This window comes from Rhodopseudomonas palustris, assembly GCF_003591005.1.
Lineage (GTDB): Bacteria > Pseudomonadota > Alphaproteobacteria > Rhizobiales > Xanthobacteraceae > Rhodopseudomonas > Rhodopseudomonas palustris_K.
Genome location: NZ_QYYD01000005.1, coordinates 1 through 230686, shown reverse-complemented (window position 1 = coordinate 230686; position 230686 = coordinate 1). Strand labels below are relative to the sequence as shown.

The 230686-nt window shown below is 64.5% G+C and carries 199 protein-coding genes, 2 tRNA genes and 3 pseudogenes (1 of these 204 cut by a window edge); 112 read left to right on the top strand and 92 right to left on the bottom strand.

Annotated elements, in window-relative coordinates; genetic code table 11:
• From D4Q52_RS07115 to D4Q52_RS07010, 22 genes are all read left to right on the top strand, one after another.
• Positions 1-1476, top strand: partial view of a xanthine dehydrogenase family protein molybdopterin-binding subunit gene (locus D4Q52_RS07115; protein ID WP_119855842.1) — the 3' portion only. 825 nt of this gene lie to the left of the window's left edge; 1476 of the gene's 2301 nt are visible here — the last part of the coding sequence; the start codon falls outside the window, past its left edge; the stop codon is at positions 1474-1476.
• Positions 1473-2561 (top strand): ABC transporter substrate-binding protein, encoded by a 1089-nt coding sequence (locus tag D4Q52_RS07110; RefSeq protein ID WP_119855841.1) that lies wholly within the window; start codon positions 1473-1475, stop codon positions 2559-2561. Before D4Q52_RS07115 ends, D4Q52_RS07110 begins: the two co-directional genes overlap by 4 nt.
• Positions 2562-2574: 13 nt before the next feature.
• On the top strand, positions 2575-3603 hold the full coding sequence (locus D4Q52_RS07105; RefSeq protein WP_182915255.1) for an LLM class flavin-dependent oxidoreductase: 1029 nt from the start codon (positions 2575-2577) through the stop codon (positions 3601-3603).
• Position 3604: 1 nt separating this feature from the next.
• Positions 3605-4732 carry a DSD1 family PLP-dependent enzyme gene (locus D4Q52_RS07100; protein WP_119855839.1) on the top strand — a complete coding sequence of 376 codons (1128 nt, stop codon included), beginning with the start codon at positions 3605-3607 and terminating at the stop codon, positions 4730-4732.
• 60 nt (positions 4733-4792) lie between these two features.
• The gene (gene cofH, locus D4Q52_RS07095) at positions 4793-7186 is read left to right on the top strand and encodes a 5-amino-6-(D-ribitylamino)uracil--L-tyrosine 4-hydroxyphenyl transferase CofH (protein ID WP_234831114.1); all 2394 of its coding nucleotides are present in this window, start codon (positions 4793-4795) and stop codon (positions 7184-7186) included.
• Positions 7183-7782 carry a 2-phospho-L-lactate guanylyltransferase gene (gene cofC / locus D4Q52_RS07090; RefSeq protein WP_119855838.1) on the top strand — a complete coding sequence of 200 codons (600 nt, stop codon included), beginning with the start codon at positions 7183-7185 and terminating at the stop codon, positions 7780-7782. The genes cofH and cofC overlap by 4 nt, the downstream gene beginning before the upstream one ends.
• Positions 7783-8148: 366 nt before the next feature.
• A complete protein-coding gene (locus D4Q52_RS07085; protein ID WP_234831109.1) occupies positions 8149-9348 on the top strand; it encodes a M24 family metallopeptidase in 1200 nt (399 codons plus the stop codon).
• Positions 9348-10610 (top strand): pyridoxal-phosphate dependent enzyme, encoded by a 1263-nt coding sequence (locus D4Q52_RS07080; RefSeq protein ID WP_119855837.1) that lies wholly within the window; start codon positions 9348-9350, stop codon positions 10608-10610. Before D4Q52_RS07085 ends, D4Q52_RS07080 begins: the two co-directional genes overlap by 1 nt.
• A gap of 21 nt (positions 10611-10631) precedes the next feature.
• The gene (locus D4Q52_RS07075; RefSeq protein WP_182915254.1) at positions 10632-11585 is read left to right on the top strand and encodes a tripartite tricarboxylate transporter substrate binding protein; all 954 of its coding nucleotides are present in this window, start codon (positions 10632-10634) and stop codon (positions 11583-11585) included.
• A complete protein-coding gene (locus tag D4Q52_RS07070) occupies positions 11582-12034 on the top strand; it encodes a tripartite tricarboxylate transporter TctB family protein (RefSeq protein ID WP_119855835.1) in 453 nt (150 codons plus the stop codon). Before D4Q52_RS07075 ends, D4Q52_RS07070 begins: the two co-directional genes overlap by 4 nt.
• The gene (locus tag D4Q52_RS07065) at positions 12034-13545 is read left to right on the top strand and encodes a tripartite tricarboxylate transporter permease (protein WP_119855834.1); all 1512 of its coding nucleotides are present in this window, start codon (positions 12034-12036) and stop codon (positions 13543-13545) included. The genes D4Q52_RS07070 and D4Q52_RS07065 overlap by 1 nt, the downstream gene beginning before the upstream one ends.
• A 1-nt stretch (position 13546) precedes the next feature.
• Positions 13547-15814, top strand: coding sequence for a xanthine dehydrogenase family protein molybdopterin-binding subunit (locus D4Q52_RS07060; protein ID WP_119855833.1), 2268 nt, complete (start codon positions 13547-13549; stop codon positions 15812-15814).
• A gap of 1 nt (position 15815) precedes the next feature.
• Positions 15816-16268 (top strand): SRPBCC family protein, encoded by a 453-nt coding sequence (locus D4Q52_RS07055; protein WP_119855832.1) that lies wholly within the window; start codon positions 15816-15818, stop codon positions 16266-16268.
• Between the two features lie 2 nt (positions 16269-16270).
• Entirely contained in the window at positions 16271-17134 is an 864-nt protein-coding gene (locus D4Q52_RS26445; protein WP_182915253.1) for an FAD binding domain-containing protein, read from the top strand.
• A gap of 1 nt (position 17135) precedes the next feature.
• The gene (locus D4Q52_RS07045) at positions 17136-17603 is read left to right on the top strand and encodes a (2Fe-2S)-binding protein (RefSeq protein WP_119855831.1); all 468 of its coding nucleotides are present in this window, start codon (positions 17136-17138) and stop codon (positions 17601-17603) included.
• Positions 17596-18549 carry an LLM class flavin-dependent oxidoreductase gene (locus D4Q52_RS07040; protein ID WP_119855830.1) on the top strand — a complete coding sequence of 318 codons (954 nt, stop codon included), beginning with the start codon at positions 17596-17598 and terminating at the stop codon, positions 18547-18549. Before D4Q52_RS07045 ends, D4Q52_RS07040 begins: the two co-directional genes overlap by 8 nt.
• 8 nt (positions 18550-18557) lie before the next feature.
• The gene (locus D4Q52_RS07035) at positions 18558-19565 is read left to right on the top strand and encodes an LLM class flavin-dependent oxidoreductase (protein WP_182915252.1); all 1008 of its coding nucleotides are present in this window, start codon (positions 18558-18560) and stop codon (positions 19563-19565) included.
• The gene (locus D4Q52_RS07030; RefSeq protein WP_182915251.1) at positions 19562-20194 is read left to right on the top strand and encodes a flavin reductase family protein; all 633 of its coding nucleotides are present in this window, start codon (positions 19562-19564) and stop codon (positions 20192-20194) included. Before D4Q52_RS07035 ends, D4Q52_RS07030 begins: the two co-directional genes overlap by 4 nt.
• Positions 20195-20227: 33 nt before the next feature.
• Complete coding sequence (gene npdG / locus D4Q52_RS07025) at positions 20228-20893, top strand: NADPH-dependent F420 reductase (protein ID WP_119855827.1); 666 nt, start codon at positions 20228-20230, stop codon at positions 20891-20893.
• A gap of 8 nt (positions 20894-20901) precedes the next feature.
• A complete protein-coding gene (gene cofE / locus D4Q52_RS07020; protein WP_119855826.1) occupies positions 20902-21660 on the top strand; it encodes a coenzyme F420-0:L-glutamate ligase in 759 nt (252 codons plus the stop codon).
• A complete protein-coding gene (gene cofD, locus D4Q52_RS07015) occupies positions 21657-22646 on the top strand; it encodes a 2-phospho-L-lactate transferase (protein WP_119855825.1) in 990 nt (329 codons plus the stop codon). The genes cofE and cofD overlap by 4 nt, the downstream gene beginning before the upstream one ends.
• Before the next feature lie 99 nt (positions 22647-22745).
• Positions 22746-23522, top strand: a complete 777-nt coding sequence (locus tag D4Q52_RS07010) for an IclR family transcriptional regulator (RefSeq protein ID WP_119855875.1) — start codon at positions 22746-22748, stop codon at positions 23520-23522.
• A 522-nt stretch (positions 23523-24044) separates the two neighbouring features.
• Here the strand turns inward: D4Q52_RS07010 and glnT are convergent.
• The 5 genes from glnT to D4Q52_RS06985 form a co-directional block, all read right to left on the bottom strand.
• The gene (gene glnT, locus D4Q52_RS07005; protein ID WP_119855824.1) at positions 24045-25343 is read right to left on the bottom strand and encodes a type III glutamate--ammonia ligase; all 1299 of its coding nucleotides are present in this window, start codon (positions 25341-25343) and stop codon (positions 24045-24047) included.
• Between the two features lie 24 nt (positions 25344-25367).
• Positions 25368-26699: an FMN-binding glutamate synthase family protein gene (locus D4Q52_RS07000; RefSeq protein ID WP_119855823.1), complete on the bottom strand. Its 1332-nt coding sequence runs from the start codon at positions 26697-26699 to the stop codon at positions 25368-25370.
• A 9-nt stretch (positions 26700-26708) separates the two neighbouring features.
• Positions 26709-27395 (bottom strand): protein glxC, encoded by a 687-nt coding sequence (locus tag D4Q52_RS06995; protein WP_119855822.1) that lies wholly within the window; start codon positions 27393-27395, stop codon positions 26709-26711.
• Positions 27395-28291, bottom strand: coding sequence for a class II glutamine amidotransferase (locus tag D4Q52_RS06990; protein ID WP_119855821.1), 897 nt, complete (start codon positions 28289-28291; stop codon positions 27395-27397). The genes D4Q52_RS06995 and D4Q52_RS06990 overlap by 1 nt, the downstream gene beginning before the upstream one ends.
• Positions 28292-28396: 105 nt before the next feature.
• Positions 28397-29056 (bottom strand): helix-turn-helix domain-containing protein, encoded by a 660-nt coding sequence (locus tag D4Q52_RS06985; protein WP_119855820.1) that lies wholly within the window; start codon positions 29054-29056, stop codon positions 28397-28399.
• Between the two features lie 316 nt (positions 29057-29372).
• On the opposite strand from D4Q52_RS06985, the gene D4Q52_RS06980 reads away from it, so the two are divergent.
• From D4Q52_RS06980 to D4Q52_RS06935, 10 genes are all read left to right on the top strand, one after another.
• Positions 29373-30662: a transporter substrate-binding domain-containing protein gene (locus tag D4Q52_RS06980; RefSeq protein WP_425328457.1), complete on the top strand. Its 1290-nt coding sequence runs from the start codon at positions 29373-29375 to the stop codon at positions 30660-30662.
• A 74-nt stretch (positions 30663-30736) separates the two neighbouring features.
• Positions 30737-31639: an urea ABC transporter permease subunit UrtB gene (urtB, locus tag D4Q52_RS06975; protein WP_119855874.1), complete on the top strand. Its 903-nt coding sequence runs from the start codon at positions 30737-30739 to the stop codon at positions 31637-31639.
• Positions 31640-31670: 31 nt separating this feature from the next.
• Positions 31671-32777, top strand: coding sequence for an urea ABC transporter permease subunit UrtC (urtC, locus tag D4Q52_RS06970; protein WP_119855818.1), 1107 nt, complete (start codon positions 31671-31673; stop codon positions 32775-32777).
• A gap of 7 nt (positions 32778-32784) precedes the next feature.
• A complete protein-coding gene (urtD, locus tag D4Q52_RS06965) occupies positions 32785-33528 on the top strand; it encodes an urea ABC transporter ATP-binding protein UrtD (RefSeq protein ID WP_119855817.1) in 744 nt (247 codons plus the stop codon).
• A 2-nt stretch (positions 33529-33530) separates the two neighbouring features.
• Positions 33531-34229, top strand: a complete 699-nt coding sequence (urtE, locus tag D4Q52_RS06960; RefSeq protein ID WP_119855816.1) for an urea ABC transporter ATP-binding subunit UrtE — start codon at positions 33531-33533, stop codon at positions 34227-34229.
• Between the two features lie 17 nt (positions 34230-34246).
• On the top strand, positions 34247-34687 hold the full coding sequence (locus D4Q52_RS06955) for a N,N-dimethylformamidase, small subunit (protein WP_119855815.1): 441 nt from the start codon (positions 34247-34249) through the stop codon (positions 34685-34687).
• Between the two features lie 37 nt (positions 34688-34724).
• Entirely contained in the window at positions 34725-37124 is a 2400-nt protein-coding gene (locus tag D4Q52_RS06950; protein ID WP_119855814.1) for a N,N-dimethylformamidase beta subunit family domain-containing protein, read from the top strand.
• A 57-nt stretch (positions 37125-37181) separates the two neighbouring features.
• Complete coding sequence (locus D4Q52_RS06945; RefSeq protein ID WP_119855813.1) at positions 37182-38216, top strand: hypothetical protein; 1035 nt, start codon at positions 37182-37184, stop codon at positions 38214-38216.
• A 12-nt stretch (positions 38217-38228) separates the two neighbouring features.
• Positions 38229-38606, top strand: a complete 378-nt coding sequence (locus D4Q52_RS06940) for a hypothetical protein (RefSeq protein WP_119855812.1) — start codon at positions 38229-38231, stop codon at positions 38604-38606.
• A gap of 3 nt (positions 38607-38609) precedes the next feature.
• Entirely contained in the window at positions 38610-39257 is a 648-nt protein-coding gene (locus D4Q52_RS06935; RefSeq protein WP_119855811.1) for a tetratricopeptide repeat protein, read from the top strand.
• Between the two features lie 408 nt (positions 39258-39665).
• Here the strand turns inward: D4Q52_RS06935 and purU are convergent, their stop codons facing one another.
• From purU to D4Q52_RS06910, 5 genes are read right to left on the bottom strand one after another with little or no spacing between them, the layout of a single operon-like run.
• Positions 39666-40523, bottom strand: a complete 858-nt coding sequence (purU, locus tag D4Q52_RS06930) for a formyltetrahydrofolate deformylase (protein WP_119855810.1) — start codon at positions 40521-40523, stop codon at positions 39666-39668.
• A 45-nt stretch (positions 40524-40568) separates the two neighbouring features.
• A complete protein-coding gene (locus D4Q52_RS06925; protein WP_119855809.1) occupies positions 40569-41168 on the bottom strand; it encodes a sarcosine oxidase subunit gamma in 600 nt (199 codons plus the stop codon).
• A complete protein-coding gene (locus D4Q52_RS06920; RefSeq protein ID WP_119855808.1) occupies positions 41161-44154 on the bottom strand; it encodes a sarcosine oxidase subunit alpha family protein in 2994 nt (997 codons plus the stop codon). Before D4Q52_RS06920 ends, D4Q52_RS06925 begins: the two co-directional genes overlap by 8 nt.
• Positions 44151-44411 (bottom strand): sarcosine oxidase subunit delta, encoded by a 261-nt coding sequence (locus D4Q52_RS06915; RefSeq protein WP_119855807.1) that lies wholly within the window; start codon positions 44409-44411, stop codon positions 44151-44153. The genes D4Q52_RS06920 and D4Q52_RS06915 overlap by 4 nt, the downstream gene beginning before the upstream one ends.
• A gap of 12 nt (positions 44412-44423) precedes the next feature.
• Positions 44424-45674, bottom strand: a complete 1251-nt coding sequence (locus tag D4Q52_RS06910; RefSeq protein ID WP_119855806.1) for a sarcosine oxidase subunit beta family protein — start codon at positions 45672-45674, stop codon at positions 44424-44426.
• Between the two features lie 61 nt (positions 45675-45735).
• On the opposite strand from D4Q52_RS06910, the gene D4Q52_RS06905 reads away from it, so the two are divergent.
• The 10 genes from D4Q52_RS06905 to D4Q52_RS06860 all read left to right on the top strand — a co-directional run bounded on the left by D4Q52_RS06905 (position 45736) and on the right by D4Q52_RS06860 (position 55273).
• Positions 45736-46719, top strand: coding sequence for a GlxA family transcriptional regulator (locus tag D4Q52_RS06905; RefSeq protein ID WP_234831107.1), 984 nt, complete (start codon positions 45736-45738; stop codon positions 46717-46719).
• Positions 46720-46904: 185 nt separating this feature from the next.
• Positions 46905-48071, top strand: a complete 1167-nt coding sequence (locus D4Q52_RS06900) for a transporter substrate-binding domain-containing protein (RefSeq protein WP_119855805.1) — start codon at positions 46905-46907, stop codon at positions 48069-48071.
• 23 nt (positions 48072-48094) lie between these two features.
• The gene (locus D4Q52_RS06895) at positions 48095-48703 is read left to right on the top strand and encodes an ANTAR domain-containing response regulator (RefSeq protein ID WP_119855804.1); all 609 of its coding nucleotides are present in this window, start codon (positions 48095-48097) and stop codon (positions 48701-48703) included.
• Between the two features lie 343 nt (positions 48704-49046).
• Positions 49047-50084: an aliphatic amidase gene (locus D4Q52_RS06890; RefSeq protein WP_119855803.1), complete on the top strand. Its 1038-nt coding sequence runs from the start codon at positions 49047-49049 to the stop codon at positions 50082-50084.
• A gap of 77 nt (positions 50085-50161) precedes the next feature.
• Positions 50162-50704, top strand: a complete 543-nt coding sequence (gene ureE, locus D4Q52_RS06885; RefSeq protein WP_119855802.1) for an urease accessory protein UreE — start codon at positions 50162-50164, stop codon at positions 50702-50704.
• Between the two features lie 2 nt (positions 50705-50706).
• Complete coding sequence (locus D4Q52_RS06880) at positions 50707-51375, top strand: urease accessory protein UreF (protein WP_119855801.1); 669 nt, start codon at positions 50707-50709, stop codon at positions 51373-51375.
• A gap of 12 nt (positions 51376-51387) precedes the next feature.
• Positions 51388-52083 (top strand): urease subunit gamma, encoded by a 696-nt coding sequence (locus D4Q52_RS06875; RefSeq protein ID WP_119855800.1) that lies wholly within the window; start codon positions 51388-51390, stop codon positions 52081-52083.
• Positions 52083-53792: an urease subunit alpha gene (gene ureC, locus D4Q52_RS06870; protein ID WP_119855799.1), complete on the top strand. Its 1710-nt coding sequence runs from the start codon at positions 52083-52085 to the stop codon at positions 53790-53792. Before D4Q52_RS06875 ends, ureC begins: the two co-directional genes overlap by 1 nt.
• 4 nt (positions 53793-53796) lie before the next feature.
• A complete protein-coding gene (gene ureG / locus D4Q52_RS06865) occupies positions 53797-54453 on the top strand; it encodes an urease accessory protein UreG (protein WP_119855798.1) in 657 nt (218 codons plus the stop codon).
• Entirely contained in the window at positions 54419-55273 is an 855-nt protein-coding gene (locus D4Q52_RS06860) for an urease accessory protein UreD (RefSeq protein ID WP_119855797.1), read from the top strand. Before ureG ends, D4Q52_RS06860 begins: the two co-directional genes overlap by 35 nt.
• Before the next feature lie 191 nt (positions 55274-55464).
• On the opposite strand, the gene D4Q52_RS06855 is transcribed toward D4Q52_RS06860, so the two are convergent.
• From D4Q52_RS06855 to D4Q52_RS06845, 3 genes are all read right to left on the bottom strand, one after another.
• On the bottom strand, positions 55465-57777 hold the full coding sequence (locus D4Q52_RS06855; RefSeq protein WP_234831106.1) for a nitric oxide reductase activation protein NorD: 2313 nt from the start codon (positions 57775-57777) through the stop codon (positions 55465-55467).
• On the bottom strand, positions 57774-58574 hold the full coding sequence (locus tag D4Q52_RS06850; protein WP_119855796.1) for a CbbQ/NirQ/NorQ/GpvN family protein: 801 nt from the start codon (positions 58572-58574) through the stop codon (positions 57774-57776). The genes D4Q52_RS06855 and D4Q52_RS06850 overlap by 4 nt, the downstream gene beginning before the upstream one ends.
• A gap of 393 nt (positions 58575-58967) precedes the next feature.
• Positions 58968-59990, bottom strand: a complete 1023-nt coding sequence (locus D4Q52_RS06845; protein WP_147407771.1) for a helix-turn-helix transcriptional regulator — start codon at positions 59988-59990, stop codon at positions 58968-58970.
• A gap of 476 nt (positions 59991-60466) precedes the next feature.
• Here D4Q52_RS06845 and D4Q52_RS06840 point away from each other — a divergent pair, with 476 nt between their 5' ends.
• From D4Q52_RS06840 to D4Q52_RS06805, 8 genes are read left to right on the top strand one after another with little or no spacing between them, the layout of a single operon-like run.
• Positions 60467-61753, top strand: a complete 1287-nt coding sequence (locus D4Q52_RS06840) for an ABC transporter substrate-binding protein (RefSeq protein ID WP_119855794.1) — start codon at positions 60467-60469, stop codon at positions 61751-61753.
• Positions 61753-62517, top strand: a complete 765-nt coding sequence (locus D4Q52_RS06835) for an ABC transporter ATP-binding protein (protein WP_234831105.1) — start codon at positions 61753-61755, stop codon at positions 62515-62517. The genes D4Q52_RS06840 and D4Q52_RS06835 overlap by 1 nt, the downstream gene beginning before the upstream one ends.
• A gap of 3 nt (positions 62518-62520) precedes the next feature.
• Positions 62521-63282: an ABC transporter ATP-binding protein gene (locus tag D4Q52_RS06830; RefSeq protein WP_119855793.1), complete on the top strand. Its 762-nt coding sequence runs from the start codon at positions 62521-62523 to the stop codon at positions 63280-63282.
• A gap of 5 nt (positions 63283-63287) precedes the next feature.
• Positions 63288-64169, top strand: coding sequence for a branched-chain amino acid ABC transporter permease (locus D4Q52_RS06825; protein WP_119855792.1), 882 nt, complete (start codon positions 63288-63290; stop codon positions 64167-64169).
• A 3-nt stretch (positions 64170-64172) separates the two neighbouring features.
• The gene (locus D4Q52_RS06820; protein WP_119855791.1) at positions 64173-65822 is read left to right on the top strand and encodes a branched-chain amino acid ABC transporter permease; all 1650 of its coding nucleotides are present in this window, start codon (positions 64173-64175) and stop codon (positions 65820-65822) included.
• A 37-nt stretch (positions 65823-65859) separates the two neighbouring features.
• Positions 65860-68190 (top strand): N,N-dimethylformamidase beta subunit family domain-containing protein, encoded by a 2331-nt coding sequence (locus D4Q52_RS06815; protein WP_119855790.1) that lies wholly within the window; start codon positions 65860-65862, stop codon positions 68188-68190.
• Between the two features lie 18 nt (positions 68191-68208).
• Positions 68209-68586 carry a hypothetical protein gene (locus D4Q52_RS06810; RefSeq protein WP_119855789.1) on the top strand — a complete coding sequence of 126 codons (378 nt, stop codon included), beginning with the start codon at positions 68209-68211 and terminating at the stop codon, positions 68584-68586.
• Complete coding sequence (locus D4Q52_RS06805; RefSeq protein ID WP_119855788.1) at positions 68583-70904, top strand: N,N-dimethylformamidase beta subunit family domain-containing protein; 2322 nt, start codon at positions 68583-68585, stop codon at positions 70902-70904. Before D4Q52_RS06810 ends, D4Q52_RS06805 begins: the two co-directional genes overlap by 4 nt.
• Here the strand turns inward: D4Q52_RS06805 and D4Q52_RS26440 are convergent.
• The 8 genes and pseudogenes from D4Q52_RS26440 to D4Q52_RS06770 all read right to left on the bottom strand — a co-directional run bounded on the left by D4Q52_RS26440 (position 70879) and on the right by D4Q52_RS06770 (position 76946).
• Complete coding sequence (locus D4Q52_RS26440) at positions 70879-71049, bottom strand: hypothetical protein (RefSeq protein WP_182915250.1); 171 nt, start codon at positions 71047-71049, stop codon at positions 70879-70881. The two genes, D4Q52_RS06805 and D4Q52_RS26440, sit on opposite strands and share 26 nt — an antisense overlap.
• 164 nt (positions 71050-71213) lie before the next feature.
• Positions 71214-72578, bottom strand: a complete 1365-nt coding sequence (locus D4Q52_RS06800; protein WP_119855787.1) for a sensor histidine kinase — start codon at positions 72576-72578, stop codon at positions 71214-71216.
• A complete protein-coding gene (locus D4Q52_RS06795) occupies positions 72575-73249 on the bottom strand; it encodes a response regulator transcription factor (RefSeq protein ID WP_119855786.1) in 675 nt (224 codons plus the stop codon). The genes D4Q52_RS06800 and D4Q52_RS06795 overlap by 4 nt, the downstream gene beginning before the upstream one ends.
• Positions 73250-73327: 78 nt before the next feature.
• Positions 73328-73507, bottom strand: a pseudogene (locus tag D4Q52_RS06790) (hypothetical protein); the annotation flags it as partial.
• A 41-nt stretch (positions 73508-73548) separates the two neighbouring features.
• Positions 73549-74592: a glycosyltransferase family 4 protein gene (locus D4Q52_RS06785; protein WP_119855785.1), complete on the bottom strand. Its 1044-nt coding sequence runs from the start codon at positions 74590-74592 to the stop codon at positions 73549-73551.
• On the bottom strand, positions 74592-75365 hold the full coding sequence (locus D4Q52_RS06780) for a UDP-2,3-diacylglucosamine diphosphatase (protein ID WP_234831113.1): 774 nt from the start codon (positions 75363-75365) through the stop codon (positions 74592-74594). Before D4Q52_RS06780 ends, D4Q52_RS06785 begins: the two co-directional genes overlap by 1 nt.
• Before the next feature lie 335 nt (positions 75366-75700).
• Positions 75701-76360: a DedA family protein gene (locus tag D4Q52_RS06775; protein WP_119855784.1), complete on the bottom strand. Its 660-nt coding sequence runs from the start codon at positions 76358-76360 to the stop codon at positions 75701-75703.
• Positions 76361-76370: 10 nt separating this feature from the next.
• Entirely contained in the window at positions 76371-76946 is a 576-nt protein-coding gene (locus D4Q52_RS06770; RefSeq protein ID WP_119855783.1) for a class I SAM-dependent methyltransferase, read from the bottom strand.
• 243 nt (positions 76947-77189) lie between these two features.
• Between D4Q52_RS06770 and D4Q52_RS26735 the strand changes: the two genes are divergently transcribed.
• From D4Q52_RS26735 to D4Q52_RS06755, 3 genes and pseudogenes are all read left to right on the top strand, one after another.
• Positions 77190-77594, top strand: a complete 405-nt coding sequence (locus tag D4Q52_RS26735; protein ID WP_147407770.1) for a hypothetical protein — start codon at positions 77190-77192, stop codon at positions 77592-77594.
• An 8-nt stretch (positions 77595-77602) separates the two neighbouring features.
• A pseudogene (locus tag D4Q52_RS06760) lies at positions 77603-77850 on the top strand (IS66 family transposase); the annotation flags it as partial.
• Between the two features lie 293 nt (positions 77851-78143).
• A complete protein-coding gene (locus D4Q52_RS06755; protein WP_119855780.1) occupies positions 78144-78341 on the top strand; it encodes a hypothetical protein in 198 nt (65 codons plus the stop codon).
• A gap of 785 nt (positions 78342-79126) precedes the next feature.
• Here D4Q52_RS06755 and D4Q52_RS06750 read toward each other — a convergent pair.
• The 5 genes from D4Q52_RS06750 to D4Q52_RS06735 form a co-directional block, all read right to left on the bottom strand.
• Positions 79127-80452 (bottom strand): B12-binding domain-containing radical SAM protein, encoded by a 1326-nt coding sequence (locus D4Q52_RS06750; RefSeq protein ID WP_119855779.1) that lies wholly within the window; start codon positions 80450-80452, stop codon positions 79127-79129.
• Positions 80452-81156, bottom strand: a complete 705-nt coding sequence (locus D4Q52_RS26200; protein WP_147407769.1) for a hypothetical protein — start codon at positions 81154-81156, stop codon at positions 80452-80454. The genes D4Q52_RS06750 and D4Q52_RS26200 overlap by 1 nt, the downstream gene beginning before the upstream one ends.
• The gene (locus D4Q52_RS26195; protein ID WP_147407768.1) at positions 81153-81635 is read right to left on the bottom strand and encodes a hypothetical protein; all 483 of its coding nucleotides are present in this window, start codon (positions 81633-81635) and stop codon (positions 81153-81155) included. Before D4Q52_RS26195 ends, D4Q52_RS26200 begins: the two co-directional genes overlap by 4 nt.
• A gap of 565 nt (positions 81636-82200) precedes the next feature.
• Positions 82201-83460, bottom strand: coding sequence for a type II toxin-antitoxin system HipA family toxin (locus tag D4Q52_RS06740; protein ID WP_119855777.1), 1260 nt, complete (start codon positions 83458-83460; stop codon positions 82201-82203).
• Positions 83450-83791 carry a helix-turn-helix domain-containing protein gene (locus D4Q52_RS06735; RefSeq protein ID WP_119855776.1) on the bottom strand — a complete coding sequence of 114 codons (342 nt, stop codon included), beginning with the start codon at positions 83789-83791 and terminating at the stop codon, positions 83450-83452. The genes D4Q52_RS06740 and D4Q52_RS06735 overlap by 11 nt, the downstream gene beginning before the upstream one ends.
• Positions 83792-84146: 355 nt before the next feature.
• On the opposite strand from D4Q52_RS06735, the gene D4Q52_RS06730 reads away from it, so the two are divergent.
• Positions 84147-85256 carry a tyrosine-type recombinase/integrase gene (locus tag D4Q52_RS06730; protein WP_119855775.1) on the top strand — a complete coding sequence of 370 codons (1110 nt, stop codon included), beginning with the start codon at positions 84147-84149 and terminating at the stop codon, positions 85254-85256.
• A 76-nt stretch (positions 85257-85332) separates the two neighbouring features.
• On the opposite strand, the gene D4Q52_RS06725 is transcribed toward D4Q52_RS06730, so the two are convergent.
• The 13 genes from D4Q52_RS06725 to D4Q52_RS26190 all read right to left on the bottom strand — a co-directional run bounded on the left by D4Q52_RS06725 (position 85333) and on the right by D4Q52_RS26190 (position 104810).
• Positions 85333-86067, bottom strand: coding sequence for a hypothetical protein (locus tag D4Q52_RS06725; RefSeq protein ID WP_119855774.1), 735 nt, complete (start codon positions 86065-86067; stop codon positions 85333-85335).
• The gene (pglZ, locus tag D4Q52_RS06720; protein WP_119855773.1) at positions 86064-88118 is read right to left on the bottom strand and encodes a BREX-3 system phosphatase PglZ; all 2055 of its coding nucleotides are present in this window, start codon (positions 88116-88118) and stop codon (positions 86064-86066) included. Before pglZ ends, D4Q52_RS06725 begins: the two co-directional genes overlap by 4 nt.
• Positions 88115-90805 carry a DEAD/DEAH box helicase gene (locus D4Q52_RS06715; RefSeq protein ID WP_425328456.1) on the bottom strand — a complete coding sequence of 897 codons (2691 nt, stop codon included), beginning with the start codon at positions 90803-90805 and terminating at the stop codon, positions 88115-88117. The genes pglZ and D4Q52_RS06715 overlap by 4 nt, the downstream gene beginning before the upstream one ends.
• 137 nt (positions 90806-90942) lie before the next feature.
• Positions 90943-93765 (bottom strand): DNA methyltransferase, encoded by a 2823-nt coding sequence (locus tag D4Q52_RS06710; RefSeq protein ID WP_119855771.1) that lies wholly within the window; start codon positions 93763-93765, stop codon positions 90943-90945.
• Positions 93762-95672, bottom strand: a complete 1911-nt coding sequence (locus tag D4Q52_RS06705; RefSeq protein WP_147407767.1) for a hypothetical protein — start codon at positions 95670-95672, stop codon at positions 93762-93764. Before D4Q52_RS06705 ends, D4Q52_RS06710 begins: the two co-directional genes overlap by 4 nt.
• A 9-nt stretch (positions 95673-95681) precedes the next feature.
• The gene (locus D4Q52_RS06700) at positions 95682-99371 is read right to left on the bottom strand and encodes a DUF6079 family protein (RefSeq protein WP_119855769.1); all 3690 of its coding nucleotides are present in this window, start codon (positions 99369-99371) and stop codon (positions 95682-95684) included.
• Entirely contained in the window at positions 99368-99880 is a 513-nt protein-coding gene (gene brxF / locus D4Q52_RS06695; RefSeq protein WP_119855768.1) for a BREX-3 system P-loop-containing protein BrxF, read from the bottom strand. The genes D4Q52_RS06700 and brxF overlap by 4 nt, the downstream gene beginning before the upstream one ends.
• Position 99881: 1 nt before the next feature.
• Positions 99882-100118 (bottom strand): methylation-associated defense system helix-turn-helix domain-containing protein MAD1, encoded by a 237-nt coding sequence (gene mads1 / locus D4Q52_RS06690; RefSeq protein WP_210210128.1) that lies wholly within the window; start codon positions 100116-100118, stop codon positions 99882-99884.
• A gap of 251 nt (positions 100119-100369) precedes the next feature.
• Positions 100370-101956 carry an AAA family ATPase gene (locus tag D4Q52_RS26435; protein WP_182915249.1) on the bottom strand — a complete coding sequence of 529 codons (1587 nt, stop codon included), beginning with the start codon at positions 101954-101956 and terminating at the stop codon, positions 100370-100372.
• Positions 101953-102360 carry a DUF6634 family protein gene (locus D4Q52_RS06680; protein ID WP_119855767.1) on the bottom strand — a complete coding sequence of 136 codons (408 nt, stop codon included), beginning with the start codon at positions 102358-102360 and terminating at the stop codon, positions 101953-101955. Before D4Q52_RS06680 ends, D4Q52_RS26435 begins: the two co-directional genes overlap by 4 nt.
• 465 nt (positions 102361-102825) lie before the next feature.
• On the bottom strand, positions 102826-103608 hold the full coding sequence (locus D4Q52_RS06675; RefSeq protein ID WP_234831103.1) for a hypothetical protein: 783 nt from the start codon (positions 103606-103608) through the stop codon (positions 102826-102828).
• A 7-nt stretch (positions 103609-103615) separates the two neighbouring features.
• Positions 103616-104182, bottom strand: coding sequence for an RNA polymerase sigma factor (locus tag D4Q52_RS06670; protein ID WP_119855766.1), 567 nt, complete (start codon positions 104180-104182; stop codon positions 103616-103618).
• Between the two features lie 301 nt (positions 104183-104483).
• Positions 104484-104810, bottom strand: coding sequence for a hypothetical protein (locus D4Q52_RS26190; RefSeq protein WP_147407766.1), 327 nt, complete (start codon positions 104808-104810; stop codon positions 104484-104486).
• A gap of 702 nt (positions 104811-105512) precedes the next feature.
• On the opposite strand from D4Q52_RS26190, the gene D4Q52_RS06660 reads away from it, so the two are divergent.
• Entirely contained in the window at positions 105513-106895 is a 1383-nt protein-coding gene (locus D4Q52_RS06660) for a radical SAM/SPASM domain-containing protein (RefSeq protein ID WP_147407765.1), read from the top strand.
• The gene (locus D4Q52_RS26185; protein ID WP_147407764.1) at positions 106879-107079 is read left to right on the top strand and encodes a hypothetical protein; all 201 of its coding nucleotides are present in this window, start codon (positions 106879-106881) and stop codon (positions 107077-107079) included. The genes D4Q52_RS06660 and D4Q52_RS26185 overlap by 17 nt, the downstream gene beginning before the upstream one ends.
• A gap of 1587 nt (positions 107080-108666) precedes the next feature.
• Here D4Q52_RS26185 and D4Q52_RS06655 read toward each other — a convergent pair.
• The 5 genes from D4Q52_RS06655 to hemP form a co-directional block, all read right to left on the bottom strand.
• Positions 108667-108756: transfer RNA gene (locus D4Q52_RS06655), tRNA-Ser, on the bottom strand.
• A gap of 146 nt (positions 108757-108902) precedes the next feature.
• Entirely contained in the window at positions 108903-109730 is an 828-nt protein-coding gene (locus D4Q52_RS06650) for a heme ABC transporter ATP-binding protein (RefSeq protein ID WP_119855763.1), read from the bottom strand.
• Positions 109727-110809, bottom strand: a complete 1083-nt coding sequence (locus D4Q52_RS06645; RefSeq protein ID WP_119855762.1) for a FecCD family ABC transporter permease — start codon at positions 110807-110809, stop codon at positions 109727-109729. The genes D4Q52_RS06650 and D4Q52_RS06645 overlap by 4 nt, the downstream gene beginning before the upstream one ends.
• Positions 110806-111759 carry a heme/hemin ABC transporter substrate-binding protein gene (locus D4Q52_RS06640; RefSeq protein WP_119855761.1) on the bottom strand — a complete coding sequence of 318 codons (954 nt, stop codon included), beginning with the start codon at positions 111757-111759 and terminating at the stop codon, positions 110806-110808. The genes D4Q52_RS06645 and D4Q52_RS06640 overlap by 4 nt, the downstream gene beginning before the upstream one ends.
• Positions 111756-111956 carry a hemin uptake protein HemP gene (hemP, locus tag D4Q52_RS26730; RefSeq protein WP_119855760.1) on the bottom strand — a complete coding sequence of 67 codons (201 nt, stop codon included), beginning with the start codon at positions 111954-111956 and terminating at the stop codon, positions 111756-111758. Before hemP ends, D4Q52_RS06640 begins: the two co-directional genes overlap by 4 nt.
• Positions 111957-112268: 312 nt before the next feature.
• Between hemP and hutW the strand changes: the two genes are divergently transcribed.
• The 12 genes from hutW to D4Q52_RS26180 all read left to right on the top strand — a co-directional run bounded on the left by hutW (position 112269) and on the right by D4Q52_RS26180 (position 123979).
• Positions 112269-113693, top strand: coding sequence for a heme anaerobic degradation radical SAM methyltransferase ChuW/HutW (hutW, locus tag D4Q52_RS06630; RefSeq protein WP_119855759.1), 1425 nt, complete (start codon positions 112269-112271; stop codon positions 113691-113693).
• A 36-nt stretch (positions 113694-113729) separates the two neighbouring features.
• Entirely contained in the window at positions 113730-114395 is a 666-nt protein-coding gene (locus tag D4Q52_RS06625) for an SDR family oxidoreductase (protein WP_119855866.1), read from the top strand.
• A gap of 400 nt (positions 114396-114795) precedes the next feature.
• Positions 114796-117120 (top strand): TonB-dependent hemoglobin/transferrin/lactoferrin family receptor, encoded by a 2325-nt coding sequence (locus D4Q52_RS06620; protein ID WP_119855758.1) that lies wholly within the window; start codon positions 114796-114798, stop codon positions 117118-117120.
• Positions 117121-117182: 62 nt separating this feature from the next.
• Positions 117183-117515, top strand: coding sequence for an antibiotic biosynthesis monooxygenase family protein (locus D4Q52_RS06615; protein ID WP_119855757.1), 333 nt, complete (start codon positions 117183-117185; stop codon positions 117513-117515).
• A gap of 12 nt (positions 117516-117527) precedes the next feature.
• Complete coding sequence (gene hutX / locus D4Q52_RS06610) at positions 117528-118055, top strand: heme utilization cystosolic carrier protein HutX (protein WP_119855756.1); 528 nt, start codon at positions 117528-117530, stop codon at positions 118053-118055.
• A 10-nt stretch (positions 118056-118065) separates the two neighbouring features.
• Positions 118066-118839, top strand: a complete 774-nt coding sequence (gene exbB, locus D4Q52_RS06605; protein ID WP_425328458.1) for a tonB-system energizer ExbB — start codon at positions 118066-118068, stop codon at positions 118837-118839.
• 4 nt (positions 118840-118843) lie between these two features.
• Entirely contained in the window at positions 118844-119275 is a 432-nt protein-coding gene (exbD, locus tag D4Q52_RS06600; protein ID WP_119855754.1) for a TonB system transport protein ExbD, read from the top strand.
• Positions 119272-120102 carry an energy transducer TonB family protein gene (locus tag D4Q52_RS06595; RefSeq protein WP_119855753.1) on the top strand — a complete coding sequence of 277 codons (831 nt, stop codon included), beginning with the start codon at positions 119272-119274 and terminating at the stop codon, positions 120100-120102. Before exbD ends, D4Q52_RS06595 begins: the two co-directional genes overlap by 4 nt.
• 574 nt (positions 120103-120676) lie before the next feature.
• On the top strand, positions 120677-121585 hold the full coding sequence (locus tag D4Q52_RS06590) for an AraC family transcriptional regulator (RefSeq protein ID WP_234831102.1): 909 nt from the start codon (positions 120677-120679) through the stop codon (positions 121583-121585).
• Positions 121586-121772: 187 nt separating this feature from the next.
• Entirely contained in the window at positions 121773-122537 is a 765-nt protein-coding gene (locus D4Q52_RS06585) for an NAD(+)--dinitrogen-reductase ADP-D-ribosyltransferase (RefSeq protein WP_234831111.1), read from the top strand.
• Positions 122538-122545: 8 nt separating this feature from the next.
• On the top strand, positions 122546-123436 hold the full coding sequence (gene draG, locus D4Q52_RS06580) for an ADP-ribosyl-[dinitrogen reductase] hydrolase (protein ID WP_119855750.1): 891 nt from the start codon (positions 122546-122548) through the stop codon (positions 123434-123436).
• A gap of 207 nt (positions 123437-123643) precedes the next feature.
• A complete protein-coding gene (locus D4Q52_RS26180; RefSeq protein WP_147407763.1) occupies positions 123644-123979 on the top strand; it encodes a hypothetical protein in 336 nt (111 codons plus the stop codon).
• A gap of 47 nt (positions 123980-124026) precedes the next feature.
• Here D4Q52_RS26180 and D4Q52_RS06575 read toward each other — a convergent pair whose 3' ends face one another.
• The 3 genes from D4Q52_RS06575 to nikR all read right to left on the bottom strand — a co-directional run bounded on the left by D4Q52_RS06575 (position 124027) and on the right by nikR (position 125275).
• Positions 124027-124302 (bottom strand): PilZ domain-containing protein, encoded by a 276-nt coding sequence (locus D4Q52_RS06575; RefSeq protein WP_119855749.1) that lies wholly within the window; start codon positions 124300-124302, stop codon positions 124027-124029.
• A 41-nt stretch (positions 124303-124343) separates the two neighbouring features.
• Entirely contained in the window at positions 124344-124685 is a 342-nt protein-coding gene (locus D4Q52_RS06570; RefSeq protein ID WP_119855748.1) for a hypothetical protein, read from the bottom strand.
• A gap of 158 nt (positions 124686-124843) precedes the next feature.
• Positions 124844-125275 (bottom strand): nickel-responsive transcriptional regulator NikR, encoded by a 432-nt coding sequence (gene nikR / locus D4Q52_RS06565; protein WP_119855747.1) that lies wholly within the window; start codon positions 125273-125275, stop codon positions 124844-124846.
• Positions 125276-125650: 375 nt separating this feature from the next.
• On the opposite strand from nikR, the gene D4Q52_RS06560 reads away from it, so the two are divergent.
• The gene (locus D4Q52_RS06560; RefSeq protein WP_234831101.1) at positions 125651-127630 is read left to right on the top strand and encodes a TonB-dependent receptor; all 1980 of its coding nucleotides are present in this window, start codon (positions 125651-125653) and stop codon (positions 127628-127630) included.
• Between the two features lie 36 nt (positions 127631-127666).
• On the opposite strand, the gene D4Q52_RS06555 is transcribed toward D4Q52_RS06560, so the two are convergent.
• Entirely contained in the window at positions 127667-128239 is a 573-nt protein-coding gene (locus D4Q52_RS06555) for a TetR/AcrR family transcriptional regulator (protein ID WP_119855745.1), read from the bottom strand.
• 61 nt (positions 128240-128300) lie between these two features.
• On the opposite strand from D4Q52_RS06555, the gene D4Q52_RS06550 reads away from it, so the two are divergent.
• Complete coding sequence (locus D4Q52_RS06550; protein ID WP_119855744.1) at positions 128301-129221, top strand: alpha/beta hydrolase family protein; 921 nt, start codon at positions 128301-128303, stop codon at positions 129219-129221.
• Between the two features lie 87 nt (positions 129222-129308).
• Here the strand turns inward: D4Q52_RS06550 and D4Q52_RS06545 are convergent, their stop codons facing one another.
• From D4Q52_RS06545 to D4Q52_RS06525, 5 genes are all read right to left on the bottom strand, one after another.
• On the bottom strand, positions 129309-129809 hold the full coding sequence (locus D4Q52_RS06545; RefSeq protein ID WP_119855743.1) for a 2'-5' RNA ligase family protein: 501 nt from the start codon (positions 129807-129809) through the stop codon (positions 129309-129311).
• A 5-nt stretch (positions 129810-129814) separates the two neighbouring features.
• Positions 129815-130903, bottom strand: a complete 1089-nt coding sequence (gene dinB, locus D4Q52_RS06540) for a DNA polymerase IV (RefSeq protein WP_119855742.1) — start codon at positions 130901-130903, stop codon at positions 129815-129817.
• A gap of 265 nt (positions 130904-131168) precedes the next feature.
• Complete coding sequence (locus tag D4Q52_RS06535; RefSeq protein ID WP_119855741.1) at positions 131169-131558, bottom strand: VOC family protein; 390 nt, start codon at positions 131556-131558, stop codon at positions 131169-131171.
• Between the two features lie 89 nt (positions 131559-131647).
• On the bottom strand, positions 131648-131989 hold the full coding sequence (locus tag D4Q52_RS06530) for a nuclear transport factor 2 family protein (protein WP_234831100.1): 342 nt from the start codon (positions 131987-131989) through the stop codon (positions 131648-131650).
• Between the two features lie 4 nt (positions 131990-131993).
• A complete protein-coding gene (locus tag D4Q52_RS06525; RefSeq protein WP_119855740.1) occupies positions 131994-132395 on the bottom strand; it encodes a VOC family protein in 402 nt (133 codons plus the stop codon).
• Positions 132396-132623: 228 nt separating this feature from the next.
• Here D4Q52_RS06525 and D4Q52_RS06520 point away from each other — a divergent pair, with 228 nt between their 5' ends.
• Entirely contained in the window at positions 132624-133496 is an 873-nt protein-coding gene (locus tag D4Q52_RS06520) for an AraC family transcriptional regulator (RefSeq protein WP_119855739.1), read from the top strand.
• 92 nt (positions 133497-133588) lie between these two features.
• On the opposite strand, the gene D4Q52_RS06515 is transcribed toward D4Q52_RS06520, so the two are convergent.
• Positions 133589-133682: transfer RNA gene (locus D4Q52_RS06515), tRNA-Ser, on the bottom strand.
• A gap of 689 nt (positions 133683-134371) precedes the next feature.
• On the opposite strand from D4Q52_RS06515, the gene D4Q52_RS06510 reads away from it, so the two are divergent.
• Complete coding sequence (locus tag D4Q52_RS06510; RefSeq protein ID WP_119855738.1) at positions 134372-135820, top strand: porin; 1449 nt, start codon at positions 134372-134374, stop codon at positions 135818-135820.
• A gap of 334 nt (positions 135821-136154) precedes the next feature.
• Here D4Q52_RS06510 and D4Q52_RS06505 read toward each other — a convergent pair.
• A pseudogene (locus D4Q52_RS06505) lies at positions 136155-138390 on the bottom strand (transglycosylase SLT domain-containing protein).
• A 263-nt stretch (positions 138391-138653) separates the two neighbouring features.
• Between D4Q52_RS06505 and D4Q52_RS06500 the strand changes: the two are divergent.
• On the top strand, positions 138654-139553 hold the full coding sequence (locus D4Q52_RS06500) for a DMT family transporter (RefSeq protein ID WP_119855737.1): 900 nt from the start codon (positions 138654-138656) through the stop codon (positions 139551-139553).
• A gap of 55 nt (positions 139554-139608) precedes the next feature.
• Here the strand turns inward: D4Q52_RS06500 and D4Q52_RS06495 are convergent, their stop codons facing one another.
• On the bottom strand, positions 139609-140322 hold the full coding sequence (locus D4Q52_RS06495; protein WP_119855736.1) for a BA14K family protein: 714 nt from the start codon (positions 140320-140322) through the stop codon (positions 139609-139611).
• 228 nt (positions 140323-140550) lie between these two features.
• Between D4Q52_RS06495 and D4Q52_RS06490 the strand changes: the two genes are divergently transcribed.
• Positions 140551-140961: an NADH:ubiquinone oxidoreductase subunit NDUFA12 gene (locus tag D4Q52_RS06490; protein WP_119855864.1), complete on the top strand. Its 411-nt coding sequence runs from the start codon at positions 140551-140553 to the stop codon at positions 140959-140961.
• Positions 140962-140996: 35 nt separating this feature from the next.
• Here the strand turns inward: D4Q52_RS06490 and D4Q52_RS06485 are convergent, their stop codons facing one another.
• From D4Q52_RS06485 to D4Q52_RS06470, 4 genes are all read right to left on the bottom strand, one after another.
• Positions 140997-141701: a DJ-1/PfpI family protein gene (locus D4Q52_RS06485; RefSeq protein ID WP_119855863.1), complete on the bottom strand. Its 705-nt coding sequence runs from the start codon at positions 141699-141701 to the stop codon at positions 140997-140999.
• Positions 141702-141848: 147 nt separating this feature from the next.
• Complete coding sequence (locus tag D4Q52_RS06480; protein ID WP_119855735.1) at positions 141849-143204, bottom strand: agarase; 1356 nt, start codon at positions 143202-143204, stop codon at positions 141849-141851.
• A gap of 254 nt (positions 143205-143458) precedes the next feature.
• Positions 143459-144403, bottom strand: coding sequence for an alpha/beta hydrolase (locus D4Q52_RS06475; RefSeq protein WP_119855734.1), 945 nt, complete (start codon positions 144401-144403; stop codon positions 143459-143461).
• A 29-nt stretch (positions 144404-144432) separates the two neighbouring features.
• Positions 144433-145212, bottom strand: a complete 780-nt coding sequence (locus D4Q52_RS06470; RefSeq protein ID WP_119855733.1) for an SDR family NAD(P)-dependent oxidoreductase — start codon at positions 145210-145212, stop codon at positions 144433-144435.
• Positions 145213-145441: 229 nt separating this feature from the next.
• Between D4Q52_RS06470 and D4Q52_RS06465 the strand changes: the two genes are divergently transcribed.
• Positions 145442-146386 (top strand): DUF2155 domain-containing protein, encoded by a 945-nt coding sequence (locus tag D4Q52_RS06465; protein ID WP_119855732.1) that lies wholly within the window; start codon positions 145442-145444, stop codon positions 146384-146386.
• Between the two features lie 232 nt (positions 146387-146618).
• Here D4Q52_RS06465 and aat read toward each other — a convergent pair whose 3' ends face one another.
• The 10 genes from aat to D4Q52_RS06415 form a co-directional block, all read right to left on the bottom strand.
• Positions 146619-147293 (bottom strand): leucyl/phenylalanyl-tRNA--protein transferase, encoded by a 675-nt coding sequence (aat, locus tag D4Q52_RS06460; RefSeq protein ID WP_119855731.1) that lies wholly within the window; start codon positions 147291-147293, stop codon positions 146619-146621.
• A 44-nt stretch (positions 147294-147337) separates the two neighbouring features.
• On the bottom strand, positions 147338-148555 hold the full coding sequence (locus D4Q52_RS06455; protein ID WP_119855730.1) for a citrate transporter: 1218 nt from the start codon (positions 148553-148555) through the stop codon (positions 147338-147340).
• Positions 148556-148751: 196 nt separating this feature from the next.
• Entirely contained in the window at positions 148752-149423 is a 672-nt protein-coding gene (locus D4Q52_RS06450; RefSeq protein ID WP_119855729.1) for a spermidine synthase, read from the bottom strand.
• Between the two features lie 12 nt (positions 149424-149435).
• Positions 149436-150524, bottom strand: coding sequence for a sensor histidine kinase (locus D4Q52_RS06445; protein ID WP_119855728.1), 1089 nt, complete (start codon positions 150522-150524; stop codon positions 149436-149438).
• Positions 150521-150964 (bottom strand): response regulator, encoded by a 444-nt coding sequence (locus D4Q52_RS06440; RefSeq protein ID WP_119855862.1) that lies wholly within the window; start codon positions 150962-150964, stop codon positions 150521-150523. Before D4Q52_RS06440 ends, D4Q52_RS06445 begins: the two co-directional genes overlap by 4 nt.
• Complete coding sequence (locus tag D4Q52_RS06435) at positions 150961-152493, bottom strand: sensor histidine kinase (protein WP_119855727.1); 1533 nt, start codon at positions 152491-152493, stop codon at positions 150961-150963. Before D4Q52_RS06435 ends, D4Q52_RS06440 begins: the two co-directional genes overlap by 4 nt.
• Before the next feature lie 127 nt (positions 152494-152620).
• Complete coding sequence (gene accC / locus D4Q52_RS06430; protein WP_119855726.1) at positions 152621-153961, bottom strand: acetyl-CoA carboxylase biotin carboxylase subunit; 1341 nt, start codon at positions 153959-153961, stop codon at positions 152621-152623.
• Positions 153962-154065: 104 nt separating this feature from the next.
• Positions 154066-154554, bottom strand: coding sequence for an acetyl-CoA carboxylase biotin carboxyl carrier protein (gene accB, locus D4Q52_RS06425; RefSeq protein ID WP_054161863.1), 489 nt, complete (start codon positions 154552-154554; stop codon positions 154066-154068).
• Positions 154555-154593: 39 nt separating this feature from the next.
• Positions 154594-155049, bottom strand: a complete 456-nt coding sequence (gene aroQ, locus D4Q52_RS06420; RefSeq protein WP_119855725.1) for a type II 3-dehydroquinate dehydratase — start codon at positions 155047-155049, stop codon at positions 154594-154596.
• A gap of 327 nt (positions 155050-155376) precedes the next feature.
• Positions 155377-156105: a DUF1236 domain-containing protein gene (locus tag D4Q52_RS06415; protein WP_119855724.1), complete on the bottom strand. Its 729-nt coding sequence runs from the start codon at positions 156103-156105 to the stop codon at positions 155377-155379.
• A 298-nt stretch (positions 156106-156403) separates the two neighbouring features.
• Here D4Q52_RS06415 and D4Q52_RS06410 point away from each other — a divergent pair, with 298 nt between their 5' ends.
• Positions 156404-156616 carry a hypothetical protein gene (locus tag D4Q52_RS06410; protein WP_119855723.1) on the top strand — a complete coding sequence of 71 codons (213 nt, stop codon included), beginning with the start codon at positions 156404-156406 and terminating at the stop codon, positions 156614-156616.
• 133 nt (positions 156617-156749) lie between these two features.
• Here D4Q52_RS06410 and D4Q52_RS06405 read toward each other — a convergent pair whose 3' ends face one another.
• The 3 genes from D4Q52_RS06405 to D4Q52_RS06395 form a co-directional block, all read right to left on the bottom strand.
• Complete coding sequence (locus tag D4Q52_RS06405) at positions 156750-157517, bottom strand: DsbA family protein (protein ID WP_119855861.1); 768 nt, start codon at positions 157515-157517, stop codon at positions 156750-156752.
• Between the two features lie 222 nt (positions 157518-157739).
• Positions 157740-158102 carry a BA14K family protein gene (locus D4Q52_RS06400; protein ID WP_054161870.1) on the bottom strand — a complete coding sequence of 121 codons (363 nt, stop codon included), beginning with the start codon at positions 158100-158102 and terminating at the stop codon, positions 157740-157742.
• A 128-nt stretch (positions 158103-158230) separates the two neighbouring features.
• Positions 158231-159613 (bottom strand): M48 family metalloprotease, encoded by a 1383-nt coding sequence (locus D4Q52_RS06395; RefSeq protein WP_425328455.1) that lies wholly within the window; start codon positions 159611-159613, stop codon positions 158231-158233.
• 152 nt (positions 159614-159765) lie between these two features.
• Between D4Q52_RS06395 and D4Q52_RS06390 the strand changes: the two genes are divergently transcribed.
• Positions 159766-160965, top strand: coding sequence for a pyridoxal phosphate-dependent aminotransferase (locus D4Q52_RS06390; protein ID WP_119855721.1), 1200 nt, complete (start codon positions 159766-159768; stop codon positions 160963-160965).
• A gap of 335 nt (positions 160966-161300) precedes the next feature.
• Positions 161301-162647: a dicarboxylate/amino acid:cation symporter gene (locus tag D4Q52_RS06385; protein WP_119855720.1), complete on the top strand. Its 1347-nt coding sequence runs from the start codon at positions 161301-161303 to the stop codon at positions 162645-162647.
• A 368-nt stretch (positions 162648-163015) separates the two neighbouring features.
• Here D4Q52_RS06385 and D4Q52_RS06380 read toward each other — a convergent pair whose 3' ends face one another.
• Positions 163016-166306 carry an Rne/Rng family ribonuclease gene (locus D4Q52_RS06380; protein WP_119855719.1) on the bottom strand — a complete coding sequence of 1097 codons (3291 nt, stop codon included), beginning with the start codon at positions 166304-166306 and terminating at the stop codon, positions 163016-163018.
• 689 nt (positions 166307-166995) lie between these two features.
• Between D4Q52_RS06380 and D4Q52_RS06375 the strand changes: the two genes are divergently transcribed.
• The 4 genes from D4Q52_RS06375 to D4Q52_RS06360 all read left to right on the top strand — a co-directional run bounded on the left by D4Q52_RS06375 (position 166996) and on the right by D4Q52_RS06360 (position 173271).
• The gene (locus D4Q52_RS06375; RefSeq protein ID WP_119855860.1) at positions 166996-168297 is read left to right on the top strand and encodes an N-acetylmuramoyl-L-alanine amidase; all 1302 of its coding nucleotides are present in this window, start codon (positions 166996-166998) and stop codon (positions 168295-168297) included.
• Between the two features lie 190 nt (positions 168298-168487).
• Positions 168488-170977, top strand: a complete 2490-nt coding sequence (locus tag D4Q52_RS06370) for a penicillin-binding protein 1A (protein ID WP_119855718.1) — start codon at positions 168488-168490, stop codon at positions 170975-170977.
• A 106-nt stretch (positions 170978-171083) separates the two neighbouring features.
• A protein-coding gene (gene prfB, locus D4Q52_RS06365) for a peptide chain release factor 2 (RefSeq protein WP_119855717.1) occupies positions 171084-172215 on the top strand; the annotation gives its coding sequence in 2 pieces (ribosomal slippage) (positions 171084-171152 and positions 171154-172215; 1131 coding nt in all).
• 204 nt (positions 172216-172419) lie between these two features.
• Positions 172420-173271 (top strand): NAD(P)-dependent oxidoreductase, encoded by an 852-nt coding sequence (locus D4Q52_RS06360; RefSeq protein ID WP_119855716.1) that lies wholly within the window; start codon positions 172420-172422, stop codon positions 173269-173271.
• Positions 173272-173286: 15 nt separating this feature from the next.
• Here D4Q52_RS06360 and D4Q52_RS06355 read toward each other — a convergent pair whose 3' ends face one another.
• Together D4Q52_RS06355 and D4Q52_RS06350 are read right to left on the bottom strand one after the other, a co-directional pair.
• The gene (locus tag D4Q52_RS06355) at positions 173287-174675 is read right to left on the bottom strand and encodes a M23 family metallopeptidase (protein WP_119855715.1); all 1389 of its coding nucleotides are present in this window, start codon (positions 174673-174675) and stop codon (positions 173287-173289) included.
• 86 nt (positions 174676-174761) lie between these two features.
• Positions 174762-175403, bottom strand: a complete 642-nt coding sequence (locus D4Q52_RS06350) for a peroxiredoxin (RefSeq protein ID WP_119855714.1) — start codon at positions 175401-175403, stop codon at positions 174762-174764.
• Between the two features lie 189 nt (positions 175404-175592).
• Between D4Q52_RS06350 and D4Q52_RS06345 the strand changes: the two genes are divergently transcribed.
• Complete coding sequence (locus D4Q52_RS06345) at positions 175593-179315, top strand: DUF3971 domain-containing protein (protein ID WP_119855713.1); 3723 nt, start codon at positions 175593-175595, stop codon at positions 179313-179315.
• 108 nt (positions 179316-179423) lie between these two features.
• Here D4Q52_RS06345 and D4Q52_RS06335 read toward each other — a convergent pair whose 3' ends face one another.
• From D4Q52_RS06335 to tyrS, 3 genes are all read right to left on the bottom strand, one after another.
• Complete coding sequence (locus tag D4Q52_RS06335; protein WP_119855711.1) at positions 179424-179984, bottom strand: cytochrome b; 561 nt, start codon at positions 179982-179984, stop codon at positions 179424-179426.
• A 199-nt stretch (positions 179985-180183) separates the two neighbouring features.
• Positions 180184-181413, bottom strand: a complete 1230-nt coding sequence (locus D4Q52_RS06330) for an MFS transporter (RefSeq protein ID WP_119855710.1) — start codon at positions 181411-181413, stop codon at positions 180184-180186.
• 77 nt (positions 181414-181490) lie between these two features.
• Positions 181491-182747: a tyrosine--tRNA ligase gene (gene tyrS / locus D4Q52_RS06325; RefSeq protein ID WP_119855709.1), complete on the bottom strand. Its 1257-nt coding sequence runs from the start codon at positions 182745-182747 to the stop codon at positions 181491-181493.
• 158 nt (positions 182748-182905) lie between these two features.
• Between tyrS and D4Q52_RS06320 the strand changes: the two genes are divergently transcribed.
• A complete protein-coding gene (locus tag D4Q52_RS06320) occupies positions 182906-184009 on the top strand; it encodes an anhydro-N-acetylmuramic acid kinase (RefSeq protein WP_119855708.1) in 1104 nt (367 codons plus the stop codon).
• 89 nt (positions 184010-184098) lie between these two features.
• Here D4Q52_RS06320 and D4Q52_RS06315 read toward each other — a convergent pair whose 3' ends face one another.
• The gene (locus D4Q52_RS06315) at positions 184099-184746 is read right to left on the bottom strand and encodes an alpha/beta hydrolase (protein WP_054161885.1); all 648 of its coding nucleotides are present in this window, start codon (positions 184744-184746) and stop codon (positions 184099-184101) included.
• Between the two features lie 237 nt (positions 184747-184983).
• Here D4Q52_RS06315 and D4Q52_RS06310 point away from each other — a divergent pair, with 237 nt between their 5' ends.
• From D4Q52_RS06310 to D4Q52_RS06255, 12 genes are all read left to right on the top strand, one after another.
• Complete coding sequence (locus tag D4Q52_RS06310) at positions 184984-186159, top strand: cysteine desulfurase family protein (protein WP_119855707.1); 1176 nt, start codon at positions 184984-184986, stop codon at positions 186157-186159.
• Positions 186160-186241: 82 nt separating this feature from the next.
• Positions 186242-187738, top strand: a complete 1497-nt coding sequence (gene sufB / locus D4Q52_RS06305; RefSeq protein ID WP_119855706.1) for a Fe-S cluster assembly protein SufB — start codon at positions 186242-186244, stop codon at positions 187736-187738.
• An 86-nt stretch (positions 187739-187824) separates the two neighbouring features.
• A complete protein-coding gene (locus tag D4Q52_RS06300) occupies positions 187825-188004 on the top strand; it encodes a hypothetical protein (RefSeq protein ID WP_119855705.1) in 180 nt (59 codons plus the stop codon).
• A gap of 94 nt (positions 188005-188098) precedes the next feature.
• Complete coding sequence (sufC, locus tag D4Q52_RS06295) at positions 188099-188857, top strand: Fe-S cluster assembly ATPase SufC (RefSeq protein ID WP_119855704.1); 759 nt, start codon at positions 188099-188101, stop codon at positions 188855-188857.
• Positions 188858-188873: 16 nt separating this feature from the next.
• Positions 188874-190187 carry a Fe-S cluster assembly protein SufD gene (gene sufD / locus D4Q52_RS06290; RefSeq protein WP_119855703.1) on the top strand — a complete coding sequence of 438 codons (1314 nt, stop codon included), beginning with the start codon at positions 188874-188876 and terminating at the stop codon, positions 190185-190187.
• Between the two features lie 150 nt (positions 190188-190337).
• Positions 190338-191582, top strand: coding sequence for a cysteine desulfurase (locus D4Q52_RS06285; RefSeq protein WP_119855702.1), 1245 nt, complete (start codon positions 190338-190340; stop codon positions 191580-191582).
• Entirely contained in the window at positions 191579-191947 is a 369-nt protein-coding gene (locus D4Q52_RS06280) for an SUF system Fe-S cluster assembly protein (protein WP_054163221.1), read from the top strand. Before D4Q52_RS06285 ends, D4Q52_RS06280 begins: the two co-directional genes overlap by 4 nt.
• A 162-nt stretch (positions 191948-192109) precedes the next feature.
• Positions 192110-192511: a Fe-S cluster assembly scaffold SufA gene (sufA, locus tag D4Q52_RS06275; RefSeq protein ID WP_119855859.1), complete on the top strand. Its 402-nt coding sequence runs from the start codon at positions 192110-192112 to the stop codon at positions 192509-192511.
• Positions 192512-192659: 148 nt separating this feature from the next.
• Entirely contained in the window at positions 192660-194621 is a 1962-nt protein-coding gene (goxA, locus tag D4Q52_RS06270; RefSeq protein WP_119855701.1) for a CTQ-dependent glycine oxidase GoxA, read from the top strand.
• 6 nt (positions 194622-194627) lie between these two features.
• Complete coding sequence (locus D4Q52_RS06265; RefSeq protein ID WP_119855700.1) at positions 194628-195731, top strand: NAD(P)/FAD-dependent oxidoreductase; 1104 nt, start codon at positions 194628-194630, stop codon at positions 195729-195731.
• Positions 195728-196201 (top strand): RidA family protein, encoded by a 474-nt coding sequence (locus D4Q52_RS06260; protein WP_119855699.1) that lies wholly within the window; start codon positions 195728-195730, stop codon positions 196199-196201. The genes D4Q52_RS06265 and D4Q52_RS06260 overlap by 4 nt, the downstream gene beginning before the upstream one ends.
• A 268-nt stretch (positions 196202-196469) precedes the next feature.
• A complete protein-coding gene (locus D4Q52_RS06255; protein ID WP_119855698.1) occupies positions 196470-196871 on the top strand; it encodes a TfoX/Sxy family protein in 402 nt (133 codons plus the stop codon).
• A 9-nt stretch (positions 196872-196880) separates the two neighbouring features.
• Here the strand turns inward: D4Q52_RS06255 and D4Q52_RS06250 are convergent, their stop codons facing one another.
• From D4Q52_RS06250 to D4Q52_RS06240, 3 genes are all read right to left on the bottom strand, one after another.
• The gene (locus D4Q52_RS06250) at positions 196881-197948 is read right to left on the bottom strand and encodes a GGDEF domain-containing protein (protein ID WP_119855858.1); all 1068 of its coding nucleotides are present in this window, start codon (positions 197946-197948) and stop codon (positions 196881-196883) included.
• 97 nt (positions 197949-198045) lie between these two features.
• Positions 198046-199527 (bottom strand): DEAD/DEAH box helicase, encoded by a 1482-nt coding sequence (locus tag D4Q52_RS06245; RefSeq protein WP_119855697.1) that lies wholly within the window; start codon positions 199525-199527, stop codon positions 198046-198048.
• A gap of 288 nt (positions 199528-199815) precedes the next feature.
• Positions 199816-200757, bottom strand: a complete 942-nt coding sequence (locus D4Q52_RS06240; RefSeq protein WP_234831099.1) for an AraC family transcriptional regulator — start codon at positions 200755-200757, stop codon at positions 199816-199818.
• Positions 200758-201138: 381 nt separating this feature from the next.
• On the opposite strand from D4Q52_RS06240, the gene D4Q52_RS06235 reads away from it, so the two are divergent.
• The 3 genes from D4Q52_RS06235 to D4Q52_RS06225 all read left to right on the top strand — a co-directional run bounded on the left by D4Q52_RS06235 (position 201139) and on the right by D4Q52_RS06225 (position 205787).
• Complete coding sequence (locus D4Q52_RS06235) at positions 201139-202824, top strand: methyl-accepting chemotaxis protein (protein WP_119855695.1); 1686 nt, start codon at positions 201139-201141, stop codon at positions 202822-202824.
• A 163-nt stretch (positions 202825-202987) separates the two neighbouring features.
• The gene (locus D4Q52_RS06230; RefSeq protein WP_119855694.1) at positions 202988-204484 is read left to right on the top strand and encodes a caspase family protein; all 1497 of its coding nucleotides are present in this window, start codon (positions 202988-202990) and stop codon (positions 204482-204484) included.
• A 61-nt stretch (positions 204485-204545) separates the two neighbouring features.
• Positions 204546-205787 carry an FAD-dependent oxidoreductase gene (locus D4Q52_RS06225; RefSeq protein ID WP_119855693.1) on the top strand — a complete coding sequence of 414 codons (1242 nt, stop codon included), beginning with the start codon at positions 204546-204548 and terminating at the stop codon, positions 205785-205787.
• Between the two features lie 14 nt (positions 205788-205801).
• Here D4Q52_RS06225 and D4Q52_RS06220 read toward each other — a convergent pair whose 3' ends face one another.
• Complete coding sequence (locus D4Q52_RS06220; RefSeq protein ID WP_119855692.1) at positions 205802-206635, bottom strand: helix-turn-helix transcriptional regulator; 834 nt, start codon at positions 206633-206635, stop codon at positions 205802-205804.
• A gap of 101 nt (positions 206636-206736) precedes the next feature.
• On the opposite strand from D4Q52_RS06220, the gene D4Q52_RS06215 reads away from it, so the two are divergent.
• On the top strand, positions 206737-207663 hold the full coding sequence (locus tag D4Q52_RS06215) for an SDR family oxidoreductase (RefSeq protein ID WP_119855691.1): 927 nt from the start codon (positions 206737-206739) through the stop codon (positions 207661-207663).
• Between the two features lie 113 nt (positions 207664-207776).
• On the opposite strand, the gene D4Q52_RS06210 is transcribed toward D4Q52_RS06215, so the two are convergent.
• From D4Q52_RS06210 to D4Q52_RS26725, 5 genes are all read right to left on the bottom strand, one after another.
• Positions 207777-209225: a DUF6880 family protein gene (locus D4Q52_RS06210; protein ID WP_119855690.1), complete on the bottom strand. Its 1449-nt coding sequence runs from the start codon at positions 209223-209225 to the stop codon at positions 207777-207779.
• Between the two features lie 2 nt (positions 209226-209227).
• Complete coding sequence (locus tag D4Q52_RS06205; protein ID WP_119855689.1) at positions 209228-209416, bottom strand: hypothetical protein; 189 nt, start codon at positions 209414-209416, stop codon at positions 209228-209230.
• A 236-nt stretch (positions 209417-209652) separates the two neighbouring features.
• Positions 209653-210120, bottom strand: a complete 468-nt coding sequence (locus tag D4Q52_RS06200) for a hypothetical protein (RefSeq protein WP_119855688.1) — start codon at positions 210118-210120, stop codon at positions 209653-209655.
• An 89-nt stretch (positions 210121-210209) separates the two neighbouring features.
• Positions 210210-212255: a DNA topoisomerase IV subunit B gene (parE, locus tag D4Q52_RS06195; RefSeq protein ID WP_119855687.1), complete on the bottom strand. Its 2046-nt coding sequence runs from the start codon at positions 212253-212255 to the stop codon at positions 210210-210212.
• Positions 212233-212814, bottom strand: a complete 582-nt coding sequence (locus D4Q52_RS26725; protein WP_234831097.1) for a cbb3-type cytochrome c oxidase subunit I — start codon at positions 212812-212814, stop codon at positions 212233-212235. The genes parE and D4Q52_RS26725 overlap by 23 nt, the downstream gene beginning before the upstream one ends.
• A gap of 299 nt (positions 212815-213113) precedes the next feature.
• On the opposite strand from D4Q52_RS26725, the gene D4Q52_RS06185 reads away from it, so the two are divergent.
• Together D4Q52_RS06185 and D4Q52_RS06180 are read left to right on the top strand one after the other, a co-directional pair.
• Positions 213114-213644, top strand: a complete 531-nt coding sequence (locus tag D4Q52_RS06185) for a DedA family protein (protein ID WP_119855686.1) — start codon at positions 213114-213116, stop codon at positions 213642-213644.
• A gap of 150 nt (positions 213645-213794) precedes the next feature.
• Positions 213795-214784, top strand: a complete 990-nt coding sequence (locus D4Q52_RS06180; RefSeq protein WP_119855685.1) for an MBL fold metallo-hydrolase — start codon at positions 213795-213797, stop codon at positions 214782-214784.
• Between the two features lie 177 nt (positions 214785-214961).
• Here the strand turns inward: D4Q52_RS06180 and D4Q52_RS06175 are convergent, their stop codons facing one another.
• From D4Q52_RS06175 to D4Q52_RS06165, 3 genes are all read right to left on the bottom strand, one after another.
• Entirely contained in the window at positions 214962-215882 is a 921-nt protein-coding gene (locus D4Q52_RS06175; protein ID WP_234831096.1) for an alpha/beta fold hydrolase, read from the bottom strand.
• Positions 215883-215945: 63 nt separating this feature from the next.
• A complete protein-coding gene (locus tag D4Q52_RS06170) occupies positions 215946-216491 on the bottom strand; it encodes a DUF2087 domain-containing protein (RefSeq protein WP_119855683.1) in 546 nt (181 codons plus the stop codon).
• Positions 216492-216727: 236 nt separating this feature from the next.
• Positions 216728-217738, bottom strand: coding sequence for an AraC family transcriptional regulator (locus D4Q52_RS06165; RefSeq protein ID WP_119855682.1), 1011 nt, complete (start codon positions 217736-217738; stop codon positions 216728-216730).
• A gap of 210 nt (positions 217739-217948) precedes the next feature.
• Here D4Q52_RS06165 and D4Q52_RS06160 point away from each other — a divergent pair, with 210 nt between their 5' ends.
• The 10 genes from D4Q52_RS06160 to D4Q52_RS06110 all read left to right on the top strand — a co-directional run bounded on the left by D4Q52_RS06160 (position 217949) and on the right by D4Q52_RS06110 (position 230251).
• A complete protein-coding gene (locus D4Q52_RS06160) occupies positions 217949-219244 on the top strand; it encodes an ABC transporter substrate-binding protein (protein WP_119855681.1) in 1296 nt (431 codons plus the stop codon).
• 16 nt (positions 219245-219260) lie between these two features.
• Positions 219261-219998 (top strand): ABC transporter ATP-binding protein, encoded by a 738-nt coding sequence (locus D4Q52_RS06155; RefSeq protein WP_119855680.1) that lies wholly within the window; start codon positions 219261-219263, stop codon positions 219996-219998.
• Entirely contained in the window at positions 219998-220738 is a 741-nt protein-coding gene (locus D4Q52_RS06150) for an ABC transporter ATP-binding protein (protein WP_119855679.1), read from the top strand. The genes D4Q52_RS06155 and D4Q52_RS06150 overlap by 1 nt, the downstream gene beginning before the upstream one ends.
• Entirely contained in the window at positions 220738-221619 is an 882-nt protein-coding gene (locus tag D4Q52_RS06145) for a branched-chain amino acid ABC transporter permease (protein ID WP_119855678.1), read from the top strand. Before D4Q52_RS06150 ends, D4Q52_RS06145 begins: the two co-directional genes overlap by 1 nt.
• A gap of 2 nt (positions 221620-221621) precedes the next feature.
• Positions 221622-223271 carry a branched-chain amino acid ABC transporter permease gene (locus tag D4Q52_RS06140; RefSeq protein WP_119855677.1) on the top strand — a complete coding sequence of 550 codons (1650 nt, stop codon included), beginning with the start codon at positions 221622-221624 and terminating at the stop codon, positions 223269-223271.
• A 37-nt stretch (positions 223272-223308) separates the two neighbouring features.
• Positions 223309-225627: a N,N-dimethylformamidase beta subunit family domain-containing protein gene (locus D4Q52_RS06135; RefSeq protein WP_119855676.1), complete on the top strand. Its 2319-nt coding sequence runs from the start codon at positions 223309-223311 to the stop codon at positions 225625-225627.
• Between the two features lie 289 nt (positions 225628-225916).
• Positions 225917-226585: an FMN-binding negative transcriptional regulator gene (locus tag D4Q52_RS06125; RefSeq protein ID WP_119855674.1), complete on the top strand. Its 669-nt coding sequence runs from the start codon at positions 225917-225919 to the stop codon at positions 226583-226585.
• Positions 226586-226596: 11 nt separating this feature from the next.
• Positions 226597-227583, top strand: a complete 987-nt coding sequence (gene argC, locus D4Q52_RS06120) for an N-acetyl-gamma-glutamyl-phosphate reductase (RefSeq protein ID WP_119855857.1) — start codon at positions 226597-226599, stop codon at positions 227581-227583.
• An 8-nt stretch (positions 227584-227591) separates the two neighbouring features.
• Complete coding sequence (locus D4Q52_RS06115; RefSeq protein WP_119855673.1) at positions 227592-228194, top strand: class I SAM-dependent methyltransferase; 603 nt, start codon at positions 227592-227594, stop codon at positions 228192-228194.
• Between the two features lie 239 nt (positions 228195-228433).
• Positions 228434-230251, top strand: coding sequence for a B12-binding domain-containing radical SAM protein (locus D4Q52_RS06110; protein WP_119855672.1), 1818 nt, complete (start codon positions 228434-228436; stop codon positions 230249-230251).
• Positions 230252-230686 lie beyond the last annotated feature (435 nt).

The window sequence follows — 230686 nt, the reverse complement described above, 5'->3', positions numbered from 1 at the left end:
ACCGAGGACCGCCGCGAACACTTCATGGCGATGAACCATGCGCGCGAGATGGCGGCGACGCTGGAGATCGCCTGCCGCCGCGACGGCAAGGTGATCGGGCTGCGCGGCACCGTCGACGTCGATATCGGCGCTTATGTGCGCACCAACGGCTTCACCGCGCCGCGCAACGTCGCGCAGTTTCTCAGCGGGCCGTACAGCATCGCCAATGTCGGCGTCGATGCGGACGTGTTCGTCACCAACAAAACGCCGGCCGGCACCTATCGCGGCCCGGGGCGGTTCGAGGCGGCGTTCTTCTTTGAGCGACTGCTGGAGATGGCGGCGACCGACCTCGGCATCGCGCCGGACGAGATCCGTCGCCGCAACCTGATCGCCGAACACGAGATGCCGTACAAGATGCCGCGGACGCGGCACGTCGATCCGAGCAGCGAGACGGCCTGCGATAGCGGCGCCTATGCGGTCGTGTTCGATCGCTGCCTGCGGGAGTTCGGCTGGCATAGGCGGGTCGTCGACCAAGGCCGGCTGATCGACGGCAAGTATCACGGCTTCGGCCTCGGCTGCTTCATCGAGGGCGGCGCCGCCGGCCCGCGTGAGAGCGCGCGGATGACGCTGCGGCCGGATGGCGGCGTCGATCTCGACGTCGGCTCGTCGGCGATCGGGCAGGGGCTCGAGACCGTGATGGCGCAGATCGCGTCCGATGCGATCGAACTGCCGATCGACAAAATCCGGGTGCGTCACGGCTCGACCACGCTGGTCAAGGAAGGCTTTGGCTCGTTTCATTCGCGCTCCACCGTGATGGGCGGCAACGCCGTCGGGCTGACTGCGGACGCGCTGAAGCGCGAGGTCGCCCGCGTCGCCGCAGCGACGCTCGGTTGCACACCGGAGCAGGTGGTGATCGCCGACGGCGCGGCAACGTTCGGCGATCGCAGGCTGAGCTTTGCAGAGCTGGCGCAACAGGGCGTCAGCGCCGAGGCGAGCTTCAGCAATACCAAGCACACCTACAGCTACGGGGCCCACGCCGTGCACCTCACCGTCGATCCGCGCACCGGGCGGGTCGACATTCTCGACTATCTGACGGTCGAAGATGTCGGCAAGATCATCAATCCCGCGACGCTGCACGGGCAGGTGATCGGGTCGGTGGTGCAGGGGCTCGGCAGCGTGTTTCTCGAGCAGATCCACTACGACGAGGACGGCCAGCTGCTCACCGGATCGCTCGCCGATTATCTGCTGCCGAGCGTCGCGAACTTTCCGAACATCCGCTCGGTGTCGCTTGAGCTGCGGCCGTCGCCCAACAATCCGCTCGGCGCCAAGGGCGCGGGCGAGGGCGGCCTCATCGCAGTCGGCGGCGCGGTCGGCAACGCCATCGCCGGCGCGCTGCGATCGTTCGGCGTCGAGCCGTGCCATCTGCCGTTCACGCCACCCCGGCTGTGGCACCTGATGCATTCTTCCAGTGAAGCCCATCGTGAGGAGGTGAGATGAAACGGACGTCCAGACTTCGCCGCGTCGCCCTGCCGCTTGTCGGCCTGCTGCTGACGGCCGGCGCCGCCCAAGCCGACACCGCGATCAAAGCGCTGATCCCGGCGAAGCTGATCAACGAAGCCTTCTCGCCATTCAGCGTCGCGAAGTACATGGGCTACTTCTCGCAGGAGGGGCTCGACGTCAATCTGATCGCGGTCGGCGGCTCCAACGAAGTCGCGCTGGCGATCAACTCCGGCGCCGGCGACGTCGGCGCGGCGTCGCCCGGCCAGGCGCTGGTCGGCCTGCAGTCGGAGCAGGGCCTCAACCTGAAGTACTTCTACGAGTGCAACTACCGCAGCATCTGGACCGTGACGGTCGCGCCCGACAGCCCGATCCAGACCATGAAGGACCTCAAGGGCAAGCGGATCGGCATCGCCGCGATGGGCAGCGCCGGCATCAATTTCGGCAAGGCGATGGCGGCCGAGGCCGGGCTCAACCCGAACAGCGACGTCTCGTTCGTCGCGGTCGGCAGCGGCGCGCAGGCGATGACGGCGCTGAACCAGAAGGTCGTCGACGCGCTGGTGTTCTCGTCGCAGGAGACCTCCAAGTTCGAAGCCAACGGTTTCAAGATCCGTTATCTCGACACGGGCGAAGGCTTCGCCAGTCTTCCCGATGTTGGTCTGATGGCCCGCCGCGAGGCGTTCGAGACCAATCGGCCCATGCTGATCGGCTTCGCCCGCGCGGTCGCCAAGGGCTATCTGTTCTCGCTGGCCAATCCCGAGGCCGCGGTGAAGATCAGCTGGAAGCTGTTCCCGGAATCCGAGCCGAAGAACATGGATCCGAAGGAGGCGCTCGAAGGCGGCGTGATGGTCAACAAGCGCCGCATGGAGATCTGGGATTCGCCGAAGACCAAAGGCGTGCTCGGCACCTTCATCGAAGCCGACTGGCGGCGGCTGCTCGACTACATGAAGACCAGCGGCGTGCTGAAGACCGACATTCCGCTGGACCGCGTCTACACCAACGACCTGATCCCCGAGATCAACAAGTTCGACAAGGACGAGGTTCGCAAGCAGGCGATGGCGTTCGACATCGGCAAGATGAAGTGACCGGATGACGTCGATGCCGACAGGCGGAAATCTGCCCAGGCTGTCCGTGCGTCTGCACGGCGGCTTGACGGCGCGGGAATGCGTCGAACTCGCCGAGGTGGCCGAAGCGGCGGGGTTCGCGTCGCTGTGGTTCGCCGAGAACGCATTCGCGCGCGGCATTCTGCCGTCGGCCGCCGCCTGCGCGATGGCGACCCGGCGGATCGGCATCGGCGCCGGCGTGTTCAATCCGTTCAGCCGTCACCCGACGCTGATGGCGATGGAAGTCGCGGCGCTCGATGAACTGAGTGGCGGGCGCACCATGCTGGGAATCGGCGCCGGCATCGCCTCGGCGGTGCGTAAAATCGGCCTCGATCCCGACAAGCCGGCGCCGGCGCTGCGCGACACCATCATCATCCTGCGCAAGCTGTTCGCCGGCGACACCGTCGATCACGCCGGCGCGCGTTTCTCCGCGCAAGGCGTCAAGCTCGAGCATCCGACGCGCGCGGACCTGCCGATTCTGGTCGCAGGTCGCGGCGAAATCACCTCGAAGATGAGCGGCGAACTCGCCGACGGCGTGATCATCTCCAACATGTGCTCGCTGCCGTTCGCCTCGCGCACCGCGGAGCGCGTCAATGCTGCCCGCAGCGCAACCGGGCGATCAGGTTCGGCGCACGCTGTGCAGTACATGCCATGCTCGGTCGACGCCAACGAGCAGCGTGCGCTGAGCGCTGCAAAGGTCGCCGTGGCCGACATGCTGACGTCGTTCTGGCGGATGGGCGAGCGCGTGGCCTCTGCGCGCGATGCGATCCTGTCGGAAGGCACGGTGACGGCCGAGGAGTACGAGAGCGCGGTGCAGATGCTGCAGGCCGGCGGCTCGCCGGAGCTGCTCGACGCGCGGATCGCCCGGGCCTTCGTGTTGTGCGGCACGCCCGAGGCCTGCCTTGCCCGCGCTTCGGACTACGCCGCTGGCGGCGTCACCGAACTGGCGCTGACCTTCTCCGGGCCGACCCAGACCGCGCAGATGCGGTTGCTCGGTGACGCACTGCGCCGCGCGGAGAACTGAGATGACCGACGTGCCCGACGCCTCCGGCTTGCTTGCCACCGTTGCCGAGGCGCTGACGCACGTCCCCACGCCTGCACTGGTGGTCGATAGCCACGCGTTGCAGGACAACATCGATGCGATGGCGGTGCAGGCACGGCAAGCCGGCGTGCAGCTGCGACCGCACGCCAAGACGCACAAGACCGTCGAGATCGCGCAACGCCAGCTCGCCGCCGGGGCACGCGGCATCGCCTGCGCGACGCCGCTGGAAATTCTGGCGATGGCCAAGGGCGGCGTGCAGGATCTGCTGCTGACCTCGCCGATGCAGGACGTCGCCAAGATGCCGGCGCTGATCGCCGCGGCGCAGTCGGCGAAGCTGGCGGTGGTGGTCGATCACCCGAGCCAGATCGAGCTGCTACGCCAGCACATGCCGAGCGGCGGTCCGACCTTGACGATCCTGATCGACGTCGACGTCGGACAGCGTCGGACCGGCGTCTGCGACATCGCCGATAGCGTTGCTCTCGCCAGGCTGATCAGCGATTGGCCCGGCACGACGTTTGGCGGCCTGCAAGGCTTTGCCGGGCAGGTTCAGCACGTGCTCGATCCGTCGGAACGCAAGGCCGGCAATGCAGCAGTGGCGGCGAAATTGCGCGGTCATGCGCAGGCGCTGATCGAAGCCGGCTTCACCGTCGCCGAGATCACCGGCAGCGGAACCGGAACTTTCGCATTCGATACTGCGGGGCCGTTCAGCGAGTTGCAGGTCGGCTCCTACATCTTCATGGACGCGGACTATGGCCGCGTGCAAAACGATGACGGGGCGCTGCCGTTTCGGCGGACGCTGTACGTGCTGGCAACAGTGACCTCGGTCAATCGCGCCGGCGAGCTGACGGTGGACGCCGGCGTGAAAGCGTTGGCGCTGAACGGGCCGCTGCCGGATGTCTTCGGCGGGCTGCCGCAGGGAGCGAGCTATCGCTTCGCCGGCGACGAGCACGGTGTGATCAGTCTGCCGGCGGGCGCGACGGCGCCGCTGCCGGGGAAGCGGGTGCTGATCGGCGCGACGCATTGCGATCCGACCGTTAATCTGTTTAGCCAGCTGCACGCGGTGTCGGCAGACGGAACGGTGGAACAATGGGCGGTTCGTGCACGCTATTGAGCGTCGATCGCGGCGCTGGTGAATGATCTGCTGGGGCACGCTGGTGCTCCAGCCTATGAGATGAAGGTCGACGAGATGGTGTGGGACACGCGAGACGCCGAAGCTTTGTTACAGGCGTACGAGTCGATGTCGCTGGCGGACCTGCTCGCCGAGGCCGCGACGGTCGCCCGCGACGGCCATCGCCATGTCATCAGCTACTCGCGCAAGGTGTTCGTGCCGCTGACGCGGCTGTGCCGCGACAGCTGCGGCTATTGCACCTTCGCCAAGACCCCGCGCCAGGTCGAGGCGGCGTATCTGTCGCCGGACGAGGTGCTGGGAATCGTGCGCGCCGGCCAGGCTGCCGGCTGTCACGAGGCGCTGCTGACGCTCGGCGACAAGCCGGAACTGCGCTACGCCGCGGCGCGCGAGTTTCTCGCCGCGCAGGGCGTTGCGACGACGGCCGAGTATGTCGAGCAGATCTGCAAGCTGATCCTGGCCGAGACCGGCCTGCTGCCGCACGTCAACGCCGGGGTGATGAGCGAGGCGGAGACCGCGCGGCTGCGCAAGGTCAGCGTGTCGCAGGGCATCATGCTCGAAAGCGTGTCGGAGCGGCTGTGCGAGCGCGGCGGCGCGCATCACGGCTCGCCGGATAAGGCGCCGGCGGTGCGGCTCGAAGCGATCGAGGCGGCGGGGCGGCTGCGGGTGCCGTTCACCAGCGGCATCCTGATCGGCATTGGCGAAACCCGGCTGGAGCGCGTGCAATCGCTGCTGGCGCTGCGTGATCTGCATGCGCGCTACGGCCATCTGCAAGAAATCATCGTGCAGAATTTCCGCGCCAAGGCGGATACGCGATTTGCCGGGCATCACGAGCCCGGGCTCGACGACCTGCTGTGGACCACGGCGGTGGCGCGGCTGATCTTCGGCCCGGAGATGAACATCCAGGTCCCGCCCAACCTCAGCTACGCGGACTATCCCCGCCTCCTCGAGGCGGGCATCAACGATTGGGGCGGGATCTCGCCGGTCACCGCCGATCACGTCAATCCGGAAGCGCCGTGGCCGGAGATCGCGCGGCTGCAGCAGGCGACCGAAGCCGCCGGGCTGACGCTGCAGCCGCGGCTCGCGGTGTACCCGGCCTATGTGCGCGATGCGGCGAAGTGGCTCGATCCCGCGCTGCTGCCGAAAGTGCTGAAAGTCGTCGATGCCGAAGGCTTCGCCCGCGAGGACGGCTGGATGCCGGGCGGTCTGACGCCGCTTCCGCCAGCGCGTTCCGCGCGCCGCAGCGATCTGTCGCTCGATGCGCTGGTCGCCCGCGCCGCAACCGGCACGAGGCTGGCGCAGACCGAGGTGCAGGCGCTGTTCGGCGCCCGCGGCGGCGATGTCGACATGCTCTGCGAGGCGGCGGACGCTCTCCGCGCGCGCGCGAGCGGCAACACCGTGCGCTACGTCGTGAACCGCAACATCAACTACACCAACGTCTGCAGCTACGCCTGCAAGTTCTGCGCGTTCTCCAAGGGCAAGACCCACGACCATCTGCGCGGCCGGCCGTACGACCTGTCGCTCGAAGAGGTCGCGCGTCGCGCTCGCGAGGCGTGGGATCGCGGCGCGACTGAAGTCTGTATGCAGGGCGGCATCAATCCGCACTACACCGGGCGGACCTACGTCGATCTGCTGCGCGCGGTGAAGAACGAAGTGCCGCAGATGCACGTCCACGCGTTCTCGCCGCTGGAGGTGAGCCAGGGTGCGGCCACGCTCGGCATGCCGGTCGCGGATTATCTGAAGATGTTGCGGGACGAGGGGCTCGGCTCGCTGCCCGGCACCGCCGCTGAGATCCTCGACGACAAGGTTCGGCAGATCATCTGCGCCGACAAGCTCACCACGGAACTGTGGCTCGACATCGTGCGCAGCGCGCATCGGGTCGGGCTGCGGACCACCGCGACCATCATGTTCGGTCACGTCGAGGGCACCGATAGCTGGGCCGCGCATCTGCTGCGGATCCGGGATCTGCAGGAGGAGACCGGCGGCTTCACCGAATTCGTGCCGCTGCCGTTCATCCACATGGAAGCACCGATGTCGCTGCGCGGCCAGGCGCGTAGCGGCCCGACCTGGCGCGAAGTGCGGCTGATGCATGCGGTCGCGCGGCTGGTGCTGCATCCGCTGATCACCAACATCCAGGCCTCCTGGGTCAAGCTCGGCGAAACCGGCGTCGGCAGCCTGCTGCGCTCCGGCGTCAACGATCTCGGCGGCACGCTGATGAACGAGAGCATCTCGCGCGCCGCCGGCACCCAGCATGGGCAGGAACTGGCTCCGGAAGCGATGGAAGCGCTGATCGGACGGGCAGGGCGGATCGCCGCGCAACGCAGCACGCTGTATCAGCCCGTCGATCAGGAGCGCCGCGACGTCAGCTTCGCCGCGCCTGAACTGCAGGACATGGTGATGACGCCCTTCATGCCGAAGCAGATGGCGATCGCGCGATGACGCACGTCCTGATCCCCTGCAAGCCGTTCGATGTCGGCAAGTCACGCCTGGCGGCGGCGATCGATCCGGACGGCCGGCGCCGGCTGTGCGAGCGCCTGCTGCGCCAGACGCTCACGGCGGCGGCGGCGGCTTTCGGCGCCGGGCAGATAAGGGTGGTGAGCGCGGACGCGCAGGTTCGCCGCGTCGCCGCGTCGTATCAGATCGGCGCGATCGACGATCGCGCTGACGATCTCAATGGAGCGCTGGATGGCGCGCGTCGCGAATTGCTGCGCATCCTGCCGTCGCTCGCGCGGCTGATGATCGTGCCGATCGATCTGCCCTATGTGGAACCGCAACTGCTGCGCCGGGTCGCGGCCGAAGACGCCGCGGTGGTGATCGTGCCGGACCGCCAGTTCGACGGCACCAATCTGCTGTGCATCGATTCCAGCTACGCAGCGGCGCTGCCGTTCCACTACGGCCCCGGCAGCTTTCGTCAACATTTCGACGCGGCACGCGCGCTCGGCGTGACCCCGGCCGTCATCGTCGATCAGCGCCTCGCCTTCGATCTCGACGCGCCGGATGATTATCGGCAGTGGGCAAGCGACGCGGCGGCGTGAACAGCGCTGGATCGGTTGACGTGTGATTGGCGCGATCCGCAGCTTTCGATAGTCAACAGGTCTCTGTCTCAAGGGCCTGACAGATATGTGGCGTCTGGAAGAGAGTGGTCGCCTTTCCACGCGTCATGCCCGGCCTTGTGCCGGGCATCCACGCCTTGCTGACGGCAGTGCAAAAAGGCGTGGATGGCCGGGACAAGCCCGGCCATGACGGACTTGCTGCGTAGCAGCTGCCGAATGTGGCATCGCGCTGCTCAACTCATCACCATGGACAGGCGTCGCTCGAACTTGACGGCGTCGACCATAATCCCCTAGTGTTCTTTCTAAGGGAACGATGTTCCGAAAAACGGAACGTCTAAGCGAACGAAGATGGACATCGCAATGCTCGCCAATATCGATCGGCTCAACGCGGGAATGAAGCAGGCGTCGCTCGCCGCGCTGGTCGCCACGATGCCGGAAAACGTCACCTATGCCAGCGGCTTCTGGGCCATGAGCCAATGGATCCGGCGCGGTCCGCAGGCCTATGCGCTGCTGCCGGCGCCGGGCGGCGGCGAGCCGGCGGTGATCGCGTCGACCGGCCTGATCGATCTCGTCGCCGATGCTGAAGTCTGGGTGAAGGATGTTCGCCGCTTCGGTGGCTTCTCGGTCAACAAGGCCGAAGGCGTGGAGCTCGACGCCCACGATCAACGGATCGATGCGCTGCTGGCGCAACAGGACGACGGCGACGCCGTCAAGGCGCTGGTCAAGGTGATCAAGGATCGCGGGCTGCAGAACGCGCGGATCGGCGTCGACGAGATCGGCATCCTGCCGCAGTACTGGGATCAGCTCGCCGAAGCGCTGCCCGGCGCGACGTTGGTGCGGGCGGCTGATATTTTCCGCTTCGCGCGGGCGATCAAGACCCCGGAGGAGATCGCGCGGCTGCGCAAGTCGGCGCAGATCGCCGACATGTCGATCAGCGCGGCGCTGGCGGTGGCCAAGGTCGGTGCCACCGAAAACGATCTGGCGCGGGCGTTTCACACCAAGACCATCGTCGAGGGCGGAATGCCCGTGCTCGGCTGCATCGGCGTCGGCGCCCGCAGCGCCGGCACCAACGTGCAGCCGACCGATCGCGAACTGATCGCCGGCGACATCATCCGCTTCGACGTCGGCGGCCGCTACAAGCACTACCGCGCCGACATCGCCCGCAACGGCGTGCTCGGCGAGCCGGATGCGAAGACCATCAAGTATCACCGCGCGATCTGCGTCGGTCTCGATCGTGCCATCGAGATGATCAAGCCCGGCGTCAAGGCGGCCGATGTGTTCAATGCGGCGGTCGAAACCGTGCGGCGCGAAGGCATCCCGCATTATCAGCGCAGCCATGTCGGTCACGGCATCGGCCTCGACGGCTACGACGCGCCGAATATCGCGCCGTCCAGCAAGGACGTGTTCGAGGAGGGCATGGTGATCTGCGTCGAGACGCCGTACTACGAGATCGGCTACGCCGGCCTGCAGGTCGAGGACACGCTGGTCGTCACCAAGGACGGCGTCGACTCGTTCATGCTGTCCGACACCGCGCTGCGGGTGTTGTGATGGCGAAGGTCAAAGGGCTGCAGTGCCTGCGCTGCGACGCCCTTTATCCCGCGGACCACTACGCCGACGACTGCCCGGTCTGCCGGCCGGTCGTGCGTAGCAATCTGGTCGTGGCCTACGAGCAGCCGATCGCTCTGCGCAAGCCGGACGCGGCCGGCGCCAAGCTGTCGACCGGGTTGTGGCGCTACGGCGACGTGCTGCCGGTGAGCGAGGCGGATGCGGTGTCGCTCGGCGAGGGCGGCTCGCCGCTGCACCATCTGCGCAATGCCGGCGACCAGCTCGGCCTCACGCAGCTCTACGGCAAGGACGAGAGCGGCAATCCGACCTGGTCGTTCAAGGATCGTCTTGCCTGCATGGCGGTGTCGGTTGCCAAGCAGATGGGCGCCAGGACCATCGTGTCGAGCTCCTCCGGCAACGCCGGCGCGGCGGCGGCGGCCTACGCGGCGAAGGCCGGCATTCCCTGCGTGGTGTTTACTTTCGGCTGGGCCGCAGGTCCGATGGTGACGCAGATGCGCGCCTGCGGCGCCAAGGTCGTCAGCGTGCCGGAGAAGGAAGATCGCTGGCGGTTCATGGAACACGCCGTGCGGCAGTATGGCTGGTACCCGACCTCGCCGTTCTTCGGTCCGGCGGTCGGCTCCAACCCCTACGGCATCGAAGGCTACAAAACGCTGGCGTATGAAACCGTCGAGCAGCTCGGCTGGCGCGTGCCAGACTGGTGCATCCTGCCGGTGTGCTACGGCGACGCGCTGATCGGAATGTGGCGCGGCTTCGGCGAGATGCTGGCGGCGGGCTGGATCGATCGCATGCCGAAGATGGTCGCCGCGGAAGTCTATGGTTCGATCGGCCAGGCCATCGACAACGATCTCGAAGCGCCGCCAGCGATGCCGAAGACGTTCGACACGGTGTCCGGTTCGATCGGCGCGGTGCAGGGCACCTTTCAGGCGCTGCAGATCGTGCGCAAGTCGCAGGGCCGCGCGGTCACGATCTCCAACGAAGACACGATGCGCTGGCAGCAGCTGCTGGCCAGCCGCGAAGGCCGTTATCTCGAGCCGGCTTCGGCCGGCGGCCTGGTCGCGGTCGAGCATCTCGCCAAGGCGGGCGTGATCAAGAGCGACGACGTCGTCGTCTCGCTGCTCACCGCGTCGGGGCTGAAGGACCCGGCGGTTACCGCGGCGACGCAGGGTGACACTCTGCAAGTTCCCTCCGACATGCCGACAGCGACACGCATGCTGGAGGCGGCAGGGATTTTTCCAATCATCTGAAGTGGCGAGGGGAAGATGGCTATGAAGTCGAAAATCATCGGAGTTGTTGGTCTGGTCATTGCTGCGCTGCTGCCGCAGGTCGCGGCCGCCGAGTATCCCGACAAGCCGATCACGCTGATCGTGCCGTGGGCCGCCGGCGGCAGCACCGACCAGACCGCGCGCGTGCTCGCCAAGGCGGCCGAGGCCTCGCTCGGCCAGACCATCGTGGTGATCAACCAGCCCGGCGCCTCGACGTCGATCGGCATGGCCGCCCTCGCCAAGGCGGCGCCGGACGGCTACACCATCGGAACCCTGTCGAGCACCAGCTATCTGGCGGCGCTGCAGGGCCGGCAGTTGCCGTTCGATCCGATCAACGCGTTTTCCTACATCAGCTATTACGGCGACAATCTGATCGGCATCGCCGTGAAGGCGGACTCGCGCTGGCAAACCATCGATGACCTGATCGCCGAGGGCAAGGCCAAGCCCGGCGCGATCAAATACGGCACGGCCGGCGTCGGCACCACCCAGCATCTCACCACCGAGGCGCTGCAGTTCGCCACCAAGGCGAAGTTCGTCCACGTGCCGCAGCAGGGCTCTGCGGCTTCGGTGCCGGCGCTGCTCGGCGGCCACGTCGACTTCATTATGGAGACCTCGGTGTGGGCGCCCTTCATCGAGAGCAAGGAAGTACGGCTGCTGGCGGTGACTACGCCGCAGCGCTCCAAGATGTATCCGGACGTGCCGAGCCTGTCCGAGAAGGGCCTCAAGTCGCTGCGCTCGGTTCAGGCGATCATCGGGCCGGCCGGGATTCCCGAGGACGTCCGCATGAAGCTCGAGACCGCGTTCCGCAAGGCGATGAGCGACAAGGCCTTCCAGGACACGATGGATCGGCTCGGCATGGTGCCGCTCGATCTGCCGGGCGCCGAAGTGAAGAAGCTGGTCGAAGGCGAATACGCTTCGGCGCGCGAGATCCTGCAGGAAATCGGCAAGGCGAAATGAGCCGCGCGTCCGCCATGGCACGCCTGACGACGCCGACCTACGTCGCCGTCCTGATGCTGCTGGTGCTGGCGCTGACCTTCGGGCTCGGCGCCTTCCGCCTCGGCTTCTGGCTCGACGACGCGCCGGGCCCGGGCGTGCTGCCGCTGGCGGTGTCGATCGCGCTGCTGGTTCTGTTGGTCCTGGTGGTACGTGAGCCGCTGCCGGCGGACGAGAGCGCGTTCGCGCTGGCACCGGCTGCGGCGATCCTGGCGACGATCGTTTACGCGATCGTCGTTCCCTACACTGGCTTCGTGATCGCCACGCTGGCGCTGCTGATCGTGTGGATTCGCGGCTTCTATGGCCAGAGCATGCTGCGCGCCGTCGTCGCCAGCGTCGGGCTCACCGCCAGCGGGCTGGTGATCTTTCCGTTCCTGCTCAAGGTGCCGATGCAATTGGGGCCTGCCTGGTAATGTTCGAAGCCCTCGAAAAACTCGGCTACGGAATCTCGCTGTCGCTGGAGCCGTCGAACCTGCTGTATGCGGCGATCGGCTCGGTGCTCGGCACGCTGGTCGGGGTGCTGCCCGGGCTCGGCCCGGTGACGACCATCGCGGTGCTGCTGCCGCTCACCTATCACGCCGGCTCGCCGCTCGGCGCCATCATCATGCTGGCCTCGATCTACTACGGCGCGATGTATGGCGGCTCGACCACCTCGATCCTGCTCAAGGTGCCGGGCGAGGCCGCCTCGGTGATCACCTGCATCGACGGCTACCAGATGGCCAAGAAGGGCCGCGCCGGCCCGGCGCTGGCGATCGCGGCGATCGGCTCGTTCATCGCCGGCACCATCGCGGTGTGCGCGCTGGCGCTGGTCGGCCCGCTGTTCGCCAAATTCGCCGTCACCTTCGGGCCGCCCGAGTACTTCGCGCTGGCGCTGTTCGGGCTGTCGCTGAGCGCGACGCTGTCCGGCGGCTCGCCGGTGCGCGGCATCACCATGGTGCTGGTCGGGCTGCTGCTCGGCCTGGTCGGCATCGACACCATCACCGGCGTCGAGCGCTACACCTTCAACATCATGGCGATCACCGACGGCATCGATCTGGTGCCGATGCTGATGGGCTTGTTCGGCGTCGCCGAGATCCTGCACAATCTCGAGGACAAGTCGCGCGGCGCGTTGCTGTCGACCAAGATCGGCCGGCTGTTTCCGAGTCGGCAGGACTGGCGCGAATCCGGCGGGCCGATCGCGCGCGGCTCGGTGATCGGCTTCTTCGTCGGCCTGATCCCCGGGGGCGGCGCCATCCTTGCCTCGCTGATGAGCTACACGCTGGAGAAGAAGCTGTCGAAGACGCCGGAGCAGTTCGGCCACGGCGCCATCGCCGGCGTGGCCGGCCCGGAGTCCGCGAATAATTCGGCGGCGACCGCCTCGTTCATTCCGCTGCTGACGCTGGGCCTGCCGGGCAATGCGGTGACCGCCGTGCTGTTCGCCGGCCTGCTGATCCAGAACGTGCAGCCCGGCCCGCTGATGCTGGTGAAGAACCCCGACGTGTTCTGGGGCGTAATCGCCTCGATGTATGTCGGCAACATCATGTTGCTGGTGCTCAATCTGCCGTTGGTCGGGCTGTGGGTGCAGCTGCTGCGCGTGCCGTCCTGGCTGCTGAGCGCCACCATCCTGCTGATCGCGATCTTCGGCACCTACAGCCTGCGCAGCAATTTCGCCGACGTCACCACGCTGATGCTGTTCGGCGGCATCGGCTATCTGCTGCGCAAGGCCAGCCTCGACGCCGGGCCGCTGATCATGGCGTTCATCCTCGCCAACATCCTCGACACCGCGTTGCGGCAGTCGATGCTGATGGGCGACGGCAGCCTGATGATCGTGCTGCAACGGCCGCTGTCGCTGATCATCCTGCTGATCGCGGCGGTGATCCTGGTGGCGCAGCTGTGGTCGTATTTCGGCCGCAGCCGCGTCCGCGCCGTGCCGACGGAGAGCTGAGATGAGCGCCGCAGCACGTCCCGATCGGGTCGATTTTCTGGACAAGGTGACCGGCCGCGCCGCGTTCATCTCCGATCTCGACGTGCCCGGCATGGTCCACGGCAAGGTGCTGCGCAGCACGATGCCGCACGCGTTGATTACCAGCATCGATGCCAACGCCGCGCTGGCGATGCCGGGCGTGATCGGCGTCGTCACCGGCGCGGATCTCGGCGGCATCGACCCGATCTGGGGCGTGTCGCTGAAGGATCGGCCGCTGATCGCGATCGACCGGGTGCGCTATGTCGGCGAGCCAGTCGCGGTGGTGGTCGCCGAAACCGAGGCGGCGGCCGAGGAGGCGCTCGACGCGGTGACGGTCGACTACGAGCCGCTGCCTTACGTCACCGAAGCGGCCGAGGCGCTGGCGCCGGATGCGCCGCTGATCCACGACGCCGTGCAGCCGTTGAAGGATTTCTACTTCAAGGGCGAAGCCAGACCGGTCGCCGGCACCAATATCTTCCAGAGCTACGCCTACGACAGCGGCGACGTCGATGCGGCGTTCGCGGCGGCCGACCGCGTGTTCGAGGACAGCTTCGACTTCCCGATGGTGTATCACTACGCGATGGAGCCGCATTGCGGCATCGCGGCGTTCGGTGACGACGGGCTGACGGTGTGGAGCTGCGGCCAGGCGCCGACCGCCGTGCAGAAAGTTCTGTCGCGCATTTTCAATCTGCCGATCGCCAAAGTCCGGATTATCACGCCGCTGATCGGCGGCGGCTTCGGCGGCAAGGCCTCGGTGAAGATCGATCCGCTTGTCGCATGCGTGGCGTGGAAGATCGGTCGGCCGGTGCGGATCTGTTTCTCGGCGTCGGAGTCGATGCTGACCGCTCGCCGGCTCAGCGCGACGATCAGCGTCAAGACTGCGGTCAGCGCCGACGGCATGCTGCAGGCGAAGTCCGTCAACGTGCTGATGAACGGCGGCGCCTATGCGGACACCGGGCCGGCCGTAGCGATCAAGGCGGCGATCCGCGCCATCGGCCCGTACAAGATTCCGAACCTGCGGCTGCGCAGCACGGCGGTCTACACCAACACCGTGCCGGGCGCGGCTTTCCGGTCGATCGGCGGCCCGCAGGGCGTGTGGGCCACTGAGTCCCAGATGGACATCATCGCCGAGGTGCTCGGCATCGATCCGACCGAGCTGCGCTATCGCAACATGCTCAAGCGCGGCGAGCACGTCCGCCCGGATCTGACGCCGATCGACGTCGACATGGCCGAGGCGATGGGGCTGGCGTCGCAGGCGATGAGCCGGCTCGACGCGCAGCAACCGGAAGGCCGGATGATCCACGGCACCGCGCTCGGCGTCGCTGACCCGGCGAACTCGCCGGTTGCCGGCGTGCTGCTGCGGCTGAAGATCGACGGCTCGATCGCGGTGATTTCGTCGAGCATCGAGGTCGGGCAGGGCATTCGCGAAGTGCTGTGCCGCGTCGCGGCTCAGCAGCTCAATCAGCCGATCGCGATGGTCAGTGCGCTGACGCCGGACAGCGCGATTGCGCCGTTCGACTGGGGCACAGGGGCCAGCCGCTCATCGCTGATGATGGCGCTGGCGATCGAGGACGCCGCCGCCGACATCAAGGCGCAGATCGCTGACATCGCCGCGTCGACGCTCGGGCTCGATCCGGCCGGCATCGAACTGGTCGAAGGCGGCTTCACCGCGGCCGGCAAGTCTTACAGTTTCGCCGATCTGCTGCATCCTTACTTCGGCATCGACAGCGGCGAACTGATCGGCATCGGCCGGATTTCGCCGCGCTCACGCGGCGGCGCGCTGGCCAACGCGCCGCTGTTCTGGGAGACCGCCGCCGGCCGCTGCGGCATTACGCTCGACGAGGACACCGGCGAGATCGCGGTGAAGCGTTATGTCAGTGTCGCCGACATCGGCCGCGCCATCAACCGCAGCGGCGCCGAAGGTCAGGACGAGGGCGCCGCGATCATGGGCCTCGGCCACGCGCTGTTCGAAGAGTTGATCTATGCCGACGGCCAGCCGGTCAACGGCACCATGATTGATTATCACGTGCCGACCATCGACGACGTGCCCGAGCAGTTCGAGACCGTGCTGATCGAGAATGGCGGCGGGCCGGGGCCGGGCGGCATGCGCGGCATGGGCGAGGGCGCCATCCTGCCGATCGCGCCGGCGATCGCCAACGCGCTCGCGACCGGCTTCGGCGTCCGCATCAAGCAGCTGCCGCTGACGCCGGAGCGCGTGTGGCGCGCGCTGAAAGACAGAAAGGACAGCTGAGATGGAATTCCGCATGGAGGCCGATCTGCCCTGCGCGCCGGACCGGCTGTGGCCGATCATGCTCGACATCCGCGAGATGGCCGGCTGCATTCCCGGCATCGAGTCGATCGAGGAGAAGGAGCGGCTGAAGGCCTATTCGGCGCTGATGAAGCAGAAGATCGGGCCGTTCAAGCTGGAAGTGCCGGCCGAGATCGTGGTCGAGGACTTTCGCGAGCTCGAATTCGTCATCGCGCAGGCGACCGGCAAGGACAAGTTCACCGGCACCACGCTCCGCGTCAATTTCGACCTCCGGCTCGAGGCGATCGAAGCGGAGCTGACGCGGCTGGCGGTGCAGGCCGATCTGCAGATCGCCGGCCGGCTGGCGTCGCTCGGCCATTCGATGATCAAGAAGAAGGCGCAGGAAAACTTCGCCGAGTTCGAAGCCAACTTTCGCAAGCGGCTGGAAGAGGTCTGACCGTGCGGCTGGCACCGTTCCAATTGCATCGTCCGACCGAGCTGCAAGCCGCGCTGACGCTGCGCGCGCAGTTTGGCGACGACAGCGCGTATTATGCGGGCGGGACCGAGCTGCTGCTGGCGCTGAAGGCCCGCGTGCTGCGTTACGAACATCTGATCGACCTGAAGCGGATTGCCGGCTTCGATCGTCTCGCGCTCGAGGGCAACGAGCTGGTGATCGGGCCGCTGGTGACGCATCTGCGGCTCGCCACCGATCCGCTGGTGCGCGAGCGGCTGCCGGCCTATGCGGCGCTGAGTAACAACGTCGGCAACATCCGTGTGCGCGCATCGGGCACGCTGGCCGGCAATCTGTGCTTCTCCGAGCCGCATGCCGATCCGCCGGCGCTGCTGTGCCTGCTGGGCGCATCGCTGACTCTGCACGGGCCGGACGGTGAGCGCCGCGTGCCGATGGCCGAATTCATCCTCGGCCCGTTCACCACCGCGCGCGCCGACGACGAGATTTTGACCGCGATCCGCGTGCCGCTGCCGGCGGCGGACGAGCAGCTCAGCTATCGCAGCTTCGGCCACCTCGAATATCCCGCCGTCGGCGTCGCGGCGTCGTATCAGATGCAGGCCGGCGCTTCGCGCTACCGCGTCTGGATCGGCTGCATCGGCGATCATCCGATCCATGCCGAGTCGGTCGAAGCAGCTCTTGCTGGCGTGCCGCCCGGCGCGTTGGCGGATGTGCTGCCACAAGCTGCCGAGGCGATGGCGTCGGAGTTGCCGGCGACCGACGACATCTACGGCAGCGCCGACTACAAGCAGCATCTCGCCGCCGTGTTCATCAAGCGCGCGGTGCTGGACAGCGCCGGCGTGGGAGCGCGCTGACATGACCGAGTTTGCATTGATCGAGATCAGCTTCACGCTGAACGGCACGCCGCAGACCAGGTCCGTGGCGCCGTTCGCGCTGCTGATCGATTTCCTGCGCGATGATCTGACGCTCAAGGGCACCAAGCGGTCCTGCGACGTGCAGGTGTGCGGCGCCTGCACCGTGCTGGTCGATAGCCTGCCGGTGAGCAGCTGCACCTCGCTCGCGGCCGACATCGACGGCAAATCGGTCATAACGATCGAAGGTCTGGCGCAGTCCGGTGTGCTGAGCCCGGTGCAGCAGGCGTTCGTCGATCACGCCGCGATGCAGTGCGGCTTCTGCACGCCCGGCATGGTGCTGGCGACGACGGCGCTGCTGGAGAGCCATCCGCACCCGACCGAACAGGAGATCCGGCACTATCTGCGCGGCAACATCTGCCGCTGCACCGGCTACATCAAGATTCTCGAAGCGGTGAAAAGTCTTGTCTGAGCTCTCGATCTCCAGCGACGGCCGCGACGATCCGGCGGTGTTCGGCGACAAGGTCGCGGCCGGCGAGGCCGGCGGTGCCGACACGATCTGGATCGCCAACCATCTGTTTCTGCGCGATCCCGCGGTGCTCGGCGCGCTCACGCTGTCGGAGACGCAGCGTCTCAAAGTTGCGCTGATGGCGGTGAGCCCGCTGACGCAGCATCCGGTGCAGATCGCCATGGCGACGGCGACGCTGGCGGAGCGCTTCCCGGGCCGGGTCAAGCTGTGCCTCGGCGTCGGCGCCCCCGCCGACCTCGCGGCGATCGGCGTCGATGGCGCCAAGCCGCTGCGGGCGATGCGCGAAGCGCTGCAGCTGGTCCGTGCGCTGCTGTCCGGCGAGAGCGTGACGTTCCAGGGCGAGACGTTTCGCGTCGATCGCCGCCGGCTGGCGGCGTCGGGCGGCGACATTCCGATCGTGCTGGCGGCGTCGGGACCGCAGATGCTCGAACTCGCCGGCGCCGAAGCCGACGGCGTGCTGATCAGCGCCGGGGCGTCGGTGCCGTTCGTGCAGCAGACGCTTCACAGCGTCGCGCGCGGCGCCAAGGGCCGCAAGCTCAAGACATCGGGGCTGGTCTACGCCTCGGTCGATGCTGACGAACGCCGGGCCAACGACCGCGTTCGCCGCATCCTCGCAATCCTGCTGCGCGGCGCGCATCACAAGGTCAATCTCGATCTCGCCGGCAGCGTGCTCGATCAGGCTGCGCTCAACGCTGCCGTGGTGGCGGAGGACTGGAGCCGCGCCGAGGCGATGATCGGCGACGACATCGTCGCGCGCCACGCCGCCAGCGGCACGCCCGAGCAGTTGCGCCGCCGGCTCGCCGAGTATCACGCTTCGGGGCTCGACGAGATCGTCATTGCCGGCGTGCGCGACGGCGCGCAAATCAAACAACTCCTAAAATCGTCATGAGGAAACGCATGAAGTTCAGTGTCTGTCTGTCGACCGGTTTCGAAGGCGTGATGTATCCGATCCCGTTCGCGGGACCCGAGGATTTCATCGCCCAGGCGCAGCTCTGCGAACGGCTCGGCTATGACTCGGTGTGGGGCAACGACCACATCACCACGCAGAACTATGTGCGCGACCTGTTTCCCGGCAAGCCGCCGAACTTCTACGAGCCGCTGATCGTGCTGGCCGCGATCGCGGGCGCCACCAAGACCATCAAGCTCGGCACCGCGCTCACCGTGCTGCCGATGCGCGACCCGGTCTATCTCGCCAAGCAGGCGATCTCGCTCGACCAGATGTCCAACGGCCGCTTCATCATGGCGGTCGGCCTCGGCGCCTATCGCGAGGAGTTTCTCGCCTGGGGCGGCTCGCGTGCCGCCAAGGCGCGTCGCGGCGACATGATGGACGAGGGGCTGCTCGCGCTCGACATGCTGTTCAACCAGCCGAGCGCCAGCCACGAGGGCGCCTACTACTCGTTCAAGGACGTCGAGATGTTCCCGAAAAGCCGGGCACAGCCGTTCCCGCTGTATATCGGCGGCCACAATCTCGAAGCGATCGAGCGCGCCGCGCGCTACGGCCAGGGTTGGCTGCCGGGCTGGCGCCCGCTGACCGAGATGGAGCAGCGCATCAGGGATCTCAAGGCGCGCGCCGCCGAACTCGGCCGCGATCCGGAGGCGATCGAGATCGCCCCGCAGTTTTCCTGCACTATCGCCAAGACGATGGAAGAGGCCGAGAAGCGCTACATGGAGAGCGGCCTCGTCGCGCATCGTGTGTCGCTGGCCTATACCGGCCGGGATCTCAGCCATCAGGTCGTCGCCAATCTGGTCGGCTCGCCCGACGTCATTCTCGAAAAGATCGAGAAGCTGCGCGCGATCGGGATCCAGCATTGCAGCGCGCTGATGTTCCCGGCCGATACGGTCGAGGAAATGAACGAGCAGATCGAATGGTTCGGCACCGAAGTGATGGCCAAGGTGCCGGCATGAGCGCACCGGCGGCAGGCGCTGCAGAGGAGAAGCAGTTCGACCATGTCGATCTCGCCTCGCTCAGCCGCGCCGACCGCTACAAGATGCTGACCGGCGCGGTGATCCCGCGGCCGATCGCCTTCGTCACCTCAATGGGTCCGGGCGGCATCGTCAACGCCGCGCCGTTCAGCCAGTTCGTGATCCTCGCGGTCGATCCGGGGCTGCTCGGCTTCTCGGTCGGGCCGCGCACCGGCAGCGACGTCGCCAAGGACACGCTGGCCAATGTCCAGCGCGCCGGCGAGTTCGTCATCAACATGGTGCCGGAAGGCTGGGAGCAGATCGTCCAACAGGCCAGCGAGGAGTATCCTCCGGACGTCAGCGAGGTCGATCTGCTCGGCTTTGCGACGCTGCCGTCGCGCCGGATCCAAACGCCGCGGCTGGCCGGCAGCAAGATCCAGTTCGAGTGCAAGCTCGATCAGGTGCTGAGCTTCGGCGACGCGCCCAATCATCTGGTGGTCGGGCGTATCGTCGATATGCACGTCGCCGCCGGGCTGGCGCAGAACCACAAGATCGATCCCCGGGCCTATGCCCCGGTCGCCCGGATCGGCGGCCGCAACTATGTGCGGCTCGGCGACATCGTCGAAGTCTGACGGCTGCCGCTGATAACAGAAACTGAGGATGCCATGACTGCAACAACTCATACGATCTGCGTCGTCGGCGGCACCGGCGCCGAAGGCGGCGGGCTGGCGCTGCGTTGGGCCAAGCACGGCCACCGCGTCATCATCGCCGGGCGCGACGCCGCCAAGGCCAAGGCGGCGGCCGACGAACTCAATGCCCGGCTCGGCGGCGGCAGCGTCGAGGGTGCCGACAGCGCGACAGGCGTTGCGCAGGCCGACATCGTGGTGCTGACGGTGCCGTATCAGGCGCAGATCGCCACCGTGCAGGGACTGAAGGACGCGTTGCAGGGCAAGATCCTGATCGACGTCACCGTGCCGCTGGTGCCGCCGAAGGTGACGCGGGTGCAGCTGCCGGAGACGGACTCCTGCGTGGTCGCGGTGCAGACGCTGCTCGGCGAGGGCGTGCGCGTGGTGTCGGCGTTCCAGAACGTCTCGGCGCACAAGCTGAAGGATCCGGACTACGCCATCGACTGCGACGTGCTGGTCGCCGGCGACGACAAGGAGGCGCGCGCGACCGTGATGCAGCTCGCCGTCGACGCCGGCCTGCGCGGCATCGACATCGGGCCGCTGGCCAATTCGGTGGTGTCGGAAAGCCTCACTTCGGCGCTGATCTGGATCAACAAGTTCTATAAGATTCCCGACGCGGGAGTGCGGATCACCGGCCTCCCCTGAGGAGGGCCATCTTGATCAGACGTGCTGTCGAGCTTTATGCCGTGGAGGGGCTGCCGCTGGTGGCCCCGGGTGACGACCTTGCCGGTTTGATCCTCGCTGCCTTGCCGTCGGACGATGCGTGGCTGCAGGACGGCGACGTCGTCGTCATTGCCCAGAAGGTGGTGTCCAAGGCCGAGGGCCGCAGCGTCGATCTGGGGACGGTGACGCCGTCGCCGCAGGCCGTCGAGATCGCCGCGAAGGCCCATAAGGATCCGCGCGTGGTCGAGCTGATCCTGGCGGAGTCGAACGACGTGCTTCGGATCCGGCCCGGCGTGATCATCGTCGAACACCGGCTCGGTCTGGTGCTGGCCAATGCCGGCATCGACCGCTCCAATGTGGAGGGCGAAACGGCGCTGCTGCTGCCGGTCGACCCCGACGGGTCGGCGCAGCGCATCCGCGAGCGGCTCGTCGCCGGGACCGGCGCGGCCGTCGGCGTGATGATCATCGACAGCATCGGCCGCGCCTGGCGCAACGGCACGATCGGCACCACGATCGGCGCTGCCGGCGTCGCCACGATGCGCGACCTGCGCGGTCAGCCCGATTTGTTCGGCCGCAAGCTCGAGACCACCGAGGTCGGCGCCGCCGACGAAGTCGCGGCCGCGGCATCGCTGGTGATGGGGCAGGCGGCGGAAGCAACGCCGGTCGTTGTCGTCCGCGGCATCGACCTCACCGGCAGCGGCACCGCGCGTGACCTGCTGAGGCCCAAGCATATGGATATGTTTCGATGACGACGCCTGCTGCAGACGATCACATCATTGCCCTCGCTGGCGGCGTCGGCGGCGCCAAGCTGGCGGAGGGGCTTTCGCATCTGCTCGGCGACCGGCTCACCGTCGTGGTCAACACCGGCGACGATTTCGAGCATCTCGGCTTCCACATCAGCCCCGACCTCGACACGGTCACCTATACGCTCGGCGGCGTTGCCAACAGCCAGCAGGGCTGGGGCCTCGAAGGCGAGACGTGGGGCTTCATGGAGCAGCTGGCGCGGCTCGGCGGGCCGGCCTGGTTCAGGCTCGGCGACCGCGATCTTGCCACCCACGCGTATCGCAGCAATCGTCTGCGCGAGGGCGCGACGCTGACCGACATCACCGCCGAGCTGAGCGCCGCGCTCGGCATCCGCTCGCGGCTGCTGCCGATGTCGGACGATGCAGTGCGCACGGTGATCCACAGCGGCGGCCGCAGCATCGCCTTCCAGGAATACTTCGTGCGGCTGGCATGCGGCGTTCCGGTCGATCGCATCGCGTTCGAAGGGGCCACGACGGCACGGCTCAATCCTGCGATTGAAGCGTTGCGGCGGCCGGCAGCCGTGATCGTCTGCCCGTCGAACCCGTATCTCAGCATCGATCCGATCCTCGCAGTGCCGGGCGCCCGCGCTTGGCTGAAGGGGCTCGGCGGGCCGATCATCGTGGTGTCCCCGATCGTCGGCGGCGCCGCCATCAAGGGTCCGGCGGCCAAGATCATGCAGGAACTGAATGCGCCGGTGTCGGCGCTCGGCGTCGCTGCGCACTACCGGGGCCTGGTGGACGGCATCGTCATCGATCGTTGCGACGAAGCGCTGGCGACGGAGATTGCGGCGCTGGGGATGGCTGTCCATGTCGTGCCCACGGTGATGCGATCAAGGGCCGATCGGGTCGATCTCGCGAAGGAGTGCCTCGCCTTTGCCCGGCAGCTCGTCCGAACTCCAGCTTCCCAGCCGTCTCCAGCCTCGACCAAATAGGCTTTGAAATGACGCCGGCAACCGAGTATCCGCATCGCTCGTCGCGGCCGCGGGATCGCGCGGACGCCATGGCTGAATGTCGCTGGGATGGCCCTCCAAATGGTTAGTGCAGGAAAGACGCCGACCGGCAGCCAAACCGTCGCGCGGGCCTTGGCGGTGCTGGAACTGCTGGGCCGCGAGGGCGAACTCGGCGTGCGCGAATTGGGCCGTCAACTCGGCGTGGCGCCGAGCATCGCGCAGCGCCTGATCAACACCCTGTCCGAGGCCGGCTTCGTCGAGAAGTCGCTGGGCAATTCGAAGTGGAAGATCGGCTACAAGGCATTTCAGATTGGCTCGGCCTTCCTGGCCTCGACCGACCTGAACGCCGCCACCGCGCCGGAACTGCATCTGCTCGCCGAGCAGCATCAGGTCAACAGCTTTCTCGGCGTGCTGCGCGGCAAGGACGTCGTGTATTTGGCGGCCGTGCAGAGCGGCGGCCCGATCTCGATCACCAATGCGCCGGGGTCACGCACCTACATCCATTCGACGGCGCTCGGCAAAGCCTTGCTGCTCGACAGTACGGACGACGACGTCCAAACCCTGCTCGGCACCGGCCCGCTCAAACAGCTGACGAAGAAAACGAAGCGCTCGGTGTCCGCGGTGCTCAAGGATCTCAGGGAAGGTCGTCGGCTGGGCTACGTCATCTGCGACGAGGAGAACCTCGACAACGTCTTTGCTGTCGGAGCCCCTGTTCGAGACGCCAGCGGCGGAATCATTGCCGCCCTGAGCGGCGCCGTGCCGCGGCAGCGACTGTCGGCTCGCGCCATCGAAGAACTCTGCGAACTGGTCAAGGCGTCGGCGACCCGAGCCTCGCGGCGGCTGGGCTCGCTGAAGTGAAGCCTCACCCGCTGAGCTATGCTGCCACCCGTCACAACCGGTGCGCCTGAAGCGGCGATCTCATGATCGCCACGGCGATGTCGGATGAAACCTCGACGGGCTGGAATGATACCAGAAGCTGCTCACGGCAGGTCGAAGAGAGTGCCAAGCGTACGTAGCGGCGAGGGATGGCTCGCCGCGGTCGGCGGATTGGTGGTGACGTTGGGGACGCCGGGGAACGGTAGTGGCGCAGAGGGCGAGCCCGTTTGTGTCGGGATCGCTGCCCGCCGTGGGTCGATGCGTCCAGTCGGCCGCCCCAAGACTATCCCTATCAGAACGCCGAGGCGGGGGCGCGCGGACGTTTCTCGAAGACGCCGCGATCTCCAGTGAGGACAAGACGAAGGTCGCTTACAAGAACCGGGGGCGGCTAACCAATCCGGACGGCGATCAGCCAATCCGGAAATGTCTGCCACACCGCGAAAATCGACCGGGTCTGCTATGAGGCCGATCCCGGATGCGCCACGGAATCCGGGGGCAGGGGCGTCAGCAATCGAACGTGGTCTCTCGTTCCCATTGGGTGAGATGCCGGGAGAAGTCGTTCCATTCTTCGTGCTTCAGCTTCAGATAGGCGGGGATGTATTGGCCGAGGCTGTCGCTCATCAGCTTCGAGCTTTCCAGCGCGCGTAGCGCGTCGAGCAGATTGAGCGGCAGGCGTTTGACGTCGCCCGCCAGATGGCCGTCGGTGTACATGTTGATGTCGAGACGCTTGCCGGGATCGCGGTTGCTCTCGATGCCGTCGAGGCCGGCGGCCAGGATCGCGGCCTGCATGGCGTAGGGATTGGCGGCGCCGTCGGCGAGGCGCAGCTCGAAGCGGCCGCTTTCGGGAATCCGGATCATGTGGGTGCGGTTGTTGCCCGAGAAGGTGACCGTGTTCGGGCTCCAGGTCGCGCCGGAGATGGTGCGCGGCGCATTGATGCGCTTGTAGGAGTTGATGGTCGGATTGAGAATCGCCGCCATCGCATCGGCCGAATGGATGATGCCGCCGATGAACTTGTAGGCGATCGGCGAGATGCCGAGTTCGTCCGTGTCGTCCTCGAAAAGATTGCGGCCGTCGTTCCACAGCGAGACGTGGACGTGACAGCCGTTGCCGGTCAGGCTGGAGAACGGCTTCGGCATGAAGGTGGCGCGCAGCTGATGCTTCTCGGCGATCGACTTGACCATGTATTTGAAGAAGGCGTGGCGGTCGGCGGTGATCAGCGCGTCGCTGTAGTCCCAGTTCATCTCGAACTGGCCGTTGGCGTCCTCGTGGTCGTTCTGATAGGGCCGCCAGCCGAGCTGCAGCATGCCGTCGCAGATCTCGCTGATCACCTCGTAGCGCCGCATCAGCGCAGACTGGTCGTAGCACGGCTTGGCCTGGCGATCGGCGGCGTCGCCGACGCGTTCGCCGTCCGGAGAGATCAGGAAGAACTCGCACTCGACGCCGCTTTTGAGCTGAAAGCCGCGTTCGGCGGCCTTGCCGATCAGCCGCTTCAGCATGTTGCGCGGCGCCTGTTCGACCGGCTTGCCGGCCATCCACAAATCGGCGGCGAGCCAGCCGACTTCCGGCTTCCATGGCAATTGGATCAGGCTGTCCGCGTCGGGGATCGCCAGCATGTCGGGATCGGCCGGCGACATGTCGAGCCAGGTGGCGAAGCCGGCGAAGCCGGCACCGTTTTTGGCCATGCCGCCGATTGCTTCGGCAGGCACCAGCTTGGCGCGCTGGGTCCCGATCAGGTCAGTGTAGGAGATCAGGAAGTACTTGATCTTTCGTTCTTTGGCGGCTTCAGCGAGATCGATCGACATGGGGCCTCTTCTCGGGTGTAAGCGTTACAGTCGGTCACGTCCGGGAATCCAATCGGTGCCGACCAGCGGCACGCGCGCCATCGCCGCCGCCTCGATCGTCAGCGCGACGAGGTCTTCGGGCTCGAGATTGTGGATGTGGCTCTTGCCGCAGGCCCGGGCGATGGTCTGGGTCTCGAGCGTCAGCACCGACAGGTAGTTGGCGAGCCGGCGGCCGGCCACGATCGGATCGAGCCGCTTGGCGAGCTCCGGATCCTGGGTGGTGATGCCGGCCGGGTCGCGGCCTTCGTGCCAGTCGTCATAGGCGCCGGCGGTGGTGCCGAGCTTGTTGTATTCGCCCTCGAGCGAGGGATTGTTATCACCAAGCGCGATCAGCGCCGCGGTTCCGATCGCCACCGCGTCGGCGCCGAGTGCCAGCGCCTTGGCGACGTCGGCGCCGGTGCGGATGCCGCCGGAGACGATCAGTTGGACCTTGCGCTGCATGCCGAGCTCCTGCAGCGCCGCCACGGCTGGGCGGATCGCGGCGAGCGTCGGAATGCCGACGTGCTCGATGAACACTTCCTGGGTGGCGGCGGTGCCGCCCTGCATGCCGTCGATCACCACCACGTCGGCGCCGGATTTCACCGCCAGCGCCGTGTCGTAATAGGGCCTGCTGGCGCCGATCTTGATGTAGATCGGCTTCTCCCAGTCGGTGATCTCGCGCAGCTCCTCGATCTTGATTTCGAGATCGTCGGGGCCGGTCCAGTCGGGATGCCGCGACGACGAGCGCTGATCGATGCCTTCGGGCAGGGTGCGCATTTCGGCGACGCGGGGCGAGATCTTCTGCCCGAGCAGCATGCCGCCGCCGCCGGGCTTGGCGCCCTGGCCGATCACGATCTCGATCGCGTCGGCGCGGCGCAGATCGTCGGGGTTCATGCCGTAGCGCGACGGCAGTAACTGATACACCAGCGTCGAGGAATGCGTCCGCTCCTCGTTGGTCATGCCGCCGTCGCCGGTGGTGGTCGAGGTGCCGACCGCGCTGGCGCCGCGGCCCAGCGCCTCTTTGGCCTGCGCCGACAGCGAGCCGAAGCTCATGCCGGCGATGGTCACCGGCGTCTTCAGCGTGATCGGCTTCTTGGCGTAGCGGGCGCCGAGCACGACGTCGGTGCCGCATTTCTCGCGGTAGCCCTCCAACGGATAGCGCGACATCGACGCGCCGAGAAACAACAGATCGTCGAAATGCGGGACGCGCCGCTTGGCTCCGCCGCCGCGGATATCGTAGATGCCGGTCGCGGCGGCTCGCTGGATTTCGGAAATCGCATAGCGATCGAACGTCGCCGAGAAGCGCGGTTCGGTCTTGATTGAATGTGAAGAGGACATCGTGACCGTTCAGTAAGCTGCAATATTGTCGACGTGGAAGTGATAGAGCTGGCGCGCCGAGCCATACATCCGGAACTCGTCCGGATTGGCGTGCTCGATGCCGGCGCGGCTGGCGAGTTCGGCGAGCCGGGCCTTGTCGTCCTCGGTCATCTGTTTCTCGACGCAGTCGGCGCCGAGACTTTTGACCTTGCCGCGAACGAAGATGGTGGCTTCGTAGATCGAGTCGCCGAGCGCTTCGCCGGCGTCGCCGAACACGATCAGATTGCCGGCCTGCGCCATGAAGGCGCTCATCGCGCCGATCGAGCCTTTGACGACGATGTCGATGCCCTTCATCGAGATGCCGCACCGCGCTGCGGCGTCACCCTCGACGATCAGCAAGCCGCCATGTCCGGTGGCGCCGGCCGATTGGCTGGCGTCGCCCATCACATGGACCACGCCCGACATCATGTTCTCGGCGACGCCGGTCCCGGCGTTGCCGTGGATGCGGATCGAGGCCCGCTTGTTCATGCCGCCGCAGTAATAACCGACGTGCCCTTTGATCTCGATGTCGATCGGGGCATCGACGCCGGCGCCGATCGCGTGCTTGCCGTCCGAATTGGACACTTCCCACAGCGTCTCGTTGGTATCCGGCTTGACCTGGTGCAGCGCCGCGTTGAGCTCGCGAACACTTTGTTGAGCAAGATCGATCTGCGGCATCAGGCACGTTCCCACGCATAGACGGTTGCGGGCTCGGGCTCGAACACGCGCGCGCGGTCGATGCCCGGCAAGACGGAGAGGGCGCGGAATTCGGAGCCGAACGCGACGTAGTCATCGGACTCGGCGAGGATCGCCGGCTTGCAGGCGATCGGATCGCGCAGCACCGCAAAGCCGGTGCGGGTGCCGACCACGAAGGTGAAGAAGCCGTCCAGCGCATCCAGGCTCGAGGTCAGCGCCTGCTTCAGGCTGTCGCCTTCACGCATCCGCCAGGTGAGATAGCCCGCGGCGACCTCGGAGTCGTTTTCCGTCTCGAACTGCAGGCCTTCGCGCTTGAGAGTGCGCCGGACGCTGTTGTGATTGGACAGCGAACCGTTGTGCACCAGGCACTGGTCGGCGCCGGTCGAGAACGGGTGTGCGCCCTTGGTGGTCACGGCCGATTCCGTGGCCATGCGGGTGTGGCCGATGCCGTGGGTGCCGTGCATTCCCGCCAGCGAGAAGCGCTCTGCGACCTGCTCGGGCAGGCCGACTTCCTTATAGATCTCCATGTGCGAACCGGCGCTGACCACGTAGATGTCGGGCCGATGCTGTTGCAGCCAGGCCGTCGTCTGGGCCAATCCGTCGCTCGGGATCGACAGCACGACGTGATTGGAGCGTCGGACGAGATCAACCGGCGTGCCGAGCAGGGCGCCGAGCTGCGCCACCATCTCGTCGTCGGTTGCGGCGCTGTCACTGCGCAGCGTCAGCTTCCGGCGATCATTGCTGCCGTCGCCGTAGACGGCGATGCCGGCGCTGTCCGGACCGCGCGCCGACATCGTCGCCAGCATCTTCGAAAGATGCTCGCCGAGCGCCGGCTGCAGCGCCGGTTTCTTCAGGAACAGTCCGACGATGCCGCACATCTGCTTCTCCCTTGTTGGGAGGCAAATCTACCAGCTTCGTCGCGGCCGTCAATCCAGAGGAATAAGATTTTCCTGATAAGAAAGTAAGCAGGCGGTGCGGCGAGATTAGGCGCGGCGCGGATAGACGATGATCGACAGGTACGTCATCGGCCGCTTCACCAGCACTTCGGGCCCGTGCAGCGCGCCGGAATCGAACAGCATCGAGTCGCCGGGGCGCAGCCGATAACTCTTGTCGCCGTGCCGATAGATCACTTCGCCGGTCAGCATGTAGATGAATTCGGTGCCGGCGTGTTGGAAGCCCGTATGGGCGTCGGCCTCTTCTTTCAACGTAATCAGATAAGGCTCGACCACGAGGTCTTCACTGTTGATGTGGCCGAGCAGCTGATAGACGTGGCCGACCTTGGTACCGCGGCGCTCGATCACCACGCCCTGCTTGGCGCGGACGAACGAGCAGTCGCGGCGCTCCTCCGATGCGGCGAACAGCAGGCTGAGCGGCACCGCCAGCGCGTTGGCGATCGACTGCAAGGTCGACAGTGACGGCGAGATCTGGCCGTTCTCGATCTTCGACAGCATGCCGGCCGAGATATTGGAGGCGCTGGCGAGGTCGAGCACCGAAAGGTCCTGTTCCCGCCTGGTGTCTCTGATCTTGGCGCCGAGCGCGCGCTCGAGGCTGCGATTGCTCTCCGTCGGGGCGTTCGACCCGGTGCGATAGTCGCCGGCGTCGACGGCGGTTTCGGGCGGGCGTGCCGCGGCTTTCCTCTTCATCGTCAGGCTCCTGGTTTGGTCTTCGCCTAGCACGCCACGGCCAAAACCATAACAACTCAATCGCGCCGGCCACACAAGAACGAGGGCTGCGCGATCGCCGGGCGATCGCTGCCTGCAAATCGATTGAGCCGCGGAATTCACGGGCATCGCCGCGGCGCTGCTAACAGCGATGGCAGCGGCGTGCCCAGCGAGTGATTGTCAATGCACAAAGTTTACTCTTGAGAAACATTTGCACCTTCGTACTCTACAGAAAATAGATTTCGTATAAAGAAAGTCACCGGAGAGAGGCGCGATGCGGACTAATCGTCGAGACTTCATGAAAGCGACATTGGGTGCGGCGGCCGCGATCGGCGCACCTTACGGCTTCGTCAAGAACATCAATCAGGCGTGGGGCGCTCAGTCCTGGTTGCAAAAGGGCAAGCCGATCAAGATCGGTCTCTTGTTCTCTCTCACCGGCGGCCTGGCCGTGCCGGAGGAGGACTCGACGCTGGTGATGCAGTACGCGATCGACGAGATCAACAAAGCCGGTGGCATCGCCGGCATGCAGGTCCAGCCGGTTGTGGTCGACGCCAAATCTGACTTCAACGTGTATTCCGAGAAGACCAAGGAACTGATCCTGCGCGAGCGGGTAGTTGCGCTGTTCGGCTGCTACACGTCGGCAAGCCGCAAGGCAATCCTGCCGACCGTGATGTCGCAGAACCACCTGTTGTACTACCCGACCTGCTACGAAGGCGCCGAGTGCACGCAGAACACCATCTGCACCGGCCCGCTGGCCAACCAGCACTCCAAGGACCTGATCCCGTTCATGGTCCAGCAGTTCGGCAAGAAGGTGTTCTTCGTCGGCTCGAACTACGTCTGGCCGAAGGAGTCCAACAAGAACGCCAAGGTCTGGCTGCAGCAGGCCGGTGGCGAACTGCTCGGCGAGGAGTACATCCCGCTCGGCAGCTCGGAATTCGGTCCGGTGCTGAACAAGATCCGCGAGGCCAAGCCGAACTTCATCTTCTCGACCGTGGTCGGCGCTTCCGACATCGCCTTCCACAAGCAGTTCAAGCAGGAAGGCTTCAAGGTCGACTCGATGCCGATCGCTTCGCTCACCACCGGTGAGATCGAGACCAAGGCGATGGGCAACGAATTCGGCGCCGGTCACTTCTTGTCGGCGCCGTACTTCCAGGGCCTCGACAACCCGACCAACCACAAATTCGTCGAGAGCTTCCTGAAGAGCAAATACGGCAAGAACGGCTCGACGCACTACAACATGGAGGAGACCTACCTCTCCGCCTACGTGTTCAAGGCGGGCCTCGAGAAGGCGATCGAGAAGGTGGGGCTGGAAGCCGTCACGCCGCGCGCCATCCGCGACGTCTCCGGCGGCATCCGGATCGAGGACGCCGTCTCGCCCGAAGGGCTGATCTGGATCGACGATCAGAACTTCAACACCTGGCTGAAGCCGAAGATCGGGCAGTGCCAGGCCGACGGTTCGTTCAAGATCGTCAAGGCTTCCGCCGAGCACGTCGCGCCGGATCCGTATTCGATCTATCCGGACGCCGGCAAATGCATGGCGGACGGCCTCAAGGCTCCCGACGGCAAGGTCCGCAAGAGCGTGATCTGATCCATCGGACGATGCACCACGCGGCGCCGGTTCCCGGCGCCGCCATCTGCCTGCAACCCGAGGTGAAGCGAAGCATGACGGCCGGATCCTTCTTCACGTCGTTCGACCTCAGTGCATTCATCAACGCGCTGATCCTCGGCATCTCCATCGCCAGCATCTGGCTGATCGCCGCGCTCGGGCTCACCATCATCTACGGCGCAGCCGGCGTCATCAACATGGCGCACGGCGAGTTCATCATGCTGGGCGCCTACAGCTCCTACATGCTGCAGAATTTCTTCGGCCTGCCGTTCGCGCTGTGCGTGCCGGCGTCGTTCGTGATCGTCGCCCTGGTCGGGCTGATCATCGAGCGCGGGCTGATCCGCTATCTGTACAAGCGGCCGCTCGACACGCTGCTCGCCACCTTCGGCGTGTCGCTGGTGCTGATGCAGGGCGTCCGGCTGCTGTTCGGCAGCGACCCCAAATACATCGCGGTGCCGTCGTTCTTCTCGAGCAATCTGCAATTCGGCTTCATCAACATCTCGGTGTTCCGCGTCGTCGTACTGCTGGTGACGATCGCGGTGGTCGCGGCGCTGTGGGCGCTGTTCTATCGCACCCGGTTCGGCGTCCAGGTCCGGGCGGTGATGCAGGATAAGGAGATGGCGGCCTCGTTCGGCGTCAATGCCGACCGCATCTACATGCTGACCTTCGCGCTCGGCGCCGGCCTTGCCGGTCTCGCCGGCTCGCTGTTCGGCGTGCTCAACATCGTGCTGCCGACCATGGGCGCGGCCTATGTGGTGCAGGCCTTCCTCGTGGTGGTGGTCGGCGGCGGCACGCTCGCCGGCAGCGTCGCGGCGGGCGGCGCGACCGGCGAACTGCAGTCGATCTTCGCGTACTTCACCAACGACACCTTCGCGCGCTTCGTGCTGTTCGTCCTGATCGTGGTGTTCCTGCGCATCAGGCCGCAGGGCCTGTTCGCGCCATCGGCCAAGCGCCGGTGAGGCAGGCGAGCGGCAGGGGAAGGATCTGGCGATGAATCTCTACCACAACGTCAAGGCGCAGTGGCTGGCCTATCTGGTGTTCTATCTGGTGCTAGCCGCCGTGCCGCTGCTGATCGACGACAACTTTCTGCTCAACCAGCTGTCGACCTATGGCGTGTTCGGCATGCTGGCGCTGTCGATCAGCCTGTGCTGGGGCTTTGGCGGCATCCTCAATCTCGGCCAGGGCATCCCGTTCGGGCTCGGCGCCTACGGCATGGCGATGACCATGCAGATGCAGTCGCAGGACGCATCGAATCCGATGCCGCCCTTCATGCTAAACAACAGCCTCGAGCACCTGCCGCTGCTGTGGCAGCCATTCACCAACACCGGCGTCGGTATCGTGCTGGCGCTGGCGGTGCCGACGCTGTTCTGCCTGGTGTTCGGCGGCCTGATGTTCCGCGCCCGCGTCTCCGGGCCGTTCTTCGCCATCATGACGCTGGCGATGCTGAGCGCCTGGGGCACGCTGATCCTCGACATCCAGCCCTACACCAACGGCGTCAACGGCATCACGCCGCCGACGCCGCTGCGCCTCGGCGAGTTCACGCTCGATCCCTACAGCCCGGCCGCGTACTGGACCGTGCTGGCGCTATTGGTGATCGCCACCATCGTGGCGAAGCTGATGACGCTGAGCCGGTTCGGCCTGGTGATCCAGTCGATCCGCAACGACGCCGAGCGCGTGCGTTTCCTCGGCTACAGCGTCGCCGGCTACGAAACCGCGATTTACACGATCTCGGGCTTCTTCGCCGCCGTCGCCGGCTGTCTGTGGGTGACGCTGACCCAGTACGTCTCGCCGGCGCAGTTCGACACCACCTTCAGCCTGTCGATGGTGATCTGGGCCGGCATCGGCGGCCGGATGTCGCTGCTCGGCGCTATCCTCGGCGCCTTCCTGATCCAGGGCGCGCAGAGCTATCTCGGCGACACCTTCCTCAACACCTGGCTGCTGATTCTCGGCGGCTTCTTCATCCTGGTCGTGCGCTTCCTGCCGAAGGGGCTGATCGGGCTGGTGGAGATGGCGCTCGGCCGGCTCGGCCGCAACCGTCGCAACGGCGGCGGCGACAGCGTGCCGGCGGGTCAAATGCTGCCGCAACCGGGCGAGTGAGGCGACGATGGGCTTCTTCGAGATCCGCGACCTCTGCAAATCGTTCGACACCGTCACGGTGATCAATCAGTTCAGCATCGAACTGGTCGAGCAGACGCTGTGCTGCCTGGTCGGGCCCAATGGCGCCGGCAAGACCACCACGATGGATCTGATCACCGGCCGGCAAAAGCCGACATCGGGCCAGATCCTGTTCTGCGACGAGGACATCACCGGGCTCGACGAGCACGAGATCGCCCGTCGCGGCATCGGCCGCAAGTTTCAGGTGCCGGCGGTGTTTCGCGATCTCACGGTGCGCCAGAATCTCGAAGTCGCCTGCAGCCGTAGCACCAATCCGGTGAAGAACTTCTTCCGGTTCCGCGAGCCGGTGTTCGCCGACAAGCTCGAGGAGGTGTTGGCGCTGACCGGGCTCGGTCCGCGCCTCAACACCGAGGCCGGCATCCTGTCGCACGGCGAAACGCAATGGCTGGAGATCGCCATGGTGCTGATGCAGGACCCGCGGCTGTTGCTGTTCGACGAGCCGGTGGCCGGCATGACCGAGCAGGAGATCGACAAGACCGCGGCGATCTTCAACCGCCTGAAGAAGACCCACTCGCTGGTGGTGGTCGAGCACGACATGGCGTTCGTCAAGCAGATCGCCGACGTCGTCACCGTGATGCACATGGGCAGCCTGCTGGCGCAGGGCACGATCGGCGAGATCGAGGCCAACGAGAGGGTCCGCGAGGTCTATCTCGGCGATACGGAGGACGCGTGACCATGCTGCTGTCGATGGACCGCGTCACCTCGTATTACGGCAAGACCACCATCCTGAAGGATTTCTCCTTCGGCATCGAGCAGGGCAAATGCCTGTGCGTGCTCGGCCGCAACGGCGTCGGCAAGACCACGCTGATGCGCACCATCATGGGGCTCACCGACCGCTCCACCGGCGACATCACCATCGCCGGGGAAAATATCGGCCAGGCGCCCACTCATCATCGCGCCAAGCTCGGGATCGGCTACGTGCCGCAGGGCAGGGGCATTCTGTCGGAGTTCACGGTTCGGGAAAACATATTGCTGGGCACCTTCGCACGCCACGACGGCCGCCCGGACATTCCCGAAGTCTGCCTTCGGATGTTCCCCTATCTGAAGGCAAATCTCGACCGCCGGGCAGGCCTGCTGTCCGGCGGTCAAAAACAACAGCTCGCGATCGCGCGCGCGCTGGCGGTCGATCCCAAGATCCTGCTGCTCGACGAGCCGACCGAAGGCATCCAGCCCAACATCGTCCACGAGATCGGCGAGACGCTGCGCACGCTCAACCGCGAGCTCGGCATCACGCTGCTGCTCACCGAACAGCACATTCGCGTCGCCAAGCGGCTCGGCGACGCGTTCCTGATGGTCGACAACGGCCGCGTGGTTGCCAGCGGTCCGATGCCCGACCTGACCGAAGACATCATCCACAAGTACCTCACCATCTGATCCCAAGGAGCTGACCGATGATTCCCATTCCGCGGCCGTCGTCCGACGATGCCAAGCGCATGATCAAGGAACACAAGGAGTGCATCGACTCCATGAAGGGCGTCGCCGGCAACAGCGTGCTGAAATGCGCGACGCCGGGCGACACCACGGTGGTGACCGGCGGCATCCATGAAGACTTCCAGCTCAACCGCGTGCTGCTGCGGATGCGCGCCGCGCCCGCCAAGGGCAAGCTGGTGGTGGTGTGCACCAAGGTCGAGAAGGAATGGCGCATCGCGCGGCTCAGCGGCATCCGCGGCGTGCCGCCGGAGTTCGTCACCGACAAGGTCTACGACAACGAACAGGATCCGCAGCACGACATCTTCCTGATGCGGCTCGAGGAATATCCCGAGACCGACGGTTTCCCCGAGCATTTCCGCGAAGGTTGGAAGCGCCGCGACGACATGTGGACGGTCACCTGAGAAACGCGACGAAACGCCGAGGGATGAGGTTAGCACGATGAGTTGGATGAAGATGACCGGATACGCCGACAAGTTCAGCGTGCATCCGGGCGACACCATCAAGTTCTACGTCAATTGCGACGGGCCGTCCGAGTATCAGGCCGAGATCGTCAAGATGATCCACGCCGACACCAATCCGCGCGGCCCGGGCTTCATCGAGGAGAAGATCGACGCCGCGGTAAACGGCACCTACAAAGGCATGAAGCAGGAGATCTACAGCGGCTCCTACGGCTTCGTGCCCGACAAGCCGCAGTTCTGCGTCGAGAGCGTGACGCTGCAGTGCTGGATCTGGCCGACCACGCCCAAGACCCATCCGAAATACTGGAAGCACGGCGCCCAGGGCCTCGTCACCAAATGGTGCGACGGCAAGGGCTACGGCCTGTTCATCAACGAAGACGGCTGCGTCGAATTCCGCATCAACGATCAGGTGATCACCACCGGCGCGCCGCTCCGCGATCACGCCTGGCACTTCGTCGCCGCAAGCTTTGACGCCGAGACCGGTGAGGCGGTGCTGTATCACGAGCCGCAGGTCGTCTACGCGCTCGACCCGGAGATTCCGCCAGTCAGCGCCACGCTGTCGACCAAGCTCGCTTACGTGCCCGGCTCGCCGACGGTGATCGCCGGATATTGCGGAGCGGTGACCGACTCGCCGCTGGCGAAAGCCTCGGTGCCGCAGGGCGTGCTGATCAAGGGCCACTACAACGGCAAGATCGACAGCCCGCGCATCTGCAATCGCGCGCTGACGCGGCTCGAGATCGAGACGATGAAGCTCGGTGCCAAGCCCGGCCTGACCGAGCGGCGCAATTCCGGCCCGACCGGCAAGCTGTCCGAAGCGATCGTCGCGTCCTGGGATTTCGGTGACGGCATCAACACGCTGATCGGCAAGGACAAGGGCCCATATCTGTTCCATGCCACCATCGTCAATTGCCCGACCCGTGCGATGACCGGCTACAATTGGGAAGGCCAGATTTTCGACTGGAAGGGCGCGCCCGAGCAATACGGCGCCATTCACTTCCATGACGACGATATCGACGACGCGCGCTGGCAGGTCAGCTTCGAATGGAGCGTGCCGAAGGGCACCAGCAGCAAGTTCTACGCCGCCAAGCTGACCACCAAGGACGGCGACGAAGACTACATCCCGTTCTGGGTGGTGCCGCGGGTCGGCGAGGAGACGGCGAAGATCGCCTTCATGGTGCCGACCATCAGCTACATGGCTTACGCCAACGAGCATCTCGCCAACAACGCCGGCGGCGCCGAGCTTCTGGTCTACCGCGTGCCGATCATGCAGCAGCAGAACATGTTCCTGTCGGAACATCGTGAATATGGCGGCTCGATCTACGACACTCACACCGATGGCTCGGGCCTGTGCCTGTCGTCCCGGCTGCGCCCGATCCTGAGCATCCGGCCGAAATACGATCACTTCCTGGCGCAGGCGCCGTGGCAGTATCCGGCCGATCTGCACATGATCTACTGGCTGGAGAAGAAGGGCTACGACTACGACGTCATCACCGACGAGGACGTCAGCTATGACGGTCTCGCCCGGCTGGAGAACTACAACGTCGTCATCTCGGGTTCGCATCCGGAGCACAACAGCGGCCCGCAGCTCGATGCGCTGCACAACTACATGCAGCGCGGCGGCCGCTTCATGTATATGGGCGCCGACGGCTGGTACTGGGTCCACTCGTATCACCCGGCCTATGACAAGCAGGGCCGCGGCATCGTCACCGAGATGCGGCGCTGCGAGAGCGGCATCCGCACTTGGCGGGCCGATCCCGGTGAATACTATCATCAAGGCACCGGCGAACTCGGCGGCATGTGGCGGTTCCGCGGCCGCTATCTGCACACCATCGCCGGCACCGGCATGTCGTCCGAAGGCTTCGACATCTCGACCTACTACTCGCGGACTCCGGAGAGCAACGACGCCCGCGTCTCGTGGGCGTTCGAGGGCATCAATTACGACGAGAAGCTCGGCAATTTCGGTCTCGTCGGCGGCGGTGCCGCCGGCACCGAGCTCGACATCGTCGACACCATGCTGGGCAGCCCGCCGCACACGCTGGTGGTGGCGACCTCGGCCGGCCGCCACACCGAAGGCTATCTGCTGGTGATGGAAGACTACGGCTTCAACCAGCAGGGCCTCGACGGCACCCAGCATCCGCGGGTGCGCTCCGACATCGCCTATCACGAGACGCCGAACGGCGGTGCGGCGTTCGCCTTCTCGTCGATCGCGTTCTGCGGCTCTCTGCCCTGGAACAACGGCGACAACAACATCTCGACGCTGGTCGGCAACGTCCTCAACCGCTTCATGAAGGACGGACCGCTGCCGATGCCGGAACCGGCGGCGATCATGCATCGCGGCCGCGCCGACTACGACCAGCCGATGAACAAGGCCCGCAAGTAACGACGACCGGACGGCGCCGGCCTGCGGCGCCGTCCTTCCAATCAGCCGAGGCGTGCGATGCTGACTCATCCGGACACGGTCTATATCGACGAAGGCGTCGATTTTCTCGATATCGGCCGCTACGCCACCGCGACCGCGCCGTTCGGGCTGGCGACGATGCTGCCGCGGCGGGCCTACACGTCCGAGGTGTTCCAGCGCCTCGAAGACGAAAAGATCTGGACCCGCGACTGGGTCTGCATCGGCACGACGGCGGAGATCCCCGGCGCGTTCGACCTGTTGCCCTACACCATCGGCCATCACGCCATCCACGTGCAGCGTCAGCCCGACGGCTCGCTGATCGGCCGCTTCAACAAGGCGCAGCATGGCGGCTGCCGCACCATTCCGGCGCAATGCCGCACCGGCAAGAAGACCAAATGCTCCTACACCTCCTGCGGCTACAGCCGCGATCGCGAGGTGATCGGCGGCGAAAGCCTGATGGAGATGTCGCCGCAGATGGGGCAGTTCCTTGGCGCGGTGCCGGAGCGGCTGCTGCCGGTGCGGATCAAGACCTGCGGCCCGCTGATTTTCGCCAATGTCGATCCGACCCTCGAAACTGAGTGGCATGCCGCCGAGCCGGTGTGGGACGGGGAGTTCACCCGTGTCGACGGCAATTGGCGCGAGCACCGCGCCAATTGGAAGATCGCCGGCGCTGCGCTGGTCGATGCGGCGCGCAATCCACACTGCGGCGGCGGCGCCGTCAATCATGTCAGCGCACAGTGGCTGTTTCCCAATCTGGTGTTGATCCGTTCGCGCAGCGCCGCGCTCAGCATCGTGCTGCAGCCGACCGCGATGGACCAGACGCTATGGCGGATGTCGTTCTTCGTCCGCTCCGACTTTGAGACGTCGATGCATCAGGCGGTGCTGAAGCAGTTCGCGCCGCTGCTGAAGCACGCGGAGGCTGAAGCGTTGGCGCGTCAATCGACGGTCGAGACTGCGCTGGCCAGCGATCCGCCGGAGCAGAGCCGCGCCGGCTGGGACTTCAACCAGACGCTGGTCGAGCGGATTTCGCGTCAGCATGCGGCGTATTGGAACGCGCCGCTGATGCGCGCCTGACGGAGCGCCGCGATGGTCTTCAGCGTGCAGCAGGTCAAATACGAATTCCTCGCCTACATCAAGGAATTCGACGGGACCTTCAGCAATTGGTGCGTCGGCATCTCCGATCAGCCGAAGCAGGCCCTTTTCGAGCAGCACGGCGTGCAGCCGGACCATGATCCATGGCTGTACAAGCAGCTCCTGACACATCGCGCCGCACGCACGGTGTATGATTACTTCGTCGAGCATCTCAAGGCGGCCGGCGCGCCGCTCAGCGGCGACACCAACGATTTCGACTGCGTCTACCTGCTCAAGATCGCGCCGCACACGCGTCTGCAGTCTGCCCATGACGCGTGGTCTGCGCGCGAGCCGGACTCAGCGTCGCTTGAAAACGCTATCGTAAGGGAGTGACCGATGCCGACCACCGCCGAGGGCGAAGCCGCATTCATGGAGCGCGACTATCAAAAAGCGCGCGAGATCTGGGAGCCGCTGGCGGAGCGCGGTGACGCCGACGCCGAAGCCTGGCTCGGCGCGCTCTACGCCAACGGGCTCGGCGCCGAGCGCGACGCGTCGCGGGCGTTCGCGCTGTATCTGCGCGCCGCCGAGAAGGGCAACGCGCTGGCCGCCAACAATGTCGGCGCGATGTGCGCCAAGGGCGAGGGCGTCGAGGCCGATCCGGTCAAGGCGGCGTCGTGGTTCCATCGCGCCGCCGAGGCCGGCGACGCGCTCGGCCAGTTCAACTACGCGGTGCTGCTGACCAAAGGGCAGGGTGTGCCCGTGGATATGGCGCAGGCGGTCGAATGGTATCGCCGCGCCTCGGACGGCGGCCACTATCCGTCGCAGGCGCGGCTCGGCTATTGCTACGCCAAGGGCCTCGGCACGCCGGTCGATCGCATCGAAGCGTTCGCCTGGCTCAGCGCCGCGGCGCAGCACGGCGTCGGCCTCGCGATGGCCGAGCTGGAAGAATTGGTCCGCGGCATGACCGACGAGGAAAAGCGCGAAGGCCGCCGCCGCTTCGCCGAACGCGCCGGCCGCACCCGCGCCGGCATGGCGACGGCGTGAAGCGAGCGGTGGAGCGGTTCTGCATTTGATAGACTAACGCCGTCATCCTGAGAGTCTGACTCAAAACTAAAGCCGACTTATCAGCCACATTTTGCGGTCGGCTAATTGGCTCACAAACTCCGTCATGGCCGGGCTTGTCCCGGCCATCCACGCCTTTTCTGCATTTCCTTCGGCAAGGCGTGGATGCCCGGCACAAGGCCGGGCATGACGCGTGGAGGGGAAGTGCCCGAGTTGAAAGAGCGCATTTCCGGCCAGGCTCGGAAGTGGCTGCTGTGTGCGGCGCTACGGGCCTCGAAGGATGGGCCGCGAGCACCTTGGCCGCATCCTTCGAGGCGCGCTACGCGCGCACCTCAGGATGACGACTCTGCACGCGAGGCGGCGTCGTCACAGCGGCCACTCGACGAACTGCTAATCCCGAAACACCACCGTCTTGCGGCCGTTCGGAATCACCCGGCCCTCGATGTGCCAGAACACGGCGCGCGCCAGCACGCGGCGTTCGATGTCGCGGCCCTTGCGGACGAGATCGTCGGGTTGATCCTGGTGCGAGATCCGCTCGACATCCTGTTCGATGATCGGGCCTTCGTCGAGATCGGCCGTGACGTAGTGCGCGGTCGCGCCGATCAGCTTGACGCCGCGGCTGTGCGCCTGGTGATAGGGCCTGGCGCCCTTGAAGCCGGGCAGGAACGAGTGGTGGATGTTGATGCAGCGCCCGGCCAGCTTGGCCGACAAATCATCCGACAGGATCTGCATGTAGCGTGCCAGGATCACCAGGTCGACCTGGCGCTCGCCGACGATGCGCCACACCTCGGCTTCCTGCTGCGCCTTGGTCTGCGGCGTCACCGGCAGATAGTCGAACGCGATGCCGGTGAGATCGTGATGCTGATAGGTCTCGCGCGGATGGTTGGAGACGATGCCGGCGATGTCGACCGCGAGCTCGCCGATCCGCCAGCGATACAACAGGTCGGCGAGGCAATGGTCGGAGCGTGACGCCATGATCAGCACGCGCATGCGCTGCGCGCGCGACCGCAGCGTCCAGCGCATCTTCAGCTCATCAGCCAGCGGCGCGAATGCTTGCTCGAACGACGCGATGCTCCCCGACACGAAGTTGAAGCGGATGCGGGTGAAGAACTGATTGGTTTCGAGATCGTCGTACTGGTGCGCCTCCTGGATGTTGCCGCCGCTTTCGAACAGCGTGCGTGCCACGGCGGCGACGATGCCGGGGCGGTTGGGGCAGGCAAAAGTCAGGATATAGCTGTCGTTCGACATCGGAGCATCCGCGTCTGCGTGGAAGGTCGAGGAGGGGTGGGGCGATCAGCGCCAGTGGCAGCCGAATTCGGCGGCGCTGCCGGCGAACCAGTCGAGAAAGCTGCGGGTCAGGCTGCGGAACACGCTGATTTCGAACACGGGCGAGCCGTCGGCATCGTCGGGATTGCGCCAGATGCTGGCGCCGATGTGGCCGACCACGGTGGTGGCCGCGTCGCCGACCTTGAACGCCGTTGGCTCCAGATCAATCGGAAAGCCTTTCGCCAGAGCCGCGCGCACGGCCGGACCGGTGACCCGAAACACCGCGTAGCCGCCGCTCTGGTCGGACACCGAGGCAACTCCCGCCGTCGATGTCTTCAGCGTGCGCACCAGCGATGCGTCGCTTTCGCTGATCGCCAGCCAGGTTTGCGGCGCCATGCCGACGAAGGCGACGTCGCGGCCGTGCGCGATCGCCGGGCGGTCCGGCAGGTCGAGTTGATAGGTCGTGGCGATGCGGCTGCGCAGCGCTTCGCTCTGGCCGCGGCGCGCCTGCAGCGTCGCCAGCGCGAGGCCCCGCAGCTCGATGATGGTCACGCCATCGCCCTTGGCGGAGCCGGGGATGACGTGGCCGGCCGAGGCCGGCTGGGCGGCGAGATCGGCGTCAGCCATGCAGGCGGCTCCCTTCCGGATCGAAGAACACCGGCGACACCACCTCGACGTCGAGATCGCCGCTGCGGATCGGGTCATAGGAGCGCAGCCGCTCGCCGGCGCGGGCCGGGCCGCGCTTGAGGAAGCCGAGGCCGACCCAATGTCCGAGCATCGGCGAGAACGCCACCGAGGTGACGTAGCCCTCGTCATTGGCCATGGTCGGCTCGGCGCCGCGTGCCAGGAAATGCGCGCCGGCGCGCAGCCGCTGCGCCCGATCGACCGGCACGATGCCGACCAGCGCCGGGCGGTCCGGATCGATGAGGCCGGGTCGCTGCGCCAGCACGCGGCCGATGAAATCCTTTTTGGTCGACATCATCCGGCCGAGCCCGAGATCGGCAGCCGTGGTGGTGCCGTTGAGTTCGTTGCCGGCGACATGGCCCTTTTCGATGCGCATCACGCCGAGCGCTTCGGTCCCGTAGGGCACCACGCCGAATTCGGCGCCGGCCTGCATCAGCGCGCGGATCGCGGCATCGCCGTGCGTTGCCGGCACCGCGAGTTCAAACGCGAGTTCGCCGGAGAACGACACCCGATACAGCCGCGCCGTGACGCCGCGCCAGCTGAACTCGGCGCAGCCGAGATAGGGCAAAGCAGCGCCCGAGACGTCGAGCGCGTCGCCAAGTAACCGGCTGAGCAGATCGCGCGAGCGCGGCCCGGCGACCGAGTATTGCGACCATTGTTCGGTGACCGAGACCAATTGCACGTCGAGCTCGGGCCACAACACCTGCCGGGCGTGCTCGAGATGCTGCATCACCGCGCCGGCATTGGCGGTGGTGGTCGACATCATGAAGTGATCCTCGGCGAAGCGCGCGCAGGTGCCGTCGTCCATGGCGAGGCCGTCCTCGCGCAGCATCAGGCCGTAGCGCACCTTGCCGACCGGCAGCGTCGAGAAACTGTTGATGTAGATGCGGTCGAGAAATGCGCCGGCGTCGCTGCCCTGCACGTCGATCTTGCCGAGCGTCGAGACATCGCAGACGCCGACGCCGCTGCGCGTCGCGCGCACCTCGCGGCTGACGGTCTGCAGCCAGTCGGTCTCGCCCGGCTGCGCGAACCATTGCGCACGCAGCCATGGCCCGGCCTCGATAAAGGTGGCGCCCTGCTGCTCGGCCCAGCGATGGCCGGCGGTCAATCGTGTCGGGCGAAAATGCTTGCCGCGGTGATGACCGGCCAGCGCGCCGATCGCCACCGGCGTGTAGGGCGGGCGGAACACGGTGGTGCCGGCCTGCGCCATGGTGCGATCGGTCGCCGACGCCATCAGCGCCTGGCCGACGACGTTGGACGTCTTGCCCTGATCGGTCGCCATGCCGAGCGTGGTGTAGCGCTTGAGGAGCTCGACAGAGGTGAAACCCTCACGCGCCGCCAGCTCGACATCGCCGGTGGTGACGTCGTTCTGGAAATCGACGAAGGCTTTGCCGCGTGCGCCGGCGACGTGCCACATCGGTGAGACGCCGGTGTCATCGGCGTCGATATGCGGCGTCGGGAAACTGCGCGCCGTGAAGCCGCAATCGCTCGCGGCGGCGACGCCGGCGGCGGCGCCGTCGCGCAGCGCGTCGGCGAGGCTGAAGTGGCCGGCGGCGGCTCCGGCGATGGTCATGCCGGGCGGCGGTGCAGTGGCGATGAAGCTCGCATGCGCGTCCGACCATTGCGGTCGGCCGCCGAGATGCGTGGTCATCGCGATGTTGGCGCTCCATCCTCCGGAGATCGCCAGCAGGTCGACGTCGAGCTTGCTGCTACGCCCCGCGGCATCGCGGACGGTGATCGAACGAAGCTGCTGCCGCCCCCTAGTGTCGATGACATCGGCGCCGGTCTGCACCGCGATGCCCAATTCAGATGCACGGACGGCGAGATGCGGCGCGACGTCCGGCCGGCGGTCGATCACGGCGGCGACGTCGATGCCGGCGCCGGCCAGGTCGAACGCCGTGTGCCAGGCGTCGTCGCAGCAGGTGAACACGGCGCAGCGCTGGCCCGGCACCACGGCGTAGCGATGCAGATAGCTGCGCACCGCGGACGCGAGCATCACGCCGGGGCGATCATTGCCGCCGAACACCAGCGGCCGTTCGATGCCGCCGGCGGCCAGCAGGCTGCGCCGCGCCACGATCTTCCAATAGCGCTGTCGCGGCTGATAAGGCGGCGGCACCGGCAGATGATCGCTGACACGCTCCAGCGCCGCATAGGTGCCGCCGTCATAGACCGCGAACACGGTGGTTCGCCGCAGCAGCCGGACGTTGGGCATGGCCTGCAACTCGGCGACGATGCCTGCGGCCCATTCGGCGCCGGCGCGGCCATCGATCTCGCGGGCTTCGCCGTTCAGTCGCCCGCCGGTGACGAAATCCTCGTCGCACAGGATGACGCGGGCGCCGGCGCGGCCGGCGCTGAGCGCCGCCATCAATCCGGCGGGGCCGCCGCCGATCACCAGCAGGTCGCAGAACGCGTGGGTTTTGTCGTAGCTGTCGGGATCGGCCTCGCCGCTGGCGCGGCCAAGGCCGGCGGCGCGGCGGATCGCCGGCTCGTAGACCTTATCCCAGAACGACGCCGGCCACATGAAGGTCTTGTAGTAGAAACCCGCCGAGAGGAACGGCGCCAGCAGCGAGTTGACCGCCGCGATGTCGAAGCCGAGCGAGGGCCAGCAGTTCTGGCTGTTCGCCGCGAGGCCGTCGAACAGCTCGACCGTGGTCGCCTTGGTGTTCGGCTCGCGCCGTGCGCCGCTGCGCAGTTCGACCAGCGCGTTCGGCTCCTCCGAGCCGGCGGTGAGGACGCCGCGCGGCCGGTGATACTTGAACGAACGTCCGACCAGCCGCACGCCGCTGCCGAGCAGCGCGGAGGCCAGCGTATCGCCCGCGTAGCCGGAGTAGCTGGCGCCGTCGAAGCTGAAGTCGATCCGTTTCGAGCGGTCGATCAGGCCGCCTTGCGCGAGCCGGCCGGCGGCGTGCCCTTGCGCTGCTCCGCTCATGGCCGTTCACTCGCGAAGACGGAATTGATGATGGCGTGGGTGCGGGTGTCGCGCGTCACGCGCAGCCAGCCGCGGCAGCCTTGGGCGTGATACCAGAGTTCGTCGTGCGGCCCGGCCGGGTTGTCGCGCAGATACACCGCCTCGTAGAACAGCTGCGCCGCATCGGGCGCCGCCGGATTCGGCCGCGCCTCCGCGTCGCCGAGATAACTGAATTCGCCGAGGTCGCGTTCGCCGCAGAAGGGACATCTGATCCGCATCGCTTCGTCCCCTCAATGCAGATTGGGCTGGGCGCCGCGGCCCTTTTCGTCGATCAGCTGGCCTTTGGCGAAACGGTCGAGCCGCATCTCGCGAGCGACCGGATGGCTGTCTCCGGTTGCCAGGAGATGCGCGAAGCACAGCCCCGACGCCGGCGTCGCCTTGAAGCCGCCGTAGCACCAGCCGGCATTGAGCCAGGCGCCGTCCACCGGCAGCTTGTCGATGATCGGCGAACCGTCCATCGACATGTCGAGCAGGCCGGCCCAATTGCGCAGGATGCGCATCCGGCCGATCGCCGGCATCAGCGCCATGCCGGCTTCGCAGACATCCTCGACCACGGGCAGATTGCCGCGCTGGGCATAGGAGTTGTAGCTGTCCATGTCGCCGCCGAACACCAGGCCGCCTTTGTCGGACTGGCTGATGTAGAAGTGCCCGGCACCGAAGGTGACGACGCCGGGGATCAGCGGTTTGATCGCTTCGGTGACGAAGGCCTGGATCAGATAGCTCTCGATCGGCAGCTTCAGGTTCAACATGCGCGCGACCCGCGAGCTGCTGCCCGCGACCGCGAGGCCGACCCGGCCGCAGCCGATGGTGCCGCGGCTGGTCTCGACCCCGAGAACGCGGTCGCCGTCGCGGACGAAGCCGGTGACTTCGCAGCTCTGCACGATGTCGACGCCGAGGTCGCTGGCGCCGCGCGCATAGCCCCACACCACGGCGTCGTGCCGCGCCGTGCCGCCGCGCCGCTGCAGCAGCCCGCCTTTGATCGGAAACCGCGCGGTGTCGAAATCGAACAGCGGCAGCATCTTGCGCACGGCGTCGGCGTCGAGCAACTCCGCATCGGCGCCGGACAGCAGCATGGCGTTGCCGCGCCGCGCGAAGGCGTCGCGCTGGGCGTCGGAATGGATGAGATTGAGCACGCCGCGCTGGCTCACCATCGCGTTGTAGTTCAGCTCCTGCTCCAGCCCCTCCCAAAGCTGCATCGACAGCTCGTAGAACGGCTGATTGCCGGGCAATAGATAGTTGGAGCGGATGATGGTGGTGTTGCGGCCGGCATTGCCGGAGCCGATCCAGCCCTTTTCCAGCACGGCGACGTTGCGGATGCCGTGCCGCTTGGCCAGATAGTAGGCGGTGGCGAGGCCATGGCCGCCGCCGCCGACGATCACAACGTCGTAGTGTCGCCGCGGTTCGGCGTCGCGCCATACCGGGCGCCAGCCGCGATGACCACGCAGCGCCTCGCGCGCCAGCGAAAACACGGAATAATGCATCGTCGCACACGGCTCCGGTCGGCTTGTCGGCCGCACTGTGCCCTGCTAATCAATCAGCCGCATGGCAAAAAGCGACGCAAAATTGTCCAATCGCGACAAGCCGCGCCCGCTGCGCGTCGGCTTCCTGCTGATCCCGGGCTTCGCGCTGATGTCCTACGCGTCGGCGATCGAACCGCTGCGTGCCGCCAACGTGCTGGCCGGCAAGAGCCTGTATCGCTGGCGGCATATCGCGATTTCCGGCGATGCGGTGCCGGCGTCGAACGGCGTCCGCATCGCGGCCGATGCCGGCATCGCGGATGCGGGACGGCTGGACATCATCGTGGTCTGCGCCGGCGGCAATCCGCGCGAATTCGATCATCCGCCGACACTCGCCTTCCTGCGAAAGGCCGCGCGGCACGGCGTCCGGCTAGGCGGCGTGTCGGCCGGCCCGTTCGTGCTCGCCCAGGCCGGGCTGCTCGACGGCTATCGCTGCACCGTGCATTGGGAGCACGTCCCGGCTTTCACCGAGACGTTTCCATTCCTGCATCTCAGCCGCTCGTTGTTCGAGATCGATCGCGACCGCTTCACCTGCGCCGGCGGCATCGCCGCGCTCGACATGATGCACGCGCTAATCCGGATCGACCACGGCGCCGAACTGGCCAGCGCGGTCAGCGACTGGTTCCTGCAGACCGAAGTGCGGCGCGGCGAGGCCGCGCAGCGATTGTCGCCGATCGAGCGCTTCGGGGTGCATCATCCCAAGCTGATCGCGACGCTGACGCGGATGGAGAAGAACATCGAGACGCCGCTCGGGCGCGCCAAGCTTGCGGCGCTGGCGCGTCTGTCGGTCCGGCAATTGGAGCGGCTGTTCGCAGCGCACCTGCGCACGACGATCCGCCGCCATTACGCCCGGATGCGGCTCGAGCGCGCGCGGCTGTTGTTGCGGCAGACCACGCTGCCGATCGCCGAGGTGGCGGTCGCCACCGGCTTCGGCAGCCTGGCGAGTTTCTCGCGGGCCTATCGCCAGCAATTCGGCCTTTCGCCCACGCGGGAACGGACGATGGTTTGACGCGCGGCGGACGGGCTGCCGGTGGTCTTCGCGGTGCGGCAGACACATCGCCCCGCCGCCATGTTGTTAGTCGGAGCGCGAGCATGCAGGCGTTGCGTTTCAGGTCGCGTTGGGTCATCACTTGCTTGGTTGCACAAGTCTACAGCGATGATGACGGCAGTCGAGACTGAGCTCTGAACAACAAAATGGCAGCGAGTGACGAAAAGCGAGGCAGTTGGCGCGTCGGCGTGCTGTTCTCACAAACCGGCGTAACGTCCACGATCGAGCGCTCTCAGCTGAACGCGACGCTGCTGGCCATCGAAGAGATCAATGCCGCGGGCGGCATTCTCGATCGGCCGATCGAGCCGGTGATCTACGATCCGGCGTCCAATCCGAAGCAGTTCCGCAGCCTCGCCGAACGGCTGCTGCAGGTCGATCGGGTTCGCCTGTTGTTCGGCTGCTACATGACCAGCACGCGCAAAACCATCCTGCCGGTGGTCGAAGCCTATCGCGGCCTGTTGTTCTATCCGACGCTGTACGAAGGCTTCGAATATTCGCGCAATTGCATCTACACCGGCGCGGCGCCCAACCAGAACTCGATTCAGCTCGCGCGCTATCTATTGTCCGCCTACGGCAACCGCTTTTTCTTCGTCGGCTCCAACTATATTTATCCCTATGAATCCAATCGGCTGATGGCCGACTTCGTGGCCCAGGGCCGCGGCAAGGTGCTCGACGAACTGTACGTCTCGCTGCAGCCCGAGCCGAAGGATTTCGACCGCGTCATCGCCAAGATTAAGAAGGCCGCGCCCGACGTGATCTTCTCCACCGTGGTCGGTTCCGGGACGGCGATGTTCTACCAGGCCTATCGCGAGGCTGGTTTCGATCCAGGCAAGATGCCGATCGCCAGCCTCACCACCAGTGAGGCCGAAGTGGCGGAGATGTCGGCGGAAGCGGCCGAAGGCCACATCACGGCGGCGCCGTTTTTCGAAACCTTGTCGACGCCGTCGGCGCGGCAGTTCGTCGGCAATTTCAAGCAGCGCTTCGGCGCCGATGCGCCGGTGACGGCGGGAGCGGAGGCGGCCTATTTCCAGATGCATCTGGCGATGCGGGCGCTCGCCCGATGCGGCACCGACGATCCCGAGCGCGTCCTCTCCGAACTGCGCGATTCCGAATTCGATGCGCCGCAGGGGAGGGTTCGCATCGATCGAGAAAACAATCACACCTATCTGTGGCCGCGCATCGCCCGCCTGGACGGGCAGGGCCGCTTCCGCACCGTGTGGAATCCGGGCGTGCGCATCAAGCCCGACCCTTACTGCGTCGTGCAGAGTCTCGACGACTGGTCTGCCGACGAAATCCATGCCTCCGCGACCTAGACCATGCTGATCGAGATCTGCGGATGACGATCCAGATTCTTCGGGACCTCCGTGGCTTGCGGGTGCATGTGGTGCACCCCGCCGATGTCGAGCGGGTGCAACTCGTCGAGCATCTGCGCCGCATCGGCTGCACGGTGGAGGCGCAATGGCCGGTGCCCGCGGACTGGCCGGACGGCACCGACGTGGTGATCCTGGCGATCGAACACGACGTCCGGTCCGAGATTCAGAAACTGCTCAAGGCCGATAGCGGCAGCCGGCCGACGCTGATCGCGGTCGTCAGCTACGAAGATCCGTCGACACTGCAGCTCGTGCTCGAAGCCGGCGCGGTGGCGGTGATCGAGCGGCCGATCCGCCCGTTCGGCCTGCTCACCAACCTGACCATCGCGCGTAGCTTGTGGCTGGAGCGGCGTGAAACCACCAAGCGAATTCGCAAGCTCGAGCGTAAGCTCTCCGGCATCCAGCGCATTCAGAAGGCCAAGACCATTCTGATGGACGGGCAGGGGCTGAGCGAAGCCGACGCGTATGAAAGCATCCGTCGCCAGGCGATGTCGAAGCGGCTGTCGATGGACGATATGGCGGCGGCAATTATTCACGCAAATGAGCTCTTGCAGTACCGGATGAAAGATGATTAGTCTTTCGTAGTCGTAAGGACGAAGTAGTCCTGCTATCGACGCCGCCGCGCCATCGATGAAGCTGGTTCGGCAATAGGCTGTGTAGCCCGAGGGGTCCGCGAGGATCCGTCGGGCTTTTTTGTTTTGCGATGTGCTTTGCAGGCGGGCGGGTCGCCCGGCTGCGATGCGGCGAACTGAACATATCCGTGGGTCGAAACAACGCGCTCCAGCGCGAACGAGAAGTCGTGCCTGAAGAGAGGGAGCGGTGTGGCGATTGATCGGCGTCAATTCAATAAGAGCGGCTTAGTCCCGGGAGGCGCGCTGAGTGCGTCGCCGATTTTCGCTTCAGCAACAGGAGTCCGACATGCACCACGGTGATATTTCTTCCAGCAACGATACGGTCGGCGTTGCCGTCGTCAACTACAAGATGCCGCGGCTGCACACCAAGGCCGAGGTGCTGGCCAACGCTCAGAAGATCGCCGACATGATCCAGGGCATGAAGGTCGGCCTGCCGGGCATGGACCTCGTCATCTTCCCGGAATATTCGACCCACGGCATCATGTACGACTCCAAGGAGATGTACGAGACCGCCTCGACGGTGCCGGGCGACGAGACCGAGATCTTCGCCGAAGCCTGCCGCAAGGCCAAGGTGTGGGGCGTGTTCTCGCTGACCGGCGAGCGCCACGAGGAGCACCCCAACAAGGCGCCCTACAACACGCTGATCCTGATGAACGACAAGGGCGAGATCGTTCAGAAATATCGCAAGATCATGCCGTGGGTGCCGATCGAGGGCTGGTATCCGGGCAACTGCACCTACGTCTCCGAAGGCCCCAAGGGCCTCAAAGTGTCGCTGATCATCTGCGACGACGGCAACTATCCGGAGATCTGGCGCGACTGCGCCATGAAGGGCGCCGAACTGATCGTGCGCTGCCAGGGCTACATGTATCCGGCCAAGGACCAACAGGTGATCATGGCCAAGGCGATGGCCTGGGCCAACAACGTCTATGTGGCGGTCGCCAACGCGGCCGGCTTCGACGGCGTCTACTCGTATTTCGGCCATTCGGCGATCGTCGGCTTCGACGGCCGCACGCTCGGCGAATGCGGCGAGGAGGAGTACGGCATCCAGTACGCACAGCTCTCCAAGTCGCTGATCCGCGACGCGCGCAAGACCGGCCAGTCGAACAACCACCTCTTCAAGCTGCTGCACCGCGGCTACACCGGCGTCATCAATTCCGGCGACGGCGACAAGGGCGTCGCGGCGTGCCCGTATGATTTCTACGCGAAGTGGATCGCCGATCCGGAGGGCACCCGCGAGATGGTGGAGTCGTTTACCCGCGACACCATCGGCGTCGAGGAGTGTCCGATCGAGGGTATCCCCAACAAAGAGACCGCGCATCGCTGAGGCGCCGGCGATAACCGACGATCGCTCGCGGCGTGCGCCGCGGGCGATCTGCCTGAACGAGAGAAGGAATAGTCGCGATGCTGCGGATCGATCATGTTCTGGGGAGCCGTCTCGCTCCAGGCATCTCCGAGGGCCTGCATCGGCTCGAGCACAGCGGCGCGGTCGACATCGTCAATATTCCGGTGGCCGATTTGGCGCGCCGCCGGCTGCTGACGAAGACCAAGAGCGGCCGTGAACTGGCGATCGCGCTGCCGCGGCACGAGAAGCTGTTCGACGGCGCGGTGCTGTGGCTCGACCACGACAAGGCGATCGTCGTGCGCGCCGGCACCGAGCGCTGGCTGCGGCTGACGCCGCGCTCGATCGCCGATGCCATCGAGCTCGGCTACCACGCCGGCAATCTGCACTGGCGCGTGCGGTTCGAAGGCGAGACGCTGTTCGTCGCCATCGAAGGCCGCGCCGAGGATTACATGGCGCGGCTCGACGATCTGATCGGCAGCCGCCGCGTCGGCGTCGACATCATCGAGCAGGAGAGCGCCGAGGACGGCGAGCACGATCACGGTTCGCCGGGCGGCCATCACCATGGCCATCATCACGGCCACCGCCACAGCCACGACACCTAAGCATGCGGTCCGCACTCCTCGCGATCTGGCAGGCCGACAGCGGATTCCCGAATGGCTCGTTCGCGTTCTCCTACGGCATCGAGGCGATCGCGGCGCTGCGCGGCGGGTTCACGCCGGAGGCGCTGACGGCGCTGATCGACACCGTGTTGCGGCAGCGCTGGGCGACGTTCGACCGGCTGTTCGTGCTGCGCGCGTTTGCGGCCGGCGACGATCTGCCGGCGATCGGCGCGCTGGACCGTCAATGCGACGCGATGAATTTGCTGGCGCCGCATCGCGACGGCTCGCGCCGTAACGGCTCGTCCTTCGTCGCCTCGCACGCCCGGCTCGGCAGCGACACGGCGATAAGGCTGCGCGCCGCGATCGCGTCCGGCGACTGCCTCGGCCATCTGCCGGTGATGCAGGGCGCGGTGTGGCGTGCGCTCGAATTCGACGCGGCGTCGGCGCAGCTCGCCTCCGGCTATGTCACCGCCTCGGGCATCGCCGCCGCCGCGGTGCGGCTCGGCGCGATCGGTGCGCTGCAGGCGCAGCGCGCGCTGCAGGCCTCGCTGGTCACGATCGAGACGCTGATCGAGCAGGGCGACGCTGCCGCCGAGCCGGCGAGCTTCGTGCCGTTCATCGACATCGCCGCCGCGCGCCATGTCCGCGCCGATCTGCGGCTGTTCGTCAACTGAAGAGAAAGAGCGATGCTGCTGACTCCGACCGAGATGGAACGCCTGACGATCTTCAACGCCGCCGAGCTGGCGCGGCGCCGGCGCGGTCGCGGACTGAAGCTGAACTATCCGGAGGCGGTGGCGATCATCACCGACGAGATCCTCGAAGGCGCGCGCGACGGCCGCACCGTCGCCGACATGATCGCCTATGGCTCGACCATCCTCACGACCGCCGACGTGATGCCGGGCATCGCCGCGATGATGCATATGATCCAGGTCGAATGCGTGTTCCCGGACGGCACCAAGCTCGTCACCGTGCACGAGCCGATCCGGCCGGCGCCGGGCAGCGAGGCCGACCTCGAGCATCCCGGCAAGATCACCGCCGCCGACGGCGAGCTCGAACTCAATGCCGGCCGCCGGCGGATCACGCTGACGGCGATCAACACCGGCGACCGGCCGATCCAGATCGGCTCGCACTATCACTTCTTCGAGGTCAATGCCGCGCTCGATTTCGACCGCGGCGCCGCGTTCGGCATGCGGCTCGACATTCCGGCCGGCACGGCGGTGCGGTTCGAGCCGGGCGCGACCAAGGAAGTGACGCTGGTCGAGTTCGGCGGCAATGGCGAACTCACCGGACTGAACAATCTGACGGCAGGGCTGAGCTCCGATCCGCGCGTGCGCGAAGCGGCGCTGGCGCGGGCCAAGGCGCGCGGCTTCAGGGGGGTGTGATGACGACGATAGCAAGGCGCGACTACGCGGCGCTGTACGGCCCGACCACCGGCGACAAGGTGCGGCTCGGCGACACCGCGCTGGAGGCGGTGGTCGAGAAGGACTACGCGGTGTACGGCGACGAATGCCTGCACGGCGGCGGCAAGACGCTGCGCGACGGCATCGGCATGGCCGGCATCACCTCGGCCGAGGGCGCGCTGGACTTTCTGCTGTGCAACGTCACGGTGATCGATCCGGTGCTCGGCATCGTCAAGGGCGATCTCGGCATCCGGCACGGCCGCATCGTCGGCCTCGGCAAGGCCGGCAACCCCAAGATCATGGACGGCGTCGATCCGCGGCTGATCGTCTCGACCGGCACCACGGTGCGTGACTGCGAGGGGCTGATCGCCACGCCGGGCGCGATCGACGTCCATGTGCATTTCGACAGCGCTGGCCTCGTCGAGCACGCGCTCGCCAGCGGCATCACCACCATGATCGGCGGCTCGCTCGGCCCGATCACGGTCGGCATCGATTCCGGCGGGCCGTTCAACACCGGCAAGATGCTGCAGGCGGCCGAGCACTGGCCGATGAATTTCGGCTTCCTTGGCCGGGGTAACTCCCACGTCGCCGCCCCGATGGTCGAGCAGCTCGAGACCGGCGTGATGGGGCTGAAGCTGCACGAGGACTGGGGCTCGATGCCGGCGGCAATCGATTGCTGCCTGCGTGTCGCCGACGAGTACGACTACCAGGTCCAGATCCACACCGACACGCTCAACGAGTCCGGCTTCGTCGAGGATACGCTGGCGGCGATCGGCGGCCGCACCATCCACATGTATCACACCGAAGGCGCCGGCGGCGGCCACGCGCCGGACATCATCCGCGTCGCCGGCGAGATGCACTGCCTGCCGTCGTCGACCAACCCGACCAATCCCTACACGGTCAACACCTTCGACGAACATCTCGACATGACGATGGTGTGCCACCATCTCAACCCGGCGATCCCCGAAGACGTCGCCTTCGCCGAGAGCCGCATCCGTGCGCAGACGATTGCGGCCGAGGACGTGCTGCACGATATCGGCGCGATCTCGATGCTCGGCTCCGACAGCCAGGGCATGGGCCGCATCCACGAAGTCATCTGTCGCACCTGGCAGCTCGCCTCCAAGATGAAGCAGCAGCGCGGCGCGTTGCCGGAGGACAAGCCCGGCATGGGCGACAACGCCCGCATCAAGCGCTATATCGCCAAGTACACGATCAATGCGGCCAAGACCTTCGGCATCGCCGATCACATCGGCTCGCTGGAAGACGGTAAGCTCGCCGACATCGTGGTGTGGCGGCCGGCATTCTTCGGCATCAAGCCGGAGCTGGTGATCAAAGGCGGCTTCATCGCCTGGGGCGCGATGGGCGACAGCGCGGCGTCGCTGATGACCTGCGAGCCGCTGCTGATGCGGCCGCAATGGGGCGCGTTCGGCCGCGCCCCGGCGGCGCTGTCGGCCTGCTTCGTGCATCCGCTGGCGATCCAGAACGATCTCGCCGGCAAGCTCGGCCTGTCGAAATCGCTGCTGCCGGTGAAGGGCACGCGCAAACTGACCAAGCGCGATATGCTGCACAACGATGCCTGCCCGACCATCACGGTCAATCCGGAGACGTTCGACGTCTATGTCGATGGTGAGCTCGCCACTTGCGAGCCCGCGACCGAACTGCCGCTGGCGCGGCGCTACATGCTGAGGTGAGGCGATGATCGTGCACGAATTGCCGCCGGTCGTCGGCGCGGAGGCGAGGCCGTCGGTCGCGGCGCGGATCGGCATCGGCGGTCCGGTCGGCTGCGGCAAGACCGCGCTGATCGAAGCGCTGATCCCGGTGCTGCAGAAACGCGGCATCGACTTCGCCGTCGTCACCAACGATCTCGTCACCAAGGAAGACGCCGAACGGCTGCGCCGCTCCGGACTGATCGATCCGGCGCGGGTGTCGGCGGTCGAGGCCGGCGCCTGTCCGCACACCGTGATCCGCGAGGACCCGACGCTGAACATCGCTGCCGGCGATGATCTCGAAGCCAAGTTTCCCGGGCTCGAACTGATCCTGTTCGAATCCGGCGGCGACAATCTGGCGTCGACGTTCTCGCTCGATCTGGTCGACTGGTGGATTTTCGTCATCGACGTCGCCGGCGGCGACGACATTCCGCGCAAGAAAGGGCCGGGCGTTCTGAAATGCGATCTGTTGGTCGTCAACAAGGTCGATCTCGCGCCGCATGTCGGCGTCGCGCTGCAGCCGATGCTGGCGGAGGCGCAGAGCGTCCGCGCCGGCAGACCGGTGATCGCCACCAATGCACGCTCCGGGCTGGGCGTGGACGTCGTCGCCGATGCAATTAGTTCCGCCGTCCTGTTTCGCAGCTGACGCCGGCCGCGTCAGCGCCGCAAGGCTCACCGCCGAATTCGCCGGCGGCCGCACCATGCTGCGCCGGCAGCAGGTCGGCTATCCGTGGCATCTCGGCCGTGGCTTCTATCTCGATGCCGACAAGCCGGATCTGCTGACGCTGTATCTGCAATCGGCGTCGGGCGGCATGTATGCGGCCGACGACCTCAGCTTCGATATCGAGGTCGGCGCCGGCGCCGCACTGCATCTCACCACCCAGGCGGCAACGCTGGTCCACGCCTGCCGCGACGCCGCCGCGTCGCTGCGCCAGCGCGTTCACGTCGCCGCTGGTGGCTTCGCGGCGTTGACCAATGATCCGTACATCCTGTTTCCCGAAGCCGAGCTGCAGCTCGCCACCAGCGCCGTCGTCGATCCCAATGGCGTGCTGATCCTCGCCGACGGTTTTGGCGCGCATCGTCCGACGCGGTTCGAGGGCACGTTCACGCGTTTCGCCAGCGACCTCCGCGTCACCCGTCCGGATGGCAGTTTGCTGCTGCTCGACCGCGGCGCGCTGCGCGGCGCCGATCTCGGCAACGCCTACGACGCGCTCGGTGGTGCCGGGGCGGCCGGATCGGTGATCGTGATTGCGCCGGAAGATCGGTTGCCGGCGCCGGAAGCCATCGAAGCGGTGGCGGAGCGCGTCGGCTGCTTCGCCGGCGTCTCGACGGCGCCGAACGATGCCGGCTTCGTCGTGCGCATGACAGCGCCGGACGGCGGCGGCCTGACGCGGGGATTGACGGCGGCGTTTCACGTGATCGCCGAGGTAACGCTCGGCATTCCGCTGGCGATGCGGCGGAAGTAAGCGATTTACTATCGGTTACTCCGTCATGGCCGGGCTTGTCCCGGCCATCCACGCCTTTGCCGCATTTCCTTCAGCAAGGCGTGGATGCCCGGCACGAGGCCGGGCATGACGCGTGGATAGGAAAGTGCCTAATTTTAAAGGCCGCATTTTCGGCCAGGCTCTCAGGATGAGGACACAGTGCGGTGCATCCATCACCGCCTTGCCAACCTAAAATACAACTCCGACAACCTCGCCGGCAGGTCCTCGACGCGGTGCACCAGCATGGTGTTGCCGCGGCCGAAAATGCGCGCCGCGGCCGCCATGCCGGGGCTGCCGAGGACGACGCCGAACGCGTCGATGCCGCGGGCGTGCAGGCCGACTGCGGCGCGACGTGCGTCTTCGATCAGGTCGGCGGGATCGCTGGCGTCGATGTCGGACGGCTCGCCGTCGGTCAGCACCAGCACCAGCTTGCGGAAGCTGCGTTGGTCTCCGATCACCGCGCCGGCGTGGCGCAGCGCGGTGCCGAGCCGCGTCGAGTAGCCGGCGGCGAGGCCGTCGAGCCGCGCCATCGCCTCGGTGCCGTAGGGCTCGGCGAAGGCTTTCACGGTGGTGAGCTTGACGTCGTCGCGGCCGTCGGAGGCGAAGGCCAATAGCCCGAACGGATCGCCGAGCTTCTGCATCGCCTCGGCCAGCACCGCCACCGCGAGCCGCTCGACATCGAGCACACTCGCGCCCGACGGCAGGCGGTCGCTGGTCGATTGCGAGATGTCGATCAGCAGCAGTGCGGCAAGATCGCGATGCTTCGAGGTCGACGACCGAAACACGCGCGGGTCCGGCTCCTGGCCGGTGCGTAGCGCGAGGCCAGCGTCGATCACCGCGTCGAGGTCGAGATCATGGCCGTCGGGCTGGCGATTGAGCCGGACACTGCGGCCGACGCGCAGGCCGCGCACCAGCCGTGTGACGCGGCCGCGCAGCGCGTCGGCTCTGTCGAGCGCGTCGGTGATGCGACGCGCGTCGCCGCGGATCGCTGCAACCTCGCGCACCGTGGTCCATTCCGGCCGCTCGATGCCGTGGCGGCGATCCCACTCCGGATAGGTCGCCAGCACGGTGCCGCGGCTGTCCGGCGCCACCGGCCGCGCCTTGCCGGCGTCGCTGTCCGATGGCTGCCGATCGTCCGGCGGCGCCTCGTCGGTCTCCTGCTGCTCGATGCGCGACGCGTCGACGAACATCTCCAGCACTTCGGCATTGGCCTGCGGCGGCTCGTCGAAATCCCACAGGCCGAGATTGTCGTCGCGATACACCGGCTCGATCACGTGGGTCTTGGCGTTGAACTGCAGCCGCATCTGGCCGAGATCGTTGCCGAGCAGCATGCCGATCTCGCGGGCTATCGCCGGGTCGTGCAGCCGTGGCTGCGCGGCCGCGAACAACGCGCGGGCCTTCTCGATGAAGCCGTGATCGTCGTCGTAGTTCGGATCGAACAGCGCGCGGGCGAGCCGCGCCAGCAGCGCCGGCGCGGTGGCGATGCCGGCGGGCCTCGCGGTGTGAAACGGCGCCCACAGCCGGCGCAGCCCGGGCAATTGCCGAAGCGCCAGGGCCTCGATCCGCGCGTCCTCGATCAGCCCGACCAGCACGATCTGCAGCGGCTTGAGCTTGCCGACCGCAAAGCGGCTGCCGCCGAGCACCAGATGCGCCTGCGTGTGCGCGGCGGCGGCGCGATACAGCTGCCAGGCCTCGTCGCCTTCGAAGCCGCGATAGACTTCCGGCAACCGGATCAGCGGCCCGGCGATCGCCGAGCGCCGCGCCACCGCGGTGTCGCCGCAGGGCAAAGCGCGCAGCAGCGGCACGCGGCCCCACAACGCGGTGACGAAGGCCTTGAGGTGGCGCTCGGTCTCGGCGAAATCGACGCCGCCGAAGTCGCGGCTGATCAGCCGCTGCGCCAGCTCGTGCTGCAGCGTGAAGTAATTCTGCCGGACGCGGCGATCGCTGCCCGCGAGCTTCAATCCGGCGGCGATGAAATTCTCGAACGCCTCGACCGAGCCCGGCGCCAGGATCGCCGCCATCCGCAGCGCCATCGGCTCGACGCACTCAGGCGCCTCATGCGCGAACTGCGTCATCGCTCGCCACCAGCGCGCCAGCTCGGGGCCGGAGGCGAACGCGTTGCGGGCGATCGGCAGCGCCTTCAGACTCAGCGCCGCGGTGCGGGCGCCGGCCTCGCGGCAGATCTCCGCGGCCGCGCTGGCGGCGGCCAGCAGCGGCGCGACGTTGTCGCCGGGTTCGCTGCGGCTAACGTTCCAAAAGGCGATCAGGCAGCCGGGGCCCGCGTTGACATGAGCGAGCTCCAGCACCGCGGACGCCCAGGCGTCGAGATCAGCCTCGCTCCGCCGCGTCGCGAGGTCGTCCCAGGCGGCGCGGAACGGCGCACGCAGCGTCTCGCGCTGCCGCATCATCTGGTGCAGCTCGCGCGTCGCGCTGTCCGGCGTCGGCGCGACGATGTGCAGGAGCGGGCGGCTCGTCTCCGCGCTCACGGCATGCAGGCCTCGATGGCGGCGCGCAGCGCGGCGCGGACGTCGGGATTGTCGGTGATCGGCAGCACGATGCTCGACTGCACCGCGGCCCCGAGCGGCACGCCGCCGCGCACCAGCCGGCCGGCATGGATCAGCATCCGCGTCGAGGCACCTTCGTCGAGGCCGTGGCCTTGCAGATTGCGCGAGCGTTGGCCGATCGCCACCAGAATATCGGCGAGCGAGCTGTCGGCGCCGCTCTCGCGCACCACGATGGCGCTTTCGATCTGCGGCGGCGGATAGGAGAAGTCGATTGCGAGAAACCGCTGCTTGGTCGACTCCTTCAGATCCTTCACCGCGCTCTGGTAGCCGGGATTGTACGAGATGGTGAGCTGGAAGTCGGTATGCGCCGGCACGATCTCGTTGTGCTTTTCCAGCGGCAGGATGCGGCGGGCGTCGGTGAGGGGATGGATCACCACGGTGGTGTCCTGCCGCGCCTCGACGATCTCGTCGAGGTAGCAGATCGCGCCGTGCCGCACCGCCTGAGTCAGCGGTCCGTCATGCCACACCGTGCCTTGCGGCTCGAGCAGATAGCGGCCGGCGAGGTCGGCGGCGGTCATGTCCTCGTGCGCCGCCACGGTGACCAGCGGCCTGCCGAGCCGCCAAGCCATGTGCTCGACGAACCGCGTCTTGCCGCAGCCGGTCGGGCCCTTGAGCATCACCGGCAGCCGCTCGGCATAGGCCGCGGTGAAGATCTCGATCTCGTTGCCGTGAGGCTGATAATAGGGTTCGGCTATGATCCGGTAGGAGTCGAGGCTCATGCTATCCTCCGAGTAATCTACGAAGGACGGCAGCCGGCGACAACGCAGCGCGCGAGCAGAAGCCGTCCCATAAACTGGGAAGTGGCAATCACTGCCGCGCCGGCGCGCTGCCGCATCGAAGCGCGCCGAATGCAGTGAGCATAGCCCCGTCGTCCTAAAGCGCAAGTGGCGGCTTCGTTCTGCGGCTGGAGCGCCGATACGCGTTCGTTCGAGTCTCCGACGCCGCGCTGCGCAGATCCATGGCGTCGATGTGGAGTTGTCGCCAGACGGGTGTGATTTCCCTCTATCGGTTCAAAACGCTTCAAAAGGGCGAGGCTTGCCCCTGCATCCGGGATGGAGGTCCAAAGGGTTGCGGGCTGCCATCGGCAGGCGCGGCGCGTCTTTCTGTCGAATTCAGCGCCGATCTCGATTGCCGGGATCGCGTGGAAGCAACAAGCCCTCAGCCACGGCGCGAGCTGCGAGCGCAGTGCGGGACACACACTCCATCTTCGCCAGGATGTGCTCGACATGGGTCGAGACGGTGCGCGGCGCGACGCAGAGCTGATTGGCGATCTGCGGATTGGAGGCCCCGGTTGAGACGAGGTGCAGCACTTGGATTTCGCGCCAGCTCAGATCATGCGGCCATTCGATCTGTTCTTCGCTGACCAGTACCACGCCACGCTGGCGAGGGATCAGCGTTACGCGGTGACATTGGCCGCCATCGTCGCACCACAGGAAGCGGCGTGCCGACCACGTCGACGCGGTGTCAAGAAGTAAGCGCCGCAGCGCACCGTCCGGCGCCAGATGCACGCCGGGTGCGCGCGCCTTCAGGCTGAAGGCGGCGCCGTTGGCGGATATCACCAGCGCATGGGCGTTGACCGGCAGGGTTTCGGCCAGCAGATGCGGCATGCGCAGCTGATCGCAGACCTCGGCGAGAATCGGACGGAAGCGCTCGGTGATCTCGCGGCGCTCGTCGGTCGCGGCCGCCGGCGAGGTCCAACTGACATGGATGGCGCCGCAATAGCGGCCATCCGGTAGCCGCAGGCACATGGTCGAGCCTTCGCTGAAACCGGAAGGGATCAAATAATCGCGCGCCGTGGGCGTGTCCTGAAACCACAGATCCCAGTCTTTCTCGTAGTCGCGCCAGCGTAGCGCCCGCGGCTCGTCGCGGTGGGCGATCATGAAGGCCGGGTTGCTTCGGACGAATTCATCGTTGACGTGCGCCAGCACCGCGTCCGAGTAGCCGTCAGACGCCAGAGTGAGATGCCGGTGGGTGCGAGCCAGCGGATCCCACGCGCACAAAGCGAAAGCCGAGCAGCGCACCAAATCACGGATGATCCCGGTCACTTCGGCAGCGCGGTCGATCATTTGTCCGCGCGCATCTTGCGGCGAAGCACCCCAGGCCAGAATGACGGAACTGTCGGGCGCGTAGCTCACGGATCATCCCCGCTGAACGGTTTTGCCAGAACAAAACCGACAGGACGGAGCGTAGCGAGTTTGCGGCGGACTGTCATGCCGCCAAAATATGCTGATACTGGCGGCCGGTGCCCGTGTGATGATCAGCATTCTTAACTATCAGGGCGATGTTGCCGCGCACAATGGCAGCCGCGGCGCTGATCGCCCCTCGTCATCTCTTTCAGCCAAGAGTATCCGGCCGCGATCCTAATTTGCGCGGAACCGCTGCGCTGGCGAATAGCTCGGCAAATCGGTCGGTTGACGTATTGAAGCTGCCGATCCGCCACGAGAGTATTTGCATGCGGTGCGATCGTGGCTGACGCGATGCCGTCCCGAACACTAAACGGTTCTCGGACCGCTGGGGATTGCAGTCGTCAGTATCGGCTTCGTGCCGATCGCTGGTCGCCATCCTTTTGCAGCCGGACCTGTCGTCGGCTGATCCTGCAGGGAGGGTTGAGATGACTTCGAATCTGACCAGACGCGCCGTCACCGCCGGGCTCGGCGCCGCGATGGCGATGCCGTGGATTGCCAAGTCGCGCGCGTTCACAGGCAAGCCGATCACCATCGGGATGCCGTCGGCGCAGACCTCGGCGGCGGGCGTTGCGGATCATCTCGACTTCACCCAGGGCTCGACATTGGCGGTGGAGGAGATCAACGCTGCCGGCGGCATCATGGGCCGCGAGCTGAAACTGTTCATGGTCGATATCGACGTGTTGTCGCCGGAGAGCAGCAAGCAGGCCATCGCCGCCTGCGTCGACGCCCAGGTCGATGCCATCTCGTTCGCCTTCACGCTGGTGCCGATCCCGGCGATCGACGCGTCCTCCAAGTACAAGTGTCCGCTGCTTTACGGCAACGCGCAGCGTGCCGGCACGGAGGCGGTGAAGAAAAACCCGCAGAAGTTCAGCCATGTGTTTCAGACGGCGCCATCGGAGGTCAATTATGGCTGGACGTATCCGCTGTGGCTCGAACACGAGGAAAAGCTCGGCGTCTGGAAGCCGAAGAACCGCAAGGTCCACATCATCCAGGAGCAGGTGGCTTACTGCCAGACGATCTCCAAGGCCGCGCAGGAAGCCATCAAGAAGCGGGGCAAGTTCGAGGTCGCCCGCGTCACCGACATTCAGTTTCCGGTTCAGGACTGGTCGCCGGTGATCCGCGAAATGAAGGACGTCGACGCCGGCGCCATCATGGTGGACCACTGGGTCGCGGCCGAATACGCGGCGTTCTGCAAGCAATTCGTCGCCGATCCGGTGCCGAATTCGCTGGTTTATCTGCAATACGGCCCGTCGCAGCCGGAATTCCTGACATTGGCCGGCAATTCCGCCAACGGTTTCGCATGGTCGACCACGGCCGGGCTTTATGCAGACGAAAAAGGGAAGGCGTTCGGCGACAAATACAAGAAGCGCTTCCCCGGCATCATGGGCCTGACCTATCCGGGTCTCGCCTACGACCACACCTACTACCTCAAGAAAGCCTGGGAAGCGGTCGGCGATCCGCGCAAGTTCAAGGACGTGTCCGACTGGATCCGCGCCAATCCGCAACGCGGCGTCACCGGTTTTCTCGACATGAACAACGCCTATCAGGAGGCCTTCCACTTCCCGAACAATGGTGGTGACGACATTCAGGTCTCAGAGCTCGAAAAGGGTATGGCGCAGCTGTACTTCCAGGTTCAGGACAAGGATCACAAGCTGATCTTCCCGTCCGAAGTGTCGGAAGCCAAGCTCAAGCCCGCGCCGTGGTGGACCTGATGCTGATGCAGGCACAGGACGATCGGCGGAGCGGCGCGGCACGCCAGCCGCTGTTCACCGGCAGCGACATCAGCCTCGATCTGGGCGGCCGGACGATCCTGCACGACATCGACCTGAGCGTCTGTCGCGGCGAGGTGCTCGGCATCATCGGGCCGAACGGGGCAGGCAAGACAAGTCTGTTCGAAGTGCTGTCCGGCCGCATTGCACCGAAGAGCGGCAAGGTGTGGTTCAAAAACGAGGACATTACTTCGCTGCCGCTGCACGCCCGCGCGCGGCTCGGCATCGGCCGTACGTATCAAACGCCGGTGATCCCCGACGAACTGACCGTGGAGGAGACCTTCAAGGCCGCGCGTCAGGCCTTTCCGCCTTACCTCACCAAATACGATGCCGAGTACGGCGCTGAGCTCGTCAACCTCAAGGTCGACGCCGACACGCCGGCGGTTCAGCTCGAAACGCTGAACCGGCGCAAGCTGCTGCTCGCCTGTCTGCTGATGCGTCGCCCGTCGCTGCTGCTGATGGACGAGCCGGCCGCGGGACTCATCAACTCCGAGGTCGACGAGATCGATTTCCTGCTGCGTGTGCTGTCGAAGGAAATGAACATTTCGATCGTCATCGTCGAGCACCGCATCGAGCTGCTGTCGACGATTGCCGATCGCGTCATGGTGATGGATGCGGGCGAAGTCATCTCGGAGGGGTTGATGAAGGACGTGCTGGCTGATCCCAAGGTCCACGCCGCCTATTTCGAAAATGTGGAGGAGGCCTAGCGCATGCCGGCTGCTGCAACGAGACCGTTGTCGACCGCCTCGGTCGATCGGCGCGAGGTCCTGAACGTCGCCGGCCTGTCGGCGGGTTACGGTCCGATGCGGGTGATTCACGATCTCGATCTGATCGTCAACTCCGGCGAGCGTATCGGGATCGTCGGTCTCAATGGTCACGGCAAGTCGACACTGTTCTACGCGATTGCCGGTCTCACCGGGTGGCAGCGCGGTTCGATCAAGCTCAACGGCGCCGAGGTCGGCCGGACCCGCAGCCAGGGGCCTGGGCGCTATACCCATCAGATCGTGCGGTCCGGTCTGGCGCTGATCCCGCAGGGAGACGAGATTTTCCACGGCCTCACGGTGGAGGAGCATCTCGATTCCGGCGCCTTCACGCCGCGCGCCTGGCGCGAAAGGGCGCAGCGCAAGCTCGAAATCCTGGAAATCTTCCCGCCGCTCAAGAAGCTGATGCACATCCCGGTCGGTCGACTGTCGGGAGGCGAACGCCGCATGGTGTCGATCGGGCGCGGACTGATGGCCGAGCCGTCGCTGTTCCTGGTCGACGAGCCGTCGCTCGGCCTCGCGCCCAAGATCGGCAAGAGCGTGATCGATGCGCTGATGGCGATCGACCTCGGCACGTCGGCGATGGTGATCGCCGAGCAGAACGTCGCGCTGCTCGAGGGCCGCGTCGACCGCATCATCGGGATGCACGCCGGCAAGCTCAAGGGCGAGGCCTCCGCAGCTCTGATGCTGCACGACGTCAGCAAGGCGTAGATGACATGGATCTGTGGTTCATCATCAGCAACACGATCGTGCTCGCCGCCATCTACGGCACACTGGCGATCGGCGTTTCGATCACCTGGTCGAGCCTCGGCCTGCTCAACCTTTCCTATGGCTTCGTGTTCGCCTTCGCGGGTTACGGGGCCTGGCTGTTCGCCCAATACGTCACCACGTTCGGCCCCGCCGTGCTCGGGGTCGGAATCCTCGCCGGCGCACTTGGTGGCGTTCTTGTCTGCGCGGTGGCGTTCATCCCGATTCACGACAAGCCTAACTTCACCACACGCGGATTGATCGCCACGCTGGCGATCAATCTGGTTGGTACGCAAACGCTGATGTGGTGGTTCGGGCCGCGCTCGAAGAACCTGCCGGAGATCTTCGGCACCTGGAAACTGTCGATGTCCGGCATGGTTCTCACCGCCGACCGGGTGGGCAACGTGTTGACCTCTGTCATCATGCTGCTGTTGGTGCTGCGCTGGATGCGGTCGAGCCGCCGCGGCCTCGAAATCCGCGCCATGATGATGAACCCGCATGCGGCCTCGATCGTCGGCATCGGCGTGCGGCGGACTTCGTTCTACGTCATGGCCATCACCGGCGGCCTCGCCGGATTGTCGGCTGTGCTGCTGTCGCAGACTTACTACATCTCGCCGTTCGGCGGGCTGATGCCGATGATCAAGGCGGTGGCCATCGCGCTGTGCGGCGGGCTCGGCAGCGTGCAGGGCGCGGTGATCGCTGCGCTGGTGCTCGGCCTGAACGAGGCGCTGACCACCGTCTCGGTCGGCGGCCGCTACGTCCTGATTACCCAGTTCCTGCTGATCATCGCCATCCTGCTGGTGCGGCCGCGCGGCATCGCCGGCCTGCTGGACAAAGCGAGGGAGGCCTGACCGATGAGCTCGACCGAAGCCGGCGGAACGATCTGGCGCAATCCGCTCTACGTCTGGGATAAGGATGGCCAGACCGAAGAACTGCCGACGGTTCCGCACCGCAGCCATCAGGACGTCTGGGAGGCGACGCGTAGCTCGAAAGTGACACTGTCGCCGGTGGGGCGACTGCGCTACTACTACAAATGGCCCGGTCACGGCGCAGAGACGTGGAATCGCTGGCGTTACTGGCCGACCCGCCGGCGGCTGCTGCGCATCCGCGGCGAGTACAACGCCAAGACGCTGCGACGTGAGAAGACGATCGTCGACAAGCGGCCGATCTGGTGGGTGTTGGGACTGCTGGCGCTCGCGCTGGTGCCGTGGCTGACACCGATGCGCCTCGAGAACACGCTGCTGACGGCAGGCGCCACGTTCGGCATCTATGCGGCCATCAATCTCTGTTGGATGCTGGTGATCGGCACCGCGGGCATCTTCTCGCTGGCGACCTACGCGGTGGTCGGCACCGCGGCGTTCCTCACCGCATTCCTCTCGGTCCAGTTCGGCCTGCCATGGTGGCTGCTGCCTCCGGCCGGCGCGATCGTGGGCCTCATTTTCGGCGGGCTGATCGCGCTGCCGGCGACCCGGCTCGACGGCTTCTATTACGCGCTCCTGACGCTCGGCCTTAACGAGCTGTGCCGCGTCTATTTCGTCACGTCGAAGGAGTTCGGCGCGGCGACCGGGGGGCTCTACGGTGCCCATACGTACATCCCGGAAGATTGGTCGCAGAGCGGGCAGCTACGGCTCGCCTATTACGCCTGCTTTGCGATGATGCTTCTAGCGCTGCTGCTGTATCGCTTCGTCAACGGGCGGCGGCTGGGCCGCATCCTGCGCATGGCGCCTGAGAAGCGTGAGGCGTTCGCTCAGGCTACCGGCGTCGATTTCCGCCAGGCGCGGGTGCGGGTGTTCCTGATCTCGTCGGTTGCGCTGGGCTTCATCGGCGGATTCTATTCGGCGAATTTCGGCGGCGTCGCATTCTCGCTGTTCAATTTCGACACCGTGTTGCTCGGCCTCGCCATGCTGGTGATCGGTGGCATCGGACGCGCCGACGGCGCGGTGGTGGGCACGCTGATCGTGGTGTTTTTCGACAAGGTGATGATCACGCTCGGCCCGATCCGGCTGATCATCATCGGCCTGATCATGCTGGCGACGGTGATCTATCTGCGCAACGGCATCTTCGGCATCAAGCAGCAGTTCCGCAGCTGGCGGGACAAGAAGAAGAGCGAGCGACGCTCGACCCGCGCCGAGAAGGGCGGCGAGCTGCTGCCCGAGGAGGCGACCGAGATCAACAATGCCGACGAAGCCTATCGGCGCCGCTACGACAAGATGCAGCGCGATTTTCTAAAGACGCTGGTGACACCCGACATCATCGACGAGCATCGCCGCGGGCCGCAGTCCCAGCACAGCGAGGCGCTGGAGCGGCTGCTGATCTACTTCCGCAGCCAGCCGCAACCGGACAAATACGCGATCTCGGCGATGGGTGAGGGCTTCCGCATCGTGGCGCTGTCCGGCTTCCGAGGTGTGGCGCCGCGGGTGGTCGAAGACAAGATCTACAAGACCAGCAAGGATGCATATCACGGCGTGTTCCTGCGCCGCGTGCACGACCTGCTGGAATCCTGACAACCCACTGCGCGGCGGTGGTCTGGAGTGAAGCTCGATGGCACAAGTAAAGCTCTTTGGCTATGCGGACAAGATATCGGTCAAGCCGGGAGAGCTCATCCAGTTCTACGTCAACGCCGACGGGACCGACGCTGCGGACGCCCAGCTGGTGCGGCTGATCCACGGCGATAATCATCCGGATGGCCCCGGCTTCGTCGAGCAGGAAGTTCCCTCCGCGATCGACGGCGTCTGGCGGGTCGAGAAGCAGTACACGCAGGTCGGCTCTTTTCTTGAAGTACCCGATTCGGACCGGCGGCTGGCGCTCGCCGGGAGCCTAACCCTATTCGCCTTCATCCATCCGCTGTGGCCGCAGGTAGGCCATCGTCAGTTCCTGCTCGGTCGCTGGGACAACGATAAGAATGTCGGCTTCGGGCTCGGTATTAAACCGAACGGGCTACTCGAGTTTTGGGTCGGGCGCGGCGACGAGGTCGATTATGTCGAGGCAGAAGTGCCGCTGCGCGCCAACATGTGGTACTTCGTCGCCGCCAGCCTGGATGCCGCGACCGGCCGGGCGACGCTGTATCAGGAGGGCGTCGTCAATCGCTACAACAGCGTGCTCGGCAAGGTCACGCCGCTCGATCTGCGCTCGCACGTGGCCGAGAGCTTTCGCTTCCGCCAGAAGCATCTCGACGATACGCCGTTCCTCATGGCCGGTTCGCGTGATTGGCACGATCGGCGCGGCCACTTCGTGTCGCAGTTGTATTGCGGCAAGATCGATCGGCCGGGCCTGTTCGATCGCGTGCTGAGCCGCGCCGAGCTCGATGCCATCCGCGGCGGCGGCGTGCCGCCATCAGACGGCATGGTGGCATATTGGGACACGACCCACGGCTACACCGATCAGGGGATCGGCGACATCGTCACGGACGTCGGCCCGTATCAGCTTCATGCGATGGGCTACAACCGGCCGGTCCGCGCGCAGACCGGCTGGAACTGGAGTGGCCGCAACGACTGTTTCCGGCTGGCGCCGGAGGAATATGGCGGCGTCGAGTTTCACGCCGATGCGCTGATCGACTGCAAATGGAAGCCGACGCGGGCGCTGCGTCTCGCAGAAGATCTGCGCAGCGGTGCCTATGCCATCCGGCTGCGCGGTGGCGACGGCACCGGGCTCGGCGAGGAGTACATCCCGTTCTTCGTCCGGCCCAAGCAGCCGACCGGTCGCATCGCTTTCCTGATCCCGACGGCGAGCTATCTGGCCTACGCCAACGAGCATCTGTCGTTCGACGCGCCGATCGTCCAGGGTATGAGCGGCATGACGCCGATTCTGGCCGACATCGACATTGAGATGTACAAGAATCCCGAGTTCGGTCACGGCTGCTACGATTCCTGGGCCGACGGGCAGGGCGTTTGCTACAGCTCCTATCACCGGCCGGTGATCAACATGCGGCCGAAATATCGCATCTCCAGCATGGACATTACTTGGCAATACCCGGCCGACCTGTCGGTGATCGCCTGGCTCGAGCACATGCAGTACGACTACGACGTGCTGACCGACGAGGACCTCGACCGCGAAGGGGTCGCGGCGCTGGCACCGTATCCGTGCGTGCTCAGCGGCACGCATCCGGAGTATTATTCCGAGCGCATGATGGACGCGACGGAGGATTATATCGAGGGCGGGGGCCGCTACATCTATCTGGGCGCCAACGGCTACTACTGCAACGTCGCGTTCCGCGACGACGAGCCCTGGGTTCTGGAATGCCGCAAGCTCGGCGACGGCTGGAAGGCCTGGGAGGCGCGGCCCGGCGAGCACTATATGGCAACGACCGGGCAGAAGGGCGGGCCGTGGAAGTGCCTCGGCCGCCCGCCGCAAAAGATCATGGGAGTCGGTTTCGTTTCCGAAGGCTTCGGCACCAGCGCGCCGTTCGAGCGCATGCCGGACAGCTACGAGCCGTCGCTGGCCTGGATCACCGAGGGCATCGAGGGCGAACTGATCGGCGGTTTTGGCTTGTCCTATGGCGGCGCCGCCGGCATCGAACTCGACAAATATGATCTGTCGCTCGGCACGCCGCCCAACACCAAGGTGATCGCCTCCTCGGGCGGCCACACCGACAACTATCTCACCCATGGGCAGCTACAGCTGCATCAAACTCCGGGGACGTCGGGAAGCTGGGATCATCGGGTCGGCGCCGACATCACCTATTTCCCGTCGCCGAACGGCGGCGCCGTGCTGTCCTGCAGCTCGATTGCGTTCGGGCAGGCGCTGCCGGCCAATGGCTTCGACAACAACGTGTCGCGGCTGCTTGCGAATGTGATCAACGCCTTCATCAAGCCAAGCCCGCTGCCGGATTCGTCCGAGCGTGGGTCCGCACGCGAAGACGTGCTCGCGACCTGACCCGCCGGAGTGACGCTCATGAACGCAGTCATCGACACGCAGGACCGGGCAGAGATCCGGCGCCTTCGTTACGAGACAAAGCAGCGCGAATTCCTCAAGACGCTGGTGTCGCCGCGCGTGATCGAAGAGCACAGACGCTCGCCGATCGGCCAGCACAGCGAGCCGCTGGAGCGGCTGCTCGCTTACTTTCGTCGGCGGCCGCTCGCTGGCCGCCACGCCATCATGGTGGTGACGCCGTTCGAAGCCTATCGGCTGGTGCTGTTGTCGGGCAAACGGGGCGTGCCGCCCAAGTCGATCGATGAGACGCTGTATCGGTCGCAGGCCGAAGCTGAGCACGCGATCTTTCTGCGCAACGTACAGAGCCTGATGGAAGAGCCGAGCGGGGGTGGTGAATGACGATGCCCAAGCTGTTCGGCTATACGGACCGGCTGTCGGTCAAGCCCGGCGAGACCCTCGATGTTTTTGTCCATGCCGAAGGCACGATGAAAGCCACCGCTCAGCTTGTGCGCTTGATTCACGGCGACCAGCATCCCGCCGGCCCGGGCTTCATCGAGCAGGAGGTGGATTGCGAGGCGAACGGCGGCTGGGTGGTGGGCGAGCAGGTGACGCAACTGGGGTCCTATCTGCAAGTCGACGACCCGCAAGCCAAGCTCGCGCCGGACGGCAGCTTCACGGTGTTCGCCTTCATCTGTCCGACGAAGCCGAAGGCGGAAAGCCGTCAGACGCTGCTCGGCCGTTGGGACATTGCGGGCCGCGCGGGCTACGGCCTCGGCATTACGGCGGACGGCCATCTCGAATTCGTGCTCGGCGATCAGGTGAATGTCGCGTCCGTCGTCGCCGAGACGGCGCTACGGCCGGATATCTGGTATCTGGTCGCGGCCGCGTTTGATGCGCAGAGCGGGCAGGCGAGCATCTACCAGGAGGCGGTGATCAATCGATACAACAGCCTGCTCAGCCGTGTCGCGGTGCTGGACTATCGCAGCCATGTGACGAAAGCGATGCCGACGCGGCCGAAGCAGCGCGCCGACACCGCGTTCCTGATCGCCGGCGCCTGGCTCGGCCCGGCGAAGCGCGGCGCGGCCGTTTCAGAGCTGTACAGTGGCAAGATCGACCGGCCCGGCCTGATCGGCCGTACACTCGGTCGCGACGAACTCGACGCGATCCGCAAGGGCGGCCAACCGCCGCCGGATCATCTGCTTGCCTATTGGGACACGTCGCTCGGCTATTCGGACGCCGGAATCGGCGATGTGGTGATCGATGTCGGGCCGTGGAAGCTGAATGCGAACGGCCATAACCGGCCGGTGCGCGGCCAGACCGGCTGGAATTGGAGCGGCCGCAACGACTGCTTCCGGCTGGCGCCGCAGGAATATGGCGGCATCGAATTTCATGCCGACGCGCTGACCGACTGTAACTGGCCGAGCGCACGCCTGGTGAAGCTGCCTGCCGATCTGCGCAGCGGCGCCTATGCGATGCGGCTGCGGGCGCGCGGCGACGATGGGGTGGCGGAAGACTACATCCCGTTTTTCGTGCGGCCGAAGACGCCGACCAGCCGGCTCGCGTTCCTGTTTCCGACCGCCAGCTACATCGGCTATGCCAACGACCGTCAAAGCTTCGAGGCGTCGATGACGCAGTCCGTGACCGGCATGACGCCGGTATTGTCGGCGGTCGATGTGGAGCTCGGCGGCCGCGACGAGTTCGGCCTGTCGGCCTGCGATCATTGGAGTGACCGGCAGGGCGTCTGCTACTCGTCGTCTCGCCGCCCGATCCTCAACATGCGGCCGAAGCATCGTGCGGCCGGGCCGAACGTCGCCTGGCAGTTCCCGGCCGACCTGTCGATCATCGCCTGGCTGGAACATCGCGGCTACGCTTACGACGTGCTGACCGACGAGGATCTCGAACGTGATGGCCTCGACGCCCTGCAGCCCTACACCTGCGTGATGACCGGAACGCACCCGGAGTATTATTCCGAGCGCATGCTCGATGCGACCGAGGACTACATCGCCGCGGGCGGCCGCTACATCTACATGGGCGGCAACGGCTATCACTGGAGCGTCGCGTTCCGGGCGGACGAGCCCTGGGTGATGGAGTGCCGCAAATACGGTCCGGCCTGGAAGACCTGGGACGCGCGGCCCGGCGAATACTACATGGCCAGCAACGGCCAAAAGGGCGGCGCCTGGCGCGGGCAGGGGCGGCCGGCGCAGAAAATGGTCGGCGTCGGCTTCATCTCGGAGGGCTATGGCAAGAGCGAATTTTATCGCCGCATGCCGGACAGCTATCACCGCACGGTGACCTGGCTGACCAAGGGCGTCAGCGGCGAGGTGATCGGCGATTCCGGCCTGGCCTATGGTGGCGCCGCCGGCATCGCTATCGACCGTTGCGATCCGAGCCTCGGCACGCCGCCGCACGTCAAGCTGATCGCCTCCTCGGGCGGCCACATCGATAACTATCTGCTCAATCCCGAGGTGGTCCACTACGCCTTCGAGGGCATGTCGGGATCCTACGACTACCGCATCCGCGCCGACATGGCGTATTTCACCGCGCCTAACGACGGCGCCGTGTTCTCGGCCGGATCGGTCGCGTTCGGCCAGGCGCTGCCGATCAACGGCTTCGACAACAATGTTTCACGAATATTGTCGAACGTTGTTGATGCTTTCATCAAGGACGGTGCGTTACCTGGTTCGCAGTGGGTCAACGAGGAGAAGCAGTGGCGGTAAGCAAGGTCGGGCGTGATGATCGCGGCATCGGAATGCGGCGCTGTTTCATGACCGCCTGAGCGATCTGCTCGGGCTTGATCGGCGTCGCGTTGAACGCGACGTTCGGATGCGCGAACGCGTCCGACAGCGCGTTGGCGATCACCACCCGCGGCGCGATGGCGCCGCCTTCGCCGACGCCCTTGACGCTGTGGGGGAGTGAGCGGTGGAGGGCATGTACCTGCAGTGCCTTCCAGATTATCGACGACGCAAGCTGATGGGCATGAGGTGGAGGAGGGGCCGGCTCTGACCGGTGACGCGGCGATCGCGCACTTACCGGTGCCGAGAGCGTGCGCCGAACATGATCGCGACATGAGCCCCTGTGGGACTATCTTTGATTTCGACACGCCCGCCATGCAACCGCGCGATTTCGCGAACCAGATTGAGACCAAGTCCGGTGCCGCGGGTGCCTGGACTCACACGATAGAACGGCTCGAACACGCGCTCGCGATCCCCGCTCGGCACGCCCGGCCCCTCATCGATCACGCACAGCTCCGATGTGCTGACGCGAACCAGGATGCGGCCGCGGCGGCCGCCGTATTGGATTGCATTCTGAATGAGATTGGCAATCGCGCGCTCCAGGGCACCTTCGTCACCCGGCATCGTGAGCACGTCGATTGTATTGTCGAACTCGATCTCGTAGCCGGCAGCGATGGCGAGCGGGGCGAGGTCCGCGGTGGTGCGACGGGCGATGTCGACAAGGTCGATGGCAACCCAGGGCGATGCGGTTTGCCCAAGGCGTTCGACGTCCAGGAGTTGATCGGCGAGGGTCGATAGCCGCTTCACGTCCTCCAGCAGCCGCGTCGTTTGCGGCCCGGGATCAAGAGCCTCGAGACGGGTCTGCAGGATCGCAATCGGCGTTCGCACTTCATGGGCGGCGTTCGCCAGAAACAACTCGCGACGTTCGAATCCTTCGTCGAGGCGCCGCAACGCATCGTTGACGGCGCGCACCAACGGCACAATTTCGCTCGGCACCAGATCGAGGGAAAGCTGAGTGCCACGCCGGTCGATGTCGATCGCCTCAGCCTCCGCCGCGGCAGTGGCGAGTCCGGCCAACGAGCGGCGTACCACCATCGGCGTCGCGATCAACGTGGCCAGTGACATCACGACGGTGACCGGAAGAATGATGCTGGCCATCAACGCGGCGACAACGCTGGCGAACCGATGCCAGGGTAGCTTGCCGCCGGCACCGGCGAGAATCTGGAGTGGGCCGCCAGGCGCGTCGACCCACCGCATCCGTGCCCCGCCGCGTGGCGCATCGCCAGTAGTCCAGCCGAGGCGGGCCTGTCCGACCGCGTCGAGGGCATCGCCAATCCGGGCAAATTCAGCCGGCACCTCGCCGCGCGAGATCGAATGTCCGGATTTGTCTCTGACCAGAAACCATAGCTCGGGCATCGCAGCGGATTGTCTTGCTAAGGTCGGCGTCTGTCGGAGGATCAGTCCGCCCGATTCATCACGCGCAACCGCATCCTTGATCGCATCGATGGTTTGATCTTCAGGCTCGGGCGGCACCACGAAGCCGCCCGCCCACAGCCCGCCGATCCACACCACCGTCAGGATCGCGAGCATCATCGCCTGCAGCGCGACGAGGCGGTGGACCAACAACCATCGCAGCGACGTGCGCGGAGCCGTGGTCATGGCAACCGGTTGATCAGATAGCCGATGCCGCGAACGGTGTGGATCTCGACGCCGGCGTCGGCGTCGATCAGTTTCCGGCGTAGCCGTGAGATATGGGTGTCCAGCGCATTCGACTGGATTTCGTCTTCGAAGCCGTAGACTGCTTGGACCAGCGCGTCGCGTGCGACGGTGCGACCGGATCGTCGCAGCAGCGCCTCGAGCACCAGCAGTTCGCGCCGCGGCAGGTTGAGATCCACGCCAGCGACGCTGGCCTGGCGATGGGCGCCGTCGAAGCAAATGCGGCCTAGCTTGAGGATCTCCTCCGACAGATCGCTTGGCCGGCGCAGCACCGCGCGCAATCGGGCCAGCAACTCTGCGATTGCAAATGGCTTGCCCAAATAGTCGTCGGCTCCGCTATCCAGTCCCGCGACGCGCTCGGCGAGGTCGCCGCGCGCCGTCAGCACGATGATAGGGGTCATCAAGCCCTTCGCTCTCAGCGTGGGGATGAGCGAGAGCCCATCGCCGTCGGGCAGTTGGCGGTCGAGCAGAATCGCATTGTAGCTATTGTCGATCAGAGCCTCGCTGGCCAGACCGAGCGTCGCAACCCGATCGACGACCATGTCGTGGTTCCGCAGGGCGCCGGCCAGCGCGGCCGCCATTTCAGGCTCGTCCTCCACCAGGAGCACACGCACAGCAGAACCCTTCCGACCTCATCGAGATTCGGTTTATCCGGCGAACATTGCGTCAACCTTGCGCAGCGCGGAAACGGCTCATCCGGCGCCGAAAACGGGCGCCACCAGATGGTCAAGACGCATCTGCTGCAGCGGCAACGCCTCGTCGCGCTCGTGCAGATAATACAGGCGGCGCGACGCTTCATCGCTCTGGCCGGTTAGCTCCGGATTGTCCTTGAGACTCCGCAACGCTTCGTCGCGTGCCTGCGTGGTCAACTGAACTTCGGAGCGCGATTCGGTAGTCGAGTAGGCTGGGCCGGTCAGTGCGCGTTCGCACATAACGGCTGTGAACCCTCAGCCGAAATACCGTGCGCTCGTCTGATATTGTCAAGAAACTGCCGCGCGCTCTCGCGCCAAGTGAAGGTCAGGGCGTGCGCCCGGCATTCTTCACGCCGCACTTGCAGTGCAGCCAACGCGGCTCTGCGCAGGTCGGCATCAAGACAGCCGCAGCCCGACTTGCCGATCACGTCGAGCGGTCCCATCACCGGGAAAGCCGCGACCGGCAGACCGCAAGCCAGAGCCTCGAGGATCACCATCCCAAACGTATCGGTCAGGCTTGGGAAGACGAAAACATCTGCCGACGCGTAGACGTCAGCAAGTGCATGTCCGGTCCGCGTGCCGAGAAAGTGGGCTCGCGGATATCTCGATTGCAGGGTGGCGCGCGACGGCCCGTCGCCGACCACGATCTTCGAACCCGGCAACTCGAGATCGAGGAAGGCGTCGAGGTTCTTCTCGACCGCGACGCGGCCGACGTACAGGAACACGGGCGCCGGAAAGGCCAGCGGCCGCGCGCTTTGCGGACGAAACAGCTCGGCATCGACACCGCGCGACCACGGCATCAAATTGCGAAAGCCATGCGCCTTCAGCGCTCGCTCCAGCGTCGGCGAGCCGACCATGGTGCCGTCAGCGCTGTTGTGGAAGCGGCGCAACGCCGCATAGCCCCACTTCACCGGCACCGGCCACCGCGCGGCCAGATATTCGGGAAAGCGCGTGTGATAGCTGGTCGTAAACGGATAACCGCGCGTCCGGCAAACGTAGCGCGTGATCCACCCGATCGGCCCTTCGGTCGCAATGTGTACCGAGTCCGGACGTATCCTGGTGATCTCGCGCTCGATCCGCCGCACCGAGGCAAGCGCAAGGTGGATCTCCCGGTAGCCGGGCAGCGGCAGGGTGCGAAAATCGCTCGGCGTCAGGAAGCCGATATCAGCTCCGAGGGAGGGCGCTTCGCTGGCGAGATATTCGAGCGAACGAACCACGCCGTTGACCTGCGGACGCCAGGCGTCGGTTGCGACAAGCACACGCATCACGCCACCGCTCTTGCGAATGGCACCATATTCGCGTCGACCGGCATCTGGTGCGGGAGTGCCTCGGTCCACCTGACGATCTCGAAGCGACCGTCATGATGCTCGACGACCCCGGTGCAGGACTCCACCCAGTCGCCGGTGTTGATGTAGCGAACGCCGAAATCGTCATGCATGGCTGCGTGATGGATGTGGCCGCAGATCACGCCCTGGGCCTGGTGGCGCGCCGCTTCCGACGACAGCACCTCCTCGAAACGGCCAATGTGGTTGACCGCATTCTTGACCCGCAGTTTCGCCCAGGATGAGAACGACCAATAGGCAAGCCCGAACCGGCTCCTGACCATGTTCAACCAGACGTTAGAGGCCAACGCTGCACGATAGCCGGCATCGCCGAGCAACGCGAGCCAGCGGGCGTGACGCACGACGAGATCGAAATGATCGCCATGGACAATGAGATAGTCCCGTCCATCGAGGCCGCGGTGGATCACGTAGTCGACCACTTCGAGGCCGCCAACGGCCGAGCCGACATAGTCGCGCGCGAACTCGTCGTGATTGCCGGCAACATAAACGAGGCGCTTGCCACGACGCGCGAGTTCGACCAGTTCCAGCGCGACCGCATTGTGCGCTGTCGGCCAATACCAGTTCGACCTGAGACACCAGCCATCAACGATGTCGCCGACCAGATACAGGGTTTCGGCGTCGTGGTGGCGGAGAAAGTCGATCAGCCGATCGGCCTGGCACCCTTTGGTCCCGAGATGGACGTCGGAGATGAACAGGCTCCTGACCTTGACGACATCTTGCGGCGACGAGCCGGCTACGTCTGTGTGCTGCGCCGGCCGACCGCCATCGTGGCGCTCGCGCAGAAGAGTAACCGCCGCTGCTTCAGCCAGATCTGCGATGGCTTTGGTCACGTCACGACTGGCGCGCCGTCTGAAGATCGAGCGATGCCAATAGACGCCGACGGCGACGACGAGCAGCGCGAGATGGGCGCCACGATGCCGGCCATCGGACGCCGCGACGCCGAACTGAAGGCTGGCGAGCAAGGTCAGGACCGCGGCCAGCAGATGCTCGATCGCGTGAGAGCCGGGTTTGAAACGGGAAAACGGTCCACTCATGCAAAATCCTCCGCGTTCACTGGCGCAGCGACTGCACGCGGCAGCGCCGGACGCGGCGACGCGATCGACTGCTTGTAGAGGCGGAGCCCCAGGATGATCGTGGCCTCGATGGTGATCACAGCCATCGCGACCCAGAAGCCGATGCTGACGGGATCGTAGCCGCTGCCGCGGAGCGCATAGCCCAGCGTGAGAAACGGCGTGTTCCAGAGCAAGGTGCCGATCGCGGCGGCCGCGATGAAGGCGCGCGGCTCCAATCGCAGGACACCGGCCGGCAAAGCCAGATAGATCCGCACCACCGGCAGCGTCTGGCCGATCACCGTCACCCAGAAATGATTGCCGCGATAAGCGTCGCTAAGACGGCGATAGAGCGAGAGGCGCAGCGACACGTACTTTCCATAGCGTGTCACCAGCCGCTCGATGCGTTGTGAGCCGAACGCACGGCCGATACCGTACCAGCCGATCGCCCCGAGAAGCGATCCGGTGCTCGACGCCCCGATGGTCATGGCGAGCATCGTGCCGTCGGTGACCGTCAGGCCAAGCAGCATCAGCAGGACGTACGACGGAAACAGCGGGATGAACTTCTCGGCTACCGCCAGGCAGCCAACTCCCACCAGGCCGAAGCTGAGAAAGAGCGTGATTGTGTTCGACGTGTCCATGGTGCCTCAATCAACGTATGGGGCAGCGGCTGATCCGGTAGACGGAAGCCGGCGGCAGATTGCGAAAGGTCTTCCCGATGCAGGTTGCTTGCAGGCCGAGACGATCCAGGATCGCATCGGCCACGGGACAATGCGGGCCGTAGGTGATCTGATAGAAGGCGCCGCCCGGGCGGAGATAGGAGAACGCGCCGTGGAGGATCGCGACGACCTTCTCTTGCGGCATCGTCAGCAGCCCGAGCCCGCTGACGACGGCACCAACCGGGGCCCCCTCGAACAGCCGTTCTCGATGCAGCCAGGCCGCATCCATCCACAGTACGCGAGCTCCGGGAAAGCGACGCTGCAGCAGCGGGATGAATTCGGAGCCGTACTCGACAAGTGTCAGATCCTGTTGCCTGACGCCGCGCTCCAGTAGAGCGCGGGTGAACACGCCGGTTCCGGGGCCGAGCTCGATAACGGGGCCGGTCGTGGACGTGATCCCCTGAACCATCAGTGAGGAAACGGCCGAGCCCGACGGGGCGACAGCGGCGACGCGCAGCGGATTGCGAATCCACGCTCGGAAAAATGGCAGGATGTCAGCGGTCGACATAGTGAGACTCCAGGACAACAAAAGTGCGGAGGGATCCGCGGCGATCAGTTAGAGAGTTCAATTCCATGGCTTTGTGTTTGCTGGTTTCCGCCTTGCAAGGCAGGCAAGCTCCCGTCGGTTGAAAAGGGCCCGGTGCAGCAGGATCAGATGGGCCCGATATCTAGCCTTCAGTCTCACGCGAACATTGCGTGAGGCTGTCGCCAACGCATGCTTTGGAGAAAATCATCAGCAAGGAGTTCGTCGGTGTCGGCGCGAAGTTGCCGCGATGAATTCGACATGAGGCCAGCGCACGCGATGCGGCGCGGACGCAAGAATGTGGCTGCGAATGCGGATCCTTTGTTGGAGGACCAGCCGGGAATGGTCCCTGCGCTGCGAGCAGCGCTCGCGTGCCATCGCCTTTTCGTCGATCATGCGTCGGGCCTGTCGGATGCCGAGGCGATTGTCGGAAATGGCGATTACTACGCGGTCGCGCGATCGCCGACTAGCAGCGCCGGCGATTATCTCGACAAAACATTTGCGGTCGAACAATTGCCGGTGCGCATGCGCAGGGCATCTGGTGAACGGCGAGACACCGAAACGGCGCCGGGCCGTGCGCAGGAGTTGAGCGCGCCGCTGGTCGCCGGTCTGGGGAGCGGGATGCGCGAATAGCGCGCTAGACTAGTCTAGCTAAGCTGTCGTGCGGCCACGATGTCGCCAAGACGATGGACGACATGCCCAGGCGCTGGACCGCCTTACCAGCTTCCTCGAAGACGGCCGCATCTGCCTGTCCAATCGCGCAGAACGGGCGCTGCGCGGGATCGCGCTCGGCCGGAATTCCGGGCAATTCCGCGGCTCCGACCGCGGTGGCGGCCGCGCCGCCGTGATGTACGGCCTGATTGTCAGTGCCGACACGAATGAGGTCGATTCGCATGTCGCAGACTGAAGCCGACTCTACCTTATGGTTGCAAAACGTCTGCCCGCCCGTGAGTTTTGCACTTAGGTCAACGGTTTATGGCGGAAGGGGTGGGATTCGAACCCACTGTGGGCTTGCACCCACGCCGGTTTTCAAGACCGGTGTTTATCGTTGATTAAATTGAGGCTTTTGGCGTTTCGTGGTTATTGTTGCAGTATTGTTGCAGACTGGAGCGAAAATGCCAATCTTTTTCGTCATCAGAAAGCGATTTAACTACACGTCTTCTGAGCGCGCAGGGGCTCTCCTTGCGCCTCGACATCGATCAGCAAAACTTCGAAGAACTGGAGCACCATTTTGACGATTGGGCGCTGAGCCTAGACCGCGCTGTGTCGAGTTCCAGTTTAACCGATCCACTACTCGAAGGGCTATTCGCCAACCACAAGTATGCGCTCTCGATGGCCAAGGGCGAACGCAGCTTGAAAGACAACTCGCAAGGCGGATGAACTATCGATACCTGGTCTGTAATGCCCAGAAGCACGAGTGGCAAACACTCCAAGAACTACACCGGAATTCGATTTGATTAGCCGAAAGTCGCCAGCGCACAGAACAGAAAGATCCGAGAACTGCGCGATCATTGGGTGCTTCACGGCAACTCCCCGATACTCCAATCCGGAAATTAGCTGAGAGTCGAACATCGGCTTACTGCATGCAAACAGCTTCAATTCCGGAGAGACAACGTAAAGATAAGAACAACCACCTCGAAGCCCGTTTGACTTGGTGTTGTTCACTTCTAATACGCTAGGAGCCACTAACCGACCATCTCTGGACATAGTTCTATCATATGCTTCTCTGGAATAGGTGTAGATATTAACTAGTTGATCGCCAATGCTGGCCTTCCGGATAAAGACGTCGCCGCGAACTCCAGCGTTCATGGCTTCAAATTGCGCCTTGATGCTTCTTGTCGCGGTCCGCGTTAAAGTAGCCAAACGCTCATGGGGCGCGCTCCATTCTGAGTGCTGACCTTCGTAGATCCACCATGAAAATAGCTCGGAGCAGATGCGATATTTGATCAAGTAAGAAGCGCGTGAAAGTTGTCCACAGAAGCTAGATGCTTGTTCAAGCGAGGCGATACTTCTCTCGCAATAGATGGATTTATATTTATCGGCTACGTTTCCACAGTCGAGGTCTCTTCCGTACAGAAATAGCTCGCGTTTAAGATCATCGTCGCACTCCGTCAATCGTTCGGATGAGTGCTTCACGTCGATACGGGCCTCAGAAAGGTTGCGATCTAGCTCAATCTGCTTTGGAGAAAATTCGATAGCTTTCCCTCATGAGTAGTTTCAATGCTCTTTCGTAAACGCGAACGATCACTTGGTTGAAGGGCGTGCATTGAGTTCATAAATTGAGTCATCCTCTTCGCGAGAGCAAGTTCTTCGCGAGTAAAGCGATCGCTACTTGTAATTGAGAAGCTATTGGCTTCCGAATATCGGTAATCCGAACGCCGTTCCTCTTGGCGCACTCTTGTATTTGGTAATATCTTCATCCAGAAGGCGGTAATATCAACGTCCCCGAGGCTGTAGCAATAATCCAACGACTCTTTCCACTCAGCTAAGCCTTCTCCCGGAAGACCATATATCGTATGCAAAATCACATGGACGCCAGCGCGCCAGAGCGAATTAACGTTGTGCCCAATTTCATCAATCTTAGAGCTTCTTTTGATGTCTTTAAGTGTACGCCTTTCAGCAGTCTGAATCCCGATCTCAACGGTTGTCCCATCAAGATTTGAAATAGAGACGATTTCTTCGTCTGAGAGGATTTCTGGCTTAATCGAGATATGTATCGATAGTCCAGGCAAGTTGTACTTTACATAATCTAGTATATCTAAGGTTCTGGATCTTTTGAGGTTGAAGGTCGAATCAAAGAATATTACCCTGCGGGCGCCATTTTGATGAAGAAACGCAAGATCCCTTTTCACTCTTTCGGCGTCCCTCATTCGAACCTTACGAAGTGCTTGATCGCAGAAACTGCAGCTGTAAGGACAGCCGCGCGTCGTCTGCACGAAGGCGAGCTTCGTTCGTCTCAGATCTGCTCTCAACGAATTGAGGGCTTCATACGGAAGTGGCAGGCAGTTCAGGTCGACAGAACCTCCGTTTATCCAGCCTCGAATGGGTATCGCTTCTGATGCCATGCAACTTCGTGCGTCGATTAAGCCAGAGAGAATTTGTCGCAAGGCGGTTTCGCCGTCTCCTAGCACTAGACAGTTGACGATGCCCCGAGCTTCTAGGTCTATAAGTTTGTCGTCGTCCGGCGACACCTGTGGACCGCCAATCACGATGAATACATTCGGATCAAAGCCTCTTAGAGATTTGGCGAGCTCGATCGACTCCAGGTAATTCCAGGCATAGCAGCTAATGCCGACGACATCCGGATGCCTTGCCTTCAAGTGCAAAGCAATGTGTCTTGCGGATGTGGTGAAAGAGAATGGAAGCGGGATGACTTCAACATTATCGTCAAGGTCAGCGCAATTTGTACGAACGTATGCCGCGAGAGCCATTATCCCGTAGGGCGGTGCAGTATACCCCTTTGCAACAATGGTCGTGAGAACAACCCTCATTAAGATATCCAATGATTGTACTTAGGGCCAAGTTCACGTAACGACGGGAATCTGCTTGCTATGCATTCCGCAACGTCGTCGAGCGCCAATCCGGCACATTTCAACTTAATGTTCTTTAAGTCTTTCTCGCGATCACAGAGCAGGTTGACTTCAGCTCCAACATAGTACGAAGCGCCGATTTTGAGATTGGTTCGAACGTCACACCATTCCGCATCGTCGTAGCTAACGTTCACCGCTATCTCAAACTTCGTCTGTAACAGTCGCTTTGCCCTTCTCTGAATGCAATTCGCTTTCGCAACAAGCCGATCCGGCTTCAAGTGAATGGTTGCCGGAAGGTAGTTCCTCAGTAACTCATCAATCCGGATTTCCGACACTTGGTTGTGGCTCGCAGAAAACGGAATCCTGATGCCCAACTCCTTACGGTGGATATGACAGCGACCATCTCTCACGGTTTCTTTAAGAATGAGAGCTGCAAATTCGTCGCGAACATTGAGCCGGTCTACTACTCGAATGGAAAGCCCTTGTTTGGCGTAATTGCCGTCCGGCGTGTCGAAGTATATGGTGGATGTAGAGACTTCTGGTAATAGATGCCAAGAAGTGCATCGCGGAACATGTGCTCGAACAGCCTTCAGTTCTTCCCGCGACACCGCCGTGAATTGTCGCGAGATTTCCTCTGCTCGATAGATCGAGCCTTTGTCGATCACGCTTCCATTTCGGGGGAGCTTCCCCAAGCGTACATTTTCGCTGCGGCTGAGCTTAACATTGAACGTCCGCTTTCCATGCCTTGCGCGGCTTGTATTGGGCTTCTTGCGACGTTGTCCTCCAGATGGAGGTGAATTATCTTTTCATTGTCGAGGATGACGGTTCCTCGACCACTAGCTCCAACGACACTGCCAGCGTTGGATACGTGCCGCGCGTAGTGAAAAGATATCAGGGTGCTGTTGTCTCCCAGCGTCGTAACTATGGCCTGACGTATATCAACGTTGATAACAGCCAGTCCGATCTCTCTTGTCGGAATTGTTACGCAGTTGAAATATGACTCAAGACTCTCGATTCTATAGGGCCCGCCGGGCACAAAGAATGTTGCTTCGTCCCGGAAGTACTTCTTAAGAGAGCCGAGGTCGTCGCTACCAATACTTAGGAGTGCGTCTTTCAGAGTTCCAACGACCGTGTCCTGTGTCATGTGCGCATCCTCTCATTGCAGGCGCCATTACAGTCCGTTCCTTGGTATATTTTCAATTTTTAGTTGAATTGAGAGTGAAGCACGTTAGAATATTTGATGTCAAGGTGCTTAGTGTTATCTTCCGGCTCAGTCGTGATGATGCCGAGAATGTCAGTAGTTGATACATAAGTAACAACGGTGAACTGTTCTTTCTGCCTGCTCCCAGAGCGCGGCCGGCACGTCGCGCTGATCGTGAATCATGTAGTGCCGATCTTGCCCGGCTGCCGGCATACTCAGGCACTTCAGCATGTGAGGGGTTTGGAATATGTCTTTTTCTTGGCGGTCAGAACGCGACGGATTGAACCGGTCTGTCGACATAGATTCTTGCTGATTTCCGTTCCTCTTTTACTAGAATGCCCAGCAGCGTCAGATAAGCTTAGCAGTGGGGCCGAACGACGGTCATTGGGTTGAGTCCGCTAGGGTCACAAGCTGAAGAATTGAGAGCTCTTCCAGAGCGACGAAAGCGTTGTCTCCTCGCCTAATCTGGGGTGGCAGCATTACTTCTCTTGGCAGCCGATACGCCTTGTCAGAGCGAAAACCCCGGATACACAAAGGCACTGCGGAGTCTTTCAGCGTCTTGTTCTGACACACCGTGAGCGCGCATTGTGTCGTACCACGTTCCTTCCACCTGAGCTCTTATGTCGTTCACAATCTTCTCGGCTTCGGAAAGTTCGAGCAGAAACCGTGCGTGCTGCGACAGGATGTTCTTGGCGTTGGCGTAGCGCCCCTGATCGCCGCAATCGAGCGCGAGGTCACGGCGCTCGAGGCTGATGGGTGTCGAGGGCGTGAGGTCGTAGGCTGGAGACAGCTTCCAGCTTGTCTCCTTGGCGATGATGGCGTGATTGCGCGGATGATCGTCGGTGTTGGAGATCAGTGCGTTGAAACAGACGCGGCGGAATAGCTCCTTGGCGTCCTTCTTGGGCTCTTCGACGATGCGGCGCATCTCTTCGACCAAAACGGGATAAGACCAGTTCTGTCGTGCCTCCGGCGCTTCGTCGGCGCGCAGAATAGTCAGGCCGCTGACCATGCGCGCCCGCGTGTAGCCCTTGGTTGTCTTCTCACGGTCGAAGCGCTTGACGAGAAGAACGTCCTTGCCGCCCACTGTCTCGAGCCGGCTTTCGGCTGTCACGAGCCCGCATTCGCGCGCGAGGCGCAGCATGGCATACTCGACGCGCGTGTTGTTCCAGCTATCGTCCGATCGATTGAATTTCGCCACCCACAGCGCGCCGTCGGCTTGCACCACTGCCTTGGGTCGCGCGCCGCCCATCGAGGTGCCGAGCAGCATCAAATCCTGCACCTGCTGCGCTCGCGGATCGTTGGGCAGGTCGTCCTTGACCAGAGCTTCCGCCAAGGCTTGCAGCTTCTCGAGATCGATCGTCTGGTTGAATTTGCGCTTGGGCGCCGGAGGTTCCGTGTTGAGGCCGAAGCCGAGCGCGCCCGCACGGTCGTCGGGTGATTCCAGCAGGTAATCGAGTTCGCCGAGTGGCGCCTTGCCTGCATGCTTTTCGATGACGCGCCGGCCCCAATAATCGGGGCCGGCGTCGCGCAGCGCCCCGAACATGCCGTTGAGCCGAACGGTTTCGTAGGTGCGCTTGGACAGCTTGAGTTCGACCGGATCGATCTCAACGGCGCGTGGATCATCGAGATACTTTCCGCGGTAGACGAACTGCCCGAACGCGTCGTTGCGTGCGTTTTGGCTCAGCACGAACTTGCCCGCGGTCACCGCCGACGTTTCGCCGGGCAGGGTGATGTAGACGAAGCACTCTGCGGACGCCTTAGAAATCACCGCTCAGCCCCTTGCTCTTGCGCACGCGGGTCTTCTCCTTGAGCGACGCTAGCGCCAGCCCTTGCTCGTCGGTCGCAGGATTGGCGAGATCGCTGAATGGGCCGAGCAGGTCGTAGGCCCATAGCAGGGCGACGTAGACGCCGGAGGCAGTCGATGCTTTTCCCTTCTCGGCCTCCATGACGGCGCGGCGGCCGGTCCCGATCTTTTCGGCGGCCTCTTCGATCGTGATCCGGCGCCGAATGCGGGCAACGCGCAGGTTCTCGCCCAGGCGCTTGAGTGCCTGTTCGACCGAGTAGGGCGGAGCTTGCAGGAGCGGGTTCTTGTTTGCCATGTGCCGTTAATGAAACCGTAAAATGGTTATGGTGCCTTTAAAAGCATAAGTCCTTCATCTGCACATTCAAGAATAGTGCTTTCAAGAAACAAAATACGGTCTGGAGTGCAGTCAAAAGCACCTTTACGGCGTCAAATTCGTCTCGCCGCAGGCTTTCTTAGGCCAATCCGGAAGCTGTAGGCCGATCGCAGAGGGCCACCTAGTTTCTTGGAATCGCCGCCGCCGACGCTTCAGCTGCAGTTAACCTTGCGGGCACACCGGTTTTTGAACCGCTCTTGACGTTGATTTCACGGCGCCTTTAGCATTTTCCGGAGCCTCGTTGCCGAATTGTTGCAGATTGGATCGGAAATTAGTCATGTCGAGTTTGAGTAAGCGTAACGGCAAATGGACCGCAACGGCCCGGCTGCCGGATACTTTTCAGGGACCTGCTTGGGGTTCGTCCGTCACACAAACGTTCGCGCTCAAATCCGACGCCAAGCTTTGGCTCAATAAGACCGAGTCGGAAATGAAACTCGGCATTTGGCGCGATCATCGGCTCGAGCCAAAGAACTACGGACCGCTTGGATGGCCCGAAAAGCCCTTTGCAGAGGCGCTGGACGCCTATCGCGTTAAGGTCACGCCCGAGAAGAAGGGGGCGTCGCAGGAATCCGCAATGCTTCAGATGTTGGGCCGGGAGGACTTCGCTAAAAAGCGCATCCGGGATCTGACCGTGTCGGACTTTGTGGACTTCCGCGATGCCCGCAGCGAGGCTGGGAAGTCGGCATCCACGATCAGGAATAACCTCAACACCATCTCGGCCGTCTACGAGTGGCTGATTCACGAAAAGTCCGTGGACATCACCAATCCGATCGCTTCGCTTCGGAAGCGTCGGCGAGGCGTGCCGCAGCCCACCGGGCACCGTGAACGGCGGCTCCTCGAGGGAGAGGAAGAGGCCATCACGAAGGCCATCGAAGGGCTTTCAGTCGACCCGACCCGCCGGCAGTGGCGCGCACTCTTTCCGCTGCTCCTTGACACTGGAATGCGACTTGGAGAGGCCATCTCGATCGAATGCGCCTGGATCCGACGGGAGTACGGATTTGTCTACATCCCCGACTCAAAGAACGGCAGCGCACGGCACGTCGCGCTTTCGGATCGAGCCTATGCCGGTCTGCTCGACCTGACCGACGGAGAGCCTGCCGACAGCAAGGTCTTCCGGTTCACGGCCTGGGTCGCAAAGGATGCTTGGCGGAATGAGGTCCGGGTCAGGGCAGGGTGTAAAGACCTGAGAATTCACGATCTCCGACACGAAGCATTGTCGAGGATGGCGGCGGGAGGTGCCGATCTGAAGACGCTGATGCAGCAGAGCGGTCACAAAACGGTGGCGGTTTTGATGAAGTATCTGAATCCGACGCCTGCCGAGCAAAGGGCGAGGCTGTTTCCGGCAAAGGAGAGCGTGGAGCACTCGGAAACGAGTGTTGGCAAATAAGTATAGCTCAAATCAAAATGCGATGTAAAATCCGCAATGATCATAGACTCGCCGTGACCCGCTTGGTTCGTTCGCTTCAATCTAGTTCAACAAAGTCAGTTTGATCGCCTTGACGTTGAAGGCGAAGGTATGAATGCTTTCTGAGTGTAACGGTGTTCAGCTGCAGCTTGAACGGAAATAGGGCGGGGTGTCTGACCAATTGTGAAAATGGCATGCCGCGTCCTCGGCTTAGCATAATCCCGTGCACCAGTAGCTCGGCGATTTCATCGGAGACGTGAATCGGATTGCGGGCGACTACCAGCGACCCCTTTTCCGAGCCCGTATGCAGCACCCCCCACTGAGCCATCGACTTGAGTACATGTTGGATTGCTCGCTCCAACGTTGAGCGATCACCCCAGGATTCCGCCATCCGGCGCTTGATCTGAGTTCTGTGGGCTTGACTATGGAGCGCGAGAAGCTTTCCGACGTGCGTGGCGACGTCGAAGAAGAACGGATGCGTGGCAATAACCATAGCCCAGTGAACAGCCACGCGGTTGTCGCCATTTGCCGACGCCAGGCGCTTGATAGCACTGGTGCGCAACGGTTCGATTTGATCCGGGACCGTTAGCCAGATGCGGGTTAAGACCGTGAGGGTTTTTCCGCGCCCACTGCTGTTCGTGTTACCTGGAACGAGATCTTCGAGAAAATCCCACAGGGCCTTCCGTATTTCCGACGGCGGCTCGCGCCTCAAGATCCGCGCGGCGGCAATATCAAGCCATTCCAGGTTTATCGTTCGATCAAAGCCGATCGTAGTTCTTCTTCCGGTACTCATACTGATCTAGCCACCGTCACAAAGGGCACGATGACTTCCTCGATGCTGATTCCGCCATGCGCCACCGTTCTTCTTCCCTCGCTGATAAAGGCGCGTAGCGATGGAGCTATCAAGGCGAGATAGTCTTCAGGTAGCCCGACGCTTGGCCACTCCAGAGCACCCGGATATTGCGCCGCGATGTTTGATCGCAGCAGCACGTCCGGGAACACGTGAACCCTCTCGCCACGCTCGTCAGCCGTTACGCCAACGTTGGGCTTACCTATCCCGATACCTTCCACATTCCCATGATCGGCAGTGAGAACCACTTCAAAGCCGCAATCAAGCAAGGTGTCCAGGAGACGCCACAGAGCGCCTCTCTTTGCCCAATGACGCACCCCGGCATGCATGCCATCGGTGCCGGTGACGATGCCGTGAAGCATCTGATCGACCGTTCCGACCACGATACCTGCGATGCGACAGCGAGGCGCGGCGAGCTTGCCGCTCAACTTGGCGATGAAGACATCGTCATCTTCCAGGGTCCCCTGGCAGGCGTAAACGGTCTCGTCTTTCCGAAGACCGCGATCCTCCCAAAACCGCGACCAGTGCTGCTCTTCCTTCCTTGTCGTATCGAGACTCTGGCCAAAAAAGAAAGGCGGATCGCCGGCAAAGATCGATTGGCGCGAAACCGATGTCAGTGTGGGCACCCATGCGAAGGCCCCAAATTCCTCCATCACCCATTTCCGAGGCGGCATTTCCTGACGCACCACTGTCCACTGGTCCAGAGCCAGACCGTCAACGACGACAATGGCCAGCTTCGCAGCGCTCCCCTTCACGTTGAGCCGGTGGGCCATGTATTTCGGTATCTGATGGACCATGACAGGCCGCGGCAGATAAGAAAGGCTGTGAAGAGACGCGAAATGTGCGCCCATCCATTCGTAGAAGCTCTGCTCCAGCAGCTGTTGGGCCGCGTTGAAGCGATCCTTGTCCTCGGGCGCCACGTCGCCTGGAAGAGACCAGCGCAAGGCCACAACCTCGGCCCACCGTGATGCCGCCTGGACCCATGTGTGATGGTCGCTGCTCGTCGATGGTTGATTAGAGTGAAGCAGCTCCAGGAGCTTTCGAAAGCGCGACGTGTTGTCGGCGAGCTGCGATCCCGCTACGCCCACCGCCATCCAAGTCCCTTCGACAAGCGATCGCGAGATGCTGTTGGTCGGAATGAGCAGGCCATCGGTGAAGAGATTGTCCAAGTAGACCCGAACATCGTTGTGGTCGAATGGAAGATGCGTCGGGCCTGAGAATCGCAAATCGTAAGGCTCTGGCTCTTCGTGCAGTCCGCCCTCTTTCGAGGCCAGGTGACCCTTGACAAAGATCGACCACCTCTCTTGCAGGAACTCCAGAAAGTGTGCCCGGCTCGCCACAATCTGGTCGAGCGGCCAATCGTGCCATCGTCCGGTGGCGCGCAGGAGATGGATCAATCGATCGTCCAACGACTTTGGAATAGTCTTGCCGCTGTAGTGTCGTCCTAATAGGGCTCGGAGGAGGTCTGCATCGCTTTGGATTTGCGCCGGATCGAGTCGAAACACGTTTCGAAGAAGAAAGTCCCGGGTGGCGTTCTCGCCCATCGGTTCTGGTTTGAAGAGCTGTTGGGCGGCCGAGACCGCATCAAGCTCAATTCGATCGAGTTCAGAAAGGACATGAGGGGCTAGCGAAGGAAACAGCTCGGCAAGACTAAACGAAAGCAAGCGCCGATCGCGTTCTGCCTGCTTCAGCAGATCGAACGGGAGTCCGCTGATATCCGACCGTGGCGCTCGCAGGACGACGACGAGATTCGTGTCGCTTCCATTGTCCCAAACCTCCCGAAAGCGCCGCTCATAGGCGTAACGAAACGCGACATGATCCTCGAATGGCACGATCTCGAATCCGCGCTGGCGGATTCCGTCCACAATGCCTTGCTCGGTCAATAGCTCGTCGGGATCCGCTACAACGGTCAAACGCGAGACACCGGCGATGTCACGGCTGAACTGCGCTAGAATCGGCTCGCGCCAAGTGCCACTGTTCAACGTGCTGCTCATGCGCCGGCTCCGATCGGCGTCACGCGGATCACAAGAACGGCCGCAAGATCGGGCAGGGCGGTTTCCCGCTTGGCAAGATCACGCGACCAAGCCTGCTCTTCGTCGTTCAAGAGCCGCAGGCGGTGAGCGCGCACCTGAGGTAGACCGAGACGCTCGATCGCGCGGCGGCGCGATGAGAATGCGTGCATGCCCTTCTTGCGTTCGCGCACAATACTCATTTGATGAGCTGCGGCCAGATCTTCAAAGACAGCCGCGCCCTGCGCCTCAGCTGCGCTGCGGCTGGCATCGAACGCATCGGTGGCGTTGGAGCCCGCAATTTCTTCACCCGCATGGCTCAGGCCGTTGGGAAGTTCGATCAGGCGCTCCCAGATGGTGCGCGCCGTGGGGGCGAACACGCGGCCATCCTCTGCAACAAAAATCGCAAGGAATCGTTGCTCTCTCCCGCCGGAGGTGTGCAGGCTGATCCGCCACAAGGACCAGAATCCATTTGTCTTGTCAGAGACGCCCGGGATGACGATCGCGGGTATTGGCTGGCCCGGTGCAAAGATGGGTAAGTTCGCTATGAGGCCACGAACACGCTCGTCTTCGAGCGAAATCAGATTGGTGCCCGGCCGCTCTGCATCGTCGCGACTGAACACGGCCGAGAGGGACGTCTGCCCATCGGGCCAGCGAAGGTAGTGGCCGATGGCCGCTGGTTTGACGGAGGCGCCCGCGACCTGCTGACTGCGTAGATAGCCGAGGGTCAGCCGCTCGGTCCAATATGGCATCTGATGGCTGGCGATCTTCTGCGCTGCCGAAGGGTCCAGCCGCTCCGTTGGACTGAGCAGGCTTGAGCCTGCTCGGGCCTCTTCCGCACGCAGGCGGATTTCGTCCGCCAAGGCTGATGCGCGCCGCTCGGCTTCCTCGGGGGCGACGATCGCCTGCGCGAAGAGCTCCTCGAAGGGAACGCCACCCTCTTCGGAGTCGAGCACATCGGCAAGCTTGTCGACGCCGAACTCCTCAAGGATCCGCGCGAGCTTTTCTTCTAAGACGTCGCGCACGCGAAGTTCGACAGTTCCTTCCAGCGCGAAGTTCAACGCCCGCACGATGTGCTTCTGACCGATACGATCGACGCGGCCGATCCTCTGCTCGATCCTCATCGGGTTCCAGGGAAGGTCGTAGTTCACAATCACGTGGCAGAATTGCAGGTTCAGGCCTTCGCCACCGGCATCGGTGGAAATCATAATCTGTGCGTCAGCGGCGAAGCGGCGCTGTGCTTGCCGCCGTTCCTTTAAATCCATCGCGCCGTTGAGCGAGACGACGGTGAAACCGCGATGGTCCAGGAAGTCGGCGAGCATCAGCTGCGTCGGGACGAATTCCGTGAAGATCAGCACCTTCAGGGTCGGATCATTCTCCTCGCGCTGTTGCTGCTGAATGCGTTCAAGCAGCGCCTCGGCTTTGACGTCGGGTCCGCCGGCTTCGCAGCGGCGGGCCGCTGACAACAGAAGCTCGACCTCTTTGCGTTCGTCCTTGAGACCCTTCAGGCGCGTCTTGAGGATGGTGTCGAGTTGCTGCTGACCATCGAGCGAGGACCACTCCTCACCGACATCCTCTGGAAACAAAGAAAGCTGCGCCTGCGGCAAGTCGAGAACTGTCAACCTTCGTTCCAGAGACGTGCGAATCGCCGCCGTGCTGGATGTGATTAGTCGCTGCACGAGGATCATCAGAAAGCCGACGGCCGTCTGCTTTTCCTTCTTAGCGCGGTTGTAGCCGTCACGTACGTACTCAGTCACAGCGTCATAAAGCGTGCGCTGTTCGGCATGCGCCGTGCCCCATTCGATCGGCACCAGCTGTGTGAAACGCGGCTTGAAGAGTGGGTTCCCGTCGGCGTCGATCGCGCGGCGCTTTTCGGTGCGGATGACGAAGGGCGCGACGGCTTCGCGCGAAATCGCGTCGTCGCCGGGAAGAGCGTCGGCGTCGAGAAAACCGATCAGTCGGCGAAAGGCGTCCGATTTCCCCTGGTGCGGCGTCGCCGACAGCAGCAGCAGATAGGGTGCCGCCTGCGAAAGTGCGTCTCCGAGCTTGAAGCGGGCGACCTGCTCGGTGCTGCCGCCAATGCGATGGGCTTCATCGATGATGATCATGTCCCATCCGGCCGAGATCAGATCTTCAAAGCGTTCGCGATTGTAGCGGGCGAGCTGTTCTTGGCTCCAGCCGCGCCTGGAGTCGATCGGCTTTACCGAGTCGAGCGGGCAGATCACCTGATTGTGCATGCGCCACACGTTCTCGCCCTCATCGATGGCGCCCGCCTGGCGGAGCGCACTTAGGCTGCTCGGCAGGATTAGCCGGAAATCCTCGTTGAAGTGGCTCTCCATTTCCGATTGCCACTGCAACACCAATCCGGCAGGCGCTACGACAAGGATTCTCCGCACAAGACCGCGAATCTTGAGTTCGCGCAGGATCATACCAGCCTCGATCGTCTTGCCGAGACCCACCTCATCCGCCAGCAAGTAACGGATGCGGTCGCCGGAGATGGCGCGCTGCAGGGCGAGTAGCTGGTGCGGCAACGGGATGACCGTCCCCTCCAGCGGAGCTACCAGTGCGTCCCGCTCAAGAGAGTCGGCGATGCGCGCCGCGGCGCTGACATAGGACAGGCGGTCGAGGAGATGCGACTCGCCGGATTTCAGCGGGGCGAGCTGCTTCTGCAATACGCGCACCGCGGCGCCTCTGCGTGGCAACCAGACCAGACACGTCGGCTGTCCCCACAGTGCGTCGGTATCGACGACACGGCAGGGCTCATCGTGGTCGATGCAGTGCCACCACTCCCCCGCTCGCATGCATCACCTCACTCGTCACCGAGGCGCATACTCGCGACGTCGTAATACATCAACAGCGTCTCATCCTCTTGCAGGACATTCTCAGGCAGCTTGGCCGCGACGCTGACGATGGTCTTGTAGTCCTGACCGTCGTAGGCGGCCTTGAAGCCGACGCGCACCGCTTCGGTACGAAACAGTTTCAGCTTGCGTTCCTTTGCCTGCTTGTAAGTTTCGAATTCAGTCAACAGCGCTCTTTCGCGGAGCTTTTCCAAATCACCTTGCTTACCCGGATCAGGCACGTACCAGCGGTCCATCGCCTTCGCGATCAAGACGGAATCATCCTTGGCAAGATTGCGAAGCTCTTTAAAGTTCGTGGATAGGTAAGAATGGATTTGGCTCGGAACCGGTCCACTGCCATCGTAGTGGATGCAGTTCTGTCGGAGGATTTCTTTGAGCTCGACGGTCTGCTCGTGCTTTGCCCAGTTTTGGATTTCGCGCATGAACGTGGGCTGGAGATCCTGGAAGCTGCGCGGCTTGTTCTGAAGTTCGCGGCGCACCCATTGAATGGCGCTCGCCTCATCGATGACAAAGAGGTTCAGTTGGCGGAGCTCGGCGGCCTTGTTTCGCTTACGATCATACTCGGCGACCTGCGTCGGTAAGAAGTACATGCCGTCACGCTCAGGATAACGCTGGTGAATGCCCCCAAGAAATTCAGCGGTCGAAAGTGGTACCGAGATTTGGCGCTGGACATGGAAGGCGACCATGCGATCGTGAAGCACCTGCGCGGTGCGTTCAGCGATCACATCAGCGACGCCTTCCACGCTGAAAAATACGGGCACGTGGCTGAGATGCTCGGTCACGAAGGCCCAAGCGTTATCTGGTGACGACGTCCCGAGCATAAAGCGCTCAGCCAAAGCTTCCGTCGGCTTGTAGGCGGAGATGACCAAGTCCTGTTTGACCGCAGTGCTCGTTACTTGGCGGTAGGAGCCTTGCTGCTTGTCGAGCGTCCTAACGTCAGCAACCACGAAACCTGCCGTCCCAAGGGCTTCCTGTATCGCTCTCCAGACTGCATTTGATGAGTTGCTGAAGACAACCGTCATCCAGCGCCCTGGCTTCAGGACGCGACTATACTCCTCAAAGCAAACGCGCATCAGCGCTTGATAGTCGAGAACACCTTTCTTTCTTGCTTTGTCGACTATCGCTTCTGGTTCTGCCTCCGTAATAACGCGATGCCATGACTCAACCAGGTAGTTTAGATCCGCGTAATATATATTTTCGCCAAACGGTGGATCTGTGAAGATATAATCAATGGAGTTGCCTTGAAGTGGAATTGCAGCGCAGGTGCCGGTCTGCGTAGTTACAGAATACTGTCGATTGCGAAGACTCGAAAAAGTTGTTCCAAGCCGTTTTGCCTTGCCATCTAAGATGTACCACGGAGAAACCTCAACGATTTGCGAGCCTATATAATAGACACCATTCAGATACTGGTTGACCTGTGAGAAGTGTGTTGGAGCATATCGGGCAAGCAGTGACATGCCCCAGATGGCTTGCTCAACAAAGAAGAGGAGCATCGACCGAAGACGGCGATCCCGTTCGGCGCTGGCGTGACGCCAAAGAGACGCAAGGGCTTGCGCAGCACGCGGCATGAAGAAATGATGCACGTGAGTGACACCAGCAGAATCCAGGCGGGCGCGCTCGTGGGTCATGTGCATGTAAGGCAGGATGTGCGTTGGCACCTCTGGCGGCAGTGCTAAAGCCGCGATTCTATCGAGCACTTCCGCATCAGCGGTTGTGGGGGCCTTTTCGTACCTGGCACTGCCAACGGAATAGTCGATCAAGACTACCCGGCGCTTTGGTTCCTTGATTGTCGTTCCGATGACAGAATCGACCCGACTCTCATAAAGTTTTTCTAAGCGGCTCTTTGTCATCTCTGAATTGCAGTGCGGGCAAGGAAATCGATCTTTGACACGCTTCGTAGAGGGATCGAGAGCCTCTTCCACGAAGTTCACCTCGCCGGCGCAGTCCGGACAGGAAAAAACCTCGCTCCAGACCGTGTAATTTATGCGTCCTTTTGTCTTGCCATCGGTGTGAAGCGTCTCGTACATCCAGCCGAATTCTTTCTGAACCTCGGCCAAAATACCATGAGCGACCCTGGAAAAGGCCGACACATCGAAGGGCATAGTGTAGTTTGATGCGATAAAGGTCGCTGCAGGCCCGAGATCATTCTGGATCGCTCGGCGTGCGCCCCATTTCGGTTTCGGCAAACTCTGTTTCGACCACTCCGCTTCAAGCTGTTTGCGATACTCCGCCGGCGCCGAGCCGCACCATTGCGCGGCAACGCCCGTCATGCCCGAGCCTGCGAAGCCATCGAGCACAATATCGCCCGGCTCTGTGTAATGGAGGATCGACGGGACAATCGCGAGGTGCGGGACCTTCGTGTGGTAGCCATGAGCTTTGTACAGTGCATCGGACTTCCCGACGCTCGTGTCTACCGCGAACGGATCACGCTCATAGCGTTCCTCCGGATTGTACGGCTTGCCGTACACGCGCACGAAGTCGGCAAGAAAGGGATTGGGGCACGCCGTGTACCAAGGTGGATCGGACATGCGGATGATATCGTCGTCGGTTCCCTTCGGGAAACCCGGAGTTTTGCGAAACTCAGGATCAGCGAGTTTCTCCCGTAGCCGGTCCGTAAAGTAGATCCGGCGTGCATCTTCGCTGTCGAACGTCATCCCAAGGCATTCGACCTTGCCCTTTTCCAGCGCCTGCTGCTCCGCAGACTTGTCGACTAGGCGCAGTTGGCCTGACGGCTCGATAAAGAGGTCACCATTCCCTTTGGATCGTCGTTTCATATGATCTCTCGCAGGTGTTCTGCTACTGCATATTGTCCGCCGCGACATTCCAGCAGTTTTTGCAGTTCAAGATATTCAAGGTCGGCCAGCACAGCGTCAGCCTTCATGCCGCTGGCCTCGGTCAACGCTTCAAGCGTTGCATCTGGCTGCAATTTTACGAGCCTGAGAATTTCTGCCTGGCTAAGAGACAGCCTCACACCTAGACGGTGCCACAATTCGTCGTGCGGTTCAGCAAGGGGCCGCCAATCAAGGGTCAGGGTGAAATTGTTCGCCTCGCGGTTCGATAGGATTTGGGGAAGCGGACGGTGGGCGCCACGCCAAGCGCTGTGCAGCAGACGCAAGCCGGAACCCGCGATCTCGGCAAAGCCCACTAATCGAACCGCCCTTGCCACCAGAGGATTGCGCGCCTGACTGCTGCCACCGTCTTCCAGGCGAGCAACATCCACAAGTGAATGACCGGCGTTGAAGAGAACCGTTTCGTGCGGTCGAATGATCACCCGCGCGCACGTGGTTTGATCCGCATAGTCCTGGTGGATGAATTGGTTCACAAGCCCTTCGCGGATCGCGATGTAGTCCGGCGAACCAGTGGTGCTCGTCAGACCTTCCACGCTGAGGCCGGTCGTGCGGAGATTTCGAGCCAGGAACTCGATCGCTTGGCGCAGTGTTTCAAAGAGATTCGCGTACTCGATCAGCAGGCGGTCGTCCCATCGTCTTTGCGGGTCGGTGATGACCTGGAGATCCATCACATCGCGCCGAAGCTCCTCACGCGCAGCCGCAGGCGTGCCGAATAGAAGCACAAGCTGTCGTCGTTCGTGGGCGTTGATTGATGTCCGCCCGTCGAGCAAGCGTTCACAAATGATCTCGGTCGGCGAGCCGTCCGGCTTTGGGGTTAGGCGGCTGACAAACCAGTTGATTGTATCTGGATTGAGCTGGTCCCAGGGAATGAGCCCTTCACCCCGCGCCCCGGTTTCCTCGATCAGGCGACGCCTCTCACCCCACTCGCGTGCCAGGTGGCGGCCATCGCGAAGTTCGACACGTTCGGCTTGTCGTTTCTTTCCGGCGCACAGCGCGGCGATTTCCGCAGCTCGTTCCGCGGCACCATCGACTTCGTCGCCTTCGACAGTCTTGTAACGGCTCGCATTTGTCCCGACCTTGTCCAGAAACAGGAGGCGTGTATTGGCGCGCTTCTGGACTAGCTCCCAAACCAGGATCGGCGGGAGCTTGAGCAACATAGCGTTGACCGCGATGTATGGCGCTCCGGGGTCCTCGACCCCCTCAAGGATCTCGATCTCGTCCGGCGGCGGATCTGCGGACTCTCCCATCAGCAGGAGCCGACGCGCTCGAATCACCTTTTGCACAAGCTGCTGTTCTTCAACTACGAACAAGGGCAGCATCAACAAGCCATCAACGCCTTTCAGGGCGTCGCCGAGTTGCATATCGGGCTTGCGTTCATTGAGAAGAGACTGCGCTTTCGGGACATTGATGGTCTGGAGCTGGTGACCGAGTTCGTTTCTCAGGTTCAACAGCGCTTCCAGGGCCGCGTAGGTAACTCCAGTCAATTGGCCCTTCTTCGGCTTGAACCCTGCGGCCAGATAAGGTCCCAAAGGGTGAGGCACTTCGATGTTGGCTATCTGCTGAGCCGTGGATAGGAAGTGGCCAAAGGCCAAGTTCCCTTCAAGCACGGAGATGTCGAGGCCATCGCCGCCTTCGCGTGCGCCAAAGGACGAAAGGGCAACTGCCGCGATATAACGGGTCAGCACCTCCCCGGCCCGCAGGCAGGCATCCAGGCGTTCCGAAGGAGACCTGGCACGAAGGACGCGCCCACAAGCAATCGCCACTGGTTGCGGATAGATCAGGGATGCCCGCCGAAAGGCCGAAGAAACTGGTCCAGTGACTCCAGCGGCCATGGGTCCGACCTATTCGATGATGATTCGGACCTTGGACGCATCTTTGCCCTTGGTCAGGTTGGCGATGTAGCGGTCGAAGCGCTCCTTCAGATCGCTGACGGTACACGGCAGCCCACCTTCGGAAAGTGCGGCTAGCAGATCGGCGCCGCCGAACTTCACCGGCTGTAAGCCGCCGAGAACCTCCTGCAGCGCCTTCAAGAAAGCCGGGCTGACTGGATCTGGCAGCGCCTTGCTCTTCAGGAAGCCATGCAGCTCGCGCTTTCCAATGAGATCGGTGACCAGCTCGATATTGCCTGACACGGTCGGGTCTTCGAGATTGGTGCGTAGCGTGTCCGTCCATCCGCGCAGGAGAGCATCCAGCGCCTCGTCGAGATCGGCGAGCGCTTTCTTTGCAGTGGCGCTTGCCGCCGGCTCCTCAGCCGGCCGGAAGCCGCAATGCGGGCAGAGAGGATCGCTGTCGAGGTCCGGACGCCCCAGCTGGAAACAGGTTTTCAGCGCAAACAGCCTGTTCTCGAAATCCCGCAGTTGCGGCGTCGGCATCATCTCGACATTGGCAATCTTCTGAATCTGGGCCAAGCGGGAATCTTTGGCGAGATTCGCCTTGCGCTTGTCGTCGTTTACGCCCAAGCGGACGCGCTCGTGCGCTGCCAGATAGGCGTCTTGATACTTGGTCTTCAAATCTCCCAGGGTTTGAGTCAAAAGCCGTTTGAAACCGGCTTCCGAGCGCTGCTTGGGGCTGGCGATCTTCGCCATGAGATCGGCACGGGCGGTGCGGACGGCATCCTGCCAGGGATGGCTGGCATCGAGCAGCGCTTCCGCCTTGCCGAGATAGGACGTCAGCGGGCTGGTCTGCTGAAGCACCGTGCCCAGGTCGTCGACTTCACGAGAGAGGTCGATTGCCGGCTTCTGGCCGAGGACCGCCGCGGAGTCATAGGGAAAGTTCTTCAGTTTGCCGGACGTGTTGAACGGCTGCAGCGATTCGAGGAACGCCTTTAAACTGCCAAGCCGGTCCTTCCAATCCTTCTGCTCCTGCTCGGACAGAATGGGCCGGCTCCAGAAGATCAGCTCAGGAATGCGTGCCTGGGCTGCGACAACCCGTCCCAAAAGCTCCCCCGCGCGCTGCTGAATTTTGGCCACACCGTCATCCCGGTTCGCAGGATTGACAATGAGCCCCTTCGGCACGTCGAGCAAATCACAGAGATCCTGGAGTGGCCCGAGCGGCAGATCGCGTGGGCGATCGATGTGCTTAAACTCCGTGACCTCGGCGATGCCGACTTTGGCAAACTGGTCGATGCCGGCGGCATCCACCTTCCTGCCGGCGAGGCTCAGGACGATGTCGCCGCTGTGCACCAGCGCCGCCAGCACCACGCTCAGGAATTCCGGTTCGACGCGAAACTTGGTCCAGTAATCGACCCCAGCCTCAGAGCCGACCAACTCGGATCGATTGAGGACTTGGCCCTGGCCCTTATGGCTCAAAGCGTCGAGCACATGCTTGGCGTAGCGCGAATTGCGCGGCTTGAGCGTCTCGCCGTCCAACAATTCCAGCGCGTCGAGAATTGCCGTCCCTTGTTTGCTCTTCACGCCCCCAGCAATCCAACGCAGCGCCTCCTGCGCCGCCTGGTCGCGGTTCTGTCGCGTGACCAGCACGCTGAAGATCGGGTATTCCGGGCTGCGATCGGAAAAGTGAGGAGCCAGGAGAGCCGAGCCCGCAGTGTTGACGTAGTCCTTGACCGTCGCATTAGGCGGAAGCTTGCCGCGCACGACTTCCTGCAATGTCTTCGAACGCCCCTGATGCACGACCTCGACGGCTGTTGGCATGTGCTCGCGCAGCCAGGAGGTGAGAGTTCGGAGATGGTCCCCGGCCTTGTCCTCATAAATCTTCTTGTTACTGCCCGATGCGGCTGCAGACTGCTCTCGCGCACCAGCATAAAGGCGAAGTACACGGTCGAACGCATCATCGCTGTCCTTCAGCTTGAAGAACACTTCGTCCGGCTTCTTTTCGTCCTTGAAATAGGGCGCGTCGAATCGCTGCAAGAAATAGAGATAAAAGTCGCGCACGGGCTGCGCGGTGGAGCGCTCATTCGGGGCACCGAAGAACAGGTAACCGCTTCGACCCGCATGCCGTTCCCGCCACTCGATTTCATGTTCCCAAATGCGGTAGCCGGTCACGTATGGCGCCGCATCCGGGTCTTCGAGAACCACGCGCCGAAGGGCATCGAAATAGTAGCGATCCAACTGCGCATCACTGAGGGTCTCAGCTCGCTTCTCGATGAGGGAATCGAAATCGACATCCTTCTTCAGATCGAGGAAGTACTGGCCGTTCTCCTTATTGAAGCTGAGAAACTGGCCGCTTACGGTGCGCAGCAATTCCTTCAGAACAGTCTCGACAAGCGTGCGGAGAAAGCCGGCATCCTTTTCGGGAACGGGCAGCATGAGACAGAGGTCGTCTCTCAGTTCCTCCGCTGTCGCACCAATCGGCGCATAGATGTCCGACGTCGTCAGCCGGTGGACGGAGAGCGCGTGCACGATCCGGATCGCAGCGGGCTTGTACTGCGGACGGGTGAATGCCTGCTGAACGCGCGCGTCGAGAACACCGCTGCGATCGATGACCTCTTTGATGGCCGGATCAGAGCGGAATGATGGGTTATCGCGCAACACGCTCCAGTAAGAATCGTAAGCAATCAGTCCGGTATCATCTCGCGGAACTTCCTGATCGATGATGCGGCGAATTGCGGCGCTGAGCGTCTTCAGAACCTCGCGCTTTTCGGCCACGTATACCCGTTCGAACGTGTCGAGATAGGCCGGGTGTATAGGGAAGAGGCGGACGAACTCCTCCATGCGTTCGTTCATCGAACCATAGAGCGGCGAAAACTGCTTCAGGTGTTCACGGATCAGCGCTTGCTGCTTGGCGTCTTTCTTTAGGATTCTTTCGGCAACGACAAAGGCAACATCGTCACGCGCAATGCGGACCTGTTCGAATCGGTCCTTCACGCGACGAAGGGTATCGGCGACAAACTGAAAACGTGGATTGTCAAAAAGGCTTTCCTGAACGCCCGCGGTGAAGCGGAAGCGGGAGCCTTTGCAGACCTCGCCAAGCTCCCGAAGGAATGAAAGATCAAGGCTCAGGGCTTGGTCCGCGCGCGAGCGCAGATAATCGAGAAGCTCGTCGAGAACGAGGACCAGACCGCGATCAGGGTGCTTTGCCTGAAACGCCGCCATCATTTGCTCAAATGCAGACTTGTTCTCGTGTCGATCCTCGGTGGAAGGAAATTCGTAGGTAACCCCGAGTCGGCCCAGACCATCCTCTAGCACCGAACACACGATGTCCCGCAGGGACATCGTGGTGGAGCCGATCTCGGCGCGGATCACACGGAACCGGCCAGCGATATCCGCTGCCTTTTTGGCGACGGTCGGATTGGCTATGCACGAGATGAGATCTGCATGCTCGGCGATGGCCGAAATTACGGCCATGAGGTGCGATTTACCCGTACCGTAATTGCCGACAACGAGAAGACCTTTGTTGTCAGCTGGCTTGTTGAACTGCAGTTGTGGAAACACCAGCGTGCCGAGCATGTCCGCCATTCGGTCGGAGATGACGAATGTTTCGACCAAGCGACGAGCATCTGCGGCGGTGTCCGCTTCCCGGAGCTGGACGACCGTTTCAATTGGCTCGAACTGAATGAGATCTGAGTACTTCATTTCGACTCCTCCCCAGGCGATCCAATGTCTGGCTGATCGGCCTTGCCAGCTCTAACGATCACCGCTTGGGGCGTTGGATATCGGCGAGCTTCGGGATGGCCCGGCTCCGCATAGGTCAGAGCAGCACCATCAAAGTATCCCGGCCATGCGGCAACGATCGTTCGGTTCCGGGAAAGGGATTGAAGCAGCTTGAGAGGATCCTGCGCCAGTTCTGTAGCGAAAAGCATCTCGATATTGTCGAGCAGAACAACATTGGAATTTTCGTTTCGCACTGTGTCGTCGAGAATTCCCGCCACACGAACCGCGCGTTGTCGATGTGTCAGTTCGAGAAGCTTCTCCGAAAGACAAAGATTGACGTTGACCCTCGGCCATTTGTGTTTTGCGGCAAGCTCTGTGAGGGCGGCGGTCTTGCCTACGCGTGCCGGCCCTACTGCCAAGATCAATTTGTAATAGGTATCCTGCGTCTTGGGCAGGACGTCCTGGATCTGAGACGAAAGCGAAGTGGCCATGTCAGTTCCTCCCTTCATCGCGGGAGGCGTCTTTCTGCTGCTCGATCCAACGGTCAATGTCGACGCGCTTGAATCGCCATTGCCCCCGCACCTTGAAGGCCGGTAACTGGCTCTTTTGGGCCATTGTGTAGACGGTCTTCTCGGCGACCTTGAGCAACTGGGCCACCTCAGGCAGCGTTAGAATTTCGTCCGGCACCGCGGCACCTCGGGGAAGGAACGGCAGAAGATGCCAAAACATGCCAGCTTCTGCCAGAGGTTTTGGCCCAATCGACTCTTTTCGGCGCGGATTCGCATCTGTATTGACGATTCGCCGGGTCGGGCACTCGCGACATTTAACCGGATTCGGATGCGCTTCCCGTTAAAAATCAACTTCAGGTTGCCATCGGCTGGTCTAGAGAGAACCTAAATCCGAGGATTATTGGGAGCATTTTCCTTTGCCGGTCTGCTCGTCTAGCATCAGGTTGTCGCGGATGGGCGCTAGCGAGTTCGTCAATGTCTCGACGCCGCACGTTCTCGAAGCTGGAGGATGGACTCGAGGATCCGGCGCAGACGGCGGATCGATCCGCCGCGCCAGGCAGCGGTAATTGCAGCGCGTTCATGGGTGCCCAGGGGAGCAATCCAACGGCCGTCGACGCCGCGATCTACAGCAATGGCTTCAATCAAACCTGGCAACAAGGCATCGAGGTCATCCAGCGTGGGCTTCGGGAAGGCAATGACCCGCCAGCGGTCGAGCAGGGGGGAGGGCAGCGGATTCAGGGTGTTCGCCGTGGCGACGTAGCTGACGTGGCTAAGATCGAGGGGAGTTTGTAGGGCTGGGTCGGGGTATCGGGCGCACGTTTCGGTCTCCAATAGACCCAGCAGGCAGTCCCACAGCCTTCCATTGTCGGTTCGCGTGGCGGCTTTTTCGATCTCGTCGATTAGAACGATTGGGTTTGCGATCCCTCCGCGGGCAATCGCGAGCAGGGGATGGCAGGGCTCTGTGGAATTCCACCGACGCTCCGTTCCGGCGAATACGTTCCCATCGGATTGAGATGCGTCGGTCCGCCAGATTGCAACTCCAAGCACTTCGCCAAGTCTGCGTGCGAAACGTGATTTCCCGCCGCCGGGCTCTCCGACCAGCAGCACTGGTCGCAGCTGGATGGTCGGACGGCCGATCAAGTCGGTGAGCGCGAAATCCACGACGTCGACGGCATAGGGAAACTCGGCCGCCAAGGTGGTGCGGACTCGGTCGAGAGCGGGCGTCTCGACAAGCGGCAGGGCGCGGTTGATCACATGTCGGAACGGCTCGATGAACTTCAGGTTCTTGAGCTCCTTCTGGTCGATACGCGCCACGATGACGTGGTTGCGCGCGACGGGTTCGCTCGCTGTTGGGTCCGCAGCGGTGTCTTCAATCGAGGTAGTGTCCTTTGATCTGGCCGCCTCCGTTTGTCGTTCGATCTGACGCCGTACGCTCTGGGCGGTTCTTGCGACAGCTGCCCGGACCCGGTGACGCGCCAATTGCTCGCCAAAATGCGTGGCATTGGAAATGGCGGGCCATGAGCAAGCGCTGTCGTTTGCCGCAATTGCCGCCGGCAATGCCGCGAACCCATAAACAATTCGCTCAAGCTCGGCGCAACGATTGTCGTCGAGGCTCGCTTCGATCTGACGAAAAGCAAGGATCATGGCACGCGCCACGCGCCGATATGCCCCAAAGCGTTCCGCATCGCACGGTAACGTCAGGGTTAGCAGTCGGACACAGTCGCTCAGGCTGCGCAATGAGGGCAGGTCACGGAACACCGCCAGCCGATCAAGTGCACCGGCGAGGGCAAAGCCAGTCTCGGAATTCTGCGTGGCCGTCCAGCCTGCATTTTCGGGTAGGTTCGGGCAAAGTTCATCGATCTCAGCGGAGAGACGGTGCGTGACGCTGTCATCGACGTTGTCCTTGGCCAACATTGCATAGCGCAGCAGCCTCGGCAGCCCTTGTAGGCGCTCTTGGTCGCTGTCGGCGGAATCCGCTGCCGCGCCGTCGACGATAGCGTTCGGATCGACGGCATCGGGCGACGACAGAAAGTCGTCGTCATCATTGTCGTCGATCAATCGTAGTCTCCTGGCCAGCCGTCCAGGTCCCGGTCGTCGTACGTAAACAAAGATGTGGTCGTGATATGCTCCCGACCATCGGGATCGGCGGGCCGGCCGAGGCAGTAGAATCGCGACAAAGTGCGCGCCCAACGTCCTTCCGGATCGGCAAACCACAGTTGCGAAGTGATGATCTTGCGTGTCCCAAGCAGTGGGTGCTGCGTGACCTGGCCGACGAGATGCAGGCCGAGGGGCGTCAGGAGCGGGACGTAGAGATCCAGTGTCGGTGCCGTCCGCAATCTCGCTTCCACGAACGACACGTCATGCTCGAGCTGGGCACAGTCCTTGGCCAATGAAATCAGGCGCTCAGAGAACTCGTGGGTGATCATGTCAGGGTCAAGAAATGGAAAGATGCGGGTCAGCATGAGGAGCTCGCTGTCTGTAGTGGAAGATCAGGGACGGTCGCCGTAGGGGTGAAGAAGCCAGAAGGCACGCCTCAAGACGGCCACCGTGCTGCCGGTGGTCGCGTGACACTTATCGCTGGGGCAGCATTGGCGGGACGCTATGGGCGAGCCCCGGATGAGATCGTCGTGGAAGCGCTACCTGATGCCCGGCGCTCCGATCGTAGGGCCGTCGTATCCTGGTGCCGGGCGTGCGCAGTTCGCCGGCGACGCCGGCCATCCCGGTCTCCTCCACTCCATTGAAAGGCGACGCTCGGGCGGCCTCGGCTTGCTTGATCATCGACCGGCCGTCCCATGTGCCAGAGCTGGATTGGCCGAATACAACCTTGCCCTGCCTGAACTCGAGGACAGCGGCTCAGGCCAACGCAGCATCCGCCAACCGTTGCTCTGGCGACCGATCTATCGAGGCCAAAGGAGGGGGCGTAACAATCAGAGGTCATCCGCATCCCCCATGGACACAGTCATGAATGCGTCGGCGCGAGCGGCCACAGCGGCCGCAAAGGCACGACAGCGATCAGTCAGTTGCGGATCTCGCCAGATGGGACGTTCAATCAGGAGGGCAGTCAGAGAGGCTCCGTCGAGAAATGGGGCCTCCACCATGACGTCCGCCGGCTCGCCCTGCACAAGATGGTGCTCCGGATCGCATTCGCGCAACATGGCGCCCAGCAACGCCATTTGGCGGGCTCGCTCATCGTCCGAAGCAATGGGCGCCAGCAGCGTTGGGATTGGGGTGTCGCGGCAACGCTGGATGTCACGAATATGACTGAAGCTCCGCACTGCCCAGTCGATCTCAAGCACCGAGGCCCGCGCCGGCACCAGGATCACAGCAGCGTCGGAGATAGTCGCAGCATTGCAGGCACGATCGTGGCAGCAGAGATCGACGACGACGTCTCCGTCCGGGCCGGTTTCAGCCGTCGCCTGGTTCCTCAGGGCAATCATGAACCGTGCGTCGGTATCGTGAATGGTCGTCGCTAGCCCAGCTGTGAGATCAGCCGGCAGTTCATAGGGGGCCGGCAGCACCAACCTACTGCACGGCACTGGCAGCGTCGCTCCAATGGGGTCGGTCGCGGAGACAGAGCCAGCGTAGGTCTGGCGCACCAGCAACGGCCGGCGACCGTGACGTTGGAGCCCGTAAGCCAGCAGTGCCGCCGTCAAGCTGCGGCCCGAGCCGCCGTTGAAGCCGGCGACGAGATAAATTCGCAATGGCATCATTTAGTTCTCAAGCCGCGTGACGATGAGGAGCGCTCGCGCACGTCGTCGCTGCGGCCGGAGCTGCGTCATACTTGGCGCGGAGCTTGGTCGTTGCACGCGAAAGCCGTGTGTAGACATTGCCCGCGGCCAATCCGAGACGCGCCCCGATGTCCTTGGGCGACAAGCCGTCGACCCGGGCGAGCCAAATGACTTCCTGATCGATAGACGACAGCGTACTCAGCGCAGTCATCACGTCCTCGACGTCGAGCGCAAGTTCCTGCGTGGCGGGGACAGGGAAGTCGGTGTCGGCGTCGCCACCGCTTTCTTCGGGCGGCGAGAGCACCGAGGCACATCGGTTGGCACGCCGGCGCCCATTGCGAATATGATTGTGTAGAATCGTGTTCAACCAACCCGCGAGATTCTCGTCTTCGAAGCGGTCGATGTGCTGGAAGGCAGTGACGAGGGTGTCCTGGACAAAATCCTCCGGGGACCCGATGTCGGTGCGCCTGCCGATCATAAAGGTTGCTTGCCGAAGTAACTCCGGACGCAACGCGACAATGCGGTCGATGAATTCGTTTGCAGACCTGTAGGACATCGATTGCTCCCTCCAACGAGGGGCAACCTGGCAGGATCTCGAGTTCTTTGCAAGGATCTTTTTCCTATTACGTGGACCGTGGCCTTGGTCTCCGGTTCTCGTCAACGATTTTGGCGGTGTGGCCGCATTGCTCAGCCATGCCTTGCGATTGACTTAGCCGGCAGCCGGACACCGCCCCAATCGCAAACTCCTGGGTCGTGTTTAGGATGGAGCCGGATATTGCGCGGCTTCCCCAGGTTGCAGATTGTTTGAGCGATTCAGATGGCAACGGCGTTTGATGAAGTAAGGGGGAGAATACGCCTCATTGAGAGGACCCAAAGGCGTGCTGCATCAAATGCGGCTTACGCTGAAAATCCCAACCATCCGCGTAGCGCTCGATGAGTTGATGAAGCCGGTGCTGGGTGGCATCTCGATCAAAGCCCTGGTCGACCAACCCAGCTGTCACCACCTCACACCAATCGGCGAGCTTGCATTCCTGTCCGTCCTTCAGCCCTTCACCGATCATAAGATAGAGCGCCAAGCGCGCGACATCGTCTCGTGAAGGCTTGCGGGATACTTTCTGCTGCTGCCGGTATGCTCTCTGATATTCTGCCTGATGATCGCGACGCCTAGTATTCGATTTTCCCATGTTGGCCTCCTCTCGGTCTGTCGTGCCGGTAGCGCTGCCGCCTTCGCGGGCACACTTTCCAGCCTTTCCAGTCTGGCGCAGGGCGTTGCAAGTGACAAATTTCGCCGGTGAACTGATCCTATTTCACCCAACATGATCACTTTCTGAGAGCGACGGCAATCGAGTAGTAACGTTGCTCACAATGTGACGAGGATGGAGGGCGCGAGAGCGGCCTCAGGGCGGAGCGCCGCGGTGGGCCGTTACTTCGGATTGTTATTGCCGAATTCTAACAACGTCAGTTCTTGAATCAAAAGTATCGAGCGCTGAATCAGAAATTTCGAACTTTGAATCATAATTGCGCAACTGCATTTGCGTTGTCGAAAGCTGCAAGTGACGTACTTGCGGCGCTTTCCAGGTTGCCGACAACGTCAAGTTGAAAGGCACAAGACGGAGGTCGTGGCGAATCTACTTCGCGCCCGTTGAACTGAATCAGCACCGCGGCCCGTATCGGGTATTCAAGTTAGCGTTGGCGATTTGGATGAGGAACGCCTGCCTCCTCCAGCACATGGTTCCCCGATGCGCGAGGCGTGTCGCCGCATGCGAGAGGGGCGCGCCAACTACAACTTGACTGCATCCTGGTTTTGAGGTTTTATTACTGTAGTTTCGCTCCACGAAGATATTGACTCGGACTTGATAGAGTCCCGAGTTGCCGGGGGTGATCTTGTGACAAATCAGCTGTTCAAACGCAGTCGATATGTTCATTCAGCTCTAGATAGAGCAGAAGGTGCCTGGATTTACCAGAACCTCATCAACCGGTCCCTCTTAGAGGCCGGTCCTGCGGATAGCGCGATAATCTACAAGTTCTTGAATGAACCAAACGCGGAACCTACTTCGGCGTTTGAGGCTGAAATTCGCTCTCTCCTAATCGACCGTCGATTTCTTGTTGAGGAGAACATCGACGAAATTAGCATTTTGGAAAAGCGGTATTGGCAGCAAAAGACCGGCGCCAATTTTGCGAGTCTGGCGATAGTTACTACGTTGCAATGCAACCTTCGCTGTGAATATTGTTATCAAGATCATGTAGACGAAAATATTAGTCCGGGCGACGAAGACAACATAGTCGCGTTCATTCGCAATGAGATTGGCAAAAGTCAAAGTTCATCTGAGCGCCTTTCAAAATTTAGCCTTTCGTGGTGGGGAGGTGAGCCGCTACTGAAAATTGATGCGATCGAGCGGATGTCTGCGCGAATAGTGCCTTTGCTGGATGAGGCAAATATCACATATGATTCTTATACGTCGACGAACGGCGTGCTGCTAAGTAAGCCGAATTGTAGTAAGCTAAAAACATCGAGGTTAAGTCGAGTTCAGATAACAATCGACGGGCCGAAGGAATTCCATGATCAGCAGAGATTTAACGTCTCAGGCAGAGGAACATACGACGCCATCTTGCGGGGGCTCTACAATCTCCTCGACGTTTTTCACGAGCACGAACGTTTTGTGACGCTTCGGGTGAACGTCACCCCGCGCATGGCTAAGATGATTGACCTTTGGACTGGATTTATCGACGACCTCAGGCCAGCGGCTTCAAGAATTGCAGTCAATGTGCATCAAGCAATACCGAATGACTTTTATACGAAGCAGCAGTCCTTAGAGAACGCCGACTACGTTCCTTTGTATCATCAAATAAGGGGTATGCTGAAGGAAGCGGGTTTTTGGTGTTTGGAAGACAAGCAAGCAATCACCCCGGGCGCTTTGTACTGTGGCGCAATTCCAGACCATAATTGGATTATCCTTCCTGGCGGAAGGCTCACAAAGTGCACGGACAAATTCCACGACCGCACAAGTGATTGCGGCAGGATCGTGCATGGCGGCCAGCTTGATCTATTTCCTAAGGCCGCTGAATGGCTTGAATATTCTCCATTCAAAGCTGACCTATGCCGGTCGTGTAATGTGCTTCCAATATGCATGGGTGGCTGCCGCGTTATCCCGTTCGGCAGTCAGCATGGAGACCGATGTATAAGGAAGACCGTAATTGAAAGTAGTATTTTAACGAACCCGAGAAGGTTGACTCAGGCAGGAGGAGAGAGGCATGGCAGAGACGAGTGAACAAGTTAAGGAAAGGGCCAAAAGAATTCTAGTTGATCGTGGCATCGAGGAAGAATCGGCAGATTATTTGGCGGAGCTTTATGCAAACTCGCCGAAAGGTCAGCTGCATCAGCAGGCGCGTCCCGCGGGTGGTCCCACTCCGGCTGCGTCATGCAACGTAGGTGGCATTATTCCTATCTTCTGATTTCCCTGCAAAATCCGCCTCGTCGGCCATCCGCGAGGCGGATATTACTTGCTCAACAACCGTGGCATCATCATCAACCAGTGAGTTTTCGAAAACTTGACCGATCACGGTCGCGTTTCCATTGTCGCGCGAAAAGCCGTAGACTTCTCCGAAAATACCTTGCCGGCGAGCGATGAGGGCATTCGATAGGAACCTCTGTAAACCTGTGCGTCATCCTTCACTACAACGCGAACGAGGCGATTGAATCAGATTGTAGAGTTTCGAATCGCCGTTCATGAAGATTGAAACGGAAATCTGGGGTACTGAATCAGTTTATCGCAACTGTAATTCGGTTGCGGGCGACTGTTTTGACTTTCCAGGCAGCGGATATGACGTCCTTGGATCGGATTTGATGGAGAAGGGCGGGGTTCAATCAGAGACTGCCCCTCTTAAGAACGACGAATTGCGGTCGTTGCAGACTTGCTATGCCCGGCGTCGCGTAGTTAGTTACGAAAAATCTCACGTCGTCGTTTGATGATGTAACGCCGTTTTCGAAGTTTGAATCAGAAATTTCGAGATACGAATCGCCTTCAAGGAGTTCTGCAACGTAGATTTCGAAAGTTGAATCGTCTGTTGCGGATTCTGGAATCAGAAATCCGCAACTGTTTTGGAGTTGCCTGCCACGTGCATTCAGCGGGAAGCAATTTATTCGTTGAGTTTGATGTCAGGCTGTGCGTTCCGCGAAGGCGGCCGGTGCCGTTGAGTTTGCCTTGCACGGTTGCCGTCTTGCAAGGAAGCGTCCGGTATAGCAGTTTCCGTTTTGTCACTGGATGGATGTGCTCAAACATCCAGTGACAGGGCCTGTCGTCGGGGGCTGGCTTAGCCGGTTCGGCCGCGCCTGAAACTGCTTCATCCCGAGAGCGCTGGCTCGGCGGAGGACGGCCTGGTGTAACCGAACCTCCCGCCAGGAAGGTCGGGATTACAGGTCCAGTTCGGGACCGTCTTCAGTCGCGCCGCAACCGGGGACCAGCACCTTGTTTCGGTGCTTTCGAAGTGGTGCCGTTGGACCAAAGCTCGAACTCCTTCGAGGTTGTCCAGGGTGAGGACACCCTTCAAGCTATCTGCACGGGCGGCGACGATAGTGGCGTTTCAATATCGGGTGCCGGGTGTGTAACGCGCTCTCGCACTCCACGACGAGGATGAAGGACGTGGTCGTTCCCGCCGCAGATGAGTGGACGGCATTGCATGGTGCCCCGTGAATAGCGGATGGCGGCTCCGGGGCGGTCGCCGGTTCGAAAAGTCCTCCAGGAGTGGGAAGGGACAAGTTCGGAAATAGCCAGCGCTCCGTTGCTCAACTCAATTGGCAGATCCTCGAGTCGGCAGCGGTATTAGGGTGGCGCCAAGAGAAATTCACGGACGTTGCGATTGGAGCCGGCGGCCTGCGATTCCGGGGTGCCGCTCGGTTCCGGCGAAGTCGGCGCCGAGGGGCCGTCTGCAACAGAAAAAACTGTTGCAGCATTGTTGCAGGTTGAAAGGCACTTTCGCCGTATGGTTGTAAAATTGCGTTTCGCCCGTCAACAGATTTTGCAAAATACAATCAACGGTTTATGGCGGAAGGGGTGGGATTCGAACCCACGGTACCCTTGCGGGCACGCCGGTTTTCAAGACCGGTGCCTTAAACCACTCGGCCACCCTTCCGACTCGGCAGAGCAGGCCCTTAGCAAACTGGGGGCTGTGGCGATAGGGGTTATGAGGGGCCGCGGCCGGGCTCGTCGAGGGTCAGGCGTCGTATTGAACGTCTTTTCACCTGAGCGCCGGGGCGCACGAGATCGTGGGGTGCAGCGTCAGCGGCAGGCCTTGCGCTCCGACCTGCCGCTGCCTTCCGGCTGCGATGGAAACTGCGGCAGAACGAATGGAGACCCATCCGGTCCGGTTCTCACCGGCAGTTCGACGTCGAAGATGCTGGCGAGTAGGTCGGCGCAGATCACCGAGCATGGCGGGCCATCCGCGGCCAACGCGCCTTTGTGCATGACAAGCAAGCGGTCGGCGAATCTCGCGGCCAGATTCATGTCGTGCAGCACTGCGATCACGGTGCTGCCGTTGCGGGCGCAGCGCCGCGCGGTCTGCGCCAGATCGAGCTGGTGGCGGATGTCGAGGCTCGAGGTCGGCTCGTCGAGCAGCAGGGTGCCGGGACCGCGCGCGGCCTCGCTGGTCCAGAGCTGCACCAGCACGCGGGCGAAATGTGCGCGCTGCTGTTCGCCGCCGGACAGTGTGGTGATGTCGCGAAAGCGGAAGTCTGTGAGGCCGACCTCCTGCAGCGCGGCGTCGATCGCCGTCTGCGCCGGATGGCCAGCCAGCTCGCCGGCACCCATCCGGACGATTTCGTCCACGGTGAACGGGAAGCTGATGGTGATGTGCTGGGCCAGCACGGCGCGGCGCTTGGCGAGTTCGCGCGGCGAATAGCACGCGAGTTCGCGGCCGCCGAGCCGGATCGACCCGGCGGTGGGGCGTAAGTCACCGGACAGCATCCGCAGCAGGGTCGATTTGCCGGCGCCGTTGGGGCCGACGATGGCGATCAGTTCGCCCTGCGCGATGTCGAGGTCGATGCGATCGACCAGCGTGGCGCCGCCGGTCGCAAAGCTCGCCGCGATCGCTTGCAGCGGCGCGCTCACAGGCCGACCAGCTTGCGCTGCCGCAGCAGCAGGCCGAGGAAGAACGGCGCGCCGATCGCGGCGGTGAGAATGCCGATCGGCATTTCGGCCGGCGCCACGATGGTGCGCGCCACGGTGTCGGCCGCGACCAGCATGGCGGCACCGAGACAGGCCGACGCCGGCAGCAGCAGCCGGTGCGACGGGCCGATCACCAGCCGCAGCAGATGCGGCACGACGATGCCGACGAAGCCGATCACCCCGCAGATCGACACCCCGACGCCGGTCATCGACGACACCAGCACGATCGACAGCAGCTTCAGCCGCTCGACATCGACGCCGGTGTGATACGCCTCGGACTCGCCGAGCACCAGCAGGTCGAGATGCCGCGCGACCTTGACGAACACCAGAAGCGCGACCGCCAGCACCAGCGCGCAGGACGATGCCTTGGCCCAGCTCGCGCCGCTCAGCGAGCCCATCATCCAGAAGGTGATGTCGCGCAGCTGGCGGTCGTCGGCCAGAAACACCAGCACGCCGATGCCCGCATTGGCGATCGCCGCGATTGCGATGCCGGCGAGCAGGAACAGTGCAATCGAGGTGCGGCCGGCGCGGCTGGCGATGCGATACAGCAGGATCGTGGTGGCAAGCGATCCGCCGAACGCGGCGACCGGCAGCAGATGATCCTGCAGGAAACGCAGATGGCTGCCGAGCAACTGATCGAGCAGCACGATCGACAGCGCAGCGGCGAGCGCGCCGCCGCTGGCGACCCCGACCAGCGCCGGATCGGCGAGCGGATTGCGAAACAGCCCCTGCATCAGCGTGCCGGACGCGGCGAGCAGCGCGCCGATGATCGCCGCGGTGACGATGCGCGGCAGCCGGATCGACCACAGCACCATCTGGTCGCGCAGCGCCGGGGCATTGCCCTGCGCATCCTGCAGCAACAGGGCCGCAGGCAGCCGCGACAGCGGAATGCCGGCGGCGCCGACGGTCAGCGCCGTCGCGGCGGCGATCAGCAACAGGCCCAACAGCACCGTGAGCGCCGCGCCGGCGCGCGGCCGTAATGACCGCGCGGCGCGCCTGCGGCCGATCTCCATCACGCTCATGAGCGGCAGTCGGCGCTCGCCGCCTTCGGGCTGAAGCCGCCGGCCTGCGGCGCGAGCTGCGGATACAGCGCGGCGGCGACGTCGCGCGCCGCGGCGGGCGTGCGCGGGCCGAAGCCGAGCAGATACAGCCCGTCCATCGCCAGGAAGGCGCGGTTGGCGCCGGCCGGCGTCAGCAGGAACGCCGGATGCGCATAGAAAGCATCGGCCTCGAACGAGTCGCGGCTGCGCCTGATGGTGATCACCGCGTCGGGCCTGGCGGCGACGATCGCCTCGTCGTTGATGGTCTTGTAGCCGTCATAGCCGTCGATCGCGTTGACGCCTCCGGACAGTTCGATGATCTCGTTGGCGGCGGTGTTGCGGCCGGCTGCCATTGCCTGGCCGTTGACCAGCGACATCACGAACATCACCCGCGCCGGCTTGGTGACCTTGGCGCGCAGGAGCCGCAGCTGATCGAAATCCTGCGCCACCGCATGGGCGAGGCAGGTCGCCCCGGCGTCAGCCTGCATGGCGTGACCGATCAGCCTGATCTTGTCGAGCAGGCCCTGTTCGGTGAAGGCCTCGGGGATCGACACCAGCGGAATCTTCGCGGCTTCGAGCGCCTGCATGGTCTGCTTCGGGCCGGCGCTGTCCATCGCCAGGATCAGCGTCGGGTTCAGCCCGATGACGCCCTCGGCGGAGAGCTGGCGCAAATAACCGACGTTGGGTTTGCCCTTCACAGCCTCGGGCGGAAACGTGCTGGTCGAATCCACGCCGACGATGCGTTGGCCGAGGCCGAGAGCAACCAACACTTCGGTGATGGCGCCGCCGACCGCGACGATGCGGGAGGTGTCGCTGATGATCACGTCGCGGCCGTGCGCGTCGCGTACCACCGGTCCGCCGCCGTGAGCGAGGATCGGCAGCACGAGTGTGGCGGCGATCAGCGCCGCGCCGAGGAGGGCCGGGCGGTTCATTTGGTCAGAATCAGCTTGTTCTGCGACGTCAGGCGCAGCCGGTACTTGTCGGCGCCATGCGCGATCACGATTTCGCGGCCGTGCGAAAACAGGTCGCGGCTCTCGACCTGATTGTCGATCATCATAATGGCGCGGCTAGCCGATGGGTCATGCGGGCCGGCTGGCGCCGTGCCGCCATGCGTTGCGCGTTCGATCATGAGTCCGCCGCCGATCAGTTGAACTATCAGCAGCCGTTATAGGATCATCCCGCGGGATTGTGTCTTATAATCACTTTAAACCTGCCGCGCGTCGCTTGACGGCTGTCGGGTGCGGCTTCAAGTTCGCCCCCTAGGTGATCTATCAGGAAGTCACCTAGTAGTTCGGCCAGCCAGCTCCCTGCGACGTGCAGCGCCCGCCAGCTCCACATTGAAGTTGTGATCGGAATCAGGATGGTCGTGCCGGCCAGCACCTGCGCGGCGCAGTGCGCGCCGGCGCATCGCTGCCGCACGTCTCGACGCAGGCGGGGGATAATGACGCGGATGTTGAAAGCTCAGGTGGGCGGCCGATCGTCGCAGGTCGGGCGCGGGCGGCATCCTGCGCAGAGCGAAGCCGCGCGCGTCAGCGATTACTTCGTACGCGTCGGTTGCGATCCGCTGACCGAGGCGTTCGAGCGGCGCTCGTTCTCGCCGCCATGGCGCGGCAGCCGGCCGGTCGACGCCGACAAGGTCGACGCGGTGATGCAGCGCGTGTTCGCGACGCCGCGCGACGAGACCGCGGTGGCGTATCTGCATGTGCCGTTTTGTCAGACCCACTGTTTGTTCTGCGGCTTCTTCCAGAATGTCTGGCGGCCCGAGGCCGGGCCGGCCTATGTGGACGATCTGCTGGCCGAACTCGCCGCCAAGGCACAAACGCCTCTGGTGGCGTCGGCGCCGATCGACGCGGTATATATCGGCGGCGGCACGCCGACGGCGCTAGCAGCCGACGATCTGGCGCGGCTGATCGAAGGGCTGCATTGCTATCTGCCGCTGACCGGCGACTGCGAGATCACGCTGGAGGGCCGCTCGTTCGGCTTCGACCTCGCGAAGGCCGCCAAGGTCGCGGATGCCGGGGTGACGCGGCTGTCGATCGGTGTGCAGACGTTTGCCACCGAGGTGCGGCGGCGGCTGGGCCGCAAGCTCGCCGGACCCGAGGTGGCGCTGTTTCTCGCCGAACTGGTGGCGCTCGGCCGCACCGCGGTGGTCTGCGACCTGATCTACGGGCTGCCCGGCCAGACGCGCAGTGACTGGAGTCGCGATATCGAGACCGTCGACGAGATCGGCCTCGACGGCGTCACGCTCTACGCGCTGAACATGTTTCCAGGCGGACCAATGGCGATGGCGGTCGAGAAGGGCAAACTGCCGGCGCCGCCGACGGCGGGCGGGCAGGCGCGGATCTACGCGGATGCGGTGGAGCGGCTGACGGCGCTCGGCTGGCTGCAGGTGTCGCAGTCGCATCTCGTGCGGTCGGCGCGCGAATTCAATCGCTACAATGCGTCGATCAAGCGCGGCGTCACCTGCCTGCCGTTCGGCGCAGGTGCCGGCGGACAGGCGCACGGCGTGCGCTGGCGCAATGTGATCGATCTGGCGCAGCGCCGCGACATGATCGAGCAGGGGCAGCAGCCGGTCGAAGGCGTTGCCCTGGTGCCGGCCGATCACGCCGCATACGCCATGATTGCGGCAGGGCTGGAAGCCGGTCAGCTCGATCTCGCGGCGGTCGAGAGCGTTCGCCCCGGCTTCCGCGTCGCGGTGGCGCCGCTGCTGGCGAACTGGGCGGCGGCGGGGCTCGGCGCTCTCAGCGGCGACGGCTTCCGGCCGAGCTGCGCGGGCTCGTTCTGGATCGGCAATCTGACCAGCGGCCTGCTGGCGGGGCTGCAGTCAGCCGCGCTCGGCGATGCGCATGGCTGCGGGATCGCTTAGTCTCACCGCGTGAATGACGACGCACCGGAGCGGCGCATGAAGATCCTGGTATTTGGCGCGACCGGCCGCACCGGCCGGCACATCGTGGCGCAAGCCGCCGCCCGCGGCTGGAGCGTGCACGCCGCCGGCCGCAATCCTGAGCGGCTGCTCGACCTCGTCGGGGCCGCCGAGGCGTCAGTGGTCGATCTCGGCGATGCGGCTGCGGTCGCCGACGCGGTGAGGCGCGTGGCGCCGGAGGTGATCGTATCGACGGTCGGGGGCGCGGGACCGGACGGCTGGCGGGTGGATGAAGCCGGCAATGACGCGATCTCGGATGCAGCGGCGAGTTGTGGCGTGCGCCGCATTGTGCAGATCTCCTCGCTCGGCTGCGGCGACAGCCGGCCGTTCGCCTCGGAGCGGATCGTCGCGGCGATCGCCCCGGCGCTGGACGCCAAGACCCGCGCCGAGGATCATCTGCGCGCGCTCGATCTCGACTGGACCATCATCCGCCCCGGCGGCCTCACCGAGGGTGAGCCGACCGGCAGCGGTGCGCTGTACGCTGATCCCCGCGTGCACGGCCGCATCACCCGTGCCGACCTCGCCGAGCTGGTGCTCCGCGTCCTCGCAGCGCCGTCGACCACGCGGCTGATCCTCTCCGCCGTCGATCGCGCGACGCTGCCGGCCGAGCCGGCGGACATCCAAGAGTTTGTCGCCGCCGTCTGATACGGATTAGTAGACCCACAACATTCGCACAGACTCTCCCCACGTCATGCCCGGGCTCGTCCCGGGCATCCACGTCTTTCCAAAATAACCGCGTCAAAGGCGTGGATGGCCGGGACAAGCCCGGCCATGACGGGGTGAGGGCTGTGCGGCAGTTGATCGAGCCGTCTCGCCTGATGCTATGGTCGGTGAGCCGCATCTACTGATCCTGCCCCAGCCCGTGCGTAGTACGCGGCCGCTGCGCTACTTTATAATCACTTTAATCCGCAACCCTGCGGCGTTGACCCTGTGGGCGTGCTTGGTTACGAAAATGCAATCCGTTGGCGTTCGCCGACGTTCTGCCAGCCAGCCGCCTTCGGGCGAGCCCGCCAGCCGCAATCAACATCACTCGATCGGGGCTGTCATGGTGGGGCTGGGTTCGCGCGTCTATGCGCTGTTGTTATCAGTATCGGTGGTCGCGCTGGCGACGCCTGTCGCGGCGCAGACCGCGGCGCCGGCCGCCCCCAAGAAACAGAATCCGGTCGCACGCGCGCAGGCCCCCAAGCCGCAGGCTGCGGCTTCCAATCCGCGCGACGCTTATGCGCAGGCCGGCGTCTCCACCCAATCGCTCGATGCCATCACCGTGGTGGCGACCAAGACCGAGGAGCGCGCGATCGATGCGCTGGCGCCGGCCAGCGCCATCACGGCCGGCCAGATCCAGCAATTGCAGCCGAACCGGCTGCAGGACATCTTCGTGGCGACGCCGGGCGTATCGTTCCAGGATCGCGGTGACGATCCGTCGACCGCCATCAACATTCGCGGCTTGCAGGATTTCGGCCGCGTCGGCGTGGTGGTGGACGGCGCGCGGCAGAACTATCAGCGCTCCGGCCACAACGCGCAGGGCTCGTTTTTCCTCGATCCGGAACTGATCGGCGGCGTCGACGTGGTGCGCGGGCCGAGCGCCAACATTTACGGATCGGGCGCGATCGGCGGCGTAGTGTCGTTCCGCACCAAGGATATCGAGGACGTGCTGCGCGCCGGCGAGCGCTGGGGCGTGGACATGACCGGCTCCTACGGCAGCAACAATGCGCGCGGGCTCGGTTCGATCTTCGGCGGCGTCCGGGTCGATCCGACCGTCGATGTGTTCGGCGGCGCGCTGTATCGCACTCAGGGCAACTACAAGGACGGCGCCGGCACCGAGATCGGCAATACCGGCAACGACATCGCCGGCGGCCTGCTCAAGGTCACGGTACGGCCGGCCGAGGGCCACGAGATCAAGATCGGCGGCCTGTTCCAGGACTACAACTACAATATCGGCCAGTTCAATCGCGGTCCGGTGCTGACGGCGGCGCAGCGCGCGCTGTATCAGGGCTCGTCGGTGTACGATTCCAATGTGCGGAATTCGACCGGCACGCTGAGCTGGAAATATTCGCGGCCGGACGACATGTTGTTCGACTGGAACATCAGCCTGTACGGCAACCGCACCGACAACGATCAGACCAAGACCTATCACAACTCGACCAGCGGCTCGGCCTATTGCGGCGCCGGCAATTTCGGCAACAACATCTCCGGCTGCGTCGGCGATCAGCGCGGGTATCGGCTCGATACGATCGGCATCGACGCCAACAACACCACGCGGTTCGAGGCCGGTGACTGGCGCAGCGCCGTGACCTACGGCGTCGACGCCTTCAACGACAAGGTCACGACCACCGATTCGCGCGGAAACTCCAACGTGACCACGCCGAGTGGCGAGCGCACCGTGTCGGGCGGCTTCGTCCAGCTCAAGAACAACTATGCAAGCTGGCTGGAAGTGATCGGCGCGGCGCGGTTCGATCACTATGAACTGAGTTCGCAGACCACCACGGCGAGCGGCAGCCGGCTATCGCCGAAGATCACCGTTGGCATCACGCCGCTGGCCGGGCTCACACCCTATGTCAGCTATGCCGAAGGTTATCGTGCGCCGTCGATCACCGAGACGCTGATTGCGGGCGCACATGCCACCGGCGGCGGGCCGGCGCTGTTCACCTGCGCGGACGGCCGCGGCGGCCTGTTCTGCCTGCTGCCGAATGCCTCGCTGCGGCCGGAGGTCGGCAAGAACAAGGAAGTCGGCCTCAACCTCAAATACAACGACGTGTTCATCGCCGGTGACAGCTTCCGCGGCAAGGTCAACGCGTTCCGGAACGACATCGACAACTATATCGATCTGGTGGCGTCGGCGCCGCAGGTGTCGAACCTCGGTCCGAGCTTCGGTCTCTACAGCAAGTATTATCAGTACCAGAACATCCCGCGCGCACGGATCGACGGCGTCGAGGTCGAAACCTCCTACGACACCGGGCTGTGGTTCGTCGGCGTGTCGGCCTCGGTGCTGCGCGGCACCAATCCGGACACCGGCGTCGGCCTTGGCTCGGTGCCGTCCCGCAAGGTCGTCACCTCGGGCGGCCTGCGGCTGCTCGATCGGCAGCTGACGATCGCGGCGCAATGGGCGTCCTACGCGGCCAACACCAATCTGCCGACCGGCTATCTGCCGGCGACGTCCTACGACCTCGTCAATCTCAACGTCGCCTACCGGCCGACGCCGGACGTGACGCTGAGCTTCTCGGTCGACAATCTGCTCAACAGCTACTACCGGCCCTACGCAATACCTGGCTCGTCGACCGACGGCACGACCCAGAACGATGTGCTGTTCAGCAGCCCCGGACCGGGCATTGTCTACAAGGGCGGCCTCAAGGTGCATTTCGGGGGCGCGTGAGATTAGCCGCCCGCTGCGGGCTCGCGGTGGGCGGCCAACCATCCACATGGCAGGGAGACAAGATGTTTATTGCGATGAACCGGTTTCAGGTGAAGCTCGGCGCCGAGCCGGCATTTGAAGCAATCTGGCAGTCGCGCGAGTCCTATCTCAATGAGATGCCGGGGTTCGTTGAATTCCATCTGCTCAAGGGATCGCAGGCCGAGGATCACACCTTGTATTCGACCCACACAACCTGGGCCGACAAGGACGCCTTCGAGGCCTGGACGCGGTCCGAACAGTTCCGACGCTCTCATGCGCGGGCCGGCAACGATACCGGGCAGAGCCTGTATCTTGGCCATCCCCGGTTCGAGGGTTTCGAAGTGCTACGCACCGAACGCAATTCGGCTGCGGCGTGATAGGGGGGCAAAATGGCGATATCCGTCGTGACATCCGCCGCCGCCGATCTGAAGGCGCAGATGGCCGAGAACCCGGCAGCGGTGATCGAGGACGTGGCGCGGCAGTGGGGCGTGACGCCGCGCGCCGTGATCGAGGCGCTGCCGGCCGGTATGGCGCGGCTCGGATCCGGCGCCGGCTTCGTCGCGGCGATGAACGATATCGCGAGCTGGGGAGAGGTGACGCTGATCGTGCACAGTGACGACGCGATCTTCGAGTTCACCGGCGCGGTGCCGCCGGGCGAGGTCGGCCGCGGGTACTTCAACCTGATGCAGCCGAAGGGGCTGCACGGGCATCTGCGCCACGACAATTGCGGCGGCGTGGCGTTCGTCGAGCGCCCGTTCATGGGCAAGGCCAGCGCCTTCGTGGCGTTCCTCAACCACAGCGGCGGCATCATGTTCAAAGTGTTCGTTGGGCGCGATGACACGCGCGAACTACGAGGCGACCAGCTGGCGCGGTTTCGCGCGCTGGCCGATCAGCTCGGCGGGGAGAGCGTTGGCTGATTTTGCCCATATGGCGCGGCGCTGCGGCGTCGCCGCGCTGCTTGGTGGGCTCATGCTCGCGCCGGGACGCGCGGCTGCGGCCGCCGAGATGGTGACGCTGCCGCGCGATCTGTCGCCGTGGGGGATGTTCGTCGGCGCCGACGTCGTCGTCAAAGCGGTGATGATCGGGCTGGCGCTGGCGTCGCTCGCCGCCTGGACGGCTTGGCTGGCGAAGTCGATCGAATTGCGCCGCGTCGCCGCGCAGGCACGGCGTGGACTGAGCGTTCTGGAGAACGGCACGACGCTGGCGCAGGTCGAGGAAGAGTGCGGCGAGGCGACCGATGCGGTGGCGCAGATGATCCGCTCGGTCGCGCGGGAGGCGAGTCTGTCGGGCGGGTTGCAGGACCACGGCTTCGCCGACCGGGTCGCGCTGCGGCTGGAGCGCGTCGAGGCCGCCGCCGCGCGGCGCATCGCGATCGGCACCGGGCTGGTCGCGAGCATCGGCGCGGTGGCGCCGTTCGTCGGACTGTTCGGCACGGTGTGGGGCATCATGAACGCCTTCGTGGGAATTTCGAAAGCCAACACCACCAATCTTGCCGTAGTGGCGCCGGGCATCGCCGAGGCGCTGCTCGCGACTGCGCTCGGCCTGATCGCGGCGATTCCCGCGGTGGTGATCTACAATCATCTGTCGCGGCGGATCGCATCCTATCGGGCACTGCTCGGCGACGCCTCGGCGCAACTGATGCTGCTGATCAGCCGCGAAGCCGCACGCCCGGCGGCGCGGTCGACTCGGGCGGTGGGATAGTCCGATGGGCGCCAGGCTCGGCACACGTCGCGCCGACGACGATCTCACCGAGACGCACGAGATCAACGTCACGCCGTTCATCGACGTGATGCTGGTTCTGCTGATCATCTTCATGGTGGCGGCGCCGCTCGCCACCGTCGATCTCGGCGTCGACCTGCCGGCCTCGACCGCCGCGCCGCAGCCGCGGCCGGACAAGCCGGTGTTCGTCTCGCTGCGGGCCGATCTGTCGCTGGCGATCGGCGAGGACGGCGTGCCGCGCGACGGGCTTGGCGCCGCGCTCGCTGCCGCGACGCACGGCAACAAGGACGAGCGGGTCTTTCTGCGCGCCGACAAGGCGGTGAGCTATGGCGAGCTGATGGCGGCGATGAACCTGCTGCGCGATGCCGGCTATCTCAAGGTCGCGCTGGTCGGGCTCGACGGAGGAGGGGAGCGATGAATGCCTGCGCGCTGCATGCCTTCCCGGAGCGCAGCGGCGCGTCGCGCTGGTTGTTGTCGGCCGCGATCATCCTCAGCGTTCACGCAGCGGCCGTGGCCGCCGCGCTTGCCACCTATGCGCATGAGGAAAATCCGGGTCAAACGATGCTGCCGGTGATGATGATCGACCTTGCACCGGCGACTGCCGCGCCGCAGGCGAGGCCGCTCGATCTCGCGCCCGGCCCGACCATGCAGGAGGCCGAGGCGCCGAGCGCCGAGCCGGAGCTGACCACGCAAGCCGCGGCGCCCCCGGAGATCGCGCCGACGCCTGTGCAAGAAATCGCGCCGGTGCCGCTGCCGCCGGAGTCGAAGCCGGCCCCACGGGCCGAGGCCGAGAAGCGCGCGCCCGACAAGCCGCAACGCGTGAAGCCGAAGCCGCAGCGCATCGCCAAACTGCATCCGTCTACACAGCCGCCAGCGCCGCGGACGAGCGCACCGCCGCGTGCCGACCGCATCGCCGCGATGCCGACCGCGGCGATCGCCGGCTCTCGCGCCGCGGCCGTGTTGCCATCCTATCGGCAACTGGTTGCGGCTCACCTGCAGCGCTTCAAGCGCTTTCCTCCGGGCGCCCGTGCTGCCGGAGCGCAGGGGAGCGTCACGCTGAACTTTACGATCAGCCGCGCCGGACACGTTCTCAACGCCCGGCTCGGTCGTTCGTCCGGCTCCGCGGATCTCGATGCCGAAGCGCTGGCGATGGTCCACCGGGCACAGCCTCTTCCGCCCTTTCCGCCGGAGCTGACGCAGGCGTCGATGAACTTCAGCGTACCCGTAAGCTACGCGGTGCGGTGACGACCTTTTCCTGGTATGCGGCGGTTGCGACATGGGCAGCGGATTTCAGCGGTCCGCATGATCGACCTCGCCGACGAATCCCGAAATCGAGCGCAATTGGCTGATCGAGTCGCAGCCAGTTCAGATCCGGGAAGCGTTACGCCCTTTGGTCAGCATGGTAGCAGATCCGGCGCGGCTCAAGTCTCCGCCTCTTTGTCGATCAAATCCTCGACGGCCTGCCACAACGGAAAGGCGATCGGTGCTCGCAGGACACACCTACGGATTGTAATTGCGTGAGAATGCGCGTTTTTGGAGTTCATCCCCGCGAAGATGAATGAAGCCGTTCATAAACTGTGACAGTTTTGCCTCGATCTTGCCTTGAACTGTCCACGTTGTCAGCCATCTCGGCTCAGTTTGTTCGATATTGGTCTGTCGGAACTTCGTCCCCCAAATAGGTTCGGCGCAATCGCTCTGGGTCTTCAATCCAGACGAACCTTGGAGGTTTCGAGGTATGATCGACGCGCCCGAGCATGGGGGAGATACCACTTATCTAATCGATCGGGCTCCGGTTGTTCACACCACGGACCCCGAAGAGATGCGACACGCGCTGATCCATTTCTACGGCGAGCAGGCGTTCTCGGCAGCAGCGGAAGGCTTCGAGGGTTTCGGCAGCTACGTGAAGCTCGGCTCGGCGGGATTTGGCTTCTGCCGCTATCAAACAGCGGCAGAGGCGAAGTTTCCTGAAGCCGACTTTGCGCGGCTGCAGATCGCGCTACGCGGCAGCGGCCGCACCGCGTCGGGTGGATCGACAGTCGACGTCGATGGCGACCATTACTGCGTGTCGTCGCCAGGAGAACCGTCGCGGCTGGAATTCGGCAGCGAGTACGAGCAGATGATCATCCGCTTTCCCAACGATGCGCTGATGACCACGCTCGAAGCGATGCTGGGCGTCAAGCCGCGCGGCAGGCTGGTATTTGCACCGTGCGCTCGGATCGATCAACCGGGCGCGCAGGCTCTGCGCGACTTCGGGTTGTTTCTCGCTCAGCATGTCGACCCGTCGCACCCGCGGCTGCCGCCGTTGATGTTGCGGGAGTTCGAGCACGCGCTGATGGTGTCGTTTCTCAGCGTGGCGCGGCACAATTTCAGCGATCAGCTCGACCGCGACGCCCCCGATACGGCTCCGGAATATGTTCGCCTGGCCGAGGAGTACATCGCTAATTCCTGGAACAGGGCGATCACCATCAACGATCTGGCGGCGGTCACCAGCGTCGGTGTCCGCAGCCTGTTCAAGGCCTTCCAGAAGCACCGCGGCTATTCGCCAATGGCGTTCGCCAAGTCGGTGCGGCTCAACCGGGCGCGCGAGATGCTGCTGCAGGGCGATCCATCGCGGTCGGTGACGTCGGTGGCGTTCGCCTGCGGCTTCAGCAACCTTGGCCACTTCGCCCACGACTATCGCCAGAAGCACGGCGAACTGCCGTCGGAAACCTTGGCGCGCGCCCGCTGAGGCAGCCGCCGGTCATATCGTCCGGCTAGCCGAGTTGCGCATAGGCAGGCGACGCCGGGTCCGCTAACGATGGCGGCCGTCACCGTGGTGACGCGCATCATCGGGGCTCAACGGGCGCGAGCGGCAGGCCGGCACTTTGAACGCAGCAGCGGGCATCGGTCATTCAACCAATCTCGTCGGCGTGCCGATGGGATATCTCACCGACGTTGCGTTCAACGATCAGCCGCTGCCGCTCCACGTCGCCGGCGTGCGGGAGATGAACCCCAGCCTGTTCGAGATGCTGGGCCAGGCGTGCGACCTCACCGAAGCCGGCGAAGCATTTGGCTGCTACATGAATGCGCTGTTTGGCATCGATGCGGAGCAGCGCATCCGCAGCGGCGAAGCTGGCGGTCGCCGGCGCTTTCGCTCGTCGTTCCTCGACCTGATCAAGGGCTGGGGTTTCGACAGCAACGGCGCGGAGGGCGCGGTGCTGAAAGGTTGGGTGGAGAGCCGCTTCGGCATCTTCCCGACCTTCCACAAGCAGCCGCTCAAGCAGATCGTCAGCCCGGCGTGGACGACCTACGTCGAAGAGAAAATGTCCAGCCGCTTCCACAACAATGCCATCACCGTGCAACTCGATCTGCTGTACGAGTTCTGCCAGTGGGCGCTGGCGCATTTCGCCGCGGCCGGAAGTACGCATGTGACGCTGTATCGCGGCGTCAACGATTTCGACGAGCACCAGATCGTGCAGCGCCTCGACAAGCGTCACGTCGTGATGCGGCTGAACAATCTCACGTCGTTCTCGTCGGACCGCAGCGTCGCGGATTGTTTCGGCGACACCATCCTGACCGTGCGCGTGCCGGTGCCGAAGATACTATTCTTCAACCGCCTGCTTGCCGCCAATCCGCTCAAGGGCGAGGGCGAGTATCTGGTGATCGGCGGCGCCTATCGCGTTGCCGCGAGTTATTTCTGAGGGGCCCTATGGGAGAGCCGGGCATCGAAGATCGGGCGCTCGCGGCCTATCTCGGCTTTGCGATCGGCGATGCGCTTGGGGCGACCGTCGAATTCATGACGCGATCCGAGATCGCCGCGCGCTACGGCGTGCACAAGGACATCGTCGGTGGGGGCTGGCTCAGGCTGAAGCCGGGGCAGGTGACCGACGACACCGACATGGCGCTGGCGCTTGGCCGTTCCCTGATCCGCCGTGATGGCTTCGACATTTGCGACGTATGCGAGGAATTCGCCGCCTGGCTCAAGACCGGCCCCGTCGATGTCGGCAGCACCTGCCGCCGCGGCATTCGGCGTTACATCACGACTGGCAGCGTGGAAGGTCCGTACTTCGAAGGCGACGCGGGGAACGGCGCAGCGATGCGCATTCTGCCGCTGGCGCTGGCGACGATCGGTCGCCCGGTCGAGGCCGAGGCATGGAGTATCGCGCAGGGGCATATCACCCACCACCATCCGCTGTCCGACGGCGCCGCCATCGCGCTGGTGAGAATGCTGCAGGCCCTGATCAGCGGCGATGGAGCCGCAGGCGCACGCGCGATCGCAGACGAACTGGTGCGGAGCGAGCGCAGCTTCAGGTTTCAGCCGTATCGCGGCCAGTCGTCTGCCTATGTGGTCGACACGATGCAGACCGTGCTCCATTTCTATTTCACCACGGACAGCTTTGCCGATTGCGTGATCGCAACCGTGAACCAGGGGGGCGATGCCGATACCACCGGAGCCCTGGCGGCCATGCTTGCCGGGGCATCTCATGGTCTCGCCGCGATTCCGAAACGCTGGCTGGACCGGCTGGACCGGACGGTCGCAGCTTCCATCAAGCATCAAGTGCCCCTCCTGTTGGCACTGTCGCAGCGGGCCCAGAAGTAAGGTTGCGGCGCACGCCCCGGTGCCGTCTCATTTGATACGATGCTGGCGGCCGATTTCATCTAGCATTGTAAGCAGTACATTCGTGCCGTGCTGATGCCTCTGTGCAAGGCTCAGCATTGCTGCTTGTCCGCTGTGTGTAGTTGCTGACGCGGCTGATCTTATCCTGCGTTTAGCGACCGTGTTCCATCGCACAGCCAATTGTGCGGATTGCCGCTGCGTCAGATCGCTGTTGCACTGGTAATCCGCAACGATCGACCCCATAATCTCGACATCACCGCACCGTCTCAGGCAGTCATCGGTGATGAGAACGCAACGTCGCGCTCCCGCCATTATCGAACGATATGGGAGGAGTACATGCAACCCCGCCCCCCACGGCAATCCTTGTATCAGCGCCTCATCGACGAGGCTATCGGACTTCGTGATCAGGCGCAGAGTGCGCCGAGCGATGTCCGCGATCGCTTGCTATCAAAGGCACGCCAGCTCGAGAGTGCGGCGAACATCGAGGGTTGGCTGTCGTCGGCCGAGTTGAAGCCGCCGACCTGAATTGCTGCGAGTTGCTCGCCTCTATGCAGCCGCGCGAAGTCGTGTTCTCAGCGTTTCACTTTCAGAAACTTGACGCCGATTTCGTCGCCGTTGATCCAGGCGAGCTCGCAGCGGCGATAGGCCAGGCCGGTCGAGGACAACAGCAGGAAGAATTCCTTCTCCTTGAGCTTCTCGATCGACGATGGCACCAGTCGGGCGCCTTCGGCCGAAGCGTCACGCATCTTGCAACTGAGACGCCAAGTGCCGTCGATCGACATGATCCATGCGTCGAAGCCGCGATCAAAGGCGATGCGAGGAGACTTGCGCTTTTCCGGAATGCTCATCGGGTCGTCCGCTTTGTTGAGGCGTTACGGTGGCCGGGAGTTCAATCCGCGATCCGGGTCAGGACCGCGCGAAGCGACAGGCTGGGCGTCTCTCGCGCCGCGCCTTCGATGGTGACGTAGCCGTCCTTGGCGACGCCGTCGAAGCAGACCTCGACGGGATCGACCCCGAAGATCGAGACGTGATCCGGGTCGTTGGAGTGGGCATGGCGAATGCCGCGCAAACTGCCGGAGACGACATGGCCGACCCGGGTGTAAGAGCCGATATAGGCGAAGCTTGAATCGCCGCCACGGATCTGTCCATCGCAAAGCATCACGACCCCGTGCGCTTTCTTGCGAGCTGTCTCGAATTCAGCTGCGTAGAATCCCTCCAGAATATCCGTCATCAAATTATCCCCGCGCCGAGCAATGCGGGGGATTTAACATCTTTCATTTACTTCTTTGCTAAGATGCTCGCGCGCCCGGAAACAACGCTGATTATCAGGGTAACTCCAGAACAGCAGACGGTAACATCTAGTGGTGGCGGCGCGATGCCGCATTGCGATCACTCGTGGTGATGATCGTCGCCGGCTTCGTCCGGGCTGGTTGGAATCGTCACCAGCCGGCCGTAGCGTACGCCGCGTTCTGCAAAGATGTGATCGGCGAAGTGCTGCAGCTCTGCAGCTTTGCCGCCCAGGATCGTCACCTCGAGGCATTGGTCGTGGTCGAGATGCACGTGCATCGTCGCCCGCGACAGCTCGTGATGGCTATGAAAATTCTGCGTCAGCTTGCGCGGCAGATCGCGCTTGGAGTGATCGTAGGTGTAGACCATCGCGCCGACGCAGGGCTCGTTGCTTGCGTGCGCCGCGGTCTGCTGGATGCCGATCCGTGCCAGATCGCGGATCGCCTCCGAGCGGTTCTGATAGCCGCGCGCCGCGATGATCGCGTCGAGCTTGTCCATCAGGTCGTCATCCAAAGTGATGGTCACGCGATGCATCGCAGGCCTCGTTCGAGTATGCAGTTTCGTTGACATCGTCATACCACCCATGCCACGCTGGCGGCACGGGAGATCTGCCGGGATCGCTCGCGATAGCAGATTGGGGAGCGCGCGTCCTGCAATGGAGCAGGACGTGAAGGTGGCGGTATGCGGCGGTGTGACCTCCGGCAGTGGGCGCGAGGCGGGGCGGCTTGCGCGGTGTTCGGCTTCGCATGGATCAGTGACGCGCCTGCCCAGACGGCTCGGACGCTTCCTCAGATCGCGGTGGATGCCCCGTCCGAACCCTCGCAGTCGAGGCTGCGGCGTCCAACGCAGCATTCCGGCTCACATCGGGCGCGCACGGCGCCAGCAGCTCCACCGCCCACCAGTGCCGGCATGGTCGCTGCCCCAAATGCAGGATCGTCAACTCCGCTGCCACTGAGCGCGCCGCAGAACCAGGCGGCGAGCGCACTTGTGATCAGCGGCGCCGAGGTGAATGCACTGCCGGCGGCACGGGTCGGCGAGATTCTGGAGGCAGTGCCTGGTCTGGTCGTCACCCAGCACTCCGGTGAGGGCAAGGCCAACCAATACTTCCTGCGCGGCTTCAACCTCGACCACGGCACTGATCTGGCGATCACGGTTGACGGGATGCCGGTCAACATGCCGACCCACGGCCACGGCCAGGGCTACGCCGACATCAACTTCATGATTCCCGAGCTGATCAGCACGATGACGGTGCGCAAGGGCCCATACTTCGCCGATGTCGGCGATTTCGGCTCGGCTGGCGCGGTCGGCATCGATTATTTGCGCGCGATGCCGAAGAACCTCGCCGAGGTCACGCTCGGCAGCTTCGGCTATCGTCGGCTGCTCGGCGCCGGGTCGACGGCGGTCGGCGACGGCACCTTGCTGGCTGCGTTCGAGGGCAACAGCTATAGCGGCCCCTGGGACGTGCCCGACAACGTTCGCAAGCTCAACGGCGTGCTGCGTTACAGCCAGGGCACGCTGACCGATGGTTTCGCGCTGACCGGCATGGCCTACGCAAACCGCTGGACCTCGACCGATCAGGTGGCGCAGCGCGCGATCGACCAGGGACTGATTGGCCGCTACGGCTCGCTCGATCCGACCGACGGCGGCATCGCCAGTCGCTACAGCCTGTCGGGTCGGTTTGCGCGTTCGAGCGATTTCGGCCAGACCGATCTGAACGCCTATGTGATCCGCTCGTCGCTGCAGCTCTACAACAACTTCACCTACTTCCTCGATGATCCGATCAATGGTGATCAGTTCAACCAATATGACCGCCGGACGGTGGTCGGGCTGAACGGCACGCAGCGGTTTGACTATCGGTTTGCCGGCCTGCCGGTTGAGACCCGTGTCGGCCTGCAGAGCCGCGCAGACAGCATCAGCCTGGGGCTGAACAAGACGCTGCAGCGCGATTGGCTGTCGACGGTGCGGGCCGACGACGTCTCCGAGCAGTCATTTGGACTGTGGACCGATACCACGGTGCGCTGGACCGACTGGTTGCGCAGCACTGCGGGCGTGCGTGAGGATTTCTTCAATGGCCGTGTCATCAGCGATACGCCCGCCAATTCGGGCAATGCTTCGGCGTCGATGACCAGCCCGAAAATTGGAATCGTGCTGGGGCCCTGGGTGTCGACCGAGTTCTTCGCGAATGCCGGCGCGGGACTGCACAGTAACGACATCCGCGGCGCGACCATTACGGTCGATCCGACCGACAAGACCACGCCGCTCGATCGTGTGCCGTTGCTGGTGCGCTCGAAGGGCGGCGAGCTCGGCGTTCGCAACCGCTCGATCCCTGGCCTCACCACGTCGCTGGCGGTGTTCGTGCTCGATTTCGACTCCGAACTGCTGTTCGTCGGCGACGCGGGCACGACCGAGCCGAGCCGGCCGAGCCGCCGCGTCGGCGTCGAGTGGATCAATCAGTACAGGCCGGTGCCGTGGCTCGGTTTCGACTTCGATGTCGCCTATACGCAAGCTCGCTTTACCGATTTCGACCCGGCCGGCGATTTGATCCCGGGCGCGCCGGCCTGGGTGGCGAGCGCAGGTCTGACGCTGGGGCACGAGACCGGGTGGTTCGGTGCGGTGAAGGGCCGTTACTTCGGGCCGCGCCCGCTGATCGAGGACGGCAGCGAGACTTCGCTGGCGTCGCTGATCTTCAACGCGCGGCTCGGCTATCGTTTCGACAACGGCGTCCGCTTTCAACTCGACGCGCTGAACCTGTTCAACGCGCGAACCAACCAGATAGAGTACTATTATCTGTCGCGCTTGCCCGGCGAGCCGATCGGCGGCGTCGGCGATCGTCACGTGCATCCAGCCGAGCCGCTGGCGGTTCGGCTGACGCTGGCGGGGACGTTCTGAGGCTTATTGGCCCGCCGCCAAGCGGACCGCGTGGTCTCAGCCGCGGATCAGCCTCGCCGCGGCATCGCCGGCCGTTTCCATGTAGCTGGCGTCGCGATTCAACAGCACGACCGAGAAGGCGCCGTCGATCAGCAGCACGATCTGCCTGGCGAGCACGCGGGCTTGCGGCTGCGGGCGGTCGGCCGCGAAGATGTCGAACAGCCAGTCTTCGGTGCGCTTCTTGTGGGCGCGGCCGGTCTGGATCGCCGGGTGGCCAGGCAGATTGATCAGTTCGACCGAGGTGCGCAGAAAGCCGCAGCCTTTCCAGCGCGGATTGCGGGCATTTTCCGCGAGATGGCCGAAGATCGCCCGGACCTTGTCGGCGATGTCGCCATCGGCTTCCGCGAACCAACGCTGGAAGATCGCGACGTTGGGCTGATCGCGGGTCTGCAGATAGGCGGCGATCAGATCGTCCTTGCTGCGGAAGTGATAGTAGATCGTCCGTTTGGTCAGTCCGGCCTTCGCCGCCACCGCATCGACGCTGACGGCGCGGATGCCGTCGCGATGAAACAGCTTGCCGGCTGCTTCGACGATGCGGTCGCGGGTAGGGGAGGCGGGCGCTTTGCTCATGCCCTTATGTATACTCACCAGTGAATATACACAATGCGGTACGCGCTCTATTGTCGGCGCCATGATCCAGAGCAAACCTGACAGCTCCGTCGACATCCGCCCGGCCGCGATCCGCTGCAGCGACGGCGTCGTTCTCGGCGGCCACGTCTTTCGAACGGCGCGACCCGATCCGATCGGGATGGCGATCGTCAACGCCGCCACCGGCGTGCTGGCGCGCTACTATCGTCGCTACGCCGGGTTCCTCGCTGCGCACGGCTACGACGTGGTGACTTATGACTATCGCGGCATCGGCGCGTCGCGGCCTGCTCGGATGCGAGGCTGCGGCTATCGCTGGCGCGACTGGGGCGAACTCGACTTTGCCGCAGCGCTACGGTTCGCCCAGGGCGAGGCGCGCGGCGGCCCGGTGGTCGTGGTTGGCCACAGCATCGGAGGATTTCTCCCGGGCCTGGCCGAGAATGCGGCCGACATCGACCGCATGCTGACGGTGGGCGCTCAATATGCGTGGTGGCTGGATTATGTGGCGCATCGCCGATTGGGACTGTTCGCGAAGTGGCACCTCGCGATGCCGGTGCTGACGGCGGCGTTCGGCTATTTCCCAGGTCGACGGCTGGGGTGGCTGGAAGACCTGCCGGCAGGCGTTGCGCATGAATGGAGCTTTCGCGGTCCGCGCTTCGAGCGCAGCCACCCGCGTCGCGAGCGGCGACGGGCACTCGAACGGATGGCGGCGGTGCGCGCGCCGATTCTGGCGGTCGCCGTGGCCGACGACGAGTTCGGCACCGCGCCGGCAATCCGCCGGGCGCTGCATTATTATAGAGGTGCCGAGTGCACCGCGGTGATGCTGCGGCCCGCCGACTACGGCCGTGAGACCATCGGCCATTTCAGCCTGTTCCACGACAGCCACGCTGCCGGTTTCTGGCGCGACTCGCTGCGATGGCTACACGACGGCGCCAACCCGTGGCCCGACCGCGTCATTTCCGGATAGGCGGAGCCGTGCAGCGCCCAGCTCGACGATTGGCCGCGTGCTCAACGCTCCGTTGCGCAAGTGGAGCCCGCCCGTGCCGCGACAACCTCAGCCGCGGCGATCGAACGCGAACCGTTCGGCGAGGCTCCATGGACCGCCGAGATATTGCCATGCCAACAGGCCCCGCATCGAGCCGGCGCGCACCGAGAAACGTCCGGAGAGGTCGTCGAACAATTTGCGGGCGATAGCCGCAGTTACCTTATTCTGGATGGTGACGTGCGGCCGCCAGCCCTGCGCGTCCTGGCGCGACAGCTCACCGAGCGAGTTGCGGAGTTCGGAGCGAAGCCGCTGCAATGCCGGCGAGCTCACTCGAATGGCCACACCGGAGCCGAGCAAAACGGGGCCGGCGTATTCGAGATGCAACGCGCAGCTCGGCAGGTCGAGACCCCGCAGAAGCTCGAGCTGGCCTTCCGACAACCGATGGAAGAGCGTCAGGTGAGCGGGGAGGACGTTTCGGTCGGGCGGAAAATGGGTTCTTCGAAGTTGGTCCAGCCAATGGAACGAGGCGTTGTCGAGCTCGGCGGTGAGAATGTAGGTCGGCCTGTTCATGCGCGTCAGATCGGCAGCCCGAGCTGGGGTTCGGCTTCGTTGTCGCTTTGCAGCGACGACAACGACACGCCGAGCAGCCGGACGGGTTTGGGCAACGGCATCGCGGCTGCGAGCAGTCCGGTTGTTTGCGCCGCAAGATCGTCCCGGCTCTGGATCGAGGCCGATATGGTTCGGCTGCGCGACGCGATCTCGAAATCCGAGAACTTGATCTTCAGCGTGACCGTGCGACCGCGGTTACCGCTCGCCTCACAATGCCTCCAGACCTTGTCGATCAGTGGCTGCAGCTCGGCGACCATGGCATCGAATGCGGTCAGGTCGGTAAAGAAGGTGGTCTCGGCACCGACGGATTTGCGGATGCGGTTGGCGCGGACCGGTCGCTCGTCGATGCCACGCGAGATCCAGTAATAATAGGTGCCGGCCTTGCGGAAGTGCGCCTGCAGGAATTCCAGCGTCTGGTTGCGGAGATCCAGGCCGGTGCGGATGCCGAGCGCGTTGAGCTTGGCGGCGGTCGCAGGCCCGATGCCGTGAAATTTGCCGACAGCCAGCCCCTCGACGAAGGCCGCGCCCATCTGCGGCGAGAGGACGAACTGGCCGTTGGGCTTGCGGTAGTCGGAGGCGAGCTTCGCCAGGAACTTGTTGTACGAGATGCCCGCCGAAGCATTGAGGCCGGTTTCGGCCTTGATCTTCGCCCGGATCTGCAGCGCGATATCGCGAGCCAGCGGGATCTGCTGGAGGTTGCTGGTGACGTCGAGATAGGCCTCGTCCAGCGACAGCGGCTCGATGATGGCTGTGTGCTCAGCAAAGATATCGCGAATTTGGTGGCTGATCGCCCTGTACACCTCGAAGCGCGGTTTGACGAAGATCAGGTCCGGACATTGCCGCCTGGCCGTCACCGATGGCATCGCCGAGCGCACACCGAATTTGCGTGCTTCATAGCTTGCGGCCGCGACCACGCCGCGTTCGCGCGATCCGCCGACCGCGACCGGCTTGCCGCGCAGTTCCGGATTGTCCCGCTGCTCGACCGAGGCGTAGAACGCATCCATGTCGACATGGATGATCTTGCGTACAGCGAGCGGGACATCAGTCTCGGACATCGTGGTCTTGCTCGGCTCGCCTCAACTTCACCCGCGGCAATGGTCGTCAACATGCCAGCAGCCTGAACCCGTTGAAAGTTACGGAATAGCGACAGGCGGGATTGAGTTCAGGGGCAGGGGGCAGGTTCATCGGCGCGCCTGACCGTTCGCTTTTTCGATGCAGTGACCGGGAAATCCGAACCTCGTCGCTCTTCAACTTCGGCGGCTTTTGCTATCTGAAGGCGGCCGTTCGGACAACTGGCGGCTTCCTCGGGCGGGCATCTGCTCATAACACTTGGCAGACGACTTCGATATTATTCGCGTCCGGATCAAGCACGTAAGCCGCATAATAGGCTGAATGGTAATGGGGCCGTATCCCAGGAGCGCCATTGTTTCGGCCGCCGGCAGTCAGAGCCGCTGTGTGGAAGGCATCGACAGTGGCTCTGTCCGGCGCGGCGAAGGCGATATGCAATCCGCCTCGTACAGCTTCGCCGCCGTGCAACCACAGGCAAGGATAGCCGTTGCGGCCCAGCCCGTGCCGAGGCGTGCGGGTCGCCGAGCGCTCGGCGGGAATTGACAGGACGCAGGCGATCTGGAGCGGGGACAGAGCCGCCTCATAAAAGCGTCGGGCGGCATCTGGGTCGGTGACCGGAATTTCGATATGGTCGATCAGCATATTCTTCTCCTATCCGTCCGTGATCCGCGCTTCGGCAACGGCATCAGCGAATGGCCGAGCGGTGGATGACAGCCCGGATGCATCTTTGACTATCCGAGATCGGCGTCGATGCGTGCGATCAGCCCGTCGGAATCGACCGACATGTCGAGAAGTCCAATCTCGTGCCCGAAGTCTCCGGTGAAATCGATGCGCAGGCGGGCCCGGGTATCGCCGATTGTCTCGATCGAGAGAACGCGGCTCACGGTGTGATATCCGATGAAGTATATTTCGATGTAGTCGCGGATGCCCGGCTGTCCTTCGAAACGGCGCCCGGTCGAAGGGTCGTCGATCACCGCATCGGTCGTGAACAGGCGCAATGCGGTGTCGACATCGAACAAGTTGGTGGCGGCGATCAATGCCTTCGCCGTCGCGTGCAGTGGAAGGATGGCCATCGCATCAGGTCCCGTGCTGCCAGCTCTTGAAGACGAATTCGAGGCTGTAGCCATCCGGGTCGCGGACCTGTGAGGCGTAGTATCGTGGATCATAGTGGAGTTGAGGTCCCGGCGCATGGATCTCGTCCGCCCCGGCTGCCAGCGCTTCGGCATGAGCGGCGTTCACGATTGTCGCGGAGATGGCCACAAAGCCGACATGCACGGCAGGAGAGGCGGCCCGGCCGTGCCTCAGCCAGAAGAACATTCGGCCTCCGGCACCGAAGCCTTCGAGATCGGGATGCTCCGCGGGGCTCTGACTGCCATCATACCTGTGGCGAGCCGTGATCCCCAGGATCGGCAGAACCCTCTCGTAAAAGGCGATCGAGCGACCGAGATCGCTGACAGAGAGAAAGATATGGTCGAGCATGTGAGCGTCCTCGAAGGATGCAGAGGTCGGAGAACTGATGTGCCGGGCATTGCTGCAGCAGTCGTCCCCGAACAACACGGGCGGTGGCGGCGTCTGGTGGTCCGACTCCCCACGGTGTCGAAGCGAAATAACCGTTCGGCTGCACGTCCGCGCTTACGATCCTCTTCGATGCTTGCCTATTTCTGCTTTCGCGTTGAATCGGAGACGCTGGCGTGAAACAACCAATCGATGGATGCGCAGCTTCAGGAACTCAGGCGATTGGCGTCGCGGGCTGAAAACCGCCGCACGGAGACCGGCATTCCGCGCGTTGCGATGGTGCAGGGACAAATTCCAGAGCATCAGCTGGCTGCCGTCTATGATCCGATGGTCAATCTGGTCCTAACGGGGTCCAAGACGATGACCATCGGCGACCGCACGTTTCGCTATGATCCAGCCACCTATTTCGTCATGTCGATCGATTTGCCGGCAGTCGGCTCCGTCCATCCGTCAGGGGAAGGCGAGCCATACCTGGCCGTCAGTCTCACTCTCGTGCCCTCAATCGTCGCGAATTTGCTCGCGGATCTGCCCGAACCGATCGGCGGCAAACTGTACAATCCGGGCTTCTCCGTTGCGCCTGTGCGGCGCGAACTGCTCGATGCCTGGCTGCGCATGCTGCGCTTGATGGAGCACCCAGCCGAGATCGCCGCCCTCGCTCCAGCCTATGAGCGCGAAATCCTGTTTCGCGTGCTGCAGGGGCCGGTGGGCTGGATGCTGCGGGATATCGCTGCCCCCGGCACAGTCCTTTCCCGGGTCGGACTTACGATTCGGTGGATCCGCGAGAATTTCGCCAAGCCATTGCGCGTCGACGGACTGGCGGAGATGGCAGCGCTCAGCGTCTCTGCCTTCCATCGCCACTTCAAGGCTGTGACCGCGCTCAGTCCGCTGCAATACCAGAAACATGTGAGATTGCTGCACGCGCGGTCGCTCTTGATCGCGGGACAAGGCAACGCCACCACCATCGCCTTTCGTGTTGGGTACGAAAGCCCGACGCAATTCAGCCGAGAATATGCGCGGCAATTCGGCCTGCCACCGTCAAAGGACGCCGCGAGGATGCGAGCGTGACGGATCCGGCGAAAGCCCTCCGTTCGGACTGGTCAGGGATCGTGGCGGATGCTGGCGGCCGGCCGGCTTGAAGCTGGCCACACAAGCCAAGCTGGCGGAGACGGAGGGATTCGAACCCTCGATAGGGCTTTACAACCCTATAACGGTTTAGCAAACCGCCGCCTTCAGCCACTCGGCCACGTCTCCGGCTGGCCCGATATGCCCGACACGCTCGCGACCCGCAAGCAGGATTCGCGCTCGATAATCGAGACTTCCGGATCGAAGCACGGATTATGCCCACGGCAGTGGGATTTATCCTTCCGCCGCCGCTCACGTGGCAGTCGACGATAGCGGTGGGAACTTCGGGGCGCCCGACGGCGATGCACGGCGGCCACGCTGCGCGGGGCAGGGGCAGATTCGCCGCGTCGTCCCAAGTCCGATTCTCGATGAATGCCGCGAATCTCTGAAGCGGTTTTGGCCGGATTCGCCTGCAGCCAAGCTTGGGGCCAAGCCGTGGCATCTTTGTGCATAGCGGCATCGCGCCGCGCGACCGGGTGAATTTATCTTTTCAGATCAAAAGCTTAACGCGGTTCCAAATCGCCCCGACAGTGTTATTTGTGCAACACCAGTTTGAAAACGGAGGTATGGAACCGGTCGAAAGGCGTTCCTTTGTTGCGTGTGCATCACGCTTAGGTAATTCTCGTGACTGCGACGGAGGGGGGCATCCCGAGGTCGTCCCGTATTAGGTGGTTCGCTTAAGTCCCTCGCGTTCAGCGGGTGTGTCCGAAGGCGCGAAGCGGCTAGGCGGGTTTGATTGGGACAAGGGAACCACCCTGCGGGTGCCGCGTGCATCCTGCGGTCAGGAACCTTCCCAGAGAGCAAACTTGGAGGTTTACATGAACATGGTTAAGGGCCTTTTCCTTGGCTCGGCGGCGGCTCTGGTCGCCATCAGCGGCGCTCAGGCTGCCGATCTTCCGTTGAAGGCCAAGGCGGTCGAATACGTCAAGGTCTGCTCGATCTACGGCGCCGGCTTCTACTACATCCCGGGCACCGACACCTGCATCAAGCTCGGTGGCTATCTCCGCGCCGACGCGACCTTCTTCGGTTCGAGCGCCTATAACGCGCCGGCCTGGAACGGCGCCGCTGGTGCCAAGAGCCGCCTCGCGAACAACACCATCTTCCGTTCGCGTCAGGACATCAACATCGACACCCGCACCGCGACCGAATATGGCGTGGTTCGCACCTACTTCGACGCCACCTTCAACTGGACCACGGGTGACGCGGTCGCCGGCGGTACGCTCGGCGTCTACTACGCGTTCGTTCAGTTCGCTGGGTTCACTTTCGGTAAGGCCGTGTCGCAGTTCGACACTCCCTGGACCGGTTACCCGGGCAACAACACCTCGTTCCTGCTCGGCGGTTACGACGACGTGACCGGCATCAACCAGGTTGCCTACACCGCGCAGTTCGGCAACGGCGTGTCGGCCGCGATCTCGCTCGAAGATCAGTCGTCCTACCTGCAGTCGGCGCTGTACAACACCTCGACGATCTCGACCCTCGGTTACTCGCAGGGCCTGCTCGGCACCAACTCCTACGCCGGCACGCAGATCCCCGACATCGTCGGTCAGCTGCGCGTCGACCAGGCCTGGGGCCTCTTCCAGGTGTCGGCCGCCGCTCACCAGGTTCGCGCCAGCTACTACACCCCGACCCTCGAGACCTCGGGCCACCCGAGCGACACCTGGGGCTACGCGGTGCAGGGCGCCATCTCGCTCAAGAACCTGCCGACCGGCCCCGGCGACAGCATCAACTTCACGGCTACCTACTCGAACGGCGCGACCCGTTACGTGCTGGGCGGCGTGACCGGCAACTCGTTCGCCATCTTCGGCAGCAGCGGTGGTGCCTACCAGAGCATCGCGTTCGGCTCCTCGGCTGACGGCGTGTTCAACGGCACCAACAACCTGAACGGCACTGGCATCGAGAAGACCACTGCCTGGGGCGTCCGTGGTGCGTTCAACCACAACTGGAGCCCCTACTGGTCGACCTCGCTGTTCGGCGCCTACACCTCGATCGACTACAACGGCACCGCGACTGCTCTGATCTGCGGCACCGCTGTGGGCTTCACCTGCAACCCGGACTTCCGCATCGCTCAGATCGGTTCGGTTACCCGCTGGACCCCGGTCAAGAACCTGACCTTCTCGGGCGAAGTGATGTACACCTACCTCGACCAGAGCAACGCAGGCGCGCTCGCCATCCCGGCGAACACCGGCATCGCGAAGCCGGCCGCGACCTACGAGCTCAAGGACCAGGGCGTCTGGAGCGGCAACCTCCGCGTTCAGCGCGTGTTCTAAACCTGATCGTTCCGCAAGGAACGTGTCGCGAAACCCCGGCGGGCAACCGCCGGGGTTTTTCGTTGTGACCAGTGTGCGTGAGTTCTCTTCCTGAAATCTTCCTGAAAGCCTGGCCGGAAAGTATCGTAGCAAATCAGCTGAGTTTTCCGTCATTGCGGGCGAAGCGAAGCAATCCAGAGGCCGCAAATTTGGGCTTTCCTGGATTGCTTCGTCGCTTCACTCCTCGCAATGACGAAGCAGAACTGCTCCAGCCCGGCTCCTTCGGACATAACAACAATGCCCAGCGCGAGGCCGGGCATGATGCTGGCATATCGCCGATCAAACGAATGTGGAGCTATTCGACCGCCGTCGCCCCGCGGCGAAGGTCGGCATCGATCTGCAGCCGGCTGCCGCCGCCGAATCGGGAGCGATACACCTGCAGGTTCTCCATGATTCGCTGAACGTAGTTGCGGGTCTCGGAGAACGGAATCAGTTCGACCCAGTCCACCGCATCGACCTTGGGGTCGCGCGGATCGCCGTAGCGCTCGATCCACTTCCGCACGCTGCCGCGGCCAGCATTGTAAGCGGCGAACGTCATGATGTAGGAGCCGCGATAATCGTCGAGCAGCCCACCGAGCTCAGCGGCGCCGAGCGCAACGTTGTAGACCGAATCGGTCTTCAACCGCTTCAGATCGTACGTGCAGCCGTGCCGCCGGCAGACATACTGGGCAGCGGGCGGCGTCACCTGCATCAGGCCATAGGCCTGCGCCGGCGACACCACCGCGGGATTGAAGCCGCTTTCCTGGCGGGCGATCGCATAGACCACCGCGCGCTCGACCTCCGGGCCAACCGGCCGGAACTGCGGAATTCCCGCCATCGGATAGGCGTAGTGATCGAACGGCAGGCCACGATTCAGCGCCGCCTTGCCGACCAGCAGCAAGGCGCGGCCGTCAGTGTTGCGCGCGGCGAGTTCGGACAGGCCGAGCAGGGCGTCGACATCGCCATTGTCGCCGACATCAGCGTAGATCGGAATCGCGACGTCGCCTTCGCCGATCGCATACAGCAGCTGGACGGCGCGCACGATCTCGAGCCGCTCGACGCTGCGGCCCTGGCTGGACGGCTGGCCGTTGAGGTCGAGATGCGGCAAGCCCAGCTTGGCACGCGCGAGTTGGCCGTAATAGCTGGTCGACTGTGCAGCCGCCGCGGAGTAGGCGGCGCGGGCGTCCTGCGTCCGGCCGAGCGCCTCGGCCCTGCCAGTAGCCGGCGCGGGCCAGCGCGGTCGGGTTGGTGGTGTCGGTGCCGATTCGTGCGAAGTGCTGGGCGGCCGTGCTGGGATCGTTGAGGAAGCGCAGGGCGATCCAGCCCGCAGTGAACTGCTGCTCAGTCTGGTAGACCTCCTTGGTCGGCGTGGCCGCATTGCGCGCCACCAGGTAGGCAAGCCGGTAGTCGCCGATATCGATCAGCTTGCGCGCCAGCAGCCGCCGCTCGATCCACCATTCGTCGAGATTGTACAGCCGGTTGGGGTCGCGCGGCACGGTCAGCATCAACCGGCCGGCTTCGGCGATCTTCTCGTCGCGGCGCAGCAGCTGGATACGAGCGAACATGTAGCCGGGATCGCTGTGCAGCTCGGACGGCACCGCATCGAGCAGCGCCTTGCCTTGCGCGGACTTGGCGTCGACCGCGAGCCGCGCCCGTCCCAGCGCGTATTGCGCCGCGCCCAGCCGCTTCGCAGCACGCAGCCCAGGCTCGTTGTCGTTGCCGTACAGGAACGTGTCCATCCGCGCTTTGTGATCGCCAGGCGTCAGCAGTGCGCCGAACATCTCGATCGCGGTAGTTTCGTTTGCAGCCGACATCGTGTCGTTGCGCCAGGCGTCGCGGACGAGTTGCTCGGCGGTACGGCGATCACCGCGCGCCAGCGTCGCACGCGCTAGCGCCAGCTTGCCCTTGGCCGACAACGGCGTCTCGCCCTCGAAGTAAGCGAGCACCGCGTCGTCGTCGCGCTTGTCGTCCCACAGCGCCGCCTCGGCGCGGCGGCGGAAGAAGGTCTGCGACGGCCAACTCGGATTCGCACGGGTGAAAGCGCGGTAGCGTTCGACGCTGGCACCGTTGTACTCGGCACGCAGGATGATCCATTCGGCGAGCTTGCGCGCCACCGGATCGGAAATCGTATCGGCCGCCTGGGTCGCGTCCGCAGCCTTGCGTTTGCGCACCAGATCGATGACGGCTTCAAGCGCCTGCGCATCGGCCTGCGAGGTCTGCGCGGTCGCGGCGACAGCCGAACGCGTCGACGGCTTGCGCGTCACGATCGGCGGCGCACCCGGCCTGGTCGGTTCGACAGCGGGCGCGGTCGGGGCAGCGTTAGCCAGATGCGTCGACGGCTTGGGGACCGATCCTACCGTCGCCGGCACGGCCGGTGAGGTCTTTGGTACAACGGCGCGGGAAATCGGCCGCGGCTTCGGTAGCGGCACGGATTTCGGCGCAGCGAATACGTCGGCGGCGAAACCGCCGAGCCCGAGGCTCAGCGCCAGCGTCGCGGTCGAGGCGCGCAGCGCGGATGAAATCCAGCCGTTGGTGTGTCGTTGATCACGCAATCGAAGATGTTCCCGGTTAGCGGGGCGATTCGCCTGAGTCTGTCAGTATCTTCGGCACAAGTGAACAAATTGGGCTGTGCCGGAACGTACGGTGAGACCGCGTTACAGCCGATCAGCACGGCGGAAACGCGGCCATTGGCTCACTGCTGCGTGACCCAGCCCGTCGCGCGACGATATGGCCCGGTCCGCGGCCGCGGTGTTTTCGGGTGGCTCCGCACCGGCTTTTCAGCCATCCTGTCACAAAAAGCCGGGGGCGACGCCAGATGACCACCGTTCCGAATGCAGCTGCGCGGGGCCGGATCTCGCCGCTTGGGCTGCTGTTTCTGGTGGTCACGTCGGTCGGCTGGGGACTGAACTTTCCAATCATGAAGCACCTGCTGACCGAGTGGCCGCCGCTGACCTCGCGCGGTCTGGCGGGTATCGCCGGGGCGGTTGCGCTTGGTGCGATCGCGGTGGCACGCGGGCAGACGCTGCGGGTCACGCCCGGCATGTGGTCGCAACTGATCCTGGTGTCGATGCTGACAATCGGCGGCTGGGTCGGCTTCATGGGCTTGGCGCTGCTGTGGCTGCGCGCCAGCGACGCCGCCGTGCTCGGCATCTCGATTCCGCTCTGGGTCGCCCTGGTGGCTTGGCCGGTGCTGGGCGAGCGGCTGTCGGCGACGCGGGCGGTGGCGCTGCTGATCGCGCTGTGTGGCATCGCGGTGCTGATCGGCGGTGCCGGCTTCGATGCCAGCGTCGACAAGCTGCCGGGAATCCTGTGTGCGCTCGCCGGCGCCATCTGCGTTGCACTGGGGACGGTGCTGACCAAGCATTTCCCCCTGGCGATGCCGCCATTGTCGCTGGCGGCGTGGCAGGTCGGGCTCGGCTGCGCTCCGATCGCATTCGCCGGTTTCATCTTCGAGAACGCGCATGTCGACGCGCTGTCGTTCACCGGCTGGGCGTCGATGATCTATATGACGCTGGTGCAGTTCTGCGTCTGCTACGTGTGCTGGTTCGCCGCGCTGGAGCGTTTGCCGGCCGCGACCGCATCGATCGGGACGCTATTAGTTCCGGTGGTCGGCGTGCTGGCAGCGGCCGCGATGTTGCACGAACCGCTCGGGCTGCGCGAGATCATCGCACTGACGGTGACGCTGGGGAGCGTCGCGGTCGCCTTCAGATATTAGCCTGCAAACGAAAACGGCGCCCGAGAGGGCGCCGTTGATGGTCCGGAGTTCGAGCTTACGGGCAGGGGTGTCGCTTGCCGTCGTAGCCGAGATACGTGCCGGTCGCAGGATTGTAGGACTTGAAGCGCTGCGAGCAGTACGCGTCATCGCGCCCGCCGCCGCCGGGCACGACCGCTACGGTCGGCTCGTCATAGTAGCCGTAATCGTAGGCGTAGGGATCGTTGTAGTAGTAGGACGACCCGATGCCGCCGATGAACGCACCGGCATAGGCGCCCGGCCAGTAGCCGCCGCCACGCCAATGCCGGTGGCCATAGCCGTAGCCGCCGCGGTTCCAGCCCCGCCCGTATCCGCCCGCATAACCGCCGCGATAGCCTGAAACGCTGCCGCCGCGGAAGCCGGGGTTCGACGCGCCGGCCGCGATGTTCGGATTGCGGAAGCCGCCACCGGCCATGCCGGGTCCGCGCGGTCCAGCGCCCATACCCATGCCGCCGCCACCCATCCGCGGGCCGCCGCCGCCGATGGCCGGGCCGCCGCCCCGCATGCCGCCGCCGCCGCCCATGCTGGCGCCACCGCCCATGCCACCGCCGCCGCCGCCGATCGAGCCGCCGGCCATGCCGCCGCCGCCGCCGCCGCCACCGCCACCGCCACCGCCACCGCCACCGCCGCCACCACCGCCCATACTGCCTTGGGCGTGGACCATGCCGGCAGTTGCCAGCGGCATCGCGATGGCCAGCGTGGCCACTGCGGTCAAGGTTTTCAGATTGATCATCCTCGGCTCCATTATCGGGTCAGGTGGTTCAAACAGTGTCGCTGCCACAACACGCGGCAGACGTGGTCGTTCCCGTAGCGTTCCCGCGGCGTATTGCGCCTGCGACAAACGATATGGGCGCGGATCGACCCGGCAATAGCTTGCGGTGTTCGAAACCATTCGCAGCGGCTGGACATTCACGCCCGCGGGTGGCAAGCAGGGACCTTGTCGCCGCCCATGGATGCGATCATGAAACTGTTTCTGCTGCGAATTTTCACCTGGTGGTCGGGCTTTACGCTCGGCACCCAACTCTGGACATGGCGGTTCGGTGAACTTGTCGGCACCGACGAAGCCGGCAATCGGTATTTCCGAACGAAGGGCGGAAAAGTCGACCCGACGCTCGGGTTTGAGCGCCGCTGGGTGCTCTACAATGGCTATGCCGAGGCGACCCGCATTCCGCCGGCCTGGCACGCCTGGATGCATCACATCGACGACGTGCCGCCCACCGCCGAGACCTACCAGCCGCGCGAGTGGGAAAAGCCGCACCAGCCCAACCTGACTGGTACGCCATATGCGTACCGGCCTTCGGGATCGACGCTGGCGTCAGGCCGTCGTCCGAAGGCGACCGGCGACTACCAACCGTGGACGCCCGGGAGCTAGGATCTCGAAAGCTGATCGACCAAGTCAACGGCGGCTCAGGCCGCCGTTTCTGTTTGGTCCTTGAGCCGCGCTGCGGCGCGCGCGATCGCATCGCTCCGGCTCTGCCGGGAGGCCTGCATCCGGGAGCGAAGCATGGTGACGACCTCCTCGGGCGCGGTTTCGGGCGAGCCGGCGTTGAACGGCGGCGCCGGGTTGTACTCCAGCATCAGCTGAATGGCCTGTGCGGTGGTTTTATCGGCAAGCAGAGCCGCCAACGTCAGCGCGAAGTCGATTCCCGCCGTGACCCCGCCGCCGGTAATCCGGTTGCGATCGATGCAGACGCGCCTGTGGTCCGGGATGGCGCCGAACGACGCGAGATCGTCCACCGCCGTCCAATGCGTCGTCGCCCGATAGCCACGCAGCAATCCGGCCGCGGCAAGCACGAGCGCGCCTGTGCACACCGACGTGACGTAGCGCGCGCCGGGGGCCTGCGCACGCAGGAAAGCGAGCGTTTCCTCGTCATTGATCAGATCATTGGTGCCGATGCCGCCCGGCACACAGATCACGTCGAGTTGCGGACATTGCGCAAAGCTCACGGTCGGCGGCAGCGACAGCACGGTGTCGCTCGGAACGGGATTTAAAGTCTTGGCCACCAGATGGACGGTGGCGCCGGGCACGCGTGAGAACACCTGCAGCGGGCCGGTGAGGTCGAGCTGGGTCAGCTTCGGAAACAGCAACAGGCCGATGTGGAGCGCGGTCATGTCGGTCTCCTTTGACGGCGCAGCGTGTTTGAGGGCGGCCATCCTGACATGCCCGACCAATGTCCGAAATGACAATGTCGCGCGATTTCACCCCGCCCGTAGGCTTGCGGCCGCCGCAGTTCCCATGGCTCGGCGAGAACGTTCCTTTCAGGCCGCCGGCGGCGTGGCGACGCGTTTGGCGACCGAGGCTGCCGCGTCGTGCAGCCATTCGGCGTCGTCATTGACGACGCGCATCGCTTCGGTCAGCTCCGGGTAGACGTCGTCGTTGATGGTCACGACACCGTAGTTGGAGTTCTCGCCATCCCAGCGGCCCTCGGCAGGCTGATCGGCGTGAACGAACCAGTGATAACCAACGAGGTTCGGATGCCACAGCCCGGCGCCGACATAGCGCGCAAAGCCGGCGGCGCGGTCGGCCTGCGTTTCGACGCGCGGCCCGGCACCCTGCGTGTTCGGCAGCCCGGCATCGTCGCCGCGAAACGAGAATTCGCCGATCAGGCAGGGCCGGCCGGTCGCCGCATAGGCCTCGATCGCCGCCCCGGGCAATGCGTCGTAGCAATTGATACTGATGACGTCGCAGTGCCGGCCGGCGGCGGCGATCACTTGCGGCGGCGGCCCATAGGCGAAGCGGCTGCCGAGAATAAGGTGATGCGGCGCCGCCGCACGGATCGCCGCGGCGCTCACGGCGAAATAGCGCTCGGCGAGCAGGCCGGCGAAGGCGTCGCAGTCGGCGAAGTAGCGCGAGGACGACGTCTCGCGTTCTTGGGCGTGATCGTGGGTGAAGAAATTGCGTTTGAAGGGGAGCGGAGCCACAGGCGCGTGCTCCAGTTCCTCCCACGACGCGACAGAGCACTGCCACGCCGCGTTGAACGCAGCCACGTCCTTGTAGCGGCTACGCAGCAGTGCGACGGCCGCGCGGCGCGTATGAGGCGCAGCGCTGTCGCGCAGGATGCTGGGCAGCAGTTCGTTCTCACCTCGCCAGTCCGGGCCCCACTGGAGCTCGTTGTCGATAAACCAGCCGAGCACGTTGGCATCGTCGCGTGACGGTCCGCAGATCTGGTTCGCACGTTGCGTGGCGAAGCGCTCGTACGCCGGATCGAACACGTCGGATCGCGGCCAGCCGCGACTTTCGCCATAAGCCGTCGCGAGATAGAGCACACCGGCGGCGGAGGCGAGAGGCGCTGCGCCGGCGCGGGCTACTTGAGGCTCGGACCAGGCGCCGATGGTGTTGAAACCCCAACCATGCAGGCGGTCGGCGGCAGCGCGCCGCCAGACGCTGCGGGTCAGGTATTTGCGCAGACAGGCCTCACGATAAGGGCGCCGATCGGTGCCCTTGATGGTGTCGTGATCGAGCTGAACCGATACCACGCCCTTGGACAGAAAGCGCCCGCCATCGGGATCGATGAACCACCACACGCCATCGATCTGGGCGACACGGAAAAAGCCAGTCGCTTCAACCCTGCGCTCGGCAAGCCCGCCCCAGCGGGTACGTCGGATGTCAGTCATGCAATCGGCTCGCGTGCGAGCTTCTCTCGGAGCGGAGAGAGTTCCTTGCGCCTTTCCGGTACCATGGCCTTGATGCGGGTCAAACGAAAGAAGCCGTCCGGACGGATGTTTTACGCCGCATGCCCGGCCTTGTGCCGGGAATCCACGCCTTGGAGACTATCCGGGCGTCAAGGCGTGGATGGCCGGGACAAGCCCGGCCATGACGTGGAGAGGCCTGAGGTTGAAAGCGTCAGGCCTTTCCTATGGGCTGTCCACTAGAGGCCCTTCAGCCACTCGCCAATCTCTGCCACCGCGACATTCGCCTGCGGCAGCAGCTTGCCCATGGTGAAGAAGCCATGGAATTGCCCCGGATAGCTGCGGTGCTTCACCGGCACGCCCGCGTCCTCGAGACGGCGGGCATATTCGTCGCCTTCGTCGCGCAGCGGATCCGCGCCGGCGGTGATGACGAAAGCAGGCGGCAGGCCGGCCAGCGTTTCGACGCGGGCCGGCGAAGCGCGCCAATCCTCGGCGTCGTGGCTGCCGGTGAGGTAGTGATCGCGAAACCAGCGGATCACGGAATGCGTCAGCAGCACGCTGGTCTCCGGCTCGCTGTGCGACGGGTGGCTCATCGCAAAATCGGTTGCCGGATAGATCAGTACCTGACCGGCGAGCATCAGCCCGCCACGATCGCGCGCGTGAATTGCCACCACCGCGGCAAGATTGCCGCCGGCGCTATCGCCGCCGACGCAGAGCCGTTCCGGATCGATGCCGAGCTTGCGCGCGTTGTCGGCGATCCACTGCGCCGCGGTGATCGCGTCGTCGACCGCGGCCGGGAATTTGTGTTCGGGTGCGAGCCGATAGTCGACCGAGATGACGATCAGCTGGCCTTCGTCGGCGATGGCGCGGCACACCACGTCGTGGGTGTCGAGATTGCCGATCACCCAGCCGCCGCCGTGGAAGAACACCAGCGCAGGCGCGAGGCCGTTGTCCTGGCGCAGTGTCTTCGGCGTGTAGCTGCGGGCCGGGATGTCGCCGGCGAGGCCGGGGATCGCGATCGACTGCACCGAGGCGAGGTCGCGCGGCTCGGGGTTGCTGACGACGCGCGCCGCCAGATAATAGGCGCGCGCCTCGTCGGCGCTGAGGTCTTCATAGGCCGGGCGGCCGGCGTCCTGGAACGCCTTGTAGACGGCGGCAGCATCGGGATCGAGTTTGGCTGGCATGGTGAGTATGACCTGTTGAGAGACGACAATCAGCTGGCGACGCGGCCGCCATCGACGGTGTAGGCCGAGCCCGAGACGTAGCTCGCATCGTCCGACGCGAGGAATGCGACGATCGACGCGACCTCGTCGGCGCGGCCGAGGCGGCGCAGCGGAATGCGTTCGGCGACGCGCTCGTTCGGTACCGGCGTCGGCCCCGGATTGCGGCCTTCGACGATCGCACTCAACATCCGGCTGTCGATCAGTCCTGGGCAGACGCAATTGACGCGCACGCCACTGTCGCCGCATTCCAGCGCGGCCGTCTTGGTCATGCCGATCACCGCGTGCTTGCTGGCGGTGTAGGCGACGATATCGTTCGAGCCGATCAACCCCGCGATCGATGCGGTGTTGATGATGCTGCCGGCGCGTTGCTGCAGCATCACCGGCAGCACGTGCTTCATGCCGAGGAACACGCCGACGACGTTGACGTCGAGCACGCGGCGGAAGGCGTCGAGCGAGGTGCTGACGATCGGCGTGATGTCGCCCTCGATCCCGGCATTGTTGTAGAACACGTCGATCCGGCCGCAGTGGTCGAGCGCGCCGCGCACATAGCCGGCGACCTGGTCCTCCTGGGTGACGTCCGCCGTCTGGGCCAAAGCCTGCGCCGAGGCGGGCAGGGCGGCGATCGCCTGCTGCAGGGCATTGGCGTTGCAGTCCACCGCGACGATGCGGGCACCGCGCGCGGCGAGCAGGGTGATGGTGGCGCGTCCGATCACCCCGGCGGCCCCGGTGACAAGCGCCACCTTGCCGTCCAGCCGAATTCTGTCGGTCATTCTGTCTCTCCCACATCCTTCCGGTTCGTTCCGGAATGGTCGGTAGCGGCGCGCCGATGGCGATCGACGAGGCGCTGCCTTGTGGGCGAGTATTCCAGCTGGAACGCACGATGACCAGCGGGAGGCGCTCGCCCTTCCCCCGCCGTATTCGGCGTGTTAACCGGGACCGATGCAAGCGGCCGAAGCTGTAGACTGTCGCGAGCCTGATTCGTCATTTTGAAGCCGCGGAATGTCCCGAAGCCTTTGTCTTGTCGGCCTGGCGGCGCTGATCGCCGCTCCATTGATCGCGTCCGCGCCAGAAGCGCGCGCGCAGATCGGCAACATCTTCTCGGATCCCGCACCGCGGCCGCCGGGCGCGATCCCGCGTGGCGGGTCGCCGATGGACGACGAGGAAGAGGTGCCGGACCTGCCGCCGCAGGGCCGCGTGCTGCCGGCACCGACGCGGCCGCCGCAAGGCTCGGCGCTGCCGGGGCCGGTGCAGTCGCAGCCGCTGCCGCCGCCACCCGGGACCACAATCGTGCCGCAGAGCCCGCCCGGCACCGCCAACCTGCCGCCTGCCGGCGCTCCGCAGCCGGGTGCACCGGCGCAGCCGAATAGCGGCGTCGCGACCGCACCGCCGAATGCCAACCCGGCGCCGGGCGCGCCCGGTCAGCGTCAGCAGCGCAACGCGCCGCCGGCGCCCGCGACCTTGCAGCCCGGCGACGAGATCGTCACCGAGCCGCCGGCGCAGAAGATCGTCAACAAGAAGGCCAGCTTCACCGGCCTCGACAAGATCACCGGCCGAACCATCAATTTCGACGCCGATATCGGCGAGACCGTGCAGTTCGGTGCGCTGCGGGTGAAGACCGATGCCTGCTACACGCGGCCGTCGACCGAAGCCACCAACACCGACGCCTTTGTCGAAGTCGACGAGATCACCCTGCAGGGCGAGGTGAAGCGGATCTTCTCCGGCTGGATGTTCGCCGCCAGCCCGGGCCTGCATGCGGTCGAACACCCGATCTACGATATCTGGCTGACCGACTGTAAGAACCCGGAGACGCCGAGCGTCGCCACCGCCCAGCCCGACGCGCCAAAGCCGGCCTCCCAGCCGCAACAGCGCCGCCGCCAACAGCCGCCGCCGCAACCGCGCCAGCCCGCGCCACCACCTCCGCCGCCGTTCCCGCAGTTCAGGTAACTTTCGCCGAGCGTGCTAATTGATGCCAAGCGCACAGCGTTCGCGTCACTCCTCAGCGGAGCCAGCAACAGGCACGGCCCGATGCAATTGGCACCTTGCGCTTCGACGCGTCATGCCAGGCCTTGTGCCGGACATCCACGCCTTGCTGACGGAGATGCGCAAAAGGCGCGGATGGCCGGGACAAGCCCGGCCATGACGGAATTCGTGAGCTTACGAACTATGTGAAAAGTAGTTAGTGCTTCGCGATCACCGCCAATGCCTCCGCTCCCGATACCGGCCGATCCACCGGCAGCGCGCTGAAATCGGCCACCCCCTGCAGCGCGTCGTCCAGCAGTGAGCGGTAGCGCTGGCGGGGGACTTCGAGCGCCCCGAAGCTGCGCAAATGGTCCGTCACGAACTGGGTGTCGAGCAGCTCGTAGCCGCCGGCGAGCAGGCGGGCGACGAGATGGACCAACGCCACCTTTGACGCGTCGCGGGCGCGGTGGAACATGCTTTCGCCGAAGAAGGCGCGGCCAAGGCTGACGCCGTACAGGCCGCCGACGAGGTCGCGGTTCTGCCAGACCTCGACGCTGTGGCAATGGCCGATCTCGTGCAGGCCGATATACAATTCGCGAATTCGGCGGTTGATCCAGGTGTCCTCGCGGCCGGGCTGCGGCTCGGCGCAGCCGTCGATCACCGCCTTGAAGGCGCGGTCGACCGTAACGGTGAAGGCGTCCGAGCGAACCGTCCGGGCGAGGCGGGACGAAGCACGAAACCCGCCCAGCGGGATGATGCCGCGCAGCTCCGGCTCGACCCAGAACAGCGTCGGATCGTCGATGCTCTCGGCCATCGGAAAGATTCCGCAGGCGTAAGCGCGCAGCAGCACTTCGGGCGTGATCTCGGCGGTGGCGGAGTCGCGGGAGGCCATCCGCAGAGCATAGCAAAGCGGGCGCGGTCAGGCGACCCGCCAGCCTAGCGGATCGGATCCGGCATCCAGCCCATCAGCGCCAGCATCACGAAGAAGCCGACGAAATACGCGATGCCGACGTGCCAGCCGAACCGCAGCCAGAGGTAAACCGACTTTCCCTCGGGGAACATGTTGGTGAGGGCGACGCCGGCCGAGGAGCCGAACCACATCATCGAGCCGCCGAAACCCACCGCGTAGGCGAGGAAGCCCCAGTCGTAGCCGCCTTGTTTCAGCGCCAGCGCGGTGAGCGGAATGTTGTCGAAGCCGGCGGACACGAAGCCGAGGCCGAGCGCGGTCTGCCAGCTCGCTGCGGGCAGGCTCTCCACCGGCATCATCGAGGCGGCGGTGACCAGGGCAAGCAGGAAGATGGTGCCCTTCAGTGTCGACGGCATCAGCTGCCAATCCGGCCGGCGGATCGGCGCGGTGATCAGCAGCACGGCCCAGACGGTGAGGCCGAGCAGCGGCAGTCGATCGAGCAGCGCGGGAAACTTGACGTTGGCGATGATGTTGGCGGCGAGCGCCGCAATCAGGATCGCCGCGACGATGCCGACCCGGACCCATTCGATGCGCAACCCACGCGGCGGATCCTTGACGATCGGCGAGAAATTCTGCTGCTGGATGGAGGCGGGGACGGCGAATAGCACCAGCGCGACGCCGGCCGCCACATAGGCTTCCACAACGCTGAGCGGGCTGACGCCGGCGATCCACATCATCGTCGTGGTGGTATCGCCGACCACGCTGCCGGAGCCGCCGGCGTTCGATGCGGCAACGATCGCGGCCAGATAGCCGATGTGAACCCTGCCACGGAACACGTGCCGCGCCACCATGCCGCCAATCAGCGCGGCGGCGATGTTGTCGAGAAAGCTCGACAGCACGAACACCAGCACCAGCAGCACGACCGGTCCCTTCCAGTCGTCGGGCAGCAGCGCCGGCATTTCGTCCGGGATGCCGCTCTTCTCGAAATGCGCCGACAGCAGCGCGAAGCCCATCAGCAGCAGGAACAGGTTGGCCAGCGTCACCCATTCGTGCTGCAGATGCAGCGTCAGGCCGAGCACGCCGGCGCCGGTTTTGAAGCCGGCGAACAGCAGCTTGTAGGCGGTGATCGTGGCGAGGCCACCGAGCGCGATCGCCATTGTGTGGCGGTGAAAGATCGCAACACCGAGCAGGGTCAGCGCGAACAGAATGAAGTCGAGCGGGATGCCAAACAGCAGAATCGGGGTCACGCGGACCTCGGTAAAGTGGCAAGCGGCGCGGCGCCCGTCAGAGCGGCGGCAAGACGTCGGATTTTCAAGGTAGCAGTCCCGGCGAGGAAGTGGCCGACGCGCTTCTCCGAGGCGCCGGTCCGGCGTGGCGGAAGCTGCCCGACCTGCGACAAAATGGCAAGGTCACCGGGCGCGGTGGACGTCAGCCTTTTGGCGGTCAGCTCCGCACGGCGAGCCAGATCCAGTGCCGCGATCCGCTGCGCTTGCTGACAGCACGGACCGGGACTTCATTGACGGCAAAGCCGCTCTGCCGCAGCCGCCGGGTGAAGCTTTCGTCCGGGCCGGACGACCACAGCGCCAGCACGCCGCCATCGCGCAGCGCCGCGCGCGTCGTGGCAAGTCCGCCGTGATCGTACAGGCGATCGTTGGCTTTGCGGGAGAGGCCTTCAGGACCGTTATCGACGTCGAGCAGAATGGCGTCGTAACGTCCGGTGCCGGCCTGAATCAGTTCGCCGACATCGCGGGCGATCAGAGTGACGCGGGGGTCGTCGAGGCTGTCGCCGTGAAGGGCAGCCATCGGTCCGCGGCCCCAATCGATCACCTCCGGCACCAACTCCGCGACCTCGATCGTTGCATCCTTGGCAAACACGGTGAGCGCGGCGCGTAGCGTGAAGCCCATGCCCAGCCCGCCGATCAGCACGCGCGGACGGGGCCGCCCGTCGAGTTTCCTGCAGGCAAGGGTGGCGAGCGCCTCTTCCGAGCCGCCGAGACGGCTGTTCATCAGCTCGTTGGAGCCGAGTTTGATCGAGAATTCCTCGCCGCGCTGCATCAGGCGCAGTTCGTCGCCACCGGGGATTTGCGCGGTGGCCAGTTTGATCCAGGGCAGCATGGCATCCGCTCGTCAGGCGGCCGCGGGGGTAGGGGCCGGGGCCGGGCTCTTGGTGCGGCGGAAACGCAGTACCACGCGCGTGCCGGGATGGGTCGGATCCCGCGACACGCTGGCCTCGAGTTTCGTCGCCATCGCGTTGACGATGCGTTGTCCCATCCCGGTGGAGTTTGGGTTGGCCTTCACGGCGAGCCCGACGCCTTCGTCGGCGATCGCCAGTTCGAGATCGTCGCCATCGGCCTTGAGCTCGACGTGGATCGGGCCCTTGCCCTCCGGATAGGCATATTTGACCGCGTTCATCACCAGCTCGTTGACCACGATGCCGATTGCGACGGCACGGTCCGGATCGATCTCGACGGCGCCGGCCGACAGCGTCAGACGCGACATCCGGTTGCCTTCGGCGGAGCGGCGCAGATCCTCGAGCAAAGCTTCGAGATACTGATTGAGCATCACGCTGTTGAGATCGTGCGAGGTGTACAGTCGGCGGTGCACCTGAGCGACCGCGGCGACGCGGCCCATCGCATTGGTCAGCGCCGCCTTGACCTCGCCCTCCTTGCTGGAGGAGGCCTGCAGATGCAGCAGCGAGGCGATGATCTGCAGCGAGTTGCCGACGCGGTGATTGACCTCGCGCAGCAGCATCTCACGCTCGGCCGCGAGTGCGGCGTAGCGGTCGCGCGAAGCCCGAACCTCGGCTTCGGCATCGTCGCGGGCCTTACGGATGATCGCCTGGCGCAGCGCCTGGTCGGCGGCGACCTGGAGCAGGGGGATGAAGTCGCCCTGGGTGTCCTTGACCAGATAGTCCGAAGCCCCGGCCTTCAGCGCCGTCACGGCGATGCTGGAATCCTGCGAGGCGGTGACGAACACCACCGGCGGCGCGTCGGGAATGTTCTGGATCTGCTCAAGCGTCTCCAGCCCGTCGAGACCGGGCATGTATTGATCGAGCGCCACGACATCGACGCCGCCCTGCCGCAGCCGCTCCAGCCCGGCTTCGCCGCTGAGCACATGCTCGACCGCAAAGCCTTGCCGCTTGAGGCCGCGCGTCACCAGTCGGCCGAGCGCCTCATCGTCGTCGATATACAGCAGGATCGGCGTGGCAGTCGTCATGTGGTTTCGGGTTGGGGGACCTGGATGACCGAGAAGAACAGGCCGAGCTGACGGATCGCGTTCGCGAAGCTTTCGTAGTTGACCGGCTTGGTAATGTAGACGTTGCAGCCGAGCTCGTAGCAGCGCTTGATCTCCTGGGCGTCGTCGGTGGTGGTCAACACCACGACCGGCGTGCACTTCAGATGATCATTTTCTTTGATGCGGCGGAGGATATCGATGCCGCTGGCATCGGGCAGATTGAGGTCGAGCAGCACCAGCAGGGCGCGGTCACGATGCTCCACACCGGACCCATCGGCACCGAACAGATAGTTGAGCGCGGCTGTACCCGAGGTGAACGGGATGATCTCATTGTTGACACCGGATCGGCGGATATTCCGCTCGATCAGGCGGGCGTGACCCTCGTCGTCCTCGATCATGATGATGGTGACTGGATTGCTCATGAGCGGGCTTCCCGATTTGTCGCCGCGGTCCATTTCATCGGCAACGTGATGGTGAATGTCGAGCCTTCGCCGAGCGCGGAGGAGACCGACATGGTTCCGCCCAGCCGTCTGACGAGTGCACGGACATGAGCGAGCCCGATCCCCTGACCGGGCCTGTCCTGTGTACCGGCCCGGCGGAAAAGATCAAAGATTCTCTGGTGGTCTTTGGGGTCGATTCCCCGTCCATTGTCCGAGATTTCGAAGATCGCGAAGCCGAGCTTCTGCTTGCCACGGATCCGGATGTCGCCGGGGACGTCGTTCTTGAGATATTTGAGCGCATTGTCGATCAGATTGGAGAAGATCTGCTCGAGCGCAAGGCGATCGCTGACGAGGTCCGGCAGTGGCTCGATCCGGATTTCCGCGTTGGCTTCGGCGGCCTGATGCGCCATCGTCGAGGCGATGTTCTCGATCAAGTCGCGGGTGTCGATCGGCACCGGCTGGAATTGCCGGCGGCCCTCGCGGGTGAGGTTGAGAATGGCGCTGATCAGCCGGTCCATCTTGCCGATCGACGATTTGATGAAGCCGAGCGCCTCGGTAAAATCCTGCGACAGCTGCTGGTCGGCCTGTGTCAGCTCGGGCTCGCCGTCGGCGTCGGCCTTTTCCGGCATCTGCTTGTTGGCGACCTCGCGGCTGAGTGTCGCAATGCGCCGGAAGATGTCGCTGCGCAGCTCCTCGAGCTCGCTGGTGAAGCCCATGATATTGACGAGCGGCGAGCGCAGGTCGTGGCTGACGATATAGGCGAAGCGCTGGATCTCTTCGTTCGCCTCGCGCAGATCGGCGGTGCGGGTCTCGACCGTGGATTCGAGGTTGAGGTTGTTCTCGCGCAGCTGCGCTTCGGCGTCGTCGCGCGCCCGTGACGATCGCCGCACCAGGAAGATCGAAAGGCCGGCGAGCACCAGCACCAGGCCGGAGCCGGTCGCGGTCACGATCGAAGTCAGGGACTGACTGCGGTCGGCGGCAGCCGTGCGCGCCGCGAACAGCTTGTTTTCCTCGGCGCGCATTGCCGCCATGTAGCTGGCGAACTGGTTCATGGCGTCGCGGCCATTCGAATCCCGCACGGCAATGCGCGCCTCTTCGGCGCGATCGCTCTGTGCCAGCGCGATCAGCTCGCGGAATTTCGCGATCCGGGCTTCCGCCAGCGGCACCGTCTGATCGATCAGCGGACGTTGCACCGGATTGTCGGCGACCAGCTTCCGCAGCCGCTGCAGCATGGTCGGGACCTGAGCGGCGGAGCGCTCGAACTCGTCGATGAACTCTGGTTGCCCAGTCAGCAGGTAGCCGCGCTCGGAGCTTTCGGCGCGGCGCATTTCAAGCTGGGCGAGCGAGATCTGGTTCTCGACCTCGAGCGTATGGGCAACCCAGGCGCTGTCTTCGCGGGCTTTGGCCAGCAGAAAAACGGACGCCACGCTGATGAGGACCAGCAGGGCGAACGACAGTGAAAGTAGGGTGATCTGGATGAAAGCGCGACGGCGCGTGGCTTCCGGCGTCACCGCGTGCCCTCGGACAGATCAAAACGAAGCAAGAACATCCCCCGCAAGACGTTCGATGTGAAACCCGAAAACGCGCGAAGGGAGAGACTGGTTCCCCGCATCGCGACATTATTTGGCGGCCGTCCAGCTAGGTCCCGGCTAGATAATGCTCCAGCCAATGGATGTGATAGTCGCCGTCGATGATCGCCGGCTCGCGCACGAGAGCCCGGAACAGCGGCAGGGTGGTTTCGATTCCGTCCACGACCATCTCGTCCAGCGCCCGCCGCAATCGCATCAGGCACTCGCCGCGGGTCTTACCGTGAACGATCAGCTTGCCGACCAGGGAGTCGTAATATGGCGGAATGGTGTAGCCCTGGAACACGGCCGAATCGATGCGGATGCCCAACCCACCCGGCGGATGGTAGCGCGAGATCTTGCCCGGAGATGGCCGGAAGGTCACCGGGTTCTCGGCGTTGATGCGGCATTCGATGGCGTGGCCGTTGAGCACGATGTCGTCCTGCGTCACCGGCAGGTCGCCGCCAGCTGCGATCCGGATCTGCTCGAGCACCAGGTCGATACCGGTGATCATCTCGGTGACGGGATGCTCGACCTGGATGCGGGTGTTCATTTCGATGAAATAGAACTCGCCGTCCTCGTACAGAAACTCAATCGTCCCGACGCCGAGATACTTCATATCCTGCATCGCCTTGGCGCAGATGCCGCCGATCCGGGCGCGCGCCTCAGGGGTGATGACGGGCGAGGGGCTCTCTTCCCACACTTTCTGATGCCGGCGCTGCAGCGAGCAGTCACGTTCGCCGAGATGAATCGCGCCGCCGCGGCCATCACCCAGCACCTGGATTTCGATGTGGCGTGGCTTCTGCAGGTATTTTTCGAGATAGACCGAGGCGTCGCCGAATGCGGCCTTGGCCTCGTTGCCGGCAGTGGAGATCGCCAGCGCCAGATCGTCCGCCGTATGCGCGACCTTCATGCCGCGACCACCACCGCCAGCGGCGGCCTTGACCAGCACGGGGAAGCCGATCTCCCTGGCAATCGACATCGCGTCGTCGTCCGGCCCGACCGCGCCGTCCGAACCCGGCACCACCGGGATGCCGAGGCGCCTCGCGGTCTTCTTGGCTTCGATCTTGTCGCCCATCAGGCGGATGTGTTCGGCCTTGGGGCCGATGAAGTGCAGATTGTGGTCGGCCAGAATTTCGGCGAACCGCGCATTCTCGGACAGGAAGCCGTAGCCGGGATGCACGGCGTCGGCGCCGGTGATCTCGCAAGCGGCCAGTAGCGCCGGGATATTAAGATAGCTGTCCTTCGACGGCGGCGGACCGATGCAGACGCTTTCGTCGGCAAGGCGCACATGCATCGCGTCGGCGTCAGCGGTCGAGTGGATCGCGACCGTGGAGATGCCGAGCTCCTTGCAGGCGCGCAGCACCCGCAGGGCGATCTCGCCGCGATTGGCTATCAGGATCTTATCGAACATGGGGCCACCGGGTTGTGGGCCAACAGGGGCGGATGGCGAGCGGCAAATGGCAAATACGCGAGGACTGACTCGACCGCTATTCGCCACTGGCCATTCGCGACTCGCTATTCAATCACGACCAGCGGTTCGCCGAATTCGACCGGCTGACCGTCTTCGACCAGGATTTGCGTGACCGTGCCGGCGCGCGGCGATGGGATCTGGTTCATCGTCTTCATCGCCTCGACGATGAACAGCGTCTCGCCGGCGGAGACACGCTGGCCGACTTCGATGAACGGCTTCGCGCCGGGCTCGGGGGCCCAGTACACGGTGCCGACCATCGGCGATGGGACGACGCCGGGATGCTTGGCGAAATCGATCGCCGCGGGGTCGATCGGCGCCACCGCCGCGACCGCAACCGGAGCATAGCTTGCCGGCACCGATGCCGCGACGGTGACGTTGCGGGCGACGCGCACGCGCAGGCCTGCGCGCTCGATCTCGATCTCGGTGAGATTGGTCTCGTCGAGCAGCAGCGCGAGTTCGCGGATCAGCGTGCTGTCCTGCATCGCCGGGGCGTCAGTCGGCTTGGCAGTCTTGGTGTCAGGCTGGCGGGCCATGTTTCGATCCAGATGGCTTGAGGTGAACGGGGCGCGGGGTCAGGCCTTGGCGACGGCGCCGATTTTTGCGGCAAGCCCGGTAATGGCCAGCCGATAGCCGTCGATGCCGAAACCACACAGGCTGGCAAAGGCGGCCTTCGCGATGAAGGAGTGGTGGCGGAAGCTGTCGCGCGCAAAAACGTTGGAAACATGAACTTCCACCGTTGGAATTTGCACTCCGACCAGCGCGTCATGCAGCGCCACGGAGGTGTGGGTGTAACCGCCGGCGTTGAGCACGATGCCGACCGCCTTGTCAGTGCGGGCCTGATGGATCCAGTCGATCAGCTCACCTTCGTGATTGGATTGCCGGCAGATGGCGGTCAGGCCGAGGCTGGCCGCGGTTTCGGTGCACAGTCGTTCGACATCTGCCAATGTCGCGTGGCCATAAATTTCCGGCTCGCGGGTCCCGAGCAAATTCAGGTTCGGGCCGTTAAGCACGTAAATCGGTTGAGGCATCCGAAAATCCGGCAATGTCAGCGAAGGTCCCGGCCGTTGGACCGGCCAAAATCCGGCTCTGCAGAAGCCGGCTTCCGGTCGAAAATCACTTGATTGCGGGCGTTATAGGTAACCTCAAGGCTGAGGGGAAGCCTCAAGGCGTTCTCATGCCGCATGAATCGCCTGATGCTTTGGACGAGGATGAGCCGGCAAGGCCCGGCAGATGCTTGCGATCCGTTCGCAAGCGCGACCGGCAGCGGCCGCGCGGACGCTGTGCACAACGGCTGCGCACGACAAAGGGCGACCCGAGGGCCGCCCTTTTCTGAACCGATCCAAACTGCCGGGCTGTTAGGCATCGAGCACGGCGACGATTTCCAGCGTACGCGGATTGACGACGATGATTTCGTCCCGGACCAGGAAGAACTCGTAACCGCGCCAGTCCGGATAGACCGTCACGATTTCGGTCGGCAGCGGGTAGAACCGCACATCTCGGGGCACGCGGGTGCCGACCGAGATCGAGAAGTTGACGTTGGTTTGCGGCTGGATGTTCTGATTCTTGATCACCGTGGTGATCTTGGTGCGCTGCTCGGTGGTGAGCTTGGCCCCAGCGCCAGCCTGGCCGGTGGTGGTTCGATCGCGCTGGCTGTCGGCATTGCGGTTCATCTGGCCGCCGCGATCCTGAGCCTTGTCCCCATTCTTGTCTGCGGCATTCTTGTTCATCTGCTCGCGTTCGTTGCCGGCCTTGCGATCCATCTCGCCGGCCTTGCGATCCTCGGCCTTCATATCCTTGCCGGTGCGGCCGCTATCCATCGAGCCCTTCGGCGCGGTGTCCTGGGCCCGCTGGCCCATCGCTCCGCCCGGGGCCCGGTCAGACTGACCGGAGGTCATGCCTGAACCGGCACCGTCGGATTTGTTCATCTGTGGCGCCGACGAGCCGCGCTCGGCCGGGGCGGATGAGCCCGCTGACGGCGAGGCTCCCATCGATCCACCGGCACCTCCGGTGCCCTGCGCGTGAGCCGCAACGCCGCTGGCGATCAACGCGGCGGCCGCAACCGAGATCAAAAAGCGATTGGTCATGTACGTCTCCTCCCAATGAGCCTGCCCGCGCGCGACAACCCGACGCGAGCAACACAGTTCCGGCGGAACGCGTCTCGCAGTTTTGTTTTGCTGCGTAAGCGAGGACGTACTAGATTTTTGAGGAGACGAGATCCGTTCAGGATCCGAGAAGTCGGACCGCCGAGCCGGATCCTGCGGTCCACCAGCCTGTTATCGGGGGGTGATTAAATCGCCTATCAAGCATGGCGGTTATCGCAGCTCAGGCACGGCGATACAGGCATGGCGATTGCATTGCCGATGGCTCGATCGGGGAGGCAGTATGGCCCACTATGTTGTACGTTTCATGAAGGATATTCTCGGCGAGAACGGTCGGCACGCCGAAGTGTGCCAGCGTCTGCTCGAGGTCGAGGCTCCAAACCTGCACGAAGCGACCGAGCTTGCGAAGCAGAAATTCTGCGAGATGGAACGCCTGCACGAATGGTCGCTTCACGCCGATCGCGTTCACGTCGCAGAGAGTGATTTCCCGTCGTGATCGGAACGCTTTGGTTTTAGGGTGTCACGCCCGGCGTTGTGACGGGCATCCCTGCCTTGCGATGCGAATAAAGCGTGAATGGCCGGGACGAGCCCGGCCATGGCGATGTGCCAGGACGGTTACTCAGCGTAGCTCAGCACTGTTCCTTGCCGCAGCGGGCCTGCGCCACCTTCTGGCGCAGCGTCTCCAGACCCACGGCACCGACCACGACCTGCTTGCCGATCACGTAGCTCGGCGTGCCGTTCATGCCCATCGACTCGGCGAGCTTGAAGCTCTCTTCGATGGTGGAGCGGACTTCCGGGCTCTGCATGTCCTTGTCGAGCCGGGCCATGTCGAGGCCGGCTTCCTTCGCCGCGGCGACAGCACGCGCCTTATCGGCCTGACCGCGGCCGCCCATCAGCTTCTGATGGAAATCGAGATACTTCTTGCCGCTCGGATCCTGCATCCGGACCGCGATCGCGACCTGGGCGGCTTCGACCGAGCCCGGTCCAAGCACCGAGAATTCCTTCAGCACGACCTTCAGCTTCGGGTCGCTCTTCATCAGTTCGAGCATGTCGGTCATTGCGCGTTTGCAGTAGCCGCAATTGTAATCGAAGAACTCAACGAAGGTGACGTCGCCGTCCTTGTTGCCAAGCACGACGCTGCGCGGCGAATTGAAGATCGCGTCCGAGTTGGCGGCGACCGCGGCCTGATGCTTCTCTGAGGCGGCCTGAGCCTGCCGCTTGCTGAGCTCCTCCGAGGCCTCTTCCAGTACCTCGGGATGCGATACCAGATACTCTTTGATGATGCTCTCGATCTGGCTGCGCTGCTCATCGGAGAATTTCTGCGCCGAAGCAGCACCTGGCGCGCCGACGAGGGCGAGCGCGAGCAGGGCAGCGGCGAGCGGGCGGAACGACGGCATGGGCAATCCCTTTGAGACGAGAACGAGCTGATTGGCGCAGCGGAATCGGAGCTTCATAGCGCTTTTCCCGCCCAAATACGCGCAATTTGTGAACACGTTTCGGTCAGCCGTCCTCGCGCGAGCGTCGTCGTGCCGCCCGCGATCATCCTGCCGTGCCACGCTGCTGACGATCAGCGCGGCAGTGCTCCGCGCCTCGATCCAGGAACCGGGCTGGCGCGGCTGCTATGGACAGGGCCGCGCGCGGCCGTCCTTGCCGATGTAGGTCATGGTCTCGGGATTGAACGAGCGATAGCGCGAGGCGCAGTAGTTGATCGCGTCGTCGCGGCGGGCTTGCTCAGCGGCGCTCGCCGCGATCGCACCCCCGACGATGGCTGCGCCGACGCCGAGACCGATTGCAGGACCGGGCCCCCAGCCGCGCCCGCGGCCGCGGCCGCGCCACGCCTGTGCCGGTGTGGTCGAGGCGGTGATCGCGATGCCGGTGGTGGTGATCAGCCCGAGCGCGTACATGCCGAGCAGGACGCTGCTGGCCAGGGTCCGCGAAATCAGCTTACGGGCCCTGCCGTGTGACCGTGTAGGGGTGGTCATCGCTGTCTCTCCCTTGGGTTCGCCGCGCGCTGAACTGGGCGACGTGCGGCACTGGCGCATCGAGGCATCCCGGCCACGCTGCGGATTTGATCTGCATCAAATCTCGCCCATTCGGCCGGAGCTGTCGACTATTTCGCCGGGCCCTTGGCCGCGACGATATCGTCGGCCCGGACCCAGCCGGGCGAGCCCACCGGGAAACGGGTCTTGGCGCGGGAGGCCAGTTCGCGGGCGGTCTTGTTGTCGCCGCGTAGATACGCGGCCTGGGCCGAAGCGAGGTCGGCTTCGGCGTAGTCACCCTTGCGGCCGTAGGCCATCGCGAGCTGGCTGTAGCCGATCGGAGCTTCACCCTCGCGCGCCAGCGCGGCCTTCAGGATGCGGATCGCTTCGTCGGTGGTGCCGGGATTGTTCGACGCGACCAGCGCCTGACCGAGCAGCATCTCGATCAGCGGCGCGCCGCGCGTCATCGACACGGCCTTGCGCAGCGGCGCGATCGCGTCCTGCGGCCGGCCGCCTTCGAGCAGGGCCTGGCCGCGCAGCTCGTAGAAATACGGATTGTTCGGTTCGGCCTGGATCAGGCTGTCGATCTGCGCCAGCGCCGAGCGTGGATCGCCGCGCAAATAGGTCGAGATCGCGCGGGCGTAGCGGGCGGGCAGGCTGGTGTTGGATAGCGGATAGCGCCGCGCCACGGTGTCCGGCCGCTCCATGAAGCCGGAGGTCTTGGCGCGCATCATCTCGTGACGCAACTGCAGCGCGGCGTCGTCCTTCTTGTCCCAATTCGGGCTGGAGCGCGCCAGCTCTTCGAGTGCGCGAACGCGTTCTGCCGGCATCGGGTGAGATTGCGCGTACGGGTCGGCGCCGCGCGCGGCGAACAGACTCTCGTCGGTAAAGCGGCGGAAGGTCTCGTACATGCCCTTCGCCGACTGCCCGGTGGCGTCGAGAAATTTCACCGCGGCCTTGTCGGCGTTCTCTTCCTGCTGGCGCTGATAGGACAGCAAATTGCGTCGGATCAGCTCCTGCGGCGCCGACACCGCCGCCGCGCCGATATTGCTGGCGCCGCTGTTCGGTCCGCTGCGCGAACCTGCCACCATCGCGCCGACGCCGAGCAGCATGGCGACAATCATCTGGGTCTGCGCTTGCGCCAGCTGGGTGCGCAGCTTCGACAGATGTCCGCCCGCGAGATGTCCGGTTTCGTGCGCCAGAACGCCGATCAGCTGGTTCGGGGTCTGCGATTGCATCAGCGCGCCGTAATTGACGAAAATGCGGCGGCCGTCGGCGACGAAAGCGTTGAACGTCGGATCATTGATGATCGCGATGCTGATGTTCTGCTTCTCCAGCCCGGCGGCGCGCAGGATCGGCCGTGTGTAGTCGCGCAGCAGATTCTCGATTTCGGTGTCGCGCAGCAGCGGCGGCCCCTTTGGCTGCGGCGCCTGGGCATGGCTCGGGATCGGGGCGAGCGCCAGCGCGGCGGCGCACAGCACGGCGGTGAGCCGCGAGAGTTGCGCGCGGGCCATACGGCGTATGCGCCCAGGCAGAGCTTCAACCGTCACTTTGATCATTGGCCGAGGTTCGAATACCGGTTATTGCCATGCATCAGCCCAGCTTTGCGGCAGCAGCGCGACGCCCGCCGGGTTTCGCCGAACCGCGCGGGGGATAGCAGATTTCCATGTCCGATGCGACCAAGACCGACGCCGTGCGTCGATTGCTGACGCCGTCGGCGCGCAGCGACGTTCCGCCTTTCATGGTGATGGACGTGATGGCAGCGGCCGACAAGATCGAGGCCGCAGGTGGCCACGTCATCCACATGGAGGTCGGCCAGCCCTGGGCGCCGGCGCCGCGCAGCGCCATCGCCGCGGCGCATGCTGCGCTGGAGCAGGGCCGGATCGATTACACCTCGGCGCTTGGGATTCCTTCACTGCGCGCGCGAATCGCCCGGCACTATCGAGAGACCTATGGCTGCGAGGTCGCGCCGGAGCGAATTGTCGTCACCACCGGTTCGTCCGGCGCCTTCATCCTGTCATTTCTCGCGCAGTTCGAGCCAGGCGACCGCGTCGCCGTCACCGTGCCAGGCTATCCGCCGTATCGGCATATCCTGAACGCGCTCGGCTGCGTGCCGGTGCCGATTGAAACACACGCCGAGACGCGTCACGCGCTGACCGGCGAAGCGCTGCTTGCCGAGCACCGCAAGGCGCCGCTGAAAGGCGTGCTGGTCGGCAGTCCGGCCAATCCGACCGGCACCATGATGACTCGCGCCGCGCTGAGCGAATTGATCGCGGTGGCCGAGAGCGCGGGCATCCGCTTCATCTCCGACGAGATCTATCACGGTCTCGACTACGCGTTTCCGGCGGTCACCGCAGCCGAGTTGTCGCCGCATGCCGTGGTGATCAACTCGTTCTCGAAATACTTCTGCATGACCGGCTGGCGCGTCGGCTGGATGGTGCTGCCGGAGGCGCTGGTGCGGCCGGTCGAGCGGCTGCAGCAAAATCTGGCAATCTCGGTGCCGACGCTGTCGCAGATCGCCGCCGAGGCGGCGTTCGACGGCCGCGAGGAGATGGAAGCGGTCAAGCACGGCTACGAAATCAACCGCCAGATCCTGATCGCCGGCTTGCCGCAAGCCGGCCTGACCGAGTTCCTCCCGGTCGACGGCGCATTTTATCTGTACGCCAACGTCTCGAAATTTACCGCAGACAGCTTCGACTTCACCAAGCGCATGCTGGCCGAGGCAAACGTCGCCGCGACCCCCGGAACCGACTTCGACCCGCTGCGCGGCAAGGATTACGTGCGATTCTCCTACGCCCGCTCGGCCGAGGACATGCGTGAAGCGGTGCAGCGCATCACCGCCTGGCTGTCGGGAAAATCGCGTTGAGATGACGGTGTTCGACGAATCGTCCCTTGATCTCAGCGGCAATTCGTCGCTATAGGCTGCCGCGAATAATTCCTTCTGGGAGAATTGGGTTGTCGAGCCGTTCGTCAGCACCCCTCGGCTGCAACGGCCTCGTGGCGGGCGCTGTCTTGCGGGGGCCACGTCCCGTCGGCAACGGCGCCGAAGCCGGGCGCAGGCTGTCCTCCCTCGCGCGCGGGCGAGGGTAAGCGCCGCGACACCCGACCTCCATCCTCAATCGACTTGGTCGACCGGTCTGCCTGTGGTCGTCCCTGCCGTCATCCCATCGACAGGCACATCATGGTCAGTGGAGTGACGCTATGGCGACGATGACCGACCTCGATGCTCACGGAGTATCGCATGCGAAAGCGCGGCTGCAGCGCCAGCCCTGGTACAAGGTTCTCTATATCCAGGTGCTGATCGCGATCGTGCTCGGCGTGCTGCTCGGCTGGCTGTCGCCGCATATCGCCACCAACGAGTGGATCAAGGCGCTCGGCGACGGCTTCGTCAAACTGATCAAGATGGTGATCGCGCCGATCATCTTCTGTACCGTGGTGTCGGGCATCGCCCACATCCAGGACGCCCGCAAAGTCGGCCGCGTCGGCATCAAGGCCCTGGTGTACTTCGAAGTCGTATCGTCTTTCGCGCTGATCCTCGGCCTCATCGTCGGCAACATCTTTCAGGTGGGACACGGGCTTGCCGCCAAGCCGGACGCCGGCGCGGTCGCGAAATATGTCGATCAGGCCAGCCATCTGAAGGCCGTCGATTTCGTGCTTCACATCATTCCGGACAGCGTGGTCGGCGCCTTCGCGCAGGGCGACATCCTGCAGGTGCTGCTGTTCGCGGTGCTGTTCGGCTTCGCGCTGATGGCGCTGGGCGAGCGCGGCCACCGGCTGCGCGATGTCATCGACGATGCCGCGCACGCGGTGTTCGGCGTCATCGCCATCGTGATGAAGGTGGCGCCGATCGGCGCGTTCGGCGCGATGGCCTTCACCATCGGCAAATACGGCCCGGCGGCGCTCAGCAACCTGATCGGCCTGGTGCTGCTGTTCTACGCGACAGCGGCGCTGTTCGTCATTCTGGTGCTCGGCCTGATCGCGCGCTTCGTCGGCTTCAACATCTTCAAGTTCATCGCCTACATCAAGGACGAGCTCTTGATCGTGCTCGGCACCTCGTCGTCCGAAAGCGCGCTGCCGCAGCTGATGGAGAAGCTGGAGCGGCTCGGCTGCTCGAAGTCGGTGGTCGGCCTCGTGGTGCCGACCGGCTATTCGTTCAACCTCGACGGCACCAACATCTACATGACGCTGGCGACGCTGTTCATCGCGCAGGCGCTCGGCATCGAACTGACGTTCAGCCATCAGGTCGTGATCCTGCTGGTGGCAATGCTGACCAGCAAGGGCGCCAGCGGCGTCACCGGCGCCGGCTTCGTGACGCTGGCCGGCACACTCGCCGCGGTCAATCCGGCGCTGCTGCCGGGCATGGCGATCGTGTTCTCGATCGACAAGTTCATGAGCGAGGTCCGCGCGCTCACCAACATCACCGGCAACGGCATCGCCGCGGTGTTCGTGTCGTGGTGGGAAGGCGAACTCGACCACGACCGGCTGCACGCCAACCTCAACCGCACCATCGACCCGTCGGACGTGGAGACGGCGATCACGACCGGCTGATCAGCGGTCGACCGAACTAACAAGCCGCCCGGCTGAACGAGCCGGGCGGCTTTCTGTTGGCCGTCGCATGCCGGCGACGGCGACGCTGACAGATATCAACTAGCTGGATGCCGCCACGCGCGGAAACGAGAACAGCATCGTCATCCTGAGGCGCGAGCGCAGCGAGCCTCGAAGGATGCGGCCACAGGGACTTGTGGCTCATCCTTCGAGGCCCGGCTGCGCCGGGCGCCTCAGGATGACGCTCTGGGGTGCCTAAGCCGTTCAGCGAGGTGGCTGCAGAAAGGCCCGCGTGTGCGATCTGCCTTCTACATGAAAATGCCCGCGACCAGCGCGGGCATCTTCGGAATTCGTCGGAACAGAGCGGCGGATTAGTTGCCGCCGCCGAAGCGGCGGGACCACCAGCCGGCGCGGCGGGGGGCTTCCGGTTCGGGGGCCGCCGAGACTTGCGGTTCGGGCGCCGGGGCAGGGGGCGCAGCATCGGCTGACGCGGTCTCTACCGGTGCTGCAGCGTCATTCGTTGCGGGCTCAACCGCCAGCGGGGTTGAGACCTCCGGCTTCGGCTCCGAACTGGTGCCGAAGTTCACCTTCTCGCGCACTGTCGAGCGACGGCGGCGCTCGGCCGGCGTCTCCTCGGCCGCGACCGGCGCAGGCTCGCTGGCGATTGGTGCGGCAGCAGGCGAAGGCTGCTCGGCGCTCTGCACCTTCTCTGAGCTCTCGACCTGCGCTGCGACGGCTGCTGGAGCGAGCGGAGCGGGAGCTTCGTCCTCGCTATCCGCCTCGTGCCGCTTGCCAAGCCAGGGCTCGTCGGATGCCTCTGAGCCGGGCGACGGCGGCGTGGCATCGCCGTCAGGATGAGCGTCCTCCGCCTGATCCGTCGCGCCGAATTCATCGGTGGCACCGAGGGCGGTTTCCTCGCCCTCCGGGCCACCACGCCGGCGGCGGCCTCCGCGACGGCCACGGCGGCGCGGACGGCGCTCGCCGTTCGCCTGATCGGCGCGCGCTTCACCTTCGCCTTCGGCAGCGTCGTCGGCTTCCTCGCCGTCATCGTCGGCAGAGGTTTCCGCATCACCGGCTTCGGGCGTGAAGTTTGCTTCGCCGTCTTCCTGCGGGGCGCTGGCCTCGCGGCCTTCACCATTGCGGGAGCGGCGACGCCGACGGCGCTTGCGCTTGCGCTCGCCGCCTTCACCCTCGCTGGCTTCCCCGGCCTGTTCGTCGGCAAGGCCGATGGTCTCGTCGGTCTCGATCTCGGCTTCGAACTCGTAACCCTCGTCGTCGGCATAGATGTCTTCGGGCTGCGGTGGCGACGCAGCGACCTGCGCCGCCAGCAGCGCCTTCGCGGCCTCCAGCGTGTGCACCTGTTCGCCACGGTCGATCACGAAGGACTGCTGCCCCGACACGGTCGGATCGGCCAGGACCGACAGCGACACCTTGAAGCCGGTTTCCAGGTCGCGCAGATGGCCGCGCTTCTGGTTGAGCACGTAGAGCGCCACATCGGCGCGGGTGCGCACGATCAGATTGTGGGTCGCGCCCTTCATCAGGATCTCTTCGAGACCGCGCAGCAGCTGCAGCGCCACCGACGAGACCGAGCGGACGTGGCCCGAGCCACCGCAATGCGGGCAGGGCTCGGTCGAGCTTTCCAGCACGCTGGCGCGGATGCGCTGGCGCGACATTTCGAGCAGGCCGAAATGCGAGATGCGGCCGACCTGGATGCGCGCGCGATCCTGCCGCAGGCAGTCGCTGAGCTTGCGCTCGACCGCCCGGTTGTTGCGCTTTTCGTCCATGTCGATGAAGTCGATGACGATCAGGCCGGCGAGGTCGCGCAAGCGGAGCTGCCGCGCGACTTCCTCGGCGGCCTCCATGTTGGTCTTGAGCGCGGTGTCCTCGATGTGGTGCTCGCGGGTCGAGCGGCCGGAGTTGACGTCGATCGAGACCAGCGCCTCGGTCTGGTTGATGACGATGTAGCCACCGGAGCGAAGCTGCACGGTGGGCGAGAACATCGCGTCGAGCTGGCTCTCCACCCCCATGCGCGAGAACAGCGGCTGGCCGTCGCGATAGAGCTTCACCGCGCGGACCTGCGACGGCATCAGCATGTGCATGAAGTCGCGGGCTTCCTGGAAGCCGGCTTCGCCGGCGACCTGAATTTCGTCGATCTCCTTGTTGTAGAGATCGCGCAGCGAGCGCTTGATCAGCGAGCCTTCCTCGTAGACCAGCGTCGGCGCCTGCGAATTCAGGGTGACGTCGCGGACCGTCTCCCACATCCGGATCAGATATTCGAAGTCGCGCTTGATTTCCGGCTTGGTGCGCGAGGCGCCGGCGGTGCGCAGGATGATGCCCATGCCTTCCGGCACGTCGAGATCCTGCACCACTTCCTTCAGGCGCGAGCGATCCTGCGCCGAAGTGATCTTGCGGCTGATGCCGCCGCCGCGGGCGGTGTTGGGCATCAGCACGGCGTAGCGGCCGGCCAGCGACAGGTAGGTGGTCAGCGCCGCGCCCTTGTTGCCGCGCTCTTCCTTGACGACCTGCACCAGCATCACCTGGCGGCGCTTGATGACTTCCTGGATCTTGTACTGGCGGCGAGGACGGAATGCGCGCTCGGGCACTTCCTCGAGCACGTCGTCGCCACCGACGGACTCGACGATGTCTTCCTCGGCGTCGTCGTCTTCCTCATCGTCGTCAGCGTCGGCGTCTTCAACGTCCGCTTCACTATCATCTTCGGTCTCGGCCGTCTCGGCATGGCCGTGATCGTCATCGTCGTCGCTGTGTTCCGCGCTCTCGGCGAGCGGGAACGGGGCGTCCTCGGCGTAGCCGCTGCTGTCCTCCGCAACGGGCTGCCCGGAAGTGTCTTCAACCGATGCATGATCCTGAGGCGCATGCTCGTCCGACGCCTGCGTATCGGCGGCAGGTGCGGCAGCTTCGGCCGGCTCGGCACTCGCCGCGGTTCCGGCAGCGATGGCCGGAGCAGGCTCGGCCTGAAGCTGCTGCGCAGCGTACGGCTGATCGGGCGTCTGTTCGTCAGCGTGCGCGGCCTCCGGCGCAGATGCTTCGGCGGTGGCGCCGGACTCGTGCGTCGGCAGCTCGTGCGCCGACGACTCGTGCGTCAGTGCGTCACCGGCGGGCTGATGATGGGCGGAATCGTGATCGGCATGACCGTGATCATCGTGCGTGTGATCGGCGTGGCCGTGCTCGTGATCGTGTTCATCGTGGGCGTGGACATGGCCGGCGTCGCCGTGCTCGTGCGGCTGCTCGACCGAAGCTTCGGCGTCGATGACCTCGCTCTGCACGCGCTCGCCATTGCCGCGGCGGCGGTGGCTGCGATGCCGCGAGCGGCGGCGGCTGGAGCGCTGCTCGCTTTCTTCTTCGGCCTCGCGATGGGCGCGTTCGTCGGCCTCGATCAGCGCCTGCCGGTCGGCGACCGGGATCTGATAGTAGTCGGGATGGATTTCACTGAAGGCGAGGAAGCCGTGGCGGTTGCCGCCGTATTCGATGAAGGCAGCCTGCAGCGAGGGTTCGACCCGGGTGACTTTGGCGAGGTAGATGTTGCCGCGCAGCTGTTTGCGCTGGGCAGTTTCGAAATCAAACTCTTCGACGCGGTTGCCGCGGACCACGACCACCCGGGTCTCTTCCGGGTGGGTGGCGTCGATCAGCATCTTGTTGGGCATTGTTCAACTCATGGCGGCAGAAAGCGCGCGAGACGGCCAGCGCAGAGGGCGCGGCCGGACAACGCGACGGTCCACCTGATTCGGGGGTGAGGGGAAGGCCGAAACGCGACTCACCGCGCCGTGCCGTGGGACCCGAGGCGTTGCGCGTGGCGAAGCGGGTGCTTCGCGGCGGCGCGGCCTTTACGTGGGTCCGGTTCGGCATCGCATTGTGGCGCATTAAGCGTCGGCCCGTCTGAACGAGTGGCGGCAAAGCATCCGCCTTGTCTTCTTGCTGAAGGACCGGCCTGGCGCCGAAGCGCTCACCGGCATGATCATCCGGCCTTGGCCGGACGGATCGGTCATGAAGAGTCTGAACCGTCCCTGGTACGAAGAAGCCCGGGGACCGGACGCCGCTCGGGCCTCACCGCCGCTCCTGCCTGGCCGCGCGCTGCGCTGGCGAGGAGGGGACGGAAAAACGCTAGATCCCGCATGTTGAGATTGGGGGATCGGGCGCTGCACCGAATGGCTGAACGCGACACAACCGGAGGATTAGACCGTCAGCAACAGATACATACGTGGATTGGCTCTCGCTTGCAAGGAGAGCGTCGCCGGCCGGTCACACTGCGACGTAATCGAAACGGGGCGCTTAAGAGGCGATTAACCACGCAGTTCTATTGCGGTAGATGTCGATCGGAGAGGGGCTCGAATCCTTGCAGGGGCGCGCAAATCATTTTGTTTTGTTCCGCGCCTTCGTGGTTTGCGCTGCAGCATTCCTGTGCGCTCCGGCCGCCGGCCTAGCAACTGGATTGGAGCAGGCCACCGAGCCGACGCCTGGCGGCTTTCCGATCGCGTCCGAAGCCCGGATTGCCGGCGATGACACGCAAACCCGCTTCATTGTCGACCTCGACGCCAAGGTGCCGATGCGCGCCTTCACTCTGGCGGATCCTTATCGGGTCGTGATCGATCTGCCGCAGATCAATTTCCGCCTGCCGGCTGCCGCCGGCGGCAACGGCCGCGGCTTGATCAAGGCATTTCGCTACGGACTGGTGATGCCGGGTGGATCGCGGATCGTGCTCGAGCTGAACGGTCCGGCCAAGATCGCCAAAGCCGAGATGCTGGATCCGGCCAACGGTCAGCCGGCCCGGCTCGTGATCGATCTCGATTCGGTCGACCGCGCCACCTTTGCCGAGCAACTCGGCGCCGAGAAGGGGCCAGAGCTGCGTCCGACCGTCGGCGCAACAGAGACGACGGCTTCCGTGCCGCGCGGCGTGGAAACGGCCAAAACCGAAGCCGCCAAGGACGATCTGCGGCCGGTGGTGGTGCTCGATCCCGGCCACGGCGGCATCGACAACGGCACCCAATCGGCCAGCGGCATTGCCGAGAAGCAGCTGGTGCTGGATTTTGCCCTGGCGCTTCGCGACCAGATGGAGAAGGGGGGCAAGTACCGGGTGGTGCTCACCCGCGCCGACGACACCTTCATCCCGCTGAACGATCGGGTGAAGATCGCCCGTGGCCATGGTGCCGCGCTGTTCGTGTCGATTCACGCCGATGCGCTGCCGCGGGGCGAAGGCGACGCCCAGGGCGCGACGATCTACACGCTGTCCGACAAGGCCTCCGACGCCGAGGCGCAGCGGCTGGCCGATGCAGAGAACAAGGCCGACGCGATCGGCGGCGTCAACCTCACCGAGGAGCCGACCGACGTCGCCGACATCCTGATCGACCTCGCGCAGCGCGAAACCAGGACGTTCTCCAACCGCTTTGCCCGGACCTTGATGCGGGAGATGAAGGGCACGACCCGGCTGCACAAGAACCCGCTGAAATCCGCCGGCTTCCGGGTGCTCAAAGCGCCCGACGTGCCGTCGGTGCTGCTCGAGCTCGGCTACGTCTCCAACAAGGGCGACCTGCAGCAGCTGGTGTCGGAGCAGTGGCGGACCAGGACGGTCGGCGCCGTCTCCCAGGCAATCGATTCGTTCTTCGCCAAGCGGGTCGTCTCCGCCGGCAAGCCCGACTGACACGGACGGGCGAGGCTGGGCCCTAGTTTGGCCACAGCGCAAGTTCTATAAGACGGCCAGTGCAGTTCGTGATTTCGGCTTGGATGAAGGCGTTCCCGACGCGTATGATCTCAGGGTTGCGGACCGCGCCAATCTCGTTCAAGGGACATTTCGCCGCGTCGCGCGGTCCTCGTGATACGGAACTCAATCGATGCGCTTCCTGCTGCGGTTTTTCGGCTTTCTGTTTGCGGCCGGGACCATCGTGTTTCTCGTCGGCGTCGCCGCCGCGGCGGGGTTGATCTGGCACTTCTCCAAGGACTTGCCGGACTACTCTCAGCTTCAAGATTATGAACCGCCGGTGATGACGCGGGTCCACGCCTCGGACGGCTCGCTGGTCGGTGAGTATTCCAAGGAGCGGCGGCTGTACCTGCCGATCCAGGCGGTGCCCAAGCTGGTGATCAACGCCTTCCTCGCCGCTGAAGACAAGAATTTCTACGAGCACGGCGGCATCGACTATTCGGGCATGGCGCGCGCGGCGGTGTTGTATGCGCAGAATATCGGCTCGAATCGCCGGCCGCAGGGCGCCTCGACCATCACCCAGCAGGTGGCGAAGAACTTCCTGCTGACCAACGAGGTGTCGTTCACCCGCAAGATCAAAGAAGCGTTGCTGGCGATGCGCATCGAGCGGGCCTATTCCAAGGACCGCATCCTCGAGCTGTATCTCAACGAGATCTATCTCGGCCTCGGCGCCTATGGCATCGCGGCCGCCTCGCTGGTGTATTTCGACAAATCGGTCAACGAATTGACGGTCGCCGAAGCGTCCTATCTGGCGGCGTTGCCCAAGGCTCCGTCTTCGCTGCACCCGGTGAAGAATCACGACCGCGCGGTCGAGCGCCGCAACTACGTGATCGACCGCCTGCTGGAGAACGGCTGGATCAAGCAGGCCGATGCCGACAAGGCCCGCAAGGAACCGCTCGCAGTCGCCACCCGCGGCACCGGCGCCCACACCTTCGCGGGCGAGTATTTCGCCGAGGAGGTCCGCCGCGACATCCTCGAGCGCTACGGCGAGAAGAAGCTGTATGAAGGCGGCCTGTCGGTGCGCGCGACGCTCGACCCGAAGCTGCAGGTCGAGGCGCGTCGGACCATGACGGCCGGTCTGGTCAAGTTCGACGAGGCGCAGGGCTGGCGTGGCTCGGCGACCAAGCTCGACATCAGCGGTGACTGGGGCGTGAAGCTCGCCGAGGTCAAGTCGCTGTCCGACATTTCGCCGTGGCGGATGGCGGTGGTGCTGGAGACGTCCGATCAGTCGGCGCGGATTGGCTTCCAGCCGGGACGTGAGCTCGGCGGCGCGGTGTCGAAGCAGCGCGAGACCGGACTGATTTCGCTCGACGGCGTGCGTTGGGCCAAGGCCGCGACCGGCCCGCAGCGCGGGCGGACGCCGAGCACCGTATCGCAGGTGCTGTCGCCGGGGGACGTGATCTACGCCGATCCGTTGCTCGACAAGGAGGGCAAGATCGTCGACGGGCAGTACCGGCTGCGGCAGATCCCTGAAGTATCGGGCGCGATGGTGGCGATGGATCCGTGGACCGGCCGCGTGCTGGCCATGGTCGGCGGCTTCTCGTTCGATCAGAGCCAGTTCAACCGCGCCACTCAGGCCTATCGGCAGCCCGGCTCGTCGTTCAAGCCGCTGGTCTACTCGGCCGCGATGGACAACGGCTACACACCTTCAACCGTGGTGATCGACGCGCCGATCGAAATCGATCAGGGGCAGGGCGTCGGCGTGTGGCGGCCGGAGAACTACTCGACCGGCAAGTATTACGGCCCGACCACGCTGCGCAACGCGCTGCAGCGCTCGCTCAACACCGTGACGGTGCGGCTGGCGCAGGACATCGGCATGCCGCTGATCGGCGAGTACGCCAAGCGGTTCGGCGTCTATGACGAGCTGCCGAACTATCTGTCTTATGCGCTCGGCGCCGGTGAAACCACGGTGATGCGGATGGTCACGGCCTATTCGATGTTCGCCAATGGCGGCCGACGGGTGAAGCCGACGCTGATCGACCGCATCCAGGACCGCTACGGACACACCATCTTCAAGCACGACGCCCGCGAATGCCGCGGCTGCGAAGCACCGGAAGGCTGGAAGAACCAGCCGGAGCCGCAACTGGTCGACCGCCGCGAGCAGGTGATCGACGCGATGACGGCCTATCAGATCACGTCGATGATGGAAGGCGTTGTGCAGGCCGGCACCGCCACCGTGGTGCGCGAAGTCGGCAAGCCGATCGCCGGCAAGACCGGCACCACCAATGACGAGAAGGATGCGTGGTTCATCGGCTTCTCGCCGGACCTCGTGGTCGGCATCTATTTCGGCTACGACAAGCCGCGCAATCTCGGCCGCGGCGCCACCGGCGGCCATCTCGCCGCGCCGGTCGCCAAGGATTTCTTCAAGCTTGCGCTGGCCGACAAGCCGGCGGTGCCGTTCCGCGTTCCGGCCGGCATCAAGCTGATTCGTGTCGATGCCAAGAGCGGGATGCGCGCCGGCCCGGGCGATGGCCGCACCATCCTCGAGGCGTTCAAGCCGGGCACCGCGCCGCCGGACAATTACTCGGTGATCGGCGTCGCCGACGCCGACGGCCGCCAGCAACAGATGGCGCCGCCCGACGACCGCGGCTTCTTCCGCCCCGGCACCGGCGGACTTTACTGACCGCCTTCCGATCCAACGGGCGATTGCGCTTTGCCGCGTCGCCCGTTAAATCGCGTCTCAACGCCTGCGGCCGCGTCGGCCGCGTTGCCACTTCATCAGAGTTTCCATGCGCTCAGAAATTGAACGCCTCGTCGAAGAGATCAAGCAGTCAGTCGGGCTGCTGAGGAGGCATCTTTGACGTCGATCAGTCGACCATCCGCCTCGCGGAGCTGAACAAGCTCGCCGAAGATCCCGACCTCTGGAACGATCCGCAGAAGGCTCAAAGGCTGATGCAGGAGCGCACCTCGCTGGAGGACGCGCTGACCGGTATCGGCAAGGTCGAGCGTGAGCTGACCGACAATGTCGAGATGATCGAACTCGGTGAAGCCGAGGGCGACGAGGGCATCGTCAAGGAAGCCGAGAACGCGCTCAAGGCGCTGAAGAAGGAAGTCGCGCGCCGCGAGCTGGAAGCGCTGTTGTCCGGCGAAGCCGATAAGTTCGACACTTATCTGGAAGTCCACGCCGGCGCCGGCGGCACCGAGAGCCAGGACTGGGCCTCGATGCTGCTGCGGATGTACACGCGCTGGGCCGAGAAGCACGGTTTCAAGATCGAGTATCTCGAAGAATCGGAGGGCGAAGAGGCGGGCATCAAATCGGCGACGATTCAGATCTCCGGCCACAACGCTTACGGCTGGCTGAAGACCGAAGCCGGCGTGCATCGCCTCGTCCGCATTTCGCCGTTCGATTCGAACGCCCGCCGCCACACCTCGTTCTCGAGCGTGCAGATCTTCCCGGTGATCGACAACTCGATCAAGATCGACATCGCGGAGTCCGACGTCCGGGTCGACACCATGCGGTCGGGCGGCGCCGGCGGCCAGCACGTCAACAAGACTGAGTCGGCCGTGCGGCTGACGCATATTCCGACGGGTGTCGCTGTGGTGTGCCAGGCCGGCCGCTCGCAGCACAAGAACCGTGCCCAGGCGTGGGACATGCTGCGCGCGCGGCTGTACGAGATCGAGTTGAAGAAGCGCGAAGAGCAGGCGGCCGCCGATCAGGCTGCCAAGACCGAAATCGGCTGGGGCCACCAGATCCGCTCCTACGTCCTGCAGCCGTATCAGATGGTCAAGGACCTGCGCACCGGCGTGCAAACCTCCGACACCGCCGGCGTACTCGACGGCGACCTCGACGAATTCATGGCCGCGACCTTGGCGCAGAGGGCGTTCGGGACCGGGCCGGGCAGCGTCGAGGACGTGGATTAGTTCAGCGGATCGCCGCTTCGTTGTGGAGTCACGGCGCGCCGCTGCCGAGACTATTTGATCGCATCGACATAAGCTTGGTTGCTGGCGTGGAGCATAGCCGGGACGCGAAGCTGTGTGTTCTGTCGAGGCGGACGCGCACCACCTGTTGCAGAGCAGGGGCGGCAGTCAGCTCCTGATCGACAATACCCAACAGGAGAGCGGGCAATGGATATCGGCGTGATCGGCCTCGGCGCGATGGGGCGTGAGATGGCACGCAATCTGGTCGCTGCGGGTCATCAGGTGAAAGCATGGAATCGCTCCGGCGGCGAAATCGAAGGCGTCACCATGGTCGCGTCGCCGGTCGAAGCGTTGCAAGGCGATGTCGCGCTGACGATGCTATCCGAGGACGCCGTGATCCGGTCGGTGTTGCTCGATAGCGGCGCGCTCGCCAAAGCGGGCAAGCAACTCGTCCATGTCGTCAACTCGACTATCTCGGTGGCGTTCGCGCGCGAGCTGGTGTCGGCGCATCAGGCCGTCGGGATCTCTTATGTGTCAGCGCCCGTGCTCGGACGGCCTGATGTCGCCGCTGCAGGCCAGCTCAACGTGCTGGTGGGCGGTCCGCCTGAGGCCGTGGAGGCAGTGCGCCCGGTGCTCGATGTCATCGGCGGCAAGATCTGGGACATGGGACCGGAGGCGCCGACCGCGAATGCCGCGAAGGTCGCCTGCAACATGATGATCACCATGGCGATCGAGGCGATGGCCGAAGGCGTGGTGATCACCGAGGCGAATGGATTGCCGCGAGAGAAGTTCTTCGAACTGATTCTCGGTACGCTGTTCGGCGCGCGGTCCTATCTGGTGTATTCGAAGATTATCGCGGAAGGAAAGTATCACCCCGGCTTCAAGGCCACGTTGGGACTGAAGGATCTTCGTCTGGCCACGGAGGCCGCCGAGCAGGCGGGCCGGCAACTGCCGATGCTGGGAGCGGTGCACCGGCAGATGTCTGAGACGGTCGATGCCGGCATGGGCGATCGAGACTGGGCAGCGATGGCGGACTACACCATTCGCGGTAGCAAGTAAGCCACCGCGACCACGTTAGTTTGCCCCCGCCAGCCTGACCCCCGCCCGCAAAAATTTCTGCGGATCCACGGCTTCGCCGTCGATGCGGGTTTCGTAGTGCAGATGTGGGCCGGTCGAGCGGCCGGTGGAGCCGACTTCGCCGATCACCTGGCCGATCTGGATGCTCTGGCCGACCTTGGCGATGATCTTCGACAAATGGCCGTAGCGGGTCGACAGGCCGTTGCCGTGGTCGATCTCGACCATCTGGCCGTAGCCACCCTGCCAGCCGGCGTTCACCACCTTGCCGATCGCGGTGGCGCGGACCGGGTCGCCGGTGGAGGCGCGGAAGTCGAGACCGGAGTGCATCGCGGGACGGCCGAGGAACGGGTCGGTGCGGACGCCGAAGCCCGACGAGAATTCAACCTCGCCAAGTACCGGTTTGCGATACGGGACCAGTGTCAGCGCGCGGTTGAGCTTGTCGAGCTGGGCGCGGCTGATGTTGATGCGGTAGAGCTGGCGATCGAACGCGCTGGCATTGCTGCTGGGGGCCTTCACCGGCACAAATGGGCCGCCGATGCCGCCTGCGCCGCGCGGGGCGGCGGCTTCGATGCCGCGCGCGTCGAGGCCGAGGTCGGTCAGCACGCCGCGCATCCGGCGAGCACGGGAGTCGAACGATTCTTCCACCGAGCCCAGCAGGGCGATCTGGCGGCGCTCGACCTGATCGAGCGACTGGTCGAGCTTGGACAGCGCGGTACCGACGCCCTGCGCCTTGGCATATTGGGTGTTCGGCAGCGCCGGCATGGTGGCGGGGGTGCGCGATTCCAGCCGCGCCTCGCGGTCGGGCGGCGCGACGAAGATGACGGTGTCATTGATCGGCGAGGGCTTCAGCGGCCCGGACGGCGCGGCCTCGGCCGAGGCCCCGCGGCCGCTCTTGATGCTGCCGGTCACGGCGACGTCGGGCAGGCTGTTCAGGGCGTTGGCGCGCGATTCGAGCATGCTCTGGCGGCGCATGATCTGGTCGAGCTTCTGGTCGAACTGCTCCTGGTCGAGCAATTGCCGGCTGGTGGTGCGGTCGACCTTGGCGCGCAGCTCGGCGATACGGTCCTCATAGGCGTATTGCATCTCGGCCTGGCGGGCGATCAGCCGGGTCAGCACGTCGTCGCGGAACGCGAAGTAGGTGGCGGTGGCGGCCGACCAGACGCCGAGTGCCACGACGGTGCCAACCACGATCCAGAACACCACCGGGCCGATCCTGACCTGCTTGCCCGCATGGGCGATGGTGTAGCTGCTGCCTTCTGCAACCGCGGCCTGGGCCAGCTTGGGCGCCGGGTATTGCGGCCGAGGCGTGCGATGCGGCGGCTGCGGGCGGCCGTGATGGGGGGCGTGGGGCTGGTGGTCGGGGTGGGAACCTAGACGGTAGGACATCGATACTCCCGCGCCGACGGAACAGGTCGTCGGCTCAACGCGCGGGCAGATTTGACCCCCTCATGGTTAATTTTCGGAAAAGAGGTTCACAGCAATTGCGCCGCGGCGAGGACCTGGTCGGCATGGCCGTCGACCTTCACATTGCGCCAGATCCGAGCGACCTTTCCGTCCCGTCCGATCAGAACCGTTGTCCGAAGCACCCCTTCGAACTTGCGGCCATACAATGATTTTTCGCCCCAGGCGCCGTATGCTTCAAGCATCTGGTGGGTGGGGTCCGAGAGCAGCGGCGTCCCCAGGCTGTGCTTGTCGCGAAACGAAGCCTGCGCCTTCACCGAGTCGGCGGATACGCCGATCACCGCGGTGTCGCAGTTTGCGAATGCCGGCTTCAGCCGGGTGAAGTCGATCGCCTCCTTGGTGCAGCCGGGGGTATTGGCGCGCGGGTAGAAGAAGATCACCAGCTTCTGATCGGCAAAGTCAGCCAGCCTGATGGTCTCGCCGCCGTCGCGGGGCAGTGCGAAGTCAGGTGCCTTGGCGCCCTCGGGGAGGACAGCTGCCTCGGCTATTGCGGCCGTTGCAGTCTTTGAAGCAGCAGCCTTGGCGGGAGCGCCGGCCTTCGGCTTGGCCGCGGTTTTCGCGGCCGGGGCTGACCGCTTACCGGCGGCGGGTTTCGCCGCGGACTTCTTTGCCGATCCCGATTTCGCAGGATTCTCACGCGTTTGCTTGGACATACGCCTTCCTTTCGTCGCTTTCGGCGGGTCAAACGGAGGTTCGCGAAAGTTGCTGCGGCACCGGCATCGCTGGGCAAATCCGTTTACCTCAGGATATGGTTGCAGGGATTCGTCATCCCGGCCACCCGATAGTGACGTAGGCCTTCCGGCTCGGTGACGAGTCAACAGTTCAACCGAGGACGGGCAGAAATGCCGCCACAGGAGCGTCTCCTGCGCGTCGGCGCGCAAACCTCCCTCGGCGATCAGACTGCGACCGAGCGCGCACAACGAGAGGCAATGGCCAACTACCCATCGCCCAACGCTTCCGGCCCGCATTCCCGGCAGGACGAGGACGCCCATCGCTGGCACGATGGCGAGTGGGATCATGAGCACGAAGAGGCGTGTCGCGACCGGGCCCGCAAACTGCTGAGGCGGCGCAATCTCGGCTTTGACCGCGTCGATGATTCGATGCGGCGCTGGCGGCACCGGTTGGTCGGCACGCCCTGGCTCCGGCGAACGCTGATCACGCTGGTGGTGGTGGGTTTTGTGCTGGCGGCCGGGTTCGGCGGCGTGTGGCTGCGGCTCGGGGCGGGGCCGATCAATCTCGATATGGCGACGCCCTGGCTCGCCGACGCGATCGAACAAAACATCGGCCACGGCAACACGGTCGAGGTCGGCGGCACCCAGATCGAGCGCGTCGGACGGATCCGCGTTGCCGTCCGGATTCGCGACATCGTCGTGCGCGACCATGATCACGTGATCGTCGCGAGCGCTCCGAAAGCCGAAGTCCGGTTGTCCGGCTCGGCATTGCTGCTCGGCAAGTTACGCGCCGAGAGTCTGCGCCTGGTCGATGCCGAACTCGCCATTCGCATCACCCCCGACGGGCAGGTGACCGTATCCACTGGTGACACGGCCCGGCCGCTGGCCACCGGCGTTGCATCAACCCGCAAGCCGCCGGAATTCACGCTTCCGGTTCAGCCACCCGCCGCAACGCCGGGAAGCACGGCGCCGGACAGCGTCGTGCCGCCGGCCGGCCCGCCCGCCGCCGACAATGGCGAAGCGATGAAGAGCCTGCTGGCGGGGCTGGACTGGCTCGACAGTCTCAGCCTGACCGGCCTCGACGGCCAGAATCTCGACGAAATCGGCCTGAAGAACGGCAACCTCGTCGTCGACGATCAGCAGCGCGGCAATCGCTGGAATTTCGAGAACATCAGCCTCAGCCTGCGTCGGCCGAGCCGCGGCGGCGTCGCGCTGAGCCTCGGCGAGGAGGGCCGCAAGGCGTGGTCGCTGCGGGTGCAGGTCGGCCCCCCGCACGATGGCGTCCGGGCCGTGGAAGTACACGCCAATCAGGTGCCGACCCGCAACATCCTGCTGGCGCTGCGCCTCAAGAACCTGACCTATGGCGCTGATTTTCCTCTGACGGGCGATCTGCGCGGCGAACTCGGCCGCGACGGTGTGCCGACTTATCTGCGCGGCAAGCTGGTGGCCGGGGCCGGCACGCTGATCGACTACGATACGCCTGACTATCCGATGGCGATCGATCAGGCGGAATTCAGCTTCGAATGGGATGCCAATCGGCGCGTGCTGATGGTGCCGCTCAAGGTGATCGCGGGGCCCAATCGGGTGACCCTGCTGGCGTCGCTCGAACCACCGAACGGCGACGTCAACGACTGGCGGCTCGGCCTATCCGGCGGGACGATCGTGCTGCCCGGCATCGAGGGCGAGCAGCCGCTGATCTTCAACCGCATTGCGGTGCAGGTTCGTTTCGACACCGATAATCGCCGGGTGCTGCTGACGCAGGCCGACTTCAACAATGGCGAGATCGGCGTCGCCGGGTCGGGCAGCATCGACTATTCGGGGGAGCCGCGGCTGAAGCTCGGCTTCGCCGGCACGCCGATGTCGGTGTCCGCTCTGAAGCGGATCTGGCCGATTTTGGTCGTGCCTGAAGTCCGTGAATGGGTGAACGAGCGGATCGACAAGGGCTCGATCCAGAGTATCGACATCGCGGTCAACTCGCCGGTGAAGAACCTGTCGCGGCGCGGACCGCCGATCCCCGACGAGGGCTTGCTGGTGAACATCATCGGCAATGGCGCCACGATCCATCCGGTCGATGGCTTGCCATCGGTGCGTGATGCCGACATGCGGGTGCGCGTCACCGGTCGCACCGCGACGGTCGCGATCGCGCAGGCCAACGCGGAGACGGCCAGCGGCCGACGCGTGGCGATTTCCGACGTGCTGTTCGAGGTGCCGGACATGGCGCCGAAGCCTTCGCCGTCCCGGATCAAATTCAAGCTCGAGGCGCCGGTGCCCGCCGTCGCCGAAGTGCTGTCGTCCGGGCGGCTGAGCGATGTCAGCAACGTGCCGATCGATCCGGCCGCCACCAAGGGCAATGTCACCGCACAGATTGCGCTCGGCATGCCGATCCAGCGCGAACTGACCAAAGCCGACACGACCTACACGATCGCCGCGGATCTGACCGGCTTCTCCGGCGACAAGCTGGTGATGGGGCAGAAGCTCGAGGCGAACACGCTGAAGCTGGTCGCCAACAATCAGGGCTATCAGGTCAAAGGCGACGTCAAGATCAACGGCCAGGCGGCGACGCTCGACTATCGCAAGCCGACCGATGGTGATGCCGACGTCAAGCTGCAGGCAACGCTCGACGATGCCAGCCGCGCCAAGCTCGGCTTCGATCTCGGCCCGGCTGTGAGCGGCGCCATGCCGGTGAAGCTGGCCGGCAAGATGGGCGACAACGAGCAGGACACCAAACTCGGTCTCGACATCGATCTCACCGCGATGAAATTCGACAACGTGCTGCCGGGCTGGACCAAGCAGACCGGCAAGTCCGGTCGCGCCACCTTCAACGTCGTCAAGAAGCCGCAGTCGACCCGGCTCGAGGATATTCAGATCGAAGGCAGCGGCACGCTGATCAAGGGTTCGCTCGAGATCGACGAGGACGGCGACATCATCAACGCCAATTTCCCGGTGTATTCGCCGTCCGAGGGCGACAAGACCACGCTGAAGGCCGACCGCGGTCCGGATGGCGTGCTCAAGGTGGTGATGCGCGGCGACGTGTTCGACGGCCGCGGCTTCATCAAGTCGGCGCTGTCGGGTACGCAGGCCGAGCCGAAGAGCAAGTCCAAGAGCCTCGACTTCGATCTCGACCTCAAGCTCGGCGCGGTCGCCGGCTATTCCGGCGAGGCGCTGCGCGCCGTCGACGTCAAGATGGTCCGCCGCAACGGCGCGTTCCGCTCCTTCAGTTTCAACGGCAAGATCGGCCGCGACACCCCGATCACCGCCGATCTGCGCGGCAAGAACAAAGGCCGCGAGGTGGTCTATCTCGAGACCAACGATGCCGGCGCGTTCTTCCGCTTCGCCGATACGTATTCGAAAATGTATGGCGGCCAGCTCGCGCTGGCGCTCGAGCCGCCGGGGGCCGAGTCGCGCGAGAAGGAAGGCCTGATCAACGTGCGTGACTTCACCGTGAAGGGTGAGGCGGCGCTAGAGCGGGCCGCTGCCGGCGCACCGGGTGGCGCCGCCGCCGGCATCGGGTTCTCGCGGCTGCGCGCTGAGTTTACCCGCCAGAACGGCCAGCTCACGGTGCGCGACGGCGTGGTGAAGGGGCCGACGATCGGCGCGACGATCGAGGGCTCGATCGACTATCCGGCCAATCAGGTCCGGATGAGCGGCACCTTCGTGCCGATGTACGGGCTGAACAACATGTTCGGCCAGATCCCGATCGTCGGGCTGTTCCTCGGCGGCGGCAGCAACGAGGGGCTGATCGGCGTCACCTACGAAGTGGTCGGCACGCCCGGCCAGCCGGTGCTGCGCGTCAACCCGATCTCGGCCATGGCGCCCGGCGTGCTGCGCAAGATCTTTGAGTTCAACACCGGACGGCAAAATAACAACGTCGATTTCCCGACGCCGCCGAACTGACAAACCGGCAGATTTCCGTCATTGCGAGCCGAAGGCGAAGCAATCCAGCGCAGTGCACGGCGCTGGATTGCTTCGTCGGCTTCGCCTCCTCGCAATGACGTGGGGCGGTTACTTTGCCCGCAGCCACGGCACCATGCGGCCGAGCGTGGCGTCGTGACGGAAATACTGGTGCCACAGCGCGCCGACGATGTGGATGAACACCACCGCAACGGTGGCAAGGAAGAGCGGTTCGTGGGCCGCATGCAGCGCGCCGGCCAGCGCCTCGTTCTTGGCCAGCGGCGGGATGCCAAGCAGATCGACGCCGCGTCCCGAGAACAGTGACATACCGAGGCCCGTGACGGGCACGGCGATCAGCAACAGATACAGCAGGCCGTGGCTGATCCGCGCGATCACCTCGGTGATCCGCGGCGACGGCACCAGCTCGGGCGCGCCGTGGATATTGATCCACAGAATGCGCAGCACCGCGACGCCGAGCACGATGGTGCCGACCGCCTTGTGCCAGTCGTAAAGCGTACGACGCAGCGGGTCGGCCTTGTCGAGGCTGTGCGCGTAGTTCATCGACGCGAACAGCGCGATCACAGCAAAAAAGATGGCCCAGTGGATGGTGACGGCGAGGGCGCCGTACTCCCGGGGGCTTTTGTCGGCTGTATCAAGGGTGGTCGTGGTCATGGTCTCTCCCGGAAAAATCTGCGACACGCAGCATCCTGCGGCGCGAGCTACCCACGACGGCATCATGTGCGGCATCGCCGATGCGCCGATGTGATCGAGCGCAAATCTTCGGAACACAATTTTCTGATCAGAGCTGCAGGCGACGCGATGTCGCAGCGGCGCCAGACGTTATCTGCGAGTGCGTCGCAATGGCTGTGAGTTATCGCTCCCGCAGCGCCGGCACGACCAGGAACGGGATCATGCCGATCAGCACGGCGACCAACGCGAACGCGATCAGCGGATTGTAGCTGCCGCTGAGGTCGTGGATCAGGCCGCCGCACCATGAGCCGAACGCCGAGCCGAGGCCGCTGCCGATCGTGATGGTGCCGTAGATCAGCCCGACCTGCTTGCCGCGAAACACCTTCATGGCGGTGGCGGTGATCAGCGGCCCGCGCGAGCCGATCATGCTGCCGAAACACAGCACGAAACCCGACAGCACCACGTAGTTCGGGTACCATTGCAGCAGCCACAGCAGCACGATCCCGGTGATCGAGATCGCGTAACTGAACAGGATCGACGGCCGTCGCCCGATCACGCCGTCGAGCCAGCTCACGCTCAGCATGCCGACCACCAGCACTACGCCCGAAAAGCCCCAGGCGGTCGCGGCCTGCAGCGGCGGGAAGCCGGCGTCGACCAGATAGGCGACGACCTGCGCGGAGATCGCGTACATGCCGATCGCGGTGAAGAAGAAGGTGGCGAACAGCGCCCAGAACGCGTGATGGCGGATCGCCAGCCGCAGCGTCCAGCCGTCGTCCGGCGCTTCGAGCGTGGGGGCTGGCGATAGGCCGGCGGTTCCGGCGGCATAGCGGCGCCACGGCAGCATCAGCAGCGGTACGATCAGCAGGAGCATCGCGGCGCCGAGCAGCTCATAGGCGCCGCGCCAGCCGGAGCGATCGATCAGCAGCTGCGCGATCGGCAGCATCAGCAGCACGCCGGCGCCGGTCGCCGAGTACACCACCGCCATCGCGGTCGGCAGCCGCGGTCCGAACCAGCGGCCGAGCAGGATCGAGTTCGGCACATTGCCGGTCAAGGCGATGCCGAGCCCAACGCAGAGGCCGACTGCGATCTGCAACTGCCACAGCTGCTGGGCGATCGCCGCGCCGAGAAACGCGCCGCCGAGCAGCAGCAGGCCGAGCATGTAGACGACGCGCGGACCAGAGCGATCGAACAGCCGGCCGACGAACGGCGAGGCGAGGCCGGTGCACAGCGCCGTCAGCGAATAGATCGACACCACCTCGGCGCGGTCCCAGCCGAACGATTGCGAGATCGGCAGCAGGAACACGGTGAAGCTTTCACCGAGCCCGCGGCTGAGCAGCGACAGCACGAAGCAGACGCCAAGCACGGCGAGGCCGGTGCGTTGCGGCGCGCGCGAAGTTGAGGTGGGATGCAAAGGCGATTCTTCCCGGCGATGTTTGCGCCATGGAGCGCGTTTCCGCCGGAAAAGAACAGCGCCTGCGGCGAATGGGGCTATGCAGGCTTCAGCAGCACGTGCTTCTTCTTGCCCATCGACAGCTTGATGACGCCGTCGGCCGTGAGATTGGCCGCGGTCAGCGCCATCTTCTCGTCGGTCACGGCGATGTCGTTGACCTTGAGGCCGCCGGCCTTGATCTGGCGGCGCGCTTCGCCGTTGGAGGCGACGAGCCCGGCCTTCTCGGCGAACGCGGCCAGCACGCCGATGCCGGCGTCGAGTTCGGCACGCGCGATCTCGACGCTCGGCAGATCCTGCGCGGTGCCGCCCTGTTCGAAGGTGGTGCGCGCGGTGGCTTCGGCCTTCTCCGCGGCTTCGCGGCCGTGGATCAGCGCGGTCGCCTCGGTGGCGAGCACCTTCTTGGCGTCGTTGATCTCGGCGCCCTGCAGCTTCGACAGTCGCTCGATCTCGTCCATCGGCAATAGCGTGAACAGCTTGAGGAAGCGGCCGACGTCGGCGTCCTCGGTGTTGCGCCAGTACTGCCAGTAATCATAGGGCGACAGCATGTCGCCGTTGAGCCAGACCGCGCCGGCGGCAGTCTTGCCCATCTTGGCGCCGGATGCCGTCGTCAGCAGCGGGCAAGTGAGCGCGTGCAGCTGATGCGTGCCCATACGGCGACCGAGATCGACGCCGGTGACGATGTTGCCCCACTGATCGGAGCCGCCCATCTGCAGATTGCAGTTGTAGCGCCGTGCCAGCTCGACGAAGTCGTAGGACTGCAGGATCATGTAGTTGAATTCGATGAACGACAGCTCCTGCTCGCGCTCGAGCCGCATCCGCACCGAATCCATCGTCAACATGCGGTTGATCGAGAAGTGGCGGCCGATGTCGCGCAGCATCTCGATGTAGTTGAGCTTGGTCAGCCACTCGGCGTTGTCGGCCATCAGGGCGTCGCTGGCGCCGTCGCCGAATTTGATGAACTTGGCGAAGGTGCCCTTGATCGACTCCTTGTTGGCGTCGATCTGCTCGTAGGTCAGGATCTTGCGGGTCTCGTCGCGGCCGGACGGATCACCGACGCGGGTGGTGCCGCCGCCCATCAGGGCGATCGGCTTGTTGCCGGTCGCCTGCAGCCAATGCAGCATCATGATCGACAGCAGGTGACCGACATGCAGCGAGGCCGCGGTGCAGTCATAACCCACATAGGCCACCACCTCGCGCTTGGCGGCGAGCGCGTCCAGCGAATCCGGGTCGGAAATCTGATGAATGAAGCCCCGCTCTTGGAGCACATTCATAAAATCTGACTTAAAGGCGGCCATCTGTATCGATCTCTGATCACTGATCCTTCACGTTCGGCGCAGATCGCGCCAAGCGTGGTGCAGGAAGGTCTTTCAGGCGGGTTACTGTGTGGCATTATAAGAACTGCGTGTTTGACACAAGTTGGACCTTCCGCAGCGCTCGGAAAGGCGCATAGCCCATGATGCTGACTGCGATTGGATTGATGAGTGGGACGTCGCTGGATGGCGTGGACGTCGCGCTGATCAAGACCGATGGGCGTCGGGTGGCCGAACTCGGCCCCTCGTTCTATCGGCCTTACAGCGAGCCCGAACGCGCGCTGCTGCGCCAGGCGCTGGCCGAGGCGACGCAGCTCGAGCGCCGTGACGCTCGGCCCGGCTGTCTTGGCGAGGCCGAGCGCGCGGTGACGATCGCTCATGCGGAGGCCGTCGCGGCGTTCACGGCGTCCAACGGCATCGCGGCCGACACGGTTGATATCGTTGGCTTCCATGGCCAGACCGTGCTGCATCGTCCAGCGTCAAAGCTCACCGTCCAGATCGGTGACGCGCAGGCGCTGGCGAAGGCCATTCACATTCCGGTTGTCTACGACTTCCGCGCGGCCGACGTCGCTTCTGGCGGACAGGGCGCACCGTTCGTGCCGGTGTATCACCGCGCGCTGGCGCAGTCGCTTGGTCGCGACGGGCCGGTGCTGGTGGTGAATATCGGCGGGGTGTCGAACGTCACCTACATCGATGGCAATGACACGCTGATCGCCTGCGATACCGGACCCGGCAACGCACTGCTCGACGATTTCGTATTGCGGACGATGGGGCAGGCGTTCGATTGCGAGGGCCGGCTGGCTGCTCAGGGCACGGCCGACCAAGTCTGGCTGGCGCAGGCGCTGCAGCATCGATTCTTCGCCAAGCCCGCGCCGAAGTCGCTCGACCGCAACGATTTTGCAGCGCTGGCGCTGGGAAACTGGTCGGCGGCGGATGGAGCGGCGACATTGACCGCATTCACGGCCGGCGCGATCGCGGCGATCGTGCCGCTGCTGCCGAAGCCGCCGCGCAGCGTGATCATCACCGGCGGCGGCGCGCGCAATCTGACGATGCTGCGGATGCTGCGGGAGCGGCTGGCGCCGGCGCAGGTCGAGAGCGCGGATGCGCTCGGCTGGTCGGCGGACGCGATGGAGGCGCAAGCCTTCGGCTTCTTGGCGGCCCGCGGCCTGAAGGGTCTGCCGCTGAGCTATCCGGCGACCACCGGCGTGGCGTTCCCGATGACCGGTGGGCTGCTGGCGCGGCCGTAAATTAGGTAGTCATTGCGAGCGCAGCGAAGCAATCCAGCGCGCACGGCACGGGGCTGGATTGCTTCGCTTCGCTCGCAATGACGGAAGCTTCAGCGAACGTTGGCGAGCCGCATGTCGAGATAGGACGTCACCGTCTCCATCAGCGGCTCCATCTTGTCCTCGAAGAAGTGGTTGGCGCCGGGGATGGTCTGCTGGTCGATGACGATGCCCTTCTGGGTCTTCAGCTTTTCGACCAGCGTGTTGACGTCCTTGGCCGGGGCGACGATGTCCTTCTCGCCGTGGACGATCAGGCCGGACGACGGGCAGGGCGCCAGGAACGAGAAATCGTAGCGGTTCGGTTCCGGGGCGATCGAGATGAAGCCTTCGACCTCGGGCCGGCGCATCAACAGCTGCATGCCGATCCAGGCGCCGAACGAGAAGCCGGCGACCCAGCAGGCGCGGGCCTCGGGGTTGATGGTCTGGGCCCAGTCGAGCGCCGAGGCGGCATCGGACAATTCGCCGGTGCCGTGGTCGAACGAGCCCTGGCTGCGGCCGACGCCGCGGAAATTGAAGCGCAGCACCGAGAAACCGCGGGCCACAAAGGCGTAATACACCTGATAGACGATCGGGTGGTTCATGTTGCCGCGGAACTGCGGGTGCGGATGCAGCACCATCGCAATCGGGGCGTTCTTCTGCTTGGCGGGGTGATAGCGGCCTTCGAGGCGGCCCGCCGGACCGGTGAAAATAACTTCAGGCATCAGCGATCCTTGGTAGACATCTTGGCATCTGGCCTGGCGCGTCAGGTGCGCACCGGGCTTGCACAGCATCGGCCGCCTGACGCCGTCGTGCGGGTCTGGCATTTGGCCGGATGAACGGGGAGTTGCGTTCTAGCATAGGGCGCAGGGCCAAATGCAAGCATATTGAACGCCTACAGGATTTCCGGTGCAGGTATTGCGACACGGAATGTGCGACATGGAACAAGGGAAGCTGACTGGGTGACCAGCAAACGCGTGTATCTCGATTGGAATGCCACCACACCGCTGCGGCCGGAGGCCCTGGCGGCGATGACGGCTGCGCTGGAGCTGGCGGGCAATCCGTCATCGATCCACGCCGAAGGCCGGGCGGCGCGGGGACTGGTGGAGCAGGCACGGGCGGCGGTGGCGGCAGCAGTCGGAGCTTCGGCGCGTGACGTTGTGTTCACTTCCGGCGGCACCGAGGCGATTATGCTTGCGCTCACGCCGGGTCTCCGCATCGGTTCCCAACCTGTTGAGCGGCTGCTGGTTTCGGCCATCGAGCACGCCGCGGTGCTGAGCGGCGGGCGGTTTGCTCGCGAGCAGATTGAAGTGGTTGAAGTGACACCTGAAGGCGTTCTCAACCTCGATCACTTGCGACAGCTTCTCGCGGAAGGGCCACCGGCGCTGATGTCGCTGATGCTCGCCAACAACGAGACCGGAGCGCTGCAACCGGTGGAGCAGGCATCTGAAATTGTTCACGCCGCGGGCGGCATGCTGCACGTCGATGCGATCCAGGCGCTAGGCAAGGTGCCGTTGCGGATCAAAGAGTTGGGCGCCGAATTGATGTCGCTGTCTGCGCACAAGATCGGCGGACCGAAAGGCGTCGGGGCCCTGGTGCTCGGCGCGGACGTGCAAGGGCTCGAGCCGCTGCTGCGCGGGGGCGGGCAGGAGTTCGGCCGGAGGGCCGGCACCGAGAATGTCGCAGGGATTGCTGGATTCGGGGCGGCGGTTTCGGCCGCGCTGCCGACCATGGTGGAGGATATGGCGCGCGTGGAAGAACTCCGCGATCGGCTCGAGAAAGGCTTGAGGCAGACCGAGGGCAGCCTCGGCGGCTTCGTGATCGCCGAATCCGTCGCCCGGCTGCCGAACACGACGCTGTTCGCCGTCCCGGGACTGCGCGCGGAGACGGCCGTGATCGGCTTCGACCTCGCCGGGGTTGCGGTGTCGTCGGGCTCGGCGTGCTCGTCGGGCAAGGTGCAGCCGTCGCACGTGCTGCAGGCGATGGGGTACGGTCCGGAACTTGCACAGTCGGCCATACGCATCAGTCTCGGCTGGTCGAGTAGCGAATCCGACATCGAGGCGTGCCTAAATGCTTGGAAAAGGCTCGCCGGCAACCTAACTAAGAGAGATCATGAAACAGTGCCAGAACGGTTCTAAGAGGGTTTCATCCCGCGCCGGATCGTGTAAGCATGTTCCAGCAGATCCACCGCGGTCCTTGAAACCGCGAGCGGAGGTTTAAATGGCTGCCGTCCAAGAGACCGTCGATCGGGTTCGCCAGATCGACGTTGATCAATATCGTTATGGATTCGAGACGCTGATCGAGTCCGACAAGGCTCCGAAGGGGCTGTCGGAAGACATCGTCCGCTTCATCTCAGCAAAGAAGAACGAGCCGGACTGGATGCTGCAGTGGCGGCTCGAGGCCTATCGTCGCTGGCTGACGATGACCGAGCCGACCTGGGCGCGGGTGAACTACCCGAAGATCGACTTCCAGGATCTCTATTACTATTCGGCGCCGAAGCCGAAGAAGACCGTCGGCTCGCTCGACGAGATCGATCCGGAGATCCTCAAGACCTACGAGAAGCTGGGCATTCCGCTGCGCGAAGTCGCGCTGCTCGAAGGCGTCGAGCCGGCGCCGGGCGGACCGGACACGCCGAGCCGCAAGATCGCGGTCGATGCCGTGTTCGATTCGGTGTCGGTGGCGACCACGTTCCAGGCCGAGCTGAAGAAGGCCGGCGTGATCTTCATGCCGATCTCGGAAGCCATCAAAGAACATCCGGATCTGGTGAAGAAATATCTCGGCACGGTGGTGCCGACCTCGGACAATTTCTACGCGACGCTGAACTCCGCGGTGTTCTCCGACGGCTCGTTCGTCTACGTGCCGCCGGGCGTGCGCTGCCCGATGGAGCTGTCGACCTATTTCCGCATCAACGAGCGCAACACCGGCCAGTTCGAGCGCACGCTGATCATCGCCGACAAGGGCTCCTACGTCAGCTATCTCGAAGGCTGCACGGCGCCGCAGCGCGACGAGAACCAGCTGCACGCCGCGGTGGTCGAACTGGTCACGCTCGACGACGCCGAGATCAAGTACTCGACGGTGCAGAACTGGTACCCGGGCAATTCGGAAGGCAAGGGCGGCATCTACAACTTCGTCACCAAGCGGGGCGACTGCCGCGGCGCCAATTCGAAGATCTCCTGGACCCAGGTCGAAACCGGCTCGGCGATCACCTGGAAATATCCGAGCTGCATCCTGCGCGGCGATAATTCGCGCGGCGAGTTCTATTCGATCGCGATCTCGAACGGCTATCAGCAGGTCGATAGCGGCACCAAGATGATCCATCTCGGCAACAACACCACGAGCCGGATCATCAGTAAAGGTATCGCGGCCGGCCGATCGCAGAACACCTATCGGGGCCTCGTCACCGCGCACCGCAAGGCCAAGAATACGCGCAACTTCACCGCCTGCGACTCGCTGCTGATCGGCGACCAGTGCGGCGCGCATACAGTGCCGTACATCGAAGCGAAGAATTCCTCGGCGCTGTTCGAGCACGAAGCTACGACGTCGAAGATCTCCGAAGACGTGCTGTTCTACTGCATTCAGCGCGGCCTATCGCAGGAGGAGGCCGTCGGCCTCGTCGTCAACGGCTTCGTCAAGGACGTGCTCCAGCAACTGCCGATGGAGTTCGCCGTTGAAGCCCAGAAGCTGATCTCGATCTCGCTCGAGGGGAGTGTCGGCTAGGCGAAGCGGCAAGTGCGCTTCGCGTGAGCCAACTCGTCAGGGTCGTCTGCCGGTAGCCGTATTGGAGAACAGGACGGAGCTGCGTGATGGTCGAGCCAGACAGTTTGGTGCTTGAGTATCTTCGCGAGATCCGCAGCGACATGGCGAAGATGTCGGACCGGATCAGCACGCTGAGCGCGGAAATGACAACCGTCCGACAATATCTCGCCGGCCTCGTGACCCTCGTTGAGCACGATCACAGCGATATCGCGGTGATCAAAACCTGACTTGACCGCATCGAAAAGCGGCTCGATCTCGTGGACTAAATTGCAGGGAAGCGCGTGCGCCGCGCATCCCCGATTGAGATAAAAGGAAGCATCGATGCCCGCACTACTCGAAGTCAATGATCTCAAGGTCAGCGTCGCGGATCGGGAGATTCTGCATGGGCTGAACCTCACGGTGAACGCCGGCGAAGTCCACGCCATTATGGGGCCGAACGGCTCCGGCAAATCGACGCTGAGCCACGTCATCGCCGGCAAGCCGGGCTACGAAGTCACCGGCGGGCAGATCCTGTTCAAGGGCGAGGACCTCTTGGAAATGGCGCCGGATGTGCGCGCCGCCAAGGGCGTGTTCCTGGCCTTCCAGTATCCGGTCGAAATCCCGGGTGTCGCCACCATGACGTTCCTGCGCACCGCGCTGAACGCGCAGCGCAAGGCGCGCGGCGAGGACGAGTTCTCGACGCCGGATTTCCTGCGCCGGGTGCGCGAGGTCGCGTCCTCGCTCGGCATCCCGCAGGAGATGCTCAAGCGCGGCGTCAATGTCGGCTTCTCGGGCGGTGAGAAGAAACGCAACGAGGTACTGCAGATGGCGCTGTTCCAGCCTAGCCTGTGCATTCTCGACGAAATGGACTCCGGCCTCGACATCGACGCGCTGCGGATCGCCTCGGAAGGCGTCAACGCGCTGCGCACGCCGGACCGCGCCATGGTCGTGATCACCCACTATCAGCGGCTGCTCGATTACATCGTGCCCGACCATGTGCACGTGATGTCGAAGGGCAAGGTGGTGAAGAGCGGCGGCAAGGAGCTGGCGCTCGAACTCGAAGCCAACGGCTACGCCCAGTATCAGGAAGCGGCGGCCTGACGCCGAGGATTTGATCATGAATATCGCATTGGCGAAGACCGACAAGGCAGACGTCGCAGGCGCGAACTTCGCGAGCGTGCTGGCCGGCCAGCCGGGCGCCGGCAAGGTCGCCGACGCAAGGCGCCGTGCCTTCGATCAGTTTCAGCTGATCGGCCTGCCGCATCGGCGGATCGAGGACTGGAAGTACACTGACCTGCGCGCGCTGATGCGCGAGGTGCTGCCGATCGCGCCGGCGCCGGACGCCGCCGCGCTGGCCCGCGCTGAGGCGGTGTTGAAGCTGCACGGCATCGACGGCGTCCGCCGGCTGGTGCTGGTCGACGGCGTCCTGGTGACTGAGTTGTCCGATCTGGCGGCGCTTGAGCAGGGCCTGTCGATCCGCAGCCTGCGCGACGCGCTGGCGGCCGGCGACGAACGCCTGCTGTCGCTCGGCACCGCCGATCCGATGGTCGCGCTCAACACCGCGCTGATGACCGACGGTGTGGTGATCGACATCGCCGATGGCATCAAGCTGGCGCAGCCGCTGCACGTCGTCCACATCGCGGCGAGCAGCACGAGGACAGCAAGCTTCACCCGCTCGCTGCTGCAACTCGGCAAGAATGCGGCCGCGACGCTGGTCGAGAGCTACGTCGCAGGTGAGGGCGCCGGCGCCTATCAGGTCCACGACGCAGCCGTGATCAGCATCGGCGACGGCGCACGGCTCGATCATGTCCGCCTGATCGAGGACGCGCGCGACGCTTTCAATATCTCGGCCGCCGAAGTCCGCGTCGGCACCCAGGCGCATTACGGCGTGGTCGGCGTCAACACCGGCTCGCTGGTCAGCCGCTACTCGTCGACCGTGACGATCGCCGGCGAGCATGCCCGGGTCGAGACCAACGGCGTCAATCTGCTCAACGGCACCCAGCACGCCGACACCACGTTGACCATGAACCACGACGTGCCGCATTGCGTCAGCCGCGAAGGTTTTCGCGCGGTGGTGGATGATCGCGGCCATTCGGTGTTCCAGGGCCGCATCAACGTGCGCCAGCCGGCGCAGCAGACCGACGCCAAGATGATGACGCGGGCGCTGCTGCTGTCCGACGACGCCGAGGCCGACAACAAGCCCGAGCTCGAGATTTTTGCCGACGACGTCACCTGCGGCCACGGCGCCGCGATCGGCGCGCTCGACGATCAGCTGCTGTTCTATCTGCGCGCCCGCGGTCTTCCCGAGAAGGAAGCCGAGGCGCTGCTGATCCAGGCCTTCGTCGGCGAGGCGATCGAAGCGATCGCCGACGACAATCTGCGCACGCTGGCAATCGGTGCGGCGGAGCGCTGGCTGGCGGCGCGGGGGTAGTATAGCCAATGAGATCGTCATTGCGAGCGCAGCGAAGCAATCCAGGAATTCCGTGCACTGAGCTGGATTGCTTCGTCGCTTCGCTCCTCGCACTGACGGTGTGGCTACTTCCTGCGGACATCTTGAAGACAGTTGAAAGTTAGTACGGTCATGGCGCATCCCGCAGTTAGCAACGGCTCCTACGACGTCGCCCGCGTGCGCGAGGATTTTCCGGCGCTCGGGCTCGAAGTCTACGGCAAGCGACTGGTGTATCTCGACAACGCCGCGTCGGCGCAGAAGCCGCGCGTGGTGCTGGAGCGGATGACCAAGGCGTATGAGAGCGAATACGCCAACGTGCATCGCGGCCTGCATTATCTCGCCAACGCCGCGACCGAGGCCTACGAGGGCGGCCGCGCGCGGGTGCAGGGCTTCCTCAACGCGCGTAAGCCGGAAGAGATCATCTTCACCCGCAACGCCACCGAGGCCATCAACCTGGTCGCGTCGTCCTACGGTTCGCCGAACATCGGCGAGGGTGACGAGATCGTGCTCTCGATCATGGAGCACCATTCCAACATCGTGCCGTGGCACTTCTTGCGTGAGCGCCAGGGCGCCGTGCTGAAATGGGCGCCGGTCGACGATGAGGGCAACTTCCTGATCGACGAATTCGAGAAGCTGCTGACGCCGAAGACCAAGCTGGTGGCGATCACCCAGATGTCCAACGCGCTCGGCACCATCGTGCCGGTCAAGGAGGTCGTGAAGATCGCGCATGATCGCGGCATTCCGGTTCTGGTCGACGGCAGCCAGGGCGCGGTGCACCTGACCATCGACGTCCAGGACATCGATTGCGACTTCTACATCATGACCGGTCACAAGCTGTACGGCCCGACCGGCATCGGCGTGCTGTACGGGAAGTACGACGTGCTGGCGCAGATGCGCCCCTACAACGGCGGCGGCGAGATGATCCGCGAAGTGGCGCAGGACTGGGTCACGTATGGCGACCCGCCGCACCGCTTCGAGGCCGGAACCCCGGCGATCGTCGAGTCGGTCGGGCTGGGTGCCGCGATCGACTACGTCAATTCGATCGGCAAGGAGCGCATCGCCGCGCACGAACACGATCTTTTGACCTATGCCGAGCAACGGCTGCGCGAAATCAACTCGCTGCGGATCATCGGCGCTGCCAAGAACAAGGGCCCGGTGATTTCCTTCGAAATGAAGGGGGCGCATCCGCACGACGTCGCCACGGTGATCGACCGCCAGGGCGTTGCGGTGCGCGCGGGAACCCACTGCGTGATGCCGCTGCTGGAGCGTTTCCAGGTGACGGCGACGTGCCGGGCGTCGTTCGGCATGTATAATACGCGTGAAGATGTCGACCAACTCGCACAGGCGCTGATCAAGGCGCGGGATCTGTTCGCATGACCGATACGATCGAGGCCAAAGCCAATATGCAGACCGTCTCGGCGCTGCCGCCCGAGGAGACCGAGCGGCTCGGCACCGAAATCGTGGGTGCGCTCAAGACGGTGTTCGACCCGGAAATCCCCGCCGACATCTACGAGTTGGGCTTGATCTACAAGGTCGAGATCAAGGACGACCGCACCGTCGACCTCGATATGACGCTGACGACGCCGAACTGCCCGGCCGCGGCGGAACTGCCGACGATGGTCGAGAACGCCGTGGCCTCGGTGCCGGGCGTCGGCGTTGTCAACGTCAACATCGTCTGGGAGCCGCCGTGGACGCCCGAGCGCATGAGCGACGAAGCGCGACTCGTGCTGAATATGTGGTGAAGGCTTGCAACAGGCGCGCCGTCATTGCGAGGAGCGCAGCGACGAAGCAATCCATGCCACGTGCACTGAGCTGGATTGCTTCGCTGCGCTCGCAATGACGGGGTGAGGGTCTTAGATAATCAGCCAACCGAGCGGCCTTGAACCGCTACGAGGATGGACACGATGACGGAAGCGACGCCAACGACCCCGGCCAAGCCGGCCCGCCGGCCGCGCCCGCAGGTGATGCGGCTGACTGACGCTGCGGCGACGCGCGTCAAGGAGCTGATGGGCCGCGCCGACAGCGAGATCCTCGGCCTGCGCGTCGGCATCAAGAACGGCGGCTGCGCCGGGCAGTCCTACACGGTGGACTACGCGCACGACATCAAGCCGACCGACGAAGTGATCGAGGACAAGGGCGTCAAGATCATGGTCGATCCGAAGGCCGTGCTGTTCCTGCTCGGCACCGAGATGGACTACAAGGCCGACAAGATGCAGGCGCAGTTCGTCTTCAACAATCCGAACCAGATCTCGGCCTGTGGCTGTGGCGAGTCGGTGGAGTTGAAGCCAGCCGAGATCGATGGCTGAGGAAGCGCCAGACGCTTCTGCTCATAGCCTATGAGTGCTGTTGAAGCTCGTTTGACGAACTTGATGCTCAGTCCCTGCATGTTCCATTAAGTTGGAATTAAGAGGCGATCGCGAATAACTCCTGCAAGACATTTGCAGGGGAGTTCGTATGAAACGCCGTGACTTTCTGCTCGGGGCTGCAGCGCTGGGGCTTAGCGGTCCGATCCTCGGCAAAGCGGCGATATCGTCGCTGCATGCCCAGCAGGCCGCGCCGCAGGGCGCCAAGATTGCCAAGGTCGCGATCTTCCCGGCCATCGGCTTTTCCCGCGTCGGCAATGCCGACGACTGGTTTCTGGCACCCGAGGTGCCCGGCCTGCTCGACGAGCCGGAGGGCGGCTTCAAGGACTCCCGCGGCCGCATCAAGAAGCAGGTGCAGCGCTTCCGGCTGTTCGGCTACGACGACCAAGGCCGCGTCGTGCGCGAGATCGACGCGGCGTCGGCGAAATGGACCGTGCACGCCGCCAACACCAAGGCGACCTGGTACGGCTTCAGCAACGCGCTCGACCGCGGCGCCAGCATGCCGGGCGTGCCCAACCCGCAGCGCAATGCCTTCATCCCGCTCGACAAGCGCGACCAGATGCTGTGCATCGATCCCGGCGCTATCGCGATCTCAGGCGCCTCGGTGAACGGCGCCGGCGGCGACGACAAGTACAAACTCAAGGGTCGGTTCTGGCAGACGCTCGACGTCTCGCTCGGCCATCTGCGCACCGATGACAAGGGTCGCCTGCTGGTGTTCGCCGCCGAGGGCGTGTCGCGCTCGGCGCTGCCGCAGAACCCGGTGCGCGACTTCACCAACAATGACGGCTGGCACGACGACTGGGCCGACGGCTGGGTCAAGGCCAGCGTCAGCATCGACGGCCAGACCGTCGAGGCCGAGCCGGCTTGGGTGGTGTGCTGCGGGCCGAAATTCGCGCCGCAGCTCGAGCCGATCGTGACGCTGTACGACGCGGCGCGCGAGGCGATGATCGACCTCGGCCAGCTGCAGGCGCCGGCCGACAAGGTGTCGTTCCGCCGCGACGTGCTGCCGATCCTGCGCCGTGCCGGCACCATGCAATGGGTCGCGGCGGCATCGTTCCTCGGCGCGGCCTGGCACGACATCGGCGATCTGTCCGACCCGAAGGTGATCGAGACGCTGGCGAAGTCGTCGGCCGACGCGCAGGCGGAGCGCAAGCGCGTGTTCGACGTCTTCCGCAAGCCGGGTGGCGAGGATCGACGCGGCAACGCGATCCCGATCATGCTCGGCGACGGCGTCAATTACCCAGACAGCGCGCATTCCTGGCTGGCTTTGACGCCGACCCAGTACCGCGTGCTCGAATTGTGGGTCGACGGCAAGTTCGACGCCGACTACGTGAATGCCGCGGCGGACGCGGTGAAGACGCTCGACGATCTTCCGGTCGAACTCCGTCCGGAAGCAATGACCCGCGCGGCGCTCGACGCCTGCTCGGGCGGCGCCTTCCACCCCGGCGTCGAGATCACCTGGCCGATCCGCCACAAGGCGCTGTATCGCGGCCCGAACGAAACCAAGCTGCCGTTCCGTATCGCGCTGTCGGGCCGCAAGACGCTCAACCAGGATCTCGGCCTCCAGCTCAACGTCGATAACGTCTTCACCGGCAATCCGGCCAAGCCGGACCAAGGCTCGCCGATCGGCCCGCAGGCGCCCGGCGATCTGACGCGCTGGATGGGCGTGCCGTGGCAGGGCGACGCGTTCAGCTGCCAGGCGGTGCTGACCGCGACCGGCTTCCCGACGCCGGTGTGGTGGCCGGCGCTGCTGCCAGTCGATGTGCTGCCCGAGGCGTTCTACAAGCAGATGATGCGCACCGACCTCACCGAAGAGGAGCGGCTGCGATTTTATCACATGCGCGTGCCGTGGGCGCGTGGCGCCGCCGGCATCGGTCTGCATGTCGAGGCCGGCTACACCGACGGCCTGCGCCGCATGATCGAGCTGTGGACGCGGATGGGCGTGGTGGTGAAGCGGCCGGGTCCGAAGGGGCTGGCCGGCGTGCCCGACCAGGTGTTCGTCGAAGTGCAGCGCGGCTCGATGGATATCGTCGAGCCGATTCCGTCACGCTGATCGCGCATGGATAGGGTTGCGGTGATCGGGGGCGGGGTGGCGGGACTATCCGCCGCCCGCCGGCTGCTGCTGGTCGGGCACAGGCCGATCCTGATCAGTCCCGATCCCGCGGTGCCGAACCGCGGCGAGACGCTGTCGCCGAAAGCGACGACGCTGCTCGAAGCGCTGCAGTGGAGCCATCTGCTCGACGCCGATAGCGCGCTGCCGGGCGAGGGGCGGTTCTCGGTGTGGGGTGACGCGACGCTGCGCAAGGCACCCGATCACGAAGGCCTCGGCTATCACCTTGACCGCGTGCAATTCGAACGCCTGATGCGCACCGCGCTGCTCGCCGGCAACGTCGAGCGGATCAGTAGCAGCGTGACGGCGATGACGCATCGGCCCGGCGGCGTAGAGCTCACTCTGGCTGACGGCGCAACCATCTCGGCGGCGGCGGCGATCGACTGCACCGGCCGCGCTGCGCTGTCGTCCGGCGCCGCCGCCGAGCGCCGGCGGCTCGACCGGCTGGTCGCGGCGTGGCGCGTGCTCGATCTGCCGGACGATGCCGACACCGCGGCGGCGACACTGGTCGAAGCGGTCGAACTCGGCTGGTGGTACATGTCGCCGTTGCCGGGCCGCCGCATGATGCTCGGCCTATTCACCGACTCCGATCTGCTTCCCACCGGCGTCGCGCAGGATGGCGCGCGTTGGGCGGGCCTTGCGGCCGGCACGCACGCGATCGCGCCGCGGCTGGGTAGTCTCGGGCTCGACGCCGTCGCGGCCGGCGCAGCGCCGGCGATGGCGCCGGCCGCCTCGGTCACCGTCAGCCGTCTGATCGAAGGCCGTATCGTTCGCGCCGGCGACGCAGCCGCGGCGCTCGACCCCGTCGGCGCCAACGGCATCGCCACCGCGTTGTGGAGCGGCCTGCACGCGGCCGCGGCCGCGCTCGCGCTGATCAGGGGCGAGGCCGGCGTCGCCTCAACCTATGAGCGCGATTATTTGCAGGGCGTCAGCCATCAGCTCGCGACGCAGCGGGCGATGTACGCGTCCGAGCCTCGCTTCGCCGCCGCGCCGTTCTGGCGCCGGCGTCAGACCGAACCGTTCACAACCGACCACAAGGAGGAAACCGCATGACCACTTCGCTGCGCGCGCTGCTACTCGCCGCCGTCGCTGTCACCGCCGTGCCCATGGCTGCCGCCGCCGAGAGCGCCGTGCAGATCATCGCGCCGACCGACAAGACCATCACGCCGAGCGGCACCTGGAGCATCGGCGCGCGCGCCGGCGATTTCGTGTTCATCGGCGGCATGCGCGGCACCGACCGTGTCACCGGCAAGATGGTCGACGGCGACGAGGCGCGCGTGCGCCGGATGTTCGACAACATGCTGGCCGCCGCCGAAGCCGCCGGCGCCACCAAGGCCGACGCGGTGCGCCTGACTGTATTCGTCACCGACGTCGCCAAATATCGCCCGCTGGTCAACAAGGTGCAGAAGGACATCTGGGGCGATGGGCCATACCCGCCGCGCACCGTGCTGCAGGTGCCGGCGCTCGATCAGGGCGACATCGCCGAGATTGACGGCACGTTCTACGCGCCGGTGAAGAAGTAGTTCGAAGGGGCGCCGTGCTGCGTGCCGCCATCCACGGTGGTCGTCGTCACCAGCGCATGCGGGTGATCCAGTATGCAGAGAGTCAGCGTTCGGCGTTGACGGCTGACCTCATAAATTGAGACCAACCGCTCTGGAACTGGGTCGCCCGGGGGTGAGGCGACGCCTCGTACTGGGCCGCGCGCTCCCCAAGCCGATCGAACGTCGCTTGCGGCTTTTGGCTTGCTATGCTGATCGGGTTGCGAGCAAAGCGGAGGAGGCCCGGACGCCGATGGATCGTGATCATCTCGCCGATTTGTTCGAGCCGTTCGGCCGGGTCACGATCCGGCGGATGTTTTCCGGATTTGGGATCTCGGCCGACGGCGTCAATTTTGCGCTGGTGATTCAAGACGCGATCTATCTGCGCGCCGACGCGGCGACGATCGCCAAGTTCGAGGCCGAAGGCTCGCGGCCGTTCTCCTACACGACCCGGCTGCGAACCGTCACGGTCGCCTCGTATTGGCGGCTGCCGGACCGGCTGCTCGACGAGCCGGACGAATTTGCCATGTGGTCGCGGGCAGCGCTGGCCGCAGCCGAGCGCGCGGCGCTGGAGAAGGCGCGCAAGCCAAGCAGCAAGCCGCGCGTCGCCAAGGCGACGACGCCGAAATTGAAGCCGCGGCAACGCCGCGCGTAGTAACGCGCGTTATGCCACTCTCGCAGGCTGGACTTTGCGGAATTCCGGATCGGTTTCGCAGATGACGCGGTTACGGCCGTTGCGCTTGGCCGAGTAAAGGCAGGCGTCGGCGCGTTCGATCAGGGCGTCGGCGTCGTCGTCGGGTTTCAGCGTCGAGACGCCGACCGACAGCGTGACCCGGCCGAGAATTTCGCCGGTCGATTTCTTCTTCAGCTCCTTCGACATCACCACACGGCGAATGTCGTCCGCCAGCATCAGGGCCTGGCGCAGCGGCGTCTCGGGCAACACGACGGCGAACTCCTCGCCGCCATAGCGGGCCGGGATGTCCCGCTCTTTGATGGTCTGCTTCAGCGTCATCCCCACCAGCCGCAGCACCTGATCGCCGGTGAGATGGCCGTAGGTGTCGTTGAACGATTTGAAGTGATCGATGTCGATCATCAGGAGCGACATCGGGCGGCGGCTGACGGACGCGGTGCGGACGGCGTCACTGACGACGCGGTCAAAATGCTTGCGGTTGCCGAGGCCGGTCAGCGGGTCGGTGACGCTTTCGGCACGGATCGCTTCCAGGTTGGTCTGGAGGTTGCTGATTTCCCGCCGCGAATTGGAGAGCCGGTCCTCGAGCGCGGTGTTGGCCTGCTGCATCTCGCGGGTCGCCGATACCAGGCGCTCGACGATTGTCTTGATCTGTTCGTGATCGGTGGCGAGCAACAGGGTCTGGCTGGCGCCTTCCAGATTGTCGCCGAAGGTCGCGGTGGTGCCCAGCGTGTCGGCGAGCAGCGACATCATGTCGTCGATCTCGCTCAGCACGCGCGCGCCGATGCGGTCGATGCGATCGTTGGTGCGGCCGTGCGAGAGGTAGCAGTCGTGAAGGCGTTCGAGGTCGGCGTCGGTGAGACGACCACCGGTCGTCAGCGCCTCGTTGATCGCCTGGTTCAGCTCGACATTGTAGCCGGTGGCGTAGACGTACCAGATCTCGTAGTTGCGCGGCATGGCGGGCTGCCGCAGCGCTTTGATCTGATTCAGCGCGAGCTCGGCAAACGCCAAGCTGCGCTCGTGTTCATCCTGCATCGCAGCCACCGCGTCCACCGGCCGATTCTGGCCCTGCCTTACTTGCTGTGAGGCTAAGGTGTGGCGGTGAATGCCGCGTAAATATCCGAGGGATCAGCCTCGCCGATTACCCGCGGGCGCGGACCGGACGGAGCAGGAATGCCGGCAGGTGCGAGTGATCGCCGGGTTCGGACGACGTGTCGCGCGGCGGCGGCGCCGAGCCGAACGAGGCGTGCGCTGCAACAGCAGGGGTGCTACGCGGCTCGCGGCGCGGCTTGCGCGCGTCACGAGGCTCGCGGCGACCTTCGTTCCGCGGCTCGCGATGTTCGCGCGGCTCAGGAGCGTCGCGCTGTTCACGGGGCTCGCGAGCCTCACGCGGTGCGCGATCCTCGCCCCGGGCTTCGCGAGGCTCGCGGTGGCGCGACCCGGACGAGCGGCGCGACGAACGCGCGGGGCGCTCGTGTTCGTCCTCGACATCGCCGACCGGGCCCGCTTCGGCGCGGGGAATTTCTTTGCCGATCAGCTTCTCGATCGCGGCGATCGACTTCTGGTCGGACGGGGCGACGATCGAGATGGCGGTGCCGAGACGGCCAGCGCGGCCGGTCCGGCCGATGCGATGGACGTAGTCGTCGGGATGATGCGGCACGTCGAAATTGAAGACGTGGCTGACTTCCGGAATGTCGAGGCCGCGGGCCGCGACGTCGGAGGCGACCAGGATCGGCAGTTCGCCCTTGCGGAACTGATCGAGCGCGGCGGTGCGGGCCGACTGGTCCATGTCGCCGTGCAGCGCGCCGACGCTGAAGCCGTGCTTCTGCAGCGACTTCGCCAGCAGCGCGACTTCGCGCTTGCGGTTGCAGAAGATGATCGCGTTCTTGAGGTCGGTCGACGCCCGGATCAGGCGGCGCAGCGTCTCGCGCTTCTCGTGCGGCTCGCGCCCGCACGGCACCTGGGACTGCGTCACCGTCACGGCGGTGGACGCCGGCTTGGAAACTTCGATTTTTTCGGGATTGTGCAGGAATGTTTCGGTGACGCGGCGGATTTCCGGCGGCATCGTCGCGGTGAAGAACAGCGTCTGCCGGGTGAAGGGGACCAGCTTGCAGATCCGCTCGATGTCCGGAATGAAGCCCATGTCGAGCATGCGGTCGGCTTCGTCGATGATCAGCATCTCGACGCCGGTCAGCAACAGGCCGCCGCGTTCGGTGTGGTCGAGCAGCCGGCCCGGGGTGGCGATCAGCACGTCGACACCGCGCATCAGCTTGGTGTCCTGATCGCCGAACGAGACGCCGCCGATCAGCAGCGCAACGTTGAGTTTCTGGCCGACGCCGTATTTGTCGAACTGCTCCTTGACCTGGGCGGCGAGTTCGCGGGTCGGCTCGAGGATCAGGGTGCGGGGCATTCGTGCCCGGGCGCGGCCCTTTTCCAGCATCGTCAGCATCGGCAGCACGAAGGCTGCGGTCTTGCCGGTGCCGGTCTGGGCGATGCCGAGGACGTCCTTGCGGGCGAGGACGTGGGGGATCGCCTGTTCTTGAATGGGGGTCGGGGTAGTGTAACCGCTTGCCGCGACGGCAGCGAGGACCTTGTCTGAAAGGCCGAGATTGGAAAAGGACATTGAGCCTCTGTTGTCGACGCGATCCGATCCGAACGACGATTGCAAGGATCACGCCACTTGATGAAACCGCCGCCAGGATTTCTCGGAAATCACTGTCGCGCTCAGCCCCGGAGCGGCAAGCAATGTTGCACGGGGATGTCGGTCGCGGACAGGCGGCTCAATCGGGATATCGCTAGTCGATACCGGGCCGCATCACGGCCGGAACATAGGCCGGAATCGCGTAAAGTCAATGCACCAGACGATGAAACGGCCGAAAAGCTTAATATTCCTGCAGTTTTAACGGCCGTATCAGCGGCTCCGCCGCAGCGTTTCGGTCGGCGACTCGCCGAACGCCGCCCGGTAGTCGTTCGCGAAGCGGCTCGGATTGGCGAAGCCGCACCGGAGCGCGACGCCGACGACGGTGGTGGCCGCGCCGGCTTCAAGCAGCCGCCGCGCGTGCGCCAGCCGCAGCCGCTTGAGAAAGGCGGAGGGCGAGTAGCCGCGATGGCGAACGAAGCCGCGGTTCAGCGTCGAGACGCTGACGCCCGCCTTGCGAGCCAGGTCCTCGACGGTGATCTCGTCCATGCCACGCGCGTGTGCGCAGCGGCCTTCCGCGTAGTTCTCCGCCTTCAGAACGAACTGAGGCAGCGCTTCGCTGCCTTCGGTGTCCAGCAGGCGGTGAAGATTGTGGCGGCTGCAGTACAGCAGCGCGGTGATACAGCTCTGTTCGAGTTGCAGCAGCACGTTCTTCGGCCAAGCCAGAAACTGTGCGTCGAGCCGCGCGGCGAGCAATCTGGTCAGATCCCGGAATCCGAGATAGCGCGGGTCGCGATGAGCGATCGCGGGTTCGAACATGATCGGCTGCTGCGGCCTGAAGCCGATCAGTGAAGCGATCGTGCGCTCGAGGACGGGTTGCGGAATCCTCAGGATCAATTGGCTGAAGCCATCTCCCATCTCGAGCTGGGCAGCCCGACCAGGCGAGCAGATGCACGCGGCGCCCTCGGACAGTTCAACGACCTGTTCGCCGCTGGTCAGCCGCGCGCGGCCGCGAAGGCAAAGATGGACAAGAGCGATGTGGCGCTCGGGAATGCTGAGCGTCGCAGATCCTCTGCCGACGGTGAAGTACAAACCCGTTTGCGGAAGTTCGGCAAGGTTGGATCTCAGGAAGAAGCCGTTTTGATCCGGAACGATCAGGTCGACTCCGTAGCGCCGCAGAATGCTTTGCGCTTCGACCGGGTCGTGGCAGTGCATCAGAGGAAAGTCTTGCAGCGGCTCCCCGATCGGGGGCGTCTCCGTTTCACCAATCATCACCGCATCACAACGCCCTTTCGCGGCATTAGTCGATCAAAGGTTGTGTCTGCACAACCGGAATCCGGTTTCTGTCCTTCGGTGACGTATTTTGTACTTACGGCCGATTAGCTGCCGTCCGCTAGACAGTGGGGCATTGCGCCAACCGCAAAGCGACGCACGCGCAGTGGCCGAATCGAACGACGGCGACTCGGCTGGATCTCGTCGTCATGCAGCCGTTGCAGTCGCTGCACCACGTCCGCGCGCGTGTGGGGTGGGTTCACTTCGCAGATTGCGTAGTTGCGCAGCTGCGGCACGTTGACACAATTTATCGGGGTACCGACAATGAAGCTGTCCAACATCAAGATCCTCTACAAAATCCTCGCGTGTTTTGTCCTGCTCAGTCTGGTGGTCGGCTTCGGCCTCTGGTTCTCCGCCGCGAAGATGGACGAGATCGACCGCACCTATGCGGCGATGCTCGAGAACGACGTGCAGGGCATGAAGGCGAACTTCCGTGCCAATGCGAGGGTCTACAATCTCGGACGTCTGTCGTGGCGTGTGATCGCCGAAACCGATCCCGCCGAGATGCAGAAGGTCGGCGCCGAAGTCGCGACGAACCAGCGCGAGTTCAACGATTTCATCGCGCTTGCGAAGCGGGCGCTGCCGGCCTACGCCGCCGACTTCGAGCAGATCGGCAAGATGTTCGACGACATCATGACCGGGAAATTCCCGCCGATCGAATGGGCCTCTGCGGCCAACAGGAAGGACGAGGCGATCCGACTCGCCAAGGAGATGGCAACGGACAACCACGCGTTGCGATCGGCGCAGGTTGCGATCACGCAGAAGCTCGACAAGGAATTCGCCGAGAAGTCCCGCGCCGCAGCGGCCGACGTCGCGAGTACGATCAAGCTCACGATCGTGCTCGTCGGCGGCGGCTTCGTCGCAGTCCTGGCCATGGCGTTCGCACTCGTGCAGTTCGGTGTTGCGCGTCCGCTTGCCCGCCTGGTCGGCGATCTGCAATCGATGGCGCGCGGTCAGCAGGTCGAGATCGCCGGCACCGACCGCGGCGACGAGATCGGACAGACCGCCAACGCCGTCAACGGCATCAAGCTGATGCTGGACGATAAGGCGCGGCAGGAAGCGGCGGCCAAGGCCGAGCAGGATCGCCGGATCGCCGAGCAGCGCAAGCAGGACATGGCGAAGCTTGCCGGCGATTTCGAAGCCGCGGTGGGCGAAGTGATCCAGACGGTGTCGTCCGCCTCCACCGAACTCGAAGCCTCGGCGACGACGCTGACATCGACGGCGGAGCGCGCGCAGGAGGTCACCACCGCGGTCGCTGCAGCTTCCGAGGAAGCGTCGACCAACGTTCAATCGGTCGCCTCCGCGACCGAGGAGATGGCGTCGTCGGTGACCGAGATCAGCCGCCAGGTTCAGGACTCCGCCCGGATCGCCTGCGAGGCGGTGGCTCAGGCGCAGCGGACCAACGAGCGCGTCAGCGAGCTGTCGCAGGCCGCGGCCCGGATCGGCGACGTCGTCGAGCTGATCAACACCATCGCCGGTCAGACCAACCTGCTGGCGCTCAACGCCACGATCGAGGCCGCGCGCGCCGGCGAAGCCGGACGTGGCTTCGCCGTGGTGGCATCTGAAGTGAAAGCGCTGGCCGAACAGACCGCAAAGGCCACCGGCGAGATCAGCGCCCAGATCGGCAGTATCCAATCGGCGACCGATCAGTCGGTCGTGGCGATCCGCGAGATCGGGCAGACGATTTCAAAGATGTCGGAGATCGCTTCGACGATCGCCTCGGCGGTCGAGGAACAGGGCGCGGCGACGCAGGAAATTTCGCGTAACGTGCAGCAGGCGGCGCTGGGCACGCAGCAGGTGTCCGGCAGCGTCGTCGATGTTCAGCGCGGCGCGACCGAGACCGGCTCGGCTTCGGTCCAGGTGCTGGCGGCCGCACGGTCGCTGTCGCGAGACAGCAATCGGCTGAAGGACGAGGTCGGCCGATTTTTGAGCAATGTTCGCTCGGCGTAGCACTGGAGTGCCGGCCCGGCGCTTCGGCGCCGGGTTGCAACTTCGGCGCAGGCATGATGTCGGCCGGGTGAGCGCTGGCCTTTTGGGTTGAACCCGCTTCGGCTTTTGGCCGACTATGGCGCAGCGGCCCGATCCGGCCGCACGACTGATCGGGGACCCGGGAATGCGATCGCTGTTGCTGCGGGGGATATCGGCGATCGTTGTAGCTGTAGCGCTGCTGATCTGCGCGCCGGCCGAGGCCGCCAAGCGCGTCGCGCTGGTGATCGGCAATGACGATTATCGCCACGTGCCGAAGCTGCAGAAGGCGGTCAACGACGCCCGCACCATGGGCGACACGCTCCGCGCGCTCGGCTTTCAGGTGATGGTCGCCGAGAATCAGAGCCGCGCCGCCTTCAGCCAAAGTCTGCTCGCGTTCGACAATGTCATCGAGCCGGGCGACACCGCGTTCTTCTTCTACGCCGGCCACGGCTTCGAGATCGCCGGCCAGAATTTCCTGCTGCCGACTGACGTGCCCGCGGCCACCGAGGGCCAGGAAGAACTGGTCCGCGACGCCTCGATCATGGCCGACCGGATTGTCGACCGGCTGCAGAACCGCGGCGCCCGCACCGCGATCCTGGTGCTCGATGCCTGCCGCAACAATCCGTTCGACCGCCGCGGCGTGCGCGCGCTGGCCGGGCGCGGCGGCCTCGCGCCGATGACCACGCTGCCCGAGGGCGTGTTCTCGATCTTCTCCGCCGGCCCGCGGCAGACCGCGCTCGACCGGCTGTCGGACAGTGACGCCAACCCGAACTCGGTTTTCACGCGCGTCTTCGCCAAGCAGATCAGGGACCCCGGCGACAATCTCGTGCAGGTGGCGCAGCGCACGCGGCGGCTGGTCAGCGAGATGGCCGACAGCGTCGGCCACAAGCAGGTGCCGGTGTATTTCGACCAGATGGTCGACGACGTATTTCTCAACGGTCCGGCAAAGCCGGCCGCAAGCGCCGCCGCGCCGGGTGAGGCACCCGAAAAGGTCGCGGCACTGCCGCCGGTAGCACCGCTGAAGCCGCCGTCGTCGGAGAGCCTGAACGCGCCGATCGCCAGCTTCTCGCGCCACAATGGCGGCTGGACCGTGGTGTTCTCGATCGCCGACCCGACGCTGGGCATTTCGTGGCGGATGGCCGGCGAGGGCGATTTCCGCGAGACCGGCTTCATGGACTCGCTCGATCCGCGCACCCGCAAGCGGCTGCCGAACCCGTCCATCCAACTTCCCGCCGATGCGCCGGCCTCGACCATCGAGGTGCGCTACGTCGATGCGCAGGGCGAACTGCAAGGGCCGTTCCCGATCCGGTTCGAACCCGAGGCGGCGCTGCTGCGCGATCAGCGCAAGATCCTCGACATGACGGCGACGAGCTGGCTGTCGTTCCGGGACTACAACGGGCTCCTGGTGTACTACACGCATCTGATGTCGTATCGCTGCGCCATCCGCGAGGTGCGGATCGGCGTCGATAGCGCCGTGCCTGACAAGGTGCTGAAGATGCCGGCCTGCGACATGCGCGACCCGGTCAACATCCCGAGCAGCGCCACGCCGTATTTGAAGCTGCCGTCGAACGTCAAATCGGTCTCGGTCGAGCTGACCTATCGCGACGGGAGCGTGTCGGAGATCAAGACGTTCCGGAAGTAATAGACCCATAGGTGGGAATGACGACCACGACGACCAGTCGGCCGAGGAGACGAAGGACGCCATGAACGAAGCTTCTTCGTCTCACTCAAGCGGACGCATCTTGCAAGCCCGTTGCTGCATCGTTGGCGGCGGACCGGCTGGGATGATGCTGGGCTATCTGCTCGGCCGCGCCGGCATCGACACGATCGTGCTGGAGAAGCACGCTGACTTTCTGCGCGATTTTCGCGGCGACACCGTGCATCCGTCGACCATGCGGGTGCTCGACGATCTCGGGCTGCTGCAGCAATTTCTACAACGACCGCATCAGGAGCTCAGCCGCATTGGCGGCGATTTCGGCGGCACCTATCTGCGCGTGGCCGATTTCGGCCGGCTCGACGTGCCGGCGCGCTTCATCGCGATGATGCCGCAATGGGAGTTTCTCGATTTTCTCGCCGAGCAGGGCGCCAAGCTGCCGTCGCTACGGCTGCTGCGGCGGACCGAGGCCACGGACCTCATTCGCGACGGCGACAGGATCGCCGGCGTGATCGCGCGGTCGCCGGACGGCGAACTCCGGATCGAGGCCGATCTCGTCATCGGCTGTGACGGCCGCCATTCGGTAGTGCGGCGCTGTGCCGGGCTCGAGGTCGAGGACATCGGCGCGCCGATCGACGTGCTGTGGTTTCGCATCGGCCGCGCGCAGCAGGCGCTGGCTCCGGCGTTTTTGCACGCCGCCGAGGGCGGCTTCCTTGTCACCATCGATCGCGGCGATTACTGGCAATGCGCCTTTGTCATCGCCAAGGGGCAGGCGGACGCCGTGAAGGCGCGCGGCCTTGACGCGTTTCGCGAACGCATCGTCGACATCGTGCCGGCGCTGCGCCCGCATATCGCCGATGTGGGTAGTTGGGACGACGTCAAGCTGCTGACCGTGACGATCGACCGGCTCAAGCGCTGGGCGCGGCCCGGTCTGTTGTGCATCGGCGACGCCGCGCACGCGATGTCGCCGGTCGGCGGCGTCGGCATCAATCTGGCGATCGCCGATGCGGTCGCGACCGCCAATCTGCTGGCTGAAAAGCTGCAGCGCGGCGGGGTGACGCTGGCAGACCTCGGCGCCGTGCAGGCGCGCCGGCTGCTGCCGGTGAGGATCATTCAGGGCGCGCAGGTCGCGGTGCAGGACCGCATCATCAACCCGGCGCTGAAGGGCAAGCCGACGCCGCCGGCGCTGCTGCGGCTGGTCGATGCCGTGCCGTGGCTGCAGCGGTTTCCTGCGATGCTGATCGGGCTGGGCGTGCGGGCCGAGCGGGTGCGCTCGCCGCAGGCGCCGTAATGCAAACGACCTGATCAGTCCGCCTTCGCCTCGATCAGCTCACGCACGCGCTGGGCAACCTGCGGCGTGGCCGGATTGTAGACGATCATGCCGAGGTCGGGTCGGCCTTCGACTGCGAAGGACGAGAACTCGAGGTCGAGACGGCCGGCCTCGGGGTGGGTGATGCATTTGACGCCTTCGCCGTGCGCGACCACGTCGTTGTTCTGCCACAACGCCGCGAATTCGGCGCTGAGCAAACACAACTCATCGACCAGCCGCGTGACTTCATCGGTGTCGGCGGCGCCGGCGCGGGCAACGTCGGCGCGGAAGGCGCCGACCACGAAGCGCGCCACGCTGCTCCAATCCTCGCGCCGCACGCGTTTGCGCGCGGTCCCGAACATCAGGCGCAGGATATTGCGCTGCTCGCGCGGCAGCTGGCCATAGTCGGTGAGCAGCGCAGCGGCCGCCTTGTTCCAGCCGAGCACGTCCCAGGTCGCGGTCTTGATGATGGCCGGGCTGAACGGCATGGCGTCGAGCACGCGCTGCAGCCGCGGCGTGATGCCGTCGGCCGGCGTGTAGCGCACTTCCGGCGGCCGGCCGAGGCCGAGCATGAACAAATGCGCGCGCTCAGGCTCGGTTAGCATCAGGCCCTTGGCGATGCGATCGAGCACCGCGGCGGATGGTGCGCCGCCGCGGCCTTGTTCGAGCCAGGTGTACCAGGTGGCGCTGATATTGGCGCGCTGCGCGACTTCCTCCCGCCGCAGCCCGGGCGTGCGACGTCGGCCGCCGGCAAAGCCAAGCACCGCGGGATCGAGCCGGGTGCGGCGACTGCGCAGATACGACCCAAGGGCGTTGTGGTCACCGGCCATGTGCGAGCCTGTTGAGACTTATACCAGGATAATGTCACGACTTTAACAGGACGAAGCATAGCGCGAAATTCGCGGAAGACGCAAAAACACAGAGGGTTTCGATGCGTGTATTTCTGACTGGTGCGACCGGTTTCGTCGGATCGCATGTGCTGAAAGAATTGCTTGCCGCTGGCCACCAGGTGATCGGGCTGACCCGCTCCGACGCGGGCGAGCGTTGGCTGGCCGAGGCGGGGGCCAGCCCGTATCGCGGCACGCTCGAAGACGCCGGTAGCCTCGCGCGCGGCGCCCAGCGGGCCGATGCGGTGATCCACACGGCGTTCGACCACGACTTCTCGCGCTATCTCGACAATTGCGCCAAGGACGCGCGCGTGATCGGCGCACTGGCGGAGGTGCTGAAAGGTTCGACCCGGCCGCTGATCATCACATCGGCGACTGGCATCGGTGCCAGGGGAGCAGGACAGTCGGCTGTGGAGGACGTGGTGGATTGGAGCCACGCGCTGCCACGCATCGCCAGCGAGCGCGCCGGGGCGGAGGCGGCCGACAAGGGCGTCTCGGTCGCGGTGGTGCGGCTGCCGCAGGTGCACGACACCGAGCGGCAGGGCCTGATCTCACCGCTGATCGACGTCAGCCGCGCCAAAGGCGTCTCGGCCTATGTGGGCGACGGCAGCAACCGCTGGCCGGCGGTGCATATCGATGACGCGGCGCGGCTGTATCGGTTGGCGCTCGACCATCACCAGGCCGGCGCCCGCTATCATGCGGTGGCCGAAGAAGGCATCAGCCTGCGCCGGATCTCAGAGACCATCGGAGCGGGGCTCGGGGTGCCGGTGGTCGCCTTGACGGCGAGGGAGGCCGCCGCTCATTTCGCCTGGCTGGCTCCGTTCATGACGATGGATATGCTGGCCTCCAGCGCCTGGACCCGAAGCCGGCTCGACTGGACGCCGGCCGGTCCGGATTTAATTACGGATCTGAAAGCCATGAATTATCGATCGCCGCGCGAAGCTTCGGAGCCTGTGGGGCAGAGCGCATGACTTTTCAGGATGGGCTCGATCCGCCGGCGGCCGTGGCCATCTCGGGTGACTGTGCTGTGATCGAATAAGTCATTCGAATGAATGATCGCGCGCAGCCGCAGGGCAGCATCGGCTTAGTCCGCCGCGAGCAGGCTCCAGAAGCTTGCTTTGCGGCCGTGCTCCGAGCGCAGGCGAAGCTTGTAGGTGACGTGATTGTCGAAGTCAGCGAAATCGCTGATGCCTGCAGCAAGGCTTTCACATTCCAGCAAATGGCGGGCAGCGTGACGATAGCGCGCTGTTCGATCTTGCTTGAGGGTGAAATCGATCATCGCGCGCAACGCCAGCGTTGCCGCCAGCGGATGTTTGCCGGCGAGCGCGTCGGCGGCGGGCGACAGGATCTCGTAGATGTTGCCGTCGAGCTTGCCGGCGTGCCGGATGATGAACCGTGCGGCGCGCTCATGGGCGGGCCAGGATAGCAGAAACGCCAGGGCCCGGATTGGGTGCTGATATGTTTCGACGTGATCGAGCGCCCGGCGTTCGGCTTCCACGTCTTCGAAATCCGGCAGGCGCTGCAGATACGCGCGCAAATGTTCCGAACTGAGGCTGCGCTCGAAGCACGACCAGCGCGCTGCCTGGGCTTCGTCATCGCGGCCGAGCGCGTCCAGCGCATCGATCCGCGTATCATCCCAGTCGACGACGCGCAGATCCGGCCGGCGATGTTGGGCGGCATCGAGAATGCTGAGCGCATCCGCCGGGCGATTGGCCGCGATCAGTCGTTGCGCGATCTCGGTGGCGACGCCGGGAGACTTGCGTTGGATCTCGTCGAATTGCGCGACGTAGGAGTCGACGTCGCCGCGCACATCGGCGATCTGCAGCAAGGCGTTGCGGATGATGCTCGCGCGATTAGTCAGTTCAAACTCGTCTTGGTAGATCGGACCTTCCAGGCTGTACCCGATCACCTCGCGATTTCTCTTGGCGGGGGTCTTGACGGGAGCTTTGGCGAGGTCCTTGAACCGCGCTTCGAGATGGGCAAGACCCGAGGCGCCCAGCGAGGGGGCAATCGTCTCGATCAACCTGCCGTAGGGACCGTAGCTTTTCTGTTGCAGGGCTTCGAAGGCCCGATTGGCCAGCACGGCGGGCTCGAGCTTGGCCGCCGCGGCGAGCGGTCCGAGATCCTCGCTGGCTTGCGTGAACACGTCGCCCACGAGATCGTCTCGATCGGTGCAACGATAGACCACTTCGGTTGCCATATCGGTGAACTGCCACATCAAGCTCAGTGCTTCGGCGGCATCGACCTTTGCAATCCGCTCAACGATGGTACGGCGTTGGCGGTCGAGCTCGGAAGCGAGCTGGCGGGCCTGTCGCGTATCGAGCGGTGAGGTGGCGCGCCCGATCTGGCCGAGTCGCTTGCGAACCTCCGCAGCGAGGGCGTCGGGATTCTTGTGGGCGGTCAACTCCAGTCGCAGGCGCCGCTTGATCGCCGCATCGTCGGCCGCGATCTCCATCAAGAGCGCCGCCAATCGCCGCGCGCCGAGGCCAGCCAGCGTCTCGGCACTCAGCGTCTTCTTCGACGGCGTCGCCAATCTCACACCTTGCGCGAGATCAGGATCAGCAGCAGCCCGCCGAATGCGGTCGAGGCGCCGTACCACATCCATTGCGACTGGTTGATCATGAAGCTCTGCGCCGGCCACTGAATCAGCCCGGCGCCCTGGCCGGTCCAGATCAGCCCCATGACGACGGCCAGCAGGCCGATGATGAGAAACAGGGTGCGCATGGGGCGATTAGGCACAGTTTCGCTGGCTTGTTCAAGCAGGATCAAAGCTGCTTATGGCGGAAACGTAGGACAATGCGAGCTGAGTACCGCACCTTAACAGCAGTCGTCATTGCGAGCGCAGCGAAGCAATCCAGGCTGTGCGCGGGGCTCTGGATTGCTTCGCGTAGCCTGCACTCGGACGGCGCGAAGCGCCGATCCGGGTGCTCGCAATGACGGAGGGCTTGTGGTGGCGGCTGTCAGCGCAGCGACCGGCTCACCCGCGTGACAACCGCATCCCATTTGCGTTTTTCGCTGGCCGGGTAGTTCATCAGCACGCAGTGCATCGCGCCGGCGGCGCGGTTGCAGCGATTGTACCAGATCCGGCCGTCGCGAACGCTGGAGACGACGAAGAACCGCGGCGTCACGCGGCGGTAAATGATCCCGGACGGCGGATTGCGCGCTGCAAGAAACGCCGAGGGAGACAAGCCGCGCTCGTTGGGGATCGCCTGCACGGTGAGATCGGCGCGACCGTCAGCGCTGGCAAAGCGTCGGCCGGCGCCGTCCGTCGCAGGACCCGCGTCCTCGCTGAAGATCGCCCGCGGAACGTCAGCCGCGGCGGAGTTGGCGGCGACGTTGTAGCGTTGCCAGTCGAGAGGAGCTTGGGCCGCTGCGGGCGTGGCGGCGAGCAGGGCGAAAGTGGTCAGGGCCAGCGCGGTGCGCCACATGGCGTTCTCCCGAATTGCGAGACCACCATCCAACGCTTCGTTCGCAGAGAGGTTGCAGAGCTGCGTTAAGCAGCAGCGCCGCTCGCCAACTACACGTCGAGCATTTCCTCGCTGGCAAACTCCGCCTTGTCGCTGATGAACGCAAACCTCGCTTCGGCCTTGGTGCCCATCAGGCGCTCGACGGAGTCGGCGGTACCTTCGCGGTCGTCGGGAAGCAGCACGACGCGGAGCAGGGTGCGCTTGGCCGGATCCATCGTGGTATCCTTGAGCTGCGCCGGCATCATCTCGCCGAGGCCTTTGAAACGGCCGACATCGACCTTGGCGTTGGCGTTGAATTCCTTCTTCAGCAGCTCGGCCTTGTGGGCGTCGTCGCGGGCGTACACCGTCTTGGCGCCATGGGTCAGGCGATACAGCGGCGGCACCGCAAGATAGAGGTGGCCCTCGTCGATCAGCTTCGGCATCTGCCGATAGAAGAAGGTGATCAGCAGCGAGGCGATGTGGGCGCCGTCGACGTCGGCGTCGGTCATGATGATGATGCGCGCGTAGCGCAGGTCTTCCTCGCGATAGTTCACCCCGGTGCCGGCGCCGAGCGCCTGGATCAGGTCGGACAGTTGGGCGTTCGCCACCACCTTGTCCTTGCCGGCCGAGGCGACGTTGAGGATCTTGCCGCGCAACGGGAGCACAGCTTGCGTCTTGCGGTCGCGCGCCTGCTTGGCGCTGCCGCCGGCCGAGTCGCCTTCGACGATGAACAGTTCGGAGCCTTCGGCCGCGGTCGAGGTGCAGTCGGCCAGCTTGCCGGGCAGCCGCAGCTTCTTCACCGCGGTCTTGCGCGAGATTTCCTTTTCCTGCCGGCGACGCAGCCGCTCCTCGGCGCGCTCGATGACGAAGTCCAGGAGCTTGTTGGCCTGCACCGGGTTGCCGGACAGCCAGTGGTCGAACGGGTCCTTGATGGCTTGTTCGACAATCTTCTGGGCCTCGGCGGTGGCGAGGCGGTCCTTGGTCTGGCCCTGGAATTCGGGTTCGCGGACGAATACCGAGAGCATCACCGCGGCGCCGACCATGACGTCTTCGGAGGTGATCAAAGCGCCGCGCTTGCCCTGGCCGACGCGTTCGGCGTGGTCCTTGAGGCCGCGGAGCAGGGCGCTGCGCATGCCGGCTTCATGGGTGCCGCCGTCCGGCGTCGGCACCGTGTTGGTATAAGACGACATGAAGCCGTCCGCGTCCGCGGTCCACGCCACCGCCCATTCGCAGGCGCCATGGGCGCCGTTGCGGCCGCTCTTGCCGGCGAAAATGTCGGGATGCACCAGCGTGTCGGTGTGGATCGCGGCTGCCAGAAAATCCTTGAGGCCGCCGGGGAAGTGGAATTCATCCTCGGCCGGGACGTCCTCGATGCCCTTGAGCAGTTCGGGATCGCATTTCCAGCGGATCTTGACGCCGCCGAACAGGTACGCCTTCGACCGCGCCATCTTGAACAGACGCTGCGGCTTGAACGCCGCCTTGGCGCCGAAGATGTCGGTGTCGGGCTTGAAGCGGACGCGGGTACCGCGGCGGTTGGTGATCTTGCCGAGATTCTCCAGCTTGCCCTGCGGAATGCCGCGCGCGAACACCATGCGGCTGAGCTGCTGATTGCGCGCGACTTCCACTTCAAGACGCGACGACAACGCATTGACGACGCTGACGCCGACGCCGTGCAGACCGCCCGACGTCTCGTACACCTTGCTGTCGAACTTGCCGCCGGCGTGCAGCGTGCACATGATCACCTCGAGCGCCGACTTCTTCGGAAATTTCGGATGCGGATCAACCGGAATGCCACGGCCGTTGTCGGAGACGGTGAGGAAGCCGTCGGCGCCGAGCTCGACCTCGATGAAGGTGGCGTGGCCGGCCAGCGCCTCGTCCATCGAGTTGTCGATGACCTCGGCGAACAGATGGTGCAGCGCCTTCTCGTCGGTGCCGCCGATATACATTCCGGGACGGCGGCGGACTGGTTCAAGCCCTTCGAGCACCTCGATGTCGGCGGCGGTGTAGCCGTCCTCGGCACCAGCCGGCTTGGCCGGCGGCCGCGGGGCGGCGACTTTGGGGGCCGCGCCGAACAGGTCGGGTTTCGATTTCGAGCTAGCCTTTAATGCCTTGGCCATGAGTCTGAGAGTCTGTCCTGAGGTCCTGCCGGCGCCCTGCGCCGGACGAATCGCTGTGCTGCACTATGCCATGGAAGGGCTGGGAATGTGACGCCGGGTGCGGGCCGTGGCGCCGGTCGGTCGGATGCGGATGTCGCAGCGGTCGCGCTTCGGCCCGGGCGGTACGGATCACGATAATCCCAAACAGCGCTACAGCCGCGGTCACGACCAGTGAGCCGACGACCGGAACGGGCATATAGGCCGGACCCTGCGTAATGGAAAGGGCGATGCCGAGCGGGAACAACACCGCGCCGACGATGTGCAGCCCACCTTGGATCCGGGGCAGGCGACCAGCGGCGGCTCCTGGAACCAGCCGATAATACAGCCCAAACAGGAACAACATCACGCCGCCGATCAGGTTGAGATGGGCGTGGGCCGGCCCAAGCGTGAAATCGTGCTGGATGCCCATGACGATGCCACCGAGCATCCCGAGCAGAAACAGCGCCACGCTGGCGCACATCATCACAGATCCAATCATCGTCAGTCCTTTGGGAAAGGCGGGACGCAGCGATCGCTGCACGCGATCTTGATCCGCCGTGAGGCTACCGAGGTACCTGCGTTGGCCGCGCGTTGCGGCAAAAGGTTCAACGAAAATCCGGCAGGCTCATCGACGGCAATTGCAGGCGCAGCGCCAAAACCTTGCAATGTGGCACCAGCCGCAGCGCCGGGGCGTTGCCGCATTCAGGCCGATCCGGTCTGGTCTATCGACTATCCCGGGCAATCGGCCACGGGGCGAAGCGCTTGCCCGCCGGGCGCCGGCCGTGCGATGCGACAGGCGTGTGAACCCGCCCGCTGGGGACGCCCGCAGGTCAAAGGACAATGGAAGAAGCATTTCGCGGCCTCATCGAGTTTGTGCGCGAGCACCAGGCCTGGGCCGCGCCGGTGGTTCTGGCGCTGGCGTTCGGGGAGTCGCTCGCCTTCATCTCGCTGGTGGTTCCGGCCTGGGGTGCGCTGGTGGCAATCGGCGCGCTGGTCGGTGCTTCGGGCATCAGCTTCTGGCCGGTGTGGGTCGCCGGCGCGGTCGGCGCCGCGCTGGGCGACTGGCTGTCGTACTGGTTCGGCTATCGCTACAAGGACAACGTTGCCCAGATCTGGCCGCTGTCGAAGTTCCCGGGGCTGCTGATCCGCGGCGAGGACTTCGTGCAGAAATGGGGTGTCCCGAGCATCTTCATTGGCCGCTTTTTCGGACCGCTGCGCGCCTCGGTGCCGCTGGCGGCCGGCATCTTCGAGATGCCGTATTGGCAGTTCCAGATCGCCAACGTGCTATCGGCGTTCGTGTGGTCGGCGGTTTTGCTGCTGTTCGGCGACGCGCTGTCGATCGGCGCCAGCTGGCTGGTGCGGTCGATTTGAACGAGCGGAATAGTGCGGTTCGGGCGGGGTTGGTGTCGGAAGCCTTTAGTCCTGGCGCGGGGCGTGGACCGACTGCCGTTTGATGCGATCTCGTCACCGGACTCGGGCTACACTGCCGACTGCCACAATCCCACCCAATGAGGACACGCCATGGATCTGACCCGCCGTCACGCGCTCACTGCCGCTGCTGCTCTGGCCGCTACGCCGCTGTTGCGCACCGGACCCGCCGAGGCCGCCGCGCCGCTCGCCGACAAGCAGGCGCCGAGCTTCTATCGCTACAAGGTCGGCGACGCCCAGGTGAACGTGATTTCCGACGGCGCCAACACGTTCCCGCTGCCGGACGGCTTCGTGCTCAACGCCAAGAAGGACGAGGTCAACGCCGCGCTCGAGCAGGCCTTCATGCCGAAGGACAAGATGACCATCAACTTCGCCCCGCTGGCGATCAACACCGGTGGCAAGCTGGTGGTGGTCGACACCGGCAACGGGCCGGGCGCGTTCGCCTCCAGCAAGGGCAATGTCGGCCAGTTCGCCAGCAACATGGCAGCTGCTGGGCTCGATCCGAAAGCGGTCGACATCGTGGTGATCTCGCACTTCCATGGCGACCACATCAACGGCCTGCTGACCGCCGACAACCAGCCGGCGTTCCCGAATGCCGAGGTGCTGGTGCCGGCCGCGGAGTGGAAGTACTTCATGGACGATGGCGAGATGAGCCGCGCCTCCGGCGAGCGGATGCAGGGCGTATTCAAGAACGCCCGTCGGGTGTTCGAAGCCGGCCTGCAGAAGAAGGTCAAGCCGTACGAATGGGGCAAGGACGTTGCGCCGGGCCTGCTCGCGGTCGAAGCAACGGGCCATACGCCGGGCCATACCTCGTTCGTGCTGTCGTCCGGCACCGACAAGGTGTTCATCCAGTCCGACGTCACCAACCACCCGGCGTTGTTCGTCGCCAATCCGGGCTGGCACCTGATGTTCGACCAGGACCCGGCCCAGGCCGAAACTACCCGACGCAAGGTCTACGATATGCTGGTCGCCGACAAGATGCGCGTCCAGGGCTTCCACTATCCGTTCCCGGCCAACGGCTACGTGCAGAAGGACGGCAGCGGCTATCGTTTGGTGCCGGCGCCGTGGAGCCCGGTGATCTGAGGCGCGCGACTTAACCTCTCCCCGCGTGCGGGGAGAGGTCGACCGGCGAAGCCGGGCGGGTGAGGCGGCGTCTCCGCGTGGCCGAGAGCTCGTGACCCGCGGCCTGCCCCTCACCCCAACCCTCTCCCCGCAAGAGCGGGGCGAGGGAGTTCGCTGCCGGTGCGGTTGCGGCTTCGCTCAATGATCGATCTTTAAACTCGGCACTCCGTTTTTGAGCGGATATCTTACGCAGCACCGCGCTCCGAACTCGCTCACCCGCTCTCGCACCTCCTCGAGATGCGTGAACAGGCTGACGTGTTCGCCGGCCTCGATCGCCAGCAATTCGCCGTGCGGCGCGTCGTGGGCGACGCGTGCGGCGTGGGAGAACGGCACGACCGCATCGCCCGTGCCGTGGATGACCAGCAGCGGTGTTGCCAAAGCTGATACGTCGATCGCCTGCATTTGCGCGAAGTAAGCTGTATCGCTCAGCGTGCCGGGCAGGCGCTCGGCCATTCGGCTGAACACGCTCGCCTGCAACTCGCGCAGCATCGCGCCGGCGACCGGATCGGCCAGCGTCCTTGTGCGCAACACCGGATCGCGGATCGAGCGGCGCGCGGATGTCGCCGGGTTGCGCAGCGCCGCCCAGCGCAGCAGCGCGACCAGCGGCGGCAGGCGGGCGATCAGTCGCATCATCGGCAACCGGGCGCGGACCTGCTCGGGCACGTCAAGCGTGCCGGTGCAGCAGGAGACCAGCACAACGCCGGCGCAACGCGCCGGATGGCGCAGCGCGAAGTGCAAAGCAGAGGGGCCGCCGGCCGAAACGGCGATGATCGTCGCCGTCTCGATATTGAGCGCATCGAGCAGCGCCGCGTAGAGGTCGGCCTGCGCCTCCGGCGTTGCGCCGCTGGTTTGCGGCGTGCCGAGATAGCCCGGCCGCGACAGCGCCAGCACGCGAGGCGGCGGATCGTCGCCGAGTGCGGCACGGGCGAGCAGGCTGCTCTGGTCGCAGCCGCCCATGCCGCCGTGCAAAGCGAGCACGACCGGGCCGGCGCCGCGATCGATCAATTCGATCGGGCCCCGATAAGTGGAAACAACGATGGCGGGCGGGGATGCGCGCATGGCCGCGCGCCCGCCGGATGCGGGAGCATTCATGATTGCCTCTTCAGAAAAGCGCGGGCGGCGTCAGGCGGCGAGGCGCGGGGCGAGGTGGCGGATCAGCGCTACGGCCTCGGCCGGTGGCCGTTGCTCGATGCGGCGATAGACGCGGCCGTCGGGCGTCCGCGTCATCAGGCCGTGGTCGCACAGCGCGCGGCGCAGCAGCGCGTGGTCGCCGAAGCTGTGATGGCCGGCGAGCAGCGCTGCGAGTTGCTTCTCGCTCAGCTCCCGGCCACGCGGTATCCGCGACCACAGCACCCACAGCCCGAGCTCGGCGTGGCTCGCCTTCGACGGCCAGCGCAGCAGACTGCCCGCGGCATCGAAGTGCCGCGCAACACGCTCGATGTGCTGATGATCGATCACGGGCGCCGGCTCGGGCGCGCGTGCCAGACGATCGCCGGCTGCGTGCTGGGCGCGGAAATGCTGGAAATTGCGGAAGCCGGCCGATCGCGCCAGCAGGTTCAGCATCTCGACATGGCCGAGCTTGTGGCCCTGCGCGTCGAGTTCGCGATTGAGCGCGCGCGCCAGCGCGGACACATCCTGGGCGGAGTAGGGGAAAACAGTGCGGGTCATGACCTCATCCTCGATCGTGCCGAACGGATAAGTCGATGGTCGCTGACTTTCGACGCGGCACGGGACAAGTGTCTGCCGATCAAGACGTAGAGGCAGGTTTAGCTCCCCTCGCGGGGCAGCGACGCCTTGGTGAACTGCCGACCAGTCCGCGGGAAATACACTTGCGGTGGTGTTTTTGCAAGCAGGGCGTGCAGCGCGGACGCGAGGAGCTTCCCGCTACGAAAGTGACATCGCGTTCACCGAGTGGTGCCGCCAGGGATCTGGATGTCGGTATTTTCGGACGGAGCGCTCTCGTCCGCAAGCTGGCCGGATTGACGGGGAGTCAGTCCAAAGCGCCGGCGGTAACAGGTCGAGAAGTAGGATTGGCTGGTGAAGCCGCACTCGTAGGCGACCTGGCCGAGATTGACGTGGCTGGCCCCGCCATGCTGCAAGATCAGTTGCCGCGCACGCTGCAGCCTCAGTTCCAACAGCCGCTGACCGAACGAAGTACCGTGATAGTGAAAGATCTTGTGCAGGTAGCGCACCGAGATCTTGTGTTCGCGGGCCGCCTGATCGGGAGACAGCTCGTGATCCGACAGATTGCGGTGCAGGTAGCTGTTGAGCCGATTGTAGAGCGAGGAGGCGAGCGTCTCGCGGACAAAGGAGCGGTCCTGCGGCGACTCGCGCAGATCCAGCATTAGGCAGATCAGCTCGATCACCGAGTGCTGCAGCCGGTCGGCGTGTTCGCCGGGCGGCAGGTTGAGTAGTTGTCGTCCGAGTGTCGCCACAACCGGGACGAGTTGGGGATTGGCGATGTTCATCGACGCGCACAGCCCGTCGATGCCCTTCACCCGATCGATCAGCAGGCTGCGGTCCACCTTGATGGTGATGTTTTCCGATCCGTCCGGAACGTCGATGACGTAATCTTCAGCAGAGTTGAGGAGAAACACGGCGCCCGGCATCACCATGCCGGTGCGACCGCGTTGTTCGAACTGGAGCCCCTTCCGGGTTGGAAACAGGAACACGAAGTCCTCGGAGCCGTCGATCTTGGCGGATTCCTTCCGCCTGATCACACGCTGCGCATCCGCCCTGAAATTGGACAACCCCATCGAGCCAAACTGAACGTCGATCAACTCGCCGACTACGCGATCGTCGTGGCGGGCCTGAATATCAAGCCGATAATACACTTCAGCCATCGCCTGGCGCCAGGCGGCGATGCTTTCCGACCCGGAGAGCGAGGCGGTCGAATAGTGGTTCCTCTGACTCATCGCGGCGACCTCGTTGGAGCGGGAGCTTTCCGAGCAACGCAAGAAGTATGCCGTGGGCCGTTAGTTGTTGTGCCACGCCGCAGTTAGCAGTGCACTGGAATTGTAGAGACAGTGCTTTCCAGTGAAAGACCAAAATTTGATCAGCTACCTAGGATGAGACCGTCTTTCGACACAGAGCGTCCGGGGGACGTTCATCATGGAGAGGTCTTAATGGTCGGCAAGGTCTCACGTCGCAAACTGCTGCAACTTGCGTCAGCCGGCACGGCTGCTGCTGCATTTCCAGCCCCTTTCGTCTCCGGCGTCACGCGCGCGGCGTCGGCCGATCCGATCCTGCTCGGCGTCCCGACCGCTCAAACCGCCCAGGCGGGCGTCGCTGATCACCAGGACTATCTCAACGGAACCACGCTGGCCCTTGAAGAAATCAACGCCGCAGGAGGCGTGCTCGGGCGCCAGATCAAGGCTGTCGTGGTCGATATCGATCCACTCTCGCCCGAAAGCGGGCAGGTGGCAATCAACAAGCTGATCGACGCCAAGGTGCACGCGATGTCCTGCGCCTTCGTGTTCACGCCGATCCCGGTCGCGGACGTTTCGGCCCGCTACAAGGCGCCATTCCTGTGGGGACTGACGCAGCGCAACATGACCGACCTGGTCGTCAAGGAGCCCGACAAATACTCCCACGTGTTCCAGACGGACCCGTCCGAAGTGCACTATGGACATACGTTCCCGGTGTTTCTGAAGGCGATGAAGGATCAGGGGACGTGGAAGCCCCTGAACAACGGCGTGCATATCGTTCAGGAGCAGATCGCCTACAACCAGACGATCTCCAAAGCGCTGCAGGCGTCGCTGCCCAAGAGTGAGTTCAAGCTCGCGGGTATCACCGACATCCAGTATCCGGTCCAGGATTGGGGCCCGGTGATCCAGGAGATCAAGAAGATCGGGGCCGGGGCGGTGATGATCGATCACTGGGTCGCGGCCGAATACGCGGCCTTCGTCAAGCAATACAGCGCCGATCCGCTGAAGGGCGCGTTGGTGTATCTGCAATACGGCCCATCGCAGCCGGAGTTCCTCGAACTGTCCGGTCCCGCCGCCGAAGGCTTCGTGTGGAGCACCGTGCTCGGCGTCTATGCCGATGAAAAAGGCAAGGCGTTCCGCGCCAAGTACAAGAAGCGTTTTCCCGGCATCATGGGGCTTTGCTACACCGGCAACGGCTACGACACGACTTATTATTTCAAGGCGGCCTGGGAGGCGGTCGGCGATCCGTCGAATTTCAAGGGCGTCAGCGACTGGATCCGCAAGAACTCCTATCGCGGGGTGTGCGGCTTCATGAGCATGGACAATCCCTACCAGGAATGCGCGCACTATCCCGACACGGGCGATGCGATCGGCGCGGCCGAGCTGGAGAAGGGCATGGCCCAGCTGTTCTTCCAGGTCCAGAACAACGAGCACAAGATCATCTATCCGGACGTGCTCGTCGAGAACAAGCTGCAGAAGGCGCCGTGGTGGTAACGCCGGGTCGATGACGATGGCGGCTTCGGCAATTTTCTCCTGCGACCGGATCACGCTCGATCTCGGTGGCCGGTCGATCCTGCGCGATATCTCGCTCGACGTGAAGCCGGGCGAGGTGATGGGGATCATCGGGCCGAACGGCGCCGGCAAGACCAGCCTGTTCGAGGTGCTGTCCGGCCGAATTTCGCCGAAGAGCGGCACGGTGACTTACGACGGTCAGGACGTGACTCCGCTTCCGCTGCATCGGCGGGCGCGGCTCGGCATCGGCCGCACCTATCAGACGCCGATCGTGCCGGAGGACATGACCGTCGCGCAGGTGTTGAAAGCCGCCCGGCAGGCCTACCGGCCTTATCTCACGCCTGACGACGCCGAGTGGGGCGCGGGGCTGGTCGGCTTTCGGATTCCCGGTGGGATGATGGCGGATCGCCTCGACACACTCAACCGCCGCAAGCTGCTGATGACCTGCCTGCTGATGCGCCGCCCATCGGTGCTGCTGATGGACGAGCCGGCCGCCGGACTGATCAACTCCGAGATCGACGAACTCGACGACATCATGCGCGTCCTGGCCAAGGAGCTGAACATTGCGATCGTGCTGATCGAGCACCGCATGGAATTGCTGGATACGATCGCCGATCGCGTCCTGGTGATGGATGCCGGCGAGACGATCGCCGAGGGGCGGCTCTCGGAGATCCTGCTGAATCCCCGTGTCAAGGCAGCGTACTTCGAAACCGAGACGAGCGGAGGGATGCACTGATGGCTGCACCCGAAGCCGGTTCGGCGCGTCCTGCGGTCCTGGACGTCAAGGGACTCTCCGCAGGGTGGGGGCCGATGCGCGTGATCCACGACCTCGACCTGACCGTGTTCGCCGGTGAGCGTATCGGCCTCGTCGGTCTCAATGGGCACGGCAAGTCGACGCTGTTTCAGGCGATCGCCGGACTGACCGGCTGGCAGCGCGGCTCGATCAAGCTCAACGGCTTCGAGGTCGGTCGCACCCGCAGCCAGGGGCCGGGGCGCTACACCCATCTCATCGTCCGCCGCGGCCTGGCGCTGATCCCGCAGGGCGACGAGATCTTCCACGGCCTGACGGTGGAGGAGCATCTCGACAGCGGCGCTTTCACCAAGCGGGCCTGGGCCGAACGCGGGCTGCGCAAGAAGCGCATTCTGCAGATCTTCCCGCCGCTCGAGAAGCTGATGAAGACCCCGGTCGGGCGCCTGTCGGGCGGCGAGCGTCGCATGGTGTCGATCGGCCGTGGCCTGATGTCCGATGCCGAATTGTTTCTCGTCGACGAGCCCTCGCTCGGGCTCGCCCCGAAGATCGGCCGCGCCGTGGTGGAAGCCCTGATGGCGGTCGAACTCGGCGGCTCGGCGATGGTGATCGCCGAACAGAACGTCGCGCTGCTCGAAGGCAGCGTCGACCGCATCATCGGCATGCACGCCGGCAAGCTGAAGGGCGAGGCTTCGACATCCAAGAGCCTGTCGATGGAGCGCAACTGATGAACTGGGGTTTCATCGTCACCAACGCGATCACGCTGGCCTGCATCTACGGCACGCTGGCGATCGGCATCTCCGTCACCTGGTCGAGCCTTGGCCTCGTCAACATGGCGTACGGCTTCATCTTCGCGCTGTCCGGCTACGGCGCGTGGTTGGCGAGTGTGTATATCGGCCCTTACCCGGTGGTCGTGATGGCTGCCGGAATCCTGACAGGCGCGTTCGGCGGGTTGCTCGTCTGCCTGATTGCTTTCATCCCGATCCACGACAAGCCGAATTTCCCGCTCCGCGCGCTGATCGCCACGCTGGCGATCAGCCTGGTCGGAAACCAGATCCTGCTGTGGTGGTTCGGCCCCCGGGCGAAATCCCTGCCGCGGCTGTTCGGCAACTGGAACGCTGATATTTTCGGCGTGGTGGTGACGTCCGACAAGCTCGGCGCCTCGGTTTCGGCGATCGTGCTGCTCACCCTGATCCTGCTGTGGATGCGGTCGAGCCGGCGCGGCCTCGAAATTCGCGCCATGATGATGAATCCGCACGCCGCCTCGATCGTCGGCATCGGCGTGCGCCGGACCAGCATCTATGTGATGGCTCTGACCGGGTCGCTCGCCGGCCTGGCGGCTGTGCTGCTGGCGCAGACCTATTACGTCGCGCCGTTCAGCGGCATCACGCCCATGATCAAGGGGCTCAGCATTGCACTGGTCGGGGGCCTCGGCAGCATTCCCGGTGCGGTGATCGGCGCGATCATGCTGGGCGTCAACGAGTCGCTGACCTCGACATTCCTCGGCGGGCAATACGTCCTGATCACCCAGTTTTTGCTCATCATCGTGGTTCTTTTGATCCGCCCGCGCGGGATCTCCGGAATTCTCGACAAGGCGCGCGAGGCATGACGATGGCCGACACGACCGCCCCGATGTGGATCGATCCCACCGACTCCCAGCATCCCGAGACCCCGGCGCGCGAGGTGGTGACCAACCCGCATCTGTCGCATCAGGTGACGTGGGACGAGACGACGCGATTCCGGCCCAAGATGTATCCGGTCGGCCGGCTGCGCTATTACTACAAATGGCCCGGCCACGGCGGCGCGCTGTGGACCCGGACGCGCTATTGGCCGACACGCCGGCGCGTACTGAACATCCACGGCGAGTACAATCCGAAGACGATGCGCCGCGAGAAGACCATCGTCGACAAGCGGCCGATCTGGTGGACGCTGGCGCTGGCGGCGTTCTTCATCATGCCGCTGTTCGTGCCGGTCAGCTCCTACAATACGGTGATGTCGGCGGCCTCGGTGTTCGCCATCTATGCGGCGATCAACCTGTGCTGGATGCTTGTGGTCGGCACGGCCGGCATCTTCTCGCTCGCCACCTATGCGGTGGTCGGCGCGGCCGCTTATGGCACCACCTATATGGCGATCATGCTCGGCCTGCCGTGGTGGCTGCTGCCGCTCGCGGGTGCGCTGATCGGTCTGGCCTTCGGGCTTCTGATCGCGCTGCCCGCGATGCGGCTCGACGGCTTCTACTACGCCTTGCTGACGCTCGGCGTCGTCGAACTGTGCCGAGTCTATGTGGTGCAGTCGCGCCAGTTCGGCTCGGCGACCGGCGGCCTCTATGGCGCGCCGAGCTATTTGCCGACATGGCTGTCGCAATCCAACCGCTTGCTGGTCGGCTACTACGTCGCGCTGCTCGTCATGATCCTCGGGCTGTTCCTGTATCGCTTCGTCGACGGCAAGCGGCTCGGCCGGCTGCTGCGGATGGCGCAGGAGAAGAAGGAGGGCTTCGCGCAGGCCTGCGGGGTCGATTTCATCCGCGCCCGCATCATGGTGTTCCTGATCTCGTCGGCGGCGCTCGGCTTCATCGGCGGCTTTTACGCGACCCATTTCGGCGGCGCCTCGCCGAACCTGTTCTCGTTCGACACGCTGCTGCTGTCGCTGGCGATGCTGGTGATCGGCGGCATCGGGCGCGCCGAAGGCGCTGTCGCCGGCACGCTGATCGTGGTGTTCATCGATCGTGTGCTGATCGATCTCGGGCCGCTGCGCTTCGTACTGATCGGCGCGATCATGCTCGGCGTGGTGCTGTTTCTGCGTGGCGGCATCTTCGGCGTCAAATCGCAGTTCCGTGCCTGGCGCGACAAGAAGAAGAGCGAGCGGCGATCAACCCGAGCCGAGAAAGGGGGCGAGATGTTGCCCGAAGAAGCCACCGAGGTCGAAGACAAGGATCAGGTCTATTTCCGCCGTTTCGACAAGATGCAGCGCGACTTCCTCAAGCGCCTGGTGTCGGACGCGGTGATCGCCGAGCACAAGTCCAAGCCGCTCGGCCAGCACAGCGAAGCGCTCGAACGCCTGCTGATCTATTTCCGCCGCCAGGGCCAGATCGACAAATACGCCATCATGGTGCTGGAGGAATTCAAGGCCTATCGCATCGTCGCGTTGTCCGGCCATCGCGGCACGGCGCCGCGCATGGTCGAGGACCGCAACTACGAGACGCCCGACGAAGCCTATCACGCGCTGTTCCTGCGCCGCGTGCAAGACCTGCTCGAAACCTGAAGACCCGTCAGTTCAGTCGCCGGAGAAGCTCACCACCATGGCCGAGAAGAAGATATTCGGATACGCGGACAAGATTTCGGTCAAGCCCGGCGACGACATCTCGTTCTACGTACATGCCGACGGCACCGATGTCGTCGATGCACAACTGGTCCGCCTGATCCATGGCGACGCGCATCCCGCCGGTCCGGGCTACAAGGAGGAGGAGATCGCCTCCGACGCCAATGGGGTATGGAAAGTCCGCAAGCAGTTCACCCAGGTCGGCTCGTTCCTGACCGTGGCAGACCCCGAGCGGCGTCTGGCTTTGAACGGCAGCTTCAGCCTGTGCACGTTCATCCATGCCAACAGCCCGGGCGGCGGCCGCCGGCAATGTCTGCTCGGCCGGTGGGATGCGTTCGGCAACCGGGGCTATGGGTTATGGCTCAATCCGGACGGCTTCCTTGAGTTCGGCTTCGGCGATGGCGGCGAGGTCGATTATCTCGATGCCGAAGTGCCGATTCTGAAGAACAATTGGTACTTCGTGGCGGCGACGTTCGATGCCAAGACCGGCGTTGCGACGCTGTACCAGGAAGGTGTGGCCACCAGGTACAATTCGCTGCTCAGCAAGGTCGCCAATGTCGATTTCCGATCGCACGTCCGCGAGACGCTGCGCTTCCGGCCGGCCAATCCGCCGGAACTGCCATTCCTTCTGGCCGGCGCGCGCGATCATCACACGCTGCGCGGCGACTTCGTCACCCAGTGCCTGAACGGCAAGCTGGATCGTCCCTCCGTGTTCGACCGCGTGCTGACGCGCGCCGAGCTGGACAGCTACCGCGACAGCGGCATGCCGCCGCAGAACGGATTGCTGGCGTTCTGGGACACCACGCAGGGCTACACCGAGCACGGCATCGGTGACGAGGTGATCGATGCAGGGCCTTACGGTCTGCATGCCGCCGGTTACAACCGGCCCGTTCGGGCTCAGACAGGCTTCAATTGGCAGGGCAAAGACGATTGTTTCCGGCTCGCGCCGCAACAATATGGCGGCATCGAGTTTCACGACGACGCCATCATCGACTGCAAATGGGAGCTGACGAGGTCGATCAAGGTCCCCGACGTCAAGAGCGGCGCCTACGCGTTTCGTCTGCGGACCGGCGACGCAAAGGGAATGCGCGAGGAATACATCGTGTTCTTCGTCCGCCCGCTCAAGCCGAAAGCGCCGATCCTGTTTCTGGTGCCAACCGGAAGCTATCTGGCCTATGCCAACGAGCATCTCAGCTTCGACGCCGAGATCATGCAGCCGCTCGCCGGTCAGTCGCCAATTCTGTCGGAGGTCGATATTGAGCTCTATCAGACCGCGGAATTCGGCTTGTCGCTATACGATCATCACGCCGACGGGGCAGGGGTCTGCTACAGCACCTATCGGCGGCCGATCCTGAACATGCGTCCCAAGGCCCGCATGTCATCAATGGGCGTGACGTGGCAGTTCCCCGCCGATCTGTCGATCATCGCCTGGCTCGACCACATGGGCTACGATTACGAGATCACCACCGATGAGGATCTGCACCGCGACGGCGTCGACGCGCTGAAGCCCTATAGCGTGGTGCTGAGCGGCACCCATCCGGAATACACTTCGGAGAAGATGCTGGACGCGACCGAGGATTACATCGCGGCGGGAGGTCGCTTCATCTATCTCGGCGGCAACGGCTTTTACTGGAATGTCGGCTACCACAGTGAAGATCCGTGGTGCATGGAGGTGCGCAAGTTGAACTCCGGGATGCGGGCGTGGCAGGCGCGGCCGGGCGAGTATTACATGGCGACAACGGGCCAGAAGAGCGGGCTTTGGAAAGACCTCGGCCGCCCCCCGCAAAAAGTGTTCGGCGTCGGCTTCATCTCGGAAGGGTTCGACTCGGCGCGTCCGTTCCGCCGGATGCCGGATAGCTGGCATCGCCGTGCGTCGTGGATCATGGACGGGATCGAGGGCGAGATCATCGGCGATTTCGGCCTGGCTCAGGGGGCTGCGGGCGGTATCGAGATCGATCGCTACGATCTGACGCTCGGCACGCCGCCGCACTCGCTGATCGTTGCGTCGTCGGGCGGGCACAGCGACAATTATCAGACCGTGGTGGAGGAGGTGCTCTATCCTTATCCCGGCCTGTCCGGATCGCACGATTATCGCGTGCGCGCCGACATGGTGTACTTCACGGCGCCGAACGACGGCGCGGTGTTCTCCACCGGGTCGATCGCGTTCAGCCAGTCGCTGCCGTATCGAAATTTCGACAACAACGTCTCGCGCCTGCTCGGCAATGTGGTCACGGCATTCAGCAAGCCCGGCAAGCTACCCGGCTGGGCATGGTCGGCCGAGGAGAAGCAGTGGCGCTGAGACGGGGGGCGACCAGGAGCGCCGCCGGCCGTTGGGTGGCCGCGCTTTTCGCATAGCCGTGCATCCGGCGTCATGCTTGACGCTGCTTGGTTCTCAATCTATCAACCGTTCCATGATCAACGCCGCGACCATCGTCAAAGCCACGCGCCGCCGCATTCTCGCGGTAGGAGCGGCTGTTCGCGTCTGACAGCGTTGCCCCTGCCGCCGGTTTCGGTCCGCGGCAGGTTGATCTTCCCCATCCAAGCGCGAACTGATCCCGGCGGCTCCGCCTTCAACCAGGAGCCAAGCCATGTACGTGCCGCCCGCCTTCAAGCCCGATCGATCCGCCTGCCTTGCCTTCGCGGCGGCGCGCGGTTTCGGTCTTGTCTGCGCTCATGACGGCCGCAAGCCGGTGGCGTCGCCGCTGCCGTTCGCGATCGACTATTCCAGCGACGGCACGCCGCTGCTGTCGTTCCACGTCGCGCGCGGCAATCCGCTCGCCGCGCTGGCTGACAGCCGCACGCCATGGCTGATGGCGGTGAGCGGGCCGGGCGCCTATGTATCGGCGGACTGGTACGCCTCGCCCGATCAGGTGCCGACCTGGCTGTATCAGAGCGTGCATCTGACCGGCCCGGCGGCGGTGATGTCGGAAGCGGAACGCGATGCGCATCTTGACGAGGTCAGCGCGGTCTTCGAAAGCTCGCTGGCGCCGAAGCCGCCATGGCGCGCGTCGAAAATGACGGCCGGACGACTGAGCGCGATGAAGAAGGCGATCGTGGGCGTGATGATGCGGGTGGATGGCGTCGAGGGCAGCTTCAAGCTGAACCAGCACAAATCCGACGCCGATCACATGGCCGTCGCAAATGCACTGGCGGCGCAGCCGGATCCCGCTTCGCAGGCGATCGCCGCGCAGATGATCGCGCTGCGGCCGCAACTCGATTACAACTCCGCGGCGAAGGTCGCCGAGCTGGCCTTGTGAAGGAACCGAAGATGACCCTGACGGACACCACGACCACCAAAGCCGCCGCCAGCAAACCGGCCGTGTTCATCGACGGCGCCGCCGGCACCACTGGACTGGGTATCCGCGAGCGGCTGGCCCGTGACGGCCAAGTGGTCGTGAAGGATATCGCCGAGGACAAGCGCAAGGATCCGGCCGCCAAGCGCGCGCTGATGGCTGAGGTCGACCTCGTCATCCTGTGCCTGCCGGACGACGCCGCGAAGGAGACCGTCGCGGTGATCGACGGCATGGGCGGCGACGCGCCGAAGGTTCTCGACGCCTCGACGGCGTTCCGCGTCGCGCCAGACTGGGTCTATGGCTTCGCCGAGCTGGCGCCGGACCAGGCCGACAACATCCGAAACGCGCGAAAGGTCTCCAACCCGGGCTGCTATCCGACCGGGTCGATCGCGCTGCTGCGGCCGCTGGTCGATGCCGGCCTGATCCTGACCGACTACCCGATCTCGATCAACGCCGTCAGCGGCTATTCGGGCGGCGGCAAGTCGATGATCGCGGCTTATGAAGCCGGCACCGCGCCGGCGTTCGAATTGTATGGCCTCGGCCTTGCGCACAAGCATCTGGCGGAGACGCAGAAGTACGCGAACCTGACGCGGCGGCCGATCTTCATTCCCTCGGTCGGCAATTTCCGCCAGGGCATGCTGGTGTCGGTGCCGCTGCATCTCGATACGCTGCCGGGCAAGCCGTCGGTCGCCGATCTGCATGCGGCGCTCACCAAGCGCTACGCCGGCAGCGCCTATGTGTTGGTGGCGCCGCTCGACAGCGCCGCCAACGCCGGTGGCCGGATCGAGCCGGAGGCGCTGAACGAAACCAACAACCTCGAGCTCTACGTGTTCGGCAGCGACGCGCAGCATCAGGCCGTGCTGGTGGCGCGGCTCGACAATCTCGGCAAGGGGGCGTCGGGAGCGGCGGTGCAGAACCTGCGCCTGATGTTGGGGTTGCCGGACGGCGGCCGCATCGACTAAGCGGGCGCATGACCGACGCTTTCGATGATGCCACGCTGCGGTTCTACCGCGGCAACGCCGCTGCCTATGCCGAGCGCAAGCCGGCCGGCGGCACCCTGGCGCGCTTTCTTGGCGAGATGCCCGCGGGCGGCCGAATTCTCGAGCTCGGCTGCGGTGCCGGCCATCACGCCGAGGCGATGCTGGCGGCCGGCTTCGACGTCGACGCGACCGATGGCTCGCCCGAAATGGCAGCCGAAGCGTCGCGGCGGCTCGGGCGGCCGGCGCGCACGTTGCTGTTTCATCAGCTCGATGCGGATGCGGCCTATGACGGCGTCTGGGCCTATGCCTGCCTGTTGCACGTGCCGCGCGACGAACTCGGCGGCGTGCTCGGGCGAATTCATCGCGCGCTGAAGCCGGGTGGGCTGTTCTATGCCAGCTTCAAATCCGGCGAGGCCGAAGGCCGCGACAAGCTCGCGCGCTACTACAACTACCCGTCCGAAGACTGGCTCCGCGCTCGCTATGCCGAAGCGGGCCCTTGGACTGCGCTGACGGTCGAGCGCAGTGAAGGCAAGGGCTTCGATCAGGAGCTGGCCAGCTTCCTCCATGTCTCGGCACGGAAACCGGCCGCCTGATGCTTCGGTGCCTAGTGGTACCTAGTTAGTAGCGGTCGGGCCGTCGAATTGTGTCGAATTGTACAGCGATATCCCGTTCGCGCACGCGGTGTAGCTCGAATGACCGTTTGCGACGAAGTCGCAGCGAATAGTTGCGGGTTTGTCCTCAAGTTAGCTTGATACCAGCGGCCCTGCCGCGCCAACCTGTCGGTGATCGGCTGGACGTCCGGTCGCGGTGATGGATGGCGAGGGGAAGTGCCATGAGCGGGGAGCTACAAGCGCGCAGGCCGGATGCCGGGCCACGCGCCGCCAAGCGATTTCAGGTCGCGCTGATCAAGCCGTCGCACTACGACGACGAGGGTTACGTCATCCAATGGGTACGTTCGTTCATCCCGTCGAACTCATTGGCGGTGGTGTACAGTCTGGTCGAGGACTCGCGGCAGCGCAAAGCGCTCGGCGACGCGGTCGATATCGACATCACCGCTGCTGATGAAATCAACACCCGCACCCGCCCATCCAGGATCATCGAACGCTTCCGCGCGCATGACTTCTTCGGACTGGTGTTCCTGGTCGGCGTTCAGTCGAACCAGTTTCCACGGGCGCTGGATATCGCGCGGCCGCTCCGGGCGGCCGGGGTGCCGGTGGCGATCGGCGGCTTTCATGTGTCCGGCTGCGTTGCGATGCTGCCGGGCATCCAGAAAGACTTGCAGGAGGCGCTCGATCTCGGCGTCACCCTGTACGCTGGCGAGCTGGAAGGCCGCTGCGACAACCTGCTGCGCGATGCTGCGGCCGGCATGCTGAAGCCGATGTACGACTACCTGCCTGACCTGCCGGCGCTTGAGGGCGCGCCGACGCCGCTGCTGCCGCGCCAATATCTCAAGGGCACGTTCAGCCTGCAGACCTCGTTCGACGCCGGGCGCGGCTGTCCGTATCAGTGTTCGTTCTGCACCATCATCAACGTGCAGGGCCGCAAGTCACGCGGGCGCAGCGCGGACGATATCGAGCGGCTGGTGCGCGCCAACATGGCGCAGGGCGTCAACTGGTTCTTCATGACGGACGACAACTTCGCCCGCAACAAGGATTGGGAGTTGATCCTTGACCGGCTGGCGGCGCTGCGCCAGGAATTCGCCGCGACCGGGCAGAAGGATATCAAGCTGGTGATCCAGGTCGACACGCTGTGTCACAAGATCGACGGCTTCATCGAGAAGGCCCGTGCGGCCGGGGTGGTGCGGACGTTTCTCGGACTGGAAAGTATTAACCCCGAAAACCTGGCATCGGCGAAAAAGCGGCAGAACAAGATCACCGAATATCGCCAGATGCTGCTGGCGTGGAAGCAGGCCGGGGTGATCACCTACGCCGGCTACATTCTCGGCTTCCCGCACGACACGCCGGAGAGCATCGCCGAGGACATCGCGATCATCCAGAAGGAATTGCCGCTCGACATCCTCGAATTCTTCTGCCTGACGCCGCTGCCGGGCTCGGAGGATCACCAGCGGCTGTTCAATGAGGGCGCGCCGATGGATGCCGATCTCAACCGCTTCGACATCGAGCACGCCGTAACGGAGCATCCGCGGATGAGCCGGGACGAGTGGCAAGGCACGTATTTCAAGGCGTGGGATCTGTACTACTCGGCCGACCACATCGAACGGCTGCTGCGCCGCGCGGCGGCGACCGGCGGCGGCGTGTCGCGGCTGGCGTCGATGATCTTCCTGTTCTCGTCGATGGTGAAGATCGAGCGCGTGCATCCGCTGCAGGGCGGCATCCTGCGGCTGAAGTATCGGCGCGATCGCCGGTCGACGTTGCCGGTGGAATCGCCGTGGCTGTTCTATCCGAAGCTGGTGTTCGGCACCGCCTTCAAGCTCGGCCAGAATTTGCGGCACTGGCTGTGGATCGATGGCCTACGCCGCAAGATCCTCAGCGATCCCGATCGCGCCAGCTACATCGACACCGCGATCACGGCGGTCGATGAACACGATGTCGAAGAGCTCCAGTTATTCACCCACAGCCAGGCCGCCCACGACGCCGTCGAACATATCCGCAAGGTGGAAAAGCTGACACACGTGAAGTCGGTGGCGTAGGGCGCACGCTCCGCGCGTCTCGAGATTCCGGGTTCGCGGGCTACGCCCACGCCCCGAATGACTCGTGGAGAGGGCGAGCGCTCAGTTCGACTCCGCTGTCGTCTCTGCCGCCAAAAGCACGAACGCTTCCGTCCGCTTGCCCCACCCACCGTCATTCCGGGGCGCGCGGCGAAGCCGTGCGAACCCGGAATCTCGCAATTGTGGAAACCTTCAGCAGTGCCCCGCAACTCGAGATTCCGGGTTCGCGGGCTACGCCCACGCCGCGGAATGACTCGCGGAGAGGGCGCGCTCAGTTCGACTCCGCTGTCGTCTCTGCCGCCAAAAGCACGAACGCTTCCGCCCGCTTGCCCCACCCACCGTCATGTATGGACGGCCCCCTCTCGGCAAGAGCATTTTGGTGTTTCGGCAAATGAATCGGGGTGCGGTCATGTATAC

What these genes read in the sequence shown, in the direction of transcription:
- D4Q52_RS07110 (WP_119855841.1), top strand. Translation starts at nt 1,473, where the DNA reads ATGAAACGGACGTCCAGACTTCGCCGCGTCGCCCTGCCGCTTGTCGGC.
- D4Q52_RS07105 (WP_182915255.1), top strand. Translation starts at nt 2,575, where the DNA reads ATGCCGACAGGCGGAAATCTGCCCAGGCTGTCCGTGCGTCTGCACGGC.
- D4Q52_RS07100 (WP_119855839.1), top strand. Translation starts at nt 3,605, where the DNA reads ATGACCGACGTGCCCGACGCCTCCGGCTTGCTTGCCACCGTTGCCGAG.
- cofH (WP_234831114.1), top strand. Translation starts at nt 4,793, where the DNA reads ATGAAGGTCGACGAGATGGTGTGGGACACGCGAGACGCCGAAGCTTTG.
- cofC (WP_119855838.1), top strand. Translation starts at nt 7,183, where the DNA reads ATGACGCACGTCCTGATCCCCTGCAAGCCGTTCGATGTCGGCAAGTCA.
- D4Q52_RS07085 (WP_234831109.1), top strand. Translation starts at nt 8,149, where the DNA reads ATGGACATCGCAATGCTCGCCAATATCGATCGGCTCAACGCGGGAATG.
- D4Q52_RS07080 (WP_119855837.1), top strand. Translation starts at nt 9,348, where the DNA reads ATGGCGAAGGTCAAAGGGCTGCAGTGCCTGCGCTGCGACGCCCTTTAT.
- D4Q52_RS07075 (WP_182915254.1), top strand. Translation starts at nt 10,632, where the DNA reads ATGAAGTCGAAAATCATCGGAGTTGTTGGTCTGGTCATTGCTGCGCTG.
- D4Q52_RS07070 (WP_119855835.1), top strand. Translation starts at nt 11,582, where the DNA reads ATGAGCCGCGCGTCCGCCATGGCACGCCTGACGACGCCGACCTACGTC.
- D4Q52_RS07065 (WP_119855834.1), top strand. Translation starts at nt 12,034, where the DNA reads ATGTTCGAAGCCCTCGAAAAACTCGGCTACGGAATCTCGCTGTCGCTG.
- D4Q52_RS07060 (WP_119855833.1), top strand. Translation starts at nt 13,547, where the DNA reads ATGAGCGCCGCAGCACGTCCCGATCGGGTCGATTTTCTGGACAAGGTG.
- D4Q52_RS07055 (WP_119855832.1), top strand. Translation starts at nt 15,816, where the DNA reads ATGGAATTCCGCATGGAGGCCGATCTGCCCTGCGCGCCGGACCGGCTG.
- D4Q52_RS07045 (WP_119855831.1), top strand. Translation starts at nt 17,136, where the DNA reads ATGACCGAGTTTGCATTGATCGAGATCAGCTTCACGCTGAACGGCACG.
- D4Q52_RS07035 (WP_182915252.1), top strand. Translation starts at nt 18,558, where the DNA reads ATGAAGTTCAGTGTCTGTCTGTCGACCGGTTTCGAAGGCGTGATGTAT.
- D4Q52_RS07030 (WP_182915251.1), top strand. Translation starts at nt 19,562, where the DNA reads ATGAGCGCACCGGCGGCAGGCGCTGCAGAGGAGAAGCAGTTCGACCAT.
- npdG (WP_119855827.1), top strand. Translation starts at nt 20,228, where the DNA reads ATGACTGCAACAACTCATACGATCTGCGTCGTCGGCGGCACCGGCGCC.
- cofD (WP_119855825.1), top strand. Translation starts at nt 21,657, where the DNA reads ATGACGACGCCTGCTGCAGACGATCACATCATTGCCCTCGCTGGCGGC.
- D4Q52_RS07010 (WP_119855875.1), top strand. Translation starts at nt 22,746, where the DNA reads ATGGTTAGTGCAGGAAAGACGCCGACCGGCAGCCAAACCGTCGCGCGG.
- glnT (WP_119855824.1), bottom strand. Translation starts at nt 25,343, where the DNA reads ATGTCGATCGATCTCGCTGAAGCCGCCAAAGAACGAAAGATCAAGTAC.
- D4Q52_RS07000 (WP_119855823.1), bottom strand. Translation starts at nt 26,699, where the DNA reads ATGTCCTCTTCACATTCAATCAAGACCGAACCGCGCTTCTCGGCGACG.
- D4Q52_RS06995 (WP_119855822.1), bottom strand. Translation starts at nt 27,395, where the DNA reads ATGCCGCAGATCGATCTTGCTCAACAAAGTGTTCGCGAGCTCAACGCG.
- D4Q52_RS06990 (WP_119855821.1), bottom strand. Translation starts at nt 28,291, where the DNA reads ATGTGCGGCATCGTCGGACTGTTCCTGAAGAAACCGGCGCTGCAGCCG.
- D4Q52_RS06985 (WP_119855820.1), bottom strand. Translation starts at nt 29,056, where the DNA reads ATGAAGAGGAAAGCCGCGGCACGCCCGCCCGAAACCGCCGTCGACGCC.
- D4Q52_RS06980 (WP_425328457.1), top strand. Translation starts at nt 29,373, where the DNA reads ATGAAAGCGACATTGGGTGCGGCGGCCGCGATCGGCGCACCTTACGGC.
- urtB (WP_119855874.1), top strand. Translation starts at nt 30,737, where the DNA reads ATGACGGCCGGATCCTTCTTCACGTCGTTCGACCTCAGTGCATTCATC.
- urtC (WP_119855818.1), top strand. Translation starts at nt 31,671, where the DNA reads ATGAATCTCTACCACAACGTCAAGGCGCAGTGGCTGGCCTATCTGGTG.
- urtD (WP_119855817.1), top strand. Translation starts at nt 32,785, where the DNA reads ATGGGCTTCTTCGAGATCCGCGACCTCTGCAAATCGTTCGACACCGTC.
- urtE (WP_119855816.1), top strand. Translation starts at nt 33,531, where the DNA reads ATGCTGCTGTCGATGGACCGCGTCACCTCGTATTACGGCAAGACCACC.
- D4Q52_RS06955 (WP_119855815.1), top strand. Translation starts at nt 34,247, where the DNA reads ATGATTCCCATTCCGCGGCCGTCGTCCGACGATGCCAAGCGCATGATC.
- D4Q52_RS06950 (WP_119855814.1), top strand. Translation starts at nt 34,725, where the DNA reads ATGAGTTGGATGAAGATGACCGGATACGCCGACAAGTTCAGCGTGCAT.
- D4Q52_RS06945 (WP_119855813.1), top strand. Translation starts at nt 37,182, where the DNA reads ATGCTGACTCATCCGGACACGGTCTATATCGACGAAGGCGTCGATTTT.
- D4Q52_RS06940 (WP_119855812.1), top strand. Translation starts at nt 38,229, where the DNA reads ATGGTCTTCAGCGTGCAGCAGGTCAAATACGAATTCCTCGCCTACATC.
- D4Q52_RS06935 (WP_119855811.1), top strand. Translation starts at nt 38,610, where the DNA reads ATGCCGACCACCGCCGAGGGCGAAGCCGCATTCATGGAGCGCGACTAT.
- purU (WP_119855810.1), bottom strand. Translation starts at nt 40,523, where the DNA reads ATGTCGAACGACAGCTATATCCTGACTTTTGCCTGCCCCAACCGCCCC.
- D4Q52_RS06925 (WP_119855809.1), bottom strand. Translation starts at nt 41,168, where the DNA reads ATGGCTGACGCCGATCTCGCCGCCCAGCCGGCCTCGGCCGGCCACGTC.
- D4Q52_RS06920 (WP_119855808.1), bottom strand. Translation starts at nt 44,154, where the DNA reads ATGAGCGGAGCAGCGCAAGGGCACGCCGCCGGCCGGCTCGCGCAAGGC.
- D4Q52_RS06915 (WP_119855807.1), bottom strand. Translation starts at nt 44,411, where the DNA reads ATGCGGATCAGATGTCCCTTCTGCGGCGAACGCGACCTCGGCGAATTC.
- D4Q52_RS06910 (WP_119855806.1), bottom strand. Translation starts at nt 45,674, where the DNA reads ATGCATTATTCCGTGTTTTCGCTGGCGCGCGAGGCGCTGCGTGGTCAT.
- D4Q52_RS06905 (WP_234831107.1), top strand. Translation starts at nt 45,736, where the DNA reads ATGGCAAAAAGCGACGCAAAATTGTCCAATCGCGACAAGCCGCGCCCG.
- D4Q52_RS06900 (WP_119855805.1), top strand. Translation starts at nt 46,905, where the DNA reads ATGGCAGCGAGTGACGAAAAGCGAGGCAGTTGGCGCGTCGGCGTGCTG.
- D4Q52_RS06895 (WP_119855804.1), top strand. Translation starts at nt 48,095, where the DNA reads ATGACGATCCAGATTCTTCGGGACCTCCGTGGCTTGCGGGTGCATGTG.
- D4Q52_RS06890 (WP_119855803.1), top strand. Translation starts at nt 49,047, where the DNA reads ATGCACCACGGTGATATTTCTTCCAGCAACGATACGGTCGGCGTTGCC.
- ureE (WP_119855802.1), top strand. Translation starts at nt 50,162, where the DNA reads ATGCTGCGGATCGATCATGTTCTGGGGAGCCGTCTCGCTCCAGGCATC.
- D4Q52_RS06880 (WP_119855801.1), top strand. Translation starts at nt 50,707, where the DNA reads ATGCGGTCCGCACTCCTCGCGATCTGGCAGGCCGACAGCGGATTCCCG.
- D4Q52_RS06875 (WP_119855800.1), top strand. Translation starts at nt 51,388, where the DNA reads ATGCTGCTGACTCCGACCGAGATGGAACGCCTGACGATCTTCAACGCC.
- ureC (WP_119855799.1), top strand. Translation starts at nt 52,083, where the DNA reads ATGACGACGATAGCAAGGCGCGACTACGCGGCGCTGTACGGCCCGACC.
- ureG (WP_119855798.1), top strand. Translation starts at nt 53,797, where the DNA reads ATGATCGTGCACGAATTGCCGCCGGTCGTCGGCGCGGAGGCGAGGCCG.
- D4Q52_RS06860 (WP_119855797.1), top strand. Translation starts at nt 54,419, where the DNA reads ATGCAATTAGTTCCGCCGTCCTGTTTCGCAGCTGACGCCGGCCGCGTC.
- D4Q52_RS06850 (WP_119855796.1), bottom strand. Translation starts at nt 58,574, where the DNA reads ATGAGCCTCGACTCCTACCGGATCATAGCCGAACCCTATTATCAGCCT.
- D4Q52_RS06840 (WP_119855794.1), top strand. Translation starts at nt 60,467, where the DNA reads ATGACTTCGAATCTGACCAGACGCGCCGTCACCGCCGGGCTCGGCGCC.
- D4Q52_RS06835 (WP_234831105.1), top strand. Translation starts at nt 61,753, where the DNA reads ATGCTGATGCAGGCACAGGACGATCGGCGGAGCGGCGCGGCACGCCAG.
- D4Q52_RS06830 (WP_119855793.1), top strand. Translation starts at nt 62,521, where the DNA reads ATGCCGGCTGCTGCAACGAGACCGTTGTCGACCGCCTCGGTCGATCGG.
- D4Q52_RS06825 (WP_119855792.1), top strand. Translation starts at nt 63,288, where the DNA reads ATGGATCTGTGGTTCATCATCAGCAACACGATCGTGCTCGCCGCCATC.
- D4Q52_RS06820 (WP_119855791.1), top strand. Translation starts at nt 64,173, where the DNA reads ATGAGCTCGACCGAAGCCGGCGGAACGATCTGGCGCAATCCGCTCTAC.
- D4Q52_RS06815 (WP_119855790.1), top strand. Translation starts at nt 65,860, where the DNA reads ATGGCACAAGTAAAGCTCTTTGGCTATGCGGACAAGATATCGGTCAAG.
- D4Q52_RS06810 (WP_119855789.1), top strand. Translation starts at nt 68,209, where the DNA reads ATGAACGCAGTCATCGACACGCAGGACCGGGCAGAGATCCGGCGCCTT.
- D4Q52_RS06805 (WP_119855788.1), top strand. Translation starts at nt 68,583, where the DNA reads ATGACGATGCCCAAGCTGTTCGGCTATACGGACCGGCTGTCGGTCAAG.
- D4Q52_RS06800 (WP_119855787.1), bottom strand. Translation starts at nt 72,578, where the DNA reads ATGACCACGGCTCCGCGCACGTCGCTGCGATGGTTGTTGGTCCACCGC.
- D4Q52_RS06785 (WP_119855785.1), bottom strand. Translation starts at nt 74,592, where the DNA reads ATGCGTGTGCTTGTCGCAACCGACGCCTGGCGTCCGCAGGTCAACGGC.
- D4Q52_RS06775 (WP_119855784.1), bottom strand. Translation starts at nt 76,360, where the DNA reads ATGGACACGTCGAACACAATCACGCTCTTTCTCAGCTTCGGCCTGGTG.
- D4Q52_RS06770 (WP_119855783.1), bottom strand. Translation starts at nt 76,946, where the DNA reads ATGTCGACCGCTGACATCCTGCCATTTTTCCGAGCGTGGATTCGCAAT.
- D4Q52_RS06750 (WP_119855779.1), bottom strand. Translation starts at nt 80,452, where the DNA reads ATGAGGGTTGTTCTCACGACCATTGTTGCAAAGGGGTATACTGCACCG.
- D4Q52_RS26195 (WP_147407768.1), bottom strand. Translation starts at nt 81,635, where the DNA reads ATGACACAGGACACGGTCGTTGGAACTCTGAAAGACGCACTCCTAAGT.
- D4Q52_RS06735 (WP_119855776.1), bottom strand. Translation starts at nt 83,791, where the DNA reads ATGGCAAACAAGAACCCGCTCCTGCAAGCTCCGCCCTACTCGGTCGAA.
- D4Q52_RS06730 (WP_119855775.1), top strand. Translation starts at nt 84,147, where the DNA reads ATGTCGAGTTTGAGTAAGCGTAACGGCAAATGGACCGCAACGGCCCGG.
- D4Q52_RS06725 (WP_119855774.1), bottom strand. Translation starts at nt 86,067, where the DNA reads ATGAGTACCGGAAGAAGAACTACGATCGGCTTTGATCGAACGATAAAC.
- pglZ (WP_119855773.1), bottom strand. Translation starts at nt 88,118, where the DNA reads ATGAGCAGCACGTTGAACAGTGGCACTTGGCGCGAGCCGATTCTAGCG.
- D4Q52_RS06710 (WP_119855771.1), bottom strand. Translation starts at nt 93,765, where the DNA reads ATGAAACGACGATCCAAAGGGAATGGTGACCTCTTTATCGAGCCGTCA.
- D4Q52_RS06705 (WP_147407767.1), bottom strand. Translation starts at nt 95,672, where the DNA reads ATGGCCGCTGGAGTCACTGGACCAGTTTCTTCGGCCTTTCGGCGGGCA.
- D4Q52_RS06700 (WP_119855769.1), bottom strand. Translation starts at nt 99,371, where the DNA reads ATGAAGTACTCAGATCTCATTCAGTTCGAGCCAATTGAAACGGTCGTC.
- brxF (WP_119855768.1), bottom strand. Translation starts at nt 99,880, where the DNA reads ATGGCCACTTCGCTTTCGTCTCAGATCCAGGACGTCCTGCCCAAGACG.
- mads1 (WP_210210128.1), bottom strand. Translation starts at nt 100,118, where the DNA reads ATGTTTTGGCATCTTCTGCCGTTCCTTCCCCGAGGTGCCGCGGTGCCG.
- D4Q52_RS06680 (WP_119855767.1), bottom strand. Translation starts at nt 102,360, where the DNA reads ATGCTGACCCGCATCTTTCCATTTCTTGACCCTGACATGATCACCCAC.
- D4Q52_RS06675 (WP_234831103.1), bottom strand. Translation starts at nt 103,608, where the DNA reads ATGATGCCATTGCGAATTTATCTCGTCGCCGGCTTCAACGGCGGCTCG.
- D4Q52_RS06670 (WP_119855766.1), bottom strand. Translation starts at nt 104,182, where the DNA reads ATGTCCTACAGGTCTGCAAACGAATTCATCGACCGCATTGTCGCGTTG.
- D4Q52_RS26190 (WP_147407766.1), bottom strand. Translation starts at nt 104,810, where the DNA reads ATGGGAAAATCGAATACTAGGCGTCGCGATCATCAGGCAGAATATCAG.
- D4Q52_RS26185 (WP_147407764.1), top strand. Translation starts at nt 106,879, where the DNA reads ATGGCAGAGACGAGTGAACAAGTTAAGGAAAGGGCCAAAAGAATTCTA.
- D4Q52_RS06645 (WP_119855762.1), bottom strand. Translation starts at nt 110,809, where the DNA reads ATGAGCGTGATGGAGATCGGCCGCAGGCGCGCCGCGCGGTCATTACGG.
- D4Q52_RS06640 (WP_119855761.1), bottom strand. Translation starts at nt 111,759, where the DNA reads ATGAACCGCCCGGCCCTCCTCGGCGCGGCGCTGATCGCCGCCACACTC.
- hemP (WP_119855760.1), bottom strand. Translation starts at nt 111,956, where the DNA reads ATGATCGAACGCGCAACGCATGGCGGCACGGCGCCAGCCGGCCCGCAT.
- hutW (WP_119855759.1), top strand. Translation starts at nt 112,269, where the DNA reads ATGACGCGGATGTTGAAAGCTCAGGTGGGCGGCCGATCGTCGCAGGTC.
- D4Q52_RS06625 (WP_119855866.1), top strand. Translation starts at nt 113,730, where the DNA reads ATGAAGATCCTGGTATTTGGCGCGACCGGCCGCACCGGCCGGCACATC.
- D4Q52_RS06620 (WP_119855758.1), top strand. Translation starts at nt 114,796, where the DNA reads ATGGTGGGGCTGGGTTCGCGCGTCTATGCGCTGTTGTTATCAGTATCG.
- D4Q52_RS06615 (WP_119855757.1), top strand. Translation starts at nt 117,183, where the DNA reads ATGTTTATTGCGATGAACCGGTTTCAGGTGAAGCTCGGCGCCGAGCCG.
- hutX (WP_119855756.1), top strand. Translation starts at nt 117,528, where the DNA reads ATGGCGATATCCGTCGTGACATCCGCCGCCGCCGATCTGAAGGCGCAG.
- exbB (WP_425328458.1), top strand. Translation starts at nt 118,066, where the DNA reads ATGGCGCGGCGCTGCGGCGTCGCCGCGCTGCTTGGTGGGCTCATGCTC.
- exbD (WP_119855754.1), top strand. Translation starts at nt 118,844, where the DNA reads ATGGGCGCCAGGCTCGGCACACGTCGCGCCGACGACGATCTCACCGAG.
- D4Q52_RS06595 (WP_119855753.1), top strand. Translation starts at nt 119,272, where the DNA reads ATGAATGCCTGCGCGCTGCATGCCTTCCCGGAGCGCAGCGGCGCGTCG.
- D4Q52_RS06590 (WP_234831102.1), top strand. Translation starts at nt 120,677, where the DNA reads ATGCGACACGCGCTGATCCATTTCTACGGCGAGCAGGCGTTCTCGGCA.
- D4Q52_RS06585 (WP_234831111.1), top strand. Translation starts at nt 121,773, where the DNA reads ATGGGATATCTCACCGACGTTGCGTTCAACGATCAGCCGCTGCCGCTC.
- draG (WP_119855750.1), top strand. Translation starts at nt 122,546, where the DNA reads ATGGGAGAGCCGGGCATCGAAGATCGGGCGCTCGCGGCCTATCTCGGC.
- D4Q52_RS06575 (WP_119855749.1), bottom strand. Translation starts at nt 124,302, where the DNA reads ATGAGCATTCCGGAAAAGCGCAAGTCTCCTCGCATCGCCTTTGATCGC.
- D4Q52_RS06570 (WP_119855748.1), bottom strand. Translation starts at nt 124,685, where the DNA reads ATGACGGATATTCTGGAGGGATTCTACGCAGCTGAATTCGAGACAGCT.
- nikR (WP_119855747.1), bottom strand. Translation starts at nt 125,275, where the DNA reads ATGCATCGCGTGACCATCACTTTGGATGACGACCTGATGGACAAGCTC.
- D4Q52_RS06560 (WP_234831101.1), top strand. Translation starts at nt 125,651, where the DNA reads ATGGTCGCTGCCCCAAATGCAGGATCGTCAACTCCGCTGCCACTGAGC.
- D4Q52_RS06555 (WP_119855745.1), bottom strand. Translation starts at nt 128,239, where the DNA reads ATGAGCAAAGCGCCCGCCTCCCCTACCCGCGACCGCATCGTCGAAGCA.
- D4Q52_RS06550 (WP_119855744.1), top strand. Translation starts at nt 128,301, where the DNA reads ATGATCCAGAGCAAACCTGACAGCTCCGTCGACATCCGCCCGGCCGCG.
- D4Q52_RS06545 (WP_119855743.1), bottom strand. Translation starts at nt 129,809, where the DNA reads ATGAACAGGCCGACCTACATTCTCACCGCCGAGCTCGACAACGCCTCG.
- dinB (WP_119855742.1), bottom strand. Translation starts at nt 130,903, where the DNA reads ATGTCCGAGACTGATGTCCCGCTCGCTGTACGCAAGATCATCCATGTC.
- D4Q52_RS06535 (WP_119855741.1), bottom strand. Translation starts at nt 131,558, where the DNA reads ATGCTGATCGACCATATCGAAATTCCGGTCACCGACCCAGATGCCGCC.
- D4Q52_RS06530 (WP_234831100.1), bottom strand. Translation starts at nt 131,989, where the DNA reads ATGGCCATCCTTCCACTGCACGCGACGGCGAAGGCATTGATCGCCGCC.
- D4Q52_RS06525 (WP_119855740.1), bottom strand. Translation starts at nt 132,395, where the DNA reads ATGCTCGACCATATCTTTCTCTCTGTCAGCGATCTCGGTCGCTCGATC.
- D4Q52_RS06520 (WP_119855739.1), top strand. Translation starts at nt 132,624, where the DNA reads ATGGATGCGCAGCTTCAGGAACTCAGGCGATTGGCGTCGCGGGCTGAA.
- D4Q52_RS06510 (WP_119855738.1), top strand. Translation starts at nt 134,372, where the DNA reads ATGAACATGGTTAAGGGCCTTTTCCTTGGCTCGGCGGCGGCTCTGGTC.
- D4Q52_RS06500 (WP_119855737.1), top strand. Translation starts at nt 138,654, where the DNA reads ATGACCACCGTTCCGAATGCAGCTGCGCGGGGCCGGATCTCGCCGCTT.
- D4Q52_RS06495 (WP_119855736.1), bottom strand. Translation starts at nt 140,322, where the DNA reads ATGATCAATCTGAAAACCTTGACCGCAGTGGCCACGCTGGCCATCGCG.
- D4Q52_RS06490 (WP_119855864.1), top strand. Translation starts at nt 140,551, where the DNA reads ATGAAACTGTTTCTGCTGCGAATTTTCACCTGGTGGTCGGGCTTTACG.
- D4Q52_RS06485 (WP_119855863.1), bottom strand. Translation starts at nt 141,701, where the DNA reads ATGACCGCGCTCCACATCGGCCTGTTGCTGTTTCCGAAGCTGACCCAG.
- D4Q52_RS06480 (WP_119855735.1), bottom strand. Translation starts at nt 143,204, where the DNA reads ATGACTGACATCCGACGTACCCGCTGGGGCGGGCTTGCCGAGCGCAGG.
- D4Q52_RS06475 (WP_119855734.1), bottom strand. Translation starts at nt 144,403, where the DNA reads ATGCCAGCCAAACTCGATCCCGATGCTGCCGCCGTCTACAAGGCGTTC.
- D4Q52_RS06470 (WP_119855733.1), bottom strand. Translation starts at nt 145,212, where the DNA reads ATGACCGACAGAATTCGGCTGGACGGCAAGGTGGCGCTTGTCACCGGG.
- D4Q52_RS06465 (WP_119855732.1), top strand. Translation starts at nt 145,442, where the DNA reads ATGTCCCGAAGCCTTTGTCTTGTCGGCCTGGCGGCGCTGATCGCCGCT.
- aat (WP_119855731.1), bottom strand. Translation starts at nt 147,293, where the DNA reads ATGGCCTCCCGCGACTCCGCCACCGCCGAGATCACGCCCGAAGTGCTG.
- D4Q52_RS06450 (WP_119855729.1), bottom strand. Translation starts at nt 149,423, where the DNA reads ATGCTGCCCTGGATCAAACTGGCCACCGCGCAAATCCCCGGTGGCGAC.
- D4Q52_RS06445 (WP_119855728.1), bottom strand. Translation starts at nt 150,524, where the DNA reads ATGACGACTGCCACGCCGATCCTGCTGTATATCGACGACGATGAGGCG.
- D4Q52_RS06440 (WP_119855862.1), bottom strand. Translation starts at nt 150,964, where the DNA reads ATGAGCAATCCAGTCACCATCATCATGATCGAGGACGACGAGGGTCAC.
- accC (WP_119855726.1), bottom strand. Translation starts at nt 153,961, where the DNA reads ATGTTCGATAAGATCCTGATAGCCAATCGCGGCGAGATCGCCCTGCGG.
- accB (WP_054161863.1), bottom strand. Translation starts at nt 154,554, where the DNA reads ATGGCCCGCCAGCCTGACACCAAGACTGCCAAGCCGACTGACGCCCCG.
- aroQ (WP_119855725.1), bottom strand. Translation starts at nt 155,049, where the DNA reads ATGCCTCAACCGATTTACGTGCTTAACGGCCCGAACCTGAATTTGCTC.
- D4Q52_RS06415 (WP_119855724.1), bottom strand. Translation starts at nt 156,105, where the DNA reads ATGACCAATCGCTTTTTGATCTCGGTTGCGGCCGCCGCGTTGATCGCC.
- D4Q52_RS06410 (WP_119855723.1), top strand. Translation starts at nt 156,404, where the DNA reads ATGGCCCACTATGTTGTACGTTTCATGAAGGATATTCTCGGCGAGAAC.
- D4Q52_RS06405 (WP_119855861.1), bottom strand. Translation starts at nt 157,517, where the DNA reads ATGCCGTCGTTCCGCCCGCTCGCCGCTGCCCTGCTCGCGCTCGCCCTC.
- D4Q52_RS06400 (WP_054161870.1), bottom strand. Translation starts at nt 158,102, where the DNA reads ATGACCACCCCTACACGGTCACACGGCAGGGCCCGTAAGCTGATTTCG.
- D4Q52_RS06395 (WP_425328455.1), bottom strand. Translation starts at nt 159,613, where the DNA reads ATGGCCCGCGCGCAACTCTCGCGGCTCACCGCCGTGCTGTGCGCCGCC.
- D4Q52_RS06390 (WP_119855721.1), top strand. Translation starts at nt 159,766, where the DNA reads ATGTCCGATGCGACCAAGACCGACGCCGTGCGTCGATTGCTGACGCCG.
- D4Q52_RS06385 (WP_119855720.1), top strand. Translation starts at nt 161,301, where the DNA reads ATGGCGACGATGACCGACCTCGATGCTCACGGAGTATCGCATGCGAAA.
- D4Q52_RS06380 (WP_119855719.1), bottom strand. Translation starts at nt 166,306, where the DNA reads ATGCCCAACAAGATGCTGATCGACGCCACCCACCCGGAAGAGACCCGG.
- D4Q52_RS06370 (WP_119855718.1), top strand. Translation starts at nt 168,488, where the DNA reads ATGCGCTTCCTGCTGCGGTTTTTCGGCTTTCTGTTTGCGGCCGGGACC.
- D4Q52_RS06360 (WP_119855716.1), top strand. Translation starts at nt 172,420, where the DNA reads ATGGATATCGGCGTGATCGGCCTCGGCGCGATGGGGCGTGAGATGGCA.
- D4Q52_RS06355 (WP_119855715.1), bottom strand. Translation starts at nt 174,675, where the DNA reads ATGTCCTACCGTCTAGGTTCCCACCCCGACCACCAGCCCCACGCCCCC.
- D4Q52_RS06350 (WP_119855714.1), bottom strand. Translation starts at nt 175,403, where the DNA reads ATGTCCAAGCAAACGCGTGAGAATCCTGCGAAATCGGGATCGGCAAAG.
- D4Q52_RS06345 (WP_119855713.1), top strand. Translation starts at nt 175,593, where the DNA reads ATGCCGCCACAGGAGCGTCTCCTGCGCGTCGGCGCGCAAACCTCCCTC.
- D4Q52_RS06335 (WP_119855711.1), bottom strand. Translation starts at nt 179,984, where the DNA reads ATGACCACGACCACCCTTGATACAGCCGACAAAAGCCCCCGGGAGTAC.
- tyrS (WP_119855709.1), bottom strand. Translation starts at nt 182,747, where the DNA reads ATGGCCGCCTTTAAGTCAGATTTTATGAATGTGCTCCAAGAGCGGGGC.
- D4Q52_RS06320 (WP_119855708.1), top strand. Translation starts at nt 182,906, where the DNA reads ATGATGCTGACTGCGATTGGATTGATGAGTGGGACGTCGCTGGATGGC.
- D4Q52_RS06315 (WP_054161885.1), bottom strand. Translation starts at nt 184,746, where the DNA reads ATGCCTGAAGTTATTTTCACCGGTCCGGCGGGCCGCCTCGAAGGCCGC.
- sufB (WP_119855706.1), top strand. Translation starts at nt 186,242, where the DNA reads ATGGCTGCCGTCCAAGAGACCGTCGATCGGGTTCGCCAGATCGACGTT.
- D4Q52_RS06300 (WP_119855705.1), top strand. Translation starts at nt 187,825, where the DNA reads ATGGTCGAGCCAGACAGTTTGGTGCTTGAGTATCTTCGCGAGATCCGC.
- sufC (WP_119855704.1), top strand. Translation starts at nt 188,099, where the DNA reads ATGCCCGCACTACTCGAAGTCAATGATCTCAAGGTCAGCGTCGCGGAT.
- sufD (WP_119855703.1), top strand. Translation starts at nt 188,874, where the DNA reads ATGAATATCGCATTGGCGAAGACCGACAAGGCAGACGTCGCAGGCGCG.
- D4Q52_RS06285 (WP_119855702.1), top strand. Translation starts at nt 190,338, where the DNA reads ATGGCGCATCCCGCAGTTAGCAACGGCTCCTACGACGTCGCCCGCGTG.
- D4Q52_RS06280 (WP_054163221.1), top strand. Translation starts at nt 191,579, where the DNA reads ATGACCGATACGATCGAGGCCAAAGCCAATATGCAGACCGTCTCGGCG.
- sufA (WP_119855859.1), top strand. Translation starts at nt 192,110, where the DNA reads ATGACGGAAGCGACGCCAACGACCCCGGCCAAGCCGGCCCGCCGGCCG.
- goxA (WP_119855701.1), top strand. Translation starts at nt 192,660, where the DNA reads ATGAAACGCCGTGACTTTCTGCTCGGGGCTGCAGCGCTGGGGCTTAGC.
- D4Q52_RS06265 (WP_119855700.1), top strand. Translation starts at nt 194,628, where the DNA reads ATGGATAGGGTTGCGGTGATCGGGGGCGGGGTGGCGGGACTATCCGCC.
- D4Q52_RS06260 (WP_119855699.1), top strand. Translation starts at nt 195,728, where the DNA reads ATGACCACTTCGCTGCGCGCGCTGCTACTCGCCGCCGTCGCTGTCACC.
- D4Q52_RS06255 (WP_119855698.1), top strand. Translation starts at nt 196,470, where the DNA reads ATGGATCGTGATCATCTCGCCGATTTGTTCGAGCCGTTCGGCCGGGTC.
- D4Q52_RS06245 (WP_119855697.1), bottom strand. Translation starts at nt 199,527, where the DNA reads ATGTCCTTTTCCAATCTCGGCCTTTCAGACAAGGTCCTCGCTGCCGTC.
- D4Q52_RS06240 (WP_234831099.1), bottom strand. Translation starts at nt 200,757, where the DNA reads ATGCACTGCCACGACCCGGTCGAAGCGCAAAGCATTCTGCGGCGCTAC.
- D4Q52_RS06235 (WP_119855695.1), top strand. Translation starts at nt 201,139, where the DNA reads ATGAAGCTGTCCAACATCAAGATCCTCTACAAAATCCTCGCGTGTTTT.
- D4Q52_RS06230 (WP_119855694.1), top strand. Translation starts at nt 202,988, where the DNA reads ATGCGATCGCTGTTGCTGCGGGGGATATCGGCGATCGTTGTAGCTGTA.
- D4Q52_RS06225 (WP_119855693.1), top strand. Translation starts at nt 204,546, where the DNA reads ATGAACGAAGCTTCTTCGTCTCACTCAAGCGGACGCATCTTGCAAGCC.
- D4Q52_RS06220 (WP_119855692.1), bottom strand. Translation starts at nt 206,635, where the DNA reads ATGGCCGGTGACCACAACGCCCTTGGGTCGTATCTGCGCAGTCGCCGC.
- D4Q52_RS06215 (WP_119855691.1), top strand. Translation starts at nt 206,737, where the DNA reads ATGCGTGTATTTCTGACTGGTGCGACCGGTTTCGTCGGATCGCATGTG.
- D4Q52_RS06205 (WP_119855689.1), bottom strand. Translation starts at nt 209,416, where the DNA reads ATGCGCACCCTGTTTCTCATCATCGGCCTGCTGGCCGTCGTCATGGGG.
- D4Q52_RS06200 (WP_119855688.1), bottom strand. Translation starts at nt 210,120, where the DNA reads ATGTGGCGCACCGCGCTGGCCCTGACCACTTTCGCCCTGCTCGCCGCC.
- parE (WP_119855687.1), bottom strand. Translation starts at nt 212,255, where the DNA reads ATGGCCAAGGCATTAAAGGCTAGCTCGAAATCGAAACCCGACCTGTTC.
- D4Q52_RS06185 (WP_119855686.1), top strand. Translation starts at nt 213,114, where the DNA reads ATGGAAGAAGCATTTCGCGGCCTCATCGAGTTTGTGCGCGAGCACCAG.
- D4Q52_RS06180 (WP_119855685.1), top strand. Translation starts at nt 213,795, where the DNA reads ATGGATCTGACCCGCCGTCACGCGCTCACTGCCGCTGCTGCTCTGGCC.
- D4Q52_RS06175 (WP_234831096.1), bottom strand. Translation starts at nt 215,882, where the DNA reads ATGCGCGCATCCCCGCCCGCCATCGTTGTTTCCACTTATCGGGGCCCG.
- D4Q52_RS06170 (WP_119855683.1), bottom strand. Translation starts at nt 216,491, where the DNA reads ATGACCCGCACTGTTTTCCCCTACTCCGCCCAGGATGTGTCCGCGCTG.
- D4Q52_RS06165 (WP_119855682.1), bottom strand. Translation starts at nt 217,738, where the DNA reads ATGAGTCAGAGGAACCACTATTCGACCGCCTCGCTCTCCGGGTCGGAA.
- D4Q52_RS06160 (WP_119855681.1), top strand. Translation starts at nt 217,949, where the DNA reads ATGGTCGGCAAGGTCTCACGTCGCAAACTGCTGCAACTTGCGTCAGCC.
- D4Q52_RS06155 (WP_119855680.1), top strand. Translation starts at nt 219,261, where the DNA reads ATGGCGGCTTCGGCAATTTTCTCCTGCGACCGGATCACGCTCGATCTC.
- D4Q52_RS06150 (WP_119855679.1), top strand. Translation starts at nt 219,998, where the DNA reads ATGGCTGCACCCGAAGCCGGTTCGGCGCGTCCTGCGGTCCTGGACGTC.
- D4Q52_RS06145 (WP_119855678.1), top strand. Translation starts at nt 220,738, where the DNA reads ATGAACTGGGGTTTCATCGTCACCAACGCGATCACGCTGGCCTGCATC.
- D4Q52_RS06140 (WP_119855677.1), top strand. Translation starts at nt 221,622, where the DNA reads ATGGCCGACACGACCGCCCCGATGTGGATCGATCCCACCGACTCCCAG.
- D4Q52_RS06135 (WP_119855676.1), top strand. Translation starts at nt 223,309, where the DNA reads ATGGCCGAGAAGAAGATATTCGGATACGCGGACAAGATTTCGGTCAAG.
- D4Q52_RS06125 (WP_119855674.1), top strand. Translation starts at nt 225,917, where the DNA reads ATGTACGTGCCGCCCGCCTTCAAGCCCGATCGATCCGCCTGCCTTGCC.
- argC (WP_119855857.1), top strand. Translation starts at nt 226,597, where the DNA reads ATGACCCTGACGGACACCACGACCACCAAAGCCGCCGCCAGCAAACCG.
- D4Q52_RS06115 (WP_119855673.1), top strand. Translation starts at nt 227,592, where the DNA reads ATGACCGACGCTTTCGATGATGCCACGCTGCGGTTCTACCGCGGCAAC.
- D4Q52_RS06110 (WP_119855672.1), top strand. Translation starts at nt 228,434, where the DNA reads ATGAGCGGGGAGCTACAAGCGCGCAGGCCGGATGCCGGGCCACGCGCC.